A 230,686-nucleotide genomic window follows, 5' to 3' on the forward strand; every position below is an offset into this window, starting at 1 on the left:
CGACCGCGATCTACGCCTCGGACAAGGACTTTGCCGATGGCGTGCTGGTGTCAGAGGCAGTCAAGGCGCGAGCCCGGCAGGCGGTCGCCGAGGCATGCCGGGTGGCCGGCGTGCCCTACAGCGTCGTCCTTGCCGCCTGAAACCACGATCCGCGACGCAATATTCCATCCCGCATAGACCAGAAGGACGCCTGCAATGACTCGAGCCAGCAAGTCCGATAGCAGGCCGCGGCAGATCAAGCTCGGCGCTTTCCTGCCCGGCGGCGGGCAGCATATCGCCGCCTGGCGTCATCCCGATGCGCCGGCCGACGGCGCCACCAATTTCGAGTTCCACAAGCAGCTGGCGCTGACCGCCGAGCGCGGCCTGTTCGACGCCTATTTCCTGGCCGACAACCTGACCGTCGGCCTCGGCGCCCGCGAGGGCGGCAACGCCAAGATCGCCGGCTTCGAGCCGGTGACGCTGTTTGCGGCGCTGGCGCCGCTGACGACGCATCTCGGCTTCATCGCAACGGCGTCCACCACTTATGAGGAGCCTTACACGCTGGCGCGCAAATTCGCTTCGCTCGACCTGTTGTCGAACGGCCGCGCCGGCTGGAACGTGGTGACCTCGGCCGGCGACGAAACGGCACGCAATTTCAACCGCGACGTCCAGCCCAGCCATGCCGAGCGCTATGCCAGGGCGCATGAGCATGTCGAGACGGTCAAGGCGCTGTGGGACAGCTGGGAGGATGACGCCTTCATCCGCGACAAGCAGTCGGGCCGTTTCTACGACAAGGACAGATTGCACGACATCGACCACAAGGGCGAGCATTTCAGCGTCAAGGGTCCGCTCAACGTGCCGCGCCCGGTGCAAGGACATCCGGTTGTCGTACAAGCGGGGCAGTCGGAAGACGGCCGTGGGCTTGCCGCGCACTCGGCCGAGGTCATCTTCACCGCCCATCAGAAGCTTGAGACGGCGCAGGAATTCTACCGCGACATCAAGGCGCGCGTGGCTGAAGTCGGCCGCGATCCCGACCAGGTGCTGATCATGCCGGGCGTCGCGCCCTTCGTCGGCCGCACCGAGGACGAGGCCCGTGCCAAATACCAACAGCTTAACGACCTTATCCTGCCCGAGGACGGTGTTGCGCTGCTCAACGGGCTTGCCGGCCAGACGCTCGACATCAGGGGCTATCCGCTCGACGGCCCGTTGCCGCCGAGCAAGGAAACCGAAGGCATGAAAAGCCGCCAGGCGCTGATCCGGCAGATTGCCGACGAGCACAATTTCAGCATCCGCCAGCTTTACCAATGGGTAGCGACGGCGCGCGGCCACTACACCATCGTCGGCAGCGTCACGCAGGTCGCCGATCAGCTGGAGGAATGGTTCACCAGCGAGGCGGCCGACGGCTTCAACATCCTGCCGCCCTGGCTGCCCGGCGCGCTCGACGATTTCGTCGACCTGGTCATTCCCGAGCTGCAGCGGCGCGGCCTGTTCCGCACGGCTTACGAAGGCCGCACGCTGCGCGAGAACCTCGGCCTCAGGCGGCCGGAAAATCCATGGACCGTCGCTCGCTCGACCGTCCTTGCCGCCGAATGATCCGCGTAGCCGAACGGGTGAAACAATGACATTGCAGCACATCGATCGGCAAATCACGGTTCGCCGCAGTGGTGGCGAAACCGGGCTCGGCACCGACTTCCTGCGCCTCGGCGGCCGGGCTGCTGTTCGCTTCCTGAAGCGCTACGGCGTGCTTGCCGGCTTCCTGGCGCTCTGGCAGGTGGCGAGCAGCGTCGGATGGGTCAACGCGGCGGTGCTGCCGCCGATCGACATGATCGTCGAAGCGCTCTGGAAGGGGCTTGCCGGCGGCAGCCTGCTCGGCGACATCGCCATCAGCCTGCAGCGCGCCGGCATCGCCTTTGCCGCAGCCGTCGCCGTCGCCATTCCGCTCGGCCTGTTCATGGGCCAGGTGCGCCCGGTCGAAACCGCGCTCGATCCGATCCTGCAGGTGTTCCGGCAGACCTCTGCACTGGCGCTCTACCCGGTGTTCATCCTGCTCTTGGGACTTGGCGAGACCTCGAAGATCTTCGTCATCTTCTGGGCGACGCTGTTTCCGCTGCTGCTCAACACCACCAGCGGCGTCAAGGAAGTCGATCCCAAGCTGCTTGAAATGGCGCGCGTCTATGGTGCAAGCCGGCTCACCGTGTTTCGCCGCGTCGTACTGCCGGGCGCCGTGCCGTCGATCTTCGTCGGCTTGCGGCTGAGCGCCACCACGGCGCTGCTGCTGCTGATCGCGTCCGAGATGATCGGTGCCAACAAGGGCATCGGCTTCCAGGTGATGAACGCGCAGTACAATTTCCAGATCCCGCTGATGTTTGCGGCAATCGTCATCCTCGCCGGGCTTGGCCTGATCGCCAACCAGGCATTGGTCACCCTGCAGCGGCGGCTCTGTCGCTGGAGCAATCCTGTCAACTGAGCAGTCCGCCCCTCACCGTTTACCTCACAAGGACCCGATCATGAAAATCACCCGCCGTTCGCTGCTTGCCGGCGCGCCGCTTGCCGCCGGCCTCATCGCCGCCGGCCTGCCGCGCCTGGCCTTTGCGCAAGCCGCAGCCGTCAAGTTCCGCTACCTCGCCAGCCGTGGCAGCATCTCCCCGCACGAGCTGGCCGACGAGCTCGGCTACTTCAAAGGGCTCGGCGTCGAGCTGGAGAATGTCGGCTATTCCTCGGGTGGACCGGAATCGCTGTTTGCGCTGTCTTCCGGCAGCGTCGACATCGGCTCGGCCGCCACCGCGGCGGTGATCAACTCGATCTCGGGCGGCAACGACTTCGTCGCGGCGTATCCGAGCAACGGCATCAACAAGGATGTGAAGAGCGTCTTCTACGTGCTGGAAGACAGCCCGATCAAATCGATCGCCGACATTGCCGGCAAGACCATCTCGGTCAACACGCTCGGCGCTCATCTCGACTATACGGTGCGTGAGGCCCTGCACAGCGTCGGCCTGCCGCCGACCGCCGCCAACCTCATTGTCGTGCCCGGCCCGCAGCTTGAGCAGACGCTGCGCTCGCGCCAGGTCGACATTGCCGGCCTCGGCTACTGGCAGGCGACCTTTGCCGGCGCGCTGGTCGCCAATGGCGGCGTGCGCGGCGTGTTCGACGACACGCAGGTGCTCGGCGAACTCGCCGGCGGCTTCGTCGTACTCAGGCGCGACTTCATTGCCGCCAACCCGGATGCGGCGCGCAACTTCGTCGAACAGTCGGCGCGCGCCTCGGACTGGTCGCGCCAGAACCCGGACGAAGCCCGCAAGGTGCTGGCCACTATCCTCGACAAGCGCGGTGAAAACGGCGATCTCGCCCGCTACTGGACCGGCTTTGGTCTGCGCGAAGGTGCGCAGGCGACCGACCGCGACATCGACTTCTGGGTCGCCGTGCTGGAGCGCGACGGCCGTCTGGCCAAGGGCAAGCTGAAAGCCGCCGACATCCTGTACCGGCCCGGCGAAACCAAGATCAACTGAGCTCTGAAATAGCTGAGAGATGAGATGACCGGTTCCAACCGCGGCGGGGAGGTCTCGATCCGCGACCTGTCCAAATCCTTCAGCCTCGGCGGGCGCCAGCTTGCCGTGCTGCGGACGCTCAACCTCGACATTCGTTCGGGGGAATGCCTGGTCATTGTCGGCGCCAGCGGCTCCGGCAAGACCACGCTGCTGCGTATTCTGGCCGGGCTGGAGGCGGCCGACAGCGGCGGTGTCGCGATCGACGGCCAGCCGGTGCATGGCGTCGGCGCCGAGCGTGCCGTGATCTTCCAGGAGCCGCGGCTGCTGCCGTGGCTGAGCGTGCTCGGCAATGTCGCGTTCGGCCTCGAAGTGCGCGGTGTTCCCAAGAGACAAGCCGAGGAACGCGCCCGCTTCTACGTCGCCCTGGTCGGCCTTGCCGAATTCGCGGATGCTTTTCCGAGCCAGCTTTCCGGCGGCATGGCGCAGCGCGTCGGCATCGCCCGGGCGCTCACCGTGCAGCCCGAGATCCTTCTGCTCGACGAGCCGCTGGGGGCGCTGGACGCCATGACCAAGATCGGCATGCAGGAGGAACTGGCGCGCATCTGGAGCGAGGAGAACGTCACCATGGTGATGGTCACCCACGATCTGGAGGAGGCGATCTATCTTGCCGACCGGGTGCTGATCCTGCCCAAGGAGAAAGGCGGCGCGGCGCGGTTGATCGACATCGACCTGCCACGCCCGCGCGAGCGCAGCGAGAGCCGCTTCGTGCGCTATCGCGAAGAACTGCTGCGCGAATTCGGCCTGCACTGATCGGGGCAGGCGCGAACCGTAGGCTGACACTCGCTCTCGCGATTACTGCTTGGTGAACGTGCCCGTATAGGTTCGGTCGGCAAGCCCATAGGTGACGGCCAGCGTTCCGTCCGCCTGAATGACCGCGCTGACGTCCGCGCCATTGGGAAGGCGCCGCAGTTTCAACGTGTTGCCGAAAATCTTGCCTTCGCCATCGGCCACGCCCGGTTTGTTGTCGGCGACATCGCCCCAGGCATAGGTGGCGGTGACATTGCCGCCGCGCGTAATCGTCAGCACGGCGAGCTTGCCGTCATACATCCCGTCCAGCTGTCCGCCCCATATGCCGGAAAACGCGACATATTTGGCCGGGACGCCTTCGCCGGGCGGCATAACCCGCACGGATGGATCGAGGACCGCCGCACCATCCGGAGCAGAGATCGCGGCAGGCGCCATGGGCTGAGGTGCGGGCGCTGGCGGCGGCGATGATGGTTCAGGCGCCGACTGGCAGGCGACAAGCATGAATGCCGCGAAACCGAGCGTCGGAAAGAGACTGTTTGGTGGAGCCAATCGGGATCGAACCGACGACCTCTTGAATGCCATTCATAGGGCCTTTCTTTCGTTCTGTTTCCGTGCGTTGCAGCCAGTGTCCGGGAAGTTATTAGTTTCAACGCAAATCAGCTACGGTGCTTCCGTGAGTGTCGCCGGGTTGTCTATTTTATGGTGCCCTGGCGGTGCCCCGACCCTCCAAGCGGTGCCACAGTATGTCCGAAGGCGCCAAATCAGTCAAAATCACAAAGCGCGTGGTGGGCGCTACGAAGCCGAACGGCACGGACTTCTGTATTCGACAGCGAGCGGATCGGGTTTGGCCTTCGCGTTCGCGCCACCGGCGGCATTTCGTGTTATCTTGCGCTACCGAGCCTGGTCCGGGCGATCTGCGTGACAATTGCCAAGGTTGGCAAGGTGACGGCCACTCACGCGCTCGACGTGACGACTTAGCAGGCGTAGGTCTATGGGAGCCTTGGAGAGCGGTGGCTGGTAAGCCAGGCAGGTAAAGGGACCATCCAACCCGCCGCTCGTTCGTCTATGCTGGCTCATTCCAGCTACTCCAGACCGATTGCCCCCAGCTCAAGCTGGCGGGCTTTTTCGTGCGGCCCAAGAACATCCTTGGAGCGAGGATGTTCAGTCGCACCCGGACGTTCTTCATCGGTCGCCCGTGCTTTTCGCCCTTATTATTTGCTCTGCCGCCGGCGCCACTGTCTGTTGTCGGTGGCGAGGCCGCTATCACCTTCTGAGCGGGCTAGCGAGGGAGTGCCTTCGACGGTGAAGACGATTCCGGCCTCTTCAAACGCTTTGCGGACTGCCGCGATATCGTGAGGACGCGATTTCCTGAATCCGTTCTCGAGACCGCTGATCGCCATTCCGCTAAGGTCGACCTTTGCGGCAAGTCGCACACGCGACCAGTTCAGCAAGGCTCGTGCTGCTAACAGCTAGAATTTCATCGCGACGCCGACGCGGAAGTCGTGCGTCTGAACCGTGTGTTCGAGTGTGCACCCGCCACCGCAATATTCTAGCGATTTCTTGCCAAAGAAGGAGAAATCATACTCTCCGCGCAAAAACACGTTGTGGGTGAGTGCGACGTCTAAACCTGCTCCAACGATGCCGCCTACCAAGGTGGCATCGCGCTCCGCGTCACCACCTGGATAGAACGTCTTCAACTTTGCGGCGGTTACCCCCGCCGTGACGAACGGCATGTACGCTCCCATGTCCATTCCGACTCGACCCTTTACAGAGCCAAACAACCCGGTGGAAGCGTCGAGGACGCCTGGGCCAGGAATGTCGTTGAAGGTGTTCTTCTTGAAGCGATACCCAAGCTCGCCTTCGACGCCGTAGACAATCTTGCCCGACTGGAAGTTATAGCCCGCAAAGCCGCCGATTGTTGCCGAGCCGGGGCTGTGGGTAGCTCCGGCGCCAATGTTCGGCTCATCGATCTTGTAGTGCTCCAGCGTTCCCGCGCCGAAGATACCAGCGTAAGGTCCTTGCCAGGTCCATTCAGGGGTGTCCACAGGAGCAGTAATGGTGTCGGCGGCGATTGCCGGCGCGGTCACCGAAAGCGCGATAAGTGAAGCGAAAAGAAAGGCTTTCATCGGAATCCCCAGCAGAATGTCAGGCAACTAGTAGAATATGCCTGCAACTTTGTATGTAGCTAGGAAGCCACACCTGTCGGCAAAGTGTGCCCGCAGTGGAATCCGTCGACGTGAAACACTGCGGTGCCCCGGAACTAATCACAGTAACAGCGTTAAGCAAGCCGCGATGCTAAATGCATGGAAACATTGCAGACTGTTTGGTGGAGCCAATCGGGATCGAACCGACGACCTCTTGAATGCCATTCAAGCGCTCTCCCAACTGAGCTATGGCCCCACTCCGGCAGTCAGCCGTCGCCGTTGCCGGCGAGAGGTCCGGCGCGGGTTTCAGGACCGCGCCGTTTAGTGCAGGCGGCTTCTAACCCCGCCTTCCCTGAAGATCAAGCCTTCGAGGGCCGCTTTTTCGTCATAGCCCGTGAACGCCGCTAAATGCATGCGTTCGAAGCGTTCTTAGACTTCGTCGTCGTCGTCGCCGACGCCGATCATGTCGGCGACATCGTCGTCTTCTTCCTCTTCGTCCGCAAGGAAAGTATCGTCCTCATCGTCGCCTAGATCGACATCGTCCTCGTCGTCGCCCAGGTCGGGAAGCTCGTCGCCGGCCTTGACGTCTTCGTCGGCCTCTTCAAGCGAGACGACTTCAACGCCTTCTTCTTCCTCGGCGTCCACTTCCTTCTCGGCCACTTCCTCTTCCTCTTCGAGGGCGGCGATCTTGCCGTCCTCGAAATAGGAACGCGGATACGTCTTGCCCGTATAGGGCGAGACGATAGGGTCCTTGTTCAGGTCGTAGAATTTTCGGCCCGTTTCAGGGTCGACACGCTTTGTGCCAAGTTCGTTTTTTGCCACGTCAAGCCTCGTCAGTAAAAGAGTGGTCCCCTTAACCACAGTTTACCGCGCTGTCAAAGCGAAAAGCCGGCGTCACAAAACCAAGCACTGAAAGGCCTCGCGCCAAGCGGCGACCATGGGGATGACCATTTCCCCCCGCCGTGATACGAGACCGCCGCAACAAATGAAAAGCGCCGGTGCGCCGGCATTCCGTCCAGGGAAATTCCATGTCTCACGCCGCCGCTGCCAAGCCGGCCACCGCCCGCAAATCATCTGCCCTTTCCGGCACCGCTCGCGTGCCGGGCGACAAGTCGATTTCGCACCGTTCCATGATGTTCGGCGGGCTCGCGTCCGGCGAAACCCGCGTCACCGGCCTGCTCGAAGGCGAGGATGTGATGCGCACGGCTGCCGCCATGAAGGCGATGGGCGCGCATATCGAGAAGCGCGGCGCCGAGTGGGTGATCCGCGGCACCGGCAATGGCGCGCTGCTGCAGCCGGAAGGCCCGCTCGATTTCGGCAATGCCGGCACCGGCTCCCGCCTCACAATGGGCCTTGTCGGCACTTACGACATGGAAACCACCTTCATCGGCGACGCATCGCTGTCGGGACGGCCGATGGGCCGCGTGCTCGAACCCTTGCGCCAGATGGGCGTGCAGGTGCTGAAGGCGACGCCGGGCGACCGCATGCCGATCACGCTGCATGGGCCGAAACACGCCGCACCCATTACCTACCGCGTGCCGATGGCCTCGGCGCAGGTGAAGTCGGCCGTGCTGCTGGCAGGCCTAAACACGCCCGGCATCACCACCGTGATCGAGCCGGTGATGACGCGCGATCATACCGAAAAGATGCTTAGGGGATTTGGCGCCAATCTCTCGGTCGAGACCGACGAGCGCGGCGTGCGCCACATCTTCATCGAGGGCCAGGGCAAATTGACGGGGCAGACCATCGCCGTGCCCGGCGACCCCTCCTCGGCCGGCTTCCCGCTGGTCGCGGCCCTGATCGTGCCGGGTTCGGACATCGTCATCGAGAACGTGCTGATGAACCCGACCCGCACCGGGCTGCTTTTAACGCTGCAGGAAATGGGCGGCCAGATCGGCATCTTGAACCCGCGCAATTCCGGCGGCGAGGATGTCGCCGATCTGCGCGTGCGCTACTCCGAGCTCAAGGGCGTCACCGTGCCGCCCGAGCGGGCGCCGTCTATGATCGACGAATACCCGGTGCTGGCTGTTGCCGCGAGCTTCGCCGAGGGCGAGACGCTTATGCAGGGGCTGGAAGAGTTGCGGGTGAAGGAATCCGACCGACTGGCAGCGGTTGCCAATGGGCTGAAGCTCAACGGCGTCGACTGCACCGAAGGCGAAGCTTCGCTCGCGGTGCGCGGAAAGCCCGGCGGCAAGGGGCTGGGCGGCCATCCCAATGGCCAGGACACGACGGTGCAGACGCATCTCGACCATCGTATCGCCATGAGCTTCCTGGTAATGGGGCTGGCAACGGAAAAGCCGGTGACCATCGACGACGCCGCCATGATCGCGACGAGTTTCCCGGAGTTCATGGGGCTGATGACGGGGCTCGGTGCGGAGATCGGGTAGGTTGATGCCAAGCGCAAAGCTAGCAGAGATGTCGGCGGGACAGCGCCCCCCTCTGTCCTGCCGGACATCTCCCCCGCAAGGGGGGAGATCAGCCGTCACCGCAGCCTTCGCTAGTCTTCAACGCTACAGAATTGAGCAGGGCGCCAAAGCCGCCAATCTCCCCCCTTGCGGGGGAGATGTCCGGCAGGACAGAGGGGGGTGTGAAGGATCGCGGCGCCTGTACCTTTCTTTGGCCCGACCATGACCCACACCTTCACCATAGCCATCGACGGCCCGGCCGGCGCCGGCAAGGGCACGCTGGCCCGCCGGCTGGCCGACCACTACCGTCTCAACCTGCTCGACACCGGCCTCACTTATCGCGCGGTCGCCCATGCGTTGATCCGGCACGCGCTGCCGCTCGACAATGTCTCGGCCGCCGAAACCGCTGCCCGCCAGGTCAATCTAGCCAAGCTCGACCGGGCGGTCTTGTCGGCGCATGCTGTCGGCGAAGCGGCTTCGAAGGTAGCGGTTTACCCTACCGTTCGGCGCATCCTGGTCGAAAAGCAGCGCGATTTCGCCAAAACGCCGCCGGGCGCGGTGCTCGACGGGCGCGACATCGGCACGGTCGTGTGCCCTGACGCCAACATAAAGCTCTATGTGACGGCGAGCGCGCAGGTGCGCGCGCAGCGCCGGCTGGCGGAGATCGAGAGCATCGGCGGCACTGCCAATTACGCCGAAATCCTTGCCGATATCGTGCGCCGCGACGAGCGCGACATGGGCCGCGCCGACTCGCCGCTGAAGCCGGCGGCGGACGCGCACTTGCTTGATACCTCCGAAATGGCTATAGAGGCCGCGTTTCTAGCGGCCAAAGCGATCATCGACGACGCCCTGGCCAAGAGAGACAAAGCCTGATCTGAGGTTTTCCCCGCGTTTCCGTTGCCGGAGGCGAAGAAAATACCCATATCGGGCACGAACCAGCCTGCCAGCATTCTTCATGCGCCGGAATTGCCGCTTAGGCGGCCCAGGGCTTTTGTAGCCCGGAACGCCGGCAGGCCAACGCAACGCTAACCCACGGCGCCCGTCCCGCAAGAGATGCGGGGCACTCCAGGAGAAAATATGTCAGCTGCAAATCCCACTCGCGACGATTTCGCGAGCCTGCTCGAAGAATCATTTACCACCGGTCATTCCGGCGAAGGTCAGGTCGTCAAGGGCACGATCCTGGCGATCGAAAAAGACATGGCCATCATCGATGTCGGCCTCAAGGTCGAAGGCCGCGTGCCGCTGAAGGAATTCGGCGTCAAGGGCAAGGACTCGACGCTCAAGGTCGGCGACACCGTCGAGGTCATGGTCGAGCGCATCGAGAACGCACTGGGCGAAGCCGTCCTGTCGCGCGACAAAGCCCGCCGCGAAGAGAGCTGGGTCAAACTCGAAGAGAAGTTCACCAAGGGTGAGCGCGTCGAAGGCGTTATCTTCAACCAGGTCAAGGGCGGCTTCACCGTCGACCTCGACGGCGCCGTGGCCTTCCTGCCGCGCAGCCAGGTCGATATCCGCCCGATCCGCGACGTCTCCCCGCTGATGCACAACCCGCAGCCCTTCGAGATCCTCAAGATGGATCGCCGCCGCGGCAACATCGTGGTGTCGCGCCGCACCGTGCTCGAGGAAAGCCGCGCCGAACAGCGTTCGGAAATCGTGCAGAACCTCGAAGAAGGCCAGGTTGTCGAAGGCGTCGTCAAGAACATCACCGATTACGGTGCGTTCGTCGACCTCGGCGGCATCGATGGCCTGCTGCATGTTACCGACATGGCGTGGCGCCGCGTCAACCATCCGACCGAAATCCTCAACATCGGTCAGACGGTCAAGGTGCAGATCATCCGCATCAACCAGGAAACCCACCGCATCTCGCTCGGCATGAAGCAGCTCGAGAGCGATCCGTGGTCCGAGATCGGCACCAAGTTCCCGATCGGCAAGAAGATCAAGGGTACCGTCACCAACATCACTGACTACGGCGCCTTCGTCGAGCTGGAGCCGGGCATCGAAGGCCTCATCCACGTTTCGGAAATGTCGTGGACCAAGAAGAACGTGCACCCCGGCAAGATCCTGTCGACGACGCAGGAAGTCGATGTTGTCGTGCTCGAGGTCGATCCGGCCAAGCGCCGCATCTCGCTCGGCCTCAAGCAGACGCTGGAAAACCCGTGGCAGGCTTTTGCCGCGAGCCATCCGGTCGGCAGCCAGGTCGAGGGCGAGGTCAAGAACAAGACCGAGTTCGGCCTGTTCATCGGCCTCGAAGGCGACGTGGACGGCATGGTGCACCTCTCCGACCTCGACTGGACCCGTCCGGGCGAGCAGGTCATCGAAGAGTACAATCGCGGCGACATGGTCAAGGCGCAGGTGCTCGACGTCGACATCGACAAGGAGCGCATCTCGCTCGGCATCAAGCAACTGGCCAAGGATACGGTCGGCGAAGCCGCGACTTCAGGCGAACTGCGCAAGAACGCGGTGGTCACCTGCGAAGTCACGGGCATCAAGGATGGCGGTCTGGAAGTGCGGCTGGTCGACAGCGGCATCGAGACCTTCATCAAGCGCAACGACCTCAGCCGTGACCGCGACGAGCAGCGCCCCGAGCGCTTCTCGGTCGGCCAGAAGCTCGACGCCCGCGTCATCGCCTTCGACAAGAAGACCCGCAAGCTGCAGGTCTCGATCAAGGCGCTGGAAATCGCCGAAGAGAAGGAAGCCGTCGCACAGTACGGCTCTACCGACTCCGGCGCTTCGCTGGGCGACATCCTTGGCGCCGCGCTGAAGAAGCAGGGCAGCTAAGCCGCTTCGCGCGCAGCGCGTAAGTCGCTTCGCGCAAGCGTAAACCTCGGCTGCGCCTCACGCGCGGCTTGAACAAGAAGACCCGCGGGCCGCAAGGCTCGCGGGTTTTTTCATGCTCGGCGACGCGGTTGGCACAAGACAAAGACGGCGGAACCCCTTCAATTCCGCATGCGCGGCTGTAGGCTCGGCTGTCGTTGCAGACGTAAACACGGAAGTCCGGCCCTTCGGGCAACGGAGAAGCATGCGCGATGAAGGTCGTCGAACTCTATCGCTATCCGGTCAAGAGCCTGCGCGGCCATGCCGTGCCGAGCGCCGACATCGAGACAATGGGCATGGAAGGCGACCGCCGTTGGATGGTCGTCGACAAGGATGGGCAATTCCTCACCATTCGCCAGATACCTGATATGACGACGATCGACGTCGAGCATCGCGGAACGGGCATCCTGTTGAAACATGACAGGCATGGCTCGCACTTCGTCGAGGCTCCGGCTCCCGGCACCGCGCTCCGGCAAGTCAAGATCTGGAAGGATATGGTTGCCGCGCGGCCGGGCGATCCGGCCGCCGGCGCCTATCTCTCGGCTATTGTTGGCCGGCCCGTCGATCTCGTCTATTTCGACGATCCGCGAAACCGGCCGGTCGATGCGGAATTCGGCCAGCCTGGCGATTACGTCGGCTTTGCCGACGGTTTTCCGCTGCTGATCGCCACGACGGGCTCGCTGAACCATCTGAACAGCCATCTTGCCAGGCCTATCGAGATGGCGCGGTTCCGGCCAAACATCGTCGTCGACGCAGAAGGCGCATGGCCTGAAGACAGCTGGAAGACGATCCGCATCGGCACGGTGGAGTTGCGGATCGCAAAGCCCTGCTCGCGCTGCGTCATCACCACCCGAGATCCGTTGAGCGGCGAGCAGCCGGACCCGAGCGAGCCGTTGGAGACGCTTGGCAAACTCCACCGCTCCGCCAAGGGCGGCATCATCTTCGGCCAGAATGCCATTCCCAACAACGCCGGCGCGATCGCCATCGGCGACGCAGTCGAGGTCGTGGAAGTGGGGGTCTCGAACCTGACGTAATCGCAGGCCTTCTAATGCCGTGGAGGCGTCGGCGGTGGCCAACCTCCGCTGTAGATCAGGCGAGGTCGGCAAAGGCCGCCATCGGAAGCCAAACCAAATGAGCCGCTCTGGGCGGCGGAACTTCAGGCGCGGCCGTAGAGCGGCACCAGCGTGCCGTTCATCGCCAGATTGGCCGGTGATGCCAGATAGGCGATTGCCTCGGCGGCGGCTTCGAGGCTGACCCATTTGCCGAAATCGGCGTCTGGCATGTCGGCGCGGTTGGCCGGCGTATCGAGCGTCGAGGGCGCCACCGCGTTGACCAGTATGCCTTTGTGCTTCAGCTCTTCCGCCATCGCCACGGTCATCGCTGCCACTGCCGCTTTGCTGGCGGCATAGGCGACCATGCCGGCGCCTCGGCGCGGGTCGAGCCCAGCACGCGCCGTGACATTGACGATGCGGCCTGCAGTGGCCGAGCCAAGCATGGAGCGCACTGCCGCGCGGCAGCACAGAAAGGCGGTGCGGGCGTTGGTGTCCATCATTTCGGCAAAGGATGCGGATTCGATTTTCTCGACGGGGGCCATGGCAAAGCCGCCGGCCAGATGGATGGAGGCCCACAATTCGGGAACGCTGTCATAGAAGGCATCGACCTTGGCGGGATCGGCGAGATCGACATTGTGCGCCAGCCGGACGCGATCATGGGCCGCGAAGGGGAAATGCGAGGGGGCCGACGCGTGGGCATTGGGCACATGGCAGATCGCGCCGTCCGCTAGCAATTTGCCGACGACCGCGGCACCCAGCGCCCCGGTGCCACCGGTCACCACGATATGCTTGCCCTGAAGTGTTTCCGTCATCCTGGACGCTCCTGTCGTTTCTTATATTATGTCGCTTGTCGTGCCGCGCCGACGCAGAGCGTCGCGCCTTTTGCACGATCACTCAACCGACATCTCGACATGGCAGTTGTTGCGTCTTTGCATCGCTCGAAGCCGCCGACCGCCCCTTCCGACCCCCGCGCATGGACGTACGGCGCGCGGCCAGGCGTCAGTCGATGGTGATTTCGATGACGTGCGGCAGTCTGGTTGCGCGTGCGCGTTTGAGCGCATCGGCGAGACCGGCAGTACCGGCAAGCCGCTCGGCTGATATGCCGTAGGCCTCGGCCAGCTTGCAGAAATCCGGCGGCGCCGGGGACACGCCGACCGGCTCGACGCCGACATCGAGCATCGACGTTTCGATCTCGCGATAGCCTCTGTTGTTCCAGACGACGAAGATGACCGGTGCGGGTGCATCGAGCGCCGCGCCTAACTCCGGCAAGGTGAACTGGAAGCCGCCGTCGCCGGTCAGGCAAACCACCGGCACGCCGGGCATGGCGAGCGCTGCGCCGATCGCCGCCGGCGGCCCGTAGCCGAGCGCGCCGAAACCGGTGGCGGCGTTGAACCAGCCGCCTGGCCGGTCATGGTCGTAATAGAGATTGGCGGCGTAGATCGGCTGCGTGGAATCGCCGACGATGATGGCGCCCGGCAGTGCGTCGCGGATGGTTTCCACCGCACGCACCTGCGCGGCATAGGCCGGGCTGAGCTCGGCAAAGGCCGCCTTTCTCGACGCGGCTGCGCGGCTCTCGCCGTCCTTCGCTGCGGCATGATCAGGGTGGAGCGCGCCTAGCAGTGCACCAAGTGCCTCCGCGCAATCGGCCTGGATGCCGACGCTCACCGGGCGGCGGGCGAGCTGGTCGGCGCCGATATCGATGCGGATCAGATTGGCGGGCAGCACGAAGCCGCCGTCGCTGTAACCGTCATAATCGGTCGGGCCGAATTCGGTGCCGGCGGCGATAACCAGATCGGCGTCTGCCATCAGCGCACGCACCGCCTTCAGGCTGGGGCTGGCCGGCACGCAAAGCGGATGCGCGTGCAGCAGACCGCGCGCATTGGCGGTCTGGACGACAGGCGCGCCGAGCCGCTCGGCCAGGCGCTGCAGTGGCTGTTCAGCGCGCTTGGCACCGCCACCGGCAAGGATCAGCGGCCGGCGCGTGGCTGCGATCAGTCTGGCGGCCTCGGCAATGGCCGCGCCATCCGGCGCGGGCGCCGCCGCATTGGTGAGCGAAGCAGCGATGCCGTCCGCCGGTTTGACCATGACGTCGGTCGGGATTTCGATATGGACGGGGCCCGGCCGCGACGACGAAAACAGCGCGAAGGCCCGCGCCAGAGCGCCCGGCAATTCGCTGGCCTCGGTGACACGCTGCGAAAACAGCGCCACCTTCTCCATCATGCCGCGCTGGTCCGGCAGTTCGTGCAGGAAGCCCAGCCCCTTTCCCAGCGTCGGCATCGCGTTGATGCCCGAAATCACCAGCATCGGCACCGAATCGGCGCGCGCCTGGCCCATTGCGGTGATGGTGTTGGTCAGCCCCGGTCCGGTGATGACAAAGGCAACGCCCGGCCGGCCGCTGGCACGGGCATAGCCGTCGGCCATGAAGCCGGCGCCCTGTTCGTGACGCGGCGTGACATGGCGTATCTTTGAACGCGCCAGCCCGCGGTAAAGCTCGACAGTGTGGACGCCAGGAATGCCGAAAACGGTGTCGACGCCATGCGCTTCGAGCAGCGTGATCAGCGCTTCGCCGATGGTGGTCATGGCTTCTCTCCCTTTTGCGGCGCGAGGCCGAGCTCGGCCTCTATGGCTTTGACGCCGATCGCCGCCAATTCGCCAGGCGAGAACATCTCTGCGGCCAGACAGCCTTCGATCCAGAGCCCGTCGATGATCGCGTTGATCGCAATGGCATGGCGGCGCAGCTCATTCGCGTCCGGCCTGCGCTGCTCGGCGCCGAGCACTTCGGCGACGACCGCTTCCACCTCGTTGCGAAAGCCGAGATAGCCTTCGCGGTGGGCGCGAGCCAGGCTCGGATCCGCGCCGGCGCGGCCGATGAATGTTGCCCACAGCGAAAACACGCGTGCATCGATGATCGGCGCGTTGAGGTTGGCGGCAACGAAGGCCGCAAGGCGCCGGCGCGGCGAGGCGTCTTCCATGAGCAATGCCGCCTTCGCCTGCTCCGTCATGCGGCCCATCAGCGCCGCGTACGCTTCCTGCAGCAAGTCTTCCTTGCCGGGGAAATAGTGCCGGATCAGCCCGGCGGTGACACCGGCGCGCAGTGCGATGGTGCGCAGGCTGGCGCCCTCCAGCCCATGTTCGGCCACGCTGTCCAGGGTCGCGTCAATCAGATCCTGCCGCCGCCGCTCCTCGCCCTCGCGGCGGAACTTGCGGCGCTCATTCATTGCCGCAGGATGGGCCGCGTCAGGCATGTCGGCCCACCTTCGCAGGCGATGCAGAGGGCATCCGCCTCGAAGATTTGAACCGTGCAGCCGGCGGCTTCCATCGCGGCCTTGGTCTTGGGAAAGCCGGCGACGGCAATGACCTTATGCGGGCTGGTCGGCAGCACGTTCAGGCTGAGGCCGTTCGAAGCGGCAAACTCTTCGGCGTCGCCCTCGACCAGCCGGATGCCACGCGCCTTCAGCAACTGATAGAACGGAGCCGGCAAAAGCGGTGAATAGACCAGGGCCAGGTCGTCGGCCAGCGGGCTGATCACCGACATCAGATGCAGGCACGCCTCCTCGCCCTGCCACAGCGGCAGATCGAAGCCGTAGACGGAAATGCCGAGCGGCGTCAGCAGGTTGGAAACCTGCTGTATGCCTTCCTGGTTGGAGCGCACCCCGCGCCCGATTACCAGCGTGTGTTTATCCAGCCATACGCAATCGCCGCCTTCGACCTGGCCGGGCGCCTCGACGCGGCCGAGGATGGGAATACCCAGGCGTGTGTAGGTTTCCTCATGCAGTGATGGCTCCTTGGCGCGCAATGCCTTGCCCATGGACAGGATCAGCGCGCCGCGGTCGGTCATCAGTGACGGATCGTGGGTGAATACGGAATCCGACAGCCCGTCGGCCTTGTCATCGATCCATTCGATTTCGGCGCCGGACGCCGTCACCAGCTCAGCGAGAGCCGCGTGCTGCGCCGCCGCTTTCGCCGGGTCGAAACCCGGGCCATAGTGCCAGGTAGCCCGGTCGGCACCGCGCATGGCATTGGCCGCCGACCGCATCAGCACGCGCCGCAACGGCGCCGCCATGGACTGTGATCCGAAAGCGCTCATCAGTGCCCTTTTCAATGCCGTCTTCAAGGTGAAAAAAATGGAAAAAATTTCATCGGAGGCTATTTATACACTTGCACAATAAGGCCGCAAGTGCCGTAATGAGCGGGATTGACGGGCTCGCGCTGTTGGGTCCATGCTGAAGTCTGGAGTGGGCATTACAGCGTATGTTGATTAGCCGGATAGACGTTCGACGATCTGCCGTGGACCCTGTGGCAGAGGTTCCCCGGTGAGCGCGGCGGGAACCGCCGCAGTCCAATCCGGCAAGGCGCAGGACGGCGCCGCCGAGGCCATCCATGTCGAGAACCTGCACAAGAAATTCGGCCATCTGCATGTGCTGAAAGGCGTTTCGCTGTCGGCGCGCGACGGCGAGGTGATCGCCATTATCGGCGGCTCGGGTTCCGGCAAGTCGACGCTGCTGCGCTGCATCAACTGCCTGGAAAACCCGACCAGCGGCATCATCCGCGTCAATGGCGAGGAGATCAAACTCAAGGCCGACAGCCACGGCCACACCGTGCCCGCCGACCGCCGGCAGATCGAACGCATCCGCGCCAAGCTCGGCATGGTGTTCCAGAACTTCAACCTGTGGAGCCACATGACGCTGATCGAGAACGTCATCGAGGTTCCGGTGCATGTTCTGGGCGTCAGGCGCGACGTGGCGATCAGGGAAGCCGAAAAGCTTTTGGCGCGCGTCGGCCTGGCCGAAAAGCGCGACGTCTATCCGGCCTATCTCTCGGGCGGCCAGCAGCAGCGCGCGGCGATCGCCCGCGCCCTGGCCATCAACCCGCGCGTCATGCTGTTCGACGAGCCGACCTCGGCGCTCGACCCGGAGCTGGTCGGCGAGGTGCTGAAGGTGATCGGCGACCTGGCGCGCGAGGGCCGCACCATGGTGCTGGTCACGCATGAAATGAAATTCGCCCGCGAGGTCGCGACCCATGTCGTCTACCTCTGCAACGGGCTGGTCGAGGAAGAGGGGCCGCCGGAGCAGATATTCGGCGCACCGAAATCCGAAAGGCTGAAGCAGTTCATCCGCAACATCGGCTAGGAAGCCGGGACGGAAGAAAACCGGGAACCAACAACAAACTGGGAGTCGTGACATGAAGACTGTTCTGAAAACATTCGCCGCAGCGCTGCTGCTCGGCGTCGCCGCCATGGGCGTGGCCAAGGCCGATCCGGTCAAGATCGGCGTCGCCGCCGAGCCCTATCCGCCCTTCACCTCGCCGGACGCTTCCGGCAAATGGGTTGGCTGGGAAATCGAGTTCATCGACGCCGTCTGCGCCGAGGAGAAGCTCGACTGCGTCATCACGCCTGTCGCCTGGGACGGCATCATCCCGGCGCTGACGACCAAGAAGATCGACGTCATCGCCAGTTCGATGTCGATCACCGCCGAACGCGAGAAGACCATCGACTTCTCGGATAAGTACTACAACACGCCGACCGCCATCATCGGACCGAAGGACCAGAAATTCGGCGCCACGCCGGACGATCTCAAGGGCAAAGTGCTCGGCGTGCAGGTGTCGACCACCCATTCGGCCTATGCGAAGAAGCATTTCGGGCCCACGGCTGCCGAGATCAAGGAATACCAGACGCAGGACGAAGCCAACAACGATCTGGCCGCAGGCCGCCTCGACGCCGTCCAGGCGGATTCGATCGCGCTCGACGCATTTCTGAAGTCGGACCAGGGCAAGGCCTGCTGCGATCTGAAGGGCATGGTGGCTCCGGACGATGAAGTGCTCGGACCGGGCGTGGGCGCCGGCGTGCGCAAGGAAGACACCGACCTTAAGGCCAAGATCAACGCCGGCATCAAGGCGATCCGCTCGAACGGCAAATATGACGAGATATCGAAGAAATACTTCGATTTCGACATTTACGGTGGTGGCGGCGCGCAGTCGAACTGACGATCCTCGCATGAGCTGAGGGGCATGGCGCCAACGCCATGCCCCTCCTGCCCGACCTTTCCCAGACATGCTGCCACCGACGCTGCCGTCGGCGGTGGTTGAAGCCAGCAATCCGGGGGCGACGCTGATCGACGCACTTCTTTCGGCCTCGGCGGCCGGCATCATAGAACTTCTCTCGCCCAATCCGCCGGGCTGGGGCGGCACGCTGTTGCTTGGGCTGCTCCATTCGATCGAGATCGCGCTCGGCGCCACGGTCCTCGGTCTCCTGATCGGCACCGGTGGCGCCTTTGGCAAACTTTACGGCGGGCCGGTCGTACGCGACCTGCTGGCGGTTTACACCACCATCGTGCGCGCCGTGCCCGAACTGGTGCTGATCCTGCTGCTCTATTATGCCGGAACAGACCTGATCAACCAGGCGCTGACGGCAATGGGCTACCAGCGCGTCGACGTCAGCGGCCTTGCGGCAGGCATCGCCGTGCTCGGCTTTGTCCAGGGCGCCTATTCGACCGAAGTGATCCGTGGCGCCATCCTGGCCATACCGCAGGGCCAGATCGAAGCCGCCCGCGCCTATGGCATGTCACCCGGGCTCATGCTGCGGCGCATCACCTTGCCGGCGATGCTGCCCTTCGCCATACCCGGGCTCGCCAATCTGTGGCTGATCGCCACCAAGGATACGGCCCTTCTGGCGGTCGTCGGCTTTTACGAACTGGCGCTGGCGACGCGGCAGGCGGCGGGCGTCACCAAAGCCTATTTCACCTTCTTTTTCGCCGCGGGCGTGCTCTATCTCATCTTGTCGCTGGTCTCCAACCTGCTCATCGGCCGCCTCGAGGCCTGGTCGCGGCGCGGTATGCCGTCGCTCAAGGATGCGCGCTGATGGCCGGAGAAGCGACCATCATCAACGCTGCCGCGCGCACGTCGCTGTGGCTGCAGCCGCATCGCATCGTGCTGATCCTGATCGCGATCGGGCTGGTGCCGAGCGCCGCCTTCTTCATGCGCTGGGACTGGCTGCCGCAATATTATGAAATGGGGCTTCTCGGCATCTGGCGGTCGCTGTGGATCCTGGCCGTCACCTGCTTTCTCGGCTTCCTGCTCGCCGTGCCGCTCGGGCTCGCGCAGGCCGCCGGCTCTTTCTGGTTTTCCGCGCCCGCCAGGACATTCTGCACCGTCATCAGGGGCACGCCGCTGCTGATCCAGCTCTGGCTGCTCTATTACGGGCTCGGCTCGCTGTTTCCGCAATATCCGTGGATCCGCGAGTCCTGGATGTGGCCGTATCTCAGGCAAGCCTGGCCCTATGGCGTGCTGGCGTTGACCTTGTCATTCGCCGGCTATGAGGGTGAAGTGATGCGCGGCGCCTTTGCCGGCGTGCCCAAGGGGCAGCTCGAGGCAGCCCGCGCCTTCGGCATGAGCCGCTGGAAGATTTTCCGCCGCATCTGGCTGCCGCAGGCCATCTACCGGGCGCTGCCGACGCTGACCGGCGAAACCGTGCTGCAGCTGAAGTCGACGCCGCTGGTGGCGACGATCAGCGTCATCGACATCTTCGCCGTCTCGTCCAAGGTCCGGCAGGACACCTACCTCACCTACGAACCCTTGCTGCTTTTGGCGCTGATCTACATGATCATCACCGGCATACTGGTGTTTGCATTCAGCAAGATCGAGGCGCGCATACCGAACAAGGTGGGCTAGGGAATAGTGAGCAGGCAGTAGTGAGTAGTCAGCATATGACCGGGAAACCGCTTGCTTTCGCTACTCCCTACTGACTACTCCCTACTCACTCTCACCACCAATCGGGTCCGCACCAGTGCAACTCTCTCTAGACCAGGCAACAGGGCTGTGCCGGATGGCGGCGCTCGGCGCCGGCGCCAATGAGGAGGCGGCGCGGTCGCTCACCGCCTCGATCATTGCCGCCGAGGCGGAAGGGCTTTCGACCGTCGGGCTGTCCCATTTCATCGATTACCTCGAAGCGCTGGAAGCCGGCCGCATCGACGGCAATGCCGATCCGGTGATCACCAGGCCGGCGCTCGCCGTCTATCTCTCCGATGCGCGTGGCGGCCTCGCCCATACCGGCTTCGACCGCACCATCGATGACCTTGCCAAGGCGGCAAAGCTGTTCGGCGTCGCCATCTTCTCGCAGAAGAACGCTTATACCTGCGGCGCACTAGGCTATTTCACCGGGCGTCTGGCGCAATTGGGATTGGTCTCCTTCGCCGCGACCAACGGGCCGGCGGTGCTGGCAGGCTCGGGCTCGGTCAAGCCGGTCTATTGCACCAACCCGATGTCGTTTGCGGCACCCGCCGCCGATGGCGCGCCGCTGGTCATCGACCAGTCGTCGAGCGCCACCGCGTTCGTCAACATCCGCAAGGCGGCCGAGGACGGCAAGAAGATCCCCGAAGGCTGGGCGCTGGACGCCAGCGGCAACCCGACCACCGATCCGGCCGCGGCCATGAAGGGCGCCATGCTGGCCTTCGGCGGCCAGCGCGGCGCCAACATCGCGCTGATGGTCGAAGTCCTGGCTGCCGGCCTGTCGGGCGCCAACTGGTCGCTCGACGCGCCCTGGTTCTCCGGCGGACCGGACAGCCCGGGAACCGGCCTGTTCGTGCTCGCCGTCGAGCCCAAGCTGCTCGACCCGGATTTCGAGCAACGCATGAAGGACCAGCTCGACCGGCTGCGCCGGCGCTTTGGCGTGCACGTGCCGGGCCGGGCGCGGGCCGAAGCGGCCGAGAAGGCGCAGGCGCGCGGCATCAATGCCTCCAAAGCCGTGGTGCAGCGCATTTCCGAATTCGCCGAGCGCTATTCGGGCTGAAGCAGTCCTGCGACAACGAATTTTTACGCGACCTGGCTGAACCTTTCTACCGATCGCAACGGGTCGGGTTTGCCCGGTCGGTGTCTTCTGTCGGATGCGTTTAGGGCCCGGGCGGGCGTATGCCGTCTCAGGTTATCCGCCGCGTTGCGCTCTGTCTCGACCGTTGCGTCACCCGGAAAACCCCGCTTCGGCGGGGTTTTCTGCGTTCGTGCTCTGTGTGCTAAAACATGATGGCGAAGTTAACTTTTGTTGACTTTACTTGCCGGAACCATCGGGCGTTTGCAAGGGATCGTCACAACAACAGGAGCTACGATGTCCGCAACCACCGACGCTTCCCGGGGCAAACTTATCGTTCCGGTGTTTGGCCGCCTGTATTCGTCGCTGCATGATGGCGCCGAAACCCTTCTGCGCGTCGTCGCCGGCGGGTTTCTCACCATTCACGGCTCGCAGAAGATCACCAACCCTTTCGGCGCCGCCGAGATGGTCGAAGGCCTCGGCTTCTATCCCGGCGCGTTCTGGTCGGTGCTTTTGTCCTGCACCGAATTCTTCGGCGGCATTCTGATCGCCATCGGCCTGTTGACTCGGCCCGCCGCCTTTGCCGGCATGATCGTGCTGCTGGTCACCGTCTGGTTCCACTGGATCACTGTCGGCCAGGGCTTTTCCGGCGCTGAAAAGTCGCTTCTATGGGCGGCGATCCTGCTGTTCTTCGTTATCCGCGGCGGCAACCGCCAGTCGGTCGACGCGCGCCTGGGCAAGGCGTTCTGAAGGGTCCATAAGAGGGTGGCAGCGACGACGCGTCACCCTTTGCCTTTGGCCCAAAACGGACTATGAAACGGCTTCAGCCAAGCTTTCGAGCGCCGGAGCCAGCCATGACCGAAATCCTGCAGATCCCCAAGCTCGTGGTCGTCTTCGGCGGCTCCGGCTTCGTCGGCCGCCACATCGTGCGGGCGCTGGCCAAGCGCGGCTACCGCATCAGGGTGGCGGTGCGCCGGCCCGATCTGGCGGGACATCTGCAGCCGCTCGGCAATGTCGGCCAGATCCAGCCGGTGCAGGCCAATGTGCGCGTGCGCTGGTCCGTCGACCGCGCCGTGCAGGGCGCCGACCATGTCATCAATCTGGTCGCCATCCCGCATGAAAGCGGCCGGCAGAAATTCAACACCGTGCACGAATTCGGCGCCCGCGCCGTCGCCGAAGCCGCACGCTCGGTCGGCGCAGGGCTCATCCACATCTCGGCGCTTGGCGCCGACCTCAACGCCGAGTCCGACTATGCGCGCACCAAGGCGCTCGGCGAAAAGGCCGTGCTGGAAACGATCCCGGACGCCGTCATCTTCCGACCGTCGATCAATTTCGGACCCGAGGACAGTTTCTTCAACCGCTTCGCCGACATGGCGCGCTATTCGCCGGTGCTGCCGCTGATCGGCGGCGGCAAGACCAAGTTCCAGCCGGTCTATGTCGGCGATGTCGCCGAAGCAGTGGCGCGTTCGGTCGAGGGCAAGATCAAGGGCGGCCAGATCTATGAACTCGGCGGGCCGCAAGTGCTCACCTTCAAGCAGTGCATGGAAGAGCTGCTCACCGTCATCGAGCGCAAGCGGCTCCTGGTGCCGGTGCCGTGGTGGATGGCCAATCTGCAGGCCTCGATCCTCGGCCTGCTGCCCAACCCGTTGCTGACCAAGGACCAGGTCCTGCTGCTGCGCCAGCCCAACATCGTGTCGGAGGAGGCCAACAAGGCCAACCGGAACCTTGCCGGCCTCGGCATCCAGCCGCAGTCTATCGGCACCATCCTGCCCAGCTATCTCTGGCGCTTCCGCGCCGCAGGCCAGTTCCAGCGCAAGCCCGCCGGCATCGCGTAACAAGGCGTGCGCCGTTAAACGCGCCGCGTCACCTGCATCGGCAGGCCGCCTTGCGGCTGTGTCGTCAGTTTCTGCACCGGCCACGGCTTGGTCTCGGCCGTCACGTCGAAGCGGAAGCGCGACAGCATGATGGCCAGCGCAATGATCGCCTCCTGCATGGCGAAGCTGGCGCCGATGCAGATGCGCGGACCGGCGCCGAACGGCAGATACTGGAAGCGGTCGATCTTCTCGCGGTTTCCCGGATGGAAGCGTTCGGGCATGAAGGCGTCGGGCATGTCCCACAGTTTTCTGTGGCGGTGGACGACCCAAGGCATCACCAGTACGGCCGCGTGCTTGGGGAGCACCAGATCGTTCCAGGTCTCCGTCTCGATCGGCTCGCGGTTGATCGACGGCGCCGGCGGATAAAGCCGCAGCGCCTCCTCGAAGGCGGCGCGGGTGAACGGCATTGCCTCGAGCCATTTCGTTGGGTCGGGTTCGCGCGCCAGCACGGCCTCGATCTCGCGCTCGACCTTTTCGCGCTCCCACGGCGCTTCGGCGAGGCAGTAGATCGTCCAGCCCAGTGCCCGCGCGGTGGTCTCGTGGCCGGCGCCGATGAAGGTGATGATGTTGTCCTCGACTTCCGCCCGCGTCAGCCCGTCGGGGCCTTCGGCGCGCAGCAGAAGCGTCAGGAAATCCTGCGGCGCGGTGTCGGGGTCGCGCTTCAGCCGCTCCTCGCGCATCTTGACCGTATCGGTGACGATCTTGCGGAAATAGGCCATGGTCTTGCGGCCGCGGATGCGGGTCAGCCGCGGCAGCCATTCGGGCGCGCGCAACAGGTCGAGCGGATCGACGCGGCCCATGGTCTCGAACAGGCGGTCGATCTCCTGCGCGAAACTGCCGGGCTCGCCCGCAATCTCGCCCGAAAACAGCGTCTCGGCCAGGATATCGTAGGTGAGCAGCGTCATGTCATGGGCGACATCGGTCATGCCGCCTTCGTCATAGCGGGCGACGAACTGCATCGTGCGGCGCAGCATCGGCTCGGCGAAGCCGAAGATATGCCGCGGCGTGAACACCGGCGCCATCGCCTTGCGCGAGCGCTTCCACACCTCGCCTTCGGCGGTCAACAGCCCGTCGCGCAAGATCGGTCGCAGGATCATCTGGCGCACCGTCGCCATCTTGTAGTTCTTGGCGTTGTCGATCAGCACGTGGCGGATAAGGCCGGGATCGTTGGCGACGATCAGATGCCCGCCGACGCCATTCGCCGAAATCCAGGGCTCGTTGTAGGTGTGCTCGCCCCACAGTTCGAGCGGATTGCGGTAGACGATCCGCATCATCTCCAGCGTCGAAGGCGGCGTCGTGCGCGGCCTGGGCGCCGGCGGCACGAAGGGGACGGGCTGCGTGTCCATGAGGTGCTCCGCTGATAGCTCAGATGTAGTGGCTGGCAATCCGGGCGTCCATGTGACCGAACGGCAAACTGAAACGCTGCAGCGCCCGGTGTGCCCGACAGACGGTGTGTTCATCGGATCGTGACCGCCGGTGAAACGGTTGCGGCTTGTCCGGTTGGACACTCTGCCATAGGTGACAGTTACCAACAGCTACTGCCAATCGCCCAGGAGAGTCCGCTTGAAGCACAAGCTGAACATCATAATCGGCAGCACGCGGCCGGGCCGCGCCGGGCCGGTCTTCGCCCACTGGCTGGAGGATTTTGCCCGCGAGCACGGCAAATTCGAACCGGTGCTGACCGACATTGCCACGTTCCATCTGCCGGTTCTGGACGAGCCGCATCACCCCAGGCTCGGCAATTACCAGAACGACCACACCAAAGCCTGGTCGAAGGTCATTGATGCCGCCGATGCCTTCGTGTTCGTGGCGCCGGAGTACAATTATTTCGTGGCGCCTGCGATCGTCAACGCCATCGACTACCTTGCGCGCGAATGGAAATACAAGCCAGCCGCCATCTTCAGCTATGGCGGCATTTCCGGAGGCCTGCGCGCCGCGCAGGCGCTGAAGCCGCTGCTGACCGCGGTGGGCGTCATGCCCATCTCGGAAGGCGTCGCGCTGCCGATGTATCAGAAACTGCTGGAGAGCGACGGCTCCTTCCAGGCTAGTGAGCAGGTAGAGGGTGGGACCAAGACCATGCTGGACGAGCTCTCGCGCTGGAGCGGGGCGCTGAAGCCGATGCGGGCTACGTAACGCAGCCGGCCCCGGCTTGCTCATGCCATAAAGAGGTGGAATGGTCGGCAGGTGACTGAGCCGGGGGCGGTTCGATTTGCGCCTGTTGTTTGCCTTGCTGTTGATGCTTGCGACCACCGCCACAGCGGTGGCGGAGCGGCGCGTGGCGTTGGTCATTGCCGAGGACGACTACCGGCTGGTGCGGCCGCTGGCCAATCCTGTCAATGACGGCGAGGTGATGGAAGTGGCGCTGAAGAAGCTCGGCTTCGAGGTCGTGGTCGAGACCAATCGTGATCTCAGGCGCATGCGCCGGGCTCTCGACGATTTTCGCGAGGACGCCATGGGCGCCGACGTGGCGCTGGTGTATTTCTCCGGCCATGGCGTCGAAATCTCCGGCGACAACCGTCTTCTGCCGGTCGATGCCGATGCCTCCTCGCTCGACCAGCTGGAGAAGACCAGCCTGCCGTTGGAGGAAGTGCGCGATGCGGTTGCCGCCACGGCGAAGGTCGGGCTGATCGTGCTCGACGCCTGCCGCAGCGATCCGTTCACAGGCGGCAACGGCGACGGGCGTGGCGCCACATCGCTGATCAAGGACCTGGTGGACAAGATCAAGCCGGGCCTCGGACGCGTCGGCAAGGCGGAAAACATCCTGTTCGCCTTTTCGGCGGCGCCCGGCGAGACGGCTGCCGACGGTACCGGTGCGAATTCGCCCTTTACAGCGGCGCTGATCAAATACCTCGGCACCGACGGGCTCGAAATCCGCTCGGTGCTGACGCTGGTGCAGCAGGAGGTCTACGACCTTTCGCGCGGAAAACAGCTGCCCTACGTCGAGAGCGGGCTGCCGAAGCTGTTCTTCGCCTCGGCGGCCAAGGAACAACTGCCGGAGCGCGAGCGGCTGTTGCTTGCCATGGCCGATGTGACGCCGGAAATGCGCGGCGCGGTCGAACGGGTCGCCAGCGATGCCGACATGCCGCTGGCGCCGCTCTATGGCGCGCTGATCAGTTCCGACACCAGCCATCTCTCCGGCGAAAGCCTGGACGCCAAGCTGCGCGAGGCGGCCGACGCCTTCGTCAAGGTGCGCGGCGAGATGAAGACGCTGGCCGCCGACGACCCGCAGGTGACCGAACTGCGCCGCCAGGCCGAGGAACAGTTGGCGCTCGGCGCTTTCGATGGTGCACGCGTGATCCTCGCCAAGGCCGCCGACGTCGACAATGTCTCGCGCCAGGCGTTGAAGGCCAATTTCGTCAGCCGCACCCTGTCCGAAGCCGCGACGCGATTTCTCTCGGGCGGCGCGGCGCGTGCCACCCTGGACTATGCAACCGCCATCAAGGACTATGAAACGGTGCTGGCGCTCTATGGCGAAGCCGGGCAGACCTCGCTCAGCCTGGAACAGGCCGACCGCCAAAGCCGCACGCTGGAAGAGCTCGGCATCCTCTACACAACGGTCGGCAACACCGACGCCGCCGGCCGCGCCTTTGCGGCGCTGGTCGCCAATCTTGAGCAGCGAGCGCGCCAGGAAACCGATCCGAGCGTCAAGCGCGACCTCGCCATCGGCCATATCAAGTTCGCCAACATCAAGATGGCGCAAGGCGATCTGCCGGCCTCCCTGCAAAACTATGAGGCGGCCAGGGACATGTTGCAGGGCCTGACCACAGACGTGCCGGACAAGAAGGACTGGCTCGGCGATCTCGCCATGGCCAATGACAAGATCGGCAATGTGCTGGCCACGCAAGGCGACCTGGGTGCGGCAGCCCAGGCCTACCAGCAAAGCCTGTCCATCAAGCAGCAATTGGCCGATGCCGAGCCGAACAGCGTCTATCTGCTGCGCGACCTGACCATTACCTACGACGAAATCGGCGGTCTTGCCCGTACCGCCGGCCAGCTGGATGGCGCCCAGACTGCATTCGAAGAGAGCCTGAGAATTCGGCTGGCGCTGGCGCAGAACAACCCCGACGACCCCAGGCATCAGCGCGCCGTCTCCGTCAGCTACACCAGGATCGGCGACGTCCTGCGCGAGCGTGGCGACGCTGCGGGCGCGCTCGACGCCTACAACAAGAGCCAAATAATCGCCGAAGCGCTGGTGCGCCGCGACTCAAACGACACCGATTTGAAGCGCGACCTGTCGGTCGGTTACGCCAAGATCGGCAATGCTTACGGCGACCAGAAGGACTGGCCATTCGCGTTGGAGGCCTACCAGCAGGCGCTGGCCACGGCGCGAGACCTTGCCGCCAGCGACCCAGGCAACACCGATTGGCAGCGCGACCTGTCGGTCTGTCTGGAAAAAATTGCCGGCGTGTTTGATGCCCAGGGCGATATCGCCGGTGCTTTGCAGAACTACCAGGACAGTCTCGTCATTGCCGACCGGTTGGCAAATCTCGACCCGGGCAATTCCGACTGGCAGCGCGACCTGTCGATCACGTTCGAGGAAATAGGCCTGCTGGAGACCAAGCAGCGCCACTATGAGGGCTCGAAGAAGGCCTTCGAAGCCAGCCTGGCCATCCGCCAGCGGTTGGCCCTGTCCGATCCGGACAATGCGATCTGGCAATTCGATCTGGTACAGGCCTATATCAACTATGCCTATGTGGCGAAGAATCCGAAGGCTGTGTTGTCGCAGGCGCTAGACCTGACGCTGGAGCTTGACCGCACAGGCAAACTGGCGCCGAGGGACAAACCCACGATCAAATATCTGCGCCGTCTTCTGGCCAAATTGAAAGCCGCGAAAAAATAGCCGGCTGCCAGCTCGGGATTCAGCCCTGAAATGCCCGCAAACCTTGGAAAAACCGCCTTTTGCGCCTATATCTAGGACATCAAAGCGGCGTGATTCGAAGCCATTTTTTCGCGCTGAGCATGCGGCATCAATCAGACAGGTTTTCATGAGCGATCAAAGCGACAACGCCAACGGCGCTGAGGCCGAATACGGCGCCGATTCCATCAAGGTTTTGAAGGGGTTGGACGCTGTCCGCAAGCGGCCGGGCATGTATATCGGCGACACCGACGACGGCTCGGGCCTGCATCACATGGTCTATGAGGTGGTCGACAACGCCATCGACGAGGCGCTGGCCGGCCATGCCGATCTGGTCACGGTGACGCTCAATCCCGACGGTTCGGTCACCGTTATCGACAATGGCCGCGGGATTCCGACCGATATTCACACTGGCGAAGGCATTTCGGCGGCCGAAGTGATCATGACGCAGCTGCATGCCGGCGGCAAATTCGACCAGAATTCCTACAAGGTGTCTGGCGGCCTGCACGGCGTCGGCGTCTCGGTGGTCAACGCGTTGTCGGCCTGGCTGAAGCTGAAAATCCGCCGCAACGGCCAGATTTTCGAGATGAGCTTCACGCATGGCAATGCCGATGCGCCGCTCAAGGCGACCGGCAGCTATGAGCAGAACAAGCAGCCCGGCACCTATGAGGGCCGCAGCGGTTCCGAGATCACCTTCTTTCCGTCGTCCGAAACCTTCACCATGGTCGAGTTCGACTTCGGCACGCTGGAGCACCGGCTGCGCGAGCTCGCCTTCCTGAATTCCGGCGTGCGCATCATTTTGACCGATGCCCGCCATGCCGATCTCGTGCGCCACGAGTTGCACTATGATGGCGGCCTGGAAGAGTTCGTCAAATATCTCGACCGGGTCAAGAAACCGCTGATCGACAAGCCGATCGCCATCAAGGCCGAGCGCGACGGCATCACCGTCGAAGTGGCGATGTGGTGGAACGACAGCTACCACGAGAACGTGCTGGCCTTCACCAACAACATCCCGCAGCGCGATGGCGGCACCCATCTGGCCGGCTTCCGTGGCGCGCTGACGCGCCAGATCACCGGCTATGGCGAATCGTCGGGCCTGACCAAGAAGGAAAAGGTGGCGCTGATCGGCGACGACTGCCGCGAAGGCCTGACGGCGGTGCTGTCGGTCAAGGTTCCCGACCCGAAATTCTCCTCCCAGACCAAGGACAAGCTGGTCTCGTCGGAAGTCCGCCCGGTGGTCGAAGGCCTGGTCAACGAGGCGCTTGGCACCTGGCTGGAAGAACACCCGACCGAGGGCAAGGTGGTCATCGACAAGGTGATCCAGGCGGCCGCGGCGCGCGAAGCCGCGCGCAAGGCCCGAGACATCACCCGCAAAAGCTCGCTCGGCGTCACCTCTCTGCCTGGCAAGCTTGCCGACTGCCAGGAACGCGACCCGGCGAAATCCGAAATCTTCATCGTCGAGGGTGACTCGGCCGGCGGCTCTGCCAAGGGCGGCCGTTCGCGCCAGAACCAGGCAATCCTGCCGTTGCGCGGCAAGATACTCAATGTCGAGCGGGCGCGCTTCGACCGCATGCTCGGCTCCGAGATGATCGGCACGCTGATCACCGCGCTCGGCACCTCGATCGGCAAGGACGAGTTCAACGCCGACAAATTGCGCTACCACAAGATCATCCTGATGACCGACGCCGACGTCGACGGCGCCCATATCAGGACCTTGCTGCTCACCTTCTTCTTCCGCCAGATGCCGGAGCTGATCGAGCGCGGCCATCTCTACATCGCCCAGCCGCCGCTCTACAAAGTGACGCGCGGAAAAAGCTCGCAATACATCAAGGACGAGAGCGCCTTCGAGGAGTTCCTGATCGGCTCCGGGCTGGAGGAGGCGTCGCTGACGCTTGCCTCCGGCGAGGCGCGGGCCGGACAGGATCTGCGCGGCTCGATCGATGATGCACTGGCCGTGCGCCAGCTCATCAACGGGCTGCACACGCGCTACAACAGGGGCGTGGTCGAACAGGCGGCGATCGCCGGCGCGCTCAACGCCGATGTGCTAAACGACCTCGGCCGCGCCAATGCCATGGCCGAACGCGTCGCCCAGCGCCTTGACATCATTGCCGAGGACACCGAGCGCGGCTGGACCGGCCGGCTGTCGACCTCCAATGAAGGCGTCGGCGGCTATGTGTTCGAACGCACGGTGCGCAGCGTCAAGGAATTCGCGCAGCTCGATGCCGGGCTGATAAATTCGGCCGACGCACGCCAGCTCGACCGCTATGCCCCGCGCCTCATGGAAGTCTATGGCGAGCCGCCGGTGCTGCGCCGCAAGGATGTCTCCGAAACCATTTCGGGGCCGCTGGCGCTGCTCAACGCGGTGTTTGCGACCGGCCGCAAGGGCCTGACCATGCAGCGCTACAAGGGCCTCGGCGAGATGAATGCCGAGCAGCTCTGGGAAACCACGCTCGACCCGAATGTGCGTTCGCTGCTGCAGGTCAAGGTCAATGACGCCACCGATGCGGATTCGCTGTTTTCGCGGCTGATGGGCGACGAGGTCGAACCGCGGCGCGAATTCATCCAGGACAACGCGCTGTCAGTTGCCAATCTGGACATTTGAGGGCTGGGGGCCTTGCCGCCGGAGCTCCACTCCGGGTCAGGCCTTTGGCTCCAGCTTCCGACCAAGGTCCACCGCGTCGCGCAGCACTTGCAGATGCGAGCGCGGCGCGGTGCCCGCCGGCAGGGCGATTTCGACGCCGTTTGCCGTCGATGACCAATAAAGCGTGTGGGTGAAGATACGGCCAAGTGAGCTGCGAAGCTCGATCTGGATGTTCTCCACACCGGGGCCGAAGTTTTCCGTCATCGGACCGGAAATCGGATCGCCTGTCGCCCAGCCATTGCCGCGGTCGTAGACGTTCGTCCAGCGCGTTGCCGCAAACACCGCGCCATGATGCACCGCGCGCTGCGCCTTGCCTTGGCTGTGTCCTTCCCGGTAAAGCACGGTGCCGCCGGGGCGCCCGTCATCGGCAATCGGCGGGCAAGCCGAGAACAGGCGCTCGGCAAGGCCACGCCTGAATTCCGCGAGATTGTAGGTCACCAGGAATTCGCTGTGGGAGAGCGGACTGCCAAGCGTGACGAAATCGCTGATCTTCCAGGGCAGCGGGTGGTCGGCGTCCTTGGTCCGAAGCTGCTGGTAGAGCGCCCATTGACCGCGCCGGAATCCGGCGAGGTCTTCAAGGTTCTTTGGCCACGCTGACCCATCAGAGCCGAGCGTTGCCTTGTCGACGGCCTCGACCGCCGCCAGTTTGGCCTTGTCGCGGACCGCTTCCAGCCTTCGCGGCCGGAACTCGGCCCACAGGATCTGCAGCAAATCATAGGCGATGATCGACCCAAGGCTGTGCGAGACCAGCACGATGCGGTCGTAAGCATCGTCCTTCATCAGCGTCTTGAGCAACGTCAGGCCTCTGTCGCGGATCAGCGCACGCTTCTCGATCGTCGCCGCCTCGGCGCGCACATAAGCGGCGACGTCACCGAAATAGGGCAGGGCGAACTGATCCACCGCCCAGATGACAAAAGAAGCGAGGGTGGTGATCATCAGGCCGGTCGTCAAGGTAACGGCCTGTTGCCAGACCGATGTTGCCAGCACGAGTGCTGCGCCCAGAATGACGATAACGATCAGAAGTGTGGCGACGTAAAGCTTGCGGGCGTCGAGCGGAATGTCGGCGGGCTTGCGCCACAACAGGTTCGTCACCCAGGCGGCCAGCCGGCCGCGCGTCGTGCCTTGCGTGATGTCGGCCCAATAAAGCTCGTAGAAATCGGTACGGCGGCCATCGACGTCGTAGGGCGTGGTGATGCGGCGCAGCTCGTGTGACTTGGTCCGGCTGTCGGGCGTGATCCAGCTCTGGTTGATCGTGGCGCCGGAAACGGCCGGATCGGGAATCTGGGCGTAGGGTGGAGCACGGGTGGGATCGCTGCTCCAGACCGCCTGGACGAATCCCCTCAGCGTACCCATCGGCCGCTGCTCGCCCATGCCGTGCACGATCACCACCGCCTGGCCGGGCTGCGCCTTTTTGTAAGCCAGCGATGCGACAGTCTTGGGCATCAGCGTCTCCGTTGACGACATCCGACGGCGGGATCGCTCATGCTACCCCCGGCTCACCGAGCCAACAATACACGGCAGCCCATGTGGAACTCCGTGAACCAATCCACAGTTTCGCAGTTGTGCCTCGGGCCGCGCGGAAAATAGTTCCGTTCCCGGCAAGCAAATCATTTCATTGCCCTTCGGAACGGAAATCGCTCAGGAACATTGTGACGACATCGATCAATTTCTCGCAGGGAGGCTCTTTATGGGACGCGGTATTTTGCTCTGGTTGCTCGGTATTCCGATCCCGATCATCATTCTCATCATGCTGTTCGTACGGTAGGAGGCGTCGATGCAGTCCACCGTATCGGCTGTCGACGTATCCGCCTCAACGGAATCCTCCGCCCCGGCCGTCAGCTGGGGTCCGATCATCGCCGGCGCCTTCGCGGCCTCGACGCTGACCTTCATCCTCATGCTGCTCGGTTCGGGGCTGGGGCTGACCATGGTCTCGCCGTGGTCCGGCGCCAGTGCCTCGCTGACCACCTTCGCGGTGTCCGGCGCCATCTGGCTCATCATCGTGCAATGGCTGTCCTCCGGGGTCGGTGGCTATCTTGCCGGACGCCTGCGCACCAAATGGGTCGGCATCCACACCGACGAGGTCTATTTCCGTGACACCGCGCACGGCCTCCTCGCCTGGGCGCTGGCGACATTGCTGGTCGTCGGCATTCTCGGGTCGGCGCTGTCGGCAGTGCTTGGTTCAGGCGTGCAGGCGGCTTCTACTGTTGCCTCAGGCGCCGCCATGGGTGCTTCGGCCGGCGCGTCCGCCAATGCCGGCAGCGCACCGGCCGACAATGCAACGTCCTATCTCGTGGATACGCTGTTCCGTCCGGCTGATGCCGCCAGGCTCGCGGCGGCCAATCCGGACAGCGATGCGGCTGCGGCCGGGCAGGCTTCGCGCATCCTCATCGCCAGTGCGGCGGCAGGCGAAGTTTCGGCTGACGACAAGACCTATCTGTCGCAGCTGGTCGCCGCCCGCACCGGGCTTTCCGAGGCCGACGCCAAGGCGCGTGTCGACGCCCTGGTGGCCAAGGTCGAGGACGCCAAGGTCAAGGCAAAGCAGGCCGCCGACGCCGCGCGGAAAGGCAGCGCCACCTTCGCCCTGCTTGGCGCCCTGTCGCTGGTTATCGGCGCCTTCATCGCCAGCGCTGCGGCAGCCCTGGGCGGCAGGCAGCGCGACGACGAGGAAGCGGTTTTCCTGACCAGCCGCTGAACCGGTCTTCAACATCAAAAAGCCCGGTCGAACCGGGCTTTTTTGTTTCCGATGATGGACCGACAACCTTCCAGTGGAAGGTTGCGGCGGCTTAGTGATCCATGGCCTTGACGATTTCCTCGGTCATCTTCTTGGCGTCGCCGAGCAGCATCATGGTGCCGTCCTTGTAGAACAGCGTGTTGTCGATGCCGGCGTAGCCCGAGCCGAGCGAGCGCTTGACGAACAGGCAGGTGCGGGCCTTGTCGACGTCGAGGATCGGCATACCGTAGATCGGCGACGACTTGTCGTCGCGGGCGGACGGATTGGTGACGTCATTGGCGCCGATGACATAGGCGACATCGGCCTGCGCGAACTCGGAGTTGATGTCTTCCAGTTCGAACACTTCGTCATAGGGAACATTGGCTTCGGCGAGCAGCACGTTCATGTGGCCGGGCATGCGGCCGGCCACGGGGTGGATGGCGTATTTGACATCCACGCCATTGGCCTTGAGCTTGTCGGCCATTTCGCGCAGCGCGTGCTGGGCCTGGGCGACCGCCATGCCGTAGCCCGGCACGATGATGACCTTCTGTGCGTTCATCATCAGATAGGCAGCGTCGTCGGCCGAGCCCTGCTTGACCGTGCGTTCGATGCCGTCATCGGCAACCGCCGCGGTCTCGCCGCCGAAGCCGCCGAGGATGACCGAGATGAACGACCGGTTCATGCCCTTGCACATGATGTAGGACAGGATGGCGCCGGACGAGCCGACCAGCGCGCCGGTGATGATCAACGCCAGATTGCCAAGCGTGAAGCCGAGTGCCGCGGCGGCCCAGCCGGAATAGGAATTCAGCATCGAGACGACGACCGGCATGTCGGCGCCGCCGATCGGGATGATCAAGAGGACGCCGAGCGCCAGCGAAGCCGCGACGATCAGCCAGAACACCAGCTTGGCCTCGGTGGTGACCAGAAGCACGATCAGCACGATCAGCGCGATGCCGAGGACCGCGTTGATGATGTGACGGCCGCCGATCATGATCGGCTTGCCCGACATGCGGCCATCGAGCTTGAGGAAGGCGATGACGGAGCCGGTGAAGGTGATGGCGCCGATGGCAACGCCAAGGCTCATCTCGATCAACGCCTGGGCGTGGATGTCGCCATTCGTGCCGATGCCGAAACTTTCCGGCGCGTAGATGGCGGCTGCCGCTACCATGACGGCGGCAAGGCCGACCAGCGAGTGGAAGGCGGCGACCAGCTGCGGCATCGAAGTCATGGCGATGCGGCGCGCTGTAACGGCGCCGACGCCGCCGCCGATGGCCAGACCAAGCACGATCAGGCCGAAGCGCCCGGCGGACGGAGTCGCCAGCGCCAGCGTGGTGGCAATGGCAATGCCCATGCCGATCATGCCGTAGAGATTGCCTTGGCGGCTGGTGGTCGGATGCGACAGGCCGCGCAGCGCCATGATGAACAGGACGCCGGAGACCAGGTAGAGGAAGGACGCGAAGTTGGCGTTCATGGCTCTCTACCGGTCCTTCTTCTTGTACATGGCCAGCATGCGCTGGGTGACCAGGAAGCCGCCAAAGATGTTGACCGAGACCAGCATCAGCGCGACGAAGCCGAAGCCGGTGGCAATGCCGGAGGCCGAGATGCCGACGGCCAGCAGCGCGCCGACGACGATGACCGAGGAGATGGCGTTGGTGACCGCCATCAGCGGCGTGTGCAGCGCCGGCGTCACCGACCAGACGACGTAGTATCCGACGAATATCGCAAGTACGAAGATGGCGAAGCGGAAGACGAAGGGATCGATGGCGCCGCCGGACAGTGCGTGCGCGGCATCGCCCGCCGCATCGGCGCCACCGGGCGCGTTGGCCAGGTTCTGCACAGCCAGCCGGACGGCGGCACTTGCCTGGTCGAGCTGATCGAGGGCTTTCTGCAAGGTCTGATCCATCACGCGATCCCCTTCGGCTTGGCGGCGGACTTGCCGGCAGTGGCTTTGTCGGACGCCTTTTTCGGTGCAGCCTTCTTCGGCGTGGCATCAGCCACCATGGTCTCGGCCGGAATGGCCGCCGGTTCGATATGGGGCTGTTCCGCCGCCTTGGCGAAGGCCGGATGCACCACGCGGCCAGCGTCGGTCAGCATCGTCGCCTTAACCAGATCGTCTTCGCGGTTGATGGCGAGCGTCTTGCTGGTCTTGTCGACCAGCGTCTCGAGGAAGGCGAACAGGTTCCTGGCGTAGAGCAGCGAGGCCGATGCGGCGACGCGGCCGGGCACGTTGAGGTGGCCGACGATCTTAACGTTGTTGGCCGTCGTCACCACCTGACCCGCAACCGCGCCTTCGACATTGCCGCCGCGCTCGACGGCGAGGTCGACGATCACCGAACCCGGCTTCATCGAGGCGACCATCGCCGCCGACACCAGCTTCGGCGCCGGCCGGCCGGGGATCAGCGCCGTGGTGATGACGATGTCCTGCTTGGCGATGTGCTCAGCGGTGAGCGCTGCCTGCTTCGCCTGGTACTCCTTCGACATTTCCTTGGCGTAGCCGCCGGCGGTCTCGGCCGCCTTGAACTCCTCGTCCTCGACGGCGAGGAACTTTGCGCCAAGCGACGCCACCTGTTCCTTGGCGGCGGGACGAACGTCCGTGGCGGTGACGACAGCGCCGAGACGGCGCGCCGTGGCGATCGCCTGCAGGCCGGCAACGCCGACGCCCATGATGAAGATCTTCGCCGCCGGCACGGTGCCGGCCGCAGTCATCATCATCGGCAGCGCGCGGTCATACTCCGATGCGCCGTCAATCACGGCCTGGTAGCCGGCGAGATTGGCCTGCGACGACAGCACATCCATCGACTGGGCGCGGGTGATGCGCGGCATGAATTCCATCGAGAAGGCGGTGACCCCAGCCTCGGCAAGCGCCGCGACCGCGGCATCATTGCCGTAGGGATCCATGATGGCGATGACCGCCGCACCCGATTTGTAGCCCTTCAGCTCGGCGTCGGTCGGCCGGCGCACCTTCAGCACCACATCCGCCCGTCTCGCATCCGAAGCCTTGCCGATCGCGGCACCCGCCTTGGCGAACTCCTCATCGGGAATGCGCGACCTGGTGCCGGCGCCCGTCTCGACGGTGACGTCGAAGCCCAGCGCCGCCAGCCGCTTCACGGTATCGGGCGAGGCCGCGACACGAGGCTCGCTGGCATCGAGCTCGCGAGGGATGAAAACCGTCTGTCCCACCGCATGATCCTTTCGGCTGGAACCTGTTTGCGCAAGAGTGCGGCTTTGCGAAAGAGTGCGGCCGGATGTCCGGCTACGCCCTTGGCAAGGGTCTGAAGAGACTATCGGAGAATGAAGGCGCCGAGGGCGAGGATCAGCACGAACAGGATGGTCGCGGAGAAGAAGCCGCCTGCGAAGAAGCCGAAAGCCATGGCCAGGAGCAGGGCGCCGCAGAACAGCGAGCCGTATTTGGCCAGCGCCAGAAAGCCATGATAGGTGCGGTCATGTTCGGCATAGTCCATCTTCGCGCCCAGTTCGACAGGACCGGTCGGCGTGTGATCAGCCATAGGAATACCCCTTCGAAGACATCTTTGAGGCACATAGCGAAAAGCTGGACCAAGAGCAATGGCGCTATTGCCGCACGACCAGCGACAACAGCCTCAAAGAATGTTGAAAGCCGGCGGTATGGGCTCTTGTCGCCGGCCTAACGTCGAACGTTGAGGGTTTTGCGTTTCAACCGGCTAGATGCGGAAACAGCCCGAGCAGCCCAATGACGATCAGATAGAGCGCGACGATGTAGTTGAGCAGCCGCGGCATCACCAGGATCAGCACGCCGGCAATCAGCGAGATCAGCGGGGTCAGTGCTAGCTCGGGAATATGCATGTCGGTTCCTTTCTATGGCCGCGTCGGGGTCATCCAGAACGCGGAAGCGGCGGGAAAGCTCCAGAGTTCGCGTGCCGAATTACGCAGGCTTCAGTGGTGTCAGGCGGCTTCGCGGAAAAACTTGGCGGTGGGCAGGATGGTTAGCGGTGCGAGTTCGCCGCTCTTGGGGCGTTGGAAGAGCATGCGCTGCTCGAACGCCGTGGAGTTGAAGAACGGGAAGCGATCCAGCGTCGCCTGCATGTTTTCGGAGCACTTCGACTGGAACAGATGCACGGGAACGGTGAGACCGGGATAGATGCGCGGGGGCACCGCCTGCTCGGAACGGAAGATGCGATGATAGAAGCCGGCATGCTCTTCCTTGACCGCCGTCAGGCAATATGTCGGTTTGAAGTGGCTGCAAGCTACGACCGCAAGCCTGAGCGTCACGTAGGGCAGCACGCGCAGGCTGGTCGACCACTCGATATCGGCAGCGAAACGGCTTGGATCGACGAACGTCTCGCCAACTGCCAGCCGCCGCGCCAGCGTGTCGCCGAACACGGCGGTGCTGGGGGAAACAGGGTATTTCGCGCAGGCGTAGTGGATTCTGATGGTGCTGACCAGAACACCATCGAAGAACACGCCAAATCGGTAGGAATTGCGCAGATCGTCGAAGTCGTCCTTTACCATACGCGAGGCATCGGGCTTCACCATGCCAGCATGAAGGTAGGATTTGTAGCGAAGTCGATAGATGGCTTCCAAATCCTCGGCACCGTCGCAAAGGCGATACTCGACGTGCTCCAGGACGTCCATGATATGACGAGAAAACACCGAAGGAGACTGAGCGGTGGCCCTAGAAGCCACCAGAGGCATACCTGCTAGCTGAGTTTCCATTGTTACCCTCGTGCCGTCGCAACTAAACCATACCGGACGACCGAATGAACAAGAAGATGAAACTCTAATCGTCTGTGTTTACCGAATATTAACGTTAACAATAGGTTAACGTTTTGGCAATTCACAGCTTTTTTGACGGCTTTCAAGCGCGATTTAAAGGTTGGGCTTCATGTGGTCGCGAGTTTGGCGACGGGCCGCAATTCCGCGGCGAAGGGCCAGGTCACATTGGACATCGTTTCGATGCCGGACGCGCTGAGAGCTGCGCCGAAGAGGAAGCCCTGGACGAGATCGGGTTTCACCGAATGCACCAGGATCTTCAGCTGTTCGAACGTTTCCACACCTTCGATGGTGACGGTCAGCCCGAGCACGCGGGTCAGGTCGACGATGCCCTTCAACAAGTCGAGCGAACGCTTGTTCTGGGTCACGTCCATCAGGAACGAACGGTCGATCTTGATCTTGTCGAGCGGCAGCTTGTGGAGGTAGCTCAGGCTTGAATAGCCGGTGCCGAAATCGTCGAGCGCGATGCGCACGCCAAGCTGCTTCAGTTCCTCGATATACTGGCGCGTCAGCGATTTGTCGTCGAGCAGCGCGGTTTCGGTGACTTCGATCTCGAGGCGGCCGGCGGCGAGCCCCGAAATGGCAAGCGCGTCGCGAACCTTCTGGACGACGTCGCGGCTGCGGAAATCCTTGGCCGAAAGGTTGACCGAGACGCTGGTCTGTGCGGGCCATTTGGCGCATTCGGCGCAGGCCGCCGCGAGCACGAAGGTGCTGATCTCGGAAATGATGCCCATTTCTTCGGCCAGCGGAATGAAGACGCTGGGCGAAACCGGCCCAAGGTCGGGATGATCCCAGCGGCACAGCGCCTCGCAGCTGGCGATGCGCATGGTGTTCATCGCCACGATGGGCTGATAGACCACCCGCAAGGCCTTGCCTTCGACCGCCGTGCGCAGGTCGGCCTTCATCATCTGGCGGTTGCGGAACGCCGCATCCATCGCCGCCTCGAACAGTCGCCAGTTGTTCTTGCCGAGTTCCTTGGCCTTGTAGAGCGCCAGATCCGCCTTGACGATCATGGCGTCGACATCGGTGTCCTCGACCCTGGACAGCACGGCGCCCGCGCTTGCCTGGATGCGCAGGCTGTGACCAGCGACATCGACTTCGCCCTGCAGATCGGCAAAGATCTGGTCGAGCAGGCCGGTCAGATGGCTTTCATCCTCGACGCGGTCGAAGAAGATCATGAACTCGTCGCCGCCGAAACGGCTGACATTGACGCCTTGCCCGGCGACGGCCGCCAGTCGCTCGGCAACGGCATAGATCAGCCCATCGCCGACCGGATGGCCAAGTGTGTCGTTGACGCTCTTGAAATCGTCGAGATCGAGCACCGCCAGGGCGCACAGCCGGTCGCGGCTGCCCGACGCCATGGCCTCGCCGACGAGCTCATGGAAATAGGCGCGGTTCGGCAGGCCGGTGAGGCTGTCATAGCGCGCCATGAAGCGGATCTTTTCTTCGGACTCGACGCGGGCGGTGACGTCCTCGAACGTGATGACGCCGAGGTCCTGATTGCCCTCGCGGGCCGAGAACTCGTAGTGCTGGCCATTGGAGAAGGAGACCAGCACCTTGCGGTCACGGCCTTCGCGCAAGGCGCGCGTCAGCTGCGCTTCGACATAGCGGCAGTCTTTCGGCGCCAGCATGCCGCCCGCAACGCCGCGCAGGAGCAGCGAATGGATCGACCGCCCGAGCAACTGGTCGGGCGAGCGCAGCGACATCAGATGCGCTGCTTCGGCATTGCCGACCACGACCTTGCCGTCGGGTCCGAGCATGACCAGGCCATGCGACATGGTGTTGAGTGCGCGGTTGAAGCGCTGCGCGATTTGCCTCGCCTGCTTATGCCCGACCACGGCCGAGAACAGCACGTTGCGCACATGGTCGGCACTGCCCTTGATGATGAACATGAACGGGATGATGAGCAGCCCAAGCACGACACTGGGGATGTCAAACCTGAGGATAAGGGCTGCTGCGATCGGCCCGACGAAGGTTACCGCGAAGATCGTGACCATGCGGGGCGAGCCGTAGTTTCGGCCTACGACCGTGACCAGAGAGCCAAGCGTTATGGCGAGCGCTGCGATCTCGGCATACGCATCCGAGTAGACATAGATCGAAATGAAGCAGAACAGGCCCAGCATCAGCCCCTGGATGCTGCCGTTCAGGATATATTCGCGCTCCCATCGTGTCGCATCCAAGGCATCGTGGATGGAACCACCCAGGCGATGGAACCGCCGCAAGCTGAAATACCGCCAAACGCCGATGCCAAGCAGTGCTCCGGCAAGAACCAGGAAGACAGGCTGGCCGTTGCGCCAATAGACCATAAGGCTGGCGGTTGCGTGGCAAAGCGCGCCAATGACCAGCATATGCGCGTTGTCGAACAACGAGCGCACAAACTGGATATAAACATCCACAGGGATGTTATCGGTCTTTGTTCTGCCCATTACTGGCGCCCAACTGAACCACAGCCTTGGCATAGTCCCATTAAAAAACCTTTAGCTCGCGCTGAAGGGCCTGTTTTTCCGGCCCTTTTGGCTACTCAGCGGCTTGTAATGCGCTTGGCTGCACCGGCAACTTGAATCGTTCAAGAAGGCGATTTCGTTCATCCGCCGCCTTTTCGGCGCTGGCCTGCCTCACATGGCCGTAGCCGCGAATGAGCGCCGGCACCGAGGCAAGGGCGATGGCGGCCTCGATCCTGCCTGGCGCAAGGGCCTTGGCGACAAGCTCCAGATCGGCCTCATAGCGGGCCAGAAGCTGCCGCTCGATGCGCCGCTCAGTGCTGTAGCCGAACACGTCGAAGGCCGTGCCGCGCAGGCCTTTCAGCGCCGCCAGCAGGCGAAATCCCTTCATCATCCACGGGCCGAAGCTCGATTTCCTCGGCTTGCCGTCATTGCCGCGCCTGCCCATGATCGGTGGCGCCAGATGAAATTCGAGTTTGTCGTAGCTCTGGAACTGTTTTGAGAGCTCCATAGCGAAGGAGCCGTCGGTGTAGAGCCGCGCCACCTCATATTCGTCCTTGATCGCCATCAGCTTGAACAGGTTTCTGGCGGCGGCCTCGGTCACCGCGGTCGAGCCAGGCACGGCCTTGGCCTCGGCAGCACGCAAAACCGCCAGCTTCTCGGCATAGCGCCTGCCATAGGCGGCATTCTGATAGGCAGAGAGGAAAGCGACGCGGCGGGCGATGATATCGTCCAGCGTCTCGGCGATCTCAGTGGCCTTGCCCGGCTGCGCGATGAGGCCGCGCACAAAGTCCGGCTGATGCGCGGCGCGCCGGCCCCAGCGGAACGCGGCGATGTTCATCGCCACCGCCTCGCCGTTCAATTCGATTGCTGTTTCAACGGCTTGCGCCGACAGCGGCAGCCCGCCATGCTGGAAAGCGAAGCCGAGCATGAACATGTTGGCGCCGAGCGAATTGCCGAACAATTGGGTGGCGGTGCGCGTGGCGTCGAAGAAATGCGTCTTGTCTTCGCCTGCAGCAGCACGGATCGCCTTCTTCAGGCGCTCGATCGGCAGCGAGAAATCGGCCGAACGGGCGAATTCGCCGGGCATGATCTCGGCGGTGTTGGCGAGGAAGATGGTATGGCCTTCGCGCACCGCGCCAAGCACCTTCTTGGCGCCGGACACGACAAGGTCGCAGCCGAGTACCAGGTCGGCCTTGCCGGCCGAAACGCGGATCGCGTGGATGTCGTCCGGCGTGCGGGCGATGCGGACATGGGTGAACACCGAACCGCCCTTCTGGGCGAGGCCGGCCATGTCAATCATGCCGCAGCCCTTGTCCTCGAGATGGGCGGCCATACCGAGCACAGCACCTATGGTGACGACGCCGGTGCCGCCGACGCCGTCGATGATCGCCGCCCAACCCTCGCTACCGAGCGGGAATTCGGCTGGCACCGGCACGCCGTCAAGCGGGTCGGAGCGCCCGGCAATGCCTTCGGCCTTCCTGATCTTGGCGCCGTGCACGGTGACGAAGGACGGGCAGAAGCCGTTGACGCAGGAGAAGTCCTTGTTGCAGCTCGACTGGTCTATTCTGCGCTTGCGGCCGAACTCGGTTTCGACCGGCTGGATCGAGACGCAGTTCGATTGCACCCCGCAATCGCCGCAGCCCTCGCAGACCAGTTCGTTGATGAAGACCCGCTTGTCGGGATCCGGGAAGGTGCCGCGCTTGCGGCGGCGGCGCTTTTCGGCGGCGCAGGTCTGGTCATAGAGCAGCACCGAGACGCCCTTGACGTCGCGCAACTCGCGCTGGACGAGGTCGAGGTCGTCGCGGTGGTGGATGGTGGCGCCGGAGGGGAATTCGGCCTTTCCTGCATATTTGTCCGGCTCGTCGGTGACGATGGCGATGCGCTCGACGCCTTCGGCGCGCACCTGCCTGGCGATCATGTCGACAGTCAGGCCGCCTTCATGCGGCTGGCCGCCGGTCATGGCGACGGCGTCGTTGTAGAGGATCTTGTAGGTGATGTTGGCATCGGTCGACAGCGCGAAGCGGATCGCCAGCGTGCCGGAGTGATTGTAGGTCCCGTCGCCGAGATTCTGGAAAATGTGGCCGCGCTTGGAGAATGGCGCCTGGCCGACCCATTGTGCGCCCTCGCCCCCCATGGCGGTGAAGCCGACCGTGTTGCGGTCCATCCACAGCGCCATGAAATGGCAGCCGATACCGGCGGCGGCGATCGAGCCGTCGGGCACCTTGGTCGAGGAATTGTGCGGGCAGCCGGAGCAGAAGAACGGCGTGCGCGAACCGATATCGCTGGTGTCGGCAAGCATCGCCTGGAACTGGCGCAGCTTCGCCACCTTGGCAGTGATCTCTTCCGAAGGGCCGATTGTGCGCAGGATGCGCTCGCCCAGCGCAATGGCGATCTCGTTGGGGTCGAGCGCGCCCTTGGCCGGGAACAGCCAGTCGCCGCGCTCGTCCTTCTTGCCGACGATCGCCGGCTGGGTGGCGGTGCCGTAGAGGTTTTCGCGCAGCTGCACCTCGATCAGCGAGCGCTTCTCCTCGACGACGACGATGGTGTCGAGGCCGCGGGCGAATTCGGCGATATGCTGCAGGTCGAGCGGCCATGGGCAGCCGACCTTGAACAGGCGGATGCCGATGCGGCCGGCGGCGGCCTCGTCGATGCCGATGTCTTCCAGCGCCTGGCGGACATCGAGATAGCTCTTGCCGAGCGTGATGATACCGAGCTTCGGCGCCCGGCCGCCCGAATAGACGATGCGGTTCAGGCGGTTGGCATGGATGAAGGCGGACGCAGCGGCGCGCTTGTATTCATGCAGCCGCTCCTCCTGGCCGAGCATGTCGATCTCGTTGCGGATGTTGAGGCCGCCGGGCGGCATATCGAACTCCGGCACGACGATGTTCAGGCGCTCGAGCGCGGCATCGACGGAGGCCGTGGATTCGATGTTGTCCTTGACGCATTTGATAGCCGCCCAGGTGCCGGCGAAGCGCGACATGGCAAAGCCGTAGAGGCCGTAGTCGATGATCTCCTGAACGCCGGCCGGGTTGAGGATCGGCACCATGGTGTCGACGAACAGGAATTCGGTGGCGTGCGCATTGGTCGATGATTCGGCCATATGGTCGTCGCCCATCAGCGCAAGCACGCCGCCATACTTCGACGTTCCCGCGAGGTTGGCGTGGCGGAAAACGTCGCCGGAGCGGTCGACGCCCGGTCCCTTGCCGTACCAGACCGAAAACACCCCGTCATGCTTGCCTTCGCCCATTAATTCCGTCTGCTGAGAGCCCCAGCAGGCGGTGGCGGCAAGCTCCTCGTTGAGGCCGGGCTGGAAGACGATGTCGGCCTGCGCCAGCTGCTTTTTCGCCCGCCACAGCTGCATATCGAGGCCGCCAAGCGGCGAGCCGCGATAACCGGACACGAAGCCGGCCGTGTTGAGGCCGGCCCGGCGGTCGCGCTCGCGTTGCATCAAAAGCATGCGGATGACCGCCTGTGCGCCGGACAGGAAGATGCGCTCCTTACCAAGATCGAACTTGTCGTCGAGCGCGACGTCGTGCAGCGTCATCAGGCATTTCCTCTGCGGAGACAGCACCGGGGGCGCGCAGCCAACGTAGGAGTGAGATGGCGCAGTCTTTCTCCGCTTGCAAGGCAGGTCAAACGAAATCGAAAGTGCCAGGCAAAGCGCAACGAACGATCCGCTGCCGTCGCGGATCCGGCACGAAATCGGTCCGCGGCGGTTGTCCGGCGACCGAAAATTTCCACGCAGTCGCGCCGGGCAAAAACGCATCAGCCTTTCGAGCAATCCGGCTTCGGCTCACCCGGCAGCTTGCCGTCGGGATGGCCGGCAAGATCGGGATTGGCCGTATAGAGCTGGTCGACCACCAGCGGCCGGTCGGGAAGGATCGACTGGTCCTCGCTCGACATCAGCGTCGTGTCGATCTTCTGCAGGAACGTGCCGTCAGGACCCCTGATGCTGATCGAAATCGCATAGGGCTTGTCCTTGACGATACAGGTCAGCGCCGGGCTTTCCAGGCTGACCTTGTCGAGCTTCGGCCAGACCTTCTGCTCGATCACCAGGGGAGGACCGCCAGCCGGATTCTGGAAGCTGGCGACCGCAACCTGGCCTTCGCCCATCGGCTGCAGGGGCCGCAGCGTCACGACATAGGTCGCCCGGGCGAGGCGGTAATTGAAGACGACGACCTTGCCGGAAACCTCGAACAGCTTGCCGTCGCCGCCGGTGTCGCGGCAGGCGCCAAGCGCAACGGCTGCAATGAGCGCAGCACCGACAAGGATCGAACGAAAAACAACCCTAGGCATTGTTGACCTCATGGGGCGCCGTGCGGCGGCGGCGATAGTGACGGCTTGCTTTCTGGCGGTTGCCGCACACAGCCATATCGCACCAAAGGCGGCTGGAATTGCGGCTCCTGTCGACGAACAGCCAGCTGCAATTGGGACAGATCCTGAGCCTGGCGACCGTGTCGTCGCGCAGCAGCGACAAGGCCGAAACCGCCAGCGCCGCCTCGAACGCGATCGGCGTCGATGGGTCGCCGAACGGTCTACCCGGTGCGCCGATTTCGGCCAGGCTCCGGTCGAGGCCGTTGGCGCAGGCCTTGAGAAAAGCGGCGAGGTCGCCGGCGGCAAGCGCACCTTTCGACACCGCGCCGCGAAACAGGCAGTCGGTCGTCTCGCGGATCGCCAGCACCACCGGGGCGATCCTGTCCGGCGAGGTCGCCTCCAGCGGTCTGCCGCCAAGCTCGGCACCGCGAAAGCCGCTTGCGGCATCGGCGAAGCGCGCGATCTCGGCCGGATCGTCAAAACGGTCGAAGGTCTTTTCCGGATCGTTGCGCAACACCACGGTGTTGGCCGTATCGAGCGCAAGAATGCCGCCGGTGAAGCGATGTGGGGTCCAAGATACTGTCATATCAGAAATCTAACCCATAAAACGCATTTGACAAGTTAGATTCTACGATGCAAACCTTGGCGCGGGCTCCGGCGCAGGATTTTGTTGAGGCAAGTCGTTGCCCCAAAACCGCTTTGCACTTTTGGGCGACATGCCCTGAAAGCTGTCCATGCTCTATTTCTTCCAGCAGGTGCTGAACGGGCTGCATTCCGGCGCGCTCTATGCGCTGCTTGCCTTCGGCTACGTGCTGACCAACGGCATCCTGCACCGGACCAATCTCGCCTATGGCGCGCTGTTCGCCTTTTGCGGCCAGACGATGATCCTGACCGTGGCCTTCGGCTATCAGGTATTGTGGCTGACCTTGCTGGCGGCAGTGGTGCTCGGCGTCGTCACGGCTTTCCTTTATGCCGCGCTGATCGGCCACGTGCTGTCGCGCAGCGTCTTCGAACCGCTGGCCGACCGCACGCCCAATGCCATTGTGGTGACGACGCTCGGCATCCTGCTGGTGCTGTCGGAAGCAAGCCGTATCGCCGCCGACACGCATGATTGGTGGCTGCCGCCGATGCTGGCGCAACCCATTGTCTTCGCTCAGGATGCCGGCTTCCAGGCGACGCTGACGCTGATCCAGCTCATCGATTGCGCGGTGGTTCTGGCGGCCATCATGCTCGCTGCATGGGCGTTTGCCCGCTCGGGCTTCGGTCGCCGTTGGCGCGCCGTCTCCGACGACCCCAAAGCGGCTGCCATGTGCGGCGTGGACGTGCGCGCAGTGTTCCGGCATGCGGTGCTGTTCGGCGGTTTCTGCGCCGCGCTGGCCGGAATCATGGCCGCCCTTTACTACGGCAATGTCAGCTTCGGCTCCGGCCTCGTCTACGGGCTGAAAATCCTGTTCGTGACGGCGGTGGGCGGCTATCTCTCTCCGCCTCGGGCCGCGCTCGGTGCGGCCGCCTTCGGCATGACGGAGTCGCTATGGGCCGGCTATTTCCCGATCGAATGGCGCGATGGCTGGATGTATCTGTTCCTGGTCGCGGCACTTGTGCTGATCGGTCCCGGCCGCGACCAGCAGAAGATCGCCTGATCGCCGCATCCGCTGTCAGACTTTGGTTGCATGACGCAGCAGCCGGTCGGCACTTATCCCCTGCCTCCCGTCACGACGGCGTTGATCGCGCCCATGCCATGTTGACCCGCCGAACCACGCACGGCATACCGTTGGGCCACAGCGGCGCGACGGAAAATAGGGGAGCCGGCGCGCCTTCGACCTCAGGGAGGAAATGCATGGCAGGGCTGCTCGCTCTATCCAGAACGATCGACCGTATGAACGAGTTCATCGGCCGGTGGATATCGTGGCTGATCCTGCTGGCAATCCTGGTCAGCGCCGCCAATGCCATCATCCGCAAGGTCTTCGACGTCTCGTCGAATGCCTGGCTGGAACTGCAGTGGTACCTGTTCGGCGCCGCCTTCATGCTGGCCGCCGCCTACACGCTGAAACAGAACGACCATATCCGCATCGACATCGTCTACGGCATGTGGTCGCGCCGCGTGCAGCACTGGATCGACCTGCTCGGTCATGTCTTCTTCCTGATGCCGTTCGTGACGCTGATGGTGATCTATTTTGTCCCCTACGTGTCGCTGTCGTTCCGCAGCGGCGAAATGTCGAACAATTCCGGCGGCCTGATCATCTGGCCGGCCAAGGCAATCCTGCTCGTCGGCTTCTTCCTGCTGGCGCTGCAAGGCATCTCCGAGATCATCAAGAAGATCGCCATCATGCGCGGCGACATGGACGATCCCAATCCGTTCATCTCGGTGCACGAACAGGCCGAGCTCGAGGCTAAAGCCCTTGCTGAAGAGGCCAAGGCGCTCGCCCAGGAGGCGCGCCCATGATCGAGTTCATCGCCCAGAACATGGCGCCGATCATGTTCGCTTCGCTGATCATCTTCCTGCTGATCGGCTATCCCGTCGCTTTTTCACTCGCCGCAAACGGCCTGATGTTCTTCTTCATCGGTGTCGTGCTGTCGCCCTATTCGGGCGGCTCGATCAACCTGGCGTGGCCGCTGCTGCATGCGCTGCCCGACAATTTCTACGGCAGCCGGGTGATGTCGAACGACACGCTCTTGGCAATCCCGTTCTTCACCTTCATGGGCATCGTGCTGGAACGATCGGGCATGGCCGAGGACCTGCTCGACACGATCGGCCAGCTGTTCGGCCCGGTTCGCGGCGGCCTTGCCTATGCGGTGATTTTCGTCGGCGCGCTGCTTGCCGCGACCACGGGCGTGGTCGCGGCTTCGGTCATCGCCATGGGCCTGATCTCGCTGCCGATCATGCTGCGCTACGGCTATGACCGACGACTGGCGTCGGGCGTCATCGCGGCATCCGGCACACTCGCCCAGATCATCCCGCCGTCGCTGGTGCTGATCGTTCTGGCCGACCAGCTCGGCCGTTCGGTCGGCGACATGTATGCCGGCGCGCTGATCCCCGGCCTGGTGCTGACCGGCCTTTACACGCTCTACATCCTGATCATGTCGATCGTCCGGCCGAACTCGATGCCGGCGTTGCCGCTGGCGGCCCGCACGCTTGGCCACGGCGTGCTGTCGCTGCTCGCGGCACTGCTGGTGGCAGTCGCGGCTTCCTATGCGGCCTATCGCTACCTTGCGCCGGCGCATGGCGACAATGCCGATATCCTTGGCGCCAGCATCGGGGTGATCCTGATCTATATCGTGGCGATCGCCGACAAGGGCCTGAACATCAACATGATGTCCAGGTTGGCGCAGCAGGTGATCATCGTTTTGATCCCGCCTCTGGCGCTGATCTTCCTGGTGCTGGGCACCATCTTCCTCGGCATCGCCACCCCGACGGAGGGCGGCGCCATGGGCGCGGTTGGCGCCCTGGCGATGGCGGCAATGAAGGGGCGGTTGTCGCTGGATGTCATCAAACAGGCGCTCGCGTCGACCACCAGGCTTTCCTCCTTCGTGCTGTTCATCCTGATCGGCGCGCGGGTGTTCTCGCTGACCTTCTACGGCGTCAACGGCCACGTCTGGGTCGAGCATTTGTTGACGTCGCTGCCGGGCGGCGAAGTCGGCTTCCTGATCGGCGTCAACATCCTGGTCTTCGTGCTCGCCTTCTTCCTCGACTTCTTCGAGCTCGCCTTCATCATCGTACCGCTCTTGGCGCCGGCTGCCGATAAGCTCGGCATCGACCTGATCTGGTTCGGCGTGCTGCTCGGCGTCAACATGCAGACAAGCTTCATGCACCCGCCTTTCGGCTTTGCGCTGTTCTACCTGCGCTCTGTCGCCGCGCGCGTGCCCTATCTCGATCGCCTCACCGGCAAGCAGATCGCGCCGGTGACCACCGGCCAGATCTATTGGGGCGCCGTGCCCTTCGTCTGCATCCAGGTGATCATGATCGGGCTGACCATCGCCTTCCCGCAAATGGTCATGCGCTACAAGGGTGCGGCCGTCGATCCGGGAACGATCGAGATCAACTTGCCTGATATGCCAGGCCTTGCGCCTCTCGGCACACCACCACCAGCCAACGGTGGCCCATCACCCGCGGCGCCACCGTCGAACGATCTCTCGCAGCCGCCGAATTTCGGCGAGACGCCGCCCGCCAAGCCGGCGGCGCCGGCGACCGACCTGTCGCAGCCGCCGAACTTCAACTGATGTGTGAACACTGAGAACCTGAGTGAGGATGTCATGAGAGCCGTGCGCCTGGAAGCCGTGGGCAGCATTGCGCTACGGGAGGTCGACAAGCCTGTTGCGGGACCGCAGGACGTTCTGGTGCGCGTCGAAGCCTGCGGCGTTTGCGGCACCGACCGTCACCTCCTCCACGGCGAATTCCCTTCGAGCCCGCCGGTGACGCTTGGTCACGAATTCTGCGGCATCGTGGAGGCTGTCGGCGATGCGGTTTCCGGCATCGCCATCGGTGACCGTGTTACCGGCGATCCCAACATCTTCTGCGGACGCTGCAGTCATTGCCGAGCCGGCCGCGTCAATCTGTGCAGCAATCTCAGGGCCATCGGCATCCATCGCGACGGCGGCTTCGCCGACTACGTCGTGATGCCGCAGAGCCAGGCCTTTCTTCTGCCTGCGAACCTCAAGCCAACGCATGGCGCCTTCTGCGAGCCGCTGGCCTGCTGCCTGCACGCTGTCGACCTCGCCGGAATCAGACCCGGCGCTGCCGTGGTGGTGCTTGGTGGCGGCGTCATCGGCCTGCTTACCGTGCAATTGGCGAGGCTCGCAGGAGCGGCGACCATCATCCTGTCGACGCGGCAGGCCTCCCGCCGTGCGCTCGCCGAAGAGCTCGGTGCAACGGCGACGGTCGACCCAAACGCGGTCGACCCGATCGAGGCGATCGCCGGCCCAACCGGCCTTGTGCCCGGCGGGGCCGACGTGGTGCTCGAATGCGCCGGTGTCCCCGATACCGTCGAACAATCGATGCGGCTGGCGAAGTCCGGCGGCTCGGTGGTGATCGTCGGCGTGATGCCGCAAGGCGTGAAAGTGCCCTTCGAACCGTTCGACATCCTGTTTCGCGAACTGAAGGTTCTCGGCTCGTTCATCAACCCCTTCACCCACAGGCGGGCGGCGGACCTTGTCGCGTCCGGCGCAATCGAGATCGACAAGCTCATCTCAAGGCAGGTCGGCCTGGAGGAAGCCGCCTCGGTGATCGCCAATCCGGCAGCGCCCGGCGAGGTCAAGGTGTTGGTGGTGCCGGGCATGGAATGAAGGGCAGCCTCAATCCTGCGGCGTTGGCGATTGGCGAAACGGCGATGACCGCGCCCCTCTCCCCGTCACTATACGGGGACAGGATGCCGGCAGGCAGGTGAGGGGTAGCGTCAACGCTCGGAAAAATAAGCTATAATTTCGGGGCGGCTACCAAGCCCAAGGCGATCGATCGCCGAAGTTTGCGCCGCCCCTCATCCACCTGCCGGGACCTTCTCCCCGTATAGTGACGGGGAGAAGGGACAGATCCCAGCCTACAGTTTGCCGTTGCGCTGCTGGACCATCATGAAGGTGTCGTAATTGTACTCGGCCACCTGCGCCCACAGATAGTGCTCCTTGCGGAAGCCCTTGATCGAGTCCCAGATCTTCTTGAACGGTGCGTTGGTGGCTTCCATTTCGGTGTAGACCTCATTGGCCTTCTCGAAACAGGCGGCCATGATGTCCTGGCTGAACGGGCGCAATTTCGCGCCGCCGGCCACCAGCCGCTTCACCGCCGCAGGATTGAGAAAATCGTATTTCTGCAGCATGTTGGCGTCCGCCGCCTGCGCGGCGGTGTGCACAAGCGACTTGTAGGCGGGCGACAGCTCCTCGTACTTGGCCTTGTTGAACAAGAGATGGACGGTCGGGCCGCCTTCCCACCAGCCGGGATAATAGTAGTAGGGCGCGACCTTGTAGAAGCCGAGCTTCTCGTCGTCATAGGGGCCGACCCATTCGGCGGCGTCGATCGTGCCTTTTTCCAGCGCCGGATAGATGTCGCCACCGGCGATCTGCTGCGGCACGACGCCGAGCTTCTGCACCACTTTGCCGGCAAAGCCGCCGATGCGCATCTTGAGGCCGGACAGGTCGGCGACGGTGTTGATCTCCTTGCGGAACCAGCCGCCCATCTGCACGCCGGTGTTGCCGCCGGGCAGGCCGAAAAGACCCTGCGTGGCAAGAAACTCGTTGAACAGGTCGATGCCGCCGCCATGATAGTGCCAGGCGTTCATGCCGCGCGCGTTGAGCGAGAACGGCACCGCCGCACCGAGCGCCCATGTCGGGTCCTTGCCCCAATAATAGTATGACACCGTGTGGCAGGCCTCGACGGTGCCGGCAGTGGTGGCGTCGGCGGCCTGCAGGCCGGGCACGAGTTCGCCGGAGGCGAAGACCTGGACCTGGAAATTGCCGTCCGTCGCCTCAGACAGCATCTTGGAGAAGACTTCGGCGCCGCCATAGATCGTATCGAGTGACTTGGGAAAGGATGACGCCAACCGCCACGTCACTTTCGGATTGGACTGGGCGATTGCCGGTGCGGCTAGCGTAGCGGCAGCCGCCGCTGCGCCCACGCCGGTGACCCCGGCCTTGCGGATGAATGAACGACGATCCATGCAGTTCCTCCCTATTGGACCAACAACCGATATCAGGGACATCTCCTCACGTCCGGTATCGATTTGCCCGAAACAATACACGGGCAAAAGGTCGAGTCCAGCATGGTGGCGGGATTTGACGGCGGCGCTGGCGACAAATCCGCGGGCCGGCCGGCCAGCCTGCAACTATAGTCTAACGTTCGCCGCGTGGCCCATGCGAGATGGCGAAACTTGCCATGGAAAAGCGCCTTCGGATCGCCTATTTTGCAGGCACAATAGCTATTCGCTTCGCGCCAAATGGAATCCGGACCCAAAATGCACCAGCCGCTCGTCGCCATATCAACCGACGTCCGTCAGTTCGACAACTACACCTGGCATGCCGTCCCGCAGCAATATATCGAGGCAGCACTTTCCGGCGCCGGCGTGTTCCCGCTTTTGGTGCCGTCATTCGGTGACCGGCTCGACTTCGACGAGCTGTTGTCTTCGGTCGACGGTGTCATGGTCACTGGCTCGAAGTCCAACGTGCATCCATCGCTCTATGGCGGCGACGCCAGCGAAGCCAACGGCCCCTACGACCCGGCGCGCGATTCCACCACGCTGCCGCTAATCCGCAAGGCGATCGAGCGCGGCGTGCCGCTGCTTGCCATCTGCCGCGGCATCCAGGAGTTGAACGTTGCGCTGGGCGGCACGCTTGGCACCGAGATCCAGGAGCGCGAAGGCTCGCTCGACCATCGCGCGCCGGTGAGCGACAACCAGGACGAACGCTTCGCCATTCACCAGACCATTTCGATCAAGCCGGGCAGCTGCCTGGCCGGCGTGTTTGGCGCCGGCGACATCAAGGTCAACTCGCTGCACCGCCAAGGCATCGACCGGCTCGGCTCGAAGCTGCAGGTCGAGGCGGTTGCCGGCGACGGCACGGTGGAGGCAGTTTCGGTGAAGGACGCCCGCGCCTTCGCCGTCGGCGTGCAATGGCACCCCGAATACTGGGTCAAGTCGGACAACAACTCGGCCAAGATCTTCCGCGCCTTCGGCGATGCGGTGCGGCTGCATGCGGCGGCGAAGGCCGGCGCGCGGGCGGCGGCGGAATAAATCCCGACGATCAATTGCCGGCGGATTGATCCCGTTCGCCGGTTGTCGCCAGCGAAAGCAGCGGCGTGGCCGGAGCGTAGGATTCGTAGCCGTCGCCATCCGCAACCGAGAAGGTGACGATCGGGTCGGTGCCGTCGGCGCTGAACGCGATCGTGCCGTCCTCGCCCTCTCGCCAGAATTTTGCCCGCTCGATCCCCGGCAGCAACCCGCGGCAGTTCGGCGCCACGGTCAACAGCGACAGGCCATCGTCAATCGCGGCGCCGCGGCTAACCGCGCAGTCGCCTTCGTCGCCATTGGCGACCAGCCTGAAGGTGGTTGCCGGCCTTGCTTCATTGGCCGAACTTTCACTGCTGCCGCCGTGAAACAGCTGAAAGCCGGCGAAAAGTGCCGCTGCCGCAATCAATGCGGGAAGTTTCGTCATCTTGCACTCCGCGCCCCCCGGCGCAGATGCAGAATGATTCCAAAGCGTTAAGCCGACGTTAACGAGTGTGGCAGACAGCCGCTCAGCTTCGTGGCTTGACTTGCGCCGTCTCCGGCACCGGGGTCAGTGGCCGGCGCTCGCTGAACCAGGATACCAGATTGTCGACGCACAGATCCGCCATGGCGCGGCGCGTGTGGTGCGAGGCCGAACCGACATGGGGCAAAAGCGAGGTGTTGGGCGCCTCCAGCAAAGCCTTGGGCACATTCGGTTCATCGGCGAAAACATCGAGCCCGGCCGCGGCGATGGTGCCGTTGGCAAGCGCTGCGGCGAGGTCTGCCTCGTCGACCGTGCTGCCACGGCCGATGTTGACGAAAACGCCGTTGGCGCCAAGCGCCGCCAGGATTTCGGCATTGACCGCCTTCTCCGTGGAAGCGCCGCCCGGCACTACGGAAATCAGCGTATCGACCGCTTCGGCAAGGCCCTTCAGCGTCGGGTGGTATTCATAAGCCAGACCTTCGACCTTGCGCCTGTTGTGGTAGGCCACCGGCAGCCCGAACGCTTCCAGCCGGCGCGCAATGGCAAGGCCGATGCGGCCCATGCCGAAAATGCCGACATGCCGACCGCGCAAGGTCAGCCGGCTCAGGGGATAGTTGCCCTTCTTCACCCAACTGCCGTCGCGCAGCCATTTCTCGGCGTTGTAAAGTTCACGCACGGTGTTGAGCAAAAGGCCGATCGTGGTGTCGGCGACCTCCTCGGTCAAAACATCGGGGGTGTTGGTGACCATGATGTTTTTCTTGGCCGCATGGCCGGCATCGACCGAATCATAGCCGACGCCGAAGGAGGCGATGAGTTCGAGGTTGGGCAATGCATCCATCAATGCCGCATTGACGCCGGCAAAGGACGCAATGGCGCGCACGTCATGGCGCATCTCCTCGGTGACCAGGGCGGGATCGGCGCGCTCTATCTTGACCCGCTTGAAGGTGCGGTCGATGCGCTCGACCGCATGGTCGTTGAAATGTCCCGGCACCAGAACGGCGACGGTCTGCAACGCATCAGTCTTGGTCATGCACGCTCCACCGGCTTGCCGGTCGACTGGCGCACATGCAGTTCCGGCTTGATCAGTTCCTGTGACGGCCGTACCGCCTGTCCGTTCAGCTTGTCGAGCAGCGCGCTGGCGGCACGGCGGCCGACCTCTCGCTGGCCATTCCAGACTGTGGTGAGCGCCGGTGTCGCGATTGCCGCCTCCTCGAGATCGTCATAGCCGGTCACCGAGATGTCGGCGCCCGGCACCAGGCCGGCGCGGGCAATGCCGTTCATCAGGCCGATGGCGACCAGATCATTCCAGCAGCAAGCGGCGGTTGGCTTGTCTTTAAGCGCCAGAAACTGTCCAGCCGCCTCGAATCCGCCCTGCTTGGTGCGCGGCCCGGCGATGCGCCAGGACGGCCTGACCTCAAGCCCGGCGGCCTCCATGGCGTTGAGATAGCCCTGGTAGCGGTCGCGCCCGGTCGAGGTCTGGTCGGTGCCGCCGATCATGGCGATGCGCTTGTGCCCGAGCGAGATCAGATGATTGGTGGCAAGTGCCGTGCCATAGGCATCGTCGCCGCGAAACACCGGCACGTCGGCGCCTTCCACGCTGCGTGCGATCAGCACCGCCGGCAGGCCGTTTTCCTCGGCCATGACGATGTCGGAGGCCGGCGTGCCGATGGCCGGGGACATGATGACGCCGTCGGCGCCGAGCTGCAGCAGCGTGTCGATGAAGGTGCGTTGCTTTTCCAGCTGGTCGTAGTGATTGGACAGGATGAAGGTCTGCCGGCTGCGATCGAGTTCGCTCTCGATCGAGCGCAGGATCTCGGCGAAGAACGGGTTCATGATGTCATGCACGACGACGCCGACAATGCCCGAGCGCGAGGTGCGCAGTGAGGCGGCGCGGCGGTTGTAGATATACCCGATCGCCCGCGCATGTTCCTTGATGCGGTCACGCGTGGCGCCGGCGACCAGCGGGCTGTCGCGCAAGGCGAGGGAGACAGTGGCCGTGGACACGCCAAGCGCATCCGCGATCGTCGAAAGCTTGATCTTTTGTGCCAGCCCTTCGCTCCCCGAGTTTTTTTAAATTTTTTAAATGCGGCGTTATGCCATCGGATTCGGAGCAAATCAAAGTTTTTTCGCCAGCGCCTCCGCCTCGGCATCGACGGTCGTGCGATTGCGCAGCCGCAAACGGTGCTCGCGATGGATGATGTAAAGGCCGCTGGCGACGATGATGGCAGCACCCACCAGCGTCCAGCGGTCGGGGAACTGGTGGAAGATGATCCAGCCGGACAGGATCATCCAGACCATCTGCGAATAGGGGTACGGCGCCAGCGCCGTGGTGGTCGCCAGGCGGTAGGCCTGCACCAGCAGCCAGTGGCCGCCGGCGCCGAACACGCCCAGCATCACCAGTATGAACCAGTGCCAGCCATCCTGCGGCAGCCCATGCGAGAACGGCAGCATCGGCAGAAGCAGCACGGCCGGCGCCAGCGCCGAAAACAGGATCAGGCTTTCCGAGGTTTCGCTGGCTGACATCCGCCGCGTCATGATGACGTAAAAACTGTTCGACAGCATCGAGCCGAGCGCGAAAAGATGGCCGATGCCGAACACGCCGATGCCCGGCCTTGTAATGACGAGCACGCCGACAAAGCCCGACAGGATTGCCAGCCAGCGCCGCCAGCCGGCCCATTCACCAAGCAGCGGTCCGGCAAGGGCGGTGATCACCATCGGCCCGAAGAAGTAGATCGAGGTGGTCTCGGCCAGTTGAAGCGTTTTGAGCGCCATGACGTTGCACATCGTCGAGCCGAACAGCAGACCGCCGCGCAGGATGTGGGCCGGCAAATTGTTGGCGCGGAAGCGCGACGGCTCGCGCCAGCCGCGCAGGAAGACGCCGACAAGCAGGACATGGACGGTGAAGCGGGCCCAGGCGACGATCAGCGCCGAGACGCCGGCCAGCACCAGATATTTGCTCGATGTGTCGAGAAAGGTGAAAAAGACATAGGTGGACAGGATGAACAGCATCGCCGCGGGCGGCGTTGCGCTTTCGTCTGATCTTGCGGGAACGTTCAAATGTCAGGCCGGGCAGGGAGGATCAACGCTTAACCTTTGCGGCAATCGCGTGCGCCCGGCAAGCCAAAAGCGACTGGCACAACAGGAGCCGCGCGCAGGCTCAGCGCGGGCCGATCCTATGCCGGCTAAAGCGCCTCGTCGGATGCCACTTGCGCCTGGAGATGAAGCCACAACGCCTCGGCGACGGGTCCATGCGGTCGGTCGCGCCGGCGCACCGCCGCCAGGATCTCCGTCCGGCCGGGCAGATGTGCACCAGCGATCGAGATCAGCCTCCTATCCCGCAGTTCGTCCTCGATCAGCCATGCCGGCAGATGGCCCCAGGCCAGTCCGTGAAGGATCAGTTCCTTCTTCATCAGATGATCCGGCGCCGAGCACTGATGCGCACCGTCGATGAGGAAATAGCTCTCCGGCGATGGCCGCCGCGCCGTGTCGCGGATCACGCACTGGGTGAAGGGCCGCATCTGCTCCGGCGCAATCTCGCGGCCAGGCGCGAACGGAAGGAACCCAGGCGCCACCACCGGCACGAGGGGCACCGCGCAGAGATCGATCCGCTCGAGATGCGGATCGGAAGGATCCGCGCGATGGAAGATGAGGTCAGCCGAGCCTTCCATCAACCGTTCGAGCGGACCGCCGACCGCCTCGTACTCCAGGTGCAGGCGTGTCCCGGTGCGTTCGGCAAAGAAGCCGCTGAGCATACGCAGGATTTGCGGTCGCGGGCAGAGATCACCCATGACGACACGCAGGACCGTCTCCTCGCCGCTCGCCAACTGGCCCGCATAGGTTCGCAGATGGTCGAGCTCGCGCAATGTCAGCTGCGCTCGCGCGTGAAACTCGCGGCCCGCCTCCGTCAGCCCCACCCGATATCCGCTGCGGTCGAGAAGTGTGAGCCCGAGCAACTGCTCGAGGCGTGCGACAGCGGCGAAGACGGATGGATGCGATCGGTTCAAGGCAAGGGCGGCCGCCTGGAAGCTGCCCTCGCTTGCCACGGCGTCAAAGCACCGTAAGTCGTGGAGTTTCAGACCATTCATTATCGTAAAAAACTACTGAGATCGTCCAATCATAGTAATTTTCCTGAATAATTACGAGGCCTAGGGTGGCTCATTCAAAGGGCGGCGGGAGCATGGAACTCCTTTCGCCAGGGTGAGATGAGGACCAGATGACTGACACGCTTTATTTTACGACGGGCGACGGCTGCCGGATCGCCTATCAGCTGGCGGGGGCCGGCCCTGTGCTTGTGCTCTCGAATTCCATTGCGACGAACCTGCATATGTGGGACCGGCAGCTAGCGGAACTTGCCGGATCTTTCCGGGTGCTGCGCTATGATCTGCGCGGCCACGGCAGTTCCGATGCTCCGGCCGGAGCCTATTCGCTTGATCGGCTGGGCCGCGACGTCCTTGAGCTGCTGGATGCGCTTCAAATCGCCCGCGTGCATTTCTGCGGGCTGTCGCTGGGCGGCTTCGTAGGGCAGTGGCTGGGTATCCATGCCTCGGAGCGCATCGAGCGTCTCATCCTTTCCAACACCTCGCCGCATCTCGGGCCGGCTTCTTACTTTGATGAGCAGATCAGGACTGTCCTTGCAGCGAGCAACATGTCGGCCACCGCGGACATGTTCATGCACAACTGGTTTCCCGCCTCGATGCTTGCCGGCCCAAACGAAACCGTCGACGCGTTCCGCGCGATGGTCCTGGCGACGCCGCCCCAAGGTCTCGCGGGATGCTTCGCCGCCGTACGCGATTGCGATCTGCGCCGGACTGTCTCCCTCATTACCGCGCCCACCCTGGTGATCGGTGGAGAAGACGACAAGGTAACGCTGGCAAGCCACAGCGAGGCGATCGCAGCCAGCATCCCCGGCGCCACGCTTACACTGCTTCCGGGCGTCCATATGCTGAACGTCGAGCGGCCGACTGAATTCATGAGCGCCGTTACACGCTTCCTGCTGAATTAGGCGTGCATGCGGGCGCCCTTGGTGATCTTGTCGACGAGTTTCTTGTCGGCACGCAGCGCGATGCCGACGATCTTGGCGTCCTCAGGCCCGAACTCGGCGAAGACCGCGCGGTTGGCCGCATCGAAGCCGGTGGCAAACATCTCCTCGACATAGGCTGACCCCGTCACGCCCCGCTCCAGCGCCTTCCGGTGGATGGAGTTGAGCGTCGGCCCATCGGCCGAAAGCACGATGACCGGCTGGATCGACAGAGGATTATAAAGGTTGCCGGCGCGGTCGCGGTAGGGTTCGCCGATAATGGCGGGGAATTGCGCGACGATGCCGCTGGTCAGGAAGGCGGCGACGTTGAGCTTTTGCCAGACGGCGAGATCGTCCCGCAGCACGATTGCAAATTTCGTATCGAACACCAAAATGAGGACTCCGGAGCACGCCCATGAAGGGCAGGGATAGGTGATGACGCACGATCTAGAAGGTGAGGCGACGCAGGGTCTTGAACGTTCGTGCGCGGATGAAGACCGGATCGTCTCGGCGCCTGTTACCGCTGGCATCGAGCGCATCGAGGCGCATTTCCATGGCAACGCCTTCGACCTGCACCGTCATGATACGCTTGCCGTCGGCGTGACGCTTTCCGGTGTGCAGCGCTTCCACTACAGGGGCACTGTCAACCACAGCCTGCCCGGCCAGGTTATCGTGCTGCATCCCGACGAAGTGCACGATGGCGGCGCCGGGACCGAGGATGGTCTGCGCTACCGGATCCTCTATCTGGAACCCTCACTGCTGCTCGACTGCCTCGACGGCGCGCCGCTGCCTTTCGTCAGGGATGCTGTGGTCAGCGATCCTGCCTTGCGTGGCACGCTGCTTTCGGCCCTGTCGCCGCTCGATGAGGAACTGGACGAGCTGTTCGTCGCCGATTTCGTTGCGGAGCTGGCGCAGCATCTGGGGCGTCATGCGGGACAGAAAGCAAAGCCGATGGGGAAGTCGGCCTCGCGTGCGGCAGCGCTGGCGCGCGGCTATCTCGAGGAGAATGCCGAGCGGTCCGTTCGTTCCGATGAGCTGGAAGCCGTCACCGGGCTCGACCGCTATGCGCTGTCACGCCATTTTCGCGCGACCTATTCCACCAGCCCGCATCGGTTCCTGCTGATGCGCCGGCTGCAAAAGGCAAGACGGATGATCGAGGTGGGCGAGCCGCTGGCCGAGATTGCCGTTGGCGCCGGCTTCAGCGACCAGAGCCATTTCAACAGGCATTTCAAGAAAGCATTCGGCCTGACGCCCGGCCGCTGGTCGACCCTGGTGCGCGGGCCTTCGGTAGCCGCCTAGGTCAGGAAGATCAATCGTCGATGTCGCCATCGTCGTCGACAAGCACCAGCTCCTCGTTCGACAAATTGGCCTCGATGCGGGCGAGCAGCTTGAACAGCGTCTTCTGTTCTTTCTTGTCGAGGCCCTTCAACGCCTGCTTCTCGGTCTTCTTCACCGACTTCTCGATGGCGTGGATGATCTCGCGGCCGGTGTCGGTGAGAAAGATATGCGCCTGGCGTGCATCCGCGGAAGAGGCGCGCTTTTCCAAAAAGCCCTGGGCCTGCAGCCGGTTGATGGTCTTGGTGATGGTCGGCGGGCGCACGCCGAGGCGGCCGGCGAGATTGCCGGGCGTCTGGCCGTCCTCGCGGTCGAGCGTCAGCATGATCTGGTCCTGGCCGGCATAGAAGCCGTGCGCCAGAAGCCGCGCCGCCAGCGCGGTCCTTGCCAGCCTTGCCGCCGAATGCAGCCGGCTCATCGTTGCAGTCTTGTCCGCCTTGGCCATGGTGATCCCTCTTCGGCCGTACCGGTGCGTGCAGCATAGACGCAGCCGGCCGGTTGGCAATCGACGATCAAAAAGATTCCGGCTTTCGAAACAGCTTTGCCGGCAAGCATTTGTGGTGCTCGAAATGGTGATGCCAGATGTTTATTTCAGTTAGATGACAAACGAGTTTCCGCCAAGGCGATTGCAACGGTTTGACGCGGCGCGGCTTAGCACAGGTCAACGAAGAGGCGTTTCCAGCGACACGTTGATGGTCGGCATCCCTCGCACTCGGCCTCTCGGGTCTACCCATCCGCTTCGTCAATCCTGGTCAAACACCAGGCGGTTTGCCTCGTGCAAAAGGCCGGCACACATCCTATATCAGGCCAACAATCCCTTCTTGCGGCCCGCAATTCCGTGGCCCAGCCATTTCGAGGCAAGATATGAGCGAAGCACAGACGCAAATCCCCGTGACCGTTCTCACCGGCTATCTCGGCGCCGGCAAGACGACGCTGCTCAACCGCATCCTGTCGGAAAACCATGGCAAGCGTTATGCCGTCATCGTCAATGAATTCGGCGAGATCGGCATCGACAATGATTTGATCGTGGAATCCGACGAGGAAATCTACGAAATGAACAATGGCTGCGTCTGCTGCACGGTGCGCGGCGACCTGATCCGCGTCGTCGAAGGCCTGATGCGCCGTCCCGGCCGCTTCGACGCCATCGTCGTCGAGACCACCGGCCTCGCCGATCCTGTGCCGGTGGCGCAGACCTTCTTCATGGACGACGACGTGCGCTCCAAGACCAAACTCGACGCTGTCGTGGCCCTGGTCGACGCCAAGCACCTGCCGCTCAGGTTGAAGGATTCCAAGGAAGCCGAGGACCAGATCGCGTTTGCCGATGTTGTCGTGCTGAACAAGACCGACCTGGTGACGCCCGAAGAGCTGGCCAAGGTCGAAGCGACCATCCGCGCCATCAACCCGGCGGCCAGGATTCACCGCACCACGCGCGCCGGCGTGGCGCTGTCCGAAGTGCTCGACCGCGGCGCCTTCGACCTGTCGCGCGCATTGGAAAACGATCCGCATTTTCTCGAGGCGCACGATCATGATCACGACCACCATGATCACGACCACGATCACCACGACCATGATCACGACCATCATCATCACGATCACGCGCATCCCTCCGACATCCATGACGTGACCGTGCAGTCGGTGTCGCTGCGCGGCGCCGAGATGGACCCGAAGAAATTCTTCCCGTGGATCGAGAAGATCACTCAGATGGAAGGTCCCAACATCCTGCGGCTGAAAGGCATCATCGCGCTCAAGGGCGACGACGAGCGCTATGTCATCCAGGGCGTGCACATGATCATCGAAGGCGACCACCAGCGCGCCTGGAAAGACGGCGAAAAGCATGAGAGCCGGCTGGTGTTCATCGGCCGCGAGCTTGACGCCGAACGGCTGAAGAAGAGCTTTGACGCCTGCCAGGCGGCTTGATTTCCGGACTCTATGGCGCTAGCGCTGCCCGCTCTTCCTTCTCCCCTTGTGGGAGTAGGTGGCCTCGCGAAGCGAGGTCGGATGAGGGGTGCTCCAGCTCGGCACCGACGGCGATCCGTCCAACACCCCTCATCCGTCTCGGCGCTGCGCGCCGATCCACCTTCTCCCACAAAGGGGAAGGTTGACGCCAGGCCTGGCCGCCTCAATGGCTTCCCGGGAGTGGTGACAGCTTCATTGGAATGGTCCTGATGCCCACAGTTGCTCCCCTCGACCTGGAAGGTCACTGCCTTGCCGCCGTCTTCCTCGACAACGTGCCGCATTATGCGCTGGCCGATGGGACAGTTCATAGGCTCGACAACGGCCACAAGACAATTCAGGCCAATGACGGCCTGCTCTCCACGTTCCATGACGCCGCCAACGACCGCCTGATCACCGGCGGCGAGGACGGCAAGATTTTTGCTGTCACCGCAGGTGGCACCGTCGGCGAATTGGCGAGCGCCGGCAAGAAGTGGATCACCAGCGTCGCCGCCGGGCCGCAAGGCGCTATCGCCTATGCCACAGGCAAGACTGCGTTCGTGCGCTTTGCCGACGGCAAGACCAAAGAGTTTGCCCATCCGCGTTCGGTCGAGGGGCTGGCCTTCTCCCCCAAGGGCATACGCTTCGGCGTCGCCCGCTACAATGGCGCGACGCTGCATTTCCCGGCCGCCGACGGCAAGCCGGTGGAGCTGGAATGGGCCGGTGCCCATACCGGCGTCACCTTCTCGCCGGATGGCGCCTTCCTCGTCACCACCATGCAGGAAAACGCGCTGCATGGCTGGAAGCTCGCCGACGGCAAGCACATGCGCATGACCGGCTATCCCGGCAAGGTCAAAAGCCTGTCGTGGAGCGTGAAGGGCAAATGGCTGGCGAGTTCCGGCGCGCCGGCGGCGATCGTCTGGCCGTTTTCGGGCAAGGACGGCCCGATGGGCAAGGCGCCGCTGGAGCTCGGCACGCGCGGCAACGCCATGGTGACATCGGTTGCCTGCCATCCGAGCCAGGATGTCGTCGCCGTCGGCTATGATGACGGCATGGTCATGGCGGTGCGCTTTACCGATGCCAAAGAGGTGCTGTTGCGCCGCCCGGGCAAGGGCGCCATCACCGCGATGATGTGGGATAAGGAAGAGCGCCGGGTCGCCTTCGGCAGTGCCGCCGGCGACTGCGGCGTCATCGATATCTCGGCGTGACCTATTCGGCTCCGCACGACACCTTGCCGGTCAATTCTTTCGGCTTGCCGTCCTGTTCCGTGTCGGCGGCGTTGTCGTAGACGGCAAGCGTGTACCGGCCGTCATAGACGCCCTCGTCACTGGTCTTGGTCAGGATCGTCAGTTCGACAGAGTTGAATTTATCTCCGAGCTGATGCTCGTGGTAGACGTTCAGCCGCAACTCCTTGTCGTCCAGCCAGTACTGGGTGAGGTCGGAATCCTCGAAGACGGTCTTGCGCAGACTGTCGCCTTCCGGCCGGCCAAGTATCTCGAGATCGCCGCGAAAATTGAAGGTCGGGCCGCCCATACCTCTGGTGACCCCGGCGCCGACCTCGAATTGCACCGCTTTGTCATCGACGGAACACCAGACGCCGCCCGATGCGGAAGCCGCAGCGGCCGACAAGAGTAGCGCAATAGCGCAGATGATCGTCCGCATTTTTCTCCCCAAACCACAGACCCGATCGCATTGGCGCCCGACTGCGCCGGAAGGTCAAGTCTGCCGAACTTGCTGCTGACCCAATGCAGCGCACCAACACGGCCAATTGCGGTTGCCGTCGCCAATTGGGTAGTGTGCCGGCCGAGAGGGATTTCATGCACAGCACGAACAGTTCAAAGGCGTCCATTGGCGGTATCAGCCGTGACCGCATCGCTGCATTGCGGACAAGCGAGGCGAACACCTTCCGCAAGGCGCGGCCGAAATCGCAGGCCAAGGTCGGTAACGGCCTGCCAGGCTTCTTCGGCGGTGTGCCGATGCACTGGATGAACGACTGGCCGACGCCATTCCCGATCCTGGTCGAAAGCGCCAAGGGCGCCGCCATCACGGATATCGACGGCAACAGGCTGGACGATTTCTGCCTCGGTGACACCGGCTCGATGTTCGGCCATTCGCCGCCGCCGGTGGCGCGCGCCATCCGCCGCCAGGCCGGGCGCGGCCTGACCTATATGCTGCCTTCGGAAGATGCGCTGGCCATCGGGCCGCTGCTCACTCAGCGTTTCGGTCTGCCGTTCTGGCAGATCGCCACCACCGCCACCGACGCCAACCGCTTCGCGCTGCGCGTCGCCCGCGCCGTCACCGGCCGCGAAAAGATACTGGTCTTCAACGGCTGCTATCACGGCTCGGTCGACGAGACGATGGTCCGGATGGTCGACGGCAAGCCCGTGAATCGGCCGGGGCTGGCGGGTGAGTTTCGCGACCTGACCAAGACGGCGAAGGTCATTGAATTCAACGATGTCGCCGCGCTGCAAGCAGCGCTCAAGGACAAGGATGTCGCCTGCGTCATTGCTGAGCCGGTGCTGACCAATTCCTGCATGGTGCTGCCCGATCCGGGTTTTCACGACGCCTTGCGCAAACTGACGCGCGCGGCCGGAACGCTGCTTCTGATCGACGAGACCCACACCATCTCGACCGGCCCAGGCGGCTACACCAGAAAATTCGGGCTGCAGCCCGACCTTTTCGTGCTGGGCAAGCCGATCGCCGGTGGCGTGCCGGCAAGCGTGTGGGGCATGAGCGACGAGGTCGCCTCGCGCTATGCCGACTACAACCGAACCAAGGAGCCGGGCTATTCCGGCATGGGCACGACGCTGTCGGCGAACCCGCTGCAGTTCGCAGCCATGCGCGCAACGCTCGAAGAGGTGATGACGCAGGAGAATTATGCCCGGATGGATCGCCTCGCCCTGCGGCTCGATGCCGGGCTGACCGGCGTCATCGATCGCTACAATCTGCCCTGGCATGTCGCCCGCGTCGGCGCCCGCGTCGAGTTCATCTGCGCCCCTGGCCCGCTCAGGAACGGCGCCGAAGCCGAGACTGCCCATGCGCCGGAGCTTGAGGCGGCTATCCATGTCGCGCTGGTCAACCAGGGCGTGCTGATCGCGCCCTTTCACAACATGATGCTGATCTCACCGGCCACCACCGGCGCCCAGGTCAACCGGCTGATCACCGCCTTCGCCACGGTTGCGGCAAGGCTGACGGCATGAGACAAGCTGCCAAGCCAAACTCGAGTACACTAATCATGACTTCACCTTCGGGCTCGACGCCCGCCGAGGCGCAAGCCTTTCTCGACGCCCATCCCGAAATCGAAGCCTTCGATATCGTCTTGACCGACGCCAACGGGGTCGGCCGCGGCAAGATCGTGCGCCGGCATGAGCTGAAAAGCATCTTCGAGGGCGGCCGCCACATGCCGATCTCGATCCTCGGCCTCGACATCACCGGCGAGGATGTTCACGAAACCGGGCTGATCTGGACGACCGGCGATGGCGACCTCAGGGCATGGCCGATCCCCGGCACGCTGGTGCCGCTTTACGGCACGAACCCGCCGCGCGGCCAGTTGCTGATGGCGATGTACCATCTCGAGGGACAGCCTATGTCGTCGGACCCACGGCTGGCGCTGGCCAGGCAGGTCGACATCTTGGCGGCCAAGGGCCTCTATCCCGCCGGCGCCTTCGAACTCGAATTTTTCCTGCTTGCCAATGAGCGTGACGCCGACGGCAAGGTAAAGCCGGCGGACGCCGTGCTCGACGGCCGCCGCTCGGCCAAGACGGAAGTCTATTCCGTCGACCATCTGCACGGCATGGAGCCGCTGTTTTCCGACATCTATGCCGCGGCTAAGGCGCAAGGCATTCCGGCCGAAACGGTGATTTCCGAATACGCGCCCGGCCAGTACGAGCTGACGCTGAACTATCGCAAGGATGTCATGCGGGCGGCCGACGACCTCGTCATGTTGAAGCGGCTGGTGCGGGCGCAGGCGCGCCGCCATGGTGTCACCGCCTGCTTCATGGCCAAGCCGATCGAAAAATACGCCGGCTCCGGCATGCATTTCCATGTTTCGTTGCAGGACAAGAACGGCCGCAACGTTTTTGCCGAGGCTGGCGGCGAAAGCTGGTCGCTGCCGCTGCTGCAGGGGCTCGGCGGGCTGATCCAGACCATGGCCGAATCGATGCTGGTGTTTGCGCCGCACGCCAATTCCTGGCGGCGCTTCGTCTCGCAGTCCTATGCGCCGGTGGCGCCGACCTGGGGCGTCAACAACCGTTCGGTGGCGCTGCGCGTGCCGGCCGGCGACGCCAAGAACCGGCGCATCGAGCACCGGCCGTCGGGCGTCGACGCCAATCCCTACCTGATCGCGGCAACGGTGCTGGCCGGCATCATCAAGGGTCTGGACGAAGGCCTCGACCCCGGCCCTGAAACCACTGGGAATGGCTATGAAGCCGCTGTCACGCGCACGACCATGCCGGTCGACTGGCGCGCCGCGATCGAGGCGGCGCGGGCCTCGAGCTTCCTGAAAGAGGCGCTTGGCGAGGATCTGCATCGCACCTTCGTGGCGATCAAGCAGTCGGAGTATCTGCGCGTCGCGCGTACGGTGAGCGAGCTGGACTACCACCTCTACCTGCACGAGGTCTGAGAGACCGTTTCGAAATTCTACTCCGGCGGCCATCGATGGTGGTTTCTGCGCTTCCGATGCTCACGGACCAAATGTCCGCTGCGCTTCGGTTCTCGAAACCACCACCATATGACTCGCCAGAGCGAATTTCGAAACGGTCTCTGATTGCCCTGACGGCGGGCGGCGATCACTTTTTCGCCGCCTGCATCAAATGAGGTGGCGCTGCAGCCTTCAAGAACATATCATGAACAGATGAGCGCGCCCACCGTCCGTGAAAAGCTGGCAATCCTGTCTGACGCCGCCAAATACGACGCCTCCTGTGCTTCGTCCGGCTCGGCGAAGAAGGATTCGCTCCAATCCGGCGGTATCGGCTCCACAGAAGGCATGGGCATCTGCCATTCCTACGCGCCGGATGGCCGCTGCATTTCGCTCCTGAAAATCCTGCTCACCAATTTCTGCATTTACGATTGCAGCTACTGCATCAACCGCTCGTCATCGAATGTGCGCCGCGCCCGCTTTAGCATCGACGAGGTGGTGAAGCTGACCATGGACTTTTATCGGCGCAACTACATCGAAGGCCTGTTCCTGTCCTCCGGCGTCATCCGTTCGCCCGACGAGACCATGGCCGAAATGGTGGAAGTGGCGCGGCGGCTGCGGCTGGACGAAAAATTCTCCGGCTATATTCATCTGAAGACCATTCCGGAAAGCTCGGCCGAACTGGTCGAGCAGGCCGGGCTCTACGCCGACCGGCTGTCTATCAATGTCGAACTGCCGACCGATGAGGGCGTGAAGAAACTAGCGCCGGAGAAGAAGCCGCAAACGATCCGGCTTTCCATGGCGAACCTGCGCCGGAAGATGGAGGAAAAGGCCGAGCCGACGTTGCGGACCAAGAAGCGCGAACGCTTTGCGCCCGGAGGTCAGTCGACGCAGATGATCGTCGGCGCCGACAAGACATCCGACGACGGTATCTTGCACTCCAGTGCGCGGCTCTATGGCAGCTACCATCTGCGGCGCGTCTATTACTCCGCCTTCAGCCCGATCCCGGATTCGTCATCGTCGCTGCCGCTCCAGAAACCGCCGCTGATGCGCGAGCACCGGCTCTATCAGGCCGACTGGCTGATGCGCTTCTACGGCTTTTCGCAGCCGGAAATCCTCGCCGGCAGCAGCGACGGCATGCTCGATCTCGCCATTGACCCCAAGCTCGCCTGGGCTTTGCGCAATCGGGCGAGGTTTCCCGTCGACATCAACCGCGCCGATCGGGAAGCGCTGCTGCGGGTTCCGGGTCTGGGCACCAAGGTGGTGGCGAAGATCCTTGAAACCCGCCGCCACCGACGTATGCGGCTGGAAGATGTCGGACGGATCTGCCATTCGATCGCCAAGCTGAGGCCCTTCATCATCGCCGAAGGCTGGTCGCCGGGCGGACTCACCGACAAGACAGGCCTGCGCGATACGATCGTGAAGTCCTGCGAACAACTGTCGCTGTTTTGACCATGCAGCCGGCCCAGCTCGACCTTGCCCGATACACTGTCCGGCTAGCGAGCCAGACCGATTTCGTCGGTTGGCGCGATGCGGCACGGCGTCTGACGCTGAATGAGGTCCGGCCTGAGGATATTAGTTGGGGTGTCGGGTCCGACGCCAATGATCCTCGAGATGCCTTGCCGGCGGTGCCAGAGGGCGCGCAGCTTACCGTCCCGCGCGAGTTCATCGCCCATGCCGAAACCGCCTTCTGCCACTCCGACCCCGGCCGGTTTGCCTTTCTCTACTGGATGCTTTGGCGCCTGCGCACCGAGCCGAAACTGCTGGCGATCGCATCCGATCCCGACACCAGGCGGCTCGAAGCCATGGAAAAGGCGGTGCGGCGCGACAGCCATAAGATGCATGCCTTCGTACGCTTCCGGAAGATCGGCGACGGCGAGAACGAGCGCTACGTCGCCTGGTTCGAGCCGGAGCATTTCATTGTCGAGCGCAACGCGGATTTCTTCGTCCGGCGGTTCACCGGCATGCGCTGGACCATCCTGACGCCCTATGCCTCCGCCGACTGGAACGGCGAAAGGCTGGCGATCGGGCCGGGTGCGGCCAAGGGCGATGCACCCGATCAGGACGACACCGAGGCGTTGTGGCTGACCTATTTCGAAAACATCTTCAACCCGGCGCGGCTCAAGGTGAAGGCGATGCAGAAGGAGATGCCGAAGAAATATTGGCGGAACCTTCCCGAGGCCTCGCTCATTCCAGATCTGATCGCAGGAGCGGACGAGGCCGCCAGGGATATGATTGCCAGACTGCCGACAACGCCGGCGCCGCACCACGCCAAGCTGCAGGCAAGACATTGGCCGAAGCCCGAGCCGGCCGAGGCGCCGGATGAAGACGATGCCAAGACGATTTCCGATTTGCGCGAGGCTGCAAAGGGTTGTCGTCGCTGTCCGCTCTGGCGCGACGCGACACAGACCGTGTTCGGCGAGGGGCCGGATGACGCCAAAGTGGTCTTCGTCGGCGAACAACCTGGCGATCAGGAAGATCTCGCCGGCAAACCTTTTGTCGGGCCAGCGGGCAAAGTGTTCGATGCAATTCTCGATGACGCAGGCGTCGACCGGCAAAAAGTCTACGTCACCAACGCCGTCAAGCACTTCAAGTTCGAGCCGCGCGGCAAGCGCCGCATCCACTCGAAGCCAAATACCGGCGAAGTCCAGGCCTGCCGCTGGTGGATCGGCCGGGAGCTTGAGCTGATCAAGCCGGACCTCGCCGTGGCGCTTGGGGCAACGGCGGCGTTGTCGCTGCTGGGCAAGGCCATTGCTGTGACGAAAATGCGCGGCCAGGTGATCGAACGCGAGGATGGCTTGCGCGTGTTCATCACCATCCACCCGTCCTTTATCCTGCGCATTCACGAGCCGACAGACAAGGAGGCTGAGCGCGAGCGGTTCCTAAAGGATATGAAAGAGGTGAAGCGGCTGATGGGGTCGTGAGATGAGCGAAAGCCTCAGCGACGAAGCTGAGTGGCTTCAGCCAATCACCTACGGTCGTGAATCCAACGTTGGAAACTTCGGCCGCCACGGCCGAATTAACTGATTAGAATTGCCCTCAGATCATTCACATTCGTACCCGTCGGCCCCGGCACGAACAGATCGCCGATCGCGTTGAACGCCGTCCAGGCATTGTTGCCGGCCAGCATCGCCTTGGCGTCGACGCCGGCGGCACGCATGCGCGAGACAGTCGAGCCATCGGCAAAGGCGCCGGCATTGTCTTCAGAGCCATCGATGCCGTCGGTATCGGCGGCCAGTGCATGAATACCTTCCGCGCCGCTGATACCGATGGCAAAGGCGAGCAGGAATTCGGAGTTGCGGCCGCCCTTGCCCCTTTTTCCGTCAACAGGGGCCCGCAACGTCACGGTCGTCTCGCCGCCGGACAGGATCAGCACCGGCTTTTGGAACGGCCGGTTGCGCGTCGCCACTTCGCGCGCAATGGCTGCATGCACGCCACCGACCTCGCGCGCCTCGCCCTCGATGGAATCGGAGAGGATGACGGCTTCGATGCCTTGCCGTTTTGCCTCAGCGGCTGCCGCTTCCAGCGACACGCCAGCCGAGGCGATCAGGTGCACTTCATTGCGTGAAAAGCGCTGGTCATCCGGATCTGGCGCATCGGCCTCTGGCGAGTTGATGTGCGCCATGACGGCGTCGGGCAGTTTTATGCCGTAGGCCGCTATCGAGGCCAGCGCATCCGCCCGGTTGCCGGAGTCGGGCACGGTCGGGCCGGAGGCCACCAGCGCCGGGTTGTCGCCGGGAATGTCAGAGACAACCAGTGATACCAGTTTGGCCGGCCAGGCGGCAGCTGCCAGCCGGCCGCCCTTGATGGTCGAGAGATGCTTGCGGATTGTGTTCATCGCCGCAATCGGCGCGCCGGAGGCAAGCAGCGCCTCGTTGACGGCGATTTCGTCGGCGAGCGTCAGGCCGGGGGCAGGCGACGGCAGCAGCGCCGATCCTCCGCCCGATATCAGCGCCACTACCAGGTCGTCCGCAGTCAGCCCTTGCACCTTTTCGAGCAGGCGCCGCGACGCCTCAAGACCGGCAGCGTCCGGTACCGGATGTGCCGCCTCGATGATTTCGATGCGCTCGCATCTGGCGCCATAGCCGTAGCGGGTGACGACCAGCCCTTCGATCGGCCCGTCCCACACCTTCTCGAATGCCGCCGCCATCTGCGCCGATCCCTTGCCGGCGCCGATGACGATGGTGCGGCCACTGGGCCTCGCCGGCAGATGATTCCGGATGGTCCGTTCAGGATCGGCAGCGGCAATAGCGGCATTGAAGATCGAGATGAGAAAGGATTTTGGGTCGAGCACGGTCATAATTGGCCGCCATCCGCGGTTTGCGAGCTTCCGAAAAGCCGGCGCCGCCCCTCACCCTTACCCTCTCCCCGTATAGAGACGGGGAGAGGGGTTCGCCGGCGTTGGGGTGCTTCTCTTCTCCCCGTCACTATACGGGGAGAAGGTGCCGGCAGGCGGATGAGGGGCAGCGCTAGCGTCACGATTTATCTTCCGGCGGCAGCGCCAATTGTGTCCGATCAACGCCGAGATGATCGCACAGTGCATCGACGACGACGCCGTGGTCCTGGCGTTCCGGCAGGCCGGAGACGGCGATGACGCCGATCACGCCAGCCCCCTTTACAGTCACCGGAAACCCGCCGCCGGCCAGTACGTAATCAGCAATATCCAGCCCCTCGCCGACCTTGAAGGTGCGGTCCGGTCGCTGCTGTTCCAGCACCAGGCGATAGGTGCTCCTGAGGTAGCGCTTGACCACATTGATCTTGCGTCGAGCCCAATCGGGGTTGGAGGCGTTCGAACCCGGCAGCGCGGCATAGAACAGCGGCCGATCCCACAGCCTGATATCGACAATGATGGGCAGCTTTTCGGCCAGCGCCCGCTCTCGGATCGCCGCGCCGATCTTGAACGCGACGGCCTCGTCGAAGGCCGGGAAGACCAGTGTCTCTTCCTGTTTCTGGATCAGAGCGATGTCGTCGGCAGCGGCCATTTTGTTCTCCGAAGTCAGTCACAAATCGTGTGTACGACAAGCTCCGCCCGGTCAAGGTCTCGTCGCGGTGGTGGTCTTGCCCCGCCAGGGTCGCCCCCCACTCCGTCGAGCTTCTCTCGACACCTCTCCCCCGATCGACGGGGTAGAGGAAGGGCGCCAAGCTGTCCGAACCGGCGCCCGTCCTCCGAAGCAAAGGCTCCCTTCCTCTCCCTCCGGAGGGGGAGAGTTGGCGCCGCGAAGCGGCGACGGAGTGGGGGAACCACTTGGCAACCAGGCGGAATCATCATCTTGTCCCGCGCGGATGATGGGTCCTACCCCACGATCATATCGATCTTGGCCGGCCGCCCCGCAACATAGACCTCGCGCACCGCGCGGTCGTCGCCCAATGTCTGCAGCAGGAACAGCTCCTCCGCCAGCGTCTCCACAGTCTCCATCCTCAGCCGCATCGCCGGCGTGGCGCGGGCGTCGAGCACGGTGATGTCCGCGTCGGTGCCTTCATCCAGCGTGCCGACCTTGTCCGCCACAGACAGCGCCTCGGCATTGCCACGTGTTAATTGCCAGAAGGACTGGAACGGGTTCAGCTTTTCGCCATTCAGCGCAATCACCTTGTAGCCCTCGTCCATGGTGCGCAGCATCGAATAGTTGGTGCCGCCGCCGACATCGCTGGCCGCGGCGATGCGCAGCGGCTTGTCGCGGCGCCGAAAGCGCTGGTAATCGAACAGGCCGGAGCCGAGGAACAGGTTCGAGGTCGGGCAGAACACCGCCACCGAGCCGCTGTCCGACAGCGCATCGGCCTCGCGTTCCGAGAGATGGATGCAGTGGCCGAACAGGCTCTTTGGCCCCAGCAGGCCATACTGCTCGTAGACATCGGTGTAGTCGCGCGCCTGCGGATAGAGTTTTTGCGTGAAGGCGATTTCGGCGTGGTTTTCCGACAGATGCGTCTGCATATGCAGATCGGGATGCTCGCGGCAGAGCGCGCCGGCCATCTCCAACTGTTCGGGCGAAGAGGTGATGGCGAAGCGCGGCGTGATCGCATAAAGCTGGCGGCCCTTGCCGTGCCATTCCGCAATCAGCGCCTTGGTGTCGTCATAGCCCGATTGCGGTGTGTCGAGCACGCCTGCCGGCGCGTTGCGGTCCATCATCACCTTGCCGGCAATGTTGAGCATGCCGCGCGCGTGCGATTCGGCAAAGAACGCCTCGGCCGAGGCCTTGTGCACCGAGCAATACGCGGCGATCGTCGTCGTGCCGTGGCGCACCATTTCATCCAAAAACAGCCGCGCGATGCGGCGGCCGTGCTGGGCATTTGCGAATTTGGTCTCTTCGGGAAAGGTGTAGGTGTTCAGCCAGTCGAGCAGTTCGGCGCCATAGGAGGCGATGACCTGCATCTGCGGAAAATGCGCGTGCGCGTCGATGAAGCCTGGCAGCAACAGATGCGGCCGATGATCGATCTTTTTCGCACCGTCGCCAGCCTGCCTTTCCACATCAGCGTAGGCGCCGGCGGCAACGATTCGGCCATCGCGGATCAGCAGGCCGCCATCCTCCTCATAGCGCCAGGCGGCATGGTCGGTGATGGCTTCGGGCAAGCGCAAAAAGCTCAGCGTGCGGCCGCGCAGAAGTGTCGAAGTCATGCTTATTTCCCTGCGCCTTCGAACCAGGCGACCAGCAGCGCCCTTTCCTTGTCGCTGATCTGGGTGACGTTGGCGGGCGGCATGGCGTGGCTGCGCCCGGCCTGCAAATAGATTTCACGCGCATGCTCGGCAATGCTGGCGTCGGTGTCGAGCATCACGCCCTTCGGCGCATGGTAGATGCCTTCATAGACCGGCTCGGCCGTATGGCACATCGAGCAGCGGCCAAGCACGGTGTCGCGCACCGCCGGGAAATGCGACGAGGCGATATAGACTTCGGCCGCGGCGGATGCCTTGGGCTCGCCGGTCAGTATTTTCGGCGCTGTCGACAGCCACATGATGATGACGAATAGCACCGCAGCCGCCATCCAGGTCCAGTGGGGGTTGCCGGCACGCTTATGCACGGTGTTGAAATAGTGCCGGATCAAGACGCCGATGATGAACACCAGCGAGGCGATGACCCAGTTGAACTCCGTCGCAAACGCCAGCGGATAGTGGTTCGACAGCATCAGGAACAGCACGGGCAGCGTCAGGTAATTGTTGTGCAGCGAGCGCTGCTTGGCGATCTTGCCGTATTTCGGGTCGGGCTTGCGGCCGGCAATCAGGTCGGCGACGACGATCTTCTGGTTTGGAATGATCACCATGAAGACATTGGCCGACATGATCGTGGCGGTGATGGCGCCGAGATGCAGGAAAGCGGCGCGGCCGGTGAACAGATGCGTCAGACCCCATGCGATGAACACCAGCACGCCGTAGAGCACCAGCATCAGTCCGGTGTCACTTTTGCCGAGCGGCGAGCGGCAGAGCAGATCGTAGACTACCCAGCCGACGCCGATGGTGGCCATCGACAAAAGGATGCCGACCGGCACCGACATCGGCAGCACATTGGGGTCGATCAGGAACAAATCGGCGCCGGCATAGTAGACCACGCACAGCATGGCGAAGCCGGACAGCCAGGTGGCGTAGGATTCCCACTTGAACCAGGTCAGGTGTTCCGGCATTTCGGCCGGCGCCACCAGATATTTCTGGACGTGGTAGAAGCCGCCGCCATGCACCTGCCATTCCTCGCCGAATGCGCCGACCGGCATGCCGGGGCGCTGGCGCAGGCCAAGGTCGAGCGCGACGAAATAGAAGGACGAGCCGATCCAGGCGATGCCGGTGACGACGTGCAGCCAGCGCACGGCGAAACTCAGCCAGTCCCAGAAAATCGCGAAATCCATCATGTGAAATCGTCCTGCCGATCGGCTGACTTTACGGTGTGGGGCGCAAACGAAAAGAGGCGAGGTGTACGATGACTTTCAAAAAAAAATGGAAAATACTAGGCTGACCACGTACGCCGCCACATAAAGAGCCACGAATGGCCTATCTCGACAACATCGCCGTCTTCGTCCGCGTCGTCGAGCTTGGCAATCTCTCGGCGGCGGGCCGCGACATGCGCATTTCGCCGGCGGTCGCCTCCAACCGCATCAAGGAGCTGGAAAAACACCTCGGCGTGCGGCTGTTCAACCGCACCACACGGCAATTGATGCCGACGGAGCATGGCACGGTGTTCTACTCCGGCGCCAAGCAGGTGCTGGAGGCGATCACCGAGGCGGAAGCCGCGGTCTCGGCTCTTTCCGGCCAGCCGCGCGGCACCATCAAGGTGACCGCACCGCTCGGCCTTGGACGGCGGCTCGTGGCGTCGGGCATTCCGGATTTCCACGACAAATACCCCGATATCGAGGTGCGGCTGAGGCTCTCCGACCACAATATCGACATCATGAAGGAAGGCATCGACGTCGCCTTCAAGCTCGGCATCATCGAGGATTCCAGCCTGCGGATGCGCGGCATCATGGAATGTGAACGCGTGCTGGTGGCGGCACCGAAATATCTCGAAGCGCGCGGCGAGCCGATGGAGCCACAGGAGCTGATCGGCAAGAAGCACGACTGCCTGATGCTGCGCTATTCTGGGGCGCGCGAATATGTCTGGACCCTGCAGACGCCGTCCGGCCCGCAGAAATTCGAGGTGCACGGCCCCTACGACACCGACGATGGCGATGTGCTGACCGGCTGGGCGCTGTCGGGCCGCGGCATCATCAACAAGCCGCGCTTCGAGGTCGAACCCTTCATCCGCGACCGGCGGCTGCAGGTCATCCTGGCCAGCACGCCGCCAACGCCGGTGCAGTTCGCCGCCGTCTATCCGCACAAGAAGCTGCAGGACCCGAAGGTGCGGCTGTTGCTCGACTTCATGGCCGAGCGTTGCCAGCGGCTGATCAAGGATTTGCTGGCCGGCAAGTGAGGGGCTGTTGGCCCAGTCGCCAGGGTTGTCTTACAAGCAGGTGACCTTAGGTTCGCATACGCCGCCCTATGATCGATGGTCCCATGCCGACTGACCAGCAAGCCACAATGCATCTTGCCGTTTCGCTCAACATTACTTCCGGGCAGCCGCTCGGGTTCAGCGACCTGGCCGGCTTTGCCAAGCAAGCGGAAGCGGCGGGGCTGGACATGATTGTCCTCGATGATTCCGCGCCGAACAGCGCCGGGTCGAGTTCTTTCGAAGCGACGACCTTGCTGGCGGCGCTGGCGACGGTGACAAGTCGGATCGGCCTTGTCGCTGCAGCCTCGACGGTGGCTCACCAGCCGTACAATCTGGCGCGCCGTTTTGCTTCGCTCGACATCATCAGCCATGGCCGCGCCGGCTGGCACGCGACCATGGCGCAGGCGCCACGGGAAGCCGCCAATTTCAGCCGGCCGGATGGATTTTCCGACGATGTGTTCCGCCGCCGCACGCAGGAATACATCGGCATCGTTCAGCGCCTGTGGCAGGGCTGGGATGCCGGCGCGCTGCTGTTCGACAAGGCCGGCGGCCGCTTCCACGATCCCGAAAAAATGCACCTGCTCGACCACAAAGGCGAATTTTTCTCCGTGCGCGGGCCGCTGAACGTCGCGCGCTCGCCGCAGGATACGCCGGTGCTGGTGCTGCCCGGCCTGTCCGAGGCCGACCTGGATATCGCCGCCCGCACCGCCGATGTCGTCCTGCTGGACAGACCCACAGAGGACGCCAAGGCGCGCCATGACGATCTCAAGCGCCGCGTTGTGGCCTGCGGACGCGATCCGGGTGCGGTCAAGCTGCTGCTGAACGTTGGCGCAGATGTCGCTGCTAACGCGCTCGAAACATTGTTCAGCTCGCAAAGCTGCGACGGGTTCAACATCGCAATACCGCCTGCCGCGATTGACGGTTTCATCGGCCGCGTGCTGCCGGAATTGCAGCGCCGCAGCCTCGTCCGCCCGGATTATCCCGGCACCACCTTGCGCTCGCATCTCAGACTTGCCGGAGGAGCGCAATGACCCGCCAGATGAAGCTTGGCGCCTTCCTGTGGGCGACGGGCCACCACATCGCCGCCTGGCGTCACCCCAAGGCGCATGTCACGGCAGGCATCGACATCGATCATTACATCCGGCTGGCGCGCACGGCGGAAGCGGCGAAGTTCGACATGGTGTTCTGCGAGGACGCCGCCGGCCTGCGCGAAGCCAATGTCGGCATCGCCAGCCAGACCTCACGCTCGATCGGCTTCGAGCCGATCAGCCTGCTGTCCGCGCTCGCCGTCCAGACCAGCCGCATCGGCCTCGTTTCGACGGCCTCGACCAGCTACAACGAGCCCTATGGGCTGGCGCGCACCTTTCTGTCGCTCGATCATCTGAGTGGTGGCCGGGCTGGCTGGAACCTGGTGACGTCGGCCAGCCCCATCGAAGCCGCCAATTTCGGCGCGACGGGCCTGAAACCCCATGCCGACCGCTACGAGCGGGCGCGCGAATTCGCCGAGGTGGTATCGGGACTTTGGCAAGGCAGTGGCTTTCACTGTCACAACGGCCAGAGCTTTTCGGTGCGCGACCCGCTCGACCTGCCGCGCTCGCCGCAGGGCGCGCCGGTGATGGTGCAGGCCGGCGCCTCGGATGTCGGCCGCGACCTTGCCGCACGCACGGCCGACGTGGTGTTCACGGCGGCGCAGACCCTCGAGGAAGCCAAGGCCTTTTACGACGACCTCAAGGGCCGTATGGCGGCCTATGGGCGGGAACCCGACGACATCAAGATCATGCCCGGCGTCTCCCCGGTGGTGGCGGAAACCGAGGCCGAAGCGCGGGAGAAACAGGAGGAATTGCAGGCGCTGATCCCTGACGATGTCGGCGTGGCGCTGCTGTCCAGCTATCTCAGCATCTCCGATCTCGGGAGCTATCCGATCCACGGACCGATGCCCGAGCTGCCGGAGACCGAGGGCATGAAAAGCCGCCAGGCGCTGGTCATCGAACAATCGCGCCGCGACGGCCTGTCGATCCGCCAGCTTGCGCGCCATTTCGCCGGCGCACGTGGCCATTGGCGTATCGTCGGCACGCCGGCGCAGATCGCTGACGAATTGCAGGCGCGGTTCGAGGGCGGCGGCGCGGACGGCTTCAACGTCATGCCGTCATACTTCCCCGGCGAGCTCGATGCCTTTGCCACGCTGGTGGTGCCGGAACTGCAGCGGCGCGGACTGATCCGTCGGGAATACGAAGGCAGCACCTTGCGAGATCATCTTGGCCTGAAGCGGCCTGCTTAGCCGCGCCGAAGCTTAGCCGGCCATCATCTTGTGCTTGACTTCATGGTCGGCATTCGGCGCGGTGTTGTGAACGACCAGTGCCGTCACGATCTCGGCTGCAGCGAGCGCCGCGATCACCGGCGGGCGCTTGTCCCTGACGGCGTCGCCGCCGATCGGGGAGACGAGGCGGGCGAACTCAGCCTCCGTGCCATCCGCCGATTTCAGGAACCAGTTCCTGAACGTCGCTCTCTTGGTTTTCGAGCCGATCATGCCGACATAGGCCGCGTCGTCGCGCTTCAGCGCCTCGGCGACGATGAGGAAATCCAGCGCATGGTCGTGGGTGAGGATGGCGAAGGCGGTGCCGGCGGGAGCGTTTCGCACCTCGGCCTCGGGCATCGGCGTCAGCCGCCTCTCGACCGTCTCCGGCATACCTTCCAGCGCTTCGGCCCGCGTCTCAATGACGACGCCATGCACGGGAAGAAGTGCTACCGTCGCGGCCAGCGCCTGGCCGACATGGCCGCCGCCGAAGATATAGACATGCGGCAGGTGGGCTTCCTCGGCTTCTGCGGCCGCGATCAGCTCGGCAGTAAGCGCGGCATCGACGATACGGATCAAGACTTCGACGCGCCCGCCGCAGCACTGGCCGATCTCGGGGCCTAGCGGCACGTCAAGCGTGGCGCAAACTTCGTCGAAGCCGATGCGGGCTTCTTTACCCTCCCCCTTGTGGGGAGGGTCGGTGAGCGGACGCCGTGTGGCGGCGTCAGCGAAACGGGGTGGCTTGGCACGATCGTCCGCACCCCCACCCCGGCCGGCTTCGCCGGCCGACCCTCCCCACAAGGGGGAGGGTGAAGACCCCACCATCTGCCTCGCCTTGTCGATCGCCATGTACTCGAGCTGACCGCCGCCGATCGTGCCAAAAATCGCCGCCTGCGATACGAGCATGAAGGCGCCCTTCTCGCGCGGGGTCGAGCCTTTGGTGCCGGCCACTTCGACCAGAGTAAGCCGGCCGGCGCTGGCGAGAAAAGCTCTGAGGCTTTGCACTTTCGAGTTCATATTTCGCATTCCCGTATGGGAAATATAGAGTTTTTCAGTCTGAATTGCACGTTTTGCCAGAATCCAGGTCAGAGTCAGGCGCTGTTCTTGGCTTCACCCTTCAGCCGTTCGATCGCCATCAGCACCCGTTCTGGTGTTGCAGGAGCGTCGAGACGCGGACAGACCTTATGATCGGCCACACTTGCCACCGCGTCCGACAGCGCATGCAGCACAGACATGCCGAGCGGGAAGGGCGGTTCGCCGACCGCCTTGGAACGGTGCACCGTCGGCTCGTTGGCCTCCGGCCAGTCGGCCAGCGTGACGTTGAATATCTTCGGCCGGTCGGACGCGAGCGGGATCTTATAAGTCGACGGCGCATGCGTGCGCAGCCGGCCCTTGTCGTCCCACCACAGCTCCTCCGTCGTCAGCCAGCCCATGCCCTGGATGAAGCCGCCCTCGATCTGGCCGAGATCGATGGCGCGGTTCAGCGAGCGGCCGGTTTCATGCAATATGTCGGTGCGCTCGACGACATATTCGCCGGTCAGCGTGTCGACCGAGACTTCCGAGCACGAGGCGCCATAGGCGAAATAATAGAACGGACGGCCCTCGCCCTTGTCACGGTTCCAGTGGATTTTCGGCGTCTTGTAAAAACCCGCCGCCGACAGTTGGATGCGGGCCATATAGGCCTGCTTGACGAGGTCGGTGAAGGCGATCTCCTGGTTGCCGATGCGCACCCGGTTGGGCAGGAAAAGCACCTGCTCGCGCGGCACCTGGTATTTTTCGGCGGCGAAGTCGGTCAGCCGTTCCTTGATCTGGCGGGCGCCGTTCTGCGCCGCCATGCCGTTGAGGTCGGTGCCGGACGACGCCGCGGTGGCCGAAGTGTTGGGCACCTTGCCGGTGGTCGTCGCGGTGATCTTGACCTGGTCGAGGTCGATCTGGAACTCTTCCGCCACCACCTGCGCCACCTTGACGTAGAGGCCTTGCCCCATCTCGGTGCCGCCGTGATTCAGATGCACCGAACCGTCGGTGTAGACATGCACCAGCGCGCCGGCCTGGTTGTAGTGGGTGGCCGTGAAAGAGATGCCGAATTTGACCGGCGTCAGCGCCAGGCCGCGCTTGATGAAGCGGCTGTTGGCGTTGAAGGCCTGGATGATGCGGCGGCGCCCCGCATAGTCGGCGCTCGCCTCCAGCTCGGCGACGATGCGGTGGATGATGTTGTCCTCGACCGTCTGGTGATACGGGGTGACGTTGCGGCCCCCGTCCTTATCACCACTGGTGCCATAAAAATTCTGCTTGCGGATTTCGAGCGGGTCCTTGCCGACGGCAAAGGCAACCTCGTCGATGACGCGTTCGGCACCGACCATCCCTTGCGGGCCGCCGAAGCCGCGAAACGCCGTGTTCGACACGGTGTTGGTGTAAAGCGGCGCCGATTGCGCATGCACCGCCGGCCAGAAATAGGTGTTGTCGCAATGGAACAGCGCGCGGTCGGTGACCGGGCCGGACAGGTCCGATGAAAAGCCGCAACGCGCCGCGAACATGAAGTCGACGCCAAGAATGTTGCCGGCGTCGTCGAAACCTACTTCGTAGTCGACGAGGAAGTCATGGCGCTTGCCGGTGGCAATCATGTCGTCGTCACGGTCGGGCCGGATCTTGACCGCGCGATGGTGTTTCTTGGCGGCGATCGCCGCCAATGCCGCAAACTGGTTGCCTTGCGTCTCCTTCCCGCCGAAGCCACCGCCCATACGGCGGATTTCCACCGTGATGGCATTGCTCGGCACGCCCAGCACATGGCTGACCATATGCTGCACTTCGCTCGGATGCTGGGTCGAGCAATAGATGGTGACGTCCTGGTCCTCGCCGGGAATGGCCACGGCGATATGGCCTTCCAGATAGAAATGCTCCTGGCCGCCAATGCGCATCTTGCCCTTCAGCCGGCGCGGCGCCGCCTTGATCGCGGCGGCGGCATCGCCGCGCTTCAAGGTCAGTGGCGGCGTGACCAGCTTGTCCTTGCGGGGGTCGAGGTCGCCAATGTCGGTGACGAAAGGCAATGGACTGTATTCTATCTTGGCCAGCCGGGTGGCGCGGCGCGCCTGTTCGCGCGTCTTGGCAATAACGCAGAAGATCGGCTGACCATAAAACTGCACCTTGTCGTCGGCCAGCACCGGCTCGTCGTGGCGGCCGGTCGGCGAGATGTCATTTTCGCCCGGAACGTCCTTGGCCGTCAGCACGTCGACGACGCCCGGCGCCGCGCGCACCGCCGACAGATCCATTTTGCTGATCGTCGCATGCGTCGCCGTGGACAGGCCGAGGCAGCCATGCAGCATGCCCGCCGGTTCCGGCATATCGTCGATATAGACCGCGCTGCCGCTGACATGCTTGTGCGCGGAATCGTGGCGCTGGTCGGCGGCGACGCCACCGGAAATCTTCTGCGCCTTGAGATCTGGAGAGGCGTGCTTGTTCATCAGGCCGCCTCGTTGCGCGACACCTGGAACGGCGCCTTGCTGCCGCTGGTTTCGGCAAAAAAGCGCAGCAGCAGGTTCCTGGCTGCCAGCGCCCGGTATTCGGCCGATGCCCGCATATCGGTGAGCGGGGTGAAATCGCCGGCATATTCAGCCATGGCCGCTTCCACCGTCGTCTCCGTCCACGGCTTGCCGAGCAGCGCTTTTTCGACACCGAAAGCCCGCTTCGGGGTTGCCGCCATGCCGCCATAGGCGATGCATATATCGGCCACGGTTCCGTCCTTGGCCAAGTCGAGGAAAAAGGCGCCAAGGGCTGCGGTGATGTCCTCGTCGCGGCGCTTGGTGATCTTGTAGACGGCAAACTTCGTGCCCTTGGCCGGCACGGGAACGTGCACGGCCTCGACGAATTCGCCTGGCTGCCGGTCCTGCTTGCCATAGGCGATGAAGAAATCCTCGAGCGCGATGGTGCGCCGCTTCTTGCCGCGGCGCAGCGTCAGTTGCGCACCAAGCGCGATCAGGGGCGGCGGCGTGTCGCCGATCGGCGAGCCATTGGCGATGTTGCCGCCGATGGTGCCCATGTTTCGTACCTGTTCGCCGCCGATGCGGTCGAACAATGGCCCGAGCGCGGGGATGCGCTTGGCCAGTGTCGCGAAGGCGTCGGTGTAGGTAACGCCGGCTCCGATGGTGATGACGTCATTGTCTTCGGAGATCGCGCACAGCCCCTCGAGATTGCCGATGAAGACTACCGGTAAGATGTCGCGCATGTGCTTGGTGACCCACAGGCCGACGTCGGTCGAGCCGGCGACAACAGTGGCGTCGGGTTCCTTATCCAGTACAGCGGCGAAATCATCGGCGTTGGCCGGGACGACCAACCTCAGCTTGCCGGCGCCGATTTCGACGCGGGCACCGTCATGCATAGCCTCGAGCCTGGCGGTGATCGCCTTGCGCTCGGCCGCCAGCGGATCCTTCGCCGCCTTGCCGTAGCTGGAGATGGCACGCGCGGCGCGCATGATTGCCTCATAGCCGGTGCAGCGGCAAAGATTGCCTTGCAAGGCCTTCTCGATCGCCGCATTCGACGGGTCCGGCGACTTCATCCACAAGCCGTAGAGCGACATGACGAAGCCCGGCGTGCAGAAGCCGCATTGCGAAGCGTGGAAATCGACCATCGCCTGCTGCACCGGATGCAATTGGCCAGGCGCGCCGCGCAGATGCTCGACGGTGACGACATGGGTGCCGTCGAGCGAACCGAGGAAACGGATGCAGGCGTTGACGCTTTCATAAACCAGCTTGCCGGCGGACAATTTTCCGACCAGGACCGTGCAGGCGCCGCAATCGCCCTCGGCGCAGCCTTCCTTGGTGCCGCGCAGCGAGCGGTCGAGCCGCAGCCAGTCGAGCAAGGTCGCGTCGGGCGCCACCGACGACAGCGCGACATCCCTGCCATTGAGGATGAAGCGGATCTCGTTGCGTATTGTGATCTTGGCCATGCGTCAGCTCCCCCTGTAGGTCGAGTAGCCATAAGGAGAGATAAGCAACGGCACGTGATAATGCACGGATTCCGCCATGCCGAAGCGGATCGGCACACTGTCGAGGAAGGCCGGTTCCGGCAGTTTGGTGCCCTGGCCGCGTAGATAGTCACCGGCGGCGAACACCAGTTCGTACTCGCCGAGGCGGAATTCCGCTCCTGCCAGCAGCGGCGCATCGCAGCGGCCGTCGGCATTTGTGACGATGGTCTTCAAATGTATCCGCGCGTCGCTCTCAAGATGATAAAGCGCGATCGACAGGCCCGCCGCCGGCTTGCCGGTCGCGGTGTCGAGCACATGCGTCGTCAGACGTCCGCCATCGGCTCTCGACGTTTCTGCCACTGGCGCCTCCCATTTCCGATACAGCCGAACAAAGCAGTGAATTGTGCGCCAATTAAAGGCGATGCATAAGTCCCGGTCGAGCGGAGTGGCACAAAAACACTTTCAAAAATTTCGGGGGAATGCGCGAGCAACCCTTTCGACTATCCTGATCATAACTTCCGGCAGCGTCCGGCGGGGAGGGGCAATGCGTTACTCTAGAGACATGCGCGGCTACGGAGCCAATCCGCCGGATCCGAAATGGCCGGGCGGTGCGCATGTGGCCGTCCAATTCGTCGTCAACTACGAGGAAGGCGGCGAGAACTGCGTGCTGCACGGCGACAAGGCCTCGGAAGCCTTCCTGTCGGAAATCGTCGGCGCCGCGCCCTGGGTCGGCCAGCGCCACTGGAACATGGAATCGATCTACGAATATGGCGCGCGGGCAGGCTTCTGGCGGCTGCTGCGCCTGTTCAGCGAGGCGCAAGTGCCGGTGACCTGCTACGGGGTCGCCTCAGCATTAGCCCGGTCGCCCGACCAGGTGGCGGCGATGCAGGAGGCCGGCTGGGAAATGGCCTCGCACGGGCTGAAATGGATCGATTACCGCGATCATGCACCGGAAGATGAACGCCACGACCTCGAAGCGGCGATCAAGCTGCATTACGAGGTGACGGGCCAACGGCCGACCGGCTGGTACACCGGCCGCACCTCGGTCAATACGGTGCGGTTGGTGGCCGAAGAGGGCGGCTTCGACTATGTGTCGGACACTTATGACGACGAACTGCCCTACTGGTTCGAGCACAGCGGCGGCGCGCAACTCGTCATCCCCTACACGCTCGATGCCAACGACATGCGTTTCGCCACGCCGCAGGGATTCAATTCCGGCGACCAGTTCTTCGCCTATTTGAAGGACAGTTTCGACACGCTCTATGTCGAGGGCAAAGCGGGCCGGCCGCGGATGATGAATATCGGCCTGCATTGCCGCCTCGTCGGACGTCCCGGGCGGGTGGCGGCGCTGAAGCGCTTCGTCGACTATGTCAGATCGCACGACAAGGTCTGGCTGGCGCGGCGCATCGATATCGCCAGGCACTGGCAGGAGAACCACCCCTACCAGCCAGCGGCGCTCAAGCCGTCGAAGATGGAGTTCGAAACCTTCGTCGACACTTTCGGCGGCGTGTTCGAACATTCGCCCTGGATCGCCGAACGTGCCTATGAGCTGGAGCTTGGGCCGGCGCATGACAGCGCCGGCGGCCTGCACAATGCGCTCTGCCGCGTCTTCCGCGCCGCCAGCGAAACCGAGCGGATCGGCGTCCTCAACGCCCATCCCGATCTCGCTGGCAAACTGGCCGAAGCGAGACGCCTCACTGCGGAATCCACACGCGAGCAGGCCTCCGCCGGCCTCGACGCGCTGACCGACAAGGAGCGCGAGCTGTTTTCCAAGCTCAACGCCGCTTACGTCACCACCTTCGGCTTTCCCTTCATCATCGCGGTGCGGGGCAAGACCAAGGAGGAGATCCTCGCCGAGTTCGAGGCGCGCATCGGCAACAGCCGTGGCGTAGAACTCGATACCGCCTGCAAACAGGTCGAGCGCATCGCGCTGCTCCGCCTGAAAGACATGCTCCCGCTCTAATGAAATGACTGAGGGGTCAGGACCCAATGGATATGATCAAGACTGACCAGAAAACCTATTATGCACCGCATGGCGGCCATCCCGGCCAAAATGAGCTTTTGACCGGCCGCGCCGTCTTCACCGAGGCCTATGCCGTCATACCGAAGGGAGTGATGCAGGACATCGTCACCAGCCCACTGCCGTTCTGGGACGAGACCAGGGCCTGGATCATCGCCAGGCCGCTTTCGGGTTTCGCCGAGACATTTTCGCAGTACATCGTCGAGGTCCTGCCCGGCGGCGGCAGCGACCGGCCCGAGCCGGACGCCGGCGCCGAGGGCGTGCTGTTCGTGGTTGAGGGCGAGTTGACCGTTTCGCTGGCCGGCAAGAAGCACGTGCTGCAAGCCGGCGGTTTTGCCTTCCTGCCGCCGGACAGCGGCTGGACGGTGCGCAACGAAGGTCGCGACGCCGTACGCTTCCACTGGATCAGGAAGGCCTATGAGGCCGCCGACGGCATCGACGCGCCGGAAGTCCTGTTCAGCAGTGACCAGCAAATGACGCCGACGCCGATGCCCGGCACCGAGGGTCGCTGGGCGACGACCCGTTTCGTCGATCCAGCCGACATGCGCCACGACATGCATGTCACCATCGTTACGCTCGAGCCTGGCGCCGTCATCCCGTTTGCCGAGACGCATGTCATGGAGCACGGGCTCTATGTCTTGGAAGGCAAGGCGGTCTACCGCCTCAACCAGGACTGGGTCGAGGTCGAGGCCGGCGACTTCATGTGGCTGCGCGCCTTCTGCCCGCAGGCCTGCTACGCGGGCGGCCCAGGCAAATTCCGCTATCTCCTTTACAAGGACGTCAACCGGCACGCCAAGCTCGGCGGGGCGGGCATTGGCGGTCGCGCGCGGTGACCCGCATCACAGCGCGGCCGCTGACCCGCGAAAGCTTTGCCGGCTTCGGCGATGTCATCGACATGGGCGGCGACAATCACTACCCGATCAATGGCGGCAAGACCGAGCGCTACCACAATCTCGCCACCGCTGAAGCCGCGGGACCGAATGCCTGCGTGCTGATCTCGATGGCGCGCGGCACGCCTTACGACCTGCCGCTGAAGCTGACCATGGTCGAGCGCCATCCCTTAGGCAGCCAGGCGTTCATCCCGCTGTCACCGCGGCCTTTCCTGGTCGTCGTCTGCCATGACGGCAAGGACGGTCCGCGCGAGCCGCATGCCTTCATCACCGCACCCGGGCAAGGCGTCAACTATCCGCGCAATCTCTGGCACGGCGTGCTGACACCACTCGGTGAAGCGCAGGATTTCGTCATCGTCGACCGCAGCGGTGACGGCTCCAACCTCGAAGAGTTCCATTTCTCGCACCCCTACGAAATCCATCTCCCCAACGAGACCTGAGAAATGACCGACATATCGCTGATCGACCGCCTGCTCGATGTCATCGAGCACGACATCGTGCCGAAAACGGCAGAGGGCGTGGCCCATGGGAACAAGCTGTTCGGCGCCGCCATCCTGCGGAAGGGCGACCGCTCGCTGGTGCTGGCCGAAACCAACAACGAGATGGAAAATCCGCTCTGGCATGGCGAGGTGCACTGCCTGAAGCGTTTCTATGAAATGCCGAAAGCCGAGCGCGTCGACACCAAGGACGCCATCTTCATCGCCACGCATGAGCCCTGCTCGCTCTGCCTGTCGGCGATCACCTGGACCGGCTTCGACAATTTCTACTACCTCTTCAGCCACGAGGATTCACGCGACAGCTTTGCGATCCCGCACGATCTGAAAATCCTGAAAGAGGTCTTCACTCTTGATCCCGGCGGTTACAATGCCGAGAACGCTTATTGGAAGAGTTTTTCCATTCGCAGGCTGGTGCGGGCGCTGCCCGAGGCCGAGCGCGGCCGGCTTGAGGCAAGGATCGGCAATATTTCCGCCCGCTACGACGAACTGTCCGGCGCTTATCAGGCGCGCAAGGCCGAAAACGACATTCCGCTGAACTGACGCGGATTGCCTAGCCTACCTTCGCGTTTTTCAGCACCTCGTTGATCCTGGCCTGCCAGCCCTTGCCGGTCGCCTTGAATTTACTGATGACATCCTGATCCAGACGGATGGACACGACTTGCTTAGGCTTCTCCACGGCTGGCCGGCCACGAGCACGCCTTATGCTCTCGAAAAGTTCTGGAAACACTTCCGCGAAAGGCCTGGCTTGCGCCAACTGTTCGTCTGTCGTCTCCGCATCGTCGGGATCATCAACAATTTGTCTTTGAATTTCCCCTTCCTCCGCATCGGTAAGCGGTCGAACACGCGATTTAGGATTGTTCATATACTGACCTTTCCTTTCGGCTGGCACGGCGCATCGAGATCACCGAAATCGCCTCCGAACCAAGCGGCTTGAAAATCACGGCCAGGATGATCTCTCCGAATTCGCCAATCGCCTTGAACCGGTCGGCCTTGGCTGGAAGGACGGTTGAAGTCGCAAAAAAAACTCAATATCGAGTTCGGCAAAATCGAGACCCGGCTGTCCAGGTTCGTCACGCGCTTTGGCTCATCCCAAACGATTTTCAGGCGAAATCCTCATCACGTTGGGTTCAGTTAATAAATGTAATACATTAATTATAATCCTGCAACATCAGGGCAAAACAATCGGGCTACATATCGTGGCGTCGTCGCGGCGACACCGGCCGTCGCCCGTTTGACTTCATGACATGCCCGCTCCATGCGTCACTGACATCCTGGAGCATCGCATGAAAACCATCACCGAATTTCCCCGCAAGGTCGTCGAATTCCCCGATATGGGCATCGTCATGCCGGATGGTTGCCGGCTGTCGGCGCGGGTTTGGATGCCGGAGGACGCCAGCAGCGATCCGGTGCCGGCGATCCTCGAGCACCTGCCCTACCGCAAGCGCGACGGCACCATCTTTCGCGATCAGCTGACGCATCCCTATTTTGCCGGCCACGGCTACGCCTCGATCCGCGTCGACATGCGCGGCAATGGCGATTCCGAAGGTCTGATGGACGACGAATATTCCGAGCAGGAATTGCAGGACGCCTGCGATGTGATTGCCTGGGCGGCAGCACAGCCCTGGTGCAACGGCAGTGTCGGCATGATGGGCATTTCCTGGGGTGGCTTCAACTGCCTGCAGGTGGCGGCCAAGCAGCCGCCGGCGCTGAAGGCGGTGATCAGCCTGTGCTCGACCGTCGACCGCTACGCCGATGACATCCACTACAAGGGCGGCTGCCTTTTGACGGAAAATTTCGGCTGGGCCTCGACCATGTTGTCCTATTCGTCGCGACCGCCGGATCCGCTGATTGCGGGCGACAACCGCTGGCGCGACCTCTGGCTGACGCGGCTGGAGAACCAGTCTTTCCTTCTGCCGCTCTGGCTCAGCCATCAGCATCGCGACGCCTATTGGAAACGCGGTTCGATCTGCGAGGATTTCTCCGCGGTCAAAGCCGCCGTGCTGTCGATCGGCGGCTGGCATGACGGCTACCGCAACACGATTTCGCATCTGGTCACCAACATCCAGGCGCCGGTGAAGGGCATTGTCGGGCCATGGATCCACAAATACCCGCATTATGCCGAACCCAAACCCGCCATCGGCTTCCTGCAGGAGGCGTTGCGCTGGTGGGACAGCTGGTTGAAGGGCGTCGACACCGGCGTCGAGGCCGACCCGGACTACCGCGCCTATGTCATGGACAGTGTGCGGCCGGCGCGCTGGCACCCGGAGCGGCCGGGCCGTTGGGTGGCCGAACAGGAATGGCCGTCTCCCAACATCAAGGTCGGGGCGATCGAACTCATTGCTGACGGCGTCAGGCCGGCGATCGTGGCGACCCCGCAAAGCTGCGGGCTCGCCGGCGGCGAATATTTTCCCTTCACCTTTGGCCCGGAACTGCCGGGCGACCAGCGCCCGGACGATGCGCTGTCCGTCTGCTTCGATCAGCCTGTGCTTGCCGAGACACTCGACATCGTCGGCGCGCCGGAGCTTCTCATCCGGGTGTCGTCCGATCGCCCGCAGGCGAACATCGCGGTTCGACTGTGCGACGTGCACCCCGACGGCGCCTCGGAACTGATCTCCTACGGCGTGCTCAACCTGACGCATCGTTCTTCGCACGAACAGCCGCAAGCGCTGGTGCCGGGCGAAACGGTTTCGGCGCGCGTTATTCTCGACCAGTGCGCCTACCGCGTGCCGGCCGGACACCGCCTGCGCATCGCGGTTTCCAATGCTTACTGGCCGATGATCTGGCCGTCGCCGGAGCCGGTGCGGCTCGACCTTTCAGCGGCGACGCTGAGGCTGCCGCTGCGCCCGCTCGCAAAAGCCGACGAGACCTCGTTCCAGTCTCCCGAAGGCGCAACACCCTGGGCAACCGCGACAGTTCGTGCAGCGAATTCCGAGCGTCACGTCGATCGCGATGAGAAGACCGGCATCGTCACGCTGTCGATCACGGATGATTTCGGAGAAGTGCGCGATCTCGCGCATGGACTGGCCAATGGCAGCATTGCCCGCGAGAGCTGGACGATCCACCCCGACGACCCGCTGTCTGCCTCGGGCCGCACGCACTGGACGCAGACCTTGTCGCGAAACGGATGGTCGGTGCGCACCGAGACGTCGGCTGAAATGCGCTGCGATGCGCAAAACTTCATCGTCAGCGCCAGAATCGAAGCCTATGAGGGCGAAACGCTGGTTTTCGAACGCGATTTCGAAGAGACGATCCCGCGCGACCTGCTCTGAGCGTCGACCCGACTGGTCCAGTTGCGACGCACGATTTACGCCACGGTATGTCGCATTCCGTCTTGCTTACGGCTTTGCCTTCCGGTCAATATCCCTTTGGTAACAACAAGCAAAAAACGACCATAAGGTCGAACCAACAGAGTGAGGAACTCAAATGTCCAACGAACTCGAATATCTGAGCCGGCGCGTTGCGTCCGGCAAGCTGAGCCGTCGTGATTTCCTCGGCCGCGCCGCAGCACTCGGCGTCACAGCGCCCTTCGCCAATATGCTGCTTTCCAGTGCGGCTCGCGCGGAAGGCCCGGTCAAGGGCGGCACGCTGAAGGCCGGCCTCGTCGGCGGCGAATCCACGAACAGCCTGGACCCGGCTTTGTTCATGACGCAAGTGCCGTTCGCTTTTGGCAAGATGTGGGGCGAGCTGATCGTCGAGCTGTCCCCGGAAGGCAAACTCGAGAACCGCATCGCCGAAGAGATCGGCTCGTCGGACGACGCCAAGGTGTGGACGCTGAAAATCCGCGACGGCGTCGAATTCCACAACGGCAAGACGGTGACCGCTGAGGATGTGGCGGCAACCCTCGAGCGCCATTCCGATGAAAAATCGAAGTCCGGCGCGCTGGGCTACATGAAAGGCATCGACAGCATCAAGGCCAGTGGCAAGGAAGTCGTCCTGACGCTGAAGGAGGCCAACGCCGACCTTCCCTATCTCCTCAGCGACTACCACCTCATCGTCCAGCCCAACGGCGGCAAGGACAAGGCGGATGCCGGCATCTCGGCAGGACCCTACAAGGTCACTACCAACGAGCCCGGCGTGCGCCATGGCGGCGAGCGCTTCGCCAATTACTGGCAGGCCGACAAGATGGGCCATGCCGACCAGATCGAGATCATCGTTATCAACGACGCGACCGCGCGCACGGCGGCCCTGCAGGGCGGCCAGGTCAACATGATCAACCGCGTCGAGCCGAAGATCGTCGACCTCATCAAGCGCGTACCGGGCGTCACCATCCGCAACCATGCCGGCCCCGGCCACTACGTCTTCATCATGCATTGCAACACCGCGCCCTTCGACAACAGCGACCTGCGCATGGCGCTGAAGCTCGCGATCGACCGCGAAGAGATGCTGAACAAGGTGCTGCGCGGCTACGGCTCGCTCGGCAACGACTTCCCGATCAATTCGTCCTATCCGCTGTTTTCCGAGATCGAGCAGCGCAAATATGATCCCGACAAGGCCAAGTTCCACTACAAGAAGTCGGGCCATGACGGCACCGTGCTGCTGCGCACCTCCGACGTCGCCTTCCCGGGCGCGGTCGACGCCTCGCAGCTCTTCCAGCAGAGCGCGGCCAAGGCCGGCATCAAGATCGAGCTCAAGCGCGAGCCCGGCGACGGCTACTGGAACGAGGTCTGGAACAAGCAGCCCTTCTGCGCCTCCTATTGGGGCGGCCGCTCGACCCAGGACCAGATGTACTCGACCGCCTATCTGTCGACCGCCGACTGGAACGACACCCGTTTCAAGCGTCCGGACTTCGACAAGCTGGTGCTGGCCGCACGCGCCGAACTCGACGAGACCAAGCGCAAGCAGATGTACCACGACATGGCCGTGCTGGTGCGCGACGAGGGCGGCCTGATCCTGCCGATGTTCAATCAGTTCATCGATGCGACAGGCGCCAAGGTCGGCGGCTGGGTAGACGATCCGCATCAGGAGCTGATGAACGGCTACGCGCTGGCGAAGTGCTGGCTCGAAGCCTGAGCCCGGCTTTGCGGATATGTCCTCACCCGTCGTGAAACTTGTGGCCCAGCGCGTTGCGCTGGGCATCGTCCTCTTGCTGGCCGTTTCGGTCCTGATCTTCGCCGGCACCCAGATCCTGCCCGGCGACGTCGCGCAAGCCATTCTCGGACAGTCGGCGACGCCGGAATCGCTCGCCAATCTGCGCGAGCAGCTCGGCCTGAATCAGCCGGCTTACATCAGGTATTTCCATTGGCTAGGCGGTGTGCTCACCGGCGATCTTGGCACGGCGATGTCGAGCGGCCAGGATATTGCCACATCGATCAAGGGGCGGCTGTGGAACACGCTGTTCCTCGCCTTCTGGGCTGCGATCGTGGCCGTGCCGCTGGCCATCATCCTCGGCCTGATCGCCGTGCGTTACCGCAATGGCTGGGTCGACAAGCTGATCTCCGGCCTGGCGCTCGCCTCGACATCTTTCCCGGAATTCTTCATCGGCTATGTGCTCGTCTATTTCTTTGCCGTGAAGTATCAATGGTTCCCGGCCATTTCCACGGTCTATGACGGCATGCCGTTCGGTGAGCGCATGCAGGCGATCGCGTTGCCGGCCACCGCGCTGACGCTGGTTGTGCTGGCGCATATGATGCGCATGACCCGCGCGGCCATCCTCAACGTCATGCAGTCGGCTTATGTCGAGACGGCAGAACTGAAAGGCCTGTCGGCCTTCAACGTCATCCGCAAGCATGCTTTCCCCAATGCCATAGCGCCGATCATCAACGTCGTCATGCTCAACCTCGCCTACCTCATCGTCGGCGTCGTCGTGGTCGAGGTGATCTTCGTCTATCCCGGCATGGGACAATATCTGGTCGACCACGTCACCAAGCGCGACGTGCCGGTGGTGCAGGCGGTCGGCCTGGTCTTCGCCGCCGTCTATATCAGCCTGAACATCATTGCGGACATCGGGGCGATTGTCGCCAATCCGCGCCTCAGACATCCGAAATAGGCGGCGGGCATGCTCGACATCAAACGCATCCCCATCCCCGCGCTGATCGGCATCGTGCTGACGGCTATGTTCGTGCTGGCGGCAGTTTTCGCACCGTTGATCGCACCGTACGGCAATGCCGAAATCGTCGGCGATGTCTGGGAACCGATGACGGCGGCACATTTGCTGGGCACCGACAATCTCGGTCGCGATCTTCTGTCGCGCATGATCTACGGCGCTCGCATCACGCTGTTCATTGCGGTGCTGGCCACCGCCCTGTCATTCTCGCTCGGCGCCATCCTCGGCTTTTCGGCGGCGGTGTTCGGCGGCTGGTTCGACACGCTTCTGTCGCGCCTTGTCGATCTGCTGATGTCGATCCCGACCCTGATCATGGCGCTCGTCGTGCTTTCGGTGCTGCCGACCAATCTGGTGACGCTGATCCTGGTGATGGGCGTCCTCGACTCGACCCGCGTCTACCGGCTGTCGCGCGCGGTGGCCGTCGACATCAACGTCATGGATTATGTCGAGGCCGCCAAGCTGCGGGGCGAAGGCAGCGGCTGGATCATCTTCCGCGAGATCCTGCCCAACGCGCTGTCGCCGCTGGTCTCGGAACTTGGCCTGCGCTTCATCTACGCGGTGCTGTTCTTGTCGACGCTGTCCTTTCTCGGCCTTGGCGTGCAACCGCCGGATGCCGACTGGGGCGGCATGGTCAAGGAAAACAAGGACGGCATCGTCTTCGGTATCGGGGCGGCACTCATCCCCGCCGCGGCGATCGCGGCACTGGCGATTTCGGTCAATCTGGTCGCTGACTGGGTGCTCAACCGCACGACAAGCCTGAAGGGAGGACGCGGGTGATGGCTGACACAAAAGCAAAGCCCGGCCTGCTGCTCGATATCCGCAATCTGCGCATCGAAGCGACAGTGTTTCCGCCCGGCGAAGCGCCGAAGAACATCGTTTTGGTCCACGATGTCTCGCTGACGCTGGAAAAGGGCAAGGTGCTCGGCCTGATCGGCGAGTCCGGCGCCGGCAAGTCGACCATCGGCCTGTCGTCGATGGGCTATGGCCGTGGCGGCGTGCGCATCACCGGCGGAGAGGTGCTGCTCAACGGCCGCGATATTCTCAAGGGCGGCAAGGAAGGTTTCCGCAAATTGCGCGGCCGCGAGGTCTGCTATGTCGCGCAGTCGGCGGCCGCCGCCTTCAACCCGGCGCACAAGCTGATGGACCAGGTGGTGGAAGCAACGCTGCTGCACGGCACGGCGACACGCGCCGAGGCCGAGAAACGTGCCGTGGCGTTGTTCAAGAAGCTCAGCCTGCCAAACCCCGAAATCATCGGCGAACGCTTCCCGCACCAGGTCTCAGGCGGCCAGTTGCAGCGCGTGATGACGGCTATGGCGCTGTGTTCGGAACCTGACCTGATCGTCTTCGACGAGCCGACCACGGCACTCGACGTGACGACGCAGATCGACGTGCTGGCGGCGATCAAGGACGCCATCCGCGACACCCATGTCGCTGCGCTCTACATTACCCACGATCTTGCCGTCGTCGCCCAGGTCTCGGACGAGATCATGGTGCTGCGCCATGGCAGGCTGGTCGAATGGGGCGGCACTCGCCAGATCATCAAGGAGCCGCGCCAGGAATACACCAATGCGCTGGTCTCGGTGCATGAGATCGAGCATGCCGAGCAGAAGCCCGGCGCCGCGCCGTTCCTGTCGGTCAAGAACGTCACCGCCGCTTACGGCGGCAGCCACGTCAAGGTGCTGAAGAACGTCTCTGTCGACATCTATCCGGGACAGACGCTGGCGGTCGTCGGTGAATCCGGCTCTGGCAAGTCGACGCTGGCGCGCGCTATCACCGGGCTGTTGCCGCCCGGGGAAGGCACCGTCACCTTCGATGGCAGGCCGCTCGCCAACCGGCTTGCCGACCGGCCGAAGGAGGATCTGCGCCAGTTGCAGATGATCTATCAGATGGCCGACGTGGCGATGAACCCGCGCCAGACCGTCGGCACCATCATCGGCCGGCCGCTGGAATTCTACTTCGGCATACGCGGCCGCGAGCGCGACAAGCGCGTCGCCGAACTGCTCGACGAGATCGAGATGGGCAAGGGCTTTCTCGATCGTTATCCGGCCGAACTCTCCGGAGGCCAGAAACAGCGCGTCTGTATCGCCCGCTCGCTCGCCGCCAAGCCCAAGCTGATCATCTGCGACGAGGTGACATCGGCGCTCGACCCGCTGGTGGCCAACGGCATTCTCAAGCTGCTGCTCAACCTGCAGCAGCACGAGAAGGTCGCCTACCTCTTTATCACTCACGATCTGGCGACGGTGAAGTCGATCGCCGATTCGATCGCGGTGATGTACCGCGGCGAGGTGGTGCGCTACGGCGCCAAGAGCAAGGTGCTGACGCCGCCCTTCGACGCCTATACCGACCTGCTGCTGTCGTCCGTTCCCGAGATGGAGATCGGCTGGCTGGAAAAGGCGATCAAGGGACGGCGCATGGCGAGCGCGGGGAATTAGTAGGGAATTCGCGGCCTTTGTCGCGAAAACTTCCTTCAACGGCAAAAGCTTTCCGGAGCCGCCCATGGCGCTCAAGACCAAACTGCTGCTCATCATTCTCGATGGCGTGCCCTACCGGAACTGGCGCCGGCTGATGGGCAATCTCGAGGGCTGGGTGCAGTCGGGCGAGGCGCAGGTGTGGAAGATGCGCTCGGTGCTGCCGTCGACCTCGGCCTGCTGCTATGCCTCGATCCACACCGGGGTTTCGCCGCAGGAGCACGGCATCCTATCCAACGAGAACCGTTTTCTCGTCAACAAGCCAGATATTTTCTCCGAGGTCAGCAAGGCCGGCGGCAAGACCGGCGCAGTGACGCATTCCTACTGGTCCGAATTCTTCCGTTCCTATCCGTTCGATCTGGTCGAGGACATGGAGTATGACGAGCCCAACGGACCGATCGCGCATGGCCGCTTCCACACCATGACCGGCTATAATGCCCGCAACCAGATGACGCCGAGCGATGTTGACCTGTTTGCGACGCTGACCATGCTGACCCGGCGCCATGCCATCGACTACGGGATCCTGCACACCTGCACGCTCGATTCGATGGGCCATCGCTTCGGCCATGACTGCCACGAAATGGACCATGCCTGCTATGCGATGGACGGCATGCTGGCAGCCTTCCTGCCGGGCTGGCGGCAAGCCGGTTACGAGGTGATCGTAACCGCCGACCACGGCCAGACAGACCGCGGCCATCATGGCGGCCGCGACGATGAAATGCAGGATTTCGCGCTGTATTATTTCGGAGCCGGCAAAGGGCCGGATCCGGACACGCTGCTTGATCAGCTGCAACTGGCGCCGACGGTGCTGAAGCGGCTGGGTGTGCCGGTGCCGGAGACCATGAAGGCTAAGCCGTTTTTGGGGTGACGGAGGTCGTCGCTGAGCCGCCGTTCGCTACCCCCTCTCCCCGTCACTATACGGGGAGAGGGTAAGGGTGAGGGGCAGCGCAACATCAAACATAAATACCCCAACGCCGGTGCCGCCCCTCATCCGGCTGCCGCCACCTTCTCCCCGTATAGTGACGGGGAGAAGGGAGACACTCTGGCAACACTCACCTTCTTCGGTTAGCTTCGCCAAAATTCCTTGGCGGAAGGATGAACCTTTTTGAACCTATCGGCGACAGAGCAGACAGGAGCCAGGCGGCTCGACCGGCCATGACGGCAGCGACCGAGACTGATCGCGCGCTTGTCGACCGGGTCGCGAAGGGCGACCGTGCCGCTGTTCGGCTGCTGTTCATGCGTCACCACGCGCGGGTCTACCGCTTCGTGGTGCGCCAGACGGGATCGGAAATGATGGCCGACGATATCGCAAACGAGGTCTTTCTTGAGCTGTGGCGCCAAGCGCCCGGTTTCGAAGGGCGCTCGGAAGTCTCGACATGGCTGCTCGGCATCGCCCGGTTCAAGGCGCTGTCGATGCTGCGCAAGAAAAAAGAAGACTGGATCGATGACGATGATGCGGCGCAGGTTCCCGATGGCGCCGACACGCCGGAAGTCGCCACCATGAAGGAAGACAAGGGCGCCGCCTTGCGGCGCTTCGTCGATGCCTTGCCGGAGGAACACCGCTCGGTGATCGACCTTGCCTATTACCATGGACAGTCGGTGACGGAGATTGGCGAGGTGCTCGGCATCCCGGTCGCCACCGTCAAGACCCGAATGTTCTACGCCCGCAAGAAACTCGGCGAAGCCCTCAAGGCCGCCGGTTACGACAGGGGGTGGCCATGAGCAATCCTGAAGACATGAGCGCCGCTGAAAAAAAGTCGCGCCGTGACGAAATGGAAACGCTGCTGCCGTTCTACCTGAACGGCTCGCTGGAAGGATCGGACCTCGAAGCCGTCGAGGAATGGCTGGCGTCCGATCCGGCGGCGATGGCGGCGCTTGGCGAGGCTGAGGCGGAATTCTCCGGCGCCACCGCCGCCAACGAGGCGATCCGGCCACCGGCCGATGCGCTCAGCCGCTTTGCCAGGGCGCTCGACGCCGAAGCCGGACCGGTCCGCGCTCCCGCGGGCCGTTCCTGGCTGGCGCAGGCACTCGGCCGTTTCATGGCGGTGCCGGTCGGTGTCGCCTGGGCGGCAGCGGCGGTGCTGCTGGCGTTGGTCGTGGTGCAGTCCTACGTGCAGACCGGCGGCAAGAGCCATGATTTCGAGATTGCCGGCGCCGAGGATGATCTGGCGAAACTGCCGTTCGCGCTGGTCAAGTTCAAGCCGGATGCGAAGATGTCCGACATCGCTGTCTTCCTCGACCAGAACGCGCTGAAGATCGCCGGCGGGCCGGCCGCCTCGGGCGTCTTCCGCATTGCCATCCCGGTCAAGACCGGAGCAGACTACACCAGGCTCGTCGGCCTTATTGCCGCCCAGCCGTTCGCGGAGACTGTGATCGAGGGAAGGAAACCGGTTGATGGCAGCTAGGGCGGTCATTCGATTTGCGGCGATCCTGGTGGCGGCGACGACAATCGTTGCCGTGCCGGCGTCGGCGCAGACCAATGATCCCAATGCCGGCCGGGCCGACTGCACCGACGCGGCCGGAGCGGCGGCTGCCGACTGCCCGAAAGACGGCAATGAGGCCAACGTCGGCGGCGAACCAGGCGCAGTTACCCTTCCGGCCCTGATCGTCGACCTGTTTCCCAACCCACCGGCTCCCGTAGCGCCCGTGCCGACGCCGCGGCCGTCAGCGCCGCCTGCCGACACGCAGGCCGGGCCACCCGCCGGCGGGGCGATCGTTTCGCCGACCGATCTTGTCGTGACCGCGCCGCGCCGTGCCATCGCCGGCGAGTTCGTGCCCGACGAGGTGCTGGTGACCGTCGACGGCGATGCCGGCGCCGTCCAGCAGATCGCCGCCTCTTTCGGCCTTGAAGTGCGCTCGCAGCGCCAGTCGCGGCTGCTCGGCACCACGCTGGTGCGCTTCGGCATTCCCGACGGCCGCCCTGTCGGCGCCGTGCTGGCGCAGCTGGCCGCCGATGGCCGCACCCTGCGGCGCGAGCCAAACCATATCTATTCGCTGCAGCAGGCGGCCGGCATCGTCAACTATGCCTTCGAGCGCATTCAGCTCGACAACAAGCAAGCCAGTGGCGAAAACGTGCGCATCGCCGTCATCGACACCGGCATAGACGACACCAATCCGGCGCTGTCCGGCGTCATTGCCGACCAGTTCGACGCCATGCCCAACGTGCCGGTCGAAAAGCGTGACCACGGTACCTCGGTCGACGGGCTGATCGCCGGCGTCGGCGCGCTCGAAGGCATGGCGCCCGGCGCCAGGATCTATCACGCCCGCGCCTTCGAGGACGGCAGGTCGACCATGGATGTCATCCTGTCGGCGCTCGACTGGGCGGCGGACCAGAATGTCAGCATCATCAATATGAGTTTCGTCGGCCCCAAGAACGATCTGCTCGCCACCGCCTGCCGCAATGCGCGCGGGCTCGGCATCATCCTGGTCGCTGCTGCCGGCAACAACGGGCCGAAAGCGCCCTATGGCTACCCCGCCGCCTATGACGGCGTGATCGCGGTCACCGCCACCGACGCCAAGGACGGGCTGATGCAGCAGGCCAATCGCGGCGCTTATGTCTTCATCTCGGCGCCCGGCGTCGAGATGGTGGCGCCGAGCGGCGCCGGCTCTGACGTCGTCACCGGCACCTCGTTTGCCGCCGCGATCGTGTCCGGCGCTATCGCCAATTTGATCCACGCTTCACCCGAGCGCTCCGCCGACGACATCGAAAAGGCGCTGGCCGCCACCGCCAGGGATCTCGGTCCGAAGGGACGGGACAATGATTTCGGTTATGGGCTGCTGGATACGAAGGCGGCGGCGAACAAGTAAACCGGGCGAAATTCGCGCCACCAATTCAGAGCGCCGGGCCCAGCCGGACAGGGCTGCCATCATGGAAGCGTGACAGCCGGAAGCGGCTGAGGTCGTGCCCCGTCTGGTTTCCCTGGATCAGGTCGGCAACGACACGGCCTATGCCAGGCCCGATACCGAAGCCGTGACCGCTCATTCCCGTTGCGACGAAAAGGCTGCCGACTGCCTCAACCCGATCCACGACGGGGACGACGTCGGGCATGGCGTCGATCATGCCACCCCAGCCTGCCTTCAGGCGAACCCTCTCGAACTGCGGAAAGAGACGTCCGAAATTGCGTTCTATCGAACGCAGACCGGCTCGTTCAGGGGGCGGGTTCAGCACCCGCATTTTTTCGAAAGGACTGACGGAATCCGGTGCCCAATCGCGCGGCGTCGACCACGCATCAGGGTAGCCTGACGGCGCGAACGGAAAGTAGCGCGTCCCGAACGGATTGTCCCTGAGGGCGGGAAGGTATTTGGTGGCGTGCCGGAATGCGTCGGGCCCCAAATAAAGCAAATGGCTGCCGCCCGCGGCGAGCGTGTAGCCGCCATCCTGCCGGCGCCGGAACGCGATGTGTTCGTCGGCCGCCGCACCGGCATAGATCTCAGCCAAGGGGTCCGTTGCGGCTGCGGTTACCCTGACGCTGAGCTGGGGGATGGAGATGCCGTGTCTGCGCAAGAACAGAGATGACCAGGCCCCGCCCGCGACCAGCACGCTGGAGGCCTCGACATACCCCGCCTCGGTCCACACGCCCTTGATCTTGCCGCCTGAGATTTCGAGGGTTCGCGCGGCACGATTCTCGACGATTTTGACGCCTTTTCGCGCGGCGAGCCGGGCAAGTGCCGGCACTGCCAGCCAAGGCTCCGCGCGCATGTCGGAGGGCGTCGTCATCGCGCCCTTGAATTTGCGCGACATGCCTTTGATGAGTGCCGCGGTTTCGTCTGCATCCAGGAGACGGGTGTCGAGCGCATGCGTCGCAGCGATCTTCATGAACGCTTCGAAGCCGGCCATGTCCTTGTCGGTGTTCGCGAGGTAGGTCACACCTGTCTGGGTCAGGCCGATGTCCTCGCCGCATTCCTCAGCCAGTTGCCGCCACAGGCGAATAGCCTCGATGACGATGGGCAGCTCGTCGGCGTCGCGTCCCTGCTTTCGAATCCAGCCCCAGTTTCGGGACGACTGTTCGGCCGCAATGCGCCCTTTTTCCAGCAGCGTCACCGGGATGTTCCGCTGTGCCAGGAAAAGCGCCGTCGTCACACCGATGATGCCGCCACCGACAATGACCACCTCCGACGTTTTCGGCGGTGGGCCAGGATGCCGGATTGGATCCGTTTCGGAGAACGGGAATATGGGCAAGTGGCGCACCCTGAGGACTGGTTGATGGCTCTGGCTTACTGGTTGCCACCCACTCGAAGCCAAATCAAGGACAGGTCCAGGCAGACCGTTGTCCCAACGAAGTCAATCTATCTGCGGGCAACATCCACATGGGTGAACTTGCCCAGCGGAGCAATTGGATTAATCCCTAAACCGGCGCGCCGGCGACCGAGCCTCTCACCACCAGGTCGACAGGCCAGACCTCGCCCCGCGCCCCTTCTTCCAAGCCGGAAATGCGCGCTGCCAGGCGTTCGGCGATGCGGGCGCCGGCGAGGCGGATCGACGAGCGCGTCGTCGACAGCGGCACGGAAAAATTCTCCGGCTTCAGCCATGGAAAGACGTCGTCATGGGCAATCAACGACAGGTCGCCGGGAATGGTCAGGCCAAGGTCGCGCACCGCGCGCACGACGCCGAGCGACATGATCAGGCTGGAGCAGGCGATCGCCGTCGGCCGCTCGCTCTGTTCGAGCAGGCGCCTGGCGGCGCGGTAGCCGTTCTCCTCGGTCATGGTGAGTGAACAGACATGGCGCTCGCCGAGCGTCAGGCCGCTCGCGGCCAGCGCCCTGCGCATGCCGCGCTCGCGGTGGATGGCGAAGGTCTCGCGGTCGTCGCCATTGATCAGCGCCAGCCGGCGGTGGCCGAGCTGAACCAGCAGCCGGGCGGCGTCGTGGAAGCCGCCCTCATTGTCGATGTCGGTGAAGGGATAGTCGAAATCGAAGCCTTCGCTGCGGCCATGGACGATGAAGGGAATGCCGAGCGTGTTGACCAGCGCCACCCGCCGGTCGGCCGGGCGCGGCGAGGAGATGTAGACGGCGTCGACCTGGCGGTTGGCGACGATGCGGCGATAGGTGGTTTCCTGGTCGTCGGCATCGGCCGGCGACAGCACCAGGTCGAGCTCGTGCGAGCGGGCATAGTCGCCGAGGCCGGAGAGGAATTCGACGAAATGCGGGTCGATGTCGACGGAGGCGCCCGTCGGCAGGACATAGCCGATCATGCCCGTCTTGCCGGTCGCCAGCCGGCGCGCGCTCGGATTGGGCCGGTAGCCGTGGCGCTTGGCGGCATCCACCACGCGCCGGCGGGTTTCCTCGTTGACCTCCGGATAGCCGTTGAGCGCACGGCTTACCGTTGTCTGCGACAGGGCTAGCATATGAGAGAGCTGCTTCAGGTTCACTGGGAGGCCTCCAAGCCTCAAAGCGCTTTTAATTTTGAAGCCACGCGGCGCCACAACGGGCGCGGCCAAGCTGGTCGACCATACGCACTGGTCCGGCCAGTTTGAAGCTTAATACGCTGCTGCACCGCCGTAAAACTATGCTGCAGTGCACTTTACCAAGTCTTCCATCTCGAAATTAAATCGATTAGCCCACCGCCCTCTTGACTTCCAGCCGATTCAATGGCGAGATCAAAAAGACCAAAGCGCTTTGGAAGACTCTTCGAAAGGTTGCGGTTCCTTTCTGAACGAGTCACAGTCCTGCAGCGTCGGCGGGCGGAATGGAGGTTCCGTCCGGGTGTATGTGTCCACACTGGGAGGAATACCGATGAAGAAGATGCTTCTGCTTGGCGCAGCGTTTGCCACGCTCGCCTTGTCCCTGCCGGCGCAAGCCGAACTGAAGTTCAAGCCCGGGGAAGACAAGCGCTTCAACTGGGCCAATTACGAAGAGCTGAAGAAGGTCGATCTCAAGGGCGAGACGCTGACCATCTTCGGGCCCTGGCGCGGCGAGGACGAAGGCCTCATCCGCACTGTTCTCGAATATTTTCAGGAAGCCACCGGCGCCGAGATCAAATACTCCTCGTCGGAAAATTACGAACAGCAGATCGTCATCGATACCCAGGCCGGCAGCCCGCCCAATATCGCCGTACTGCCGCAGCCGGGCCTGATCCAGGATCTGGCGTCCAAGGGCCTTTTGACGCCGCTGGGCGACGACACCGCCAAATGGATCAAGGACAATTACGGCGCCGGCCAGTCATGGGTCGATCTCGGCACCTTCAAGGACAAGGACGGCAAGCCGGGCTTCTTCGCCTTCCCCTACAAGGCCGACGTGAAATCGCTGGTCTGGTATTCGCCCGACAATTTCGAGGAAGCCGGCTACAAGGTTCCCAAGACCCAGGAAGAGCTCGCCGACCTCGAGAAGAAGATCATCGCCGACGGCGGCACGCCGTGGTGCATCGGCCTCGGCTCAGGCGGCGCTACCGGCTGGCCGGCGACCGACTGGGTCGAAGACATCATGCTGCGCACCCAGACGCCCGACGTGTATGACAAGTGGGTAAAGAACGAGATCCCGTTCAGCGATCCGGCGGTGGTCAACGCCATCGACATTTTCGGCAAGATCGCGACCGACGACAAGATGGTCGACGGTGGGGCCAAGGCGGTTGCCGCGACCGACTTCCGCGACAGCCCGAAGGGCCTCTTCTCGGTGCCGCCGAAATGCTACCTGCACCATCAGGCATCGTTCATCCCGACCTTCTTCCCGGAAGGCACAAAGGTTGGACAGGACGCCGACTTCTTCTACTTCCCGCCCTATGCATCCAAGCCCGAGCTGGGCACGCCTGTGCTCGGCGCCGGCACGCTGGCCATGATCACCAAGGATTCGAAGGGTGCACGCGCGTTCATCGAATTTCTGAAAATGCCGCTGGCACATGAAATCTGGATGGCCCAGGGCGGCTTCGTCACCCCGCTCAAGTCGGTCAACAAGGATGCCTATGCCAGCGACGCGCTGAAGAAGCAGGGCGATATCCTCGCCAATGCCTCGACCTTCCGCTTCGACGGTTCGGACCTGATGCCGGGCAAGATCGGCGCCGGCGCCTTCTGGACCGGCATGATCGATCTGGTCGGCGGCAAGTCGGCGCAGGATGTCGCCACCGACATCCAGAAGAGCTGGGACGCTATCAAGTAGTCAGCTGGCAAGCAGTCAGCTGGCAAGCAGTCAGCTGGCAAGTAACCACTGCCAAGTAATCAGCCGCTTTGGCGGCAAATTCAGGACTTCCTCCACAGACTGGATCCGGGCCGCTATGGCCCGGATCCGACCGGCGCCTTACGCCGGACCGATTTGCGTTCGTTCGTTTCAGAATAACTTAAATCGGCGCAGAGCCACATCGCCAGGGCTGTTCAAGGCCCGGCCGATCATGCGCAGGGAAGAGGGACCCATGGCTGCTCAGATCTTATCGGCCATTTTTGTCATCATCATCGGCGTCGGCGGCTGCGTCGCCTATTTCTGGGGCGCCAACAAGCTGGTCGACCTGATATTCCCGTCGCGCGGCGTGGCCGGGGCTGCGGCCATCGACAATCTGCGCCGGCAAGGACTGGTCCGTCCGTGGCTGTTCGTCGGCCCGGCGATGATCATCCTCACCGTCTACCTGATCTATCCGGTGGTGGCGACGCTCTGGCTGTCCTTCCTCGACCGCGGCGGCCAGCATTTTGTCGGCTTCGCCAACTATGAATGGGCGTTCGGCGACCGCGAGTTCCGCAACTCGATCCTGAATAACATCATCTGGCTGGCGGTGGTGCCGGCGGCGTGCACCTTCCTCGGGCTGATCATCGCCGTGCTCACCGACAAGATCTGGTGGGGCACGATCGCCAAGAGCCTGATTTTCCTGCCGCTGGCGATCTCCTTCGTCGGCGCCAGCGTGATCTGGAAATTCATCTACGAATATCGCGGCGAGGGCCAGACGCAGATCGGCCTGCTCAACGCCATCATCCAGTATTTCGGCGGCCAGCCGCAGGTCTGGATATCGCTGCCGTTCTGGAACAATTTCTTCCTGATGATCATCCTGATCTGGATCCAGACCGGCTTTGCCATGGTCATCCTGTCTTCGGCATTGCGCGGCATCCCCGAAGAGACGCTTGAAGCCGCGGTCATCGACGGCGCCAATCCGTTCCAGATCTTCTGGAAGATCATGGTGCCGCAGATCTGGGGCACTATCGCCGTGGTATGGACGACGATCACCATCCTGGTGCTGAAAGTGTTTGACATCGTGCTGACCATGACCAATGGCCAATGGAACAGCCAGGTGCTGGCCAATCTGATGTTCGACTGGATGTTCCGCGGCGGCGGCGATTTCGGCCGCGGCGCCACCATCGCCATCATCATCATGATCGCGGTCATCCCGATCATGGTCTGGAACATCCGCCAGGCGAACAAAGAGACGGGAGGACATTGAGATGGCCGTCGCGACCGGAAAGTCCTTTGCCAGCCGCTTCGGCGTCCACATCGCCGTGCTCGTCTTCGTCGCCATCTGGACCGTGCCGACGCTCGGCATCCTGGTCTCGTCGCTGCGCGACAAGGACCAGATCATCGCCTCGGGCTGGTGGAACTCGTTCTCCAGCTCCAGCCAGACCGAAGCCGGCCGCCTGCCGCCGGCCTCGGCGCAGGTCGAGAAGGACGGCAAGTTCGTGCTTGCCGGCAACATCTTCGGCGATGCTGTGGCCCGCAACATCAGCGCCTTCGGCGTCAAGTCGGCCGCACCGACGCAGTATCCGGCCGGCACCACGGCCGACCTCGGCGACGGGGTAACCCTGCTGCTCAATGCCGACGGCACGTTCGTCATGTCGTCGCCGAAAGCCTTCGAAGGCGACCGTGGCCAGCGCGTTTATTACGCCTCGTCGGCGCCGCCGAAATTCACCACCGACAATTACAAGACCGTGCTGTTTTCGGAGGGCATCGGCCGCTCGTTCATAAACTCGCTGACCGTCACCATCCCGGCGACGGTCATCCCGATCCTGATCGCCGCCTTCGCCGCCTATGCATTGGCGTGGATGCGTTTTCCCGGCCGCGCCTTGCTGATCGCCACAATCATCGGCCTGCTGGTCGTGCCGCTGCAGATGTCCTTGATCCCGCTTTTGAAGATCTACAACGGCGTCGGCATCTTCTTCGGTGTGCCGTCGAAAACCTATCTCGGCATCTGGCTGGCGCATACCGGCTTCGGCCTGCCCTTCGCCATCTATCTCCTGCGCAGCTATATTGCCGGCCTGCCGCGCGAGATCATGGAATCGGCGCGCATAGATGGCGCCAGCGATTTCGAAATCTTCGTCAAGATCGTGCTGCCGCTGTCCTTCCCGGTGCTGGCGTCCTTTGCAATCTTCCAGTTCCTGTGGGTGTGGAACGATTTGTTGGTGGCAATGGTTTTCCTCGGTACCGAAGGGGACCAGATCGTGCTGACCGCGAAGCTCAACGCGCTGCTCGGCTCGCGCGGCGGCGACTGGGAAATCCTGACGACATCGGCCTTCGTCACCATTATCGTGCCGCTGATCGTGTTCTTCTCGCTGCAGCGCTATTTCGTCCGCGGGCTGCTGGCCGGCTCGGTCAAAGGAGGTTGAGACTTATGCAAGCCGCTTTGAAGGCGACCTCGAAGCCCGATCTCGCCGTCGATCGCGACTGGTGGCGGGGCGCGGTGATCTACCAGATCTATCCGCGCTCCTATCAGGACTCCAATGGCGACGGCATCGGCGACCTCAAGGGCATCATCCGCAGGCTGCCCTACATCGCCTCGCTCGGCGTCGACGCCATCTGGATTTCGCCCTTCTTCAAGTCGCCGATGAAGGATTTCGGCTACGACGTCTCGGACTATTGCGACGTCGACCCGATGTTCGGGACGCTCGCCGATTTCGACGCGCTGGTTGCGGAAGCCCATCACCTCGGCCTCAAGGTGATGATCGACGAGGTGCTGTCGCACACCGCCGACGTCCATCCATGGTTCAAGGAGAGCCGCGCCAGCCGTAGCAATCCCAAGGCCGACTGGTATGTCTGGGCCGACGCCAGGCCGGACGGCACGCCGCCCAACAACTGGCTGTCGATCTTCGGCGGCTCGGCCTGGCAGTGGGACACCAGCCGCCAGCAATATTATCTGCATAATTTCCTGTCCGAGCAGCCCGACCTCAACTTCCACAATCTGGAAGTCCAGGACGCGCTGCTCGACGTCACCCGCTTCTGGCTGGAGCGCGGCGTCGACGGCTTCCGCCTCGACACCATCAATTTCTACTTCCACAGCCAGGGGCTGGAGAACAATCCGCCGCTGCCGCCCGAAGAGCGCAACGACCAGACAGCACCTGCGGTCAATCCCTACAACTACCAGGACCATATCTACGACAAGAGCCGGCCGGAAAACCTTGCCTTCCTCGAACGGTTCCGGGCGCTGCTCGACGAATATCCGGCGGCCGCCGCGGTCGGCGAAGTCGGCGATTCGCAGCGTGGGCTGGAAGTGGTCGCCGCCTACACCGCCGGCGGCAAACGCGTCCACATGTGCTATTCCTTCGATTTCCTGGCGCCGGAAAAGATCAGCGCCGCCAAGGTGCGCCAGGTGCTGGAAGCCTTTGGCAAGGTCGCCAGCGACGGCTGGTCGTGCTGGGCCTTTTCCAACCACGACGTGATGCGTCCGGCCTCGCGCTGGGCCGCCGACGAGGCCGACCCGGCCGCCTATCTGAAGGTTATCTCGGCGCTGCTGATGTCGCTGCGCGGTTCGGTCTGCCTCTATCAGGGAGAGGAGCTTGGGCTGGGCGAAGCCGAGTTGCAGTTCGAGGATCTGCAGGACCCCTACGGCATTCGCTTCTGGCCCGAATTCAAGGGCCGCGACGGCTGCCGCACGCCGATGGTGTGGGATGCAACCGCCAGCAATGCCGGCTTTTCGACGGCCAAGCCCTGGCTGCCGGTGCCGGGCAAGCACTTGTCGCAAGCGGTCAATGTTCAGCAGGGCGACGCGGCCTCGCTGCTCGAGCACTACCGGCGCTTTCTCGGTTTCCGCCGCCAGCATCCGGCCCTGGCCAAAGGCGACATCGAGTTCATCGAAAGCGAGGGCGACACCGTCGCCTTCACCCGCCGTGAGGGCAATGAGCAGATCGTCTGCGTCTTCAATCTGGCCAGCAAGCCGGCCGAGGTCGATCTCGGTGGTCAGGCGTTGCTGCCATTGGCCGGGCACGGTTTTTCGGGACAATCCGGCACAGGTTCCATCCGCCTCGGCGGCTACGGCGCCTGGTTCGGGCGCATCGACTGAGTTTTTGACGAAACTGGATTTTTTGAGGAAATCCAGGTTCTCTAGGGAAATCACTGGGAGGAAATTATGGCCGATGTCACGCTGAGACAGGTGAAGAAATCATACGGCAATCTGCACATTCTCCACGGCATCGACCTCGACATAAAGTCGGGCGAGTTCATCGTCTTCGTCGGCCCGTCGGGTTGCGGCAAGTCGACCTTGCTGCGGTCCATCGCCGGGCTTGAGGAGATCACCTCCGGCGAGCTGAAGATCGCCGGCGAGGTGGTGAACGACGTGCCGCCTTCCAAGCGCGGCATTGCCATGGTGTTCCAGTCCTATGCGCTCTATCCGCACATGACCGTCTACGACAACATGGCCTTCTCGATGAAGATCGGCAAGGAAAGCAAGGCCGAGATCGACAAGCGGGTGCGGCAGGCCGCCGAAATCCTGCAGCTGACCAAATATCTCGACCGCCTGCCCAAGGCGATGTCGGGCGGCCAGCGCCAGCGTGTCGCCATCGGTCGCGCCATCGTGCGCAATCCGAAAGTGTTCCTGTTCGACGAGCCGCTGTCGAATCTCGACGCGGCGCTGCGCGTCGCGACCCGCATCGAGATCGCCAAGCTCAAGGAATCGATGCCTGCCACGACCATGATCTACGTCACCCACGATCAGGTCGAAGCGATGACGCTCGCCGACCGCATCGTCGTGCTGAAGGATGGCCATATCGAGCAGGTCGGCACGCCGATGGACCTCTACAAGAAGCCCGGCAATCTGTTCGTTGCCCAGTTCATCGGCTCGCCGGCCATGAACATCCTGCCGGCGACAATCGACAGGACGGGCAACCCTACAATCGTCAGCCATGTCGGCGGCCGCAAGGCAACGGTGCCGATCGCAACGCCGGCGTCAGCAAAGGGTGCGGCAGTCAGCTTCGGCGTGCGGCCGGAGGATCTGTCGGCCGCCACCGGCGCGGAATATCTTTTCGAGGGCGTGGTAGACTATGTCGAGCAACTCGGCGAGGTGCAGCTTGTCTATGTCGATATCGGCCGCGCTGACCTGCCGTTGGTGACCAAGCTGCCCGGCAATGTCGAGGTCAAGCGCGGGGCAAAGCTGCGACTGACCGCGGATGCCGGGGACCTGCACATCTTCGACGCCGATGGGCACTCCTTCTCGCTCAAGCCGGTGGAAGTGAAGGCGGCTTGAGATAGCTGCGTCGTACAGGCATGAAAAAAGAGCGGCGGGCCAGGCCCGCCGCTCTTTTTTTAAGCTTCGGCTGTTAGTTGTTGCCGAACCGATCCCTGTCGCTGCTCTGAGGAACGAACTTCTGTTGGTCGTTCGACGAGTTCAGCAGCTTGTAGACCGCCGAGTTGGTGCCGGTCGACGAAGTGCGGGTGGTGTCGACGGCAGCGGCCGGCTGGTTGGCGCCATTGGAGCCATAATTGTCGCTGCCGGCAAAGGCAGCGCTCGAAATAGCCAGAACGGCTGCGGTGGCAAGAACGATCTTCTTCATTTTAGTCTCCTGAATTTTTCTGATGCCGCCAGCTGCAGCGGATAAGCCCGCCACGTGCTGGAAACCGGCTTTTAGCGGCCGAAAAGGTTACGGTCGGCACCGTGGGCAGGCGCCTGCTCGGCTGGAGCCGACTTCTCAACCGAAGCCGTATGGCCACTATCGGTCGACGTAATCGCAGGCTGGTTGGCGCCGTTCGAACCGTAGTTGTCGCTGCCGGCGAAAGCGCTGCCGGAGATGGCCAAAACGGCGGCGGCAGCAAGGATGATCTTTTTCATTTCAATACTCCTGAATTTTTTGGGATCCCGAGAGCGACGGGTTAGCCGCCCTTCTTTGGTCGGGATCAGCGATTGCCGTAGAGGTCGCGGTCGGCGCCCTGAACGACAGGCTGCTTGTCAGCGTGCGCCGGCTTCTGAATGGAAGCCGTATACGAGCTGTCGACCGAGACGGCTGGCTGGTTCGCACCATTGGAACCGTAATTGTCGCTACCGGCGAAGGCGCTGCCGGTGATCGCCAAAACGGCTGCGGCAGTGAGGATGATCTTTTTCATTTTTAGTACTCCAGTTTGTCTGTCCGTCTAGCGGCGTGTCTTGGGAGGAATTCGCGTCGTTCGGACAGCCCCGATGTGGGAAAGCCATAGGCTGGTTTCCAATCACGAAGTTGTTCCGTGTGGACCACGGTCCTGCACCTTGAAATTGTGCCAGGAAGTTCCTCTATGGTCATTTATCGCATTGTTTTCAGTTGCTTATGTCGAACCGAGTGGTTCGCTCCGGTGTCGGTTTCCGGGCCGTCGTTCACACCGTCCTGCACGCATTGTCAACAGAAACGAACCGTTCGGTTCGATTAGAGATTGCTAATAGTAACTTTTCGATACCGTTGAGCCCTTTTTGCCCCCGATCGGAACTGGATCCGCAGCGATTCGAAACGGCGATGATAGCGCCGCAAGACAGGATCTCAGCCCTTCGGTGGTCGGCGGGGCGTATGCCGCGCGTGTCGCGCCGCATGGATATGATGTCGCTTTCATGCCGACGTCGCGATCGCTGCCGTGATTAGATGATCGCATCTCAGGTGCCGCTTCGTGACGACGCAGCGGAGAATTGGGAAGCCGGTCAGAATCCGGCGCTGCCCCCGCAACGGTGGTGGAGTTGAAGTCGCAACGGGAGACCACTGGGCAGCAGCCTGGGAAGGTGTCGCGATGGTCCGCAAGGACAACTCCAGAGCCCGGAAACCAGCCCGAGATGCATAGACTCGACTGATCGCGGTGGGCGGTCAAGAGGTGGATAGTGCATGTCCGGCGCCGCGCCGGCCTGCGTCCGATCCTTCCTCCATCACCACCAAGTTCAGTCCTTAAACCACGAGGACAGAACTATGGATACGCGCAACGACATGCTGAGGCTCCTGAACGGCCGCAAGCAAGGCTTTTCGCTGGAACAGCCCTTCTACACCGACCCGGACTATTTCAAGCTCGACATGGAGCTTATCTGGTATCGCGACTGGCTGTTCATCGGCCATGATTGCGAACTGCCGAAGCCCGGCAGCTATATCACCGTGCAGATCGGCGATTATCCGGTGGTGCTGGTCCGCGACCAGAAGGGCAACATCAACGCCTTTCACAATTCCTGCCGCCATCGCGGCAGCCGTGTCTGCAACACTGAGAAGGGCATGGCGGCAAAGCTTGTCTGCCCCTATCACCAGTGGACCTACGAGCTTGACGGCCGGCTGCTGTTTGCCCGCCAGATGGCCGACGGTTTCGACAAGAGCCAGTTCGGCCTGAAGCCCGTCGCCTGCGAGAGCGTCGGCGGCTACATCTTCATCTGCCTGGCAAAAGAACCTGCCGACTTTGCCCCGATGCGCGCCATGATAGAGCCCTACCTCAAGCCGCACCGGCTGAATGAAGCCAAGGTCGCCTTCGAGAGCACCATCATCGAGAAGGGCAACTGGAAGCTGGTCTGGGAAAACAACCGCGAATGCTATCACTGCGCCGGCAATCATCCAGAGCTGTGCAAGACATTCCCCGAAGCGCCGACGGTGACCGGCGTGCAGGGCGCCGACAGCGATCCGGAGATGCTGGCGCACTGGGCGAAATGCGAGGCGGCGGGCCTGCCGAGCAAGTTCCGCATCGATCCGGCCGGGCAATACCGCGCCACCCGCGCGCCGCTGCTGCGCGATGCCGTCAGCTACACGATGTCCGGAAAGCGCGCGGTGACGAAGAACCTGTCCGACACTGTTGCCGCCGACCGCATCGGCACCTTGATGCACTACCACTATCCGACGACCTGGAACCACATACTGATCGACCATGCGGTCACCTTCCGGGTGCTGCCGATCAGCGCCACCGAAACCGCGGTGACGACCAAGTGGCTGGTGCACAAGGATGCGGTCGAGGGGGTCGACTACAACCTTGAGGAGCTCACCCATGTCTGGACCGAGACCAACGACCAGGACCGCCGCATCGTCGAGGAAAACGCCTTTGGCATCCTGTCTCCGGCCTATGAGCCCGGCCCCTATTCGGAGCTGCACGAGGGCGGCGTGATCCAGTTCGTCGAATGGTACGCGGCCTTCATCGGCCCGCGCCTTGCCGAAGGCGGCCGGCCGGCGCTACGCAGCGTCGCGTGAGCTGGAGCAGGCGAAGAGGGACCAGAGGATGAATGCGATGACGGATCTTGGGCTCTATCGCCATCTTGACCAGATGGCGCCGTGGAACGATAGGCTGCAGGTGCTGGAAGTGATCGGCGTCAGCGACGAGGCGCCCGACGTCAAGACCTTCACCTTCCGCTCCGACAACCAGACCTGGTTCCGCTACAAGCCGGGCCAGTTCCTGACGCTGGAACTGCCGACACCGGACGGGCCGCTGATGCGCACCTACACGCTGTCGTCGTCGCCATCGCGGCCGTTTTCGATCGCGGTGACGATCAAGGCGCAGGCCGGCAGCATCGGCACGCGCTGGATGTTCGACCATCTGGTGCCCGGTTCGCATGTCAAGGCCTACGGACCGGCCGGCGACTTCTCGTTGCACAGCCACCCGGCGGCCAAATACCTGTTCATTTCCGCCGGCTCCGGCGTGACGCCGATGATGTCGATGCTGCGCTGGCTGAACGACTGCGCGCCATGGACCGATGTCGGTTTCGTCAACTGCGCGCGGCGTGCCGAAGAGATCATCTTCCGCAAGGAACTCGAACTGCTCGGCGGCCATATGCCCGGCCTGTCGCTCGGCTTCATGATCGAGGAACGTTCCAGCCGCGAAGGCTGGTACGGCCATATGGGCCGCATCGATGCGATCCGGCTGCCCTTGCTGGCTCCGGACTTCCGCGAGCGCGAAATCTTCTGCTGCGGCCCCGATCCGTTCATGCGCGCCGTGCGCGGCATGCTGGATGCCGCCGGCTTCGACATGACGAAATACCATCAGGAGAGCTTTGCCGCGCCTGTGGTGGAGGAAATTCCGGCGCCGTTTGCCTCCCCGGTCGAGGACGGCATCGCTGCACCTGTCCAAGCCGTGACGCCGATCCGCTTCTCGCTTTCGGAGGTCGACGCCGGCTGCGTCGCCGGCCAGACCGTGCTGCAGACCGCGCGCAGCTCGGGCGTGCGGATTCCCGCCGCCTGCGAGTTCGGCCTGTGCGGCACCTGCAAGGTGAAGAAGGTCTCCGGCGAAGTCGAGATGAGCCACAATGGCGGCATCCTCGACCACGAGATCGATGACGGTTTTATCCTTGCCTGCTGCTCGAAACCATTGTCGGCGCTCGAAATCGAGGCTTGAGCCGGTCGACTTCGCCGCAACGGTCGCCGACGCAGGCGTTGTATTCGCGGGTCTTTGTCTTGCCAACCAACGGCCAAGTGATTTAGACGCACTTAGGAAGGGCTTGGCAGACCGTGAAGCCGGCGCATCCCTTCAGGGCGCATGGGACGGGGGACACAGCGATGCAACAGCGGGTCTACGCGGTCGCAAGCAAGGACATCGTTTTCGAATCATTCGATGGCGAAGCCGTCGTTCTCGATCTTTCGAACGGTAAGTATTTCGGCTTTTCCGATTCCGGCAGCCGGGTCTGGCAGGCTTTGTCGTCCGGCGTCGCCACTGAAGCGCTGGTCGGAGCTGCCGCGGGCGCCGCAAAAACAAGCCTAGCCGACCTCGAAAGCTTCGTTGCCCGACTGCTCGATTTCGGGTTGCTTGCGCCAGCCGAAACACCGGCACAACCGCTTTCGGGCGAGCTGTCGGCTGCGCTTGCTGCCAGCAATGAGCCGCTCAAGGTCGATGTCCATGACGACCTTGCCGATCTCATCATTGTCGACCCGATCCATGAGGTCGAGGAACCTCTCGGCTGGCCGGCGGTGAAACAGGCATAATCGTTTCCCTAAAGCGCGTCGCGTTTGAACGGACTCAGGCGACGCGGTTTAGATCTTTGATTTTATGCATGTCGTCGTCTCAAAACCGGGGCCACCCCGAGCGACATGCATCAGGCGACCCGGCGCAATTCTGGACGCTGAACAACCAACACATGCCTTTGATCACGCTGCAAACCCTGCCGGATTATGCCCGCCATGTGCTGGCGGCCGCGGAAAGCGCCGCCGCCTTCTATCCCGTTACCGCCGGGGTGCGGTTGCCGGGACTGGACCTGAGTGTCCACCTCGACCATGGCACGCTGGCGGAAGCCATGAGCCATGCCTTCATACCGGCCCCGGAAAATCCGTCTGCATCTGACGGCTGCCGCATTTTCGTCGCCCACCCGGCCATCGATGGCGTCCCCGCCCCGGCCACCTGGGGCCGAGGCGATTACAACCATCATGCCTTTGCCAACCGGCTGGAAGAGGCCGGATTGCGCGGCAGCTACTATCATGACCTCGACTTCTGGCAGTTCCATGATCCGCAACGTCATGTCGGGGCGCAGCTGATGATGTCGGCCGACGCCTTTCCGCCATGGGAACAAGGGGCGCCGCTGCGCGCCTTCCTGCATTGGGAATATGCGGCGCGCGGCATGCGGCTCACCCATGCCGGCACGCTGGGCATCGATGGCAAGGGCGTGCTGCTGGCGGGCTCCGGGGGAGCCGGAAAATCGGGAACGGTCGTCGCCGGTCTGCTCAATGGGCTCGATAGCGTCGGCGACGACTATGTGCTGATCGACCGGACCGAGGGGGTGACGGCCTATCCGCTGTTTGCCACGCTCAAGCAGGATCCGGAGGGCTTCAGGCGGCTGAAGCTGGAGGAGCGGCTAAAGTCGTACCAACCGCTGAACTGGCAAGGCAAGCATGCCTTTCACATCGACGAGATCGCGCCTCGACCAGCTCCTGCAAGTCTGGACATTATTGCTTTGATAGTGCCCCATATCAGGGGAGGTGCGAGAAGCTCGGTCATGCCCATATCGCGCAAGGATGCCATGATCGCCTTGGCGCCGTCAGGAATCGTGCAGATGCCGGGCGAGCGGGAAGCGGGCTTTCGCTTTTTCAGCGAGCTTACCCGCGATCTGCCATGCTACCGGCTGTTGCTGGGGACCGAGCCGCGCGAGATCGCCGGCACGATTGCGGATTTCGTCCTTCGGGGCGCTGCATGAAGTTGAGCGTCATCGTGCCGGTCTACAATCGGGAGATCTATGTCGTTTCGACGTTGCGGTCCCTGCTCAGGCAACGCGACGATGCCGATCTCGATATCATCGTTGTCGACGACGGCTCGACGGACAGCTCCGTTGAAGCCGTCCGCGCCATCATGCGGGAAGCGTCGTGCATCCGCCTGTTCCAGCAGGCCAACCAGGGCGTGGCCAACGCGCGCAACACAGGGCTGAAGCAGTTGCTGCCGCAAACCGAACTGGTGTCGTTCCTGGATTCGGACGACGTCTCGCCGGCTGGACGATTCAAGGCTGACCTACCCCTGTTCGCGACCGACCCTGCGCTCGAGCTGACCTACTCGCTGATGACGCGCGTCGATCTCATGGACGACGAAGCCCTTCAGCCGGCACCGGGCGGCGCAGGTCCCACCGTGCGCGGCGTCAGCCTTAGCGCCGGGATATTCCGCAGGGCACTCATCGACCGTACCGGTGCTTTCGACGAGGAGTTCCGGCAGGGCGAAGACGCCGACTATCTGCTGCGCATTTTCGAAACCAGCCCGAAGCACATTTTTCCCGACACCGTCGCGGTATACTACCGGCGCCACCCCGGCAATTTGACCAAGCAAAGGGATGTGGCGGTGCGCGAATATCTACGTGTAATTCAGAAATCCTTGCGGCGGCGCAAGGCCGATCCGTCGCGGCGCCCGGTCGAGGGGCTTTTCGAGATCAAGCGCCCGGCAGAGTGGTGAAAGAATGAACAGATCACAGCCTGGAATGCGTGCGTGAAGCTGAGCGTGATCATGCCGGTCTACAACCGCGAACGCCATGTCGGCTCGGCGCTGCGCTCGCTGCTGAGGCAGCGCGATGCCGCCGATCTCGACATCATCGTTATCGATGACGGTTCGACCGACAGTTCGGTGGCGGTCGTGCGCTCGCTGATCGCGGAGGCGCCGTGCATTCGCCTTTTCCAGCAGCAGAATGCCGGGGTGACGCGGGCACGCAACGCGGGCTTGCGGCAATTGCTGCCGCAGACCGGGCTGGTATCGTTTCTCGATTCCGACGACATTTCCCCGCCGGGCCGCTTCAAGGCGGATCTGGCCTGTTTCGACGCAGACCCCACCCTCGAGCTCACCTATTCGCGCATGACGCTGGTCGACGACATAGATGACGATACGCTGGAGCCGACAGCCGACAGCCACTCGGTGACGGTTCGCGGCATTCACCTGTCGCCCGCTATCTTCGTCCGGCGGTTGGTCGAACGCATCGGCAGCTTCGACGAGGATTTCCACCAGGCCGAGGACACCGACTATCTGCTGCGCACTTTCGAAAGCGGGCCGAAATTCACGATGCCCGACACTGTTGCGCTCTATTACCGGCGCCATCCCGGCAACATGACCAGGCAGGCCGATGTTCCTTTTCGCGAATTCATGCGCGCCGTCTACAAGTCGATGAAACGGCGCGAGGCCGACCGCTCCTTGCACCCTGTCGACGGCATCTTCGATTTCAAGGAACTTGCGAATTGGCGTTTCCTGTGATGGCCAGCTACGGCGTCGTCATTCCGGCCTTCAACGCGACCGCCACCATCGCCGAGACGCTGCGATCGGTCGCGGCCCAGACGGTCCAGCCCGACGCCATAATCGTCGTCGATGACGGCTCGACCGACGATACGGTCGCGGTGGTCAATGCGCTGGGCATGCCGGTGCAGGTGTTGCGCCAGGACAATGCCGGACCAGGCAGCGCCACCACCAGGGGCATCGCCGCGCTGGCGACGCCCTTCGTCGCCACGCTCGATGCGGACGATCTGTGGCTGCCGACCAAGATCGAAAGGCAGCTGGAGCATTTCGAGCGGTTTCCCGCGACGGCAGGGGTCTTTGCCCACTGGCGGACGTTTCGCGATGACAAGCCCGATGTGCAACAGGACGTGGCGGTGGCGGGCTGGTCGCGCACCACGATGATGATCCGCCGGGAGGTAGCCGAGGCCGTCGGTCCGATCATCGACCCGCAAGGCGGTCGCGGCGACATGGTCGACTGGATCGCCCGTGTCCGCGAGGCGGGCTTTGCGCTTGCCATGCTCGACGATGTCCTGACCTTGCGCCGCATCCGGCCCGACAGCATGTCCTATGGACGCGACCCCGTGCGCGACCGCGGTTATGTCGAGGTCGTAAGGCTGGCCATGCAAAGGCGAGCAGCGAAAAAGGCGAGCGCCGACTGATGGCCAATGCCATGCGCCGTATCGGCCGTCGGTTTCCGGACTATGGTTGGTCATGGCCCACGGGCGGCCTCGACCAGTTGCTGAAGGCCGCATTGCTTCCCGATGAAGAGGCGGCCGGGGGCTATGCGGCGCGCTGGCTCGACGAGAACGATATCGACCATGCTGCTTTCCGCGAGCATCGGCTGCTGGCCGCGATCTCCGACAGGTTCGGCCGCAAGCTCGCTGGGCATCCGGCCTATCCACGTCTTGTCGGCCTGCAAAAGATGCTGTGGACCAAATCGCGACTGGCTGCGCGCGAGGCCGAGCCGGCGCTACAGGCCATGATCGACGCCGGCTGCGCGGTGATGCTAATCAAAGGCGCCAGCCGCATCGCCGTCAACGCGTCGGCGCAGCGGGGCCGGGTGGCGCACGACATCGACATATTGGTGCGTCCGCAGGACATGATCGCCGCCTTCGACGTGTTGACCGAGGGTGGCTGGCAAATCGCCACCGGCGTCAGCCCGCAATATCTGCGCACAAGGCTGGCGTCCCTGCGGTCGATGAATTTCTTCAAGGGCAGTTTCGGCGACATCGACCTGCACCAGTTGGCCTATGACGGATCGCAGCAGAGCACCGAAGACGATCTGGCGGTCTGGCAGCGGGCCCTGTCGGCCGAATTCAATGGCGTCCGCGTGCTTGTGCCCTCGCCTGCCGACCGCATGACGCTTGCCATCGCGCATGGCGGCCTCGATGCCCACACCCACAGCGACTGGCTGGTCGACTGCGCCGTCGCCATCGAGGGCGACGAGGTCGACTGGGACGTGTTCGCCGATATCGTCGCCAGGCGCCACCTGGCCGTAGCCGCGGCGGTGGCGCTGTCCTACCTCAGCCTGGAAATCGGCATTGCAGTGCCGCCGGCTGAACTGGCACGGACGGTTGCGAACGCCGATCACGCCGGCCTGTCGCGCTGGTCCTCGGTGCTGCAGGCCAAGCCGCGCACCGATTTCGGCGGTCTCGTCTGGCTGTCGCGCGGCTTTGCCAAGCAGTTGCGCCTCAAACGCAAAAAGGGCCGCCTGCAGCAGCCGACGCCCGCCGTCTGGCGCGGCAGGCCGACATTGCGCAAGGCAAGAGCGACGTCGGCGCCGTTTGCACTTTCCCAGACCCTGCCGCGTCCGGACAGGACTGGAGCGATGGTGCTGGACGTCACCGTCAGGATCGTCGTTCCACCAATCCGGCGCCGCATTGAGATGGAAATCAATGCCGGCGGCGGCCATGTCGCCCGCCTGCGTTCCATAGTGATCAGCCGCGCCGGCGGCGGACGTGTGCTGCGCTTTCGCGGCAAGCTAACGGTGGACGACACCGGCCGGCCTCTGGTGATCGAGGCACGGCCATCGCGCCAGTTCCGCAACTGGGACAATGAGGCCGAAGTCGCCGCCTATGGCGCGCTGCCGTTCCAATTGCTGTCGGCAAGGTTTTCACCCACCTGAGAGCGGGTGGCTGTTTCCATGAAACGGTGAACCACTGTGGCCCTCTCAGACGCCATAGCGCTCGGTGCGGATGATTTCCGCTGATATGCCGGCGTCGATCAGCGCCTGGGCAGCCGCCGAGACGAAGGCGTTCGACCCGCAGACGAAGGCGAGCGCCGGCGGCCGCGGCAGCCGCGTGAGCGCCTGCATGACCATTGCCGTGTCGATGCGCCTCGAATAGTCGGACGGGCGCCGTGCCGCCTCGCGCGTCAGCGTCAGCACCAGCTCGAACCCGTCGCCGCGGTCGCCGAGGCCGATCAGCTCGTCGCGGAAGATCACCTCGTCCCAGACCCGCACCGAAAACATCAGCGCCACCGGCACCGCCGATTTGCGCAAGGCTCGATGCCGCACCATCGCCATCAGCGGCACCACGCCGGAGCCGCCGCCGACCAGAAGCAGCGGCCCGCCATCCCCATCGGACCAGACGAAATGGCCGCCGAGCGGCCCGCGCAGTTCGATCTCGTCACCGACCGCGGCGACGTCGTGGAAGAAGGGCGAGACTTCACCTTCGTCGAGCTTCTCGATCGCCAGCTCGATCGTGGCGCCGCTCTCCGGCGCCGAGGCGATGGAGTAGGAGCGGCGTGCCTGGTAGCCGTCAGGCGCGGTCAGCCTGACATCGACATGCTGTCCGGCGCGATAGGCGAATGGCCGTGACAGCGCGAAGAAGAAACTGGTAACGCGTGGCGTCCGCTTTTCGATCCGGGTGATTTTCGCCGTCTGCCAGGGAGATTGCGGCGCTTCGCTCATGGATCGCCGCTATAGCGCTGCTCGCGCCACGGGTCGCCATAGATGTGATAGCCGCGCAATTCCCAGAAGCCCGGCTCGTCGCGCTCGGTGAACTGCAGCCCGTTCAGCCATTTAGCCGATTTCCAGAAATAGAGATGCGGCACCAGGAGCCGCGCCGGGCCGCCATGGTCGGCAGTGATTGGCTTGCCTTCATAAAGCAGCGCCACCATCGCCTTCCCCGCGGTGAGATCCTTGGCCGGCACGTTGGTGGTATAGCCGTCATAGCCATGCGCCAGCAGGAAGCCGGTCGGCGCTTCGATGCCGGCATCGGCAAGGATGTCGTCGACCAGCACGCCTTGCCAGGCGGTATCGAACTTGGTCCAGGCGGTAACGCAATGGATGTCGCGCGTCATCTTGGTCAAGGGCAGCGCGTTGAACTCGGCCCAGTTCCACTTCTTGATCGGGCGTGGCCCGTGCTTGAGCGTGAACGACCAGTCCTCGGTGCGCACGCGCGGCGTCGGCCCCGCCGACAGCACCGGAAAGCCCTGTTCGAGATACTGACCGGGCGGAATGCGCGCATCGGTCTCCGTCGGAGGCTTTCGACCGGAGGAAAAACCGCGAGTGACCATTTGACTGTCCGTTTTTAGCAGGCCATTGCCGGCCTGCCGTAATGTTCTCGAAGATGTCGCGGCGGGCAATAGGAATTTCGGCGGCCGTGCGGCAGGCCTGTCGGTGGTCCGGCGAGCCTGCCATGATGTCTCAACCGGCGGCGAAGGATACGGCGACGAAGATTTGCGCGTCGCCGCGATCGTTCAAAAGCAGCACCGACTTCCGGCCCGATCTGCCGGCCTCGGCGATCGCCTGGTTGGCTTGCCGCGCATTCCGCACCGGCGACTGGTCGACGGCGACGATGACGTCGCCCGGCTGCAGGCCCGCATTGGCGGCTGCCTTGTCCGGATTGACGCGCTCGACCACGGCGCCACGCTGGTTCCGATCACAATGTCGTCAGCGGCCTTCGGTGCGCCTGAGATAGGTTGTGGCGATCTCGCGCATCCGGTTGCCGTCGAAGCTCGGCCCATGGCCGCCATGGCCGAGACGGACAGGCAGATCGAGGAGCCGCTGCATGGTACGGCGATAATCAGGCCGGGAGGAATCCGGCAGGTCGTCGATCAGCATGGAATCGTAGATGGCGTCGCCGGCAAAGAACAACCCGTCCGTCTCTTCGAACAAAGCGATCGAATCCGGCGAATGTCCGGGCAGATGCAGGACGCGGAACTGCCGGTCGCCGAGGTCGACGATGTCGCCCTCGTCCAGCGTGCGCGTCAGCGGCGCCGGCGGGATCTTGTAGTCGGCCGCCGTCCAGCCCGGCGTCGGCAATTTCGAAACGGCGCCGTCGAGATTACAAAACATGTAGGCGTAGGTCACTGCCTCGTTCATGGTCTCGAAATGCTCGGCACTGTGCCGCGGCCCGGCGCGCAGCGGAAACTCGTGCAGCGAGCCGACATGGTCGAGATGGATGTGGGTGGCGACGACTATGAGCGGCTTGCCCTCGGGCGTGTCGATCTCAGGCGCCAGCGGGCAGATGCCCATGCCGGTGTCGACCAGCAGGTCGGCGTCGCGTCCGCTGAAATGCCAGATGTTGGCGCGCACGAAATCATGCACGAACGGCTCGGTCAGCATCGTCGTGCGGTCGTCGATGATCGTCTTGCCGAACCAGTCGCCGACAACGCGCTCGCCACCAAAACGGACGCCGCCAAAACGGCCGCCCATCAGACGAAGGGCTTTCCCACCTTGTATTTTTCCGGCACCAGCCGCTTCAGGTAAGCCATACCCGCTTCCGAAAGCTGGTTGACATCGGGCTTCATGAAATCGTCGGGCATATGGCGCGTCTTACCGGCGACGTTCTTCAGCGGCACCTTCTTCAGCACGGTTTTCGTGCCGTCATATTGCAGCGCCACCGAGCCACCGCCTTCGCCGGCAACGGCAACCGCGAAGGCGCCGGCGTCGAAAGCCTCCTGCGCGTCGACGGCACTGATCGCGCCGACATAGCCGCGCGGCATGTAGCCAAGCGCATCGACGCGGGCGCGCTTGCCCGGCAGGCCTTCGGCGAGCGCACGTTCCAGAGCTGACGGCAGGTCGCTGCCCGACAGTTTGACGTTGCCATGCGCGTCGCGCTCGAGCTTGTCCGGCGGCACTAGGCTTTCGACCAGCGCCTTGCCGTCGGCGGTGCTGACACCTTCGGAGACGGCGACGATGCAGCGCTTGTGGCGGTCGAGCGTGGAGCGCACGTCGTCGATGAAACCGGCGGCGGAGAATGGCCGTTCCGGCACGTAGACCAGATGCGGGCCGCTGTCGGGATCGAGCTGCCAGGCTGCAGCCGCCGCGGTGAGGAAGCCGGCATGCCGGCCCATTACGATGCCGACATAGATGCCGGGCAATGCGCGGAAATCGAGATCGACGGACAGGAAGGCGCCGGCGACGAATTCGGCCGCCGAGATGAAGCCAGGCGTGTGGTCGTTTTCCTCGAGGTCGTTGTCGATGGTTTTTGGCGCATGGACGAAAGCAATGCTGCCGCCGGCGGCGTCGGTCAGGATCTGCTGCGTGCCCGACGTGTCGTTGCCACCGATGTAGATGAAAGCGTCCGCGCCGGCCTTCTTCAGGCCCTTGAGGATGACCTCGCAATAGGCGGCATCCGGTTTGTCGCGCGTCGAGCCGAGCGCGGCACTCGGCGTGCCGGCGATCAGCCGCAGCCGGTCCTCTGGGATGGCGGAGAGGTCGACATAGTTGCCGTCACGAATGCCGCGCACGCCGTGGAGCGAGCCCAGCACCTTGGCGCCGGGATGGCGCTTGCGGACTTCCAGCGTGGCCCCGACAACCGTCTGGTTGATGACGGCGGTCGGGCCGCCGCCCTGTGCGATGACAAACGTTCCAGCCATGCTCGATCTCTCCCGGCGCTGTGGTTTTCAAGGCACCTTGGCCTAGCTTGCCGCATCGCGCAACGGGAGTTTCCAGCGGCGCCAAACCGCCGCACAGGATCAGACGACCACGACCGGGTTCTTCTTGGAAACGCGGCTGTAGAGGTCGATGATATCCTGGTTGATCAGGCGCACGCAGCCCGACGACATCGCCTGGCCAATGCTCGCCCATTCCGGCGAACCGTGTATGCGGTAGCCGGTGTCCTTGCCGTCCTGGTAGATGTAGAGGGCGCGTGCGCCGAGCGGGTTGGTGAGGCCACCGGGCTGGCCGTTTTGCCATTTCACCAGTTCCGGCTTGCGCTGGATCATCTCCGGCGGCGGCGTCCAGATCGGCCATTCCTTGCCGTACTGGATGTTGGCGCGGCCGGACCAGCGGAAGCCGTCCTTGCCGATGCCGACGCCGTAGCGGATGGCGTCGCCGCCCTCCTGCACCAGATAGAGCTTTCGCTCCTGCAGATGGACGACAATCGTGCCGGGCGCCTCGCCGGTCTCGTTGACGACGATCTGGCGGCGGAACTCCGGCTTGACCTTCTGATAGGGCACCGCCGGCACTTCGAAGCCGCCATCGTTTAGCGAAGCGTACATGACATCGGGGCCGGTGACGTTCTTGTCGACGCTGATCGCCGGACGGATCGGCCGCACCGAGCCGGTGACCGTGTCATCCAGCTGGAATTGCGGCAGCTCGAGCGTCGAAGTGCTGCAGCCGGCCATGCCGAGCAGCGTCATGGCGCCGGCCCCCGACAGGACGAAGCGGCGGGAATAGAGATGTTCGGTCTCGTTTGCGTCGCCATTTGCTGGCGGCGTCACATTCTGCGGCAACTCACGCATGCACCCAAACCCTACGCTGTCGGCGGGAAACACGGTCCGGCCGGATAGCAGGCAGTTTCGCCAAACATGGTTGAAAAAGGGTGAAGGCCCAACGACCGGCATTAAACTTGTGCCGCCAATAGCCGCAGCGGTCGGGCGAAATGGTCCGCCGTGCATTTTTGGGAGAGGGCTCTTTACATTCCTCCGCACACGAGGATTTATCCTTTTCTTTGCGCTCAAGGAGACAAAGATGTCGTTCGAAAACTGGGCCGCCTTCGCCGCCGCCTCCACCGTTCTGCTCATCATTCCCGGCCCGACCATTCTTCTGGTCGTGTCCTATGCGCTGGGCCAGGGCTGGCGCACCGCCTTGCCGATGGCCGTCGGCGTGGCGCTGGGCGACTTCACCGCCATGACCCTGTCGATGCTGGGCATCGGCGCGCTGCTGGCCGCGTCGGCGACCGTGTTCACCATTCTGAAGCTGATCGGCGCCTGCTATCTGATCTATCTCGGGGTAAAACTATTTCGCGCCGGCGGCGCGCTCAAAGCCGAACCACGCACAGATGCCGTCTCGGCCGCCAAGATGATGGCGCACGCCTGGCTGGTCACCGCACTCAACCCGAAGAGCATCACCTTCTTCGTCGCCTTCCTGCCGCAGTTCCTCAACCGGGAAGCCGATTTCTGGGCACAGATGCTGATCTTCGAAGCGACCTTCCTGGCGCTCGCCTTCGCCAATGCCTTCGGCTACGCGCTGATTGCGGCGCGCGCCCGCAACGTCGTACGCAACCCCAAGGCGATCCGCATCTTCAACCGCACCGGCGGCACGCTGCTGGTCGGCGCCGGGATCGCCACGGTGGCGATGCGCTCGGGCAATTAGGAACTGCGGAGCATCAGGGCCGATATGGCAGTAAGAGATCCATTCGGCCTAATGTTTTCGGGCGCGACCGAGGCCGGGTTTTCACCCTACAGCCAGGCCGTTCATGAATTGCAATGCTTCGTCGGCGACCCGGTCGGCTCCGTTGACCGCGCCATATCGGCGGATCCCGGTTTCGTCATGGCGCATGTCTTCAAGGGGTATCTGTTCGGCCTCGCCACCGAACACGAGGCAATGGCGGTCACCCAGGCATGCCATGCTGCGGCACTGCCGCTTGCCGCGACGCCGCGCGAACAGGCGCATGTGGCGGCCCTTGGCCACCTTGCCGAGGGACGCTGGCATGACGCCGCGCGCCTGCTCGAAGATATCGCCATCGACAACCCGCTCGACGCGGTGGCGTTGCAGGTCGGCCACCAGATCGACTTCTTCACCGGCAATGCCCGCATGCTGCGCGACCGTATCGGCCGCGCGCTACCGTCCTGGCAGAGCGGCATGCCAGGTTATCACGCCATTCTCGGTATGCAGGCCTTCGGTCTCGAGGAGATGGGCGATTATGTCAGGGCCGAAAGTTTCGGCCGACAGGCGATCGAGATCGAGCCGCGAGACGGCTGGGCGCAGCACGCGGTCGCCCATGTCATGGAGATGCAGAGCCGGCAACGGGACGGCATCGCCTGGATGCGCGCCAATCCCGAGGCGTGGACCAAAGAAAGCTTCCTGCAGGTGCATAATTGGTGGCATCTGGCGCTGTTCCACTACGATCTCGGCGAGATCGACGAGGTGCTCAAGCTCTATGACGGGCCGATCTATGGCGAGCGTTCGACGCTGGCGCTGAACATGGTCGACGCCTCTGCGATCCTGTGGCGGCTTTATCTCGGCGGTGTCGATGTCGGCGACCGCTGGGCAGCGCTCGCTGCCAACTGGGCGCCCAAGGCTGGAGCCGGCAATTACGCCTTCAACGATGCGCATGCGATGATGGCATTCGTCGGCGCCGGTCTCGAAGCGCCGGTCAAGATCTTGCTCGAAGCCCAGCACGAGGCGATGCGCGGCAGCGACGACAACGCCGCCTTCACCCGGGATGTCGGCCAGCCACTGACGGAAGGCATCAAGGCATTCGGCGAGGGCAATTACAGCGAAGCGGTGCGCCTGATTCGACCGATCCGCGCCATTGCCCATCGCTTTGGCGGCAGCCACGCCCAGCGCGATGTGATTGATCTCTCGTTGATCGAGGCGGCGTTGCGCGCCGGCGACACAGCGCTTGCCAGGGCGTTGACGGCCGAGCGCGCACTGGTCCGGCCGGACAGTCCGCTGTCGGCGCTGTTTTCGCAACGCGCCGCCAATTTGTCAGAGAATTGACCCGCGGCGGATCTTGTTTTAAAAACTGGCAAGCCAGATTTTTTCGAGACCCGAAAAAATTAATGGCAATGGGAGGAATGCATGTATCTCGGCCTCGATCTCGGCACGTCGGGCGTCAAGGCGCTGTTGATCGATGCCGGGCAGAAGATCATCGGCTCCGGCCATGCTTCGCTTGACGTATCGCGGCCGCATCCCGGCTGGTCCGAACAAAACCCCACGGACTGGATCCGCGCCTGCGAGACGGCCATTGCCGAGCTGAAAGCCTCGCACCCGAAAGAGCTTGCCGCGGTCAAGGGCATCGGCCTTTCCGGCCATATGCATGGCGCCACCTTGCTCGATGCCGGCGACCAGGTGCTGCGCCCCTGCATTCTGTGGAATGATACGCGCAGCCACGCTGAGGCCGCGGCGCTCGATGCCGACCCGCGCTTTCGCCAACTCACCGGGAATATCGTCTTCCCCGGCTTCACGGCGCCGAAACTCGCCTGGGTGAAGAACAATGAGCCCTCCGTCTTCGCCAAAGTGGCGAAGGTGCTTTTGCCGAAGGATTTCCTGCGGCTGTGGCTGACCGGCGAGCATATCTCAGAAATGTCCGACTCGGCCGGCACCTCCTGGCTCGATGTCGGCAAACGGCGCTGGTCCCCCGAGTTGCTTGCGGCGACATCGCTCGACGAAAGGCAGATGCCGTCGCTGGTCGAAGGCACGGAGAAGGCCGGAGCCTTGCGCGCCGAACTGGCCGCCAGCTGGGGCATAGCATCGGGCACCCCGGTTGCCGGCGGCGCCGGCGACAATGCTGCTTCGGCCTGCGGCATGGGCACGGTCGGCGCCGGCCACGCTTTTGTGTCGCTGGGCACATCTGGCGTGCTGTTTGCCGCCAACGCGTCCTATCTGCCCAATCCGGCCAGCGCGGTGCACACCTTCTGCCATGCCCTGCCCAACACCTGGCACCAGATGGGGGTCATCCTGTCTGCGACCGATTCGCTGAACTGGCTGTCGGAGATTTCAGGCAAGAAGGCCGGCGAATTGACCGCCGAACTTGGCGATGTGCTGAAAGCGCCGAGCGGGGTGTCGTTCCTGCCCTATCTCTCGGGCGAGCGCACGCCGCATAATGATTCCGCCGTTCGTGGGTCCTTCACCGGACTGGCGCATGAGTCGAGCCGCGCGGTGCTGACGCAAGCCGTGCTCGAGGGCGTTGCCTTCGCATTCCGGGACAGTCTCGAAGCCCTGAAGACCGCCGGCACGGATTTGACCCGGGTAACCGCGATCGGCGGCGGCTCGCGCTCGCGCTACTGGCTGAAGGCGATCGCTACGGCGCTGCAGGTGCCCGTGGACATTCCGGCCGACGGCGATTTCGGTGCTGCCTTTGGCGCGGCGAGGCTTGGTCTGATCGCTGCAATCGGAGCCGATCCGCTGGCGGTGTGTACGGCGCCGAGGACGGATGCGACGATCGAACCGGATGTCCCGCTTGGCGGGGCGTATGCCGATGCCTATCAGCGCTACCGGGCGCTGTATCCGGCGATCAAGGGCGCCATGGCGTGAGTGAGCGCGAGGCACCCCCCTCTGCCCTGCCGGGCATCTCCCCCGCAAGGGGGGAGATCGGCAGCGTCGGCGGGTATGCCAGTCTTGTAAGGTGGGTGATTAGCGAAGGCGTGGATGCCAGCCAATCTCCCCCCTTGCGGGGGAGATGCCCGGCAGGGCAGAGGGGGGTGTCTCGCGCCACCCTTAATCGATCACTGCGCCGGCACCTTGTCCAGAAACCCGGTGACGCTCTTCAGGCGCCCATTTTCGATAACACCGATATCGGTGCCTTCGATAACCGACGGCACGCCTTCCGGCCCAAGATTCCACGAGAAGCGGATGCGGTCGCCAAACCCGTCCGGCGTACCCTTCAGCGAGAACCGGAAGCCGGCGAAGCGCTGCTGTACGCCGTCGATCAGCCCAGCAACGCCGGCGTGGCCGTCGCCCTGCATGAGCGGATCGCGGTAGCTGACGTCTTCGGTGAAGGTGGCCTTGAGCAGTTCGGCACGGCGATCCGCATCGGCCTCGTTCCAGGCGGTGATGTAGTTCTCGGCGATCGTGTTGAGGTCGGTCATGGTCTGTCTCCTTCGTTGAGTGGCTTTGACACGAGCCTTTTCACCCCAAGCGAGAGCGAAACCAATTACGCCTGAGGTAATCAGGGCGAACTATTCGAGAGAGGACAGAAATCATGAGCAGCGGATTTTTCGGCGACATCAAAGCGATCAAGTATGAGGGGCCGGATTCGACCAATCCGCTGGCCTACCGCTTCTACAATCCCGACGAGGTGGTGGCCGGCAAACGGCTGGAAGACCATCTGCGCTTCGCCGTCGCCTACTGGCATTCTTTCGCCTGGCCGGGCGGCGATCCCTTTGGCGGCCAGACCTTTGACCGGCCCTGGTTTCCCAAGGCTGGCGGCGTCGACACGATGGAACTGGCCAAGCTGAAAGCCGACGTCGCCTTCGAGATGTTCTCGCTGCTCGGCGCGCCCTATTTCTGCTTCCACGACGCCGACGTGCGGCCGGAAGGCAAGGATTTCTCCGAAAGTGCCGCGCGGCTCGACGAGATCGCCGACTATTTTGCCGCCAAGATGAAGAAGACCGGCGTCAAACTGCTCTGGGGCACGGCCAACCTGTTCTCCAACCGCCGCTTCATGTCGGGCGCCGCCACCAATCCCGATCCGGATGTCTTCGCCTATGCGGCGGCGACGGTGAAAAGCTGCATCGACGTCACGAAGCGGCTGAAGGGCGAGAATTATGTACTGTGGGGCGGGCGCGAGGGCTATGAAACGCTGCTCAACACTGATCTTGCTCGCGAGCAGGAGCAGGCCGGGCGCTTCCTCAGTCTCGTCGTCGACTACAAGCACAAGATCGGCTTCAAAGGCACGATCCTGATCGAGCCGAAGCCGCAGGAGCCGACCAAGCATCAGTACGACTACGACGTTGCCACGGTCTACGGTTTCCTCAAGCGCTTCGGGCTGGAGAAGGAAGTGAAGCTGAACATCGAGCAGGGCCACGCGATTCTTGCCGGCCATTCCTTCGAGCACGAGCTGGCGCTGGCCAATGCGCTCGGCGTCTTCGGCTCGATCGACATGAACCGCAACGACTACCAGTCGGGCTGGGACACCGACCAGTTCCCCAACAATGTGCCGGAGATGGCGCTGGCCTATTACCAGGTGTTGCAGGCCGGCGGCTTCAAGACCGGCGGCACCAATTTCGACGCCAAGCTGCGCCGCCAGTCGCTCGACCCGCAGGACCTGCTGATCGGCCATATCGGCGGCATGGATTCCTGCGCACGAGGTCTCAAGGCAGCCGCCAAGATGGTCGAGGACAAGGCGCTGTCGGGTCCGCTGGCCGAGCGCTATGCCGGTTGGAACACGGCCGAGGGCAAGGCGATGCTGTCGGGCAAGCGCTCGCTGGAAGACATCGCCGAGCGCGTGGTGAAGAAGAAGATCGAGCCGCAGCCACGCTCCGGCCGCCAGGAGTTGCTGGAAAACATCGTCAACCGCTACGTCTGAGGGCGGAAAGCCGATTCGTTGTGCTCAAGGGTGGCTGGATAACATTCCGGCCGCCCCGGAATGGGGTTTGCGCAAGACCCTATCCGACGACAAGGGTTTGCCCTTTGGCGCCCCTCAATGACCTCGCTCTTGCCTTCAAACTGCCGTCACGTATCTCGTATAAGGATGCGGTTGTGGCGGGTGAAAAGGAAGGAGGCGAACCGATATGCAGCATGAACGCGAAATCAACGCCCTGCTCTCATCCGGCGAGACCGGATCGATCATCGACCGGCTGATGGCGCTGCCGCGGCCGACCGACAGCGTGAAAAACGAATGGGATCGTGCTGTCAGCAGCCGATTTGAAGTCCGTCTGGCGAGGCAGATGCGCTCGCAGATGGACGCCGGCAGCGATCGACAGAACGCAGCCTGATCTCCCTTTGTCTGTGCATGTCGTAATCCCAAAACCGCGACACACTTTTGGGCGACATGCATCAACCTCGGCGCAGCCTGACCGGGGCTTCGCCGAACGCTCTTGAAAACGCTCTGGAAAATGCCGCGGCGGACGAGAACCCCGTCCGCCCGGCAATATCCGCCATGGCGATCCGCGTGTCGACCACCAGCCGCCGCGCCGCGCCCAGCCGCAGCCTGAGATAATATGCGCCCGGCGTCTCGCCGATCGACTTGCGAAAAATGCTCTCCAATGTCCGCGCCGTCACCCCGGCGCGTTTTGCCACCGCGTCGATGGTCAGCGGCTGGTCGACATGCGATTCCATCAGCCGGATAGCCTGCGCCAGACGCGGGTCGTAGCCGTCGAGCCGGCCGAGCGAGACCAGCGGCTGCGCGTCGGTCGCGGCGCGCGCCTGGTCGTAGATGAAGACGCTGGCGACATCGAGCGCGACGGCCATGCCGAGCCGGGTGCGGATCAGATGCAGCATCAGGTCGAAGGTCGGCGACGCCCCGCCCGAGGTGAACACCGGTCCGTCGATGACGTAGCGGTCCGGACGCACGTCGACGCCGGGAAAGGCGGAGGAAAAATCCTCCATGTCTTCCCAATGGGTGGTGGCGCTGCGGCCTTCGAGGAGGCCGGCGCGCGCCACCAGCCATGTGCCGGCCTCGACGCCGCCGCAGGCGCGAGCCGCGCGGGCCGCTCGCCGTAATCCGGAAAGCAGAGCCGATGTCGCGTAATTCTGGGTGCCGAAGCCGGCGACGACGACAAGCACGTCGGTCGGCTCGGCCGCATCGAAGCGGCCCCTGACCGCCACCGGCAGGCCGCATGTGGTGACCGGCGCCTCGCCGGTGACCGAGACCAGTTTGAAATCGAACAGCGTCTCGCCTGAGATGCGGTTGGCGGCGCGCAGCGGGTCGACGGTCGACGCCACGCACATGATGGACGAGCCTGAAAACACCAGCAGCGTCACCTTGAGCGGCGATCGCTCAGCGCGAAAGATGGTCGGTTTTTCGCTTTTGATCACGAGAGCTTCGTAAATTGCAAAACAGTTTCCGGCAAGTCGGTCATTGTTAGGGTCTGTTTCTATGGGGAGGAGATGTCCATGCCGCTCGCGATGAACCGTGAGGTTTTCATTACCTGTGCCGTGACCGGGTCCGGCGGCTCGCAGGACCGCTCCCCGCATGTGCCACGCTCGCCCAAGCAGATCGCCGATTCGGCGATCGATGCGGCCAAGGCCGGTGCCGCCATCGTCCACTGCCATGTCCGCGACCCCGAGACCGGCAAGCCGCGCCGCGATGTCCATCTCTACCGCGAAGTGACGGACCGCATCCGCGCGGCAGAAGTCGATGTGATCCTGAACCTGACCGCCGGGATGGGCGGCGACATGGTGTTCGGCTCACCGGAAGCGCCGCTGCCGCTCAATGAAAAAGGCACCGACATGGGCGGCGCCACCAACCGTATGGAACATGTGCGCCAGTGCCTGCCGGAAATCTGCACGCTGGATTGCGGCACCATGAACTTCGCCGAGGCCGATTATGTCATGACCAACACGCCCGGCATGCTGCGCGCAATGGGCGGCATGATGACGGCGCTCGGCGTCAAGCCGGAGATCGAAGCCTTCGATACCGGCCACCTCTGGTTCGCTAAGCAGCTGGTCGAAGAAAAGGTCTTGAATCCCGACGCGCTGGTGCAGCTCTGCATGGGTGTGCCGTGGGGGGCGCCGGACGACCTCAACACCTTCATGGCCATGGTTAACAACGTGCCGTCGACCTGGAACTGGTCGGCCTTCGCCATCGGCCGCAACCAGATGGCCTATGCAGCCGCTGCAGTGCTCGCCGGCGGCAATGTCCGCGTCGGTCTCGAAGACAATCTCTGGCTCGACAAGGGCGTGCTGGCCACCAATGCGCAGCTGGTCGAGCGCGCCGCCAGCATCGTCACCAATCTCGGCGCCAGGATTTTGGGGCCGGAGGAAGTGCGCAGGAAGCTCAACCTCACCAAGCGGGCGCCGATCGCAGCGGCTGCTTAAGACGGGAGCGGATCATGGCTACCGTCAAATTCACTGCGATGAAGGATGGCGACAGGCAAGACTATGAGTTCCTGACCGCCCATGAGATCGACTATGCCGCCAGGACCGGCGAGCGGCTGCTCGACGCACTGGTGCAACTCGACGAAGGCCTGTCGGGCTACAAGATCACCAGGCTCGGCCATTCGCTGCAAGCGGCGACGCGGGCCTGGCGTGACGGCGCCGACACCGACTGGATCGCCTGCGCGCTGCTGCACGACATCGGCGACATCTACGCTCCCTACAATCACGACGAACACGCCGCTTCGATCCTGAAACCTTTCGTGCGCGAGCAATGCACCTGGGTGGTGGAAAAGCATGGCGACTTCCAGCGGCTCTATTACGCGCATCATCTCGGCGGCAACCGCCATGCTCGCGACCGCTTCGCCGGCCATGCCTATTTCGACGATTGCGACCAGTTTTGCGAACGCTGGGACCAGTCGAGCTTCGACCCGGACTTCGACACGCTGCCGATCGAATTCTTCCGGCCCTTCGTGCTCGAAGTCTTCGCCCGCAAGGCCTACGACCCCTCCGTGATCCGCTCCGGCGAGCGCGTGCCTCTCATCGACCCCGAAACCGCCAAGACAAGAACCGGAGCCTGACCATGAGCATCATCAACAAGGCAGCCGCCATTGGCGGCGGTGTCATTGGCGCCGGCTGGGTGGCGCGGCTGCTGCTCAACGGCATCGACGTGTCGATCTTCGATCCGGACCCGGAAGCGTCGCGCAAGGTCTCGGAAGTGATGAAGGGCGCGCGCCGCGCCTACAAGCAGATGGTTCCCGGCGGCCTGCCCAGGGAAGGCAGACTGACCTTTGCCAAGACCATCGCCGAGGCGGTGGCCGACGCCGATTTCATCCAGGAGAGCGTGCCGGAGCGGCTCGACCTGAAACACCGCGTGCTGGCCGAGATCGACCTTTATGCGCCGGCGAACGCCATAGTCGGCTCGTCTACCTCCGGCATCAAGCCGACCGACATGCAGGTCGCGATGAAGAAGCATCCGGAGCGTCTGGTTGTCGGACATCCCTTCAACCCGGTCTACCTGCTGCCGCTGGTCGAGATCGTCGGCGGCGAGCAGACGTTCCCCGAAGCGATCGAGGTTGCCAAGGAAATCTATGCCTCGATCGGCATGAAGCCGGTGCTGATCCGTAAGGAGATCGAGGCCTTTGTCGGCGACCGCCTGCTCGAAGCGGCCTGGCGTGAGGCGCTGTGGCTGATCAAGGACGGCATCTGCACCGTTGAGGAACTCGACGACATCATGCGCTATGGCTTCGGCCTGCGCTGGGCGCAGATGGGCATGTTCCAGGTCTATCGCGTCGCCGGCGGCGAAGCCGGCATGCGCCACTTCATGGCGCAGTTCGGGCCGTGCCTGAAATGGCCGTGGACCAAGCTTATGGACGTGCCGGAGTTCAACGACGAGCTGGTCGATCTTATTGCCACCCAGTCGGACGACCAGGCGCACGGCCTGTCGATCCGCGAACTGGAAAAGATCCGCGACGACAATCTGGTCGCGATCATGGATGCTCTGTCGAAACAGAACAAAGGCAAGGGCTGGGGCGCCGGCGCCTTGCACAAGGACTATACCAAGCAGTTGGCCAAGCTGGCGGCGAAGAAGCCGGCCGCATCCAGGGCCGCAGAAAAGGCCAAGGCATCGAAGCCGGTGAAGAAGGCGGAAAAGCCGAAGAAAAAGAAGAAGGGCTGAGGACCATGGATTTCGGTCTTTCGGAGGAACAGAAGCTCATTGTCGAGACGACGCGCGCGTTCGTCGAGAATGAGCTTTACCCGCATGAACGCGAGGTCGAGCGCACCGGCGTGCTGCGCCGCGAGTTGATCGAGGAGATCAAGGTCAAGGCAATCGAAGCCGGGCTCTATGCGGCCAACATGCCGGCCGATGTCGGTGGCGCCGGCCTCGATACGGTGACCTGGCTGCTCTACGAGAAGGAACTCGGCCGCGCCAACTATGCGCTGCACTGGACCTGCGTCGCGCGCCCCTCCAACATCCTGCTCGCCGGCACGCCCGAGCAGCGCGAAAAGTACCTGTTCCCGTGCATCCGCGGCGAGAAGTGGGACTGCCTGGCGATGACCGAGCCCGGCGCCGGCTCCGACCTGCGAGGCATGAAGGCGACCGCGGTGCAGGACGGCGACGACTGGGTCCTTAACGGCACCAAGCATTTCATCTCCCATGCCGATCTCGCCGATTTCGCGATTTGTTTCATGGCTTCGGGCGAGGAAGAAACGCCGCGCGGCAAGCGCAAGAAGATCACCGCCTTCTTCGTCGACAAGGGCACCAAGGGGTTCACCGTGCGCGACGGCTACCGCAACGTCTCGCATCGCGGCTACACCAACGCCATCCTCGAATTCGACGATTGCCGCCTGCCGGCAAGCCAGGTGCTGGGTGAGGTCCACAAGGGCTTCGACGTCGCCAATTCCTGGCTCGGCGCCACGCGCCTGCAGGTCGGCGCCACCTGTCTCGGCCGCGCCGAGCGGGCGCTCGGTCATGCCATCGAATATTCCGCGCAGCGCCAGCAGTTCGGCCAGCAGATCGGCAAGTTCCAGGGCGTGTCGTTCAAACTCGCCGACATGGCGACCGAATTGAAGGCGGCGGACCTGATGGTGTTCGAAGCCGGCTGGAAGTACGATCAGGGCACCGTCACCGATCAGGACATGGCCATGGCGAAGCTGAAGGCTACCGAAATGCTCGCCTTCGTTGCCGACGAAGCCATCCAGATCCATGGTGGCATGGGGCTGATGGACGACCTGCCGTTGGAACGCATCTGGCGCGACGCCCGCGTCGAGCGCATCTGGGAAGGGACGTCGGAAATCCAGCGCCACATCATTTCGCGGGCGCTGCTGCGCCCGTTCGGGGCATAACCCATGCACAAGCTTGAGCGTCTGTTGCGCCCAAAATCCATCGCGGTGTTCGGCGGGGCCCAGGCCGCCGCCGTCGTCGCCCAATCGATCAAGATGGGCTTTGTCGGCGAAATCTGGCCGGTGCATCCGAACAAGGACGAGGTCGCCGGCCGCAAGGCCTATCGCTCGGTCGCCGAATTGCCCGGGGCGCCCGACGCCGCCTTTGTCGGCGTAAACCGGCATCTCACCATCGAGGTGATCAAGGCGCTGGCCAAGCGTGGCGCCGGCGGCGCCGTCTGTTTTGCCGCGGGCTTTCTTGAGACCGAGGCCTATGACGATGACGGCGAGCGGCTGCAGGCCGAACTGGTGGCTGCCGCGGGCCAGATGCCGATCATCGGGCCGAACTGCTACGGCCTGATCAACTATGCCGATGGCGCGCTGCTATGGCCCGACCAGCATGGCGGCATCAGGCTGCCCGAACGCGCCAAGGGCGTCGCCATCATCACCCAGTCCTCCAACATCGCCATCAACATGACGATGCAGAAGCGCGGCCTGCCGATCGCCTTCCTGATGACCGCCGGCAACCAGGCGCAGACCGGCCTCTCCGAAATGGCGCTCGGCCTGATCGAGGACGAGCGCGTCACCTCGCTCGGCCTGCACATCGAAGCCTTCGATTCGGTAGCCGGCTTCGAGAAGCTGGCGGCGCGGGCGCGCGAACTGAAGAAGCCGATCATCGCCATGAAGGTCGGCCGGTCCGAACAGGCGCGGCAGGCGACGGTCTCGCACACGGCATCGCTGGCTGGCTCGGACGCTGCCTCGGGCGCTTTCCTGCGGCGGCTCGGCATTGCCCGCGTCGATTCCATCCCCGCCTTTATCGAGGCGCTGAAGCTTCTGCATGTCACAGGACCACTGCCCGGCTATCGACTGTCATCGATGAGTTGCTCGGGCGGCGAAGCCTCTGTCATGGCCGACAGCGCCGAAGGCCGCTGGGTCAATTTCCCGGAGCTCACCAGCAAGCACCGCGCCCATGTCAAATCGACGCTCGGGCCGCTGGTCGCGGTCGCCAACCCGTTGGACTATCACACCTTCATCTGGAACAACGAACCGGCGATGACCGCCACCTTCACCGCCATGGTGTCGGGCGGCTTCGACCTCAACATGCTGGTGCTCGACTTTCCACGCCCCGACCGCTGCTCGGTCACCGACTGGTGGGCGACGCTGCGCGCCTTCGAATCGGCGCTGAAGACCAACAAGGCGCATGGTGCGATCGTCTCGTCGCTGCCGGAGAACCTGCCGGAGGAATATACCGCCGAACTGATGGCGCGCGGCATGGTGCCGTTGTTCGGCATTTCCGAGGCCATGGACGCCGCAGGCGCGGCAGCCTTCATCGGCTGGGCCTGGGCCGAGCCGCAGGCGCAGCCGATCGACACCACGGCTGCAGGTGCGGCCGGAGGCGACCATGTCACGCCTGATGAGGCCGAGGCCAAGGCGCGGCTGATCGAGGCCGGCTTGCCTGTGCCGAAGGCAGAACGTGCCGCCAATGCTGTCGAGGCCGTCATCTCATCGATGGCGCTCGGCTTCCCGGTGGCGCTGAAGGCGCTCGGAGTCACCCACAAATCGGAAGTCGGCGCGGTCAGGCTGAACCTCAAGGACGCCGAATCCGTGAGCACGGCGGCGCATGATCTGCTGCCGCTCGGCACCGGCCTCTATGTCGAGCGCATGGTGCGCGACGGCGTTGCCGAACTGATCGTCGGCTTCACCCGCGACCCGATGTTCGGCGCCGTCATGACGCTGGGCACCGGAGGCGTGCTGGTCGAGCTGTTGCGCGACAGCGTCACGCTGATGCTGCCGGCGACGCGCGACGACATCGAGGCGGCCCTGCGTGGCCTTAAACTGTTTCCGCTGCTCGACGGCTATCGTGGCCGGCCCAAGGCCGATGTCGGGGCTGCCATCGACGCCATCGCGGGCATTGCCGGCTTCGTGCAGACGAATGCCGGAGAGATCGAGGAACTCGACATCAACCCGCTGATCGTCTGCGCCGAGGGCAAGGGCGCCTGGATCGCCGACGCGCTGCTGGTGCTGGGAGAGAAGAAGAATGTCTGACGTCATTTCCACCCGCCGCGAGGGCACCATCCTCGAGGTCACGCTCGACCGGCCCAAGGCCAACGCCATCGACCTGAAAACGTCGCGGCTGATGGGCGAGACCTTCAAGGCGTTCCGCGACGATCCGGAACTGCGCGTCGCCATCGTCAAGACCGCCGGCGACAAGTTCTTCTGCGCCGGCTGGGATTTGAAGGCCGCCGCCGGCGGCGATGCGGTCGACGGCGACTATGGCGTCGGCGGCTTTGCCGGCCTGCAGGAGCTGCGCGACATGAACAAGCCTGTCATCGCCTGCGTCAACGGCATGGCGGTCGGCGGCGGCTTCGAACTGGCGCTGTCCTGCGACCTCATCTACGCTTCCGACCATTCCTCCTTCGCGCTGCCCGAGATCCGTGCCGGCACGCTGGCCGACGCCGCGACGATCAAGCTGCCCAAGCGCATCCCCTATCACGTCGCCATGGACCTTTTGCTCACCGGCCGCTGGATGGATGTCGCCGAGGCGCATCGCTGGGGCCTGGTCAACGAAGTGCTGCCCAAGGAAAAGCTCGAGGACCGCGTCTGGGAGATCGCCCGGCTGCTCGCCGGCGGCCCGCCGCTGGTGTTCGCCGCGATCAAGGAAACGGCGCGCGTGGCCGAGGCGCTGACCTTCCAGGATGCGATGAACCGCGTGACGCGGAGGCAATTGGCGACCGTCGATGCCCTGTATGGCTCGGAGGACGGCATGGAAGGGTTCCGGGCGTTTGCAGAGAAGCGCGACCCGGTGTGGAAGGGGAAGTAGGCTCTTTACCCTCCCCTCGATGGGGAGGGTCGGACCGAAGGTCCGGGGTGGGGTGATGCGCCGCCACCCCCACCCGCCGCTTCGCGGCGACCTCCCCCATCAAGGGGGAGGTAAAGGAGCTGCATGACCGACTACAAAACCCTCATCGACGCCGAGACCTGGGCCTTCATCGAGCGCACCAATTCCTATTATCCGCCGGACACGATCGACTACACCATCGCTCAACAGCGTGTGATCTATGACCGGATGTGCCGCGAGTTCTTTGCCGGCTATCCCGACGGCGTGACGGCGGAAACGACAATCATTGCGGCGCACGACATCCCGATCCGCATCTATCGCAGCGCAATCCCGAACCGGGCCGCGATCGTGCTCTACATTCATGGCGGCGGCTTCATTCTCGGCGGGCTCGACAGCCATGACGATGTCTGCGCCGAGCTATGCGCCCGGACCGGCTTCGATGTCGTCTCCGTCGACTACCGCCTGGCGCCGGAGCATCTGCACCCGGCCGCCTTCGACGATGCGCTGCACGCCTTCGAATGGGCGGCCAAAACCTACGATCAACCTGTCCTGCTCTGCGGTGACAGCGCCGGCGGCAATCTCTGCGCGGCCGTCGCCCACGCAACGCGCGGTCATGCCAAAAGACCGATCGGCCAGGTGCTGATCTATGCCGGCCTTTTCGGCGACCGTTCGAAGGGATCCTATGTGACGCATGCCGAGGCACCGATGCTGACGGTGCGCGATATCGAGTTCTACAAGCACATCCGCACCGGCGGTGTGGATCGGACCGGCGACGTCACCTTGTCGCCACTGGCCGACGCCGATTTCACCAATCTGCCGCCGACAGTGCTGATCACCGCGCAATGCGACCCGCTGTCATCCGACGGCGAGGCCTATCGCGACCGCCTTCTCGCTGCCGGCGGCCATGCCGCCTGGTTTGAGGAGCCGGGGCTGGTGCACGGCTATCTCAGGGCCAGGCACACGGTCGACCGGGCCCGCGCCTCCTTCAACCGCATCGTCGAGGCGGTCGCCGTGCTGGGCAAGGGCGACTGGATCTGGTGAGCCGCTCAGCCGCGGACAAAGGCGATCAGCGCCTCGGCCATGCGATCGTTGAACTCGCGGCGAAAGCGGTTTTTCTTCAGCCATTCAGGGTTTGAGCCGACGGTCTTGTTGGCATCCACGACAACGCCTTTGCCATCGACAATGAAATAGTCGATGGCGCCGAAGTCCAGGTTGAGCCGCTGCCGCACCGCCAGCACTTCCGGTGGCACGGCGCCGCCCACCTCATTGCTCAGGATTTTTGAGCCGGCGCACAACACATCGTCGTAGACCTGCCGCATGTTGATCTCGGCGCCGAGCAGGAACATGTAGCGGTGCTTGACGATGGGCAGGTCGAGGGTATCGAAGGCGAATTTCTCGACCATCAGGCGATTGTTACGCCATACATCCCGCGGAACCTCGCCGATCGTCTGGTAGACTTGATAGGGCGGGCACAGGCGGTCCTTGTAGCCGGGTTCAAAGAGCTTGCGGATGACATGCGCGCTCCTGGTCAGGCCGTTGCGATGCTGCCACCAGCGCTGCTCTGGCCGACCCCTGGAGTTGAGGACGGTCTTGACGACAACCGGCCCCTTGTGACTGTCGCCTGCCTCCAGCTTCAGCGTCGAATAAAGGTACCGGTGGATGGACAGCGCGCGACCATTGATGGTGCGGTCGTAGAGGTGGCCGAGCCCGCGGTACGTTGGCGGGACGACTGTCAGGTCGACATGCAGAAAGGCCGCCGGCGCCCTATCCTGGCCGGCTGGCCGGTCGAGCAGGCGCACTTTCAATCCGGCCTGTTCCAGGTAAGGCAGCAGCTGCGCGATGCTGTAGCTCCGCACCAAGCGGAAATTGCGCAGGCTCTCCACATAGACATCGAGATCGGCCGCTGACACCGAACGCTATTCCCTGATATCGACGCCCGAGAAATCATGGTGATCAAAGGGGTCCATGACATAGCCCGTCACCTGTTCGCGCATCGGCATCGAGACCACGGAGTGGGCGATAGCGACCCACGGCATCTGCTCCCTGAAGATCGCTTGCGCCTGCGAATAGAGTTTTGCGCGGGCAGCGGGATCGACGATCCCGGCTGCCTGCTTGAGCAGATCGTCGAAGGCCGGAAAACACCAGTTGGCACGATTGGTGGTGCCGACGCCGGCACAGCCAAGCGGCACCGACAGGAAGTTGTCGGGGTCGCCATTGTCGCCGGTGAAGCCGAACAGCATGGCGCCGTCGCGGTCGCGTGACTTCGAGCGGGCAAGGTATTCAGTCCACTCATACGTCACGACTTCCACGTTGACACCGATCTTTGCCAGGTCGGACTGGATCATTTCGGCCATACGCTGCGCATTCGGGTTATACGGACGCTGCACCGGCATCGCCCAGATCTTCATGTGCAGGTCTTTTACGCCGGCATCGGCGAGCCCCTGCCTGGCGGCAGCGGGGTCGAAGACATGATCGGGGCTCGTCTTGTCATAGGCCCAGGAGGTTGGCGGCAGCGGATTGCGTGCGACTTCGCCGGTGCCGCGGAATACGACGTCGACCAGCGCCTGCGTGTCGATGGCAATGGCGATCGCCTTCCTCACCCTTGGATCGTCGAAGGGCTTCTGCAAGGTGTTGAAGGCGAGGTATCCCGTATTGAGGCCCTCCTGCCGCATGACCTTGATGCCGAGTGTCGCCTTGATCGCCTCCAGGTCGGCCGGATTTGGATAGGGCATGAGATCGCATTCGCCGGCGCGCAGCTTTTCCATGCGAATGCTGGCATCGGTGGCAATGGCGAAGACGAGATCGTCGATCTTCGGCTTGCCGCGCCAGTAGTCCGGATTGGCCTTGTAGCGGATGACTGCATCCTGCTGGTAGTCGACAAGCTGGAATGGACCCGTCCCGACCGGCTTCAGCGCCAGGTCGAGCAGCCGCTTCTCGGCGACGAGCTTGTCGGCATATTCCTTGGAAACGAGCGAAGCGAAATCCATCGCCAGGTCGGCAAGCATCGGCGAATGCGGCGCCTTCAGCGTCATCACCACAGTATGGTCGTCAAGCTTGCGCCAACCGGCGACAAGATCCGGCATGCCGATGCCGTCGAAGTAAATGTACTGGCGTTTGGCGTAATTGTTGAACGGGTTCTGCGCGTTGGCCTGCCGGTCGAAGGTAAACAGCACATCATCGGCGTTGAAGTCGCGGCTCGGCGTAAAACCCTCGACGCTGTGGAACTTCACGCCGTGCCGCAGGTGGAATGTGTAGGTGAGGCCGTCGTCGGAAATCTCCCAGCTTTCGGCAAGGCCGGGGCGCACCTTGGTGGTGCCGGGATCGAACTCGACCATGCGGTTGTAGAGAGCGGTGGCCGAGGCGTCGCGGGATCCGGAGGCGAGTGCGGGATCGAACGTATCGGGGCTAACCTCGGTGCAGTAGACCAAGGTCTTGGCTACGGATTGATGGACCGGCAACGCACATGGAAAAAGCGCCGCCAGCAAGAGAACGAAGTGCCTGCGTGTCATGATCCCCCCAGGGTTGGGAAGACGCTAGCAGAAGCCGGCACTGACGGTAAGTAAGCCGGCCGGTCTTTCGCGCGCCAAGACTGTTTTCCACCTTGAGTTGACACAAGGAATTAGCCGCGCCTCTGTGAAATGGCGGACAGACCCGGCCGCCGTTTTGCATGAACCTTTCCGCTTCAGCCTGCGACTGACGACCAGGCGCCGCATGGTGCGGGCCGGAAAGGATGCCCCCATGACTAGGACCCCAGAGGCTCCACGGTCTCCGGGACCAACGCAAGCTCAGCGCGACCACCGCCTTCGGGATGGAGTCGATGCGCTGGGCTTTCGGCTGATTCCGTTGACCCTGCGCAGGAGCAGGCGTATCGTGAAGATGAGGAAAGCAGACAATTCGATCAGGGACGAACGTGCCGGAACGCCGCGCCTTGCCCTGTTTCGCGCGGCCGGACCGGATGTTCCTCCCGAAAACTTCGGGGGGAGTTTTATGTCCTGCGATCGCGGCGCGTCCATGTCGTCTCCAAGCGGCGGTTTGCGCCGTTCGCTCCATCTGGCCGGCGGTTTGCTTGCCCTGGCGCTGAGCGCCGCGCTCTGGTTGGGCACAGCCGCCCAAGCGCAGGAAACCCAGATCATCTATCCCGGCTCGATGGCGGTCACTGGATTTTCCGGCACCGTCATTCCCAATTTCGACTCTGCCGATTCCGAAAGGGGGGGGCTGCCGCCCGGCGTCGACCCGGTCGACGAAACCTTCATCGACACGACGCGCGCCACCTTGCGCGTCTTCGACGTTTCGGCGCTCGGCGGACCGGCTTCCGGCCAGCTCGTCTACACGCCGCCGCCTTTCGAGGTGACGGCCGAACAGATCGGCCAGGTATTCGCCATCACCTATGATGACGGTGTGCGCGACGGCGTTCCCTCGGGCGTCCCCAACCTCTATGCCGGCGCTACCTCGCTGCACGGCATCCGTATCGTCACCCCGGACGAAGATGCCGACGGTCGGCCCGAGCGACAGCGCCGCGGAACCGCAGGCGCCGTCTTCATGGACGGCCAGTTCGGCACCGAAAGCGGTGGCGGTCCGGGCACGATCTGGAAGATCGACGGCATCACCGGCGCGGTCTCCAAATTCGCCGACATTGACACCAACAGCGGTTCCGGCATCGGCGACATCAGCTTCGACAGCAATCACCGCGAGTTCTTCGCCAGCGATCTCGACACCGGCCTCATCCACCGCCTCGATGCCAACGGCACGCTGATCGACACATTCGATCACGGCGTTGCCGGGCGGCCGGCGCATGGGCTGGCTCCCGTCGCCGATGACGGTGCGGTGATGGACATACAGGGTGCTGTCTTCGACTCGGAAGACCCCGACACATGGGGCTACACGCAGGACGAACGCCGCGTCTGGTCCGTCGCCTATCATGGCGGCCGGCTCTATTATTCGGTCGGCGAAAAGGCCGAGATCTGGTCGGTTGGCATTGCCCGCGATGGCAGCTTTGCCGGTGATCCGCGCTGGGAGCTGACGGTCAAGGCCGACAAGGACTACGCCGTCACCGACATCGCCTTCGACAACCAGGGCTTCATGTATCTGGCGCAGCGCGGCCCGGTCGAGAATCGCTACGATTACAGCCAGTTCGCCGATTCCGGCAAGGGCGAGGTCATCCGCTACTGGCGCGAAAACCCGGACGATCCGGCGACGGAATCGGTCTGGGTGGAAGAGCCGCAGGAATATGCAGTCGGCTTCCCGCAAGGCAACCGGCAGTCGGCCGGTGGGCTCGACCTGCAATATGGCTATGACGCCGACGGCAATCTCGACACCGGCGTGTGCACCGACACGCTGGTCAACACCGGCGACAAGCTGCGCGACAACCCGACACTTGCCGACCAGCTCGCCGCCGGCGGGCCGCTTGCCGTGCACGGCGTGCAGATCACGCCGACGCCGTTGGTCAAGCCGGCCAACGTGCCGCCTTTCGGCTCGTGGTTCGTCGACTTCGACGGCTATTTCGAAGACCCAGAAGTGGAAGGCCATGTCGGCGACGTCGAGGTCTGGCACCCCTGCGACGGCCGTGCCGGCTATTATGAAGAGATCCCAGGCGGTTATCTGCCGCCGTTCTATCCGCCGGGCTTCCCACCGCCCGGCGATCTGCCTCCGTGCATCGATGTCGAGGATGTTCAGTTCTACTGCACGCCTCGCGGCCTCCAGGCCGACCTCTATCTCCATGACCATGCCGGCTTTGGCGGCGATTCGATCAAGGTCCAGTCCATGACACCAGGCGTCGGGGTGACATCACCCCAGTCGCATGCTCCCGGTAAGCCTTACACGGTCGACATCACCGGCCATTCTCCGGGCGACAGAGTCGATGTTGGACTTTGCTTCTACAGGCAGTCCGACAAGGACAAGGGTGGCTACTACCCTTGCTGCAAGATGACTTTGCCGCTCAGAACCCCGGCCGTCAGCTGCGAACGTTGAGGAGGGGAAGATGAAAAATCTCGCACTTTCCCCGACCGCGAACAGCAGTCAATCCAACGTCATGGAGACCATCATGAAACCCCTGTCATATGCCAGGCGCGGCGCGCGCTGGCTGATGGCGGCCGGTATCGCGGTCGCCATGTTCACCCCTGTGGCAAGCCACGCCGAAGATGCAGTCCCGATCACTCCGGAACTGCGGCTCGACCTCGACAATTCAAAAATCGTCAATCCGAGGCCGGAACGGATCGTGCCGTTCTTCACCAAAACAGGCACACAGAGGAGCTGCGACTACGTCGTCTACTCCCTGAGCTTTGGCCTGCGCGGCGACTCGCAAGGCTTTGCCGACCCAAGCTTTTCGGCCAGGCTGAAGAAACTCCAACTCGACTTCAAGGATCAGCTTCCGCACGGTCTTGCGATCGTCAACGTCAACGTGTCCGGCGACGGCACGGATGCGTCTGGCGGACCGCTGCCGGGTGCGACAATCAGCACCTCGGCTAATCCGAACGATACGGCAACGGTTTCCGATTTCCGGATTTCCACCACCGATCTCGACGGCGCTGGGGCTGGCAATGAACGCGTCATCAATTTCAAGATCACCGCCAAGATCGACCATGCGGCGTTTCCTTCGCCGACCATCGTCGACAACCAGGGCATGATCAAGGTGACGCCGGGCGTCGGCACGGGGGCCATCATCCCGTCGCAGGATCCGGGCAAGCCCGACGACGGCGACTACAAGACCGGGGCCAAGACCTCGATCAAGATCGACCTCACCAACTGTGACAAGCGGCCTCCGCCTCCCGACCGGGAATGTTTCAAGGTGGAGCGCGGCACGGTCGATTGCGTGCAAGGCGGCGGCGCGTTCATCTACCACATGCCTGTCGGCCCGGAGATGGGCGGAAAATGGGTGCAGGTATCGACGACGACCCCAGGCATCACCATCATCCCCGACACGCAATTGGTGCCGGCGGGCGGCGGTGTGCTGAACTGGAAGATCGTCGGTGCATCGCCCGGCGACGTCATCCACCTCATCGTCACCGGCATCGAGACCTATGCCGGCCCGAAGGAGGGTTGGGGACTATGCTGCACGCAGACCATCGACATCGTCATCCCGCGTGACTTGAGATGTCCCCCAAGGACAAGGAACCGGACCTCAAGGTCGAGAAACGCGCCGACGTGACGCGTTGCACAATGGGGGGCGGCTGCGACTTCACCATCAAGGTCACCAATGTCGGCGACGGGCCGTATCACGGCAAGATCGTGCTCGACGAGGTGACGCTGCCGGCCGGCTCGACTCTGGATTCAGGGCCCAATCCGCCCTGGGTATGCATGCCCGGCGTGACCCCGATGACGTGCACCTATCCGGTGACCACGCTCAATCCGGGGGCCTCCATCAACCTCAAGCTCGGCTTCAAGCCGGCGGGTGGTTGGCAAGGCAGCGCGCTGCGCAACTGCGCCACCTATAATTACGGCGCCAGCGGCAAGCCGCTGTTCGGCAGCCAGCAGAACGATCGCGGCTGTGCCTCGATCCCGATCTGCCGGCGTGGCGACCGCGACCGCGATTGCCGGCCCCCGGTCGACAAGAAGGTCGACCTGATCCTGAAGAAGCGTGCCCGCATCCCGGTCTGCACACCCGACGGCATCTGCTACTTCGTGATCGACATCATCAACAATGGCAGCGTCCCCTATAATGGGCCGCTGACGGTTATCGACAATTACCCGGGCGGCGCGCCGGCCTCTTCGACCTTCGGCCCGTCTCCGCCCTGGACATGCGGACCGAACGGTCCCGGCCAGTTCCGCTGCGACAATGCAGGCATCGTGCTGATGCCGGGCGCCTCGACGCCGATCGTCGTCAGGGCGGTCATGCCGGCCGGCTACCAGTCGGATTCGGTCGAGAACTGCGCGGCGCTGAAGCCCGTCCCCGGTGAGGTCGACCTCACCAACAACAAGGCCTGCGCCAAGGAACGCTTCCGTCATCCCAATGGCGGCAAGCCGACCCTACGCATCACCAAGGTCTGCAATGGCTCGCTCGCCGGTGCGGCGGTGGTTTCCTGCCGCATCACCGTCATCAGCCTTGGCACCTCTGCCCCCACCGGTCCGGTGCGGGTCAACGATGCTGCCACGCTGATATCGGGTGGCGCGCCGGTCCAGATCCAGACCGTCACACCCGACGGTGCGGAATGGGCCTGCGGAGCGGTTCCGGCCAATGCGCTGTCGTGCCAGATTCCCGGCGCCGTGATGACTCCCGGAACATCGAGGCACTTCGACGTGACGGTCTCGGCCAATGGCGCGTTCGAGAACTGCGCACGCGGCTCGTATGGCCCGGCCCCTGGAGACGATATCGTCTACCCTATCGGCCAGGCCTGCGCCAAGGGCGGCGGCACGTCCACCATCAGCGTCAAGAAGACCGGCGATGCCGAGTGCCAGCCCGGGCAACCCTGCTCGTTCGAGATCACCATCACCAATGATGGCCAGACCGCCTTCTCCGGTCCGGTCCGCATCGGCGATGCGATCGGGGTGGACGGGCTGGGGCGGCTGCAAGGCGTCGCGATCACCTCGATCGAGCCGCCCTTCGGCTGCTCGCCCGAACCGACGACCTTGCCGTTGACCTGCATTGCCAACCTGACGCTCGGCGCCGGGGAAAGCCATGTGCACAAGGTCACCGTGGTCCTTCCCGACGCTCCCCTGGCCAATCTGCGGGGCAACGTCAGCGGCCGGAACTGCGTCGGGGTCTTGTCTCCCGACACCAGGGTGCAAGGCGGCGGCGACGTACTGCCCGGCGACCTGACCAATATCCAGGGCGATCGCGGCAAGGCCTATGCCTGCCATCCGTTCACCATCAAGCGCGAGGTGAAGAAGGAATGCTCGCCGGGGTTCGTCATGAACGATGCCGGTCGGTGCGTGTGTCCGGAAGGCACGACGTTCCGCAACGGCCAGTGCTCGCCCGACGGCGGCGTCATCATCCAGCCAAAGGATCCAAGGCCCTGCGTGCTGCTCAAGGGCCAGATCCGCACCGAGGATGGACGCTGTGTCTGCCCCCGCGGAACCGAGCTTGAGAACGGCGCTTGCATCAAGACCGACAAGCCTGGCTGCACCATCCCCGGTTCGGTCCCGACGTCGGACGGCAATGGCTGCTACTGCCCGGAAGGTACGCATCTCGACCGACAGGCAAATGCCTGCGTGCGCGACAAGCAGAAGCCTCAGGAGTGCAGCATACGCGGCCAGGTTCATGATGCCGATGGCGATTGTGTCTGCCCGCGTGGGACAGAGGTGCGCAATGGAGCCTGCCGGCCGATCCGGCCAAAGCCTGAACAGTGCTCGATCCGTGGTCAGATCCAAAACGCCAATGGCGATTGCGTCTGCCCGGACGGCACAGAAGTCAGGGGCAAGGTCTGCCGGCCGATCCGGCCGAAGCCCGAGCAGTGCTCGATCCGCGGCCAGGTCCACGACGCCAATGGCAATTGTGTCTGCCCGCGGGGTACCGAGGTGCAAGGCAATGCCTGCCGGCAGAAGAAGCCTGTGCTGGAACAGTGCGACATACGCGGCCAGGTGCACAACAAGCGCGGCGAGTGTGTTTGCCCGCGCGGCACCCAGGTGATCGACGGCGCATGCCGCAAGCCGAGGCCGCAGGTGGGAGACTGCGCCCCGGGCTCGCAGATGGTCGGCGGCCAGTGCGTGCCGATCATCAGGCGGCGCTGCCCCGAAGGCACCGTTGGTCGGTTCCCGAACTGCAGAGCCATCCGGCAGCAGCCGTCGCTCGACCCGACCCTGTTGCTCAATCCAGGTGTCCTTCAGCAGTTCATACCGAAGCGCACGCCGCAGACGCAGGTACAGCCGCAAAGGGATCCGGCGGCCAACTTCAAGCCATAGGATCTGACACGAGTCAAAATTCAGAACCCCGCCGGAGCGATTCGGCGGTTTTTTTTCGTCAGCGCGATCGGGGTCCGCCGCATCTCGTCGTTGAAATGCCGGTGCAATCTTCCTCGGACGCCAGCAAGCCGCTGTCGCCCGACGGTCCCTCGATAAAGCCGTCCAGCGACGTCAGCATGGAAGAGACGGTCTTTCCCTCTGAGCTCTCCTTTCTGTTTTCGCCAATTGGGCCATAACCGGAAGCGAGGCCGAGCAGGTAAGGCATCAGCCGGGCCGCTCCTAGCACAACAAATACCGACTTTCCCTTTTCGGGATCATGGTCTAGGCAGACGTTTGGATCGCGCCCGCAAACAGGGCGCCCAAAGGGGCCGCATCATGAGCAGGAAGACCCTGATCGCGCCATCGGTGCTGGCGTCGGATTTCTCGAAGCTCGGCGACGAGGTCGAGGCGGTGGCGGCGGCCGGCGCCGACTGGATCCATCTCGACGTGATGGACGGGCATTTCGTGCCCAACATCACCTTCGGCCCGCCGGTGATCAAGGCCATCCGCAACCGCACCAAGGCCTTCTTCGACTGCCATCTGATGATTGCGCCGGCCGATCCTTATCTGGCCGCCTTTGCCGATGCCGGCTGCGACGGCATGACCGTGCATGCCGAGGCCGGACCGCATCTCGACCGCTCGCTTCAGACCATCAAGGGTCTCGGCAAGAAGGCCGGCGTATCGCTTAATCCGGCGACGCCGGAAAGTGCGATCGAATATGTGCTCGACCGGCTTGACCTGATCCTGATCATGACCGTCAATCCGGGTTTCGGCGGGCAGGCCTTCATCCCGGCCATGGTCGACAAGGTCAAGCGGGTGAAAGCGCTGATCGGAAACCGGCCGATTCGCATCGAGATCGACGGCGGCGTGTCGCCGGAAACCGCCCCTCTGGTCACATCAGCCGGCGCCGATGTGCTGGTGGCGGGCGCCGCCATCTTCAAGGGCGGCAGCGTCGAAGCCTACCGGGCCAATATAGAAGCCATCCGAACCGCGGCCGACCGGGCTGCCGGCTGACATCAGTTCCAGGGCAAGTTCCCGGCTGGTCGGTTCTCCTCGGCCTGATCTCCCTGCCTGATCCTTCGATCTCCCAAAAAGCCGTCAACGGGTGGCAGCCGCAAGGGCATCGCGGCAAGCGACAGGATCGCGGCATCCGGCACTAGTTTTGGCCCATAAATCTAGTGGATAACTGCCGAGGGATCTGCATGCGGGGAGAGGTCAATCCGGCGGCATGACGCGCGTTAAGAAAAAATTATCCGTATTCGGGATCTCGAAGCTGTTTCTCGAGGGCGCCTGCCATGCTGGGAGACAAACTTTCTTCAGAAGAACAAGTTTTTCACGATTTTAGTTACTTCCGGCGGATAAGATGCGGTCAACCTTCCTCTTTAGGTCGAATATCGTGATCTTTCGCTTGAGGGGCGGATGCCTTAGGAGTTACAGTAAATTTACAGGGGAAATCGTTTGCTTCGCGAACGGCCTAGCGGAGCATGGGAGAGCTACAGGAGTCATATTGACCTACGGATCTGCCGATGTGAGCGAAGGCGCGGGACCCAAGAGCACACTCGCTAGTACGGTCTATCAACAGCTTCGCGACGATCTCCTGCGCGGCGTGTTTGAAAGTGAAAGCAAGCTTCGTGTCGAATGGGTGGTTTCCCGTTACGGCGCCGGCGCCTCACCGGTTCGCGAGGCCCTCAACCGACTTGCTTCGGAAGGCCTGCTCGGCCGCCACGACCAGCGCGGTTTCTTCATCATGCCGGTCAGTGCCCCGGAACTCGAGGAATTGACGCGCACCCGCTGCTGGCTGGAAGAGCGGGCGCTGCGTGAATCCATTGCCAACCGCACCGGCGAATGGGAAGAGCAGCTCGTGCTGGCCTTGCATCGCCTGGCGCGTGCCCCGCGCCGCTTGCCGGAGGATCCGTCCTCGAACAATCCGGAATGGGAAAAGCTGCACCGCGCCTTCCATCGGGCACTGATCGCAGGCTGCCGCTCGCATTGGCTGACCGGCTTTTGCGACCAGCTTTCGGATCAGGCCTCCCGTTACCGGCTGATCTCCCAGGACGGCAGCGAGCGCGACGAAATCAGTGAACATCGGCTGATTGCGGAGCGCACGGTGGATGGCGATGCCGATGGCGCCGTTGAAGCCCTCCTCAGCCACTACCGTCTGACGGCAGCCATGTGCATGGAGCGCTTCAACGACAGCGGCGATCCACGCGTGAGCGCCACCAAGGCGCTGCGCAGCCGCAGATAGAAGCGCTTCCGGTCCGCTATCCAAAATCCGCCCGCTATCCAAAATCGCCCGTTATCCAAGTCCGCTTGCCTTCATCTGATCGGCGGCAAACCCGATTTCACGTTTTTGCCGGACGGAGGCGAAATCGTTTCCTTTGTTCCAAGGCCATCCGGCTCTAAATCAAAGGGATAGAGCATGATGTCCTCCGAAAACCGCTTCACACTTTTCGGCATCATCTCTAGGGAATGCGCATGACCAATCACCTGTTCGACGCGTTCCGCGGCCGGATTTCAGCCTCCGAGCGCATCCTGATGGCGACCGATGACGGACGCGCGATCGCCTATGGCGACATGTTGGCGCAATCGGCACAGCTGGCACATGCGCTGAGGCATTTTGGCGTCGAGCCGGGCGACCGCGTTGCCGTGCAGGTCGAAAAAAGCCCCGAATGCATTTTCCTCTACCTCGCCTGCCTGCGCGCCGGCGCGGTCTTCCTGCCGCTCAACACCGCCTACACGCTGGCCGAACTCGGCTATTTCTTCGGGGATGCCGAGCCGCGGCTGGTCGTCTGCGACCCGGCCCGCGCCGGCGCTATCGCGCCGTTGGCGCAGGCGTCGGGTGCTGCCACCGTCACGCTTGGCAGCAATGGTGAGGGCTCGCTGACCGCACTGGCGGCACAACAGCCCACGGATTTCGACGCCGTGGCGCGCGGGCCGGACGATCTGGCCGCAATCCTTTACACATCCGGCACCACCGGACGCTCCAAGGGCGCCATGCTCAGCCATGAAAACCTGGCCTCCAATGCGCGCGTGCTGGTCGAGCAATGGCGTTTCACCGGGGATGACGTGCTGATCCACGCGTTGCCGATCTTCCATACGCACGGCTTGTTCGTCGCCACCAACGTCACCCTGATGGCCGGCGCCTCGATGCTGTTCGAGCGGAAATTCGACGCCGGCCGCATCGTCTCGCTCTTGCCCCGCGCGACAGTGATGATGGGGGTGCCGACCTTCTATACCAGGCTCCTGCAGCAGGACGGGCTGGATGCCCAGGCGGCGAAGAACATCCGCCTGTTCGTTTCCGGCTCGGCGCCGCTGCTCGCCGAAACGCACAAGGCCTGGCGCGAGCGCACCGGCCACGCCATTCTCGAGCGCTACGGCATGACCGAGACCAACATGAACACGTCGAACCCCTATGAGGGCGAGCGTCGGGCCGGCACGGTCGGCTTCCCGCTGCCCGGCGTTTCGCTGCGCATCGCCGACCCTGACAGCGGCGATGCGCTTGGCCAGGGTGAAGTCGGCATGATCGAGGTCAAAGGTCCGAATGTCTTTTCCGGCTATTGGCGCATGCCGGAAAAAACCAAGGCGGAGTTTCGCAAGGACGGCTTCTTCATCACCGGCGACCTCGGCATCATCGACGCGGACGGCTACGTCCACATCGTCGGCCGCGGCAAGGATCTCATTATCTCCGGCGGCTACAACATCTATCCCAAGGAGATCGAGAGCGAGATCGACGCCGTTGCCGGCGTCTTGGAAAGTGCCGTCATCGGAATTGCCCATCCCGATTTCGGCGAAGGCGTCACCGCTGTCGTGGTGCGGGCGCCGGCATCGCGGATCACCGGGGCCGAGATCGTTGGCGCCATTGCCGGCCAGCTGGCCAAATACAAGCACCCGAAGCAGGTGATCTTCGTCGATGAGCTGCCGCGCAACACGATGGGCAAGGTGCAGAAGAACCTGCTGCGCGAGACCTACAAGGGTCTCTACGGCTAATCCATAGCCGGCTAATGTCTTTGCCCAAGCGCTTCGCCTGGACATCTCTGTTCGCGGTTCGGCAGTGGCGCCTTTTACTTGCGCGGCTTTTTCACCCGAGTGCTGGAACCCCACAAAGCGCGGTTCAGCAGGCTGCGTTTGCGCTTGCGCGGGATGAGGTCGACGTCGCTGACGAGCTTGGCGCCGCCCTCCCGCCGCTCCAGGGTGATCTTGCGGCTGTGGAAGGCTTCGAGCTCCGCACGATGCGCCACGCTGATGATGGTGACGTCAGGCAGTTCGCGGATCACCGTCAACATCATCGTGTCCTGGCTCTTCTCGTCGAGCGCCGAAGTCGCTTCATCCAGCACCACGATATCGGGGCGATGCAGCAGCAGGCGCGCGAAGGCGAGGCGTTGCTTTTCGCCGCCCGACAGCGTCTGGTCCCATGGCGCCTCTTCCTTGATCCTGCCGGTGAGATAGCCAAGCCCCACCTTGTCGAGGGCAGCCTTGATTTGCTTGATGGTCCACTTGTCCGCCGCCGCGGGATAGGCGACCGCGCGGCGAAGCGTTCCGGAAGGGATGTAGGGGCGTTGCGGCAGCATGAACAGGCGCCTGTCGGTGTGGAAATTGACGCTGCCGCCGCCCCATGGCCACAGGCCCGCGACGGCCCGCACCAGCGTCGACTTGCCTGAACCGGATTCGCCTGAAACCAGCACCCGCTCGCCCGGCTCGATCACGACCTCGGTTTCCTTGACTACGGAGGTGCCGTCGTCGAGTGTCACGGAAAGATTGTCGAGGCTGAGGATGGCGCCGTCTTCCGCTTCGCCCCGGTTGATGCGTCCGAGCGCATCGCTCTGCTCGGCGCGCTCGAGCCCATCGAGCGACATCATCAGCGAGGCAATGCGCCGCGCGGAGGCGTTCCAGTCGGCGAGGCGCGGATAGTTGTCGACCAGCCAGCCGAACGCGCCTTGCACGATGCCAAAGGCAGACGCCGCCTGCATCACCTCGCCAAGCGTCATCGAGCCTTCGAGGAATTTTGGCGCGCACAAAAGGATCGGCACGACCGGCGCAAACAGGCTCGATCCCTGCGACACCGCGGCCGTGCGCATGTGCTGTCCGGTCAGCAGCGCCCATTGCCTCAGCACATGGCCGAAATTCCTGTCGATCCCGCTGCGCTCCTCGTCCTCGCCTCCCAGCAAGGCGATGCTCTCGCCGTTTTCGCGCACGCGCGTCAGCGTGTAGCGCAGTTCGGCCTCCGCCTGGTTCTTCCGCTCGGAGAGCTGGACGAAGTCGCGGCCGATGACCACCATCGAGGTCGAGGTGATGGCGGCATAGATGATCGCGGTGATGACCAGAAAGCCGGGAATGGTGATGCTCTCGCCGCCGATCGGCAGGGTGAGCGCGCCGCCGATGGTCCACAGCACGACGATAAAGGTCGAGGCCGACAGGAACGCGTTGAGGACGCCGGCGGTGAAATCGACCGGCGACTCGGTGGCGATGCGCAGATCCTCGGTCATGCGGGCCTCGGGGTTCTGGTGGTCGCCGCCCACGAGGTTCAGCTGGTAGTAGCGGCCGTTTGCCAGCCAGCGCGCGACGACCCCGGTGGTCAGCCAGGAACGCCAGCGGCGCTGGATCGTCATGCGCAGATAGACCTGCGCGACGACAAGGCTGCCGCTGCAGATCACCAGCGGCACGAATACGGCGCTGAGGAGATAGACCGTGCGGGCGTTGCGCTGCTCGAGGGCATCGAACATCGAGCGGTTCCAGACGTTGATGCCATACTGGAAACCGATGTTGATGCAGATCAGCAGCAGCACTCCGATCGTCAAAGGCCAGGCGAGCTTGTCGCCATGCCTCCCCCAATAGCCGCGCCCGCTGATCCAGAAACGCCGCAGCAGATATTTTTTGCGCGCCTGCTCGGCCTGCTCGGGCGTCAGCTTGGGATCGGGTTCGACGGCATCCGGCGGCGGCGCAGCCTCGCCAACGGGCTCGGACGCGGCTTCGGCGGCCGATGCTTTTTTCTCGCGCGGCGTGTCCTCGCGCGGTCCATCTCCGCGCGTTTGCCGTGACGGCTTTTCCCGACGCGACTTCGTGGCATCGCGCGCTTCGATGCCGTCGGCCGGTTTCGATTTGGGTTTTGCCTCGGACATATGCCCCGACAACGACCTCCATATCAAAAGGTTTCATGGTATGCGCCTGCCCGACGTTTCAGGAAACGCCCGTCATTGCGGATATAAAAGCCCAACGACATGTTCTGCGATGGCGAGGCTGGCGGTAAGGCCAGGGCTCTCGATGCCGAACAGATTGACGATCTGACCGCCCCCGTGGTCAGCCGGTCCCTGGATGACGAAGTCGGCGGCCGGCTGTCCCGGACCCGACAGTTTCGGCCTGACGCCGGCATAGGCCGGTTGCAGGGCGCCGTCCGCCAGGCCGGACCAGTAGCGCCTGATTTCGTCGTAGAAGGCAGCGCCTCGTGCGGGATCGACGGTATAGTCGACGCGATCGATCCATTCGACATCCGGGCCAAAGCGCGCGCTCCCCGACATGTCGAGGGTCAGATGCACGCCGAGGCCGCCATGGACCGGCACCGGATAGATCAGCCGCGAAAAGGGCGAGCGGCCGGAAAGCGCGAAATAATTGCCGCGCGCCAGCCACAGCGGCGGAACACGGTCTTGCGGGAGGCCTTCGATGCGGCCGGCGAGCGCCTGCGCGTCGAGGCCGGCGGCGTTGATGAAGGCGCCGGTCTTCAAGGTGAAACCCTCGCCATCGGCGTCGCGCGTGTCGATCCGGATGCCGTCGGCTTCGATGCTCGCGCCTGAGACAACGGTGAGCAAGGCGAAAGATGCGCCGGCCGCTTCCGCGTCTCCACGCAATGACAGCATCAGCGCCTGGCTGTCGACGATGCCGGTTGACGGCGACAGCAGCGCGCCGGCGCAGCTCAGCGCCGGTTCCAGGCTTTCGGCCTCTGCGCGCGTCAAAAGCTTGAGGTCACCGACTCCGCATTGCGCCGCGTCGATCTGGATCGCCTGCAGTTTGTCCAACTGGTCGGGTTCGACGGCAACGATCAGTTTGCCGGTGCGATGATGGGCGACGTCGTGCTCGCGGCAATAGGCATAGAGACGCTCGCGGCCGTTGACGCAGAGACGGGCCTTCAGGCTGCCCGGCGTATAATGAAGCCCGGCATGGATGACTTCCGAATTGCGCGAACTGGTGCCCGTGCCGATGGCTGCGGCCTTCTCGACCACCAGCACCTCGCGGCCCGACAGCGCCAGCGCGCGGGCAATGGCGAGGCCGACAACACCGGCTCCGGCGACAACGCAGTCGACATCATGCATGGGTGGACTTTAGCGCGGACTGTCCGCGCCTGCAAAAACCTTGTCGCCGCCGATCCAGACGCCGTTGACGTCGAGGGCGTCCGACAGAGCGACGATATCGGCAGCCGTGCCATTGGCGAAGCGGCCGAGCCGGTGGGCCTGGCCGACCGCCTGCGCCGGATAGAGCGAGGCCATGCGCAACGCTTCCGACAGGTCCAGCCCGACGATCCTGTGCATGTAGCGGACGGCCGAGATCATATCGAGATCGGCGCCGGCCAGCGTGCCGTCGGCCAGCCGCAGACTGCCATCCTTGCGATAGATGATGCGGCCGTTGAGGGTGAACGACGTCATGGCGGTGCCGATCGTCGCCATGGCGTCGGTGACCAGCACGATCCTGCCCGGCCCCTGCTTGGCGCGCAGCGCGATTGCCATGGTGGCGGGATCGACATGGATGCCGTCGGCGATGATCCCGGCCGACAGACTGCCTATGTCGATGGCCGCACCCGCCAGCCCCGGCTCACGGTTGCCGATCTGGCTCATGGCGTTGAACAGATGTGTGACCACGCTGGCGCCGGCATCGGCAAAGGCTCTGGCCGTGGCGTAGCCGGTGTCGGAATGGCCGAGGCTGACAATCACACCGGCCTTGGCCAAGGCCGCAACGCGGGCAGGCTCGACGGATTCAGGCGCTATCGTCGTCAGCAGCACCGGCAGGTTTTTGCGTGCCGCGACCAGCGCCGCTTCATCCGCATCCGTCATCGGCCGGATCAGCGCCGGTTCATGCGCGCCCTTGCGGGCGACGGAGAGATGCGGCCCTTCGAGATGCAGGCCGAGAAATCCCGGCAGTTTTTGCCGTGCCGCCCCGGTGCCGGCGGCAATGGCCGCGGCGGTGATGTCAGGCGTATCTGTGATCAGCGTCGGCAGCAGTGCGGTCGTGCCGAACGGCGCATGCGCCCGGCAGATTGTTGCCAGCGAGGCGACATCGGGATGGTCGTTGAGCATGACGCCGCCGCCGCCATTGACCTGCAGGTCGACAAAACCCGGCACCAGCATGCCGCCCCCGGCGTCGATGCGGGCAACGCCCGACGGAATGGCGCCGACGGGATGAATGCCTTCGACCACATCGCCGTGCACGACAAGGGCGGCGTTGTCATGCCAGTCGTCGCCATCGAAAATTCGGGCGCCAGTCAGGGCAAAACGGTCGCTCATACGGTTTCCGTCACCTTGCGCAGATTGCGCGGTACATCCGGATCGAGGCCGCGATGGCGGGCGAAGGCTTCGACGAAGCCGTAGAAGGAGACGATCAGCGTCAGCGGGTCGGTCAAGGGATGACCGGTGGCGACATGCGGCAGCCGCGCCGCGCTCTTGGCTTTGTCCGAGGTTACAAAAACGGCTGCACCCTTGCCGGCAAGGTTGTCGGCAGCCTCTGCCACGGACGGCTCGGAGGCATCGCGGGCGGCGAGCGCCAGCACCGGGAAGCCTGGCCCGACCAGGGCCAGCGGGCCGTGCATGACTTCGGCGGCGCTATAGGCCTCTGCATGCATGCCGCAGGTCTCCTTGAATTTCAGCGCCGCCTCGTTGGCCATCGCCGCCGACGGGCCACGTCCTAGGATAAACAGCGATTGCGGCGTCTCCAATGCGCCGGCCAGCGCCATCCAGTCGCAGGCGATCGCCTTGCTGAAATGCTCGGGCAGGCGGGCGAGGGCGGCCAGCAGTCTGTCGTCGCCGGTGCAATGCGCCATCAGCGCCAGGCCGGCGACCGCCGAATTGACGAATGTCTTGGTCGCCGCGACGCTGCGCTCGGGGCCGGCCAGAATGTCGATGGCAAAATCCGAAGCCCGCGCCAGCGGCGAATCGGCGGTGTTGGTGATGGCGACGGTGAGCGCACCGCCGGCTCGTGCCGTCTCGGCCATGGCGACGATATCAGGGCTTTTGCCGGATTGCGAGATGGCGAGGCAAGCCGAACCGGCGAGCTTGAGCTTGGCGCCGTAGATCGAGGCGACCGATGGACCGACCGAAGCGACGGCCAGGCCGGCGGTCAGTTCGACGGCATATTTCATGAAGGTGGCGGCATGGTCGGACGAACCGCGCGCGACGGTAACGACGAAGCTCGGATCGCGCTCGCGAATGCCGCGTCCGGCCTCGGTCAGCACCGCCGCCGAGCCATCGAGCAGACGCGCGACGGCTTGCGGAATTTCGTCGATCTCGCGCCGCATATGGGTGGTCTTGGGGATCATGGTCGGCCCTCTTCGCTCGGCCCTGTCAGGCGCAGTTCGGCGACGAAATCATAGGCGTCGCCGCGGTAGATGGAGCGGGTGAACTCGATCACCTTGCCGCTCGCGAGATAGGAAATGCGTTCGATGTGCAGGCCGGCAATGCCGGATGGCACTTCGAGCAGACGCGCATCGGCGTCGCCGAGATTGGCGGCGGAAATGCGCTGCACCGCCCGCACCGGCCGGTTGCCGGTCAGTTGCAGCGCCGCATAGAGTGACGAGCCTATCCCGGCCGGATCCGGCAGCACGCTGGCCGACAACGAGGCGCGCTCGATGGCCAGCGGCGTGTCGTTTGCGATGCGCAGGCGCGCCACGCGCGCCACCAGCTCGTTCGAGGACAGGCCGAGCACCATCATCTCGTCGGGCGAGGGCGGGTAGAGGTCGCGGTCGAGCCAGGCTGAACGCACCGCCATGCCGCGCCTTGCCATGTCCTCGGTGAATGAAGTGAGCCTGGACAGCGACTGCTCGACGCGCTCCATGCGCGGCGCCACGAAGGTGCCGGAGCCGTGGCGCTGCACGAGGATGCCGCCCTTGACTAGGTCCTGCACCGCCTTGCGGACGGTGACGCGCGAAATGTCGGCCTTGGTGGCGATGTCGCGCTCGGAAGGCAGCGCATCGCCCGGCCCGATCAGGCCGCGATTGACGGCGTCCTCGATGCTTTTCCTGAGCTGCAGGTAGAGCGGGGCGCCGCTCTGCGACGACTGCCTCAGCGTGGCGAAGATCTGGTCGGCGGCATCGCTCATCGCGTCGCCTCCGCTTTGACGAAGATGCGGGCCGCCATCTGCACGGCGCCGCCCAGCGCATCGTCGAGCGGCGCTTTCAGCAGCGCCTGGTAGCGCTGGGAAAGGCGCGGCCCATAGAGCGGCGCCAGCCCGCCGAGCAGGCAGAGCGGGGCGTCATCAGAGAGGTCGAGCGCGTGGAGCGACGCCTCGACATCGGCAACCGACTTGTCCACGATCCAGTTGGCGACGCTGTCGCCCTTCTCGGCATGCTCGAAAACCTTGGGCGCGAAGCCGCCGAAATCGCCGGGCTTGGCATTGGTGGTGAACTCGACCACGTCTTCGGGATTGTTGCGGAAAATGGCCATCATGCTGTCGGTCAGGGCTGAGCGCGGCCGGACGCCGTCATGGGCGAGCAGCGTCTGCTCCAGCAGGTCGCGGCCGATCCGGGCGCCGCTGCCTTGATCACCGACCTGAAAGCCCCAGCCGCCGATGGCGCGCGACGTGCCGCCCTTGCGCGCCATATAGGCGGTGCCGGTGCCGAGGATGGCCATGGCGCCGTCACCAGAGCCGACTGCCCCTTCGAGCGCGATCTCGGCGTCCGTCTCGACGCGGCTGATGCTGAACGGCAGGATTGCTTCAAGCTGCTGGCGGTAGGTGCCGACATTGGCGCCGGCAAGGCCGAGAATGGCTGGTGTCTGCGGGATCAGGTCCGGATCTTGCCCGGCGGCGATGAAGGCCTGACGAGCAGCCTCGACGATGTGGGTGCGAGCGCCGGTGAGATCGGTGCGGATGTTGGCGGCGCCGCTTTTGGCACGGCCAATGACAACGCCATCGCCTGTCGCAAGGGCTGCCCTGCAGCTGGTGCCGCCGCCGTCGATACCGAGCACGAATTTCACGCGATGTCTCCTCCGGGCGATAATACCAATAAAATACCAATAGCCAAGGGATTAATTTCCGTTTCAAAAAGATTAAGGCGTATCAGGTTGAAAAACCCGGAATTTCGCCGGCTCAACGCTTTCCAGTTCGCAATTTCGTTAATGCGTGTGGACAAGTGGTATTTTTTTGGTATTGTTCGTCCATCGGAGGGACAGGGATGGCCGAACCGCGCACCGAAGCGCTTCACAGCAATGCCGAGGGACTGGACATCCAGGCCCCGGACGCCATCCTTTCTTCTTTGGTCAATGCGCAGATCGAGGCCGCCAAGGCTGTGCGCGACGCCATTCCCGCCATCGCCGCCGCAGCCGAAATCATCGCCGGGCGGCTGAACGGCGGCGGCAAGCTCGCCTATGCTGCGGCCGGCAGCTCCGGCCTGATGGCGCTGGCCGACGCGCTGGAGTTGCCCGGCACCTTCGGCATCAAGCGCGAACGCATCGCCATCCTCATCGCCGGTGGCGACGACGCTTTCAAGACCCTGGCCGGCGGACCGGAAGACGACACCGACGAAGCCTCGACGGCAATTGCCGGCGCCGGCATCGGCAAGGGCGACTGCCTGATCGCGATTTCGGCCAGCGGCTCGACGCCCTATGCGGTGCAGGCGCTGAAGGATGCGCGCAGCCGGGGCGCGGCAACCATCGCCATTGCCAACAACAAGGACACGCCCCTGCTCAGGCTGGCCGACGTCGCCATCCTGCTCGAGACGCCACCGGAGGTGATTGCCGGCTCGACGCGCATGGGCGCCGGCACTGCCCAGAAGATCGCGCTCAACATGCTGTCGACGCTTACCGCCATTCATCTCGGCCATGTCCATGACGGCTACATGGTCAATCTCACCGCCGACAACATCAAGCTGCGCGACCGCGCGGCTCGCATCGTCGCCGCTATCAGCGGCCGCGACCGGCAAGACGCCGTGCGGCTGCTCGAAGCGAGCGGCGGCGTCGTCAAGACAGCCATTCTGCTCGCCGCCGGCGCTGCCAACTCCGTTGCGGCCGAGAAGATACTGGAAGGGACCGGCCAGAAGCTGCGGCCAGCCCTTTCCGCGATCGAGGGGAACAAGGGCGCGAAGGCCCCTGTTCTCAAAACCGAACCTGAAAAAGGTCAACAGGGAGACTAGCATGACAACGAAATTACTGACGGCACTGCTTCTCGGCACCAGCATTCTCGGCACCGCCGGGTTGGCTCACGCCGATGACGTAACGCTCAATATCGAAAGCTGGCGCGGCGACGACCTTGCCATCTGGAAGGACAAGCTGATCCCGGCTTTTGAGGCCAAGAACCCGGGCATCAAAGTGGTGTTCGCACCGTCGGCGCCGACCGAGTATGACGCCGCACTCGGCGCCAAGCTCGCCGCCGGCTCGGCTGGCGACCTGATCACCTGCCGCCCGTTCGACAAGTCGCTCGAACTGTTCAAGAAGGGCAACCTTGCCGACCTGTCGGCGCTGCCCGGCATGGAAAACTTTTCGCCCGTTGCCAAGGCCGCCTGGCAGACCGACGACGGCAAGGCGAGCTTCTGCGTGCCGATGGCCTCGGTCATTCACGGCTTCATCTACAACAAGGACGCCTTCGACAAGCTCGGCCTCAAGGTGCCGACGACGCGTGACGAGTTCTTCGCCGCGCTCGACAAGATCAAGGCCGACGGCACCTACATCCCGATGGCCATGGGCACCAAGGACCTCTGGGAAGCCGCGACCATGGGCTATCAGAACATCGGTCCGAACTACTGGAAGGGCGAAGAGGGCCGCGCAGCGCTGATCAAGGGCGACCAGAAGCTGACCGACAAGGACTGGGTTGCTCCCTATGAGGAACTGGCCAAGTGGAAGCCTTATCTCGGCGACGGCTTCGAGGCCCAGACCTATCCGGACAGCCAGAACCTGTTCACGCTTGGCCGCGCCGCCATCTACCCGGCGGGATCGTGGGAGATCGGCCTGTTCAACACCCAGGCGCAGTTCAAGATGGGCGCCTTCCCGCCGCCGGTCGAGAAGGCCGGCGACACCTGCTACATCTCCGACCATACCGATATCGGCATGGGCCTGAATGCGGCGTCGAAGAATGCCGACGCGGCCAAGACCTTCCTGTCCTGGGTCGCCTCGCCGGACTTCGCCACCATCTACGCCAACGCACTGCCGGGCTTCTTCAGCCTGAATTCCACCCCGGTGAAGATGGAAGACCCGCTGGCGCAGGAATTCGTCTCCTGGCGCGACAAGTGCAAGTCGACGATCCGCTCGACCTACCAGATCCTGTCGCGCGGCACGCCGAACCTCGAGAACGAAACCTGGGTTGAATCGGCCAACGTCATCAATGGCACCGACACGCCGGAAGCTGCCGCCAAGAAGCTGCAGGACGGCCTCGACAGCTGGTACAAGCCGGGCAAGTAAGAGCTCAGACAACAGACAGGGCCCCAAGTGGACGGCCCTGCGTTTTTCGACAGCATCATCGACTGCGAACGACGGCGCCGCCCCTCATCCGCCTGCCGGCACCTTCTCCCCGTATAGTGACGGGGAGAAGGATCAGCCGAAACGCAGGCGCCCCCTCTCCCCGTCCTTCACGGGGAGAGCGTGAGGGTGAGGGGCAGCGCTGCCGTCGAAGGCATTGCTAAACCTGATCGGCGGGGACCGCACTCATGGCCGCACAAACACGACCGAAACGACCGTTCCGCTGGCATATCGGCGTCTTCCTGGCGCCGGCGCTGCTGGTCTATACGGCGATCATGATCCTGCCGCTCGCCGGCACCTTGCAGCTGTCGCTGTTCCGCAACGTCGAGCAGCATCAGGTGTTCGTTGGCTTCACCAACTTCCGTACGTTGTTCGGCGACCCCAACTGGTCGGTCGGCTTCTGGAACGCGCTGCGGAACAATACCTGGTTCTTCATCATCCACATGGTGGTGCAGAACCCGATCGGTGTCATGCTGGCGGCATTGCTGTCCAGCCCGAGGCTGAGATTCGCCGCCTTCTACCGCACCGCGATCTTCGTGCCGACCATCCTGTCCTTCGTCATCGTCGGTTTCGCCTGGAAACTGATCCTGTCGCCGTTGTGGGGCGTGGCGCCGCATCTGATGGATCTGGTCGGCCTGAAAAGCCTGTTCACGCCGTGGCTCGGCAAAGAACAATATGCCCTGACCGCGCTCAGCCTGATCTCGGTGTGGCAGTTCGTCGGCATCCCGATGATGCTGATCTATGCAGCCCTTTTGTCGATCCCCGAAGAGGTGATCGAGGCGGCCGAATGTGACGGCATCACCGGCATGTCGCAGTACTGGAAGATCAAGCTGCCGCTGATCCTGCCGTCGATCGGCATCATCTCGATCCTGACCTTCGTCGGCAATTTCAACGCCTTCGACCTGATCTACACCGCGCAAGGGGCGCTCGCCGGCCCGAACTATTCGACCGATATTCTGGGCACTTTCCTCTACCGCGCCTTCTTCGGCTTTCAGTTGCAGACCGGCGATCCCAATATGGGCGCGGCGATCGCCACGATGATGTTCCTGATCATCCTCGGCGGCGTCTGCGTCTACCTGTTCCTCGTCCAGACGCGCCTGCGTCGCTACCAGTTCTGAGGGGCGAGATGTCGAGCTTGAACACCCCCCTCTGGCCTGCCGGCCATCTCCCCCGCAAGGGGGGAGATTGGCAGCTCTGGCCTTGCCGCTCGTCTTGCAACGTTGGCGATTGGCGAAAGCAGTCGCGGCATCTGATCTCCCCCCTTGCGGGGGAGATGTCCGGCAGGACAGAGGGGGGTGCCTTGGTGCCGACCTCAACAGTCATCGCTCGTCAGGAGACCTTCCAATGAGCACCGCCACCCGTTCGCTGCCCCGCACCATCGGCGCCCACGCGATCCTGTTGACCTACACGGCGATCGCGCTGTTTCCGGTGATCCTGGTCATCATGAACTCGTTCAAATCGCGCGCCGGCATCTTCAGCGAGCCGCTGACGCCGCCGACGCCAAAAACCTTCGACCTGATCGGCTACACCACGGTGATCGGCCAGGGCGACTTCATCCATTATTTCCAGAACAGCCTGGTCGTCACCGTCGCCTCGCTGTTCTTCGTGCTTCTGTTCGGCGCGATGGCGGCGTTCGCGCTCTCGGAATACCGCTTCCGCGGCAACACGCTGATGGGGCTTTACCTCGCGCTCGGCATCATGATCCCGATCCGGCTCGGCACCGTCGCCATCCTGCAATTGATGGTGGCGAGCGGGCTGGTCAACACGCTGACGGCGCTGATCCTGGTCTACACCGCGCAGGGGCTGCCGCTGGCCGTCTTCATCCTGTCGGAATTCATGAAGCAGGTGTCCGACGATCTGAAGAATGCCGGCCGCATCGACGGCCTGTCGGAATACACGATCTTCTTCCGGCTGGTGCTGCCGCTGGTGCGGCCGTCGATGGCGACGGTCGCCGTCTTCACCATGATCCCGATCTGGAACGATCTGTGGTTCCCGCTGATCCTGGCGCCGTCGGAAGAGACCAAGACGGTGACGCTCGGCGCGCAGTTGTTCCTCGGCCAGTTCGTCACCAACTGGAACGCCATCCTGGCCGCACTCTCGCTGGCGATCATGCCGGTGCTGACCCTCTACGTCATCTTCTCGCGGCAGCTGATCCGCGGCATCACATCCGGAGCCGTCAAGTGAGCGGAGCCCTACAAATCTCTGCTGGAGCCTTCACCCCACCCGGCGCTGCGCGCCGACCTCCCCATCAAGGGGAGGTAAAAGGTCGTGGCTTCATTCACGACCGCCAAAGGGCGACTTTCGGAGAAGCTTCTTTGGCAGTGAGGGTGTTCGCGCCAACGTCCTACCTCCCCTCGATGGGGAGGTCGGCGCGAAGCGCCGGGTGGGGTGACACCCTCTCAGAAGGAACAACTGGAACATCTGGAGTAGTTAGGTGACCTCTAAATCGCCCCTTCGCGTCGTCGTCGCAGGCCTCGGTAACATGGGGCGTAGCCATGCGCTGGCCTACCACACTAATCCGGGCTTCGAGATCGCGGCCCTGATCAACCGCTCCGACGTGCCGTTACCGGACGGGCTGTCGGGCTATGGCATCAGGCGCTCCTTCGACGACGCGTTGCGCGATGAAAAGCCGGATGTCGCCTGCATCGCCACCTATTCCGACAGCCATGCCGACTATGCGGTGAAGGCATTCGAGGCCGGCTGCCACGTCTTCGTCGAGAAGCCGCTCGCAACGACGGTGGCGGACGCCAAGCGCGTCGTCGCCGCGGCCAAGGCCAATGGCCGAAAATTGGTGATCGGCTACATCCTGCGCCACCACCCGTCCTGGGTCAGGCTGATCGCCGAGGCGCGCAAGCTCGGCGGCCCTTACGTGTTTCGCATGAACCTCAACCAGCAATCGTCAGGCCCGACCTGGCAGACGCACAAGCAGTTGATGCAGACGACGTCGCCGATCGTCGATTGCGGCGTGCACTATCTCGACGTGATGCTGCAGATCACCGACGCCAGGCCGGTCGAGGTGCGCGGCATGGGGCTGCGGCTGACCGAGGAGATCGCGCCGACAATGTACAATTACGGCCATCTCCAGGTGCTGTTCGACGACGGCTCGGTCGGCTGGTACGAGGCGGCTTGGGGACCGATGATTTCGGAAACGGCGTTCTTCGTGAAGGACGTGATGTCGCCCAATGGCTGCGTGTCGATCGTCATGAAGGAAGGTGTGAAGTCGGACGACATCGACACCCACACCAAGACCTCGACCATCCGCCTGCACAGTGCGGCGACCGGCGCGGACGGCAAGTTCGCCAGGCCGGACGAGATGCTGTCGATGGACGGCGAACCCGGCCACCAGGACCTCTGCGATCTCGAACAGGCCTTCGTGCTGAAGGCGATCCGGGAAGACATTGACCTGACCCGCCACATGGACGACGCGGTGAAATCGCTCGCCGTCTGCCTTGCCGCCGATGAGAGCGTGCGCAGCGGCGCCCCAGTTAAGCTCTAGTAGGGCAAACTCTAGAACAAGGACGAAGCCGTGGGCTCGCTGGTAATCGAGAATGTGAAGAAGGCCTTCGGGCCGGTCGAGGTGCTGAAAGGCATCAACCTCGAAGTGACCGACGGCGAATTCGTCGTCTTCGTCGGCCCATCTGGCTGCGGCAAGTCAACCTTGCTCAGGGTCATCGCCGGGCTGGAGGATTCGACCTCCGGCAGACTGGTGATCGACGGCGCCGATGTCTCGGCCACGCCCCCGGCAAAACGCGGCATCGCCATGGTGTTCCAGACGTATGCGCTCTACCCGCATCTGACGGTGAAGAACAATATGGGCCTCGGCCTCAAGCAGGCCGGCACGCCCGCCCCGGAGATCGAACGCCGCATCGGCGTCGCCTCGTCGATGCTGTCGCTGGAACCGTATCTCGAGCGGCGGCCGGCGGAACTGTCGGGCGGCCAGCGCCAGCGCGTCGCCATCGGCCGCGCCGTGGTGCGTGAGCCAAAACTGTTTCTCTTCGACGAGCCCTTGTCGAACCTCGATGCAGCGCTTCGCGTCAACACGCGACTGGAGATCGCGCAGCTGCATCGCCGGCTGAAGGCAACGATGATCTACGTCACCCATGATCAGGTCGAGGCGATGACGCTGGCCGACAAGATCGTCGTGCTCAACGCTGGCCAGATCGAGCAGATCGGCGGCCCGATGGAGCTTTACAATTCGCCGGCAAACGAGTTCGTCGCCGGCTTTATCGGCTCGCCGAAGATGAATTTCATCGACGGCGCCAGATTGGGCGAGACGGCCAAGACGATCGGCGTGCGGCCGGAGCATCTGACCGTGGATCCAAGGTCCGGTGCCTGGAAGGGAACGGTGGTGCACGCCGAACATCTCGGCGCCGACACCAACCTCTATCTCGACTGCGAAAAGGCCGGGCTGATCACGGTGCGCATTTTCGGTGTCTACGACGCCGAGCCCGGTGCGACGCTGTATGCAACGCCCGAGCCGGGTAAGACATACCGGTTTGGGGCGGACGGCAAGACGATCAAGTAATCCTTCGCCGACAGCAACCACGGCGATCACACCGCGCCGAGCAGCACCGCGCCATGGATCGCCGCCTGCCAGCCCAGGGCCGCCCAGCGTATGTCCAGAGGCTCTACAACAAGCGAATGCGGTAGGCTGTCCGCGATGCGCTGCTTGAGCGTCTGGCGGGGATAGGACTTCATGTCGACGATACCGCCGCCGATCAGGATTGTCTGAGGGGAAAACAGGGCGGCTGCCGTTGCGACGGCCACCGCCTGCTGCCAGACGATTTCGTCGAGCCATTCGCGCAGCGATGGCGGCTGCCCGGCCGCCGAAAACAGATCGGCCACCGGGATATCGTAGTCTGTCGCGAGGTCGACGAGCGTTGCCCCTGAGGCATAGGTCTCGACCCGGTTTGGCGGACCGCTTTCGTCAGGCCGGTAGATCGGCATATGGCCGATTTCCAGCGCCCAGCCGCCGCCCCTGAAAATGCCGTGCTTGCCGAGATAGGCCGCACCGATGCCGGTGCCGGGATAGACCGCCAGCACCTCCTTTTGCCGCTTCACTGCGCCGGCGACGCTTTCACCCAGCAATTGCAGCACGACGTCGCGTTCGAGCCGCACGGGAACGCGGAGCCGCGATGCCAGTTCCGTACCCAGCCGGATGCCGTTCAGCTCGGGAATGTTGGCCGTGTGCAGCACCGTGTCGAAGTCGCGGTCGATGAACCCAGGCACCGTCGCAACGACCCGTGCAGGTTTGAGCCCGGCATCGCGGCAGGCTGCGGTGACCGCATCGGCCAACCCCGCCACAGGCGCGCCCTGGCGCAGTTGCGCGGTCGGGTAGGTGCGGGCAAAATCCACCGGGATGCCGTGGTCGGCAAAGCCAACCTTGACCGACGTGCCGCCGATCTCGACCACGGCGATCGTGTCGTCCATCGTTTGATGCGTCATGCCAGCGCTTCCAGGAACTCCGAAAGACAGGCGCGGAATTCCCGCCGGTAGGCGGCGCGATCCTGCGATTTGGCTGTGATGGTGCAAAGCCGGGCCGACGGGATGAGCCCGGCCAGCGTCTGTGCGTCGTCCAGTCGATGGACGAGGTCATGGTCATGGCCGATGACAAGGGTCGGAACCGCGATAGCGCGGATGTCCGCCTCGCTCACGCCGGGACCGTCGCCGGCGATCGCCAAAAGCAGCCTGCCGAACAGAACCGGGTCCGGGCGACTGAAGAAGCCCTGCAGACTGCTGAGATTGTCTGGCGCCAATCTGGCCAGTTCGCCGGCAACAGCGCTGTCATCGAACAGACGCCTGGCGTCTTCAGGCGAATGGCGCATCAAGAGATCGCCGACGACGGCATAGGGCTTCATATTTTCCGGAGCCGCCTGGGCTACCCAGGCGGGCCGCGCGAGCACCAGCGCGCGCACGCGGGCCGGCTTATGCACCGCCAGGCGCAGTGCCAGCGCCGCACCCATCGAAATGCCGCCGACGACGGCCGGACCGATGCCGAGATCGTCGGCGAGCGCTTCGACATCTTCAGCAAAAGTCGCAACCGAAAGCCGCTCGACCGGCCCGTAGCTGGATCCGCCCTGGCCCCGGCATTCGAGCGTCACCCGCCGGGTCACCGGCAGATCGGGAAACACGTCGGCAACCTGCGCGTCGTCGCCGCCTAGGCCGTGCTGAAAGATGACGGGAAGCCCGGCGCCGACGTCCCGGTAGGCAAGATCGACGCCATCGCGGCTGAAGGTCTCTTTCACGCGCGCTCGCTCGCTTCCAGCACGGTGCGCAGAAAGGCGCCCACGCCGGGCGCCTCGGCCTCTGTCAGGCCATGCGTGATCAGGGGTCCGTCGAAGCCAGCGGCTTTCAGACGGCCGATGAAATGCGGGAAGTCGACAACGCCATGTCCGGCTGCGGCAAAACTGCCATCGGCATGGCGGTCCTTGGCATGGGCCATGCCGATCTCGGCGGCCAGCAGATCGATGGCTTCGTCGATGAGGCGATGACGCTCTGCGCTGTCTGCCACTTCGAACAGATTGGCCGGATCGAGCACGATGCGCAGGCGCTTGCTGTTCATTTCGTCCAGCAGGCGGCGTGCGGCCCGGGCGCTGGAGAGGACATTGGCCAGTTCCGGTTCGATGCCAAGCTCGATGTCGAAGCGCTCGGCAATCGCGATCGCCGCTTCCATCTCCGTCCGCAGATCGCTCCATGCCGCCTCGCTTGCATTGTCGGGATGCCAGCGCCAAGGATCCTGCGCATCCCTTGTGCCGGTGCACAGCGTAATCAGACGGGTGCCCATATCGGCGCATGACTCGGCCAGTACCTCAAGCCGGGCGAGTCCCTGGATGCGAACCGAGCGATCCGGGTGGATCATGTTGTAGGTTCCCGAAACTGCTGCGATCGAAACGCCGGCCTCGCCGCTCGCCTCAGCGACGGACCGGGCCGCATCCGGCTCGATGCTGTCCGGCATCGACGGCAGTCCTAGGCACGCCATGTTGAACTGCGCCGCCGTGTAGCCGGCGTCCGCGACCGCGCGCAGAACCGGCAAGGCGCCGGTGGCGGCGAAGGTCTTGGCGAAAATCCCAAGCTGCATCACACGACCCCGTCGACATCGGCCAGACGGACGGCGCGGCCGCCGGCAGCGGCCGAGCGGGCTATGGCCGCCATGCCCCTGACCGAGGCGATGCCGTCCTCGATGCTGGCGCCGATCATGGGCGCGCCATTCAGCACGACATAGGCAAAGCCTTCGAGCTGGCGGCGATAGAAGTGGCCATCCGCGCCAAGCGTCCGATGCCAACTGCCATCGGCCTCGCGGAAAATGTCGACCTCGCTGCTCTTGTAGTACCAGGGGTTATACGTCTTCGCGAGAACGCTGCCGTTCTGGCCATAGATCTGGAACCCTTCGTGCCAGTCCATGCGCACGGCGACCGTCAGGTCGAGATGGCCGATCGTGCCGTCGGCGAAGATGGTGGTGATGAACCAGCAATAGGCGCCATAGCGCTCGGTGAGCCGGGCCTCGACCGCCTCGATCGGCCTGTGCAGATGGCGCGCCGTATCGAGGAGATGGCTGCCATGCGCCAGCATGTAGTATTGGCGCAGATCCGCCTTGGGATTGACGGCAGGCTTGCGCGCCTTGGCGCTGGTGATGATCAGCGGTTGCACCGCATCGGTCATCGGGTAGCGGTGGGTGCTGTCGCAGTACCAGCCCTTGAACGCCAGCCGCTCGCCCATTTCGTCGTCGACGAAAGCCTTGGCCGCCTGGATGCCGGGATCGAAGCGCTTCATATGGCCGACCTGAAGCACCTTGCCGCTCTTGTCGAGCGTGGCCCGCAAGCCTTCGACCTCCTCGACCGAAACGCCCAGCGGCTTTTCGCAAAGCACATGCTTGCCGGCATCGAGCGCCAGTTCCGCGGCCTTGACGTGAAAAATGTCCGATGTCGCGATGATGACGGCATCGAGATCGGGATCGGCCAGCATCAGGCCGTAGTCGGCATAGGATTTTTCAGGCGCGTAGGTCGCCGCCATCCTGTCGCGCAGATCGTCGGCGACATCGCAGATGGCATAGAGATCGGTATTGCGTGCCTTGGTGCAGGATTCGAAATGCGCCGCCTGGGCAATCGGACCGCAGCCGAGCACGCCGACACGCAGCCGCTTTTCGTCTTTGCGAGGCATGGAATCTCTCCTGATTAGCGCGCGGCGAGGCCGCGAAGTTGAAATTGCGGATCGCCCGACAAAGCTGCCTGATGCAGCAGACAGGCAGCGCCCAATGCCGGACCGTCGGCCCCGACGCGCGACAGTTCGACCGTAGGAACGGGGTAACCTTCAGCCAGGAACTCCAGCAAAAAAGCTTCCACCTGCTCGGCGACAAAGGGATAGACAGCATTGACGGAGCCGGAGAGGATGATGCGCTCCGGCTGCAAGGTGCAGGCAAGTGTCGCCAGGCCGCGGCCGAACCAGAGCGCCCAGTCGCGCGCGGTGGCAACGGCTGCCGGATCGCCGCCGGCCAGCGCTGCGACAAACTCATCCACGCCGGCGCGCAGTCCGCTTATGTGCAAATAGCGAGCCAGTAAAGCATCCTTGCCGACATAGGATTCCAGTCGGCCCGGGCGCTTCGCGTCGAAGACAAAACCTTCGTCGCCGATGCGCAGATGCCCGATTTCGCCGGCGCCGCCGAGCCGGCCGCGATGCAGCCTGCCGGCATTGATGATGCCGCCGCCAACGCCGTTCTCGATCAGGATGACCAGAGCATCCTCATGGTCCTTGCCCGGCTGCGCCCGGTATGTCTCGGCCACCGCCACGGCATTGGCATCGTTTTCCAAGAGGATTGGAAAGTCCGCGCCAAAGGCAGTGCGCAAAAGCTCCGCCAGATTGACCCCGTGCCAGCCAAGGATGGTGGCATGGTATGAAATCCCGTCGGCGGCGGGGAAGCCGGGCACGGCGACATTGAGCCCGTAGGGGCGCGTGCCCGCAGGCAATTGTGAGCGGATCTCGGCGACGAGTTCCCCGATGATGTCGACCGCGGCTTCGGGCGTGCTACCGGGGCCGGCAAATGCCCTAGAGGCGCTCGCACGCCGCGCGCCGGCAAGGTCGACAGTCACGACTGCGATCCAGTTGACGCCGATATAAGCGCCAAGGAAGAAGCCGCCATTGCCGTCGATCTCGACCAGGATACCGGGACGGCCGACCCGACCCTCGCTATCCTGCTCGTCATCCGCTCCATCCGACCGCTCGCGCGCCAGACCGGCTTCCGTCAGCCCCAGCACCAGGGCGCCGGTGGTCGACCGGGTCAGGCCGAGATCGCGTGCGAGCGCTGCCCGGCTCGACGCGCCGGCACGAAACAGCGCCGCAAGTGCCCGCGTTTCGTTCGGCCGAAGATCGGTCGACACCAGCACGTCGTTCTCCACAATTTGTTTGCTCGACATACTAATAGAATTTCTAGGCGGTTTGAAAGACCCAAGGTTGGGCGCATTGCAATAAACCTTCAGCATCTCCAAGCCCATTGAACCCAAGTTTCAAACGATGATTTGTATCAGAAACTTACAAATTGGCATGGGAAGATGCGATGACGGTTCTAGCGCGTCTCGAACATATCGTGAAGGATTTCGGTGCCGTTCGCGCGCTGGACAATGTCTCGCTCGACATCAATGAGGGCCAGGTTCTCGGCCTGACGGGCGACAATGGCGCCGGCAAATCGACGCTGGTCAAAACCATCGCCGGAAATTTCCAGCCGACGTCAGGCGCCTCCCAAGCCTGTCCTCCGGCCGCATCGGCCGGGGGACATCTCCTCGAAAGAAGGCTTGTCAGTTGCCCGCTTCGCAATCAGAGACTGCTTGCGTCTCTCCAGCAGGCGATCAGATGACCGTCGCCGGCCTGCCTGACGGGTGGTTGCGCCTTTCGGCAATCGGGCAGCGCGACAGGACAGCGGGCGGCATAGGAGCATCCGGAGGTCTCGGCATCGTGTGCCGCGACGTGGAGCTGAGCCGGAGCCCTCGGCGCCGTCTCATCCGAGGACGCGGCCAGAAGCAGCTTCGTGTAGGGGTGGTTGGGGCCACGGAAAATCTGCTCGGATGATCCCGTCTCGACCAGCCGGCCGCGATAGAGCACGCCGATCCTGTCGGCCATATAGCGCACCACCCTGAGGTCGTGGCTGATGAACAGATAGGTGGTGTCCTTGTCGCGCTGCAGGTCGTTGAGCAAATTGAGCACGGTCGCCTGCACGGAAACGTCGAGCGCAGAGGTCGGCTCGTCCAACACCACGAGCTTCGGCACGCCGGCAAAGGCGCGCGCAATCGCCGCCCGTTGGCGCTGGCCACCAGACAGCGATCTCGGCTTCTGGTCGACGGTCGTAGCGGCAAGACGAACCGAGGCCAGGAGATCGCCGACACGCTGCTTCACCTCGCTGCGGCTAAAGCCGGCGAGCCGCCGCAGCGGACGGCCGAGGATCCTGCCGATCCGCTGGCGCGGATTGAGCGTGCGGTCGGGTGACTGGAACACCATCTGCACGTCGCGCCGTTCGCTCAGGCTTCTTTTCTCGACGCGCGGCGCGACAGTGCTGCCGAACAGCTCGACCGACCCAGCGTCCGGCGTCTGGAGGCCAGTCACGATCCTTGCCAATGTCGACTTGCCGGAGCCGGATTCGCCGATCAGCCCGAACGTCTCGCCCTGGGCTATCTCCAGGTCGATATCGTGCAGGACGGCCTGGGAGCCGAAGGCGTGGCTGATGCCTTTGCAGGCGACGGCGATCGGACGTGCGGCTTCCGGTTGATCGCTGCGGACAGGCTTCGACGGGCCGGTTGTGTGCATCTCGGCCAGCCTGCCGTCGCGCTTGGTGAAGTTGAGCGCCGGGATCGAGGCGATCAGCGCCTTGGTGTAGGCGTGAACAGGGTTCTCGAAGACATCGTTGGCGATGCCGCTTTCGACCACCGTCCCCGACTGCATCACGGCCACCCGATCGCAGGCCCGGCGGACCATGTTGATGTCATGGCTGATCAGCAGAACGCTGGTTTGGTGATCGCGGCGCAAGTCCTGCAGGATGGCGACGATCTCGGACTGGACGCTGGCGTCAAGCGCCGTCGTCGGCTCATCCAGCACCAGCAGCGACGGGTCGAGCGCAATGGCAATCGCGATGTTGGCGCGCTGCTGCATGCCGCCCGACAATTCGTGCGGATAGAGATCGAGCACCCGCTCCGGATTGCTCACCCTGACGCGGCCGAGCAGCTCGGCGGCGCGGGTGCGTGCTTCGTCCTGCCGAACCGGGCGATGCCGCATGATCGTCTCGGTGATCTGCCGGCCAATCGTCATGGCCGGATTGAGCGCCGCACCCGGATGCTGGTAGACGGCCGCGATGCGATCGCCCCTTAGCCGGCGCAGCTGTTCGCCGGAGAGATTGCGGATCTCGCGGCCCTGGAACTCGAGCGCCGACGCGGCGATCCGGGCGTTATTCGGCAGATAGCGCAGAATAGCGAGTGCCACCGAGCTTTTGCCCGAGCCGGACTCGCCGACAAGGCCGAGCGCTTCGCCTTCGCCGATGGTGAGCGACACGCCGTTGACGGCCGGATGCGATCCCCGGCGTTCATCATAGGCGACGGTGAGCTGCTCGACGTTCAGAACCGATGACGACATGTCTTGCTGAAACCACTTTCTTTCGGCGCGGTCTTCGAGGGCAATCGCTTCCGCTTTCGCGCCGCACAATCTCTATAAAATTACTCGAATTAAGCTGGAGCGCAATCTACCTTTCACCGCTCAGGAGAGATTGTCGCAGCCGGTCGAGGCATCGCGACGGTCGCCTGAAGCAGTTCTGCAAGGAGACCGGCATGGCACGCGACCACATGATCCTCAGCGCGTTTTTCTTCAATCCGCAGGGCGATCATCGCATGTCGTGGCGCCATCCGCGCGCGCCGGGCCGCGAAGTGCTCGACTTCGACTTCTACCGCGATCTCGTCCAGTCTGCCGAGCGCGCCAGGATCGATACGATCTTCGTCGCCGACCATGTCGCGATCTGGGATTCCGTACAGAGCGGCGTAGCCCATTACGCCAATGCCCGCCTGGAACCGCTGACGCTGTTGTCGGCGCTTGCCGGCGTGACCAGGCATATCGGCCTCATCACCACCGCCTCGAGCTCCTACAGCGAGCCCTACAATGTCGCCCGCATGTTTGCCTCGCTCGACCATATCAGCAAGGGCAGGGCGTCTTGGAATGTGGTGACGTCGGCCATGGACGAGGAGGCCCGCAATTTCGGCCGCGACGGCAATATCGAGCACGCCTTTCGCTATGAGCGCGCCACCGAATTCCTCGATATCGTCAAGGCACTGTGGGACAGCTGGGAAGACGAAGCCCTGCTTATCGACAAGGCATCGGGCTATTTCGCCGATCCCGACAAGGTCCATGCGATCAACCACAAGGGCCCGCACTTCAAGGTGCGCGGACCGCTCAATGTCTCGCGCCCGCCGCAGGGCCATCCGCTGATCGTCCAGGCCGGCTCGTCCGAAGACGGCAAGAATTTCGCTACCGCGCATGCCGATGCGCACTTTGCCATCTACAGCACCAAGGAAGACGGCATCAAATATAGGCAGGACATCAACGAGCGCCTCGCCCGTTACGGCCGCAAGCCCGAGAGCTTCAAGATCCTGCCGGGCATCCTGCCGATCGTCGCAGCTTCCGAAGCGGAGGGACGCGAGCGGCAGGAGTATCTGCAGAGCTTGCTTCCCGATCGGGTCGGCATCGACCTTCTCTCGAGCTGGAGCGGCGTCGATCTCTCCGTATATCCGCCGGACGGCCCGCTGCCGCCGCTGCCGGACGAGAGCACCTTCAATGGCGGCCGCACCTCGCTCAATCGCGTCAAGGAATGGTCGAAGCAGAACCTCACTCTGCGCGAGATCGCTCGCAAGCTCGCCAACAGCGGTTCGGTGCCGACCGTCGTCGGCACACCGAACCAGATCGCCGATCAGCTGCAGGACTGGTTCGAGGCAGGTGCCGCCGACGGCTTCAACCTGATGTTCCCGCTGCTCCCGGAGGATTGGGTGAATTTTGCCGAGCAGGTCGTGCCGGAACTGCAGCGCCGCGGCGTATTCCCCACCGAATATGCGCCGGGGACGCTGCGTGACCGTTTCGGCCTGGCTCGGCCGGCCAACCGCTTCGCCGAACAGCGCGACAATGTGCGCGCCGTATCCTGACTTGGGGCAACTGATATGACCGCAGCGCCAAAACTTCAGCCCCGCGAAGCCACGGCTCCGCAGCTCATCAATGTTCTGCACAGCCCCAAGCGCATTCGGGTCAAATTCGCCGGCCGCACCATCGCCGACAGCCGCAGCGTCCTGGTGCTGCGCTCCAACCATTTTCTGCCGATCTATTTCTTCCCGGCCTCCTCGGTGGACCGCTCGCTCTTAAAGCCGTCCGAGCATAGCCAGCCGCATCCAGTCGGCGGCGAAACCACCTATTGGAACCTGGAGACGGGAGAAAAAGCTTCGCCCAACGCGGCCTGGTCGCTTGTCGCGCCGCCGGATGAAAATCTGTCGCCGTTGGCCGGGCGTATCGCCTTCACCTGGAAGGCGGTCGACCAATGGTTCGAGGAGGAAGAAGAGGTCTTCGTCCACGCCCGCGATCCATACGCACGCATCGATGTGCTGCAGAGTTCAAGTCACGTCCAGATCTGGTTCGACGGCGAACTGATCGCCGACAGCCATCGCCCGGTGCTTCTGTTCGAAACGCATCTGCCGACGCGTTTCTACCTGCACCCGGACGATGTCAGGCTCGACCGGCTGATCGCTTCGGACAGCACGACGCGCTGTCCCTACAAAGGCATCGCCTCCTACTGGTCGGGCCGGCGCGCCGACGGCTCGGTAAGCCCCGATGTCGCCTGGAGCTACCGCGATCCCATTGCCGAAATGCCCAAGATCAGGGGCCTCATCGCCTTTTACCCGCAAGCCGTCGACCGCATCCATCTCGACGGCGAACCAGTCGCTTAAGCCATTCAACAGTCATTTCAGACAGGGGTTTCAAAATGACCAAACGCAACGACATCGATACGCTTCGCAATATGTCCGGCGACATCTGGAACGTCGCCGTCGATGAGCACCAGGCCGGCTTCCTCAAGCGCCGCGATCTGCTGAAATACGCAGCCTTGATCGGCCTCACCGGCTTTGCCGCCTCGCAGGGACTTGCTGGTTTCGGCACGGCGCGCGCTGCCGGCGCCGGCGGCACGGTCCGCGTTGGGCTCGGACAGCCGACCAAGGCGATCGATCCCGTCTCCATCACCGATCCGGCCAGCATCGGCGTCATCAGCCAGGTCGGCGAATATCTCATCCTCGACGATCCCAAGGACGGTCTGCAGCCCAAGCTCGCTCTGTCGTGGGAGGCCGACGAGACCGCCAGCCGCTGGACCTTCAAATTGCGGCCGGGCGTGAAATTCCACGACGGCCGCACCGTCACCGCCAAGGATGTGGTGGCGAGCTTCGAGCGGCTGGTCGATCCGGCCAGCGGTTCGTCCGCTTTGTCTGCCTATAAGGGCATCCTGTCCAAGGGCGGCGCCAAGGTCGTCGACGACCAGACAGTCGCCTTTGATCTCGACGGCCCCAACAGCAACTTCCCCTTCTATGTCTCCTCCGACGTCTACAACGCCGTAATACTGCCGGCCGACTATGCCGGCGATTTCGAAAAGAATTTCAACGGCACCGGCCCGTTCAAGCTCGAATCCTTCCGCCCCAAGCAGGGCGCCAGCTTCGTGCGCAACCCTGACTATTGGGGCGACAAGGCGCTGCCCGACCGCGTCGAAATCAAGTTCTTCGACGACGAGCAGGCGCAGGTGCTGGCGCTGCAGGCCGGCCAGCTCGACGTCATCCCGAGCACGACCCGGCTGGAATTGGCGATCGAGGGCAATCCCAACTTCAAGCTGCTCAGCGTGCAGGCAAGTTCGCATGACGAGGTGCATCTGCGGACCGACCAGGCGCCGTTCACCGACAAGCGCATTCGCCGCGCCTTGGCGCTCACCATCGACCGCGAGGCGGTGGTCAAGGGCTTGCTCAAGGGCCGCGCCATCGTCGGCAACGACACCCCGTTCGCGCCGATCTTCCCCTCGGCCGATCCGTCGGTGCCGCAGCGCAAGCAGGACATCGCCGAGGCCAAGCGCCTGCTTGGCGAAGCCGGCGTGCCGAACGGCTTCCCGGTGACGCTGACCACCGAGCGCGCCTATGACATTCCCGATTATGCCGTGCTGATCCAGAATTTTGCCAAGAAGGCCGGCATCGACATCAAGCTCAACGTGCTGCCGCAGGACGCCTATTATGGCTCGGCGAAGTTCGGCTCGTCGCCATGGCTCGATTCCAATCTCGGCATTACCGATTTCGGACATCGCGGCACGCCCGACATCTTCCTCAATGCCACGCTGAAGAGCTCGGGCGCCTGGAACGCCGCGCATTTCAACAACCCGGCCTATGACGGGTTGCTGCTCGAATACGGCAAGGCCCGCGACCTTCAGGCGCAACGCCTTGCGGCGGGCAAGATCCAGACCTTGCTGCTTGACGAGACGCCGCTGATCATCAGCTACTTCTCGCAATACAGCCGGATCGTCTCATCGAAGGTCGAGGGCGTCCGCTTCACGGCAATCTCGCATCTGCTGCTCGACCGCGTGACGTTCGCCCAGGCATGATTGCGAGACGTCCAGCCACTCCGGGCACCGGAATCCGATGCTGACCGGCCGCACTGTGTCGGTGCGGGCAGCCTCGCTTCTGCTCACGCTGTGGCTGGTCAGCATGCTGGTGTTCTTCGCCGGGCAGGTTCTGCCCGGCGATGTCGGCCGCCTCATGCTCGGGCCGTTCGCCGATGCCGAGGCCGTCGCGGCGCTGAACAGGCAGCTCGGCGCCGACCAGCCGGTGCTCGTGCAATACTGGCACTGGTTCAGCAGCGTGCTGTCAGGCGACTTCGGCACCTCCCTGTCGCTGCGTTTACCGGTGGCGCCCTTCGTTCTGGAAAGCCTCAAGCGCTCGGCGGCCCTTGCCGGAATTATCCTCGTCTTTCTGCTGCCGCTGGGCATCGGCGCCGGCATCGTCGCCGGTCTCAACCAGGGCCGCTTTATCGACCGCCTGATCGTACTCGCCGGCGTGTCCTTCGGCATCGTCCCGGACTTCGTCTCCGGCCTGCTGTTGCTCATCGTCTTCGGCCTGTGGCTGAACTGGTTCCCGATCACCGGCGCTGCTCCCGATGGCGCCGGGCTGTGGGTCAGTGGCTATTATCTGATCCTGCCGGCGCTGCCGCTGGTGCTGAACCTCGCCGGCTACATCGCCCGCATGACGCGGGCCGGCGTGATCGAGGCGCTGGCCGCCGACTATACGCGCACCGCCGTCCTGAAAGGCCTCGAGCGGCGCGAAATTCTCGTCCGGCACGTGCTGCGCAATGCGCTGACCCCGACCATCGCCGTGCTCGCGACCCAGACCGGTTACATGCTTGGCGGGCTGGTGGTGATCGAAGCGCTGTTCGGCATACAGGGTCTCGGCAATCTGGTGCTCAACGCCGCCAAGTCGCGTGACTTCCCGATGCTCGAAGCCGGCGTGCTGGTCATGGCGACCATCTTCGTGCTGTCGGCCGCGGCAGGCGATCTCGTGAATGCCTTGCTCGATCCGCGGCAGCGCCGCCGTGTTTCGCCATGATGGAACTGATGGAATTGCCGGAGCGCCGTACGCTGGGCTGGCGGGCAGCAAGTCGCATCCGCGAGACTGTTTCGCAGCTGCCGCCCTCGGTGATCGTTGGATCGCTGATCCTGCTGTTCTGGGTCGGCTGCGCCGTGTTAGGCAGCCTGTTTGTGCCCTACGATCCCTATGCCGAGGATTTCCTCGTCATGCTGGCGCCGCCTGATGCCGCGCACTGGTTCGGCACCGACCAACTTGGCCGCGACGTGCTGTCGCGCATCGTCGTCGGCTCGCGTGACATCCTGCTGGTCGCGCCGGCAGCAACACTGCTCGGCGTTGCCGCCGGCAGCGTGCTTGGCCTCGTGCTCGGCTATTTCGACGGGCTGATCGACGCCATCGGCGCCAGGCTGCTCGACACGCTGATGGCCTTTCCCTTCATCGTCCTCGTCACCATGGCGCTGGTCGCGCTTGGGCCATCGAACCTCACCGTCATCCTTGTGATCGGCATCGCCTATGCCCCGCTGGTGGCACGGACGGTGCGTGCCGCCGTGCGCGAGCAGCGCGAACGCGACTATGTCAGCGCCGCTCGTCTCGGCGGCGAGAGCGCTCTTGCCATCATGTTCCTCGAGATCCTGCCCAATGTCAGGGAAACCATCCTCATCGAGCTGGTCACAAGGCTTGGCTACGCCTTCTTTTCGATCGCCACGCTGAGCTTCCTCGGCCTCGGCATCCAGCCTCCCTCAGCCGATTGGGGACTGGCGGTCGCCGACGGCTACGGCTTCCTGACCGGCGGCAAATGGTGGGTGGTGATCTTCAACTCCGCAGCCATCGTTTCGCTTGTCATGGCAACCAATCTGATCGCGCAAGGCATGGGGGCCTTCGAAAACAGCGACCGGTGAAGAGCGGAACGCTCAGCAAAGCTGACGCGCAATCGCGGACCGTGCGCTAAAATCGTTCCTCGTGATTCGGCTCTGACAGGGCCTCAAAGCAAGGAACGGCATGAGCAAGGCCCTCATTACATTCGCATTGGTCGCGGTGCTCACCGCATTGCTCATGGCGCTCAGCCTGGCGGTCGCCAGGCACGGCTATCCCTATGGCGCGATCGGGGTGAGGCGGCTGGACGGCATCGCCGATGCCGGGTCGTTCCTGCCACTCGCCGCCGTCTATTTTTTCGGCGCCATGCTGATGATGATCCTGCCGATCCGCGCCGCCGGCATCGTCTTGACCCATGCTGCGGATGCGCTGTTCTGGGCGGTGATTGCCCTGTTCGCCACAATTGTCGGCTGTCTCGTCGCCCGCTGGGCTTTCGGCCAGAGCAGCGTGCTGTGGGCGCTCCTGAACTGGCGTTTCCTGTTCGCCGCGGCCATCGTTGGCAGCCATTTCACCATGAACGGGCTGCGCCGCAACATCCTGCTCAGGAGCTTGTTCTTCGTCATCTTCGCCGCGGCGACGCTGGCTTGCCTGTTCTGGACTTTTCCGACCTGACAGGGCCGCTTCATATTGTCCATCTTGAGGTCGCGGCTTTCATAGCCGCGCGCCATCGGCTATCCAGTCCGCAGCTAGATTTCAGCCCTCACAGTGTCGTCATTTGTCTGATAAATGATTCAGGCATACGGCACCGCCAGCGAACCAATACAAGGAAACCGCGACATGAGCCTGTTTCGTAAAAATCTGATCGATGGCGAGTGGGTGGGCGAGGCCGGCTCGCGCAACATCAATCCCTCGAACACGGGCGATGTCGTTGGCGAATATGCCTCGGCCGGCGCCGAGCAGGCAAAGCAGGCCATCGCGGCGGCCAAAGCCGCCTTCCCGGCCTGGTCGCGTTCGGCGCCGCTGGTGCGCCACGCCGTGCTGAAAAAGGCGTCGGACGAGATCATGGCGCGCAAGGACGAGATCGGCCGCGCGCTGTCGCGCGAAGAGGGCAAGACGCTGGCCGAGGGCATTGGCGAGACCATCCGCGCCGCCCAGATCTTCGACTTCTTCGCCGGCGAGACGCTGCGCCTGTCGGGTGAATTGGTGCCCAGCGTGCGCCCGGGCGTCGGCGTCGAGATCACCCGCGAAGCCGTCGGCGTGGTAGGCATCATCACCCCGTGGAATTTCCCGATCGCCATCCCCACCTGGAAGATCGCGCCGGCGTTGGCCCACGGCAACACCATCGTCTTCAAGCCGGCCGAATTGGTGCCGGAGAGCGCCTGGACCATCGTCGACATCCTGCACCGCGCCGGCCTGCCGAAAGGCGTGCTCAATTTGGTCATGGGCAAGGGCTCGGTGGTCGGCCAGGCCATGCTTGACAGCCCCGACCTCAACGCCATCACCTTCACCGGCTCGGTCGGCACCGGCAAACGCGTCGCCGCCGCAAGCGTCGAGCATATGCGCAAGTTCCAGCTCGAAATGGGCGGCAAGAACCCGATGGTCGTGCTTGATGACGCCGACCTCGCCACGGCGGTCGAATGCGCCATCAACGGCGCCTACTTCTCGACCGGCCAGCGTTGCACGGCCTCTTCTCGCCTGGTGGTGACCGAAGGCATTCACGACCGCTTCGTTGCCGCGCTCAAGGAGCGCCTGGAAAAGCTCGTCATCGGCGATGCGCTCGACACCAAGACCCAGATAGGACCGGTCGTCGATGCGAGCCAGCTCAAGCAGGACGAGGATTACATCGCCATCGGCAGCAAGGAAGGCGCCAACCTCGCTTTCGGCGGCGAGCGGCTCGATCGCGAAACGCCCGGCTTCTACCTCAGGCCGGCACTGTTCACCGAGAGCACCAACGCCATGCGCATTTCGCGCGAAGAAATCTTCGGGCCGGTCGCCAATGTCATCCGTGTCAAGGATTATGACGAGGCGCTGGCGGTTGCCAATGACACCCCCTTCGGCCTGACGTCCGGCATCTGCACCTCGAGCCTCAAGCATGCCACGCATTTCCGGCGCAACTCCGAAGCCGGCATGGTGATGGTCAATCTGCCGACGGCGGGCGTCGATTTCCACGTCCCGTTCGGTGGTCGCAAGGGCTCGAGCTACGGCCCGCGCGAGCAGGGCCGCTATGCCGCGGAGTTCTACACCACGGTAAAGACGGCCTATACATTTGCCGGCTGATCGCGGGGGAACCGATGACGGCGGCGAAAGAGGAACTGACCTGGCTCAACCCGCCGCCGCACCATGCTTTCGGTAATGGCATCGTGCATGTGCGCACCGGCGGGGAAACCGACTTCTGGCGCGAAACCTTTTACGGCTTCTGGCGTGACAATGGCCATTTCCTCTATCGCCCGGTTGAGGGTGACTTCAGCGCCGAAGTCACCGTCAAGGGCGACTACAAGGTGCTCTACGACCAGGCCGGGCTGATGCTGCGGCTGAGTGAAACGCACTGGATCAAGGCCGGCATCGAATACACCGACGGGCTGGCTTACTTTTCGGTTGTGGTCACCAACGACACCTCGGACTGGTCGCTGCTCAGCATTCCCACCGGCCCCGACGGCGTGCGCATCCGGCTGACCCGCCATGCCGAGGCGATCCGCATCCAATATCTTGATACCACCGATGGCAAGTGGAAGCCGGTGCGGCTGGCTTATTTCCGATCTCCAAATCCGTCGATGTCGGCATGATGTGCTGCTCGCCGCAGCGCGAAGGGTTTGAGGTAACATTCTCCGGCTTTACTGTCGGCCCGCCGATTTCCAGGCAATTGCACGACTGACGGCCATATCGATGGCGGACTAACCGTCTGCCCGATGCTGGAAGAACTGCAAAAACAGCTCCCGTTCGGTGGTTATGTCGAGCTTCTCGTAGATGCGGCGGCGGTGGTTCTTCACCGTGCCGACGGCGATGCCGAGCCGTTCCGCGATGTTGGCGGTCGGATGTCCCGCCAGGATCAACTGCACCAATTCCCGCTCGCGCAGCGACAGCTCCGGCCACAGGCTCGCCGGGATGGTCGGCTCCTGCCGGGGCGAGGCGCCGGGGCCGGTCGGCGCCGATGTGCGGGAGAACTCGGTGCCGCGCGCCTTGATGTCGAGCGCATGCAAGGCCTCGAACACCGGCAGCCGCTCGTCCAGCAGGGCGATCTCGCTCTCCTTGAAGGTGGAGGTCGAGCGGTCGAGGAAGATGCCGAGGCACCAGTCGCCGCCATCGGCCAGCATGATGCCGACCTCATCGCAGATTTCCGACTGCGCCAGGAAGCCGGCTATGTACTGGCCGCGCTTGGCCTCGTCATCGGCAAGCCGCTTCAGCGGCAGGATGCCCAGCCTCTGCTCACGCCGCCACGAAGCATAGAACGGGTCGAAGACGTAGTAATTGTCGAGATAGCGCCGGACCATCTCGTCGGAGAAGCGCCGGTGCTTGATGAATTCCGGCGTCTGCGTCGCCGAATATCGGGTCACGGTGACGAGATCGTGCTCGATGTCGGCGCCGATCAGGTCAATCAGGCAGTCGACATGCCTGTCCGTACCGGTGGCGGCAATCGCCCTGGCGAGCGGCCCCCAGATATTGCCCATGCGCATGCCCTTTTCTCGGCGATCCCGGTCCGGCGGACATTGTGTCTTTTGGCATATGGCGCAAGGCCGCCCAAGGAATCTAGCTTGAGCCATCCTACAGCAATCCTGAGGCGACCGTGACCCAACCCAACCTCACCAGCCCCATCGTCGGCAATCCAATCGTCATCGGCATCGACGCCGGCGGCACCATGACCGACACGATCCTTGTCGACCAGGACGGCCACTTCAAGATCGGCAAGTCGGCAACCACGCCGAAGAACGAGGCCGAAGGCTTCCTCGCATCGGCCGAAGACGCGGCCGACGCCTGGGGCATCTCGCTGGAGCAGCTGTTCTCCGGCGTCAACGTCGTGCTCTATTCCGGCACCGGCATGCTCAACACACTGTTGTCGCGCACCGGGCGCCGGCTTGGCCTGATCACCACCAAGGGTCTGGAAGACATGATCCTGATGGGTCGCGGCCTGCAGGCCTGGGCCGACTATTCCTATGCCGACCGGCTGCATGCGGTGACCCACCATCATCCCGATCCGCTGGTGCCGCGTCGTCGCACCCATGGCGTCACCGAGCGCATCGACCAGTTCGGCGACATCGTGCTGCCGCTCTACGAGCATGAAGTCGCGATTGCGGCCAGGAAGCTGATTGCCGACAAGGTCGAGGCGATCTGCATCATGACCATCTTCTCGCACGTCAATCCGGTGCACGAAAAGCGCATCGCCGAGATATGCCGCGAGGAGGTGCTGAAAGCCGGCGCCGACATCCTCATCTACACCAGCCACGAGGTCCGCCCGGTCATCCGCGAACAGTCGCGGCTGAACTCGGTGCTGATCGAAGCCTACGCGACGTCGCGCGGCCGCAAGCAGCTTAGGGGTATCGAGGACGTTTCGAAAAAATACGGCTTCAAATACGGCGTGCAGACGCTGCTGTCCTTTGGCGGCCTGACCTCAATCAACCATCCGCGCCTGCACGAAACCATGATTTCCGGCCCGATCGGCGGTATTCTCGGCGCGGCCTATGTCGGCAAGCTCATCGGCAACGACTCCCTGATCTGCTCGGACATGGGCGGCACCTCCTTCGACATGGGCGTCATCTCGCGCGGCCAGACGCGGATCGAGAACGAGCCGCTGATGGACCGTTTCAAGCTCAACGTGCCGACGCTGCATCTCGACACGATCGGCGCCGGCGCCGGCATGATCCTCAAGGTCGACCCGCTGACCAAGAAAGTCTCGCTCGGGCCGGAAAGCGCCGGCTCCGACCCCGGCCCCATCTGCTTCGCCAAGGGCGGCACTGAACCCACCATCGCCGATTGCGACGCCATACTAGGCCGCCTCAACCCGTATTATTTCCTCGGCGGCAAGGTCGTCTTGCAGGTCGAGAAGGCGCGCAAAGCGTTTGAGGAAAAATGCTCCAGCATCCTTGGCGTCGGTGTCGAGGAGGCTGCCGAAGGCATGATCGACATGCTGGAAGACGATGCCAACAACGCGCTGCGCCGGGTCATCTCCGGCCAGGGCATCCATCCCTCGGAATTCACGCTGCTGTCCTATGGCGGCTCGGGTCCGCTGCATCTGGCCGGCTGCTCCAGGGGCATCGGCTTCAAGGACATCATCACCTTCCAGTTTGCCGCCGCCTTCTCGGCCTTCGGCTGCACCACCGCCGATTTCATGCGTCGGCATTCGGTCTCGACGCAGCACGACATCGGCGCCCGCGCAAGCGATGACGAGCTGCTCGCTTTCGGCAAGAAGGTCACCGACGTCTGGAATGATCTCACCAAGGCGGCGGTCGACGAGATGATCAGCGACGGCCATATCAGAGACAAGATCAAGACCGTGCCGTTCCTGATGATGCGCTACACCGGCCAGCTCGAGGATGTCGAGGTCATGGCACCTCTTGCCGAGGTCAATTCGGCTGACGACATGCGTAGGGTCATCGACGAGTTCGAGGCGGTCTACGCCAAGGTCAACCATCGCGTTTCGCGCTATGGCGAAGCCGGCTTCACCATCACCGAGCTCGGATTGATCGCCACCGCCGACAAGGTCAAGCCGGTGCTCTTGAAGCGCCGGCTCGGCAAGTCGGCCCCGGCAGCAGCGCACAAGGGCGCGCGCGAGGCCTATATCGGGGGACGCTGGCACAAGGCCAATCTCTACGAGATGGACCTACTGCAGCCCGGCCATGAGGTGATCGGTCCGGCCATCATCGAACATCCCGCCACCACGCTCGTTGTTCACCGGCAGGACCGTGTCCACGTCGATGAGTGGACGCTGCTGCATTACACCCATTCTTGAAAGGGCACCGCCATGTTGGACAAACCTGCCTCGGCTCTGCGCCTTCGCGAACGGCTGCTCGATTCAGAACGGCTGATGGAACAGACCGGCTGCTATGACGGCATCACCGAGCTCACGCTACGCAACCAGGACCCGCTGAAATTCGAGACGCTGCACACCAAGCTGCGCGCCTATTGCGTCTCGGCCCGCGAAATGGCCCGCCGCATCTCGGCCTCGCCCGGCGTGCGCGAAGTCGGCGAAATGGTGGTGGCGATCTATACGCCCGAGGGCGATGCGATCGCGCTGTCCAACGGCATCATGGTCCACGTCCACACGATGAGCCGCTTCATCAAATGGATGATCAAGAACAATTACGAGGAAAACCCGAAGATCCGCGAAGGCGACATCTTCGCCAACAACGATGCCTTCATCGGCACCGTGCAGGTGCCCGACGTCATGGACGTGGTGCCGATCTTCCATGAAGGCACGCTGGTCGGCTGGGCCGGTGCGGTCTGCCACGAGCTCGAAGCCGGCGGCATCACGCCCGGCGGCGACGTCTGCCTGGCGCAGGAGCGCTTCACCGAAGGCCTGTTCGTCTGCGCCGAAAAGATCGGCGAGAATGACGAGATCCGCCGCGACTACGTCATCCGCTGCGAGCGCAATCTGCGCATGCCGATCTACTGGGTGCTCGACGAGAAGGCCAAGGTCGCCTCCTGCATCGACATGCGCGAAAGCGTCAAGCAGCTGATCTCCGAGATCGGCCTCGACTACTGGATGAAGGTGTCGAAGGAGTTCATCGAGGAGGGCCGTCGCGCCCAGCTCGCCCGCACCTGCCAGCTCACCGTGCCCGGCATCTATCGCGGCCACACCTTCTACGGCCATGTCACGGCGGGCAAGCCCGGCTTCCAGCTGCTTGGCGATCCCGACTGGCTCTACAACATCCCGATCGAGATGGAGATCACCACCGACGGCAAGATCACCATGGACTTCGAGGGCACGCAGCCCTGGGGCTACCATTCGATGAACTGCACGCCGGCCGGCATGGATGGAGGCATGTTCGTCACCTTGACCCAGCACATGAACTTCGAAGGCCTGGTCAATGACGGCGCCTGGATGGCGACCGAGCTGAAGCTGCCGCACGGCACCTGGACCAACCCCGACAATGAGATGGTGGCGACCGCCACATCCTGGGCGCTGCTGCTGCCGGCCTATGGCGTGTTCCAGCGCCTTTTGTCGCGCGGCTTCGTCGCGCGCGGCTTCGTCGAGGAAGCCTTCGTTGGCCAGGTCAACAGCCCGATGATCGAGATGGGCGGCGAAAGCCAGTACGGTACGCCGTTCGGCATGGCGCATTTCGAATGCGCCGCCGCCGGCTCCGGCGCGCTGGCCATCGCCGATGGCCTCGACACCGCCTATGTCGGCTGGAATCCGGAATCTGACATGGGCAACATCGAGGTCTGGGAACAATCGATGCCGATGGTCTATATCGGCCGCTCGATTGTCCCCAATTCAGGGGGCGCCGGCAAATATCGCGGCGGCTGTTCCTTCGTCTCGACCTGGCTGATCAACAAGACCTCGCACCTGCGACTGCACACCTCGGAACACTCCTCGCGGGTATTCGACAATGGCGGCATGTGTGGCGGCTATCCCGCGCCGACCTGCCAGAAGCATCGCGCGGTACGCAATTCCAACATCCATGAACTGGCGGCAAAAGGCGAACCGCTCGCGCATGCCCCAGGTATCGATCCGCATGTCTCCGACTACGAGAAGAACATCGGCGGCGACCATGCCGTGGTCGAAGGCCCCTACATCACCTCGCCGCACAAGTCGGGGGACATCTTCAGCCATTCCTACAATGGTGGCGGCGGTTACGGCGACGTGCTGGAGCGCGATCCGGTCAAGACCGCCTGGGATGCCGAGAACGGTTTTCTCACCCGCCAGGCGGCGATCCAGATTTTCGGCATCGTGCTGAAGGACGACGCCGAGGGTTATCCGGTTGCCGATATCGACGCCATCGTCGAACGTCGTGCCGCCATGCGCAGAGAGCGTCTGGCCAAGGCGATCCCGGTTTCGGACTGGATCGCTGCCGAACGCGGCCGTGTCGAGAAGGCCGACTTCGCGCCCGAGGTGAAGAAAATGTATGCCAGCGCGATCAAGCTATCGTCGCGCTTCACCAGGGATTTCAGTGATTTCTGGACCGTCGACGCCAGATCGATCTTCATGCCGGGAGCAAAGCCATGACCTCATACAGCAAGGAAGTCCTCGGCGATCTCTCAGCAGGCAAGCTGCCCTGGCCGCAGACAAAGCGCATCATGAGCGCCTACAAGGACGACGACCGCTTCTTCAAGATGCTCGCCGTCTATCAGGACCGTGTCGCATGGAAGGACCCGATCCTGCTGCCGGTCTCGGATCACCTCTTCATCTGCCAAAGCGGCGATGAACGGATCACCCGCTGCGAATGCGGCCACTCCTTCGGCGACTACCGCAAGAACTGGAAGCTCAAGGCCGCGATCAACGTGCGAAACACCGAGGCAGCGCTGCGCGAGATCTATCCCAACAGCGATATCCCCGATCCGCAATGGATGGAAATCCGCGAATTCATCTGTCCACAATGCGGCACCATGCACGAAGTGGAAGCGGCGGCGCCGGGCTACCCGATCGTCCATGATTTCGAGCCAGATCTCGAAGGCTTCTACCGCGAGTGGCTGGGCAAACCGCTTTAGCGAAACTCGATGTTACGGCCGCGTTGCCGGCAAGGTAGCGCTCCTAGCCGGCGACGGACTATGAATAAACGCATCGTACGTCGCATCGGAGACTGCCCACCATGACAGACCTTTCCGGCCGCAGCGCCATCGTCACCGGCGGGTTTTCCGGCATGGGTTTCGCCATTGCTACGGCCCTGGCGCAAGCCGGCGCCAATGTCGCCGTCGGCTCCTACATCGCGCCCGCCGGCGCCGACAGATCCGACGCCGCCTACTATCCCGGCGCCGATGAACTCGAGCGCGTGCGGTTGGCCCTGTCGGCACACGGCACCAGGGTTTGTGCCGCCCATCTCGATGTCCGCGACAGCGAGGTGACCAACCGGTTTGCAGCCGACGCGCAGGCCGCCATCGGCCCGGCCGACATACTGGTCAATGCCGCGGGCACCACCGCAGAACAGCCGGTCTGCGGCCATTCCGACGCGCTGTGGGACAAGATCGTCGACACCAATCTCAGCGGAGCGTTCCGCGTCACCCGAGCTGTGCTGCCCGGCATGATCGAGCGCGGCTGGGGCCGTATCGTCAACATCGGCTCGACGGCGGCTTCCGTCGGCTGGAAGGACAACCCGGCCTACTGCGCCTCGAAGGCCGGGCTGCTCGGCCTTACCCGCTGCGTGGCGCTGGAAGGCGCCGCGCACGGTGTCACCTGCGTCATGATCAGCCCGACCTGGGTCGAGACCGAACTGATGCGCCGCAACGTGGCGCAGGTCGTCGAGCGTGAGGGCAAGGGCAGAACCGCCGAGGAAGCGATGGCCGAGATCGCCAAGGGCAATCCCCAGCAGCGCATGCTGCAGCCGCAGGAAATCGCGGCTCTAGCCGTGTTCCTGTGTTCGGATCTGGCCAAGGGCATCACCATGGAAAACATCCAGATCACCGGCGGGGCGCTGTGGTAGTGTGTTCTCCTCGCCTGATCAGAGCTGCCGTGCTGGGTGGGCTACCGGCTGACCTCTCCCTGTTCGCTGGAGCAATTCCACGAAAAGTGTGAACGGGTTCCAACAGGAATTGCATCAAAACAAAGGGTTAGAGCAGTTCGTCGTTCCCGCAAAACGGTGAACGGCTCCGATGTAAGACAAGGTGACCGGATTTGCCATTGAGCATGGCGTGCGATAGGTTATATTGCACTGCACAATGGAGATGCCGTTTATTGCACGCCCCTGTTTGCGGACATGCCGGCTGGCTTGCGGCCGGTCTGGCTTGCCGACCTTGGGCCGCGTCGCCGGGACTCTGAGATGAAAATTCCAAAGGCCCTGCTGGTCGACCCCGAGAAGAACTCGGTCTATGGCGCCTTTGCAGTGGCCGTATCGGTCTGGGCGTTCTCCTATTCCGTCATTTTCGGCCAGGTGCTGATCCTGGCCTACTACGCCGTCTGGCTTCCGCTTATCCTCGTCGACTACCGGCGCTTCCTGCGGCAGTTGTCTAGCGCCTGGCTGCCGTTGCTGTTCGCGGCCTATGTCTGCTTCTCCGTCTTCTGGTCGCAGGCGCCCGGCATCACCGCCAGAACCGCGGTCCAGTACTTTTCCCACATTGCCTGCGCCTATGTCGCGGCGCGCACCGTCAGCGTACGCACCCTGACGCTCGGCGCCCTGATCGGGATATTCTTCGTCCTGCTCTATTCGCTCAAGGTCGGGGCTTATTCCGAGGACGTGCTTGACGGCACCTACAACTTCGTCGGCGCCTTCGCCTCCAAGAACCAGGTCGGCTTCGTCGGCTCGCTTGGCATCTATTTCTCCGTCGTTTTTCTTACTTTCCTGCGGCGTGGTCGGCTGAGCTTCATACTAACGGTGCCTGTGGTGCTGTTGTCGGCCTTTGTGCTGGTGGTCTCGCATTCCGCCACCTCGATGGCCTCGATACCGGCGGTCCTGGCGCTGATTGCGCTTCTTGCTATGACCAAGCTTTTGTCGCGGCGCTATCGCCGGGTGATCTTCGTGGTCGGCGCTGGTCTGGTCGTCGTGGTGGCCGTTGTTGCGCTCAATCTCGGGCTCATGGACTTCGTGCTTGGCCTCTTTGGTAAGGATTCGACACTCACCGGGCGGACATATCTTTGGGAGCAGGGCTGGAACGCTGCGCAGCGCTCGCCGATCCTCGGCGTCGGTTATGCCGCCTATTGGGTGCAGGGCTTTGCCGAAGCCGAGCGGCTGTGGAACGAATTCTACATCACCACTCGCACCGGCTTCCATTTCCACAACACCTATGTCGAGGCGCTTGTCGAGCTCGGCTTCACCGGCGCGATAATGGTGTCGCTGATCTTGCTGCGCACGCTTTATGGTCACGTTTCGACGGTGATCTTCAAGGCATGGCAGGCCGAATCGGTGGTGCTCTTCGGCGTGATGGTGCTGCTGCTCATCCGCTCCTTCGTCGAGGTCGAGATCCTCAACCCTTACATCATGGGCTCGTTCCTGATGTATTTCAGCTACTTCAAGCTGGCGCGGCTGCCGGTCACCCGCACGCGCTGGTCGCCGGCCTTCGAGCCGGCGGAGGCGGCAAGGGGCGAACCAGCCTGGCCCGGGCATGCCGGCCGTCCGGCCGCCGATCAAGCAAGCCCATGCGTGTCACCCAAAACTGCATAGCGGCTTTGGAGCAGCGACATCCGCGTGAATTCCTTCAAAGCAGCGCGCCGTATCGGTTCGCGGCCTAAAATCGCACATAGCAAAATCTCCGCCAGGCGGGCCTGACGGAGATTGGAATTCTTTGCTCTGGATGGATAGAAAGCGCTGGATCGCGACGTAGTCCCACAGCCTACTGACTGGCCGTCGGCGCCAGCTTCACCTTGATGACGTCGCCCGGCAGCACCGGCGTATCTTCCTTGGCGTCGATCTCGCTGGTCTTGCCGTCGGTCACGCGCACCAGCGAATAGATGAGCGCCGGCTCTTCATTGTTGTTTGTTATGGCGGCGGTCGTGGCCGGGTCCGATGCCTGGGCCATCAGGCCCTGTTGCATGTTGACCCTGAGTGCGGCTTCGTTGAGGTCTGCTTCGACCTGCTGCCGGTCGGCGGCAAGTCTCGAGTTCAACGTGTTCTGGGCATCGATGGCATCCTGCGTCGCCTTGCTGACCGACTGCTTGGCGGTGAGGATCGCCGTCTCATAGTCCAGGATCTTGCCCTGCAGATCGGTGACCGACTGTTGCGAGGAAAGCAGGCGTGCGTTGGCGACCAGGCCCTTTTGCGCCAGCGGACCGATACTGTCCGCCTGCTGCTGCGCCAGGTCGACCTGCTTTTGCTGGTTGACGATCTTTTTCTGCAGCGCCTCGATTTCGGACTGCAGGACCCCTTTCAGATCGTCAAGCGCCTGCAGCTTCAGCTTCAACGCTTTCTGGTCGGAGATCAGGATCTGCATTTCGTCGGCGACGATTGTCGCCAGGCGCGGGTCGCCCTCGACTTCCTTAGGCGCCTCGAAACTCTCCTTGCCGGCGAGATCGGCATCGATGCGGGCACGCTTGACGATCAACCGCACGCGCTGGTCGTCATAAATGTCGAAATTGCCCTTGGCGGTGATCAGATCCTTGCCGAGCTGGGTGCCGAAATCGGCGTTGCGCCGGATGCCGCCGGCGATGCTGATCGCCTTGAGCACGGTCAGCTCCGGCACATAGGGAAACTGGCCAGGCGTCTGGATCTCGCCCGAGATGTAGAACGGCCGGAACTGCACCATTTCCACCGAGGCTTCCGGCTTGTCCGACAAGGCAAGCTTGCGCTGCAGGGCGACGCTGATCGCGGCCGCAACATCCGACGTGGTCTTGCCGGCGGCCGGCAGTTCGCCGACGAACGGCACCGACAAATTGCCGGCTGGACCGACCGAATATTCGCCGTTTACCGCCGACCAGTCACGGAACGTGCCTTCCACCGTCTGCCACTCGGCGACGCGGATGTTGAGCTTGTCCTGCGAGCCGAGCCGGTACTCGTCGGCCATGGCCGGAACCGCGAGCGACACAGCGAGGCACGTGGCGACGAGCCGTGCCGGCCGCATCGGGCCGGCAAGGCGAAAATACGCTGATATGTCTGTTTTCAACTGAACGTTTCCGATCCGTTTTGGCCCCATCCGCCCGATAGGCCTGCTGCCGAGTGCCTCCTTCGGAACCTGGCAGAATACTATGGCTGCAATGCGAGACCGGCCCATCGCCGAATAGCTTTGGACCGGATTGGCTTCGGGCCGTACCGGCCCGATTGCTGACCAGTTGCGGTCGGTCAGTAGGAACCGCGCGACATCCACACCGCAGGCACGGTCTTGAGGATGATGCGAACGTCTTCGAACAGCGACCAGTTCTCGACATAGTGACGGTCGAACGCGACGCGGCTGTCATAGGAGACATCGTTGCGTCCGCTGACCTGCCAGAGCCCGGTCAGGCCCGGCCGCGACTTCAAATAATAGACCGCGGCGCTGCCGTAGATCTCAAGCTCGTCACGCACCACCGGGCGAGGCCCGACAAGGCTCATATCGCCCTGCAGGATGTTGATGATCTGCGGCAGCTCGTCGAGGCTGAGCTTGCGCAGAACGGCGCCGACGCGGGTGACGCGCGGATCGTTCTTCAGCTTGCGGGTCGCGATCCATTCGGCGTTGGCTTCCGGATTGGCCGCGAGATAGGCGGCCAGCACACGTTCGCCGTCTTCGACCATGGTGCGGAACTTGAGGCAGGGGAAAATCCGCCCACCGCGTCCGATGCGCTTGTGGCCGTAGAAGATCGAGCCGCCGTCGGAAAGCTTGACCAGAAGGGCCACCATCAGGAACAGCGGGCTAAGCGCCACCAAGCCGACAAGTGAACCGAAAATATCGAAACTGCGCTTCAGCAGCCCGCCGATGGGTGGCGGAAAATCTACGCCGACATGCGAAAATGCCGCATTGGCCGACTTGGCAACGTCCCTCATGCAAAAGCTCCATACGTTGAACGGATGGTTTATGCCACGATACCAAAAAAATGCTGCAGCGCAACACACAATTTCCCATATGGCTGAAATAGTCACGTCAGGAATTGACTAAATAATAAACCCTCCTTGCCCAAATTTTGCCCTTTATGGCGGGTTTGTGACGAATAATTAGCAACCGTAGGAAATGTAATGCCTTTTTTCGGCGGGTTTTGGGCAAATCGTCCTTTGCTGCAGAGGGAACGGCTTTAACTGATTTTCGAATCACTGGCTTTGCTAAATTAATCAAGTAAAATACTAATCAACATTGTAGATTCTACTGTAGTATAAAGCGCATGACGAGTTAGGTCACCACCCCTGCATGTGCATCGCAGCATGGCGGAGTCCAAGCCGCCGCCAAGCCGAAAATTATTGCAGGTTGCCCTTGCCGTCAGTTTCGCGCCTTAATAGAGTCGCAAATTATTCCTGATAGAGTCTGGATGGGTTGGGAAGGCCGGAAGCAACCGGCCAAAAAGAGCAGCTAAATAAGCTCGCATGGCGAATGGGGAGATACTCGGGTGGGTAAGTCATCGCTTTTGCATGCTCGGGCCGGTTGACGGGCCGCCGAACATGTCATTACCAAAATTCGTCATTGGAATGGTTTTCGCCCTCGCGATCGTGGTCGCGTGGTCCTATGTCGACGGCGCGACGGTCACCACAACGGTGCTTCGCGTCATCGGCTGCGCTGTCCTCATCCAAATCGGTTATTTCCTGCTGGTGTATGTGATGATCGCCAGGAGCGCGCCGACATCGGCCGACAGGGCTCGTGACGCCGAAAGAAGCCTCGGCGCCGACAAGGCGGTTGAAGGCGAGAAGCTTTCGGCGAGGCGCAGCGTGCATTGAACAAACTGAAGCCGCAAGGTCGGCCTCGGATCATCTTGCAGCCGGACTCAGCCTGCTTCGGCCGGCTCGGGTTCCGATTGCTCGCCTGAAAGCATTTTCGACAGGCGGCTGCCGGCCTTCGCTTTCAACCTCTGATATTGCCCGACTTCGACGATTCGTCCATTTTCGACTGCAACCACCCAGTCGGCGAAGGCGATCATCGATGGTCTGTGCGCAATGGTCAGGATCGTCATCGATCCGCGCAAGCCGTCGATCGATTTGGCGATCAGGGACTGGTTCTGCCAGTCGAGCGCGCTGGTCGCCTCGTCGAGAATGAGCAGCGAAGGTTTGCGCAGCAGCGCGCGCGCCAGCGCGATGCGCTGGCGTTCGCCGCCCGAGAGCCGGACGCCGCGGTCGCCGACCACCGTGTCGAGCCGCAACTCCAGCCGCTCGACGAAGTCGGCGCCATGCGCAGCGCGCAGTGCAGTCCACAGCTCCGCGTCACTGGCTTGCGGCGCGGCAAGGCGCAGATTGGCGGCGATCGTATCGTGCAGCAGGAACACGTCTTGCGGCACATACGCCACCTGGTCGCGCCAGCGCCGGCGGTTGGCGGCGCCGATCTCGACGCCATCGGCCAGGATTTTGCCCTCGCTCGGTTCGAGCAGGCCAAGCAGCATGTCGGCAAGCGTGCTCTTGCCCGAGCCTGACGGACCGATCAGCGCCGTTACCTTGCCGGCGGGAAGGCCAAACGTCACATCGCTCACCACCGGCTTGCCGCCGGCCTCATAGGCAAAGAAGACGTTGCGGATGTTGAGCCCGACATCGAGCGACAGCTTGGCATCCGATTCGAGGTTTGCCGGCTCGCGTTCGGCATCGAAACGCGCCTGCATGTCGCGCATCGAGGCATAGGCCGGCAGGTTAATCAGCACCTGCTGCGCCTGCATCTGCATGTCCATGAAACGCGGCGCGATGCGCATGAACACCAGAAGCAGGACAACGATCTCGGCCAGCGAGAGGTTGAAGCGGACCAAAGCGACATAGATGAACAGGCTCAGACCAATGACGCTGGCGACCTGGAACAGAGCGGTGCCGATGGTGCTGTTGCGCACATAGTTGATGTTGTCGGCCTTCATCTTCTCCAGCGTCGCGCGAAGCTGCGCGTAATAGGTCGCCTCGACATTCAGGCTCTTGGCCACCTTGATGCCGCCGAGGAACTCCGAGACCGTTCGGTACTGCTCCTGGCGATTGCTGGTCAAAACCCGGCCGAAGGCGCTGGCTCGTGCCCGAAACGGCTGCAGTGCCAGGAAGGTGACGATGCCGACGACAATGGCAAACGCCGTCATCACTGTCGAAATGAACAGCGAGACAACGAGATAACCCGCCAGAAGCACGGCGATCTGCACCAGCATCAGCAGCGAGAACGCCGCCGACTGCACGCGGTCGATATCGCCGGTCAGCGCATGGTCGAGATCCGAGATGCGCATGCGCGCGAATATCCCCCACCGCGCCTTGCCGATGCTCTCGAACAGGTTCATGCGCAGGCGATTGATGAAGTCGAGCAGCAGCCGCGCCATGTAGACGGATTTATAACGGTTGAACGCCGCCTGCAGCGCGACAAGCCCGACCAGCAGGCAAAGCACCGTGGTCAATTGCAGCGTTCCGTCCGGCGCCAGCCAGCGCACCCAGTCGCGGTCAGGCAACCTGACCGCGAAATTCTGCTCGGGTCGCCCGACCAGATGCAGCAGCGGCACCAGAAGCAGGATCGAAATGCCTTCGGTCAGGCTTCCCAGGATCAGGAACAGCAATGCCGTGAAGGTCCTGCGCCCGCCGATCCGGGCCATGGCGGCGCCGAAGCCGGCGACATCGCGGTAAAACGAAAAGCGCAGGATCTGCGATGCGGACATGTCAGCTCACCGCGGCCCTTTGTCGGCCGCCAGATCGTTTTCGATCAGGGCGACGGCTTCGCCGATACGGTCGAGCCCGGTCGGCACTTCGAGGCGACAGACGCCGATCTGGCTGGCCAGGGCCGCGCATTGGCGAAGATGTGTCGTGGCAAAATCGCCGACCAGGGCTGGACGGCCGAAACGCGTCACATAGGAAAATTTGATGATGGCCGGCAGGGCGCCGATGCCTGGCAGCGGCGTGATCGCTGCCTTGTCGCTGCGCTCGAGGATATAAATCCGGGTCGCCGGCACCGCGTCTGCCGCAAATCCGGCGTGCAGGCGATGCTGCATCTTGTCGATCGCCGCATGCACCTGCGGGCGTATTTCTGCCTGGCGGATGGGAAACGCGGCGGCCGCATCGGCGGCGAGTTTCAGCTGCGGAAAGCCCGGAACGATCATCGGCCGGTCCGTGAGATCGAGCGCCACGACATCGTCGGTCAGCAAGCGATGGCCGGCCCGGATCATCGCGCTTGCAGTAGTCGATTTGCCGGCGCCCTTGTCGCCCATGAAGACCGCGCTCTTGCCGCCGACCGCAATGGCGCTGGCGTGCAGGATGAGCAGGCCGCGCTGGTGCAGGAGCAGTGCCATGACCGGACCGAGCAGCGGAAACGCCAGCAGTGCATCGTCGACATCAGGCGCCGGCTCCACCTCGATGCGGCAGGCATCGGTAATCAGGAATGCGCCGACCGTCTGCCATGCCAGATATTGCTGCCGCGCCTCGAAGCGGAAAGCAGTTCCGGTCTCGGGCGAGGGTTTTGGCAAGTCGATCGGGCCGACCGTGATCAGCACATCGACGCAAGCTGGTTCGCTCGGCTCTAGCTCAGGCAGTTCGACCTGCGAAGCGATCGTCAGCCCATAGGCTTTGTAGAAGTGCTGTGCGCGAGCAGCAATTGCATGGCGGTCATCAGCGGCAAGAGGCATGTTGGCCGGCATCATCAGTGGCTCCCGCGCTGTTGCACCTGCCGCAGCCACAACGATAGCGAAATCGAACGCCATACATACTGGACATCGGGCAAGGTCGCGGCCTCGGGTTGGCTGGAAATGCGGCCATAGGCGGCGGTCACCTCAGGCAGGTTGACGTAAGGGGCAATCCGCGCCGCATCTTTCACCAGCACCTTGTCCAGGAGATCGCGGTGATTGCCCAGCATGCCTTTGACCAAATTGGAGGTGAAATCGATCTTGTCGCGCCGCCACTGCACCGCCGGGGGCAAAATTCCTTCCATGGCACGGCGCAACACCGAGCGGCCAAAGCCCTGGTTCAGCTTTTCCGCGCCGGGCAGTGCCAGGCAGAACTCGACGAGAGGCTTGTCCCAGAAGGGGTAGCGCGGCTCGACGCCGAAATTCGCCGCCGCCTTGTCGAGCACCTCGAAGGCGTGCGGCACCATGCCGTTCGACAGCAGCCAGCGATGGGTCAAGGTCTCGCTGGCGCTGACCGCGGGCGGCATATAGCCGGCCCTGCGGAACCGTTCGACGAGGTCGGTACGCATCGCCAGGTCCGGATTGATCAGGGCGCGCCAGCTCGTCGCCGGCCGCCCAGTGGGATGGCGCCGCAATTTGCCAAGCACGCGGTTCGCGAACCGCTTGATTCTCGCGATGCGCCAGGCCGGCCCGTAAAGGGTAAGGAACTGGTAGTAGAGGCCGAGCATGCCATCGCCATAGGTGTTGGAGGCGCTGCGCAGCTCGCGCCACAGCTCCATCCATTTGCCGGCATAGGCGAGTTCGTGCAGATGGCCGTGGCCCTGCGAAACCACCTCGTCGCCGCCATGGCCGTCCAGCAGCACCTTCATGCCCTTGGCGCCGGCCGTCCTGTAGATGTCGCGGGTCAGCGACAGGCCGGGGGCCAGGAACGTTTCTTCCTGCTCCTCCAGGATGCGTTCGAACTCCGCGAAAGGCGCGTAGTTGCCGACGGAAATCAAAGTGCCGTCGACCTTCTCCTGTCCAAGCACTGCCTCGATGAAAGGCCGCTCGTCCATCGGCGAACCCTTTTCGAACACCAGCGAGAAGGTCGGCAGCCTCGGCTTTCGCTGCGCGGCATTCTGCAGGCCCGCCACGCAGGCGATCGACGAGGAATCGAGGCCTCCGCTCAGCATAGCACCGACCGCAGGCGTGCCGCGCATACGGTTGCGGACCGATTGCGAAAACAGATGCCGGAATTCCTCGGCCGTATCCGATCGCATCGGCCTTGGCGAGGGTTCGATCTGCCAGTAGCGGCGCAGCACCACCTGGTTGCCGGTCACTGTCAGACTGTGGCGCGCCGGCAGGCGGAAGATATCGGCATAGGCTGTCGACTGCGGATCGTCGGGCAGCCCGGCCAGGAATCCCGAAATCTGGTGTTCGCTGATGCGCATGTCGACGCTGCCGGCATCGAGGATCGGCCCGATCTCCGAGGCAAAGACGAAGCGCCGGTCGCTCGAATGATAGTAGAACGGTTTGACGCCGAAATGGTCGCGCACGCAAAACAGCTGCCGGCGCTCGCCATCCCAGATGGCAAAGGCGAAGTCGCCTTGCAGATGCTCGGGGCAGGCTTCGCCCCAGCGCAGATAGGCGCGCATCACAAGCACGGCGTCGGCAACCGAACTGTCCCGGATGCCGAGCCTGGCCAGCAATTCGTCGCGATTGTCCAGCCGGCAGTCCGCGGTGATCGCGAGCTTGCCGCCGGCCATGGTCAGCGGGCCGGGGCCGGCTTCATCGGTGGTGTTGAGCCAGGCGTGCCCAAGAACGACGCCCTCGTCCATCCACCACGAACTGCCGTCAGGCGCGCGATGTTGCATGCGGGCAAGCATGCGCTGAATGTCGGCCGCGGCGGCCGGCTTGCCTTCCTGCCTCAGCAGAATTCCGGCGACGCCGCTCATCGCTCACTGGCCGTGGTCGACGAGATGGTTAAACCCGCCAAGCGAGCCGCCGAGCACGATGTGGTCGCCGCTGACCAGCCAGGCATGCGCCTTCAACTCGGTGCCGGTATCGCGCTCGATGCCGATGCGGATTTTTGAGGCGTTGCCCTGGCGGGCAAGCAAATACTGGCCGGAAAGCGCTTGGGTCAGACAGCTTGCGCCAGGCACCAGGCGGGCAGCCGCAGCCACGCCCCAGGCGACACGCCTGAGATCGCCGATGTCGGCCGGTTCGCGCGCGTCGAACCGGGTCACCATGCCGCGAATCCTGTTATAGGAAAGCAGCGTCAGCCCCAGCCGCACCACCACGACCACCGCAAGGCAGTGCGCGAGAAAGAGCATCTCCGGCCCGCTCAGCGAGAAAGCTCTAGACAAGTTCCTCATCATGGAGCCTCGCAAGCCCGGCGTCCGCCAAGCCCTTCAACAATCCATCGACATCGGCCTTGCAGCGTTCCGGATCGACATTGTAGCGGTCCAGCACGGCGCTGCGGATTTCGGAAATCGGCCGCGGCTCCTGGATCAGCTCCCAGATATAGGCGCCGACGCTGTTCAGGCTGTAATAGATGGACCTCATATCGAGCAGCGCCAGGCCGTTGCCAAATTCGCAGGCCACGGCATCCTTGCTCGCGCTCACCCGATCATGGTCCGAGGGGTTCCAGTCCATTCCTAAACCTCACTCACAACACCAACGCTTCGGCAATTCCGGACAAAGACGCGAGAGCCGGGGTTTGACCCCCGACTCTCCTTAGTGCGCTCTGTTTGCAGAGTCCGGACTTTGTCACCCCAACGAGAGAAGACTCAGGAGAAGGTGAGTTCGCCGACCGGCGTATGTGCCGGAAACGAGGCGTCGAGTGCCGTAGTACCGCTACCGCCTTGCGTGATGGTCTCGATCGAGCCGTGGACCGTCAGGCTAGGGGTTTCGTACTCATGCTTTTCAACATTCTGTTCCAATTTACTCTCCACTTGTGGACTGGAAGCGGCCTGTCGATTGCCGGCAGCGAGCTATTGCTGCACCGCAATAGCTGCATGGCAGCATTTATGAGTCAAGCCTGATTTACCCGCCGTTAATCAATTCTCGGTTGCGGTTGCCTTCAATGGTGATCAAAACCGCTTGCATTTTCACAGCCTAGGCGATTTCAGCGCAGTGTCCGTGGTGCTTAACTAAGCAACTGATTCTATTAGATTAAATTTTCTAGTCGAATGCTCGTCATTTGGGCGCGTTCCCACAAGATTGTTGCTGACGTGTCGGGCAGAGGCTCCGATCAGGCGACGACTTGCATCACGTTGTACGACTGTGTCGTTAGACGTCAGGTTGCAGGAAAATTGTCTCCAAGGAAAAAACTGGACGCGGCGCATGAATTTGGCGATGCTTTGCTTCGCACTTGCAATATAACGCGCCTGGCGAATTTTTGCGGAGATGCTGCAGTATATGGCCTTGCAGGAAGGGACCTTCGAAAGGTTGCGCGCCGCTGGCTGCGCCGACGAAGTGGCCTATGTGCAGGCGTGCCTGCGGCTGTTCTTCGCCTCCGGGGCGAGCCCCAGCACCGCGCCTGCACCGGCCATCTCCGTTGCCGATGTTTGCGACATCGCCAGGCTGAACAAGGTCGCCACCTTCATGCTGAAGGCGCTGTCGCGGCCACCGGCGGGCGAGACGCCGCCGGGATTGCTCGAGTGGCTCGACACTTATCGCCGGCGCACGATTGCGATGAACTCGTCCGGCATCATGGATTCGATGGCCATCGACAAGGCGCTGCGCGGCAGCAGCATCGATTTCGTCTTCCTGAAGGGCCCCCTCCAGCAGCAACTGCTCTATGGCGACCATTTCATGAAGCCGTCCGGAGATGTCGACATATTGGTGTCGCCGGCCGGCTTCTTTAGAGCTCGTGATGCGCTGCGCTCGATCGGCTACGAGGTCGCCGGCAAGTCCCGCTCCGTCTGGTGGGTGCGCTTTCTGGGCGAGCAGCACATGGTTCGCAGCCAGGGTCGGAAATTGTCCACCGTCGATCTCCACTACCGGCTCCAGCAGCCGGGATCGCCGAGCCCGCGCGATACGGAAGGGTTCCTGCGCCGCAAGCGCGCGCTTGCGATCGCCGGCTCCAGCGTGCCGTTCATCTCGGCCTCCGACACTTTGCTTCTGTCCTGCATCAGTGTCGCAAAGGCGCTGTTCAACCGCGAGCCATGCGCGGGCTATGTCTGCGATATCCGGGCCGCTGCCAGTCGGCTGAGCGAGGCCGAGCAGCAGACTGTGCTCGACTACGCGGCCGAGCAGGGGCTGGCCGACACCCTGCTGCTGGGCCTGCGCGCCGCCGATGTGCTGCTTGGTGGCGCCGGCACGCTGCTGTCGGATCGGGCCACCAGGATCCTGTCACGCATCGGCAATGAAGACCTGTTCCACATGGTCATCGCGCCGTGGCTGTCGTCGCTCAGATGGCCGCAACGGCGCACCGTTTTGTGGGAATTGTGCGGCCGCGAACCTGTCCGCTACCTGACCGAGGCCGGCTGGGCCGCGTCAGCCGACCTCAGCCGGCGGATTTTCGAGCGGGAAAGCCGGTGACGATGAGGGTCGTCATGCAGCAGGCAGATAACGTTCCGTCCCGATCCGCTGGGGATGGATCGGGGGATGGATCGGGGTCCGGCGCCGCGGGCCGGGAGGGCGAGGGGCCTCGCGACACTTTATGCAATCGAAAGGCCACCCTATGTCCATGACAGAATCCCGGGTCTGCGTGATCATCGCGGCGCGCAACGCGGCCCGGACCATTCCCGCAGCCATCGCCTCGGCGCTGCGCGAGCCGGAGGTGGCGGAAGTCGTCGTCGTCGACGACGCCTCCACCGATGACACCGCAAAGGTGGCCAGCGCTGCCGATGATGGCAGCGGCCGGCTTTCGGTCATCCGGCTCGACGCCAATCGCGGCCCGTCCTTCGCCCGCAATACCGCCATTGCCGGGTCGAAATCACCTTTCATCAGCATTCTCGACGCCGACGATTTCTTCCTTCAGGGACGGTTTCGCCAGCTGTTTGCCAGCGCCGACTGGGATTTCGCCGCCGACAACATCATGCTGATCCGTGACGATACGGCGACCGATGTCTCGAAGATCGTCGCCCCGTCCTTTTCGGCGGACCCGGAATTCCTCGACTTCGAGCGATTCATCGAGGGCAACATCTCCAGACGGCGTGTCCAGCGCGGCGAACTCGGCTTTCTCAAGCCGGTGATATCAAGAGCTTTCCTCGACAGGCATGAGCTGCGTTACGACGAGAACCTGCGTCTCGGCGAAGATTACGAACTCTACGCCCGCGCCTTTGCCCTTGGCGCACGCTTCAAGGTCATCCGTTCCTGCGGCTATGGCGCGATCGTGCGCGCCGATTCGTTGAGCGGGCGCCACAAGACACAGGATCTGAAGCGCCTCGCCGATGCGGATCTGGCACTGCTCGAGATCGACAGCCTGCCGGAAGGCTCCAAGGCCCTGCTGCGCAAGCACGAGCGGCATGTGCGTGACAAATACCGGCTGCGCAATTTTCTCGATGTGAAGGCCGAGCGCGGCATGGCGTCTGCCGCCGCCTATGCGCTGGCCAGCCAGTCGAATCTCATTCCCATCGTTGTCGGCGTGGCCGCCGACAAGCTCGATGCGTTGTTCCGCCACGCCGGTCTGCCCCCGCGGCAGCAGCCGGTGCCGCCCTTGCGCTTCCTCATGGCCGGTACCAGCACGGCGGCGCAAAAGTAGGCTCCGCCAAGTCCGGGACGGCGGCCGCAAGGCTGAAAAAATTGCCTTTCTGAAACTCGGAGGTTGCCTACACGCCCCGACGATGGCACTGTATGTTGCGGTGCAGCAATTTTGGAAGGCCAACCGGATGGCTTCAATTTTCGGCTTCAGGTCCAGGGACCCGGCGCGGGACAAGCAGACCGATCTGGCGCGTTTCGACCGTCTGGCAAAGCTGTTGGATCAGATCACGGTCGAGATTGCGGCCGAGAAGACCGGGCTGGAGGCCCGCTACCGGTCGAAGTCCACCAACGCGGCCTTCCTGGTCGAGTCGATGGAGAACGGCTCGGCGTCGGCAAGCAAGCTGTCGGAAGTCGGCGAGTTGACGAAGTCCATCCTGAACTGCGAACAGCGCATCGCCGAGCTGGTGCGCCAGACGAGCCGGATGAAGGAGCTGCGTCATTCGCTCGATGCGATCGTCGACGAGAATGGCCATGGTTTTGATTCGCACGGCGAATATGTCAAATCCGCAGGTCGCTTCGGCTGAACACGGTCACACGAGACACAGAAGAGAAAGTTCGGGGACGGAGGATCGGCCCGTTAGCAATGTGGGCCAATCGTTGACTTTGGGTTGGGGCGGAACAGCACAAAGGTGAATTGATATGAACGCAGATCCGAAGACGACGCCCATGGCGGCAATCGATGCCATGATTTCCGCGCGGCCAAATCGGCCAATGCGTCTTGTATTCCCAACGCGTCTTCTATCCGTTGGTGCGCTTCTGTTGGCGGCAGCCGCAGCTCTGCTCGGCGCCGCGCACCCCTCCCGCGCCCAGGACGCCTCCCCGGAGATGCAAAGCGCACCGTCCTTCGTCGACGATTTCAAGAGTTTCGATCGTTCGCGCTGGTATGTCTCCGACGGCTGGTCGAATGGCAATCACCAGAACTGCACCTGGTCGAAAAGCCTGGTAAAAGTTTCCGACAAGATGCTGACGCTCGGCTTCGAAAAGCGCAAACTGAAGGACCGCGAGTTCGCCTGCGCCGAGATCCAGACCAAGCAGCGCTTCGGCTATGGGACCTATGAAGCACGGATGAAGACCGAAACCGGATCCGGTCTCAACGCCGCTTTCTTCACCTATATCGGCCCTGCCGACAAACAGCCCTGGTATGAGATCGACTTCGAGGTGCTGACCAAGGACACGTCCAAGGTGCAGGTCAACAGCTACATCGCCGGCAAGCCCAAGAACGAGAAGCTGGCCGAGGTCGAAGGCGGCGCCGACAAGGGCTTCAACGACTATGCCTTCATCTGGGAAAAGGACCGACTGCGCTGGTACGTCAACGGCAAGCTGGTCCAGGAAGTGACCAATCCCGAGCAATTGCCGACCCACTCGCAGAAGATATTCTTCAGCCTCTGGGGCAGCGACACGCTGAAAAACTGGATGGGCGCCTTTTCCGACCCCGGCCGCCAGGTGACGATGCAGGTGCAGCGCGTCGCCTTCACCGCGCTCGGCCAGCCGTGCCAGTTTCCGGAATCGCTGGCATGCAGTGTAAACAGCATAAAGTAGATCTGAACCGGCCCGGCTATATAAGGCCAAAGGGCGTGAACAGGAATTAACCCGAATGAATTTGACGGTCTTTGGAATTGGCTATGTCGGTCTCGTGCAGGCCGCGGTGCTGGCGGAGGTCGGGCACCAGGTGGTGTGCGTCGATGTCGATGAAAAGAAGGTCGAGCGGCTCAACCAGGGCCTGGTGCCGATTTTCGAACCGGGACTGGAAGCCCTGGTCAAGGAGAACCACGCCGCCGGCCGCATCAAGTTCACCACCGATGCCGCCTTCGGCGTCAAGCATGGCGAGATCCAGATGATTGCGGTCGGCACGCCACCCGGCGAAGATGGTTCGGCCGACCTCAAATATGTGCTGGCGGTGGCCGAGACCATCGGCCGCGAGATGGACAGTCCCAAGATCGTCGTCGGCAAGTCGACCGTGCCGGTCGGCACCTGCGAAAAGGTGAAGGCCAAAATCGCCGCGACGCTGAAGGCGCGCGGGCGCCATGACCTGGCTTTCGACGTCGCTTCCAATCCGGAGTTCCTCAAGGAAGGTTCCGCCGTCGCCGACTGCATGAAGCCCGACCGCATCATCGTCGGCACCAACAGCGAGGACACCGAGGCGGTGATGCGCGAGCTCTACGCACCGTTCAACCGAAACCACGAGAAGATGATCGTGATGGACGTGCGCAGCGCCGAATTCACGAAGTACGCCGCCAACTGCATGCTGGCGACCAAGATCTCCTTCATGAACGAAATGGCCAATCTGGCCGAGCAGCTCGGCGCCGACATCGAGGAGGTGCGCAAGGGCATCGGCTCGGATCCGCGCATCGGCTATCACTTCATCTATCCCGGCCTCGGCTATGGCGGTTCGTGCTTCCCCAAGGATGTCCGCGCGCTGATCAAGACCGCCGAAGGTGTCAAGTTCGACGCCAAGCTGCTGCGCGCCGTGGAGGAGCGCAACAATGCCCAGAAGTCGGTGCTGTTCGACAAGGTGCACCGTTATTTCAAGGGCAGTCTCAAGGGCAAGACCTTCGCGCTCTGGGGCCTCGCCTTCAAGCCCAACACCGACGACATGCGCGAGGCGCCGGCGCGCGTCCTGATGGAGGCGCTGTGGCAGGCCGGCGCCAATGTGCAGGCCTACGATCCCGAGGCTATGCAGGAATGCCAGGCCATCTACGGCCTGCGCGACGACCTTTTGTTGTGCGGCACCAAGGAGGCGGCGTTGCGCGGCGCCGACGCGTTGCTGATCGCCACCGAGTGGAAGAGTTTCCGCGCCCCGTCCTTCGACGCGGTGAAGGATGCCCTGACCACGCCGGTCATCTTCGATGGCCGCAACCTCTATGATCCCAAGGTCATCGCCCGTCACGGCATCGAGTATTTCTCGATCGGCAGGATGGCGGCGTGAAGGCAGGGCGGCACAACGCGGAGCCAGGTTCATGAAAGTTCTGTTTGCAGGCGGCACCGGCTACACGCCGCAATTCAGCGGGGGCGTCCAGTCGAGCACCCACCACCTGGTCGAGCAATTGCGCGAAAACGGTCACGAGGCATCCGTTCTGGCAGCGCTGTTCGGCGACGGCATGTTCGGCTTCAGGGCGCGCGCCAAGATGAAGCTCCTTCGTCAGCGCGCGGTCATCGACAATTTCCCGGGCTATCCGGTTGTACGGGCGTGGTTTCCCTGGGAAGCGGCCGGCTTCGCCGTCAAAAAGTTGAGGCCGGATGTCGCGGTCGTGCAGTGCCACAATTCGGTGCCGATCGGCAGAGAGCTGCAGAGGCTTGGCGTGCCGCTGACCGTCTATCTGAGGAATGTCGAATTCGACGAATTGGCCGGCGATCTGCGTGATCTCCATTCGGCGGTCTATATCGCCAACTCCGAGTTCACCGCGCGCGCCTATAAGGCAAAATTCGATATCGATTCGACGGTTATTCCGCCGACCATCAATCCCGCGTTCTACAGCACACCGACGACCGGTGAATTTGTCACGCTCATCAATCCGTATGAGGAAAAAGGCTTCGATCTTGCGGTGCGCATTGCCGCCGGCTGTCCCGAGATCCCGTTCCTGTTCGTCGAAAGCTGGAAGCTCGACGACGATCATCGAGCCCGGATCGAAGCAACAATCTCTCCCCTCCAGAACGTCAAGCTTGAAAGCCGCACCAGCGACATGAAGACGGTCTACGGCCGCACGAAAATCCTGCTTGCGCCCAGCAAATGGGAAGAAGCCTGGGGCCGGGTGGCCTCGGAAGCGCATTGTAGTGGCATTCCCGTGGTCGGCTCGCGGCGCGGCGGTCTGCCGGAAGCGATCGGCGCCGGCGGCGTGGTACTGGACTACGACGCACCGCTCGCCGACTGGGTCGCAACGGTCAGGCGGCTGTGGAGCGACGAGGCCGAGTACAAGCGGCTGTCAGCGACAGCACGTCAGTTTTCGGAGCGGCGGCAAATGAACCCCGACAGCCAGTTCGCAACGTTCATGGGCGTTCTCGACCGCGCGAGACGTGTCGGTTTGGAGCGCGCAGCCTAAACGCGTCGTGTTGCAGTTCAGCTGAGACGCTGCACGACCGTGGTCGCGCAAAGTTCCCGTGAGCCAGGTCCAGGCGTCGTGCGCCTATCCGTCCGGATCACTTTTAATTGCTGCAGTGCAATATTTTGTGGCACTGCAGCAATTAACGTGTATTCTGCCTGTCTACATTAGGGCTTGTGCGATATGGACCGCTTGAGGGTCAGAGCAAGCCCCAACCTTATGGGCGGGTCATGCGCGTGGGCTTTGTCGTCGGCGAATTCCCTCTGCTTTCGGAAACCTTCGTCGTGGACCAGATGGCTGGGCTGCTGGCGCGGGGCTTTCAGGTCGAAGTCGTCTGCGAAAGGATGCAAGGTGACCACCGAATTGACCGGCAAAGCGAGCCGATGGCGACGCTGCTCGCTAGAACCCGACATTGGTGGCGATGGGCCGCTGGAATCAGCAAATTTGTACAGCGTCTGCCGCCGCGTCTGCGATACAAGGCCTCGACCGTTCTCGACATCGCCTTTGCACGCCGCCTGAACCGCTGCGACGTGATTGTCGCCCACTTCGGACAGAACGGCGAGAGAGCAGCCGCACTGAAGAAATGGAAGGTGCTCAAGCCACCGATCATAACCATCTTTCACGGCGCGGACGTGGCGATCCCGGCGCGGCAGGCAGTGCTCGCGACACAATATGCCGGGCTGATCAAGCATGGGACCCTGAACCTGCCCGTCAACGATTACTTCCGCACGATGCTGCTGGAAGCCGGCCTGTCGCAGGCGAGCACGACGGTCCACCATATGGGAATTGACGCCCGCGAAATCGGCTATCGCTGGGAATCGTGGGAAGGCACCCAACTGGTCGTGACGACGGTTTGCCGCCTGGTCGAAAAGAAAGGCGTCGAGTTCGCCTTGCGAGCCTTGGCCTCCCTCAACGCCTCCCAGCCGCAGCTAGACTGGCGTTACGACATTGTTGGCGACGGTCCTCTGCGGATGAATCTGGAGAAGCTGGCCGTAGAGCTGGGCTTGGCTGGTCGCGTAACGTTCCTCGGCAGCCTCCCTCACGCGGAGGTGAAAAGACTGCTTCGCATGGCGCATCTCTTTTTGCTGCCAAGTATCACTGCCAGCGACGGGGATATGGAAGGCATTCCGGTCGCGCTCATGGAGGCCATGGCCGCCGGATTGATTGCGGTCAGCACGTATCATTCGGGAATCCCGGAGCTCATCAAGGATGGGGAGACGGGGTTGCTTGCGCCCGAGCGAGATATCTCAGCGCTTGCCGGCAAACTTGCCTGGGCCGGGGAGCACCCGACCGAATGCGAGCGTATCGCGCTTGCCGCACGCCGCAAAGTCGAGGACGACTTCAACGCAGATGTTCTGAATGAACGTTTTGCGCAGATCGTTACCCAACTGGCCACATCGAGCCCTGCGCATGAACCTGCCGGTCATGTCGGGGTTTCCGAGGGCTTGGCGGATCCTTCATCTGCCGGCTGACACTGCTGCTCTGCGTTTGATCGGCAGACACGCCAAGCCGAGGGAAATCTTGCTACACTGCACCAAAAATGTTGCAGTGCAGCAAGACCTATACTAACGTCCCTGCGGGTGGGCCAACAGCGGTAGAGTTCCATGCTGCATGTCTTGTGCCTCCGGCACCCTGTTTTCGGCCCGGCTTTTGTCAAGGGCACACCGGCTCTCCGCACGAGCGCATCCTGCCGATGAAGATTTGCTTCGTAGTCGACAAGTTCCCCTCATTGTCCGAAACCTTTGTTCTCGACCAGATAGCCGGATGCCTTGAGCGCGGCATGGAAGTCGGCGTCGTCTGCAACGAGACGTCCTTCGGCAGGGACAGCAACATCGATGATCCGCGCTGGCAGGCGCTGCCAGGAAAGGTCGTATGCTGGTGGGGTGGCCTGGGTCGCTATCGCCCGCTGCTCAGGAAGTGGTCCGGCAGGTTCTGGGACAAGCTCTCGACCGCCATCGACATTGCTCATGCGCGAAAACTGCAGGGCGCCGACGTCATCGTTGCCCATTTCGGCAACAACGGCATGCGCGTGGCCCGCGCCATCAAGCGCGGGAGGATTTCCGCTCCCCTGGTGACGATATTTCACGGCCGTGATGTCGGCGAACCGCTGCATGACAATACGCTCGCGCGCTACAAGATTGTGTTCGAAAAGGGCGTTCTTCAACTGCCGGTGAATGCGTTTTTCCGCGATGCCTTGATTGAGGTCGGTGCATCGCCGGAGCAGGTTGTGGTTCACCATATGGGGGTGCGGCCGAGTGACATCGACTATCGGTGGCGTTCATGGGAGCAGGCTACGCTCTCTTTCATCTCGGTCTGCCGCCTGACTGAAAAGAAGGGCATCGAATATGCGCTTCGCGCGCTTGCTGGCCTGCCGCGGCGAGACTGGATCTACTCGGTGATCGGCGGCGGAGAACTTCTCGAGGAGCTGAAGGGGATCGCCGCAGAGCTCGGCATTGCCGACAGGGTGAATTTTCTTGGGCCCCGGCCGCACAGCGAAGTCAAACAGCGTCTGCGCGATGCGCATGTGTTCCTGCTGCCCAGCGTCGGCGCCCGCGATGGCGATCTGGAAGGCATTCCGGTTTCGCTGATGGAAGCGATGGCCGCCGGCCTGACGGTGGTCAGCACATATCATTCCGGGATCCCTGAACTGATCGACGATCACAAGACGGGTTTTCTCGTGGCTGAGCGGGACGTTGCGGCGCTGACCGGAAAGCTTGCCTGGATCGCCGAGAATCCGAAGCCGTGTGAAGAGATCGCTCTCGCGGCGCGCAAGAAGATCGAGGCCGAGTTCAACTCCGATCTGCTGAACCAACATTTCGTGGAAATCGCCATGCGGCTTGGCGAAACGAGGTCGCTTGCATGAACGCCAATCCGCCCCCCCAGTTCGGTCGTGTCGCCCTGCGCGGCGGGCTGGTAACCATCGGCGCCCAGGGCTTCAAGATGGCGATCCAGTTTCTCTCCGTCATCGTGCTGGCCCGTCTGCTCGTCCCCGAGGATTTCGGTCTGGTGGCTTCCGTCGGGCCGATCGTGGCCTTCGTCGGGCTGCTTCAGAATCTGGGCCTGCAGCAGGCTGTGGTTCAGCGCAAGGACATCAGCAACCAGCAGCTCAACCAGGTGTTCTGGATCAGCGCGCTCGTCGGGCTGGGTAGTGCCGTGGTAGTGGCCGGCCTGGCGCCTGCCATCGCCGCGTTCTATGGCGATCAACGTATGTCCGGCATCACCCTTGGCTCCGCCCTGCCGCTGCTTCTCGGCAGTCTCGCCGCAGTGCCGCTGGCGTTGATGAACCGGCACCTGCAGTTCGGCCAGCTCGCACTGAACGACGTGATAAGCGCCGCCGCCGGACTTCTGGCCGCCGCAATCGCGGCCTATGCGGGGTTGGGCTACTGGTCGCTGGTCATCGGCCCGGCGGTTTCGGCAGCTATCGCCCTGGCTGCCGCCTGGCTGGTGGCGCGTTGGACGCCTTTGCGGCCGGACCTGAAGGTCGATGCCGATATATTGTCGTTCGGCGCCAACCTGACCGGCTTCAACCTCGCCAACTTCTTCTCGCGCAATCTCGACAACATTCTCATCGGAAAATATTCCGGTGCGATCGAACTCGGCTATTACGACCGCGCCTACAAGCTCCTGTTGTTCCCGCTGCAGAACATCAACCAGCCGCTGACACGGGTCATGGTGCCGCTGCTCAGCCGCATTCACGATGACAAGGCCCGCTTTCGCGATATCTATGTGCGCACCAACTGGATGCTGGCGGCCGTTACCATGCCGGGCATCGCGGCGCTGACGCTGACCTCTAATCAGATCGTCGGACTTCTCTTCGGCGCGGGCTGGGCACCGGTCGCACCGATCTTTGCCTGGCTGGGCATCGCCAGCCTGGTCCAGTCCGTTTCAAGCACGACGGGATGGATATTCATCTGTCAGGGCAAGACGAAGACCATGTTCCATTGGGGCATCTATTCGTCGCTGACGACCGTCGCTGCCTTCGTCGTCGGCCTGCACTGGGGCGCCGTCGGCGTTGCCGCGGCCTATGCCATCAGCGGTTACGTGCTGCGCGTTCCCGTGCTGGCGCTACTGGTCCATCGCGTCGGTCCGGTGACCGCCGCCGACTTCCTGCTCATGCAGGGGCTTTTCATCGCCTCGTCCCTGCTTGCCTGGTTCCTGTACCTGTGGTTGCCGGCGTCTCTAACGGGCCAGTCAGACCTGCTCGCGGTCTTTTTGGCGCTTGCCCTCAACTACGGCATCGGTCTCGTTTTCATGCTTGCCGTCCCGCAGTCGCGACGCGCCTTGTTCACCACCCTGTCCAACGCCGCGCGCAATATCCGCTGAGCGGCCGGCGATCAGCGGCGCCAGCAGGTTTGTGGCCGACATTGCCGAAGCATGTTCTTCGAGCACGGCCTGAAGGCTTGTCTTGCGATAGCGGTCGAGATTTCCCGCAAACCGGCCGAGCTTTTCGCGCGCCTCTTCGGGCGTCACGGTGTCGATGTCGAGCAGCACATCGTCGACACCGATTCGCTTGGCCACTTCCTTGGTTTTGAACTCGTAGGCGATCGGCAGCACCGGCGTGCCGACGCAAAGCGACATGATCATCATATGCATGCGCGTCGCGACGACGAAGTCGAAGCCCTTCACCAGCGCCATCAACTGGTCCGGCGTGTGGAACGAAGCGTCCACCGTCACGTGGCTGGCGATCTCAGGATCGAGCTCGGCAACGATGGCCTGCGCGGTCTTGGAATCGTCATGGGCATATTCCGGCACACCCTGACACGTGGAGACGAAGGTCACCTCCTTGCCAAGGTCCCTGACAAGAATTGTGGCGATCTCGCGGACCGAATCCAGATAGCGGCGCATGCCGCCCTCACCGTCGCTGACGTAGTTCCAGTGGCGGACCGAAATAGCGACGCGGCCCGTCGACGCCGGCGGCTGGCTGGAAGCGAGACGCTTGCCGATCCTGTCGGTATCGGCCAAGGCGAATACGGCATCGGCCACCACGTGGCACTTGCCGAGATCCTTCACCAAGTCCCGGATATGGGTCCGCGACCGTTCGTCGCGCAACAGGATGAGCGGACTGCGGTCAAAGATCGGGCCGAGCTCCTGGCGGTTGTAACTTTTGTCGAACGGACCGAGGGATTGCGTGAAGAAGACCGGATCTTTGCCAAATACGGCATCGAGCCTGAACTGATTGAGGCGTCGTTCGAGATTGTAGTTCTCGACGAGATAGGTTCCCCCTGTGGTGACCACCATGTCCGCGTCGGCGTAGATATCGAGACCGCGCCGGTCGCGATGGCTGAAAAAATTGCCTAGCGCGCTGCTGCCAAACCAGCGCAGGGCCTGGAGAACGAGCCGATTGTAGATCGGCTTGAACCGGTCCCTCAGCCCGCTGCCATTCTTGTATCGGAACAGGGATTCCGACAGCAGCTTATGAAATTCGAGGTCGGGATAATCCGTCTTCGGATAGAGTCGTTCCGCAACCTCGGGCTGGCTGTCGAAGACGGCAAACCGCACGTCGCCTTGCACGATCGTCTTGAGAATGTGGCGGATCGCCAGCAGAATCGCCGCATCCCCGGTATTCAGGCAGACTGTGTTTTCAACGACGATCTTCATGGGATACCTCATTTCGTCAGCAGATTCCGCGGCGTGGCCTGCGGTGCCTAGGACGGGCATGGTGACCGAAAATACCCACGCCAGGACGATCCCGATGCGGCTCGCGTCACAATCCATCGCTGCATCGGGCTGGGTGACCAGCCAGAGCGGCGCTCAAGCCCGACGGAGGGTAACGCATCAATTTTGCAGTGCAACAAAAAACGTGCACTTATGCTACGGCGCACCAAAAATGTTGCGATGCAGCAAAAGCTGGGTTAGCATTCCCCTGGGTGGGCCAACAGCGGTCGAGTTTTCATGCTGCATGTCTTGTACCTTGTGCACGATGTTTCCGACCCGGCGGTGCGCCGGCGGATCATAATGCTCAAGGCAGGCGGCGCGCGGGTCACGTTGGCCGGCTTCCGTCGGACCACAAATGCTGTTCCCGACGTCGAGGGGCTGCAGCCGGTCGACCTCGGCGCGACGCGTGACGGCCGATTCGGCCAGCGTCTGGCGGCGGTCGCCAAGGCGGCGCTGTCGATAGGCTCGAAGCTTGCGGCGATGCCGAAGCCCGACCTCATCATCGCGCGCAATCTGGAAATGCTGGCGCTGGCCAGGCGCGCCAAGGCCGCCTTTCGCGGCGGCGTGCCGATCGTCTACGAATGCCTCGACATCCATCGCCTGGTGCTGCGCAATGACATGCTGGGCAAAGCACTGCGCACAGCGGAGCGTTATCTCGCCCGCGACGTGAAGCTTCTGGTGACGAGCTCACCGGCCTTCATCGCCAATTATTTCAAGCCGTTCGGGCAGGTCGCCGCACCGGTGGAACTGGTCGAAAACAAATACTTCGAAACCGCGCCGATCGCCTTGGATGACAGGTCAAAGGCCGAAAACCCTGCAGCACCCCCGTGGCGCATCGGCTGGTTCGGCGCGCTGCGCTGCCGCCGCTCGCTGGAGCTGCTGGCCGACTTCACGCGCCGTCAGGGCGGGCGCTTCGAGGTCGTCCTCCGGGGCCGTCCGGCACTCTCGGAATTCCCGGATTTCCACGCTTTTGTCGAGGCCGAACCCTATCTCTCCTTTCGTGGCCCCTACCGCAACCCGGAAGACATGGCCGCGATCTACGGCGAAGTGCATTTTTCCTGGGCGATCGATTTCTTCGAGGAAGGGCAGAATTCGGAATGGCTGCTGCCCAACCGCCTCTATGAGGGCTGCCGCTTCGGCGCCGTGCCGATCTCGATGGGCAATACCGAGACCGGGCGCTTTCTCGACCAGCAGGACATTGGCGTCCTGCTTTCCGATGCCACGCCCGAAATCCTGGAAACCGCGCTCGGCCGCATGGACCAGGAGCACTTCGGCAAGGCCAAGGCGCGTGTGCTGGCCCGCAACCCACGAACCTGGAGCTACGACCGCAGCGACTGCCGCGCCTTTGTCGACAGGCTGCGCGGTCTGGCGGCGGTCCCCGGTCCCTTCGTCACCGAAGCGCTGGCTTAGCGATGGCTGATGATGGGAAAAATACAGAGCATGGGAAGGCGCCGATGACGCAAACCGAAGCGCTGCCGCCAAGCCTGATCGTCATTCCGTGCCTGAATGAGGCAGCCCATATCGGCGCGTTGCTCGAGCAGCTCAGGCCGGCAGCGCTAAGGCTCGGCGCCCGCATCGTCGTTGCCGATGGCGGCAGCACCGATGGTACTTTGGCCATTGTCGAAGCGGTTGCGGCCAAGGACCCTCAGGTCGTCCTCCTGCACAACCCAAAACGTATCCAGAGCGCGGCGATCAATCTCGCCGTCGCCAGCCTCGGTGACGGCGCCGAATACCTGATCCGCATTGATGCCCATGGCGGCTATCCCGCCGATTATTGCGACCGGCTGGTCGAGGAGGCGCTCGCCACTTCAGCCGATTCGGTCGTCGTCTCGATGCTGACCAGCGGCAGCGGCGCGGTGCAGAAAGCGGTCGCGGCGGCGCAGAATTCCAAGCTCGGCACCGGCGGCTCCAAGCACCGGCACCTCTCGGCCGGCGAATGGGTCGACCACGGCCATCACGCGCTGATCCGGATTTCGGCCTTCACCGCGGTCGGCGGCTATGACGAGAGCTTCAGCCACAATGAGGATGCCGAACTCGACTACCGGCTGCGCCAGGCTGGCTACCGCATCTGGATGAGCGGCAAGACGCAGATGGTCTACTATCCGCGTTCGTCGCTGAAGGGCCTGTATTTCCAATATCTCGGCTATGGCCGCGGCCGCGCCAAGAATGTGCTCAAGCACCGTATGATCCCGAAAGTTCGGCAGATGATCCCGCTGCTGGTGGCGCCGGTCGTCCTTCTCGCGGTATTTTCCTTTATCCACTGGCTGGCGGCGGTGCCGCTGCTGGTCTGGACTTCGGTCTGTCTGGGCTACGGCGCTGTGACCGCCATCAGCCAGCGCAATCCCAACAATGTGCTGGCGGGCATTTCGGCGATGGTCATGCATTTCGGCTGGTCGCTCGGGTTTTGGCTGCAACTGCTCGGCTCGCGATCGCAGCGCGGGGTGGCATGATGGTCGCCGACAGCCGCCGAATCGACATCTGCGTCTGCACGTTCCGGCGGCCGGAACTGGCCGACACGCTGCGGTCGCTCGCTGCCATGGATATGCCTGCCGGTTTCGGCATCGGCGTCATCGTCGCCGACAATGACGACGAGCCGACCGCCGAGCCGCTGGTGACCGCGCTGGCGAGCGAATTGAAGCTCGTGGCCCGCTACCGGCACGCTCCGGCGCGCAACATCTCGGTTGCCCGCAACGCCTGTCTTGATGCCAGCACGGCCGATTTTGTCGCCTTCATCGACGACGATGAAACCGCTTCCCGGCAATGGCTGGCCGAACTGATTGCTATCGCGGAGACAAGCGGCGCCGAGGCCGTGCTCGGTCCGGTGCGGGCGCTCTACCGCCCGGATGCGCCGGACTGGATGCGCAAGGGCGATTTCCATTCGACCTTGCCGGTCTGGGTGCAGGGCGAAATCCGCACCGGCTACACCTGCAACGTCCTTTTGAGGATGAGCGCCGACAGCTTGCGCGACCGTCGTTTCAGTCTGGCGCGCGGCCAGAGCGGCGGCGAGGACACCGAATTCTTCAACCGCATGGTCAAGGCAGGCGGTCGCATCGCCTTTGCGCCGGAGGCGTGGGTCGAGGAAGTCGTGCCGCGTTCGCGAGCCGCTTTCGACTGGCTGCGCCGCCGCCGCTTCCGCTTCGGCCAGACGCACGGCCACCTCATCGGCCATGACGCAGGCGTGATAGAGCGTGCGAAGGCTGTCGGCCTTGCCTCGGCCAAGGCCGTCTATTGCTTCGGCATGGCGGCGTTGACCGCGATTAGCCCGGTCCGCCGCAACCGCAGCGTGCTGCGCGGCATCATGCATGTCGGCGTCGTCAGCGGCCTGGTCGGTATCAGCGAAATTCGCCAATACGGACTGTCTTCCCCGCAGCAAGGAGGCAAGCGTGCAGCCTGACGTCTCCTTTGTCATCGCAGCCTACAATGCCGCGGCCACGCTCGACCGGGCGATCGCAAGCGCCATGGCCCAGCGCGATGTCAGCGTCGAAATCATCGTCGCCGATGACCAGTCGCGCGACAACACGCTCGACGTCGCAAGAGCCTATCCAAAAGATGTCGTCAAAGTGGTTGCGCTGCCGGCAAATCGTGGCCCTGGCGGCGCCAGGAATGCCGGGCTCGAACTGGCTTCCGGCCGCTGGGTCGCGGTGCTCGATTCCGACGATGCCGTCCTGCCCGGGCGGCTTTCTGCCATGATCGCGCGGGCCGAAAGCGCGGGCGCTGTGATCGCCGTCGACAACCTCCAGGTGGTGCGCGAGGACGGCATTGCCGAAGCGACGATGTTTCCCGCCGAATATCTGGAGGGCCTGCGTGAAATCACGCTCGCCGACTACATCGCTGGCAACATCGTTTTCGAATCCACGTTCAACCTTGGCTATCTCAAGCCGATCTTCCAGCGCCGTTTCCTGATCGAAAACGGGCTGCGCTATGATGAAAGTCTGAGCATAGGCGAGGATTACATCCTGCTCGCCAACGCGCTGGCCAAGGGCGGAAAATGCGTCGTCGAGCCGACGACCGGCTATATCTACCACATCCGCACGGGCTCGATCTCGCGCGTGCTCGAGCTTCACCATATCGAGGCGATGCGCAAGGCCGACGCGGTCTTCGCCGAGACCAATTCCATGGACGCTGCTGCTGCGGCCGCCTTCGCCAAACGCGCCCGCAGCCTGCGCAAGGCGGCATCGTTCCTGTCGCTGGTCCAGCACATCAAGGCGCGTTCGCCGTTGAAAGCGATACGCACCGCGCTAAGTGATCCGGCGGCTGTCAGGCACATGTCGATGCCGATCGCCGTCCGCCTCAAAAGGGTGGCGGCGCAGTTTGCTGTCGGCGCGGAGTAAGGAGGGCGAGTACATGAAGACGTTTGTTCGTGGCCTGCAACAGGCTGAAATCGATCTGCTCAGAAGGAATTTGCGATGAAGAAAATCAGGAAGGCAGTCATCCCTGTGGCGGGGCTTGGAACACGGTTCCTGCCGGCAACCAAGTCGATTCCGAAGGAGATGCTGCCCGTGGTCGACCGGCCGGTCGTCCAATATGCGGTGGACGAGGCCTTCGAAGCCGGCATCGAGCACATCGTGTTCGTCACCGGCCGCAACAAGGCTGTCATCGAGGACTACTTCGACCTGCACCCCGAACTGATTGGAACGCTCGAACAAACCGGCAAGAAGACCCAGCTGGAGGCGCTCGAAAGCATGCTGCCCGTGGCCGGCGCCACCAGCTTCATCCGCCAGCAGTCGCCACATGGTCTCGGCCATGCGGTGTGGTGCGCACGCGAAGTCATCGGCGACGAGCCCTTCGCCCTGCTGCTCCCCGATATGGTGTCGTTCGGTCGCCGAGGTTGCCTGGCTGAAACAGTCGATCTCTATCAGCAGACCGGCGGCAATGTGATCGCCGTCGAGCGCTGTGATCCCAGCGAGACCAGCAAATACGGCATCGTCGGGCGCGGCGCCGAGACAGGCAGCGGCTTCGAGGTGACGGCCATGGTCGAAAAGCCGGCGCCGGCCAATGCGCCGTCGAACTATTACATCAACGGCCGCTACATCCTGCAGCCCGAGATCTTCTCGCTGCTGGGCAACCAGCAGCGCGGCGCCGGCAACGAAATCCAGCTTACCGATGCCATGGTGCGGCTGGCGAAAAGCCAGTCTTTCTTTGCCCAGCCTTTCGATGGCCGCATGTTCGACTGCGGCTCCAAGGAAGGCTTCATAGAGGCGACCATCGCCTTCGCGCTGGCGCGCGACGACATGAAGGGACCTGTGCTGGAAATGCTGCAGGCGTTCGTGCGGTCGCATGAGCGTCAGGAAGTGGCCGCATAATGCCCATCTTTCGAGGGCATATGCGTTTGGACGATGGCGCGGCTCGTGCATGCACGCCAGGCCGCTCAGGCCCGGCGCCAGATGGCATGAAGCTTGCGTTGCATATCTTGCCCCCGATCTCCGCAGCTCCGGGCGAGGTGCCCCGTCTCGCTCCGGCGCCTGTAACCTAGAATTGGATCGAAGATGAATTATGCCAGCTTTCCTCTCGACAAGAGGATGCCGTTGCCCAACCCCGATCAGGAAAAGGGTGAAGACTTCATCGACGTCGAGCGCCTGCTTGGCATGGCGGCGCGTCAGGTCAAGGTGGTGGCGGTCTGCGCCATCATCGGCCTGTTCCTGGGGTTGCTCTATCTGCAGACCACGCCCAAGCAATACATGTCGGTCGCCAGCGTGCTGATCGACGAAGGCCTGAACAAGGTCATCGACGACATCTCGGCTGCTTCCGTCACCATGCAGACCGACGCCGCCCTGCTCAGCCAGATCGAAATCATCACCTCGGCGCGGCTGGCCTCGGTGGTGGTCGACAAGCTGAAACTCGACCAGAACGCAGAGTTCATGAACCCGCCGCAATCGGCGCTGGTCAAGGGCATCGGCTTCGTGCGCGGCGTGATCGGCTATTTCCGCTCAAGTTCCGCCGAGCAGATTCCCGGCATGGAAAACGTCGATGAGGCGACACGCCAGGCCATGATGCAGACGGCGCGCCACGACTATGCCGTGCTGAAGCTGCAGAGCGAGGTGCTGGCGCAGCGCAACGGCCGCTCCTATGTGCTCGCCATCGGTTACCAGTCGACCAATCCGGCGCTCGCCACCGCCATCACCAAGGCCTATGCCGACGCCTATCTCGCCGACCAGCTCAACGCCAGCTTCGACGCCACCGAACGCGCTGCGGTCTGGCTGCAGGGCCGGCTGACCGAGCTTCGTCAGAACTCACAGGCGGCCGCTATGGCGGTCGAGAAATTCAGGGCCGAGCATGGTCTGGCCGCCAACAGCGACGGCCAGCTGATCAGCGACAAGCAGATTGCCGATCTCACCGCGCAACTGATCGTCGCGCAGGCCGATACGGCGCGCGCCAGCGCCCGCTATCAGCAATACAAGACCATCGTCGAAAGCGGCTCGGACAATGCCTTCAACGATTCCGCCATCTCCAGCGATCAGCCGGCAAGCTCCGTCATTGCAACGCTCAAGACCCGCTATCTCACAGTGGCCAAGCGGCTGCAGGACGTGACGGCCAATTTCGGCGCCGACCATCCGCAGGCGGTGGCGCTGGCCAAGGAAAAGGCCGACCTGTCGACCCAGATTTTCGGCGAGTTGAAGCAACTGACCGAAAGTTATCGCAACGAATATGAAGTCGCGCTTTCACGCGAGACCTCACTGAGGCAGAAGATCGCCGACGCGGCCGGCAAGAGCTCCATCGACAACCAGAGCCAGGTCAAACTGCGCGAACTCGACCAGCAGGCGCAGGCGCTGACCACGCTCTACCAGACCTTCCTTAGCCGCTACGAGGAGGCCTCGCAGCAGCAATCCTTCCCGGTCGGCAAGGTCCGCATCATCTCGGATGCCTCAACGCCGCTTTCCGCCTCAAGCCCGCGCACCTCCAGGGTGCTGGCGCTGTCGCTGGTGCTTGGCGTGCTGCTTGGCGCCGGCTTTGGTGGCCTGAATGAGTTCAACGAGCGCTTCTTCAGGACCGGCGAGGACATTCGCGATCGCGTCGGCCTCAAATTCCTCGGCTATTTGCCGATGATCGGCGGCAGGCTCGGCAAGGACGCCGACGACGGTGCGGCGGATGCCAAAGGCGCCAACACATTGTCGGCGGTCGAGAAACGCGCGCGCATGCGGGTCAGCGTCGATGCGCCGGCATCGATGTTCTCCGAAACGCTGCGCAACGCCAAGATCGCCTTCGACGTCGTCATGGAAGGGCAAGGCAGCCGGGTCATAGGCGTGGTCTCGGTCCTGCCCGGCGAGGGCAAGTCTACGGTCGCCGCCAATCTCGCCGGATTGCTGGCCGCCAACGGCTCGAAGACGCTTTTGATCGACGCCGATCTGCGCAATCCTGGCCTCAGCCGCAACCTCGGCATGGAGGCCGAGCAGGGGCTGATGGAGGCCGTGGTCAACGGCCAGACATGGCAGTCGGTCGGCAAGGTCGACCGCCAGACCAAGCTGGCGATCATCCCGGCCGTGCTGCGCGGCCAGTTCTCGCACACCAGCGAGCTGCTGTCGTCGGCCGGCATGCGGCGCTTCATCGACAACGCCAAGGAGACGTTCGAGTACATCATCGTCGACCTGCCGCCGCTCGGCCCCGTGGTCGACGCCAAGGCGTTTGCGCCGCTGGTCGATGGCTTCGTGCTGGTTGCCGAATGGGGCCGCACCCCGCGCGCCATGGTGCGCTCGCTGCTGGAGCAGGAACCCTACGTCGCAAGCAAGGTCGTCGGCGCCGTGCTCAACAAGGTCGATCTGAAGAAGCTGCCGAAATACGGCTCGCTCGGCGGCTCGGAAAAGTTCTTCGACCGCTATTCGACCTACTATCTGGAGAAATCGGACGTGCGGGCCAAGACCGCCGCCTGAACGGAGCGCGATCCTGAAAAGGAGCGTGATCCGGAAAAGCGGATCCGGTTTTCGGAAAGGATCACGCTCAAACGAAGAAGCACGGCAGGTCAGGAAAAGATCAGCTTGCCGAATTTACCGGCGATCCTGAGCGCTGTCAGCCGGCCGCTTCGAAACGCGCCGGTGTCGATGCCGAGCCGGCGCCCGTCGAGCCTGGGAATATCGACCGGCGTGTGCCCGTGCACCACAAAGCGGTCGAGCAGATGGGCGGCGTTGAAGAACTCGTCGCGGATGTTGAGCAGATCCTGCTCATCCTGTGCGACCAGGTCGATACCCGGCCTGATACCGGCATGGACGAAGACGAATTTATCCGAACAGAGCAAGACCGGCAGGCTGCGCAGGAAATCGATATGGCTGGCCGGGATGACTTCCTTCACGCGCCGGTCGACCGCGTCGCTTGATGCATAGAGGCTGGCAAGCCGCGCCGGATCGACGCCATAGGAAAACAGCGTCTCGCGGCCGCCGACCGCCAGCCAGCGGTCCCGCGACAGATAGCCGTCGAGATAGTTCAGCATCGCCACCTCGTGGTTTCCCGCCAAGCAGACGCGCAGGAACCCTGTTGGCGGCAGCGCCAAGAGATGGTCGAGCACGCGCGCCGATTGCGGCCCGCGATCGATATAGTCGCCGAGCATGACGATAATCTTGCGGCCGCGAAATTGCAGCGCGTCGAGCTGGATATTCTGCTCCAGCGACAGCAATTCCTTGTAGCAGCCATGCACGTCGCCGATCGCGTAGACGACGGCGTCGTTCATATCCATTTCCAGGCGCTCGCGCGGCGCCGGCCGGGGAGGTCTGGACCGCTGAAACAACGCCACTGGGGCCGTCAGACCCCGATGCCGCGGGCTTTGAGCGCCGCGGTGATCTCGTCAAGAATGGCGGGATCGTCGATTGTCGCCGGCATCGTCCATTCTTCCTTGTCGGCAATCTTCTGCATGGTGCCGCGCAGGATCTTGCCGGAGCGCGTCTTCGGCAGGCGCTTGATCGTCACCACCGTCTTGAAGGCGGCGACCGGGCCGATCCGTTCGCGCACCAGCCCCACCACTTCGCGTTCGATGGCAGCGGTATCGCGCGACACACCGGCATTGAGCACGACGAAGCCGAGCGGGACCTGGCCCTTCATAGCGTCAGCGACGCCGATGACGGCGCATTCGGCAACATCGGAATGCGCTGAAAGCACCTCCTCCATGGCCCCGGTCGACAGCCGGTGTCCGGCGACATTGATGATGTCGTCTGTGCGCGCCATGACATAGAGGTAGCCGTCTTCGTCGATCATGCCGGCATCGGCCGTCTTGTAGAAGCCGGGAAACTCCTCGAGATAGGCCTGCCGGAAACGCTCGTCGGCATTCCACAGCGTCGGCAGGCAGCCGGCCGGCAGCGGCAGTTTCACCACCACATTGCCAAGCGTGCCGCGCGGCACTTCATGGCCGGCATCGTCGAGCACGCGAATGTCGTAGCCCGGCATCGGCACGCCGGGCGAGCCGTATTTCACCGGCAGCAGGCCGAGGCCTGCCGGGTTGATGGTCATCGGCGAGCCGGTCTCGGTCTGCCACCAATGATCGACCACCGGCACGTTGAGTTTCTGCTCCGCCCATTTGATGGTTTCCGGGTCTGCGCGTTCGCCGGCCAGGAACAGAGTGCGGAATTTCGACAGATCGTATTTCGGCACGAATTCGCCCTTGGGGTCCTGCCCCTTGATGGCGCGAAAGGCTGTCGGCGCGGTGAACAGCGCGACAACGCCGTGTTCGGCGATCACCCGCCAATAGGTGCCGGCGTCGGGTGTGCCGATCGGCTTGCCCTCGAACAGCACGCTTGTCGCACCATGCAGCAGCGGTCCGTAAACGATGTAGGAATGGCCGACCACCCAGCCGACATCGGAGGCCGCCCAGAATACTTCGCCCGGTCTGACGCCGAACTCGTTTTCCATCGTCCATTTGAGCGCGACCATGTGGCCGCCATTGTCGCGCACGATGCCCTTCGGCTGGCCGGTCGTGCCGGAGGTATAGATGATGTAGAGCGGGTCTGTAGCCAGTACCGGAACGCAATCGACGTTGGCGCCCGCCGCCCGCTCGCGGGCAACGGCGTCGGCAAAATCGATATCGTAATGCTCCCTCAGATCGCAGCGCAGCTGGTCGCGCTGCAGGATCAGGCAGGCGTCCGGCTTGTGGCGGGACATTTCGATCGCCTTGTCGAGCAGCGGCTTGTAGGCCACGACACGTCCAGGCTCCAGGCCGCAGGACGCGGAGATGACCAGCTTCGGCTTAGCGTCGTCGATGCGGGTGGCGAGCTCGTGCGAGGCAAAGCCGCCGAACACCACCGAATGCACCGCGCCGATGCGGGCACAGGCAAGCATCGCGATCGTCGCTTCGGCCACCATCGGCATGTAGATGATGACGCGGTCGCCTTTGCGAATGCCGCGGTTCTTGAGCACCGAAGTCAGCGCTACCACTTCGCGCTTCAATTCGGCATAGGTGAATTTCTTGACCGTGCCGGTGATCGCGCTGTCGTAGATAAGTGCGATCTGGTCGGCGCGGCCGCCTGCGACATGGCGATCGAGAGCGTTGAAGCAGGTGTTGCAGGTGGCGCCGTTGAACCAGCGCCCGTAAACGCCCGCCTTGGCATCGAAGACGCTGGTCCACGGCGAATACCAGTCGATCGCCTCGGCGGCAGCGGCCCAGAATTGTTCCGGGTCGCGTTTCCAGCCGTCATAGACCTCGTGGTAGCGTGACGCCATTCATCCCTCCTCGGGAAAACTCTCTATGTTGCAATAGCCTATGCGGGTTTTCCCGGCCACGTCTTTCCCCAAATGCCATGTCTTTCCCGAAATTTGGCGCTTGGCCGATCTCGCCTTGTCCATAAATTGCAGGCACCATGGCCGGGTTTGAAATCGGGGCAGGGCGCGCAATGACGGTACGATACGGGGTTGGATCTGCCGTTGGAGCAGCGCTGCTGTTGACGATCGTTTCCGCCGCCCAGGCCGGCGATGCCGCCGCGCGGCGCATCATCGGCTTTTCCCCCGACGGCAAATATTTCGCCTTCGAGCAATATGGCGAGCTCGACGCTGCCGTTTCCGGCTGGTCGCAGATCGACATCATCGACACAAGCACAGACGAGTTCGTCGGCGGCAAGCCGATCCTTGTCCTCGATGAATCGGAAGAGGCGACCACGACGGTGGAGCAGGCACGGGCGCAGGCCGCAAAGCAGGCCGCGCCAATCCTGGCCAAATACGGCATCGCCGAGCGCGGCACGCGCACGGCCTCCGACAGGTTCACCTTCCCGGACGACACGGTCGAGTACAACGACATCCCCCGCCTCGAGCAGGCCGCGCAGAAATGGCTGTCGCCGTTCTATGGCGAAACACCGATTTCGACCATCCAGCTCGATGAGATCCTTGCCGACAGCAAGGAGGATTGCTTGGCAAGCTTCGATGACGCCAAGCCAAGCGACCAAGTTCTTCCGGGCGACAAGACACTTCAGGGCGACAAGACACTTCAAGGGGACAAGACGGGCAAGGCGCGCGGCTTCCGCCTGTCGCTGCAGGGGCAGGACGGCAAGCCGTTCAAGGTATTGCACGAGGACAAGGCTGTGCCGGGCTCGCGCAACTGCCCGACCTCCTACAGCCTGTCGGAATCCTACGAATACGCCCCGCCCGGCAGGCCGGCGGTACTGGCCGTGCTGGTGCAGTGCTTCAGCCAGGGCTTCGAAGGACGCGACCGCCGCTTCATCGCCGTAACCGGCCAGGCACGCTAAGCCGCGGCCCGTCTTGTGGCAGGCAGAAAAAGCTCATGCGCCCGGAGAAAGCAGGGCGTTCGTGTCGAATATCAGTCTTAAAGCGGCAAGGCCGCCAGCATCAGCCCGACGCCACCGGCAATCAATATGGCGGCTGCCAACGCTTTTCGATGACGTTCGAACGCGGTCGGCGCCCGCTCCCAATTGTAACGCATACCCAATGCTCTCCCAAAACCCCGCGACTGCATAGCTTACTTTAGATAAGAAAAGCAAGACCTTGACCCTGCGAGATAGCCGGCTTGACGGTTTGCGGCGGTCATTACCAGCTGCAATCACCGACTATTTCTGGGGTGCTTCCCTGTTTTAAGACCCTGAATAATGTGGAAGTTACCACAGCTCAGGATTGGATGTCTCCGCCGTCTTCGGTTGCGTGTGTCGTGAGGATTTTGGCGTTGCCGGATTGCCACAGAACGGTCGGGCCTGCCTGTTCTCCCTCTCGCCCGCGCAATGGACAGACCCGCATCGCCGCGCTATCTGCTCTCCAGGAAAATGGTGGAGGGGCTCCATGGCCCAAATCGGTTCTGAAATGGTTCTGCGGCTGGCGGACGACGCCTCGGTCCAGCATGTCGGCGATGGCGCCGTCGTGCTCTTGGCGCGCAGCGGCCAGCTTTACACCTGCAACGGCACCACCGAAGCCTTTCTCGACAAGGTGGACGGCGCCCGCAGCCTCGACCAGATCGTCGTCCTGTTGTCCGACGAGTTCGAGGTCGACAAGGGCACGCTCGACCAGGACATGGCGGCGCTGGCCGCCGAACTGGTGAGCGAAGGCATTCTCGCCGACCCGGCTCCCTGATGGTGGACGGCGTTCTCCTGCGCGCTTTGTTTCGTGTCCATTTATGGGCAAGCGCGCGGCTGATGCCGACCCTGATCGGCCGCCGCAGCTTCGAATCGGTGCTGAAATGGGCGCCGCTCAGCGCACCCACCCCTTATCGCGGCCTGTCGTCAGCCTACATCGTCGCTGCCGTCAACCGGACCGTCCGGCACCCCTGGCTGATGCGCGACCGCAGATGCCTGCGCGAGGGCCTGCTCGCCCACCGCTTCCTGCGCTTTGCCGGCTTCGATCCGGATCTGCGCTTCGGCGTCGATCCGAAGTCGATGCAGGCGCCGCGTATGTCTGCCCATTGCTGGGTCTGTCTCGATGGCCGCCCAGTGGTCTCGGACAGCCTCCCCGGCATGGTGCAGATCTATCGCCATCACGCCGATGCCGGAAAGGCGCACGCTGCTTGACCGGTCCGGCGACCACCTTCTGCTATGATCTCCAGGGCCAGGTCATCAGCATATCGGCCTCGCGGGCCGATCTCTGGCCGAGCTTCGACCTCATGCTCGGCACGTTGCGCGTGAGCGGGCCGGCCGAGCCCGATTTCCGCGTCGACATCGTCGAGACGCGGGAGTTACCGGAATTGCCTGCCGGAAAACTCGCTTTCGACGGCGACGTGCCGGAGGACGGCCATTGCCGGCTGATCGACGGTGGCGGCACCGTTCATCTGGTCTTTCCCGGCCTGCAGACCGTCTCGATCAATGCCGATGGAGGCTGGGCCGAGATACGAGTCCATCCCGATGCCAAGGTCAAATGGACGGTGCTGATGATGGTGCTGGATGCAGCACTTGATGCCGGCGACCAGCACATGCTGCACACCGCCGGCCTGACATTGCCCGGCCGAGAGGCGCTGGTGCTGATCCATGCGCCGAGCGGCACCGGCAAGTCGACGACGTCGCTGGCGCTGGCGTCGCAAGGCTTCGGCCTGTGCTCTGATGACGCCATGATCCTCAAGATTTTGGCCGGCGGCGGCATCACGGCCTGGGGCTTGCCGCGCAAGGTGAAGGTCCACCGCCACACGGCGGCAATGCTGCCCTTCGTGGCGCCTTGCCTTGGCGACAAATGGGACGCCAATGGCGAGCAGGCCGTCTCGCTGGAACGTCTCGCCGAGATCATCCGCATCGAGGAGACTGTCGGCAGACCGGTTGCGGCACTGCTTCATCTCGCCCGCTCGGCGGACGCGCAAACCCGGCTCGTCCCCATGACCAGGACAGACGCCATGGTGGCGCTTGCCACCGACAATGTCAGGACCGGCATGACCGGCCTTTTGCCGGCGCAGAAGCGCCGCATGGCAACCATCGCAACGCTGGTCAAAGCCGTCCCGACCTTTACCTTGGAAGTCGGCGAAAAACCGGCCGAGGCGTCACCGTTGATCCGCGCCGCGCTGCCGGCGCCGGACTGACGGCCGGCGCGGCAAGTTCAGGCAAAACGCGACTTTGGCCTGGCGAGCCGCTGGATCCAGCGGAAGGCGTCGCGGCGCAGGCGCGAATGCATCTTGTCCCTGGAATTGACGCCGAGCAGCGTATCGCCGGTGATCAGCCATTTGGCCAAAAATATTGAGAGGTCGGGCTTGATGCGGTCGGCCAGTTTGATCGCGCGCGGTGCATCAAACAGCCGCCCCGTCACATTGAGAACCGTCGCCAGCTCAAGCTCGATGCCGCTCATGCGCGCCGCCTCGAACAGCCGCTCCTCATCCGCGGGCGACCGCAGCGCGCGCACGCCCTGCAGCACGTCGACGCAAAGCTGCAGCCGGTGGAACTTGTGCCCGCCCGCGGCATGGACAATGGCGATGGTCAGCAGCGCGGCCGGCGTGTCGGCCTCGCCGCCGTCGATGATCTGCAATTCGCGAAAGCCCAGCGACAGCCGCCGCCGCATGCCGGAATCATGCACCAGGTTGCCGTGCAGTTCGATCAGCAGGCTGGTATTCTCCTTCTCCAGCCACTTGAACTCCTGCAGATCCTGCGACTGCGTCTCCTCGCTCCAGAGTTCAAAGCCGCATCCGGCAATCACCGTGTTGGCTTCAATGATGCTGGCCGGCTCGACCAGAATGTCGATGTCGGTGAACGGCCGGTCGGCGGCGTGGCGGTAAAGTTTGCGCGCGAAGACCGGACCCTTGACGATGCGGGCCGGAACATTTTTCGCCGCCAATGCCTTCATGATGCGGTCGCCATGGTACTGCAGCAGCATCGATTGGCCGGTCGCCAGCGTCGAGCGATCACGCAGTTCCGACAGCTTTTGCCGCAAGGCTGCGTCCGCAGGCAGTTGGGCGTCGCCGATCTCGCTGAGCTTGCGCAGCATGATCGGCAGCACGCCGTGGAACTCGGCATTGGCGAGCAGTGCCAGCAAGCTTTCGGCAGCAACGTCACGGCCAATGGCAACCGTCGCCTCCGGGTCGGCGAAGGTCAGCAGCAGTTTTTCATCGGCAGGCGCAAGAGATGGCAGCATCAAACCCGGATTGCGTTCGCCCACATCAGCAATTCCCGTCCGGAATTGCGTCAACCAACTCAGAGGAGCGTATGTCGCAGAAAAGCATGCATGAAGCCAGCGTGTGGTGGCAGAACCAGCTCATGAATTGACTTTCCACGGTTTCGGTCCATTCTTTTGCACTGGACGGAAAAGGGTGTTTGGAATGACCAAGAAAAAGTATGAAGCGCCCGTGCTGCGCAAGGCAGGAAAGTTGTCCAGCGTGGTGGCCGGGCCGTCGCTGCCGATACCGCAATAAGACTTCTACGGCTTCGGTTTGGATGAAGCCGGAGCGGTCGGCCGCAAGGCAGGCCGCGCTGCAGGCGGGCAATCTGTCGGCGTGACTGCGGGTAACGGTCCGTCGGTCCCGCAGGCTAAGGCAAGTTCATAAGCCGCCTGTTCGGGATATGGGCAAGGCCCCTCCGTTACAGTCCCCAGCGCAGCGCGGCTGTGTGCACCGGCGCGTCCCACATTGACGTTGCCTCGTCATCCAGCACGGTCAGCGTGATCGAGCACCCGGCCATGTCGAGCGAGGTCACATAGGACCCGACCAGCGAGCGGGTCACCGTCACGCCCTGTTTTTCGAAGATGTTTCGGGCGCTGTTGTACATCAGATAGAGCTCCATCAGCGGCGTGCCGCCAAAGCCGTTGATGAACAACAGTGCCGGGCCTTTCGCCCTGTCGCCGAGATCGCCCAGGATCGCGGCGCAAATCTCTTCGGCGATCGCATCGGCGCTTTTCAACGTGTCGCGACGCCGGCCGGGCTCGCCATGAATGCCGACGCCGAATTCCATCTCGCCATCACCAATCTCGAAGGTCGGCCTGCGGGCCGCCGGCACCGTGCAACTGGTCAGCGCCACGCCCATCGAACGCGTCGCGCTGTTGATGCGACCGCCGAGCGCCTTGAGATCCGCCAGCGCCATGCCTTGCTCGGCGGCGGCGCCGACGATCTTCTCCACCACCAGCGTGCCGGCGACGCCGCGCCGGCCGGTCGTAAAGGACGAATTCTCGACGGCGACGTCATCATTGATCACCACCTGCAGGACGCCGTCGGCCATTTCGCCGGCCATGTCGAAATTCATCACGTCGCCTTCATAGTTCTTGACGATGAACAGGCAGCCGGCGCCGGTATCGACGGCGGCGGCCGCCGCCAGTATCTGGTCCGGCGTTGGCGAGGTGAAGACCTGGCCGGGGCAGGCGGCGTCCAGCATGCCGTGACCGACAAAGCCGGCATGCAACGGCTCGTGGCCGGAACCGCCGCCCGAGATCAGCGCCACCTTCCCCGGCTTCATCACCTTGCGGCGAATGAATTTGTGCTCCTCGCCCAGCACCAGGATGTCGGCATTAGCTGCAACGAAGCCGTTGAGGCTTTCGGTCAGCACCGTGTCGACGGAATTCATAAACTTCTTCATGTGTCCTCCCGACACAACACGATCAGCCGCCACTCCTGCCGGTGATGCTGGTGATCTTCTGGATGAATTCGTTGATCGCCTTGTCGAGCGCTGCATTCTGCTTGTCGTCGCCGAAATCGGGCACGATCAGCGAGACATGCCGGGTCTTGCGCATGCCTGCCGCAACCGACATCTTGCCGGGATGCGCCAGATGATAGGCAGCCAGAAACTGATCGCGCTCGGCCGGACTGAAATGGCAGACCGAAAAAATAGCCGGCAGATGTTTTGACGGGATCGGGGTCGAATAGGCCGCGCTGGAAATCTGGGTGACGAAGCTGCGGTGCTTGCCAAGCGCGTCGGCAAGGCGTTGTCGCATACCCGACGGTCGCTGGTCGATGACCTGCGACAGGATCGTCTTGTAGGCGCGGATCGCCTCTTCGGAGCCGGCTTCTGGTGTCTTGTCGGCCATCTCAGTCATCCTAGACCGATGCATCCGAGATGACCGCCTTGGCCATGGCGAGTTGGGCGGGAGCCACCGAGAGATCCCGCAGGCCGGCCTCGAGCAGTGCCGGGATCGATGCCGGATCGCCGCCGGCATCGCCGCACAGGCTGACTTGGATTTTCGCGCGCAGGCCAAAAGCGGCAACCGAGCCGATCAGCCGCAACACGGCGGGATGGCGGACAGAATTAAGATGCGCCACGGCTGCGTTATCGCGGGCAGCCGCCATTACATATTGGGTCAGATCGTTCGAACCGATCGAGAAGAAGGCGACATCGGCGAACGCCTCCGGCGCGATCGCCACCGAAGGCACCTCGACCATGATGCCGAGCGGCGGCATTTTTTGCGCGATGCCGCGCGCGGCAAGCCCGGCCTGCTCCTCCACGAACAGAGCGGCGGCGCGTTGGTATTCCTCCGCGACGGCGATCATCGGAAACATCACCTTCAGATTGCCGTGCACCGCCGCGCGCAGCAGCGCCCGGATCTGTACGCGAAACACCTCCGGCCTTGCCAGCGACAGCCTGATGCCACGCAGCCCGAGGAACGGGTTGCTCTCCTCGACGGTGAAGCCCGGCACCGGCTTGTCGCCGCCGGCGTCGACGGTACGGATGGTCACCGGCTTGTCGCCTGCCCATTCCAGCACCTTGCGATAGGCCTGGTATTGCGTCTCCTCGTCCGGCGGCGCCTTGCCGAACAGGAATTCGGTGCGCATCAGCCCGACCCCGTCGCAGGTCGAAATGTCGATGCCGTAGACCTCGGACAGATCGGCGATGTTGACCTGCACGCGCACTGTCGTCCCGGCCCGGGTTACCGCCGGTTTCGCGAGATAGACTCCGGCCTTGTCTCGATGTGCCACAAACGAGGACGAGGACCGGTGGAACGCTTCGATCTCGGTCGTGGTCGGCGAAAGCACGATACCGCCATGCTCCGCATCGAGCAGAGCCAGACCGACGGGATTAGCCGGCGAAGCGCCAAGCCCCACAACCATCGGCACGCCGCGCGAGCGCGCCAGCATGGCGACGTGGCTGGCGGCGCTGCCGGCCCTCAGCGCGATGCCGCCGCCGGTGCTCCAGTCGGTCTCGAGAAAGCGCGTCGGCGCGATGTCCTCGCCATAGAGAATGGCGCCCGCTGGTGGAGCGCTCTCCTGCTCCTCGGTAAGGGCGCGCAGCACGCGGTCGCGGATATCGCTGATATCGGCGGCGCGAGCCCGGAAATAGTCCTGGTCTGACGTTTCGTAGCCGGAGATCTCGGCGTCCAGCGCCTGTCGCCAGGCCATGTCAGCCGGCATGCCGGACGCGATCGCGGCAAAAGCCGGGCCGGTCAGTGCCTCGTCCCCAAGCATGGCGAGCTGGAATTCGAGAATGCCGGCGGCCTCGTCATCGGCGGTTTCGATCAGGGTCGCGAGCCGGTCCGTCGCGCTGGCGATAGCTGCTTCCAATGCGGCCTTCTCGTCCGCGGCGCTCGCCTTGCCCGTGTAGTGCGCGGTGCCGTTGTCGAGGTTGAACAACGGCCCCTCGGCATAGCCGGCCGAGGCCGAAATGCCTTGCAGCCTAAGCGGTTCGGGCATGGCCCGCATCCTCGTCGAAACCGCGTCGCACCAGCTCGGCCAGCGCTCTCACGGCATCATCGGCGCCGTCGCCTGTGGCCCGGATGTGCAGCATGGTGCCTTTCGGCGCCCTGGCCGCCATCACCTTGACGATGCTCTTGGCGTCGAACCATGGGCCGTTGGCGGCAAGCGCAATCTCCACCTCGGCCGCAAAGCTCTTGGCAAGCTTGGTGAACTTCACCGAAGGGCGCGCGTGCAGACCTACCTCGTGGGTGATCAGGACGGTCGCTTCGGCAAAGGCGGACATCAGGTCAAAATTCCCGTTCACTCACGACGGCGACAATTCATGCGCCGTCGCCACCACTTCCTTCAGCGAGGCGCCGCCGGAGGACTCGGTCGCCGCCATCACCGCGCCTTCGACGATCGGCGCGTTGCAGACGATGATCTTCTGCGCCCGCGGCTCGCCGATCATTTCCACCGCCATTTCCGAATTGGTCTCGGCGCCGCCGAGATCGACCAGTATGGCGACGCCCGCCTCCGACCACGCCTTGTCGATGGCGCCTATGATCGCTTCGACGCTGGTGCCGAGCCCGCCATGGCCGTTTCCGCCGCACCATGCAAGCGGCACTTCGTCGCCCACCATCTGCCGCACCATGTCGGCCGTGCCTTCGGCAACCAGCGGGGAATGCGAGACGATGACGATGCCGACATTGCTCATGCTTGGCCCTCGACGGTTTCGGCGACGGTCCGCACCAGCAGCGCCACAGAGCGTCCGCCGGCATCCATATGACCGATTGAGCGGTCGCCGAGGAATGAGGCGCGACCGCGTGTTGCCTTCATCGGCACGGTCGCCTCGGCAGCCATGTCGGCGATATCTGCAATTTCCATGGCCGTCTTTCCTTCGACCAACGCGTCCTGCACAGGTTGCAGCACATCGAGCATGGTCTTTTGACCGACCTGGGATTTGCCTCTGGCGGCCACAGCTTCGATTGCCTTGCCGAAAGCAGCCGCCAGATTGGCACGATCCGGCTCTCCCGAAATCTCCTTGCCCAGCGCCAGGAACAATGTACCGAAGAGCGGCCCGGATGCACCGCCAACCGTCATCACCAGCTTGGTGCCGATCGCCTTCAGCGCCTCGGGCAGCGGCTTGGCCGAAAACGCCTCGGCATCGGCACGCAAGGCCTCAAACCCGCGCTTCATGTTCAGCCCATGGTCACCGTCGCCGATCGCCTGGTCGAGCGCGGTCAACTCTTCCGAGTGAGCGGCGATCGTGTCCGCGGCGGCGGTGATCAGCCTGGCAAGGTCGAACGCTGCCATGTCCAGATTCCCGGTTTCGATCCTGCCGGCAGTATCGCAAGAGTTTTCATTCGACAATCTAAGCATGCCGTCAGGCCGTTGCATGCAGCGCGGCGGCGGCCGCGAACACTTCGGCCACGGCATGGGCGCCAGGGTCGACTACGCCCTGCAATTTGGTGCCGACATAGGCGGAGCGCCCGGCCTTCGCCTTCTCCATGGCCGCGGTCGCCTCGGCGCCGTGCCGTGCCGCTGTAGCCGCGGCATCCAGCCCCTTGGCATCGAGCGCCTTCAGCCCCGGCTCCAAGGCATCGACCATGGTGCGGTCGCCGACCCTGGCGCCGCCATAGAAGGTCATCCGGTCAAGCCCGGCAAGCAGCGCCTTGGACAGGGTTGCTCCGCCGTTCGAAGCCTGAGCCGCCGCCGTGAAGAAGATCGACAGCAAGACGCCTGAGGAGCCGCCCATTGCGACGCCCAGATTATCGCCTATAGCCGCAAGCGTGGCGGCAGGGTCGGCCAGCGGCAGCGCATCGAGCCGTTCCAGCACGCTGCGCGCGCCGGTCGCAACCGTCGAACCGGTATCGCCATCGCCCGCCTTGGCGTCGAGCCCGTTCAGTGTCTCTTCGAGCGCGATCAGCCGTTCGCAGACCGTGATGATCAAACGCCTGGTGCCGGAATCCTGGCTGGCCCTTTGGGCTGCGCTGTTTCCAGCCGCTTTCGCCATAGGCACGATAGCCGGCGCGACGACGGTTTTGGCCGGCATCCAGGCATGTGGGCCGACAGGCGCCAGCAAGGCTGCCTCGCGCGCCGCATCGAGCTTGATCAGCGACAGCGAAAAACCGTTCATGTTGAGCGCCGTCATCAGCGGTCCAGGGCCGATCGCAAGTTTGACGGTTTTGGCCAGCGGCGAGGCCAGCACGGCATTGGCGACCAGCGACATCTCAAGCGGCGGCACCGAGCCGAGATTGTTGATGAGCAACGCGTGGCTGGCGTTCGGGTCGAGCCGCGCGGCCAGCCGCTCCGCCATGATCGCCACCAGCTTGTCGGCGCTTTGCACCGCGATGCGCTCGACGCCCGGCTCGCCATGGATGCCGAGGCCGAGTTCGCCGTCATTTTCGCCGAACCGCTCTTCATGTGGCTGGCCGGGGATCGAGCAGGACGACAGCGACATGCCGAGCGAGACGATGTCCTTCGCCGCCGCGCGAGCGGCTGTAGCAACGGCTGCCAAGTCCTGACCGGTCTCCGACAAATGGCCGGCGATCTTGTGCACGAACAAGGTGCCGGCGACGCCGCGCGGCTGGTTGATACCCGGCAGGGCGATGTCGTCGGCAACGATCGCCATCTCGACGCGAAACCCCTCGGCGCGCGCCTTCTCGGCCGCCAGGCCGAAATTGAGCCGGTCGCCGGTGTAGTTCTTGACGATCAGCAGGCAGCCGGCGGGGCCGGTCACCGCGCGGATGGCCGCCAGCACCGCCTCGACGCTGGGCGAGGCAAAGATCTCGCCCGAAACCGCCGCCGTCAGCATGCCCTTGCCGACAAAGCCGGCATGGGACGGTTCGTGTCCGGCGCCGCCACCGGAGACGACGGCAACTTTCGCCTTGTCCCAGTCGGCGCGCAGCACGACCTTGATCTCGGGGTAACCGTCGAGGCGCGCGAGATCGCCGGAACCGATAGTCCGCAACAGCCCGTCCAGCGCCTCGGTGACGATCGTTTCCCTGCGGTTGAAAAAGTGCTTCATCGAATTCGTCCTGTATTCGTCAATCAGAAGCCGGTGCCGTGCCCTTGGCGAGACACCGAAAA

At 63.5% G+C, this 230,686-nt stretch carries 199 protein-coding genes, 1 tRNA gene, 6 pseudogenes and 1 riboswitch (1 of these 207 running past the window's edge); of the genes and pseudogenes, 120 read left to right on the forward strand and 86 right to left on the reverse strand.

Translation table 11 applies throughout. From position 1 onward, the window contains the following. The 5 genes in view from msuE to NKK52_RS26975 are tightly spaced (at most 55 nt apart) and all read left to right on the forward strand, a layout consistent with a single transcriptional unit that may run on beyond the window. Positions 1-140, forward strand: the end of a protein-coding gene (gene msuE / locus NKK52_RS26955; RefSeq protein WP_023683545.1) for an FMN reductase. 418 nt of this gene lie to the left of the window's left edge; only the last 140 of its 558 coding nucleotides appear in the window; its start codon lies beyond the left edge, outside the window; its stop codon occupies positions 138-140. Between the two features lie 55 nt (positions 141-195). Further along, positions 196-1,572 carry an LLM class flavin-dependent oxidoreductase gene (locus tag NKK52_RS26960; protein ID WP_023683544.1) on the forward strand — a complete coding sequence of 459 codons (1,377 nt, stop codon included), beginning with the start codon at positions 196-198 and terminating at the stop codon, positions 1,570-1,572. A gap of 25 nt (positions 1,573-1,597) precedes the next feature. Continuing rightward, positions 1,598-2,446 (forward strand): ABC transporter permease, encoded by an 849-nt coding sequence (locus NKK52_RS26965; RefSeq protein ID WP_023683543.1) that lies wholly within the window; start codon positions 1,598-1,600, stop codon positions 2,444-2,446. 40 nt (positions 2,447-2,486) lie between these two features. Further along, the gene (locus NKK52_RS26970) at positions 2,487-3,485 is read left to right on the forward strand and encodes an ABC transporter substrate-binding protein (protein ID WP_023671310.1); all 999 of its coding nucleotides are present in this window, start codon (positions 2,487-2,489) and stop codon (positions 3,483-3,485) included. Positions 3,486-3,509: 24 nt separating this feature from the next. Continuing rightward, the gene (locus NKK52_RS26975; RefSeq protein WP_023683542.1) at positions 3,510-4,274 is read left to right on the forward strand and encodes an ABC transporter ATP-binding protein; all 765 of its coding nucleotides are present in this window, start codon (positions 3,510-3,512) and stop codon (positions 4,272-4,274) included. Positions 4,275-4,316: 42 nt separating this feature from the next. Here NKK52_RS26975 and NKK52_RS26980 read toward each other — a convergent pair whose 3' ends face one another. The 4 genes from NKK52_RS26980 to NKK52_RS26995 form a co-directional block, all read right to left on the reverse strand. Then, a complete protein-coding gene (locus NKK52_RS26980) occupies positions 4,317-4,706 on the reverse strand; it encodes a hypothetical protein (RefSeq protein WP_023683541.1) in 390 nt (129 codons plus the stop codon). A gap of 1,034 nt (positions 4,707-5,740) precedes the next feature. Further along, a complete protein-coding gene (locus NKK52_RS26985) occupies positions 5,741-6,397 on the reverse strand; it encodes an outer membrane protein (RefSeq protein ID WP_023683539.1) in 657 nt (218 codons plus the stop codon). A gap of 198 nt (positions 6,398-6,595) precedes the next feature. Continuing rightward, positions 6,596-6,671, reverse strand: a tRNA-Ala gene (locus tag NKK52_RS26990). 173 nt (positions 6,672-6,844) lie between these two features. Continuing rightward, complete coding sequence (locus tag NKK52_RS26995) at positions 6,845-7,237, reverse strand: TIGR02300 family protein (protein WP_023683538.1); 393 nt, start codon at positions 7,235-7,237, stop codon at positions 6,845-6,847. Between the two features lie 206 nt (positions 7,238-7,443). Between NKK52_RS26995 and aroA the strand changes: the two genes are divergently transcribed. The 4 genes from aroA to NKK52_RS27015 all read left to right on the forward strand — a co-directional run bounded on the left by aroA (position 7,444) and on the right by NKK52_RS27015 (position 12,665). Further along, positions 7,444-8,802: a 3-phosphoshikimate 1-carboxyvinyltransferase gene (gene aroA / locus NKK52_RS27000; protein WP_023683537.1), complete on the forward strand. Its 1,359-nt coding sequence runs from the start codon at positions 7,444-7,446 to the stop codon at positions 8,800-8,802. A 240-nt stretch (positions 8,803-9,042) separates the two neighbouring features. Continuing rightward, on the forward strand, positions 9,043-9,693 hold the full coding sequence (gene cmk, locus NKK52_RS27005) for a (d)CMP kinase (protein WP_023683536.1): 651 nt from the start codon (positions 9,043-9,045) through the stop codon (positions 9,691-9,693). A gap of 204 nt (positions 9,694-9,897) precedes the next feature. Continuing rightward, positions 9,898-11,595 carry a 30S ribosomal protein S1 gene (rpsA, locus tag NKK52_RS27010; RefSeq protein ID WP_023671316.1) on the forward strand — a complete coding sequence of 566 codons (1,698 nt, stop codon included), beginning with the start codon at positions 9,898-9,900 and terminating at the stop codon, positions 11,593-11,595. A 248-nt stretch (positions 11,596-11,843) separates the two neighbouring features. After that, on the forward strand, positions 11,844-12,665 hold the full coding sequence (locus tag NKK52_RS27015; protein ID WP_023683535.1) for an MOSC domain-containing protein: 822 nt from the start codon (positions 11,844-11,846) through the stop codon (positions 12,663-12,665). 122 nt (positions 12,666-12,787) lie between these two features. Here NKK52_RS27015 and NKK52_RS27020 read toward each other — a convergent pair whose 3' ends face one another. From NKK52_RS27020 to NKK52_RS27035, 4 genes are all read right to left on the reverse strand, one after another. Then, complete coding sequence (locus tag NKK52_RS27020; RefSeq protein ID WP_023683534.1) at positions 12,788-13,495, reverse strand: SDR family NAD(P)-dependent oxidoreductase; 708 nt, start codon at positions 13,493-13,495, stop codon at positions 12,788-12,790. Between the two features lie 187 nt (positions 13,496-13,682). Continuing rightward, positions 13,683-15,263: a 5-guanidino-2-oxopentanoate decarboxylase gene (locus NKK52_RS27025; RefSeq protein WP_352630243.1), complete on the reverse strand. Its 1,581-nt coding sequence runs from the start codon at positions 15,261-15,263 to the stop codon at positions 13,683-13,685. Next, positions 15,260-15,928 (reverse strand): TetR family transcriptional regulator C-terminal domain-containing protein, encoded by a 669-nt coding sequence (locus tag NKK52_RS27030; RefSeq protein WP_023714556.1) that lies wholly within the window; start codon positions 15,926-15,928, stop codon positions 15,260-15,262. The genes NKK52_RS27025 and NKK52_RS27030 overlap by 4 nt, the downstream gene beginning before the upstream one ends. Further along, positions 15,898-16,770, reverse strand: coding sequence for a dimethylarginine dimethylaminohydrolase family protein (locus NKK52_RS27035; RefSeq protein WP_023683533.1), 873 nt, complete (start codon positions 16,768-16,770; stop codon positions 15,898-15,900). Before NKK52_RS27035 ends, NKK52_RS27030 begins: the two co-directional genes overlap by 31 nt. On the opposite strand from NKK52_RS27035, the gene NKK52_RS27040 reads away from it, so the two are divergent. The 8 genes from NKK52_RS27040 (at position 16,697) to NKK52_RS27075 (ending at position 23,315) form a co-directional block, all read left to right on the forward strand. Beyond that, a complete protein-coding gene (locus tag NKK52_RS27040; protein WP_196813600.1) occupies positions 16,697-16,852 on the forward strand; it encodes a hypothetical protein in 156 nt (51 codons plus the stop codon). The genes NKK52_RS27035 and NKK52_RS27040 overlap by 74 nt on opposite strands. A gap of 144 nt (positions 16,853-16,996) precedes the next feature. Further along, positions 16,997-17,812, forward strand: a complete 816-nt coding sequence (locus NKK52_RS27045) for an ABC transporter ATP-binding protein (protein WP_023671322.1) — start codon at positions 16,997-16,999, stop codon at positions 17,810-17,812. 52 nt (positions 17,813-17,864) lie between these two features. Then, positions 17,865-18,665, forward strand: a complete 801-nt coding sequence (locus NKK52_RS27050; RefSeq protein WP_023671323.1) for a transporter substrate-binding domain-containing protein — start codon at positions 17,865-17,867, stop codon at positions 18,663-18,665. 208 nt (positions 18,666-18,873) lie between these two features. Beyond that, the gene (locus NKK52_RS27055) at positions 18,874-19,539 is read left to right on the forward strand and encodes an ABC transporter permease (protein ID WP_032893169.1); all 666 of its coding nucleotides are present in this window, start codon (positions 18,874-18,876) and stop codon (positions 19,537-19,539) included. Then, positions 19,539-20,348, forward strand: a complete 810-nt coding sequence (locus NKK52_RS27060) for an ABC transporter permease (RefSeq protein WP_023683531.1) — start codon at positions 19,539-19,541, stop codon at positions 20,346-20,348. The genes NKK52_RS27055 and NKK52_RS27060 overlap by 1 nt, the downstream gene beginning before the upstream one ends. Positions 20,349-20,463: 115 nt before the next feature. After that, positions 20,464-21,465 carry an Ldh family oxidoreductase gene (locus NKK52_RS27065; protein WP_023683530.1) on the forward strand — a complete coding sequence of 334 codons (1,002 nt, stop codon included), beginning with the start codon at positions 20,464-20,466 and terminating at the stop codon, positions 21,463-21,465. Between the two features lie 312 nt (positions 21,466-21,777). Then, entirely contained in the window at positions 21,778-22,230 is a 453-nt protein-coding gene (locus tag NKK52_RS27070; RefSeq protein WP_023683529.1) for a DoxX family protein, read from the forward strand. A gap of 104 nt (positions 22,231-22,334) precedes the next feature. Then, the gene (locus tag NKK52_RS27075) at positions 22,335-23,315 is read left to right on the forward strand and encodes a complex I NDUFA9 subunit family protein (RefSeq protein ID WP_023683528.1); all 981 of its coding nucleotides are present in this window, start codon (positions 22,335-22,337) and stop codon (positions 23,313-23,315) included. A gap of 14 nt (positions 23,316-23,329) precedes the next feature. Here NKK52_RS27075 and NKK52_RS27080 read toward each other — a convergent pair whose 3' ends face one another. Beyond that, positions 23,330-24,700 (reverse strand): cytochrome P450, encoded by a 1,371-nt coding sequence (locus NKK52_RS27080; RefSeq protein WP_023683527.1) that lies wholly within the window; start codon positions 24,698-24,700, stop codon positions 23,330-23,332. Between the two features lie 217 nt (positions 24,701-24,917). Between NKK52_RS27080 and NKK52_RS27085 the strand changes: the two genes are divergently transcribed. The 3 genes from NKK52_RS27085 (at position 24,918) to gyrB (ending at position 30,811) form a co-directional block, all read left to right on the forward strand. Next, positions 24,918-25,487: an NADPH-dependent FMN reductase gene (locus tag NKK52_RS27085; protein ID WP_023683526.1), complete on the forward strand. Its 570-nt coding sequence runs from the start codon at positions 24,918-24,920 to the stop codon at positions 25,485-25,487. A gap of 76 nt (positions 25,488-25,563) precedes the next feature. Then, the gene (locus NKK52_RS27090; protein ID WP_023683525.1) at positions 25,564-28,194 is read left to right on the forward strand and encodes a caspase family protein; all 2,631 of its coding nucleotides are present in this window, start codon (positions 25,564-25,566) and stop codon (positions 28,192-28,194) included. 145 nt (positions 28,195-28,339) lie between these two features. Then, the gene (gene gyrB, locus NKK52_RS27095) at positions 28,340-30,811 is read left to right on the forward strand and encodes a DNA topoisomerase (ATP-hydrolyzing) subunit B (RefSeq protein ID WP_023671333.1); all 2,472 of its coding nucleotides are present in this window, start codon (positions 28,340-28,342) and stop codon (positions 30,809-30,811) included. 36 nt (positions 30,812-30,847) lie between these two features. On the opposite strand, the gene NKK52_RS27100 is transcribed toward gyrB, so the two are convergent. After that, positions 30,848-32,293, reverse strand: coding sequence for a hypothetical protein (locus NKK52_RS27100; protein ID WP_023703663.1), 1,446 nt, complete (start codon positions 32,291-32,293; stop codon positions 30,848-30,850). Positions 32,294-32,624: 331 nt separating this feature from the next. Here NKK52_RS27100 and NKK52_RS27105 point away from each other — a divergent pair, with 331 nt between their 5' ends. Beyond that, entirely contained in the window at positions 32,625-33,542 is a 918-nt protein-coding gene (locus NKK52_RS27105; RefSeq protein ID WP_023683522.1) for a membrane protein, read from the forward strand. A 91-nt stretch (positions 33,543-33,633) separates the two neighbouring features. On the opposite strand, the gene NKK52_RS27110 is transcribed toward NKK52_RS27105, so the two are convergent. From NKK52_RS27110 to NKK52_RS27155, 10 genes are all read right to left on the reverse strand, one after another. Further along, the gene (locus NKK52_RS27110; RefSeq protein ID WP_023671337.1) at positions 33,634-35,031 is read right to left on the reverse strand and encodes an NAD(P)(+) transhydrogenase (Re/Si-specific) subunit beta; all 1,398 of its coding nucleotides are present in this window, start codon (positions 35,029-35,031) and stop codon (positions 33,634-33,636) included. Positions 35,032-35,037: 6 nt separating this feature from the next. Continuing rightward, entirely contained in the window at positions 35,038-35,463 is a 426-nt protein-coding gene (locus NKK52_RS27115; protein WP_032885960.1) for a proton-translocating transhydrogenase family protein, read from the reverse strand. Continuing rightward, complete coding sequence (locus tag NKK52_RS27120) at positions 35,463-36,740, reverse strand: Re/Si-specific NAD(P)(+) transhydrogenase subunit alpha (RefSeq protein WP_023671339.1); 1,278 nt, start codon at positions 36,738-36,740, stop codon at positions 35,463-35,465. The genes NKK52_RS27115 and NKK52_RS27120 overlap by 1 nt, the downstream gene beginning before the upstream one ends. Before the next feature lie 101 nt (positions 36,741-36,841). After that, positions 36,842-37,066 (reverse strand): aa3-type cytochrome c oxidase subunit IV, encoded by a 225-nt coding sequence (locus tag NKK52_RS27125; RefSeq protein WP_023671340.1) that lies wholly within the window; start codon positions 37,064-37,066, stop codon positions 36,842-36,844. Between the two features lie 166 nt (positions 37,067-37,232). After that, entirely contained in the window at positions 37,233-37,382 is a 150-nt protein-coding gene (locus NKK52_RS27130) for a DUF3096 domain-containing protein (RefSeq protein ID WP_023671341.1), read from the reverse strand. Positions 37,383-37,481: 99 nt separating this feature from the next. Next, entirely contained in the window at positions 37,482-38,252 is a 771-nt protein-coding gene (locus NKK52_RS27135) for an N-acyl amino acid synthase FeeM domain-containing protein (protein ID WP_023683521.1), read from the reverse strand. Between the two features lie 167 nt (positions 38,253-38,419). Beyond that, positions 38,420-40,735, reverse strand: a complete 2,316-nt coding sequence (locus NKK52_RS27140) for a putative bifunctional diguanylate cyclase/phosphodiesterase (RefSeq protein ID WP_023683520.1) — start codon at positions 40,733-40,735, stop codon at positions 38,420-38,422. 91 nt (positions 40,736-40,826) lie between these two features. Further along, positions 40,827-44,297: an indolepyruvate ferredoxin oxidoreductase family protein gene (locus NKK52_RS27145; protein ID WP_352630252.1), complete on the reverse strand. Its 3,471-nt coding sequence runs from the start codon at positions 44,295-44,297 to the stop codon at positions 40,827-40,829. Between the two features lie 221 nt (positions 44,298-44,518). Beyond that, entirely contained in the window at positions 44,519-45,049 is a 531-nt protein-coding gene (locus NKK52_RS27150) for a hypothetical protein (protein ID WP_023671345.1), read from the reverse strand. Beyond that, the gene (locus NKK52_RS27155) at positions 45,042-45,653 is read right to left on the reverse strand and encodes a CGNR zinc finger domain-containing protein (protein WP_023683519.1); all 612 of its coding nucleotides are present in this window, start codon (positions 45,651-45,653) and stop codon (positions 45,042-45,044) included. The genes NKK52_RS27150 and NKK52_RS27155 overlap by 8 nt, the downstream gene beginning before the upstream one ends. A 148-nt stretch (positions 45,654-45,801) precedes the next feature. Between NKK52_RS27155 and NKK52_RS27160 the strand changes: the two genes are divergently transcribed. The 4 genes from NKK52_RS27160 (at position 45,802) to NKK52_RS27175 (ending at position 50,347) form a co-directional block, all read left to right on the forward strand. After that, positions 45,802-46,707 carry a branched-chain amino acid ABC transporter permease gene (locus NKK52_RS27160; protein WP_023683518.1) on the forward strand — a complete coding sequence of 302 codons (906 nt, stop codon included), beginning with the start codon at positions 45,802-45,804 and terminating at the stop codon, positions 46,705-46,707. A gap of 197 nt (positions 46,708-46,904) precedes the next feature. Next, positions 46,905-47,510: a TRAP transporter small permease subunit gene (locus NKK52_RS27165; protein ID WP_023683517.1), complete on the forward strand. Its 606-nt coding sequence runs from the start codon at positions 46,905-46,907 to the stop codon at positions 47,508-47,510. After that, positions 47,507-49,285: a TRAP transporter large permease gene (locus NKK52_RS27170; RefSeq protein WP_023683516.1), complete on the forward strand. Its 1,779-nt coding sequence runs from the start codon at positions 47,507-47,509 to the stop codon at positions 49,283-49,285. The genes NKK52_RS27165 and NKK52_RS27170 overlap by 4 nt, the downstream gene beginning before the upstream one ends. A gap of 33 nt (positions 49,286-49,318) precedes the next feature. After that, positions 49,319-50,347, forward strand: a complete 1,029-nt coding sequence (locus tag NKK52_RS27175; RefSeq protein WP_023683515.1) for a zinc-dependent alcohol dehydrogenase family protein — start codon at positions 49,319-49,321, stop codon at positions 50,345-50,347. A 251-nt stretch (positions 50,348-50,598) separates the two neighbouring features. Here NKK52_RS27175 and NKK52_RS27180 read toward each other — a convergent pair whose 3' ends face one another. Further along, positions 50,599-51,708: a TRAP transporter substrate-binding protein gene (locus NKK52_RS27180; protein ID WP_023671351.1), complete on the reverse strand. Its 1,110-nt coding sequence runs from the start codon at positions 51,706-51,708 to the stop codon at positions 50,599-50,601. Positions 51,709-52,002: 294 nt separating this feature from the next. Here NKK52_RS27180 and NKK52_RS27185 point away from each other — a divergent pair, with 294 nt between their 5' ends. After that, positions 52,003-52,776, forward strand: a complete 774-nt coding sequence (locus NKK52_RS27185; protein ID WP_023671352.1) for a gamma-glutamyl-gamma-aminobutyrate hydrolase family protein — start codon at positions 52,003-52,005, stop codon at positions 52,774-52,776. A gap of 10 nt (positions 52,777-52,786) precedes the next feature. Here the strand turns inward: NKK52_RS27185 and NKK52_RS27190 are convergent, their stop codons facing one another. The 5 genes from NKK52_RS27190 to NKK52_RS27210 all read right to left on the reverse strand — a co-directional run bounded on the left by NKK52_RS27190 (position 52,787) and on the right by NKK52_RS27210 (position 57,318). Beyond that, positions 52,787-53,197, reverse strand: coding sequence for a hypothetical protein (locus NKK52_RS27190; RefSeq protein ID WP_023683514.1), 411 nt, complete (start codon positions 53,195-53,197; stop codon positions 52,787-52,789). A gap of 82 nt (positions 53,198-53,279) precedes the next feature. Beyond that, positions 53,280-54,263 (reverse strand): 2-hydroxyacid dehydrogenase, encoded by a 984-nt coding sequence (locus tag NKK52_RS27195; RefSeq protein WP_023671354.1) that lies wholly within the window; start codon positions 54,261-54,263, stop codon positions 53,280-53,282. Then, positions 54,260-55,282, reverse strand: coding sequence for a LacI family DNA-binding transcriptional regulator (locus tag NKK52_RS27200; protein WP_023671355.1), 1,023 nt, complete (start codon positions 55,280-55,282; stop codon positions 54,260-54,262). The genes NKK52_RS27195 and NKK52_RS27200 overlap by 4 nt, the downstream gene beginning before the upstream one ends. A gap of 66 nt (positions 55,283-55,348) precedes the next feature. Continuing rightward, positions 55,349-56,242 carry a DMT family transporter gene (locus tag NKK52_RS27205; protein ID WP_198031502.1) on the reverse strand — a complete coding sequence of 298 codons (894 nt, stop codon included), beginning with the start codon at positions 56,240-56,242 and terminating at the stop codon, positions 55,349-55,351. A 173-nt stretch (positions 56,243-56,415) separates the two neighbouring features. Further along, positions 56,416-57,318: a LysR family transcriptional regulator gene (locus NKK52_RS27210; protein ID WP_023671357.1), complete on the reverse strand. Its 903-nt coding sequence runs from the start codon at positions 57,316-57,318 to the stop codon at positions 56,416-56,418. Between the two features lie 128 nt (positions 57,319-57,446). On the opposite strand from NKK52_RS27210, the gene NKK52_RS27215 reads away from it, so the two are divergent. Then, complete coding sequence (locus tag NKK52_RS27215) at positions 57,447-58,235, forward strand: alpha/beta fold hydrolase (RefSeq protein ID WP_023683512.1); 789 nt, start codon at positions 57,447-57,449, stop codon at positions 58,233-58,235. On the opposite strand, the gene NKK52_RS27220 is transcribed toward NKK52_RS27215, so the two are convergent. Further along, entirely contained in the window at positions 58,232-58,639 is a 408-nt protein-coding gene (locus tag NKK52_RS27220) for a DUF2000 family protein (protein ID WP_023683511.1), read from the reverse strand. The genes NKK52_RS27215 and NKK52_RS27220 overlap by 4 nt on opposite strands. Positions 58,640-58,685: 46 nt before the next feature. Here NKK52_RS27220 and NKK52_RS27225 point away from each other — a divergent pair, with 46 nt between their 5' ends. Continuing rightward, a complete protein-coding gene (locus NKK52_RS27225; RefSeq protein ID WP_023683510.1) occupies positions 58,686-59,549 on the forward strand; it encodes an AraC family transcriptional regulator in 864 nt (287 codons plus the stop codon). A gap of 10 nt (positions 59,550-59,559) precedes the next feature. Here the strand turns inward: NKK52_RS27225 and NKK52_RS27230 are convergent, their stop codons facing one another. Continuing rightward, the gene (locus NKK52_RS27230) at positions 59,560-60,030 is read right to left on the reverse strand and encodes a MarR family winged helix-turn-helix transcriptional regulator (protein ID WP_023671361.1); all 471 of its coding nucleotides are present in this window, start codon (positions 60,028-60,030) and stop codon (positions 59,560-59,562) included. 419 nt (positions 60,031-60,449) lie between these two features. On the opposite strand from NKK52_RS27230, the gene NKK52_RS27235 reads away from it, so the two are divergent. Together NKK52_RS27235 and NKK52_RS27240 are read left to right on the forward strand one after the other, a co-directional pair. Further along, on the forward strand, positions 60,450-61,502 hold the full coding sequence (locus tag NKK52_RS27235; protein WP_023683509.1) for a CobW family GTP-binding protein: 1,053 nt from the start codon (positions 60,450-60,452) through the stop codon (positions 61,500-61,502). A gap of 248 nt (positions 61,503-61,750) precedes the next feature. Further along, positions 61,751-62,725 (forward strand): WD40 repeat domain-containing protein, encoded by a 975-nt coding sequence (locus tag NKK52_RS27240; RefSeq protein ID WP_023683508.1) that lies wholly within the window; start codon positions 61,751-61,753, stop codon positions 62,723-62,725. A gap of 1 nt (position 62,726) precedes the next feature. Here the strand turns inward: NKK52_RS27240 and NKK52_RS27245 are convergent, their stop codons facing one another. Beyond that, a complete protein-coding gene (locus NKK52_RS27245; protein ID WP_023683507.1) occupies positions 62,727-63,179 on the reverse strand; it encodes a hypothetical protein in 453 nt (150 codons plus the stop codon). A 155-nt stretch (positions 63,180-63,334) separates the two neighbouring features. On the opposite strand from NKK52_RS27245, the gene NKK52_RS27250 reads away from it, so the two are divergent. The 4 genes from NKK52_RS27250 to NKK52_RS27265 all read left to right on the forward strand — a co-directional run bounded on the left by NKK52_RS27250 (position 63,335) and on the right by NKK52_RS27265 (position 69,077). Next, positions 63,335-64,717, forward strand: coding sequence for an aspartate aminotransferase family protein (locus tag NKK52_RS27250; protein ID WP_023683506.1), 1,383 nt, complete (start codon positions 63,335-63,337; stop codon positions 64,715-64,717). Between the two features lie 35 nt (positions 64,718-64,752). Beyond that, complete coding sequence (locus tag NKK52_RS27255; RefSeq protein WP_023683505.1) at positions 64,753-66,138, forward strand: glutamine synthetase family protein; 1,386 nt, start codon at positions 64,753-64,755, stop codon at positions 66,136-66,138. A 231-nt stretch (positions 66,139-66,369) separates the two neighbouring features. Continuing rightward, on the forward strand, positions 66,370-67,605 hold the full coding sequence (locus NKK52_RS27260) for a putative DNA modification/repair radical SAM protein (RefSeq protein WP_023683504.1): 1,236 nt from the start codon (positions 66,370-66,372) through the stop codon (positions 67,603-67,605). A gap of 2 nt (positions 67,606-67,607) precedes the next feature. Next, entirely contained in the window at positions 67,608-69,077 is a 1,470-nt protein-coding gene (locus NKK52_RS27265) for a UdgX family uracil-DNA binding protein (protein ID WP_023683503.1), read from the forward strand. 95 nt (positions 69,078-69,172) lie between these two features. Here the strand turns inward: NKK52_RS27265 and NKK52_RS27270 are convergent, their stop codons facing one another. From NKK52_RS27270 to NKK52_RS27285, 4 genes are all read right to left on the reverse strand, one after another. After that, complete coding sequence (locus NKK52_RS27270) at positions 69,173-70,453, reverse strand: glycerate kinase type-2 family protein (RefSeq protein WP_023683502.1); 1,281 nt, start codon at positions 70,451-70,453, stop codon at positions 69,173-69,175. 175 nt (positions 70,454-70,628) lie between these two features. Then, positions 70,629-71,135 (reverse strand): heme-degrading domain-containing protein, encoded by a 507-nt coding sequence (locus tag NKK52_RS27275; protein WP_023683501.1) that lies wholly within the window; start codon positions 71,133-71,135, stop codon positions 70,629-70,631. 311 nt (positions 71,136-71,446) lie between these two features. Further along, complete coding sequence (gene guaD / locus NKK52_RS27280; protein WP_023683500.1) at positions 71,447-72,763, reverse strand: guanine deaminase; 1,317 nt, start codon at positions 72,761-72,763, stop codon at positions 71,447-71,449. 2 nt (positions 72,764-72,765) lie between these two features. Then, positions 72,766-73,983: a urate hydroxylase PuuD gene (locus tag NKK52_RS27285; RefSeq protein WP_023683499.1), complete on the reverse strand. Its 1,218-nt coding sequence runs from the start codon at positions 73,981-73,983 to the stop codon at positions 72,766-72,768. A gap of 134 nt (positions 73,984-74,117) precedes the next feature. On the opposite strand from NKK52_RS27285, the gene NKK52_RS27290 reads away from it, so the two are divergent. The 3 genes from NKK52_RS27290 (at position 74,118) to NKK52_RS27300 (ending at position 77,334) form a co-directional block, all read left to right on the forward strand. Next, positions 74,118-75,038 carry a LysR family transcriptional regulator gene (locus tag NKK52_RS27290; RefSeq protein ID WP_023683498.1) on the forward strand — a complete coding sequence of 307 codons (921 nt, stop codon included), beginning with the start codon at positions 74,118-74,120 and terminating at the stop codon, positions 75,036-75,038. 107 nt (positions 75,039-75,145) lie between these two features. Next, the gene (locus NKK52_RS27295) at positions 75,146-76,087 is read left to right on the forward strand and encodes an LLM class flavin-dependent oxidoreductase (RefSeq protein ID WP_023683497.1); all 942 of its coding nucleotides are present in this window, start codon (positions 75,146-75,148) and stop codon (positions 76,085-76,087) included. Next, positions 76,084-77,334 (forward strand): LLM class flavin-dependent oxidoreductase, encoded by a 1,251-nt coding sequence (locus NKK52_RS27300; protein ID WP_023683496.1) that lies wholly within the window; start codon positions 76,084-76,086, stop codon positions 77,332-77,334. The genes NKK52_RS27295 and NKK52_RS27300 overlap by 4 nt, the downstream gene beginning before the upstream one ends. Before the next feature lie 12 nt (positions 77,335-77,346). Here NKK52_RS27300 and xdhC read toward each other — a convergent pair whose 3' ends face one another. From xdhC to uraH, 4 genes are all read right to left on the reverse strand, one after another. Then, the gene (xdhC, locus tag NKK52_RS27305) at positions 77,347-78,366 is read right to left on the reverse strand and encodes a xanthine dehydrogenase accessory protein XdhC (RefSeq protein ID WP_023683495.1); all 1,020 of its coding nucleotides are present in this window, start codon (positions 78,364-78,366) and stop codon (positions 77,347-77,349) included. A 74-nt stretch (positions 78,367-78,440) separates the two neighbouring features. After that, positions 78,441-80,807, reverse strand: a complete 2,367-nt coding sequence (gene xdhB, locus NKK52_RS27310) for a xanthine dehydrogenase molybdopterin binding subunit (protein ID WP_023683494.1) — start codon at positions 80,805-80,807, stop codon at positions 78,441-78,443. Continuing rightward, the gene (xdhA, locus tag NKK52_RS27315; protein WP_023683493.1) at positions 80,807-82,288 is read right to left on the reverse strand and encodes a xanthine dehydrogenase small subunit; all 1,482 of its coding nucleotides are present in this window, start codon (positions 82,286-82,288) and stop codon (positions 80,807-80,809) included. Before xdhA ends, xdhB begins: the two co-directional genes overlap by 1 nt. 3 nt (positions 82,289-82,291) lie before the next feature. Beyond that, positions 82,292-82,666: a hydroxyisourate hydrolase gene (gene uraH / locus NKK52_RS27320; RefSeq protein ID WP_023683492.1), complete on the reverse strand. Its 375-nt coding sequence runs from the start codon at positions 82,664-82,666 to the stop codon at positions 82,292-82,294. 184 nt (positions 82,667-82,850) lie between these two features. Here uraH and puuE point away from each other — a divergent pair, with 184 nt between their 5' ends. Genes puuE through NKK52_RS27340 form a run of 4 tightly spaced genes read left to right on the forward strand, consistent with a single transcriptional unit; the run spans position 82,851 to position 86,253 of the window. Further along, on the forward strand, positions 82,851-84,269 hold the full coding sequence (gene puuE / locus NKK52_RS27325; RefSeq protein WP_023683491.1) for an allantoinase PuuE: 1,419 nt from the start codon (positions 82,851-82,853) through the stop codon (positions 84,267-84,269). A gap of 32 nt (positions 84,270-84,301) precedes the next feature. Then, positions 84,302-85,159 carry a bifunctional allantoicase/(S)-ureidoglycine aminohydrolase gene (locus NKK52_RS27330; protein ID WP_502895707.1) on the forward strand — a complete coding sequence of 286 codons (858 nt, stop codon included), beginning with the start codon at positions 84,302-84,304 and terminating at the stop codon, positions 85,157-85,159. Further along, positions 85,156-85,656 carry an ureidoglycolate lyase gene (locus NKK52_RS27335; RefSeq protein ID WP_023683489.1) on the forward strand — a complete coding sequence of 167 codons (501 nt, stop codon included), beginning with the start codon at positions 85,156-85,158 and terminating at the stop codon, positions 85,654-85,656. The genes NKK52_RS27330 and NKK52_RS27335 overlap by 4 nt, the downstream gene beginning before the upstream one ends. A gap of 3 nt (positions 85,657-85,659) precedes the next feature. Then, the gene (locus tag NKK52_RS27340) at positions 85,660-86,253 is read left to right on the forward strand and encodes a nucleoside deaminase (protein WP_023683488.1); all 594 of its coding nucleotides are present in this window, start codon (positions 85,660-85,662) and stop codon (positions 86,251-86,253) included. A gap of 10 nt (positions 86,254-86,263) precedes the next feature. Here the strand turns inward: NKK52_RS27340 and NKK52_RS27345 are convergent, their stop codons facing one another. Together NKK52_RS27345 and NKK52_RS27350 are read right to left on the reverse strand one after the other, a co-directional pair. Continuing rightward, positions 86,264-86,575, reverse strand: coding sequence for a BrnA antitoxin family protein (locus NKK52_RS27345; protein WP_023683487.1), 312 nt, complete (start codon positions 86,573-86,575; stop codon positions 86,264-86,266). Beyond that, positions 86,562-86,817, reverse strand: a pseudogene (locus NKK52_RS27350) (BrnT family toxin). Before NKK52_RS27350 ends, NKK52_RS27345 begins: the two are co-directional and overlap by 14 nt. Before the next feature lie 179 nt (positions 86,818-86,996). Here NKK52_RS27350 and NKK52_RS27355 point away from each other — a divergent pair. From NKK52_RS27355 to NKK52_RS27395, 9 genes are all read left to right on the forward strand, one after another. Further along, on the forward strand, positions 86,997-88,982 hold the full coding sequence (locus NKK52_RS27355) for a CocE/NonD family hydrolase (RefSeq protein ID WP_023683486.1): 1,986 nt from the start codon (positions 86,997-86,999) through the stop codon (positions 88,980-88,982). Positions 88,983-89,136: 154 nt separating this feature from the next. Further along, positions 89,137-90,723 (forward strand): ABC transporter substrate-binding protein, encoded by a 1,587-nt coding sequence (locus NKK52_RS27360; RefSeq protein ID WP_023671387.1) that lies wholly within the window; start codon positions 89,137-89,139, stop codon positions 90,721-90,723. Between the two features lie 16 nt (positions 90,724-90,739). Then, on the forward strand, positions 90,740-91,699 hold the full coding sequence (locus NKK52_RS27365) for an ABC transporter permease (RefSeq protein ID WP_023671388.1): 960 nt from the start codon (positions 90,740-90,742) through the stop codon (positions 91,697-91,699). Positions 91,700-91,708: 9 nt separating this feature from the next. Then, a complete protein-coding gene (locus NKK52_RS27370) occupies positions 91,709-92,533 on the forward strand; it encodes an ABC transporter permease (RefSeq protein WP_023671389.1) in 825 nt (274 codons plus the stop codon). Beyond that, complete coding sequence (locus NKK52_RS27375; protein WP_023683485.1) at positions 92,533-94,188, forward strand: ABC transporter ATP-binding protein; 1,656 nt, start codon at positions 92,533-92,535, stop codon at positions 94,186-94,188. Before NKK52_RS27370 ends, NKK52_RS27375 begins: the two co-directional genes overlap by 1 nt. 64 nt (positions 94,189-94,252) lie before the next feature. Continuing rightward, a complete protein-coding gene (locus tag NKK52_RS27380) occupies positions 94,253-95,092 on the forward strand; it encodes an alkaline phosphatase family protein (protein WP_023683484.1) in 840 nt (279 codons plus the stop codon). 287 nt (positions 95,093-95,379) lie between these two features. Next, positions 95,380-95,946: a sigma-70 family RNA polymerase sigma factor gene (locus NKK52_RS27385; protein ID WP_023683483.1), complete on the forward strand. Its 567-nt coding sequence runs from the start codon at positions 95,380-95,382 to the stop codon at positions 95,944-95,946. 14 nt (positions 95,947-95,960) lie between these two features. Then, positions 95,961-96,629: a hypothetical protein gene (locus tag NKK52_RS27390; protein WP_023683482.1), complete on the forward strand. Its 669-nt coding sequence runs from the start codon at positions 95,961-95,963 to the stop codon at positions 96,627-96,629. Beyond that, on the forward strand, positions 96,619-98,031 hold the full coding sequence (locus NKK52_RS27395) for a S8 family serine peptidase (protein ID WP_352459305.1): 1,413 nt from the start codon (positions 96,619-96,621) through the stop codon (positions 98,029-98,031). Before NKK52_RS27390 ends, NKK52_RS27395 begins: the two co-directional genes overlap by 11 nt. 25 nt (positions 98,032-98,056) lie before the next feature. Here the strand turns inward: NKK52_RS27395 and NKK52_RS27400 are convergent, their stop codons facing one another. Continuing rightward, positions 98,057-99,403, reverse strand: a complete 1,347-nt coding sequence (locus NKK52_RS27400; RefSeq protein WP_023684300.1) for an NAD(P)/FAD-dependent oxidoreductase — start codon at positions 99,401-99,403, stop codon at positions 98,057-98,059. Between the two features lie 166 nt (positions 99,404-99,569). Beyond that, entirely contained in the window at positions 99,570-100,592 is a 1,023-nt protein-coding gene (locus NKK52_RS27405; protein ID WP_023684299.1) for a substrate-binding domain-containing protein, read from the reverse strand. Between the two features lie 364 nt (positions 100,593-100,956). Here NKK52_RS27405 and NKK52_RS27410 point away from each other — a divergent pair, with 364 nt between their 5' ends. From NKK52_RS27410 to NKK52_RS27430, 5 genes are all read left to right on the forward strand, one after another. Next, positions 100,957-102,312, forward strand: a complete 1,356-nt coding sequence (locus tag NKK52_RS27410) for an ABC transporter substrate-binding protein (protein ID WP_023684298.1) — start codon at positions 100,957-100,959, stop codon at positions 102,310-102,312. Positions 102,313-102,562: 250 nt separating this feature from the next. Continuing rightward, positions 102,563-103,576 carry a carbohydrate ABC transporter permease gene (locus NKK52_RS27415; protein WP_023668891.1) on the forward strand — a complete coding sequence of 338 codons (1,014 nt, stop codon included), beginning with the start codon at positions 102,563-102,565 and terminating at the stop codon, positions 103,574-103,576. A 1-nt stretch (position 103,577) separates the two neighbouring features. Beyond that, positions 103,578-104,732, forward strand: a complete 1,155-nt coding sequence (locus NKK52_RS27420) for a carbohydrate ABC transporter permease (RefSeq protein WP_023684297.1) — start codon at positions 103,578-103,580, stop codon at positions 104,730-104,732. Between the two features lie 5 nt (positions 104,733-104,737). Further along, positions 104,738-106,402 (forward strand): beta-galactosidase BglA, encoded by a 1,665-nt coding sequence (gene bglA, locus NKK52_RS27425; protein WP_031204155.1) that lies wholly within the window; start codon positions 104,738-104,740, stop codon positions 106,400-106,402. A gap of 66 nt (positions 106,403-106,468) precedes the next feature. Further along, positions 106,469-107,581, forward strand: a complete 1,113-nt coding sequence (locus NKK52_RS27430; protein WP_023668888.1) for an ABC transporter ATP-binding protein — start codon at positions 106,469-106,471, stop codon at positions 107,579-107,581. Positions 107,582-107,654: 73 nt separating this feature from the next. Here the strand turns inward: NKK52_RS27430 and NKK52_RS27435 are convergent, their stop codons facing one another. The 3 genes from NKK52_RS27435 to NKK52_RS27445 all read right to left on the reverse strand — a co-directional run bounded on the left by NKK52_RS27435 (position 107,655) and on the right by NKK52_RS27445 (position 108,435). Further along, positions 107,655-107,888 (reverse strand): DUF680 domain-containing protein, encoded by a 234-nt coding sequence (locus NKK52_RS27435; RefSeq protein WP_023668887.1) that lies wholly within the window; start codon positions 107,886-107,888, stop codon positions 107,655-107,657. 71 nt (positions 107,889-107,959) lie between these two features. Further along, positions 107,960-108,163, reverse strand: a complete 204-nt coding sequence (locus NKK52_RS27440; RefSeq protein ID WP_023668886.1) for a DUF680 domain-containing protein — start codon at positions 108,161-108,163, stop codon at positions 107,960-107,962. 65 nt (positions 108,164-108,228) lie between these two features. Next, positions 108,229-108,435: a DUF680 domain-containing protein gene (locus NKK52_RS27445; protein ID WP_023668885.1), complete on the reverse strand. Its 207-nt coding sequence runs from the start codon at positions 108,433-108,435 to the stop codon at positions 108,229-108,231. A 499-nt stretch (positions 108,436-108,934) separates the two neighbouring features. Then, positions 108,935-109,136: riboswitch (cobalamin riboswitch) on the forward strand. Positions 109,137-109,253: 117 nt separating this feature from the next. Between NKK52_RS27445 and NKK52_RS27450 the strand changes: the two genes are divergently transcribed. From NKK52_RS27450 to NKK52_RS27485, 8 genes are all read left to right on the forward strand, one after another. After that, a complete protein-coding gene (locus NKK52_RS27450) occupies positions 109,254-110,501 on the forward strand; it encodes an aromatic ring-hydroxylating oxygenase subunit alpha (protein WP_023668884.1) in 1,248 nt (415 codons plus the stop codon). Between the two features lie 37 nt (positions 110,502-110,538). Further along, entirely contained in the window at positions 110,539-111,639 is a 1,101-nt protein-coding gene (locus NKK52_RS27455) for an FAD-binding oxidoreductase (protein ID WP_023684295.1), read from the forward strand. Positions 111,640-111,800: 161 nt separating this feature from the next. Beyond that, the gene (locus NKK52_RS27460) at positions 111,801-112,223 is read left to right on the forward strand and encodes a PqqD family protein (protein ID WP_023684294.1); all 423 of its coding nucleotides are present in this window, start codon (positions 111,801-111,803) and stop codon (positions 112,221-112,223) included. Between the two features lie 152 nt (positions 112,224-112,375). After that, entirely contained in the window at positions 112,376-113,425 is a 1,050-nt protein-coding gene (locus NKK52_RS27465; RefSeq protein WP_023684293.1) for a hypothetical protein, read from the forward strand. Further along, positions 113,422-114,165 (forward strand): glycosyltransferase family 2 protein, encoded by a 744-nt coding sequence (locus NKK52_RS27470; protein WP_023684292.1) that lies wholly within the window; start codon positions 113,422-113,424, stop codon positions 114,163-114,165. The genes NKK52_RS27465 and NKK52_RS27470 overlap by 4 nt, the downstream gene beginning before the upstream one ends. Before the next feature lie 33 nt (positions 114,166-114,198). Next, positions 114,199-114,951: a glycosyltransferase family 2 protein gene (locus NKK52_RS27475; protein WP_023684291.1), complete on the forward strand. Its 753-nt coding sequence runs from the start codon at positions 114,199-114,201 to the stop codon at positions 114,949-114,951. Continuing rightward, positions 114,936-115,628 (forward strand): glycosyltransferase family 2 protein, encoded by a 693-nt coding sequence (locus NKK52_RS27480; RefSeq protein WP_245260052.1) that lies wholly within the window; start codon positions 114,936-114,938, stop codon positions 115,626-115,628. The genes NKK52_RS27475 and NKK52_RS27480 overlap by 16 nt, the downstream gene beginning before the upstream one ends. Next, the gene (locus tag NKK52_RS27485) at positions 115,628-117,094 is read left to right on the forward strand and encodes a nucleotidyltransferase family protein (protein WP_023684289.1); all 1,467 of its coding nucleotides are present in this window, start codon (positions 115,628-115,630) and stop codon (positions 117,092-117,094) included. The genes NKK52_RS27480 and NKK52_RS27485 overlap by 1 nt, the downstream gene beginning before the upstream one ends. Before the next feature lie 45 nt (positions 117,095-117,139). On the opposite strand, the gene NKK52_RS27490 is transcribed toward NKK52_RS27485, so the two are convergent. From NKK52_RS27490 to NKK52_RS27515, 6 genes and pseudogenes are all read right to left on the reverse strand, one after another. Beyond that, entirely contained in the window at positions 117,140-117,880 is a 741-nt protein-coding gene (locus tag NKK52_RS27490) for an FAD-binding oxidoreductase (RefSeq protein WP_023684288.1), read from the reverse strand. Beyond that, on the reverse strand, positions 117,877-118,488 hold the full coding sequence (locus NKK52_RS27495; protein ID WP_023684287.1) for a sulfite oxidase-like oxidoreductase: 612 nt from the start codon (positions 118,486-118,488) through the stop codon (positions 117,877-117,879). Before NKK52_RS27495 ends, NKK52_RS27490 begins: the two co-directional genes overlap by 4 nt. A gap of 130 nt (positions 118,489-118,618) precedes the next feature. Beyond that, a pseudogene (locus NKK52_RS27500) lies at positions 118,619-118,837 on the reverse strand (PDZ domain-containing protein); the annotation flags it as partial. 27 nt (positions 118,838-118,864) lie between these two features. Then, positions 118,865-119,629, reverse strand: a complete 765-nt coding sequence (locus tag NKK52_RS27505) for an MBL fold metallo-hydrolase (RefSeq protein ID WP_050591992.1) — start codon at positions 119,627-119,629, stop codon at positions 118,865-118,867. Beyond that, positions 119,629-120,795 carry a diphosphate--fructose-6-phosphate 1-phosphotransferase gene (locus tag NKK52_RS27510; RefSeq protein WP_023684284.1) on the reverse strand — a complete coding sequence of 389 codons (1,167 nt, stop codon included), beginning with the start codon at positions 120,793-120,795 and terminating at the stop codon, positions 119,629-119,631. The genes NKK52_RS27505 and NKK52_RS27510 overlap by 1 nt, the downstream gene beginning before the upstream one ends. 99 nt (positions 120,796-120,894) lie before the next feature. Then, entirely contained in the window at positions 120,895-121,662 is a 768-nt protein-coding gene (locus tag NKK52_RS27515; protein WP_023684283.1) for a L,D-transpeptidase, read from the reverse strand. Positions 121,663-121,891: 229 nt separating this feature from the next. On the opposite strand from NKK52_RS27515, the gene NKK52_RS27520 reads away from it, so the two are divergent. The 3 genes from NKK52_RS27520 (at position 121,892) to xylB (ending at position 125,401) form a co-directional block, all read left to right on the forward strand. Continuing rightward, positions 121,892-122,515 (forward strand): LysE family translocator, encoded by a 624-nt coding sequence (locus tag NKK52_RS27520; RefSeq protein WP_023684282.1) that lies wholly within the window; start codon positions 121,892-121,894, stop codon positions 122,513-122,515. Between the two features lie 24 nt (positions 122,516-122,539). Continuing rightward, positions 122,540-123,865, forward strand: coding sequence for a tetratricopeptide repeat protein (locus NKK52_RS27525; protein WP_023684281.1), 1,326 nt, complete (start codon positions 122,540-122,542; stop codon positions 123,863-123,865). 81 nt (positions 123,866-123,946) lie between these two features. Then, positions 123,947-125,401: a xylulokinase gene (gene xylB / locus NKK52_RS27530; RefSeq protein ID WP_023684280.1), complete on the forward strand. Its 1,455-nt coding sequence runs from the start codon at positions 123,947-123,949 to the stop codon at positions 125,399-125,401. Positions 125,402-125,592: 191 nt separating this feature from the next. On the opposite strand, the gene NKK52_RS27535 is transcribed toward xylB, so the two are convergent. Beyond that, complete coding sequence (locus NKK52_RS27535; protein WP_023668867.1) at positions 125,593-125,955, reverse strand: nuclear transport factor 2 family protein; 363 nt, start codon at positions 125,953-125,955, stop codon at positions 125,593-125,595. A 113-nt stretch (positions 125,956-126,068) separates the two neighbouring features. Here NKK52_RS27535 and xylA point away from each other — a divergent pair, with 113 nt between their 5' ends. Then, positions 126,069-127,394 carry a xylose isomerase gene (gene xylA / locus NKK52_RS27540; protein ID WP_023684279.1) on the forward strand — a complete coding sequence of 442 codons (1,326 nt, stop codon included), beginning with the start codon at positions 126,069-126,071 and terminating at the stop codon, positions 127,392-127,394. A 205-nt stretch (positions 127,395-127,599) separates the two neighbouring features. Next, entirely contained in the window at positions 127,600-127,803 is a 204-nt protein-coding gene (locus NKK52_RS27545; RefSeq protein ID WP_023684278.1) for a hypothetical protein, read from the forward strand. A gap of 61 nt (positions 127,804-127,864) precedes the next feature. Here the strand turns inward: NKK52_RS27545 and NKK52_RS27550 are convergent, their stop codons facing one another. Then, a complete protein-coding gene (locus tag NKK52_RS27550) occupies positions 127,865-128,845 on the reverse strand; it encodes a GlxA family transcriptional regulator (RefSeq protein WP_023668864.1) in 981 nt (326 codons plus the stop codon). Positions 128,846-128,923: 78 nt separating this feature from the next. Between NKK52_RS27550 and bcoG the strand changes: the two genes are divergently transcribed. From bcoG to NKK52_RS27585, 7 genes are all read left to right on the forward strand, one after another. Further along, a complete protein-coding gene (gene bcoG, locus NKK52_RS27555; protein WP_023668863.1) occupies positions 128,924-129,847 on the forward strand; it encodes a 3-dehydrocarnitine:acetyl-CoA trimethylamine transferase BcoG in 924 nt (307 codons plus the stop codon). A 14-nt stretch (positions 129,848-129,861) separates the two neighbouring features. Further along, positions 129,862-130,485, forward strand: a complete 624-nt coding sequence (locus tag NKK52_RS27560; protein WP_023684277.1) for an HD domain-containing protein — start codon at positions 129,862-129,864, stop codon at positions 130,483-130,485. A 2-nt stretch (positions 130,486-130,487) separates the two neighbouring features. Further along, positions 130,488-131,582, forward strand: a complete 1,095-nt coding sequence (locus NKK52_RS27565; RefSeq protein ID WP_023684276.1) for a carnitine 3-dehydrogenase — start codon at positions 130,488-130,490, stop codon at positions 131,580-131,582. Positions 131,583-131,587: 5 nt separating this feature from the next. Continuing rightward, complete coding sequence (locus tag NKK52_RS27570) at positions 131,588-132,751, forward strand: acyl-CoA dehydrogenase family protein (RefSeq protein ID WP_023684275.1); 1,164 nt, start codon at positions 131,588-131,590, stop codon at positions 132,749-132,751. Between the two features lie 3 nt (positions 132,752-132,754). Beyond that, positions 132,755-134,833, forward strand: a complete 2,079-nt coding sequence (locus tag NKK52_RS27575; RefSeq protein ID WP_023684274.1) for an acetate--CoA ligase family protein — start codon at positions 132,755-132,757, stop codon at positions 134,831-134,833. Next, the gene (locus tag NKK52_RS27580; RefSeq protein ID WP_023684273.1) at positions 134,826-135,608 is read left to right on the forward strand and encodes a carnitinyl-CoA dehydratase; all 783 of its coding nucleotides are present in this window, start codon (positions 134,826-134,828) and stop codon (positions 135,606-135,608) included. Before NKK52_RS27575 ends, NKK52_RS27580 begins: the two co-directional genes overlap by 8 nt. 123 nt (positions 135,609-135,731) lie before the next feature. Continuing rightward, on the forward strand, positions 135,732-136,667 hold the full coding sequence (locus NKK52_RS27585; RefSeq protein ID WP_023684272.1) for an alpha/beta hydrolase: 936 nt from the start codon (positions 135,732-135,734) through the stop codon (positions 136,665-136,667). 5 nt (positions 136,668-136,672) lie between these two features. On the opposite strand, the gene NKK52_RS27590 is transcribed toward NKK52_RS27585, so the two are convergent. Continuing rightward, positions 136,673-137,536 carry a hypothetical protein gene (locus NKK52_RS27590; RefSeq protein ID WP_023684271.1) on the reverse strand — a complete coding sequence of 288 codons (864 nt, stop codon included), beginning with the start codon at positions 137,534-137,536 and terminating at the stop codon, positions 136,673-136,675. A gap of 6 nt (positions 137,537-137,542) precedes the next feature. Further along, complete coding sequence (locus tag NKK52_RS27595; RefSeq protein ID WP_023684270.1) at positions 137,543-139,135, reverse strand: ABC transporter substrate-binding protein; 1,593 nt, start codon at positions 139,133-139,135, stop codon at positions 137,543-137,545. A 202-nt stretch (positions 139,136-139,337) separates the two neighbouring features. Between NKK52_RS27595 and NKK52_RS27600 the strand changes: the two genes are divergently transcribed. From NKK52_RS27600 to NKK52_RS27620, 5 genes and pseudogenes are all read left to right on the forward strand, one after another. After that, positions 139,338-141,593: an NHL repeat-containing protein gene (locus NKK52_RS27600; protein ID WP_031204153.1), complete on the forward strand. Its 2,256-nt coding sequence runs from the start codon at positions 139,338-139,340 to the stop codon at positions 141,591-141,593. Between the two features lie 10 nt (positions 141,594-141,603). After that, positions 141,604-145,460: pseudogene (locus tag NKK52_RS27605) on the forward strand (DUF7929 domain-containing protein). Positions 145,461-145,835: 375 nt separating this feature from the next. Beyond that, the gene (gene rpe, locus NKK52_RS27610; protein ID WP_023684266.1) at positions 145,836-146,513 is read left to right on the forward strand and encodes a ribulose-phosphate 3-epimerase; all 678 of its coding nucleotides are present in this window, start codon (positions 145,836-145,838) and stop codon (positions 146,511-146,513) included. A 493-nt stretch (positions 146,514-147,006) separates the two neighbouring features. After that, the gene (locus NKK52_RS27615) at positions 147,007-147,744 is read left to right on the forward strand and encodes a GntR family transcriptional regulator (protein WP_023668851.1); all 738 of its coding nucleotides are present in this window, start codon (positions 147,007-147,009) and stop codon (positions 147,742-147,744) included. A gap of 230 nt (positions 147,745-147,974) precedes the next feature. After that, on the forward strand, positions 147,975-149,486 hold the full coding sequence (locus tag NKK52_RS27620) for a malonate--CoA ligase (RefSeq protein ID WP_031204152.1): 1,512 nt from the start codon (positions 147,975-147,977) through the stop codon (positions 149,484-149,486). Positions 149,487-149,560: 74 nt separating this feature from the next. Here the strand turns inward: NKK52_RS27620 and NKK52_RS27625 are convergent, their stop codons facing one another. The 6 genes from NKK52_RS27625 to NKK52_RS27650 all read right to left on the reverse strand — a co-directional run bounded on the left by NKK52_RS27625 (position 149,561) and on the right by NKK52_RS27650 (position 156,667). Continuing rightward, on the reverse strand, positions 149,561-151,615 hold the full coding sequence (locus tag NKK52_RS27625; protein ID WP_023684264.1) for an ABC transporter ATP-binding protein/permease: 2,055 nt from the start codon (positions 151,613-151,615) through the stop codon (positions 149,561-149,563). Positions 151,616-151,687: 72 nt separating this feature from the next. Next, positions 151,688-152,800 (reverse strand): NAD(P)/FAD-dependent oxidoreductase, encoded by a 1,113-nt coding sequence (locus tag NKK52_RS27630; protein ID WP_352609095.1) that lies wholly within the window; start codon positions 152,798-152,800, stop codon positions 151,688-151,690. A 9-nt stretch (positions 152,801-152,809) separates the two neighbouring features. After that, positions 152,810-153,985, reverse strand: coding sequence for an N-acetylglucosamine-6-phosphate deacetylase (nagA, locus tag NKK52_RS27635; RefSeq protein ID WP_023684263.1), 1,176 nt, complete (start codon positions 153,983-153,985; stop codon positions 152,810-152,812). Next, a complete protein-coding gene (locus NKK52_RS27640) occupies positions 153,982-155,013 on the reverse strand; it encodes an SIS domain-containing protein (RefSeq protein WP_023684262.1) in 1,032 nt (343 codons plus the stop codon). Before NKK52_RS27640 ends, nagA begins: the two co-directional genes overlap by 4 nt. Beyond that, on the reverse strand, positions 155,010-155,792 hold the full coding sequence (locus tag NKK52_RS27645; protein ID WP_023668847.1) for a GntR family transcriptional regulator: 783 nt from the start codon (positions 155,790-155,792) through the stop codon (positions 155,010-155,012). Before NKK52_RS27645 ends, NKK52_RS27640 begins: the two co-directional genes overlap by 4 nt. After that, on the reverse strand, positions 155,789-156,667 hold the full coding sequence (locus NKK52_RS27650) for a glucosamine kinase nucleotide-binding domain-containing protein (RefSeq protein WP_023668846.1): 879 nt from the start codon (positions 156,665-156,667) through the stop codon (positions 155,789-155,791). Before NKK52_RS27650 ends, NKK52_RS27645 begins: the two co-directional genes overlap by 4 nt. Positions 156,668-156,864: 197 nt before the next feature. Here NKK52_RS27650 and NKK52_RS27655 point away from each other — a divergent pair, with 197 nt between their 5' ends. The 6 genes from NKK52_RS27655 (at position 156,865) to NKK52_RS27680 (ending at position 163,664) form a co-directional block, all read left to right on the forward strand. Next, positions 156,865-157,821, forward strand: coding sequence for an N-acetylmuramic acid 6-phosphate etherase (locus NKK52_RS27655; RefSeq protein WP_023684261.1), 957 nt, complete (start codon positions 156,865-156,867; stop codon positions 157,819-157,821). A 1-nt stretch (position 157,822) separates the two neighbouring features. Beyond that, positions 157,823-159,082 carry an ABC transporter substrate-binding protein gene (locus NKK52_RS27660; protein WP_023668844.1) on the forward strand — a complete coding sequence of 420 codons (1,260 nt, stop codon included), beginning with the start codon at positions 157,823-157,825 and terminating at the stop codon, positions 159,080-159,082. A 245-nt stretch (positions 159,083-159,327) separates the two neighbouring features. Beyond that, positions 159,328-160,257, forward strand: a complete 930-nt coding sequence (locus tag NKK52_RS27665) for a carbohydrate ABC transporter permease (RefSeq protein ID WP_023684260.1) — start codon at positions 159,328-159,330, stop codon at positions 160,255-160,257. 226 nt (positions 160,258-160,483) lie between these two features. Beyond that, positions 160,484-161,323, forward strand: a complete 840-nt coding sequence (locus NKK52_RS27670) for a carbohydrate ABC transporter permease (RefSeq protein WP_023668842.1) — start codon at positions 160,484-160,486, stop codon at positions 161,321-161,323. Between the two features lie 250 nt (positions 161,324-161,573). Next, the gene (locus NKK52_RS27675; protein WP_023684259.1) at positions 161,574-162,635 is read left to right on the forward strand and encodes a Gfo/Idh/MocA family protein; all 1,062 of its coding nucleotides are present in this window, start codon (positions 161,574-161,576) and stop codon (positions 162,633-162,635) included. A 30-nt stretch (positions 162,636-162,665) separates the two neighbouring features. After that, complete coding sequence (locus NKK52_RS27680; RefSeq protein WP_023684258.1) at positions 162,666-163,664, forward strand: ABC transporter ATP-binding protein; 999 nt, start codon at positions 162,666-162,668, stop codon at positions 163,662-163,664. 26 nt (positions 163,665-163,690) lie between these two features. Here NKK52_RS27680 and NKK52_RS27685 read toward each other — a convergent pair whose 3' ends face one another. The 5 genes from NKK52_RS27685 to NKK52_RS27705 are packed head-to-tail and all read right to left on the reverse strand — an operon-like array spanning position 163,691 to position 168,546. Further along, a complete protein-coding gene (locus NKK52_RS27685) occupies positions 163,691-164,584 on the reverse strand; it encodes an ROK family protein (protein ID WP_023684257.1) in 894 nt (297 codons plus the stop codon). Continuing rightward, positions 164,581-165,384, reverse strand: a complete 804-nt coding sequence (locus tag NKK52_RS27690) for an alpha/beta fold hydrolase (RefSeq protein ID WP_023684256.1) — start codon at positions 165,382-165,384, stop codon at positions 164,581-164,583. Before NKK52_RS27690 ends, NKK52_RS27685 begins: the two co-directional genes overlap by 4 nt. Further along, on the reverse strand, positions 165,381-166,217 hold the full coding sequence (locus NKK52_RS27695) for a sugar phosphate isomerase/epimerase family protein (RefSeq protein ID WP_023684255.1): 837 nt from the start codon (positions 166,215-166,217) through the stop codon (positions 165,381-165,383). Before NKK52_RS27695 ends, NKK52_RS27690 begins: the two co-directional genes overlap by 4 nt. Next, entirely contained in the window at positions 166,217-167,296 is a 1,080-nt protein-coding gene (locus NKK52_RS27700; protein WP_023684254.1) for a Gfo/Idh/MocA family protein, read from the reverse strand. Before NKK52_RS27700 ends, NKK52_RS27695 begins: the two co-directional genes overlap by 1 nt. A 14-nt stretch (positions 167,297-167,310) precedes the next feature. Next, positions 167,311-168,546: an ROK family transcriptional regulator gene (locus NKK52_RS27705; protein ID WP_023668835.1), complete on the reverse strand. Its 1,236-nt coding sequence runs from the start codon at positions 168,544-168,546 to the stop codon at positions 167,311-167,313. Positions 168,547-168,686: 140 nt separating this feature from the next. On the opposite strand from NKK52_RS27705, the pseudogene NKK52_RS27710 reads away from it, so the two are divergent. Further along, positions 168,687-168,866 (forward strand): annotated as a pseudogene (locus tag NKK52_RS27710) (ATP-binding cassette domain-containing protein); the annotation flags it as partial. Between the two features lie 77 nt (positions 168,867-168,943). On the opposite strand, the gene NKK52_RS27715 reads toward NKK52_RS27710, so the two are convergent. Next, positions 168,944-170,746, reverse strand: coding sequence for a dipeptide ABC transporter ATP-binding protein (locus tag NKK52_RS27715; protein ID WP_023684252.1), 1,803 nt, complete (start codon positions 170,744-170,746; stop codon positions 168,944-168,946). Between the two features lie 191 nt (positions 170,747-170,937). On the opposite strand from NKK52_RS27715, the gene NKK52_RS27720 reads away from it, so the two are divergent. From NKK52_RS27720 to NKK52_RS27755, 8 genes and pseudogenes are all read left to right on the forward strand, one after another. After that, positions 170,938-172,296: an LLM class flavin-dependent oxidoreductase gene (locus tag NKK52_RS27720; RefSeq protein WP_023668832.1), complete on the forward strand. Its 1,359-nt coding sequence runs from the start codon at positions 170,938-170,940 to the stop codon at positions 172,294-172,296. Between the two features lie 15 nt (positions 172,297-172,311). Further along, positions 172,312-173,088: a DUF427 domain-containing protein gene (locus tag NKK52_RS27725; protein WP_023684251.1), complete on the forward strand. Its 777-nt coding sequence runs from the start codon at positions 172,312-172,314 to the stop codon at positions 173,086-173,088. Between the two features lie 35 nt (positions 173,089-173,123). Further along, a complete protein-coding gene (locus tag NKK52_RS27730; protein ID WP_023684250.1) occupies positions 173,124-174,767 on the forward strand; it encodes an ABC transporter substrate-binding protein in 1,644 nt (547 codons plus the stop codon). Between the two features lie 37 nt (positions 174,768-174,804). Continuing rightward, positions 174,805-175,764: an ABC transporter permease gene (locus tag NKK52_RS27735; protein ID WP_031204151.1), complete on the forward strand. Its 960-nt coding sequence runs from the start codon at positions 174,805-174,807 to the stop codon at positions 175,762-175,764. After that, positions 175,761-176,642 (forward strand): ABC transporter permease, encoded by an 882-nt coding sequence (locus NKK52_RS27740; protein WP_023684248.1) that lies wholly within the window; start codon positions 175,761-175,763, stop codon positions 176,640-176,642. The genes NKK52_RS27735 and NKK52_RS27740 overlap by 4 nt, the downstream gene beginning before the upstream one ends. 100 nt (positions 176,643-176,742) lie before the next feature. Next, complete coding sequence (locus NKK52_RS27745; RefSeq protein ID WP_023684247.1) at positions 176,743-177,228, forward strand: hypothetical protein; 486 nt, start codon at positions 176,743-176,745, stop codon at positions 177,226-177,228. 165 nt (positions 177,229-177,393) lie between these two features. Further along, positions 177,394-178,833, forward strand: coding sequence for an aldehyde dehydrogenase family protein (locus tag NKK52_RS27750; protein WP_023684246.1), 1,440 nt, complete (start codon positions 177,394-177,396; stop codon positions 178,831-178,833). Between the two features lie 14 nt (positions 178,834-178,847). Continuing rightward, positions 178,848-179,428: pseudogene (locus tag NKK52_RS27755) on the forward strand (DUF1349 domain-containing protein). A 19-nt stretch (positions 179,429-179,447) separates the two neighbouring features. On the opposite strand, the gene NKK52_RS27760 reads toward NKK52_RS27755, so the two are convergent. Beyond that, entirely contained in the window at positions 179,448-180,227 is a 780-nt protein-coding gene (locus NKK52_RS27760; protein WP_023684245.1) for a helix-turn-helix transcriptional regulator, read from the reverse strand. 110 nt (positions 180,228-180,337) lie between these two features. Between NKK52_RS27760 and NKK52_RS27765 the strand changes: the two genes are divergently transcribed. The 5 genes from NKK52_RS27765 to NKK52_RS27785 all read left to right on the forward strand — a co-directional run bounded on the left by NKK52_RS27765 (position 180,338) and on the right by NKK52_RS27785 (position 187,799). Then, positions 180,338-182,497: a hydantoinase/oxoprolinase family protein gene (locus NKK52_RS27765; RefSeq protein ID WP_023684244.1), complete on the forward strand. Its 2,160-nt coding sequence runs from the start codon at positions 180,338-180,340 to the stop codon at positions 182,495-182,497. 12 nt (positions 182,498-182,509) lie between these two features. After that, positions 182,510-184,714 (forward strand): hydantoinase B/oxoprolinase family protein, encoded by a 2,205-nt coding sequence (locus NKK52_RS27770; protein WP_023684243.1) that lies wholly within the window; start codon positions 182,510-182,512, stop codon positions 184,712-184,714. Continuing rightward, entirely contained in the window at positions 184,711-185,196 is a 486-nt protein-coding gene (locus NKK52_RS27775) for an acetone carboxylase subunit gamma (protein WP_023684242.1), read from the forward strand. The genes NKK52_RS27770 and NKK52_RS27775 overlap by 4 nt, the downstream gene beginning before the upstream one ends. A gap of 101 nt (positions 185,197-185,297) precedes the next feature. Beyond that, positions 185,298-186,125 carry an SDR family NAD(P)-dependent oxidoreductase gene (locus NKK52_RS27780; RefSeq protein ID WP_023684241.1) on the forward strand — a complete coding sequence of 276 codons (828 nt, stop codon included), beginning with the start codon at positions 185,298-185,300 and terminating at the stop codon, positions 186,123-186,125. Between the two features lie 336 nt (positions 186,126-186,461). After that, a complete protein-coding gene (locus NKK52_RS27785) occupies positions 186,462-187,799 on the forward strand; it encodes an O-antigen ligase family protein (RefSeq protein ID WP_023684240.1) in 1,338 nt (445 codons plus the stop codon). Positions 187,800-187,968: 169 nt separating this feature from the next. Here NKK52_RS27785 and NKK52_RS27790 read toward each other — a convergent pair whose 3' ends face one another. Together NKK52_RS27790 and NKK52_RS27795 are read right to left on the reverse strand one after the other, a co-directional pair. Beyond that, complete coding sequence (locus tag NKK52_RS27790; protein ID WP_033000422.1) at positions 187,969-189,192, reverse strand: polysaccharide biosynthesis/export family protein; 1,224 nt, start codon at positions 189,190-189,192, stop codon at positions 187,969-187,971. 218 nt (positions 189,193-189,410) lie between these two features. Further along, entirely contained in the window at positions 189,411-190,088 is a 678-nt protein-coding gene (locus NKK52_RS27795) for a sugar transferase (RefSeq protein ID WP_023668816.1), read from the reverse strand. Positions 190,089-190,694: 606 nt separating this feature from the next. Between NKK52_RS27795 and NKK52_RS27800 the strand changes: the two genes are divergently transcribed. Beyond that, on the forward strand, positions 190,695-190,967 hold the full coding sequence (locus NKK52_RS27800) for an exopolysaccharide production repressor protein (protein WP_023668815.1): 273 nt from the start codon (positions 190,695-190,697) through the stop codon (positions 190,965-190,967). Positions 190,968-191,014: 47 nt separating this feature from the next. Here NKK52_RS27800 and NKK52_RS27805 read toward each other — a convergent pair whose 3' ends face one another. The 6 genes from NKK52_RS27805 to NKK52_RS27830 form a co-directional block, all read right to left on the reverse strand. Next, positions 191,015-192,850, reverse strand: a complete 1,836-nt coding sequence (locus NKK52_RS27805; protein ID WP_023684238.1) for an ABC transporter ATP-binding protein — start codon at positions 192,848-192,850, stop codon at positions 191,015-191,017. A gap of 6 nt (positions 192,851-192,856) precedes the next feature. Then, positions 192,857-193,825, reverse strand: a complete 969-nt coding sequence (locus NKK52_RS27810) for a phosphoenolpyruvate carboxykinase (ATP) (protein ID WP_023684237.1) — start codon at positions 193,823-193,825, stop codon at positions 192,857-192,859. Next, a complete protein-coding gene (locus tag NKK52_RS27815) occupies positions 193,825-195,741 on the reverse strand; it encodes a lasso peptide isopeptide bond-forming cyclase (RefSeq protein WP_023684236.1) in 1,917 nt (638 codons plus the stop codon). The genes NKK52_RS27810 and NKK52_RS27815 overlap by 1 nt, the downstream gene beginning before the upstream one ends. A 3-nt stretch (positions 195,742-195,744) precedes the next feature. Continuing rightward, positions 195,745-196,119: a lasso peptide biosynthesis B2 protein gene (locus NKK52_RS27820; protein WP_023684235.1), complete on the reverse strand. Its 375-nt coding sequence runs from the start codon at positions 196,117-196,119 to the stop codon at positions 195,745-195,747. 25 nt (positions 196,120-196,144) lie between these two features. Further along, positions 196,145-196,441, reverse strand: a complete 297-nt coding sequence (locus NKK52_RS27825) for a PqqD family protein (protein WP_023684234.1) — start codon at positions 196,439-196,441, stop codon at positions 196,145-196,147. Between the two features lie 134 nt (positions 196,442-196,575). After that, complete coding sequence (locus tag NKK52_RS27830; protein WP_023684233.1) at positions 196,576-196,728, reverse strand: lasso RiPP family leader peptide-containing protein; 153 nt, start codon at positions 196,726-196,728, stop codon at positions 196,576-196,578. A gap of 478 nt (positions 196,729-197,206) precedes the next feature. On the opposite strand from NKK52_RS27830, the gene NKK52_RS27835 reads away from it, so the two are divergent. The 9 genes from NKK52_RS27835 to NKK52_RS27875 all read left to right on the forward strand — a co-directional run bounded on the left by NKK52_RS27835 (position 197,207) and on the right by NKK52_RS27875 (position 207,855). Further along, positions 197,207-198,331: a nucleotidyltransferase family protein gene (locus NKK52_RS27835; RefSeq protein ID WP_023684232.1), complete on the forward strand. Its 1,125-nt coding sequence runs from the start codon at positions 197,207-197,209 to the stop codon at positions 198,329-198,331. Positions 198,332-198,473: 142 nt separating this feature from the next. Beyond that, a complete protein-coding gene (locus NKK52_RS27840; protein ID WP_023684231.1) occupies positions 198,474-199,496 on the forward strand; it encodes a glycosyltransferase family 2 protein in 1,023 nt (340 codons plus the stop codon). A 127-nt stretch (positions 199,497-199,623) separates the two neighbouring features. Beyond that, entirely contained in the window at positions 199,624-200,019 is a 396-nt protein-coding gene (locus NKK52_RS27845; RefSeq protein ID WP_023684230.1) for a hypothetical protein, read from the forward strand. Positions 200,020-200,134: 115 nt separating this feature from the next. After that, positions 200,135-201,034, forward strand: coding sequence for an endo-1,3-1,4-beta-glycanase ExoK (exoK, locus tag NKK52_RS27850; protein ID WP_023684229.1), 900 nt, complete (start codon positions 200,135-200,137; stop codon positions 201,032-201,034). A gap of 55 nt (positions 201,035-201,089) precedes the next feature. Further along, the gene (locus NKK52_RS27855; RefSeq protein ID WP_023684228.1) at positions 201,090-202,421 is read left to right on the forward strand and encodes a UDP-glucose dehydrogenase family protein; all 1,332 of its coding nucleotides are present in this window, start codon (positions 201,090-201,092) and stop codon (positions 202,419-202,421) included. A 31-nt stretch (positions 202,422-202,452) separates the two neighbouring features. Further along, positions 202,453-203,532 (forward strand): glycosyltransferase, encoded by a 1,080-nt coding sequence (locus tag NKK52_RS27860; protein ID WP_023684227.1) that lies wholly within the window; start codon positions 202,453-202,455, stop codon positions 203,530-203,532. 230 nt (positions 203,533-203,762) lie between these two features. Continuing rightward, positions 203,763-205,004, forward strand: coding sequence for a glycosyltransferase (locus NKK52_RS27865; protein ID WP_023684226.1), 1,242 nt, complete (start codon positions 203,763-203,765; stop codon positions 205,002-205,004). A gap of 221 nt (positions 205,005-205,225) precedes the next feature. Next, on the forward strand, positions 205,226-206,395 hold the full coding sequence (locus NKK52_RS27870) for a glycosyltransferase (RefSeq protein WP_023684225.1): 1,170 nt from the start codon (positions 205,226-205,228) through the stop codon (positions 206,393-206,395). Next, complete coding sequence (locus tag NKK52_RS27875) at positions 206,392-207,855, forward strand: lipopolysaccharide biosynthesis protein (protein ID WP_023684224.1); 1,464 nt, start codon at positions 206,392-206,394, stop codon at positions 207,853-207,855. The genes NKK52_RS27870 and NKK52_RS27875 overlap by 4 nt, the downstream gene beginning before the upstream one ends. Positions 207,856-208,080: 225 nt before the next feature. On the opposite strand, the pseudogene NKK52_RS27880 reads toward NKK52_RS27875, so the two are convergent. After that, positions 208,081-209,247 (reverse strand): annotated as a pseudogene (locus NKK52_RS27880) (polysaccharide pyruvyl transferase family protein); the annotation flags it as partial. Positions 209,248-209,424: 177 nt separating this feature from the next. Here NKK52_RS27880 and NKK52_RS27885 point away from each other — a divergent pair. From NKK52_RS27885 to NKK52_RS27910, 6 genes are all read left to right on the forward strand, one after another. Beyond that, on the forward strand, positions 209,425-210,597 hold the full coding sequence (locus NKK52_RS27885) for a glycosyltransferase (protein WP_023684222.1): 1,173 nt from the start codon (positions 209,425-209,427) through the stop codon (positions 210,595-210,597). Positions 210,598-210,641: 44 nt separating this feature from the next. After that, positions 210,642-211,637 carry a glycosyltransferase family 2 protein gene (locus NKK52_RS27890; protein ID WP_023684221.1) on the forward strand — a complete coding sequence of 332 codons (996 nt, stop codon included), beginning with the start codon at positions 210,642-210,644 and terminating at the stop codon, positions 211,635-211,637. Further along, on the forward strand, positions 211,634-212,581 hold the full coding sequence (locus NKK52_RS27895) for a glycosyltransferase family 2 protein (RefSeq protein ID WP_023684220.1): 948 nt from the start codon (positions 211,634-211,636) through the stop codon (positions 212,579-212,581). The genes NKK52_RS27890 and NKK52_RS27895 overlap by 4 nt, the downstream gene beginning before the upstream one ends. Next, complete coding sequence (locus tag NKK52_RS27900; RefSeq protein WP_031196277.1) at positions 212,571-213,518, forward strand: glycosyltransferase family 2 protein; 948 nt, start codon at positions 212,571-212,573, stop codon at positions 213,516-213,518. Before NKK52_RS27895 ends, NKK52_RS27900 begins: the two co-directional genes overlap by 11 nt. A 75-nt stretch (positions 213,519-213,593) precedes the next feature. Continuing rightward, positions 213,594-214,490: a UTP--glucose-1-phosphate uridylyltransferase GalU gene (gene galU / locus NKK52_RS27905; RefSeq protein ID WP_023684219.1), complete on the forward strand. Its 897-nt coding sequence runs from the start codon at positions 213,594-213,596 to the stop codon at positions 214,488-214,490. A 183-nt stretch (positions 214,491-214,673) separates the two neighbouring features. Then, positions 214,674-217,052: a polysaccharide biosynthesis tyrosine autokinase gene (locus NKK52_RS27910; protein WP_023684218.1), complete on the forward strand. Its 2,379-nt coding sequence runs from the start codon at positions 214,674-214,676 to the stop codon at positions 217,050-217,052. An 89-nt stretch (positions 217,053-217,141) separates the two neighbouring features. Here NKK52_RS27910 and NKK52_RS27915 read toward each other — a convergent pair whose 3' ends face one another. Both NKK52_RS27915 and NKK52_RS27920 read right to left on the reverse strand, forming a co-directional pair. Beyond that, positions 217,142-217,843 carry a metallophosphoesterase family protein gene (locus tag NKK52_RS27915; RefSeq protein WP_348625723.1) on the reverse strand — a complete coding sequence of 234 codons (702 nt, stop codon included), beginning with the start codon at positions 217,841-217,843 and terminating at the stop codon, positions 217,142-217,144. Positions 217,844-217,914: 71 nt separating this feature from the next. Beyond that, a complete protein-coding gene (locus NKK52_RS27920) occupies positions 217,915-219,822 on the reverse strand; it encodes a propionyl-CoA synthetase (RefSeq protein ID WP_023684216.1) in 1,908 nt (635 codons plus the stop codon). Positions 219,823-220,040: 218 nt separating this feature from the next. On the opposite strand from NKK52_RS27920, the gene NKK52_RS27925 reads away from it, so the two are divergent. From NKK52_RS27925 to NKK52_RS27940, 4 genes are all read left to right on the forward strand, one after another. Then, positions 220,041-220,838 (forward strand): DUF2259 domain-containing protein, encoded by a 798-nt coding sequence (locus NKK52_RS27925; RefSeq protein WP_245263116.1) that lies wholly within the window; start codon positions 220,041-220,043, stop codon positions 220,836-220,838. Between the two features lie 544 nt (positions 220,839-221,382). Then, positions 221,383-221,670 carry a PqqD family protein gene (locus tag NKK52_RS27930; protein WP_023684213.1) on the forward strand — a complete coding sequence of 96 codons (288 nt, stop codon included), beginning with the start codon at positions 221,383-221,385 and terminating at the stop codon, positions 221,668-221,670. Then, positions 221,670-222,104: a lasso peptide biosynthesis B2 protein gene (locus NKK52_RS27935; RefSeq protein ID WP_023668789.1), complete on the forward strand. Its 435-nt coding sequence runs from the start codon at positions 221,670-221,672 to the stop codon at positions 222,102-222,104. The genes NKK52_RS27930 and NKK52_RS27935 overlap by 1 nt, the downstream gene beginning before the upstream one ends. Beyond that, positions 222,101-223,096, forward strand: coding sequence for a phosphoenolpyruvate carboxykinase (ATP) (locus tag NKK52_RS27940; RefSeq protein ID WP_023684212.1), 996 nt, complete (start codon positions 222,101-222,103; stop codon positions 223,094-223,096). The genes NKK52_RS27935 and NKK52_RS27940 overlap by 4 nt, the downstream gene beginning before the upstream one ends. A 17-nt stretch (positions 223,097-223,113) precedes the next feature. Here the strand turns inward: NKK52_RS27940 and NKK52_RS27945 are convergent, their stop codons facing one another. From NKK52_RS27945 to NKK52_RS27980, 8 genes are all read right to left on the reverse strand, one after another. Continuing rightward, on the reverse strand, positions 223,114-224,139 hold the full coding sequence (locus NKK52_RS27945; RefSeq protein ID WP_023684211.1) for a nucleotidyltransferase family protein: 1,026 nt from the start codon (positions 224,137-224,139) through the stop codon (positions 223,114-223,116). A 443-nt stretch (positions 224,140-224,582) separates the two neighbouring features. Then, complete coding sequence (gene dhaK / locus NKK52_RS27950) at positions 224,583-225,569, reverse strand: dihydroxyacetone kinase subunit DhaK (RefSeq protein WP_023684209.1); 987 nt, start codon at positions 225,567-225,569, stop codon at positions 224,583-224,585. A 22-nt stretch (positions 225,570-225,591) separates the two neighbouring features. Continuing rightward, positions 225,592-226,017: a hypothetical protein gene (locus NKK52_RS27955; RefSeq protein ID WP_023668784.1), complete on the reverse strand. Its 426-nt coding sequence runs from the start codon at positions 226,015-226,017 to the stop codon at positions 225,592-225,594. Positions 226,018-226,027: 10 nt separating this feature from the next. After that, positions 226,028-227,614 (reverse strand): phosphoenolpyruvate--protein phosphotransferase, encoded by a 1,587-nt coding sequence (gene ptsP, locus NKK52_RS27960; RefSeq protein ID WP_023684208.1) that lies wholly within the window; start codon positions 227,612-227,614, stop codon positions 226,028-226,030. Next, positions 227,598-227,900, reverse strand: a complete 303-nt coding sequence (locus NKK52_RS27965; protein ID WP_023684207.1) for an HPr family phosphocarrier protein — start codon at positions 227,898-227,900, stop codon at positions 227,598-227,600. Before NKK52_RS27965 ends, ptsP begins: the two co-directional genes overlap by 17 nt. Positions 227,901-227,921: 21 nt before the next feature. Continuing rightward, positions 227,922-228,311 carry a dihydroxyacetone kinase phosphoryl donor subunit DhaM gene (gene dhaM, locus NKK52_RS27970; RefSeq protein WP_023668781.1) on the reverse strand — a complete coding sequence of 130 codons (390 nt, stop codon included), beginning with the start codon at positions 228,309-228,311 and terminating at the stop codon, positions 227,922-227,924. Further along, complete coding sequence (dhaL, locus tag NKK52_RS27975; RefSeq protein ID WP_023668780.1) at positions 228,308-228,910, reverse strand: dihydroxyacetone kinase subunit DhaL; 603 nt, start codon at positions 228,908-228,910, stop codon at positions 228,308-228,310. The genes dhaM and dhaL overlap by 4 nt, the downstream gene beginning before the upstream one ends. Positions 228,911-228,980: 70 nt before the next feature. Continuing rightward, a complete protein-coding gene (locus tag NKK52_RS27980) occupies positions 228,981-230,624 on the reverse strand; it encodes a dihydroxyacetone kinase subunit DhaK (RefSeq protein WP_023684206.1) in 1,644 nt (547 codons plus the stop codon). Between the last annotated feature and the right edge of the window lie 62 nt (positions 230,625-230,686).

It is taken from the genome of Mesorhizobium sp. C277A (assembly GCF_040324395.1).
Classification (GTDB): domain Bacteria; phylum Pseudomonadota; class Alphaproteobacteria; order Rhizobiales; family Rhizobiaceae; genus Mesorhizobium.

Coding starts and splice junctions, on each gene's coding strand:
- NKK52_RS26960 (WP_023683544.1), top strand. CDS start 196: ATGACTCGAGCCAGCAAGTCCGATAGCAGGCCGCGGCAGATCAAGCTC.
- NKK52_RS26965 (WP_023683543.1), top strand. CDS start 1,598: ATGACATTGCAGCACATCGATCGGCAAATCACGGTTCGCCGCAGTGGT.
- NKK52_RS26970 (WP_023671310.1), top strand. CDS start 2,487: ATGAAAATCACCCGCCGTTCGCTGCTTGCCGGCGCGCCGCTTGCCGCC.
- NKK52_RS26975 (WP_023683542.1), top strand. CDS start 3,510: ATGACCGGTTCCAACCGCGGCGGGGAGGTCTCGATCCGCGACCTGTCC.
- NKK52_RS26980 (WP_023683541.1), bottom strand. CDS start 4,706: ATGGCGCCTGCCGCGATCTCTGCTCCGGATGGTGCGGCGGTCCTCGAT.
- NKK52_RS26985 (WP_023683539.1), bottom strand. CDS start 6,397: ATGAAAGCCTTTCTTTTCGCTTCACTTATCGCGCTTTCGGTGACCGCG.
- aroA (WP_023683537.1), top strand. CDS start 7,444: ATGTCTCACGCCGCCGCTGCCAAGCCGGCCACCGCCCGCAAATCATCT.
- cmk (WP_023683536.1), top strand. CDS start 9,043: ATGACCCACACCTTCACCATAGCCATCGACGGCCCGGCCGGCGCCGGC.
- rpsA (WP_023671316.1), top strand. CDS start 9,898: ATGTCAGCTGCAAATCCCACTCGCGACGATTTCGCGAGCCTGCTCGAA.
- NKK52_RS27015 (WP_023683535.1), top strand. CDS start 11,844: ATGAAGGTCGTCGAACTCTATCGCTATCCGGTCAAGAGCCTGCGCGGC.
- NKK52_RS27020 (WP_023683534.1), bottom strand. CDS start 13,495: ATGACGGAAACACTTCAGGGCAAGCATATCGTGGTGACCGGTGGCACC.
- NKK52_RS27025 (WP_352630243.1), bottom strand. CDS start 15,263: ATGACCACCATCGGCGAAGCGCTGATCACGCTGCTCGAAGCGCATGGC.
- NKK52_RS27030 (WP_023714556.1), bottom strand. CDS start 15,928: ATGCCTGACGCGGCCCATCCTGCGGCAATGAATGAGCGCCGCAAGTTC.
- NKK52_RS27040 (WP_196813600.1), top strand. CDS start 16,697: ATGGCATTGGCCGCCGACCGCATCAGCACGCGCCGCAACGGCGCCGCC.
- NKK52_RS27035 (WP_023683533.1), bottom strand. CDS start 16,770: ATGAGCGCTTTCGGATCACAGTCCATGGCGGCGCCGTTGCGGCGCGTG.
- NKK52_RS27050 (WP_023671323.1), top strand. CDS start 17,865: ATGAAGACTGTTCTGAAAACATTCGCCGCAGCGCTGCTGCTCGGCGTC.
- NKK52_RS27060 (WP_023683531.1), top strand. CDS start 19,539: ATGGCCGGAGAAGCGACCATCATCAACGCTGCCGCGCGCACGTCGCTG.
- NKK52_RS27070 (WP_023683529.1), top strand. CDS start 21,778: ATGTCCGCAACCACCGACGCTTCCCGGGGCAAACTTATCGTTCCGGTG.
- NKK52_RS27075 (WP_023683528.1), top strand. CDS start 22,335: ATGACCGAAATCCTGCAGATCCCCAAGCTCGTGGTCGTCTTCGGCGGC.
- NKK52_RS27080 (WP_023683527.1), bottom strand. CDS start 24,700: ATGGACACGCAGCCCGTCCCCTTCGTGCCGCCGGCGCCCAGGCCGCGC.
- gyrB (WP_023671333.1), top strand. CDS start 28,340: ATGAGCGATCAAAGCGACAACGCCAACGGCGCTGAGGCCGAATACGGC.
- NKK52_RS27100 (WP_023703663.1), bottom strand. CDS start 32,293: ATGCCCAAGACTGTCGCATCGCTGGCTTACAAAAAGGCGCAGCCCGGC.
- NKK52_RS27105 (WP_023683522.1), top strand. CDS start 32,625: ATGCAGTCCACCGTATCGGCTGTCGACGTATCCGCCTCAACGGAATCC.
- NKK52_RS27110 (WP_023671337.1), bottom strand. CDS start 35,031: ATGAACGCCAACTTCGCGTCCTTCCTCTACCTGGTCTCCGGCGTCCTG.
- NKK52_RS27115 (WP_032885960.1), bottom strand. CDS start 35,463: ATGGATCAGACCTTGCAGAAAGCCCTCGATCAGCTCGACCAGGCAAGT.
- NKK52_RS27125 (WP_023671340.1), bottom strand. CDS start 37,066: ATGGCTGATCACACGCCGACCGGTCCTGTCGAACTGGGCGCGAAGATG.
- NKK52_RS27130 (WP_023671341.1), bottom strand. CDS start 37,382: ATGCATATTCCCGAGCTAGCACTGACCCCGCTGATCTCGCTGATTGCC.
- NKK52_RS27135 (WP_023683521.1), bottom strand. CDS start 38,252: ATGGAAACTCAGCTAGCAGGTATGCCTCTGGTGGCTTCTAGGGCCACC.
- NKK52_RS27140 (WP_023683520.1), bottom strand. CDS start 40,735: ATGGGCAGAACAAAGACCGATAACATCCCTGTGGATGTTTATATCCAG.
- NKK52_RS27145 (WP_352630252.1), bottom strand. CDS start 44,297: ATGACGCTGCACGACGTCGCGCTCGACGACAAGTTCGATCTTGGTAAG.
- NKK52_RS27150 (WP_023671345.1), bottom strand. CDS start 45,049: ATGCCTAGGGTTGTTTTTCGTTCGATCCTTGTCGGTGCTGCGCTCATT.
- NKK52_RS27155 (WP_023683519.1), bottom strand. CDS start 45,653: ATGACAGTATCTTGGACCCCACATCGCTTCACCGGCGGCATTCTTGCG.
- NKK52_RS27160 (WP_023683518.1), top strand. CDS start 45,802: ATGCTCTATTTCTTCCAGCAGGTGCTGAACGGGCTGCATTCCGGCGCG.
- NKK52_RS27165 (WP_023683517.1), top strand. CDS start 46,905: ATGGCAGGGCTGCTCGCTCTATCCAGAACGATCGACCGTATGAACGAG.
- NKK52_RS27170 (WP_023683516.1), top strand. CDS start 47,507: ATGATCGAGTTCATCGCCCAGAACATGGCGCCGATCATGTTCGCTTCG.
- NKK52_RS27175 (WP_023683515.1), top strand. CDS start 49,319: ATGAGAGCCGTGCGCCTGGAAGCCGTGGGCAGCATTGCGCTACGGGAG.
- NKK52_RS27180 (WP_023671351.1), bottom strand. CDS start 51,708: ATGGATCGTCGTTCATTCATCCGCAAGGCCGGGGTCACCGGCGTGGGC.
- NKK52_RS27185 (WP_023671352.1), top strand. CDS start 52,003: ATGCACCAGCCGCTCGTCGCCATATCAACCGACGTCCGTCAGTTCGAC.
- NKK52_RS27190 (WP_023683514.1), bottom strand. CDS start 53,197: ATGACGAAACTTCCCGCATTGATTGCGGCAGCGGCACTTTTCGCCGGC.
- NKK52_RS27195 (WP_023671354.1), bottom strand. CDS start 54,263: ATGACCAAGACTGATGCGTTGCAGACCGTCGCCGTTCTGGTGCCGGGA.
- NKK52_RS27205 (WP_198031502.1), bottom strand. CDS start 56,242: ATGCTGTTCATCCTGTCCACCTATGTCTTTTTCACCTTTCTCGACACA.
- NKK52_RS27210 (WP_023671357.1), bottom strand. CDS start 57,318: ATGAATGGTCTGAAACTCCACGACTTACGGTGCTTTGACGCCGTGGCA.
- NKK52_RS27215 (WP_023683512.1), top strand. CDS start 57,447: ATGACTGACACGCTTTATTTTACGACGGGCGACGGCTGCCGGATCGCC.
- NKK52_RS27225 (WP_023683510.1), top strand. CDS start 58,686: ATGACGCACGATCTAGAAGGTGAGGCGACGCAGGGTCTTGAACGTTCG.
- NKK52_RS27230 (WP_023671361.1), bottom strand. CDS start 60,030: ATGGCCAAGGCGGACAAGACTGCAACGATGAGCCGGCTGCATTCGGCG.
- NKK52_RS27235 (WP_023683509.1), top strand. CDS start 60,450: ATGAGCGAAGCACAGACGCAAATCCCCGTGACCGTTCTCACCGGCTAT.
- NKK52_RS27240 (WP_023683508.1), top strand. CDS start 61,751: ATGCCCACAGTTGCTCCCCTCGACCTGGAAGGTCACTGCCTTGCCGCC.
- NKK52_RS27245 (WP_023683507.1), bottom strand. CDS start 63,179: ATGCGGACGATCATCTGCGCTATTGCGCTACTCTTGTCGGCCGCTGCG.
- NKK52_RS27250 (WP_023683506.1), top strand. CDS start 63,335: ATGCACAGCACGAACAGTTCAAAGGCGTCCATTGGCGGTATCAGCCGT.
- NKK52_RS27255 (WP_023683505.1), top strand. CDS start 64,753: ATGACTTCACCTTCGGGCTCGACGCCCGCCGAGGCGCAAGCCTTTCTC.
- NKK52_RS27260 (WP_023683504.1), top strand. CDS start 66,370: ATGAGCGCGCCCACCGTCCGTGAAAAGCTGGCAATCCTGTCTGACGCC.
- NKK52_RS27265 (WP_023683503.1), top strand. CDS start 67,608: ATGCAGCCGGCCCAGCTCGACCTTGCCCGATACACTGTCCGGCTAGCG.
- NKK52_RS27270 (WP_023683502.1), bottom strand. CDS start 70,453: ATGACCGTGCTCGACCCAAAATCCTTTCTCATCTCGATCTTCAATGCC.
- NKK52_RS27275 (WP_023683501.1), bottom strand. CDS start 71,135: ATGGCCGCTGCCGACGACATCGCTCTGATCCAGAAACAGGAAGAGACA.
- guaD (WP_023683500.1), bottom strand. CDS start 72,763: ATGACTTCGACACTTCTGCGCGGCCGCACGCTGAGCTTTTTGCGCTTG.
- NKK52_RS27285 (WP_023683499.1), bottom strand. CDS start 73,983: ATGATGGATTTCGCGATTTTCTGGGACTGGCTGAGTTTCGCCGTGCGC.
- NKK52_RS27290 (WP_023683498.1), top strand. CDS start 74,118: ATGGCCTATCTCGACAACATCGCCGTCTTCGTCCGCGTCGTCGAGCTT.
- NKK52_RS27295 (WP_023683497.1), top strand. CDS start 75,146: ATGCATCTTGCCGTTTCGCTCAACATTACTTCCGGGCAGCCGCTCGGG.
- NKK52_RS27300 (WP_023683496.1), top strand. CDS start 76,084: ATGACCCGCCAGATGAAGCTTGGCGCCTTCCTGTGGGCGACGGGCCAC.
- xdhC (WP_023683495.1), bottom strand. CDS start 78,366: ATGAACTCGAAAGTGCAAAGCCTCAGAGCTTTTCTCGCCAGCGCCGGC.
- xdhB (WP_023683494.1), bottom strand. CDS start 80,807: ATGAACAAGCACGCCTCTCCAGATCTCAAGGCGCAGAAGATTTCCGGT.
- xdhA (WP_023683493.1), bottom strand. CDS start 82,288: ATGGCCAAGATCACAATACGCAACGAGATCCGCTTCATCCTCAATGGC.
- puuE (WP_023683491.1), top strand. CDS start 82,851: ATGCGTTACTCTAGAGACATGCGCGGCTACGGAGCCAATCCGCCGGAT.
- NKK52_RS27330 (WP_502895707.1), top strand. CDS start 84,302: ATGATCAAGACTGACCAGAAAACCTATTATGCACCGCATGGCGGCCAT.
- NKK52_RS27340 (WP_023683488.1), top strand. CDS start 85,660: ATGACCGACATATCGCTGATCGACCGCCTGCTCGATGTCATCGAGCAC.
- NKK52_RS27345 (WP_023683487.1), bottom strand. CDS start 86,575: ATGAACAATCCTAAATCGCGTGTTCGACCGCTTACCGATGCGGAGGAA.
- NKK52_RS27355 (WP_023683486.1), top strand. CDS start 86,997: ATGAAAACCATCACCGAATTTCCCCGCAAGGTCGTCGAATTCCCCGAT.
- NKK52_RS27360 (WP_023671387.1), top strand. CDS start 89,137: ATGTCCAACGAACTCGAATATCTGAGCCGGCGCGTTGCGTCCGGCAAG.
- NKK52_RS27365 (WP_023671388.1), top strand. CDS start 90,740: ATGTCCTCACCCGTCGTGAAACTTGTGGCCCAGCGCGTTGCGCTGGGC.
- NKK52_RS27370 (WP_023671389.1), top strand. CDS start 91,709: ATGCTCGACATCAAACGCATCCCCATCCCCGCGCTGATCGGCATCGTG.
- NKK52_RS27375 (WP_023683485.1), top strand. CDS start 92,533: ATGGCTGACACAAAAGCAAAGCCCGGCCTGCTGCTCGATATCCGCAAT.
- NKK52_RS27380 (WP_023683484.1), top strand. CDS start 94,253: ATGGCGCTCAAGACCAAACTGCTGCTCATCATTCTCGATGGCGTGCCC.
- NKK52_RS27385 (WP_023683483.1), top strand. CDS start 95,380: ATGACGGCAGCGACCGAGACTGATCGCGCGCTTGTCGACCGGGTCGCG.
- NKK52_RS27390 (WP_023683482.1), top strand. CDS start 95,961: ATGAGCGCCGCTGAAAAAAAGTCGCGCCGTGACGAAATGGAAACGCTG.
- NKK52_RS27395 (WP_352459305.1), top strand. CDS start 96,619: ATGGCAGCTAGGGCGGTCATTCGATTTGCGGCGATCCTGGTGGCGGCG.
- NKK52_RS27410 (WP_023684298.1), top strand. CDS start 100,957: ATGAAGAAGATGCTTCTGCTTGGCGCAGCGTTTGCCACGCTCGCCTTG.
- NKK52_RS27415 (WP_023668891.1), top strand. CDS start 102,563: ATGGCTGCTCAGATCTTATCGGCCATTTTTGTCATCATCATCGGCGTC.
- NKK52_RS27420 (WP_023684297.1), top strand. CDS start 103,578: ATGGCCGTCGCGACCGGAAAGTCCTTTGCCAGCCGCTTCGGCGTCCAC.
- bglA (WP_031204155.1), top strand. CDS start 104,738: ATGCAAGCCGCTTTGAAGGCGACCTCGAAGCCCGATCTCGCCGTCGAT.
- NKK52_RS27430 (WP_023668888.1), top strand. CDS start 106,469: ATGGCCGATGTCACGCTGAGACAGGTGAAGAAATCATACGGCAATCTG.
- NKK52_RS27435 (WP_023668887.1), bottom strand. CDS start 107,888: ATGAAGAAGATCGTTCTTGCCACCGCAGCCGTTCTGGCTATTTCGAGC.
- NKK52_RS27440 (WP_023668886.1), bottom strand. CDS start 108,163: ATGAAAAAGATCATCCTTGCTGCCGCCGCCGTTTTGGCCATCTCCGGC.
- NKK52_RS27445 (WP_023668885.1), bottom strand. CDS start 108,435: ATGAAAAAGATCATCCTCACTGCCGCAGCCGTTTTGGCGATCACCGGC.
- NKK52_RS27450 (WP_023668884.1), top strand. CDS start 109,254: ATGGATACGCGCAACGACATGCTGAGGCTCCTGAACGGCCGCAAGCAA.
- NKK52_RS27455 (WP_023684295.1), top strand. CDS start 110,539: ATGACGGATCTTGGGCTCTATCGCCATCTTGACCAGATGGCGCCGTGG.
- NKK52_RS27460 (WP_023684294.1), top strand. CDS start 111,801: ATGCAACAGCGGGTCTACGCGGTCGCAAGCAAGGACATCGTTTTCGAA.
- NKK52_RS27465 (WP_023684293.1), top strand. CDS start 112,376: ATGCCTTTGATCACGCTGCAAACCCTGCCGGATTATGCCCGCCATGTG.
- NKK52_RS27470 (WP_023684292.1), top strand. CDS start 113,422: ATGAAGTTGAGCGTCATCGTGCCGGTCTACAATCGGGAGATCTATGTC.
- NKK52_RS27485 (WP_023684289.1), top strand. CDS start 115,628: ATGGCCAATGCCATGCGCCGTATCGGCCGTCGGTTTCCGGACTATGGT.
- NKK52_RS27490 (WP_023684288.1), bottom strand. CDS start 117,880: ATGAGCGAAGCGCCGCAATCTCCCTGGCAGACGGCGAAAATCACCCGG.
- NKK52_RS27495 (WP_023684287.1), bottom strand. CDS start 118,488: ATGGTCACTCGCGGTTTTTCCTCCGGTCGAAAGCCTCCGACGGAGACC.
- NKK52_RS27505 (WP_050591992.1), bottom strand. CDS start 119,629: ATGGGCGGCCGTTTTGGCGGCGTCCGTTTTGGTGGCGAGCGCGTTGTC.
- NKK52_RS27510 (WP_023684284.1), bottom strand. CDS start 120,795: ATGGCTGGAACGTTTGTCATCGCACAGGGCGGCGGCCCGACCGCCGTC.
- NKK52_RS27515 (WP_023684283.1), bottom strand. CDS start 121,662: ATGCGTGAGTTGCCGCAGAATGTGACGCCGCCAGCAAATGGCGACGCA.
- NKK52_RS27520 (WP_023684282.1), top strand. CDS start 121,892: ATGTCGTTCGAAAACTGGGCCGCCTTCGCCGCCGCCTCCACCGTTCTG.
- NKK52_RS27525 (WP_023684281.1), top strand. CDS start 122,540: ATGGCAGTAAGAGATCCATTCGGCCTAATGTTTTCGGGCGCGACCGAG.
- xylB (WP_023684280.1), top strand. CDS start 123,947: ATGTATCTCGGCCTCGATCTCGGCACGTCGGGCGTCAAGGCGCTGTTG.
- NKK52_RS27535 (WP_023668867.1), bottom strand. CDS start 125,955: ATGACCGACCTCAACACGATCGCCGAGAACTACATCACCGCCTGGAAC.
- xylA (WP_023684279.1), top strand. CDS start 126,069: ATGAGCAGCGGATTTTTCGGCGACATCAAAGCGATCAAGTATGAGGGG.
- NKK52_RS27545 (WP_023684278.1), top strand. CDS start 127,600: ATGCAGCATGAACGCGAAATCAACGCCCTGCTCTCATCCGGCGAGACC.
- bcoG (WP_023668863.1), top strand. CDS start 128,924: ATGCCGCTCGCGATGAACCGTGAGGTTTTCATTACCTGTGCCGTGACC.
- NKK52_RS27560 (WP_023684277.1), top strand. CDS start 129,862: ATGGCTACCGTCAAATTCACTGCGATGAAGGATGGCGACAGGCAAGAC.
- NKK52_RS27565 (WP_023684276.1), top strand. CDS start 130,488: ATGAGCATCATCAACAAGGCAGCCGCCATTGGCGGCGGTGTCATTGGC.
- NKK52_RS27570 (WP_023684275.1), top strand. CDS start 131,588: ATGGATTTCGGTCTTTCGGAGGAACAGAAGCTCATTGTCGAGACGACG.
- NKK52_RS27575 (WP_023684274.1), top strand. CDS start 132,755: ATGCACAAGCTTGAGCGTCTGTTGCGCCCAAAATCCATCGCGGTGTTC.
- NKK52_RS27580 (WP_023684273.1), top strand. CDS start 134,826: ATGTCTGACGTCATTTCCACCCGCCGCGAGGGCACCATCCTCGAGGTC.
- NKK52_RS27585 (WP_023684272.1), top strand. CDS start 135,732: ATGACCGACTACAAAACCCTCATCGACGCCGAGACCTGGGCCTTCATC.
- NKK52_RS27595 (WP_023684270.1), bottom strand. CDS start 139,135: ATGACACGCAGGCACTTCGTTCTCTTGCTGGCGGCGCTTTTTCCATGT.
- NKK52_RS27600 (WP_031204153.1), top strand. CDS start 139,338: ATGGTGCGGGCCGGAAAGGATGCCCCCATGACTAGGACCCCAGAGGCT.
- rpe (WP_023684266.1), top strand. CDS start 145,836: ATGAGCAGGAAGACCCTGATCGCGCCATCGGTGCTGGCGTCGGATTTC.
- NKK52_RS27620 (WP_031204152.1), top strand. CDS start 147,975: ATGACCAATCACCTGTTCGACGCGTTCCGCGGCCGGATTTCAGCCTCC.
- NKK52_RS27625 (WP_023684264.1), bottom strand. CDS start 151,615: ATGTCCGAGGCAAAACCCAAATCGAAACCGGCCGACGGCATCGAAGCG.
- NKK52_RS27630 (WP_352609095.1), bottom strand. CDS start 152,800: ATGCATGATGTCGACTGCGTTGTCGCCGGAGCCGGTGTTGTCGGCCTC.
- nagA (WP_023684263.1), bottom strand. CDS start 153,985: ATGAGCGACCGTTTTGCCCTGACTGGCGCCCGAATTTTCGATGGCGAC.
- NKK52_RS27640 (WP_023684262.1), bottom strand. CDS start 155,013: ATGATCCCCAAGACCACCCATATGCGGCGCGAGATCGACGAAATTCCG.
- NKK52_RS27645 (WP_023668847.1), bottom strand. CDS start 155,792: ATGAGCGATGCCGCCGACCAGATCTTCGCCACGCTGAGGCAGTCGTCG.
- NKK52_RS27655 (WP_023684261.1), top strand. CDS start 156,865: ATGGCCGAACCGCGCACCGAAGCGCTTCACAGCAATGCCGAGGGACTG.
- NKK52_RS27660 (WP_023668844.1), top strand. CDS start 157,823: ATGACAACGAAATTACTGACGGCACTGCTTCTCGGCACCAGCATTCTC.
- NKK52_RS27665 (WP_023684260.1), top strand. CDS start 159,328: ATGGCCGCACAAACACGACCGAAACGACCGTTCCGCTGGCATATCGGC.
- NKK52_RS27670 (WP_023668842.1), top strand. CDS start 160,484: ATGAGCACCGCCACCCGTTCGCTGCCCCGCACCATCGGCGCCCACGCG.
- NKK52_RS27685 (WP_023684257.1), bottom strand. CDS start 164,584: ATGACGCATCAAACGATGGACGACACGATCGCCGTGGTCGAGATCGGC.
- NKK52_RS27695 (WP_023684255.1), bottom strand. CDS start 166,217: ATGCAGCTTGGGATTTTCGCCAAGACCTTCGCCGCCACCGGCGCCTTG.
- NKK52_RS27700 (WP_023684254.1), bottom strand. CDS start 167,296: ATGCCTCGCAAAGACGAAAAGCGGCTGCGTGTCGGCGTGCTCGGCTGC.
- NKK52_RS27705 (WP_023668835.1), bottom strand. CDS start 168,546: ATGTCGAGCAAACAAATTGTGGAGAACGACGTGCTGGTGTCGACCGAT.
- NKK52_RS27715 (WP_023684252.1), bottom strand. CDS start 170,746: ATGTCGTCATCGGTTCTGAACGTCGAGCAGCTCACCGTCGCCTATGAT.
- NKK52_RS27720 (WP_023668832.1), top strand. CDS start 170,938: ATGGCACGCGACCACATGATCCTCAGCGCGTTTTTCTTCAATCCGCAG.
- NKK52_RS27725 (WP_023684251.1), top strand. CDS start 172,312: ATGACCGCAGCGCCAAAACTTCAGCCCCGCGAAGCCACGGCTCCGCAG.
- NKK52_RS27730 (WP_023684250.1), top strand. CDS start 173,124: ATGACCAAACGCAACGACATCGATACGCTTCGCAATATGTCCGGCGAC.
- NKK52_RS27735 (WP_031204151.1), top strand. CDS start 174,805: ATGCTGACCGGCCGCACTGTGTCGGTGCGGGCAGCCTCGCTTCTGCTC.
- NKK52_RS27740 (WP_023684248.1), top strand. CDS start 175,761: ATGATGGAACTGATGGAATTGCCGGAGCGCCGTACGCTGGGCTGGCGG.
- NKK52_RS27745 (WP_023684247.1), top strand. CDS start 176,743: ATGAGCAAGGCCCTCATTACATTCGCATTGGTCGCGGTGCTCACCGCA.
- NKK52_RS27750 (WP_023684246.1), top strand. CDS start 177,394: ATGAGCCTGTTTCGTAAAAATCTGATCGATGGCGAGTGGGTGGGCGAG.
- NKK52_RS27760 (WP_023684245.1), bottom strand. CDS start 180,227: ATGCGCATGGGCAATATCTGGGGGCCGCTCGCCAGGGCGATTGCCGCC.
- NKK52_RS27770 (WP_023684243.1), top strand. CDS start 182,510: ATGTTGGACAAACCTGCCTCGGCTCTGCGCCTTCGCGAACGGCTGCTC.
- NKK52_RS27775 (WP_023684242.1), top strand. CDS start 184,711: ATGACCTCATACAGCAAGGAAGTCCTCGGCGATCTCTCAGCAGGCAAG.
- NKK52_RS27780 (WP_023684241.1), top strand. CDS start 185,298: ATGACAGACCTTTCCGGCCGCAGCGCCATCGTCACCGGCGGGTTTTCC.
- NKK52_RS27785 (WP_023684240.1), top strand. CDS start 186,462: ATGAAAATTCCAAAGGCCCTGCTGGTCGACCCCGAGAAGAACTCGGTC.
- NKK52_RS27790 (WP_033000422.1), bottom strand. CDS start 189,192: ATGCGGCCGGCACGGCTCGTCGCCACGTGCCTCGCTGTGTCGCTCGCG.
- NKK52_RS27795 (WP_023668816.1), bottom strand. CDS start 190,088: ATGAGGGACGTTGCCAAGTCGGCCAATGCGGCATTTTCGCATGTCGGC.
- NKK52_RS27800 (WP_023668815.1), top strand. CDS start 190,695: ATGTCATTACCAAAATTCGTCATTGGAATGGTTTTCGCCCTCGCGATC.
- NKK52_RS27805 (WP_023684238.1), bottom strand. CDS start 192,850: ATGTCCGCATCGCAGATCCTGCGCTTTTCGTTTTACCGCGATGTCGCC.
- NKK52_RS27810 (WP_023684237.1), bottom strand. CDS start 193,825: ATGATGCCGGCCAACATGCCTCTTGCCGCTGATGACCGCCATGCAATT.
- NKK52_RS27815 (WP_023684236.1), bottom strand. CDS start 195,741: ATGAGCGGCGTCGCCGGAATTCTGCTGAGGCAGGAAGGCAAGCCGGCC.
- NKK52_RS27820 (WP_023684235.1), bottom strand. CDS start 196,119: ATGCTCTTTCTCGCGCACTGCCTTGCGGTGGTCGTGGTGGTGCGGCTG.
- NKK52_RS27825 (WP_023684234.1), bottom strand. CDS start 196,441: ATGGACTGGAACCCCTCGGACCATGATCGGGTGAGCGCGAGCAAGGAT.
- NKK52_RS27835 (WP_023684232.1), top strand. CDS start 197,207: ATGGCCTTGCAGGAAGGGACCTTCGAAAGGTTGCGCGCCGCTGGCTGC.
- NKK52_RS27840 (WP_023684231.1), top strand. CDS start 198,474: ATGTCCATGACAGAATCCCGGGTCTGCGTGATCATCGCGGCGCGCAAC.
- NKK52_RS27845 (WP_023684230.1), top strand. CDS start 199,624: ATGGCTTCAATTTTCGGCTTCAGGTCCAGGGACCCGGCGCGGGACAAG.
- exoK (WP_023684229.1), top strand. CDS start 200,135: ATGAACGCAGATCCGAAGACGACGCCCATGGCGGCAATCGATGCCATG.
- NKK52_RS27855 (WP_023684228.1), top strand. CDS start 201,090: ATGAATTTGACGGTCTTTGGAATTGGCTATGTCGGTCTCGTGCAGGCC.
- NKK52_RS27860 (WP_023684227.1), top strand. CDS start 202,453: ATGAAAGTTCTGTTTGCAGGCGGCACCGGCTACACGCCGCAATTCAGC.
- NKK52_RS27865 (WP_023684226.1), top strand. CDS start 203,763: ATGCGCGTGGGCTTTGTCGTCGGCGAATTCCCTCTGCTTTCGGAAACC.
- NKK52_RS27870 (WP_023684225.1), top strand. CDS start 205,226: ATGAAGATTTGCTTCGTAGTCGACAAGTTCCCCTCATTGTCCGAAACC.
- NKK52_RS27875 (WP_023684224.1), top strand. CDS start 206,392: ATGAACGCCAATCCGCCCCCCCAGTTCGGTCGTGTCGCCCTGCGCGGC.
- NKK52_RS27885 (WP_023684222.1), top strand. CDS start 209,425: ATGCTGCATGTCTTGTACCTTGTGCACGATGTTTCCGACCCGGCGGTG.
- NKK52_RS27890 (WP_023684221.1), top strand. CDS start 210,642: ATGACGCAAACCGAAGCGCTGCCGCCAAGCCTGATCGTCATTCCGTGC.
- NKK52_RS27895 (WP_023684220.1), top strand. CDS start 211,634: ATGATGGTCGCCGACAGCCGCCGAATCGACATCTGCGTCTGCACGTTC.
- galU (WP_023684219.1), top strand. CDS start 213,594: ATGAAGAAAATCAGGAAGGCAGTCATCCCTGTGGCGGGGCTTGGAACA.
- NKK52_RS27910 (WP_023684218.1), top strand. CDS start 214,674: ATGAATTATGCCAGCTTTCCTCTCGACAAGAGGATGCCGTTGCCCAAC.
- NKK52_RS27915 (WP_348625723.1), bottom strand. CDS start 217,843: ATGAACGACGCCGTCGTCTACGCGATCGGCGACGTGCATGGCTGCTAC.
- NKK52_RS27920 (WP_023684216.1), bottom strand. CDS start 219,822: ATGGCGTCACGCTACCACGAGGTCTATGACGGCTGGAAACGCGACCCG.
- NKK52_RS27930 (WP_023684213.1), top strand. CDS start 221,383: ATGGCCCAAATCGGTTCTGAAATGGTTCTGCGGCTGGCGGACGACGCC.
- NKK52_RS27935 (WP_023668789.1), top strand. CDS start 221,670: ATGGTGGACGGCGTTCTCCTGCGCGCTTTGTTTCGTGTCCATTTATGG.
- NKK52_RS27945 (WP_023684211.1), bottom strand. CDS start 224,139: ATGCTGCCATCTCTTGCGCCTGCCGATGAAAAACTGCTGCTGACCTTC.
- dhaK (WP_023684209.1), bottom strand. CDS start 225,569: ATGAAGAAGTTTATGAATTCCGTCGACACGGTGCTGACCGAAAGCCTC.
- NKK52_RS27955 (WP_023668784.1), bottom strand. CDS start 226,017: ATGGCCGACAAGACACCAGAAGCCGGCTCCGAAGAGGCGATCCGCGCC.
- ptsP (WP_023684208.1), bottom strand. CDS start 227,614: ATGCCCGAACCGCTTAGGCTGCAAGGCATTTCGGCCTCGGCCGGCTAT.
- NKK52_RS27965 (WP_023684207.1), bottom strand. CDS start 227,900: ATGTCCGCCTTTGCCGAAGCGACCGTCCTGATCACCCACGAGGTAGGT.
- dhaM (WP_023668781.1), bottom strand. CDS start 228,311: ATGAGCAATGTCGGCATCGTCATCGTCTCGCATTCCCCGCTGGTTGCC.
- dhaL (WP_023668780.1), bottom strand. CDS start 228,910: ATGGCAGCGTTCGACCTTGCCAGGCTGATCACCGCCGCCGCGGACACG.
- NKK52_RS27980 (WP_023684206.1), bottom strand. CDS start 230,624: ATGAAGCACTTTTTCAACCGCAGGGAAACGATCGTCACCGAGGCGCTG.